This window comes from Polaromonas potterensis, assembly GCF_033446725.1.
In the GTDB taxonomy this organism is placed as follows: Bacteria; Pseudomonadota; Gammaproteobacteria; order Burkholderiales; family Burkholderiaceae_C; genus Polaromonas.
In genome coordinates, this window is the sequence record NZ_JAWQLX010000007.1 from 1 (window position 1) to 230,686 (window position 230,686).

The 230,686-nt window shown below is 62.1% G+C and carries 201 protein-coding genes, 1 tRNA gene and 1 pseudogene; 117 read left to right on the forward strand and 86 right to left on the reverse strand.

Annotated features, from left to right (window positions below):
• Positions 1-851: 851 nt before the first annotated feature.
• Positions 852-2,210, forward strand: coding sequence for a signal recognition particle protein (gene ffh, locus R6254_RS13555; RefSeq protein WP_318407538.1), 1,359 nt, complete (start codon positions 852-854; stop codon positions 2,208-2,210).
• Positions 2,211-2,716: 506 nt separating this feature from the next.
• Here the strand turns inward: ffh and mdoH are convergent.
• From mdoH to R6254_RS13600, 9 genes are all read right to left on the reverse strand, one after another.
• Positions 2,717-4,735 carry a glucans biosynthesis glucosyltransferase MdoH gene (gene mdoH / locus R6254_RS13560; RefSeq protein WP_318407539.1) on the reverse strand — a complete coding sequence of 673 codons (2,019 nt, stop codon included), beginning with the start codon at positions 4,733-4,735 and terminating at the stop codon, positions 2,717-2,719.
• A complete protein-coding gene (locus R6254_RS13565; RefSeq protein ID WP_318407541.1) occupies positions 4,711-6,303 on the reverse strand; it encodes a glucan biosynthesis protein G in 1,593 nt (530 codons plus the stop codon). Before R6254_RS13565 ends, mdoH begins: the two co-directional genes overlap by 25 nt.
• A 159-nt stretch (positions 6,304-6,462) precedes the next feature.
• Positions 6,463-7,887, reverse strand: a complete 1,425-nt coding sequence (locus R6254_RS13570) for a sigma 54-interacting transcriptional regulator (RefSeq protein WP_318407542.1) — start codon at positions 7,885-7,887, stop codon at positions 6,463-6,465.
• Positions 7,884-8,492, reverse strand: a complete 609-nt coding sequence (locus R6254_RS13575; protein WP_318407544.1) for a hypothetical protein — start codon at positions 8,490-8,492, stop codon at positions 7,884-7,886. The genes R6254_RS13570 and R6254_RS13575 overlap by 4 nt, the downstream gene beginning before the upstream one ends.
• Positions 8,476-9,897 carry a sensor histidine kinase gene (locus R6254_RS13580; RefSeq protein WP_318407546.1) on the reverse strand — a complete coding sequence of 474 codons (1,422 nt, stop codon included), beginning with the start codon at positions 9,895-9,897 and terminating at the stop codon, positions 8,476-8,478. Before R6254_RS13580 ends, R6254_RS13575 begins: the two co-directional genes overlap by 17 nt.
• A gap of 40 nt (positions 9,898-9,937) precedes the next feature.
• Positions 9,938-11,284 (reverse strand): tRNA (N6-isopentenyl adenosine(37)-C2)-methylthiotransferase MiaB, encoded by a 1,347-nt coding sequence (miaB, locus tag R6254_RS13585; RefSeq protein WP_318407548.1) that lies wholly within the window; start codon positions 11,282-11,284, stop codon positions 9,938-9,940.
• An 81-nt stretch (positions 11,285-11,365) separates the two neighbouring features.
• Positions 11,366-11,815: a hypothetical protein gene (locus R6254_RS13590; protein ID WP_318407549.1), complete on the reverse strand. Its 450-nt coding sequence runs from the start codon at positions 11,813-11,815 to the stop codon at positions 11,366-11,368.
• 93 nt (positions 11,816-11,908) lie between these two features.
• A tRNA-Met gene (locus tag R6254_RS13595) sits at positions 11,909-11,985 on the reverse strand.
• 24 nt (positions 11,986-12,009) lie between these two features.
• Positions 12,010-12,786: an enoyl-CoA hydratase gene (locus tag R6254_RS13600; RefSeq protein ID WP_318407550.1), complete on the reverse strand. Its 777-nt coding sequence runs from the start codon at positions 12,784-12,786 to the stop codon at positions 12,010-12,012.
• Positions 12,787-13,190: 404 nt separating this feature from the next.
• On the opposite strand from R6254_RS13600, the gene R6254_RS13605 reads away from it, so the two are divergent.
• The 3 genes from R6254_RS13605 to paaK are packed head-to-tail and all read left to right on the forward strand — an operon-like array spanning position 13,191 to position 15,735.
• Entirely contained in the window at positions 13,191-14,009 is an 819-nt protein-coding gene (locus R6254_RS13605) for an enoyl-CoA hydratase-related protein (protein WP_318407551.1), read from the forward strand.
• A gap of 2 nt (positions 14,010-14,011) precedes the next feature.
• Positions 14,012-14,446 (forward strand): hydroxyphenylacetyl-CoA thioesterase PaaI, encoded by a 435-nt coding sequence (paaI, locus tag R6254_RS13610; protein ID WP_318407553.1) that lies wholly within the window; start codon positions 14,012-14,014, stop codon positions 14,444-14,446.
• Positions 14,443-15,735, forward strand: coding sequence for a phenylacetate--CoA ligase PaaK (paaK, locus tag R6254_RS13615; RefSeq protein ID WP_318407554.1), 1,293 nt, complete (start codon positions 14,443-14,445; stop codon positions 15,733-15,735). Before paaI ends, paaK begins: the two co-directional genes overlap by 4 nt.
• A 9-nt stretch (positions 15,736-15,744) precedes the next feature.
• Here paaK and R6254_RS13620 read toward each other — a convergent pair whose 3' ends face one another.
• The 3 genes from R6254_RS13620 to R6254_RS13630 form a co-directional block, all read right to left on the reverse strand.
• A complete protein-coding gene (locus R6254_RS13620; protein ID WP_318407556.1) occupies positions 15,745-17,565 on the reverse strand; it encodes a M61 family metallopeptidase in 1,821 nt (606 codons plus the stop codon).
• A gap of 154 nt (positions 17,566-17,719) precedes the next feature.
• Positions 17,720-18,439 (reverse strand): DsbC family protein, encoded by a 720-nt coding sequence (locus tag R6254_RS13625; protein WP_318407557.1) that lies wholly within the window; start codon positions 18,437-18,439, stop codon positions 17,720-17,722.
• A gap of 14 nt (positions 18,440-18,453) precedes the next feature.
• On the reverse strand, positions 18,454-19,557 hold the full coding sequence (locus R6254_RS13630; protein WP_318407558.1) for an FAD-dependent monooxygenase: 1,104 nt from the start codon (positions 19,555-19,557) through the stop codon (positions 18,454-18,456).
• Between the two features lie 84 nt (positions 19,558-19,641).
• Between R6254_RS13630 and R6254_RS13635 the strand changes: the two genes are divergently transcribed.
• The 3 genes from R6254_RS13635 to R6254_RS13645 all read left to right on the forward strand — a co-directional run bounded on the left by R6254_RS13635 (position 19,642) and on the right by R6254_RS13645 (position 22,583).
• Positions 19,642-20,538, forward strand: coding sequence for an MOSC domain-containing protein (locus R6254_RS13635; RefSeq protein WP_318407559.1), 897 nt, complete (start codon positions 19,642-19,644; stop codon positions 20,536-20,538).
• 63 nt (positions 20,539-20,601) lie between these two features.
• Positions 20,602-21,693: a redox-regulated ATPase YchF gene (gene ychF / locus R6254_RS13640; protein WP_318407560.1), complete on the forward strand. Its 1,092-nt coding sequence runs from the start codon at positions 20,602-20,604 to the stop codon at positions 21,691-21,693.
• A gap of 128 nt (positions 21,694-21,821) precedes the next feature.
• On the forward strand, positions 21,822-22,583 hold the full coding sequence (locus tag R6254_RS13645; protein WP_318407561.1) for an rRNA pseudouridine synthase: 762 nt from the start codon (positions 21,822-21,824) through the stop codon (positions 22,581-22,583).
• Between the two features lie 24 nt (positions 22,584-22,607).
• On the opposite strand, the gene R6254_RS13650 is transcribed toward R6254_RS13645, so the two are convergent.
• On the reverse strand, positions 22,608-23,090 hold the full coding sequence (locus R6254_RS13650; protein WP_318407563.1) for a YqaA family protein: 483 nt from the start codon (positions 23,088-23,090) through the stop codon (positions 22,608-22,610).
• 143 nt (positions 23,091-23,233) lie between these two features.
• On the opposite strand from R6254_RS13650, the gene dusB reads away from it, so the two are divergent.
• From dusB to R6254_RS13670, 4 genes are read left to right on the forward strand one after another with little or no spacing between them, the layout of a single operon-like run.
• Positions 23,234-24,307, forward strand: a complete 1,074-nt coding sequence (gene dusB, locus R6254_RS13655; protein WP_318407565.1) for a tRNA dihydrouridine synthase DusB — start codon at positions 23,234-23,236, stop codon at positions 24,305-24,307.
• Complete coding sequence (locus R6254_RS13660) at positions 24,304-24,540, forward strand: Fis family transcriptional regulator (RefSeq protein ID WP_318407566.1); 237 nt, start codon at positions 24,304-24,306, stop codon at positions 24,538-24,540. The genes dusB and R6254_RS13660 overlap by 4 nt, the downstream gene beginning before the upstream one ends.
• A gap of 40 nt (positions 24,541-24,580) precedes the next feature.
• Entirely contained in the window at positions 24,581-26,149 is a 1,569-nt protein-coding gene (gene purH / locus R6254_RS13665) for a bifunctional phosphoribosylaminoimidazolecarboxamide formyltransferase/IMP cyclohydrolase (RefSeq protein WP_318407568.1), read from the forward strand.
• 4 nt (positions 26,150-26,153) lie between these two features.
• Positions 26,154-26,492, forward strand: a complete 339-nt coding sequence (locus R6254_RS13670; RefSeq protein WP_318407570.1) for a c-type cytochrome — start codon at positions 26,154-26,156, stop codon at positions 26,490-26,492.
• Positions 26,493-26,513: 21 nt separating this feature from the next.
• Here the strand turns inward: R6254_RS13670 and hemL are convergent, their stop codons facing one another.
• Together hemL and thiD are read right to left on the reverse strand one after the other, a co-directional pair.
• Positions 26,514-27,839, reverse strand: coding sequence for a glutamate-1-semialdehyde 2,1-aminomutase (hemL, locus tag R6254_RS13675; RefSeq protein ID WP_318407572.1), 1,326 nt, complete (start codon positions 27,837-27,839; stop codon positions 26,514-26,516).
• Positions 27,823-28,785, reverse strand: a complete 963-nt coding sequence (gene thiD / locus R6254_RS13680) for a bifunctional hydroxymethylpyrimidine kinase/phosphomethylpyrimidine kinase (RefSeq protein WP_318407573.1) — start codon at positions 28,783-28,785, stop codon at positions 27,823-27,825. The genes hemL and thiD overlap by 17 nt, the downstream gene beginning before the upstream one ends.
• Before the next feature lie 81 nt (positions 28,786-28,866).
• On the opposite strand from thiD, the gene R6254_RS13685 reads away from it, so the two are divergent.
• The 6 genes from R6254_RS13685 to R6254_RS13710 all read left to right on the forward strand — a co-directional run bounded on the left by R6254_RS13685 (position 28,867) and on the right by R6254_RS13710 (position 38,846).
• Positions 28,867-29,040 carry a rubredoxin gene (locus R6254_RS13685; protein ID WP_305565410.1) on the forward strand — a complete coding sequence of 58 codons (174 nt, stop codon included), beginning with the start codon at positions 28,867-28,869 and terminating at the stop codon, positions 29,038-29,040.
• Positions 29,041-29,116: 76 nt separating this feature from the next.
• Positions 29,117-29,515, forward strand: coding sequence for a response regulator (locus R6254_RS13690; RefSeq protein WP_318407576.1), 399 nt, complete (start codon positions 29,117-29,119; stop codon positions 29,513-29,515).
• A complete protein-coding gene (locus R6254_RS13695) occupies positions 29,515-29,880 on the forward strand; it encodes a response regulator transcription factor (protein ID WP_318407577.1) in 366 nt (121 codons plus the stop codon). Before R6254_RS13690 ends, R6254_RS13695 begins: the two co-directional genes overlap by 1 nt.
• A 23-nt stretch (positions 29,881-29,903) precedes the next feature.
• Entirely contained in the window at positions 29,904-30,434 is a 531-nt protein-coding gene (locus R6254_RS13700) for a chemotaxis protein CheW (RefSeq protein ID WP_318407579.1), read from the forward strand.
• A 30-nt stretch (positions 30,435-30,464) separates the two neighbouring features.
• Entirely contained in the window at positions 30,465-32,732 is a 2,268-nt protein-coding gene (locus tag R6254_RS13705; RefSeq protein ID WP_318407580.1) for a methyl-accepting chemotaxis protein, read from the forward strand.
• A 57-nt stretch (positions 32,733-32,789) separates the two neighbouring features.
• The gene (locus R6254_RS13710) at positions 32,790-38,846 is read left to right on the forward strand and encodes a hybrid sensor histidine kinase/response regulator (protein ID WP_318407581.1); all 6,057 of its coding nucleotides are present in this window, start codon (positions 32,790-32,792) and stop codon (positions 38,844-38,846) included.
• A 61-nt stretch (positions 38,847-38,907) separates the two neighbouring features.
• On the opposite strand, the gene R6254_RS13715 is transcribed toward R6254_RS13710, so the two are convergent.
• Complete coding sequence (locus R6254_RS13715; RefSeq protein WP_318407582.1) at positions 38,908-40,392, reverse strand: cryptochrome/photolyase family protein; 1,485 nt, start codon at positions 40,390-40,392, stop codon at positions 38,908-38,910.
• Positions 40,393-40,510: 118 nt separating this feature from the next.
• Here R6254_RS13715 and R6254_RS13720 point away from each other — a divergent pair, with 118 nt between their 5' ends.
• The 6 genes from R6254_RS13720 (at position 40,511) to R6254_RS13745 (ending at position 45,198) form a co-directional block, all read left to right on the forward strand.
• Entirely contained in the window at positions 40,511-41,098 is a 588-nt protein-coding gene (locus R6254_RS13720; protein ID WP_318407584.1) for a YqgE/AlgH family protein, read from the forward strand.
• Positions 41,095-41,511 carry a Holliday junction resolvase RuvX gene (gene ruvX, locus R6254_RS13725; RefSeq protein WP_318407586.1) on the forward strand — a complete coding sequence of 139 codons (417 nt, stop codon included), beginning with the start codon at positions 41,095-41,097 and terminating at the stop codon, positions 41,509-41,511. Before R6254_RS13720 ends, ruvX begins: the two co-directional genes overlap by 4 nt.
• Positions 41,508-42,020: a bifunctional pyr operon transcriptional regulator/uracil phosphoribosyltransferase PyrR gene (gene pyrR, locus R6254_RS13730; protein WP_318407587.1), complete on the forward strand. Its 513-nt coding sequence runs from the start codon at positions 41,508-41,510 to the stop codon at positions 42,018-42,020. Before ruvX ends, pyrR begins: the two co-directional genes overlap by 4 nt.
• A 43-nt stretch (positions 42,021-42,063) precedes the next feature.
• Positions 42,064-43,026 carry an aspartate carbamoyltransferase catalytic subunit gene (locus R6254_RS13735; RefSeq protein WP_318407588.1) on the forward strand — a complete coding sequence of 321 codons (963 nt, stop codon included), beginning with the start codon at positions 42,064-42,066 and terminating at the stop codon, positions 43,024-43,026.
• A gap of 130 nt (positions 43,027-43,156) precedes the next feature.
• Complete coding sequence (locus tag R6254_RS13740; protein WP_318407590.1) at positions 43,157-44,449, forward strand: dihydroorotase; 1,293 nt, start codon at positions 43,157-43,159, stop codon at positions 44,447-44,449.
• A gap of 5 nt (positions 44,450-44,454) precedes the next feature.
• Complete coding sequence (locus tag R6254_RS13745) at positions 44,455-45,198, forward strand: lysophospholipid acyltransferase family protein (RefSeq protein ID WP_318407592.1); 744 nt, start codon at positions 44,455-44,457, stop codon at positions 45,196-45,198.
• A 7-nt stretch (positions 45,199-45,205) separates the two neighbouring features.
• Here R6254_RS13745 and R6254_RS13750 read toward each other — a convergent pair whose 3' ends face one another.
• Positions 45,206-46,270 (reverse strand): ABC transporter ATP-binding protein, encoded by a 1,065-nt coding sequence (locus R6254_RS13750; protein WP_318407594.1) that lies wholly within the window; start codon positions 46,268-46,270, stop codon positions 45,206-45,208.
• Between the two features lie 112 nt (positions 46,271-46,382).
• Here R6254_RS13750 and R6254_RS13755 point away from each other — a divergent pair, with 112 nt between their 5' ends.
• The 4 genes from R6254_RS13755 to R6254_RS13770 all read left to right on the forward strand — a co-directional run bounded on the left by R6254_RS13755 (position 46,383) and on the right by R6254_RS13770 (position 49,480).
• On the forward strand, positions 46,383-47,993 hold the full coding sequence (locus R6254_RS13755) for an ABC transporter permease (RefSeq protein WP_318407596.1): 1,611 nt from the start codon (positions 46,383-46,385) through the stop codon (positions 47,991-47,993).
• Between the two features lie 163 nt (positions 47,994-48,156).
• Positions 48,157-48,378, forward strand: coding sequence for a CsbD family protein (locus R6254_RS13760; protein WP_318407597.1), 222 nt, complete (start codon positions 48,157-48,159; stop codon positions 48,376-48,378).
• 74 nt (positions 48,379-48,452) lie between these two features.
• The gene (locus tag R6254_RS13765; protein ID WP_318407598.1) at positions 48,453-49,025 is read left to right on the forward strand and encodes a hypothetical protein; all 573 of its coding nucleotides are present in this window, start codon (positions 48,453-48,455) and stop codon (positions 49,023-49,025) included.
• 227 nt (positions 49,026-49,252) lie between these two features.
• Positions 49,253-49,480: a sulfurtransferase TusA family protein gene (locus R6254_RS13770; RefSeq protein WP_318407600.1), complete on the forward strand. Its 228-nt coding sequence runs from the start codon at positions 49,253-49,255 to the stop codon at positions 49,478-49,480.
• A 109-nt stretch (positions 49,481-49,589) separates the two neighbouring features.
• Here the strand turns inward: R6254_RS13770 and galU are convergent, their stop codons facing one another.
• Positions 49,590-50,471, reverse strand: a complete 882-nt coding sequence (gene galU, locus R6254_RS13775) for a UTP--glucose-1-phosphate uridylyltransferase GalU (RefSeq protein WP_318407601.1) — start codon at positions 50,469-50,471, stop codon at positions 49,590-49,592.
• A gap of 107 nt (positions 50,472-50,578) precedes the next feature.
• Here galU and R6254_RS13780 point away from each other — a divergent pair, with 107 nt between their 5' ends.
• On the forward strand, positions 50,579-51,595 hold the full coding sequence (locus R6254_RS13780) for an NAD(P)-dependent oxidoreductase (protein WP_318407602.1): 1,017 nt from the start codon (positions 50,579-50,581) through the stop codon (positions 51,593-51,595).
• Between the two features lie 169 nt (positions 51,596-51,764).
• Here R6254_RS13780 and R6254_RS13785 read toward each other — a convergent pair whose 3' ends face one another.
• From R6254_RS13785 to R6254_RS13805, 5 genes are all read right to left on the reverse strand, one after another.
• Positions 51,765-54,701 (reverse strand): valine--tRNA ligase, encoded by a 2,937-nt coding sequence (locus R6254_RS13785; protein ID WP_318407604.1) that lies wholly within the window; start codon positions 54,699-54,701, stop codon positions 51,765-51,767.
• 119 nt (positions 54,702-54,820) lie between these two features.
• Positions 54,821-55,030: a DUF2783 domain-containing protein gene (locus R6254_RS13790; protein WP_318407606.1), complete on the reverse strand. Its 210-nt coding sequence runs from the start codon at positions 55,028-55,030 to the stop codon at positions 54,821-54,823.
• Positions 55,031-55,047: 17 nt separating this feature from the next.
• Positions 55,048-56,793: an FAD-dependent oxidoreductase gene (locus tag R6254_RS13795; RefSeq protein ID WP_318407608.1), complete on the reverse strand. Its 1,746-nt coding sequence runs from the start codon at positions 56,791-56,793 to the stop codon at positions 55,048-55,050.
• 116 nt (positions 56,794-56,909) lie between these two features.
• Positions 56,910-57,899, reverse strand: coding sequence for a Bug family tripartite tricarboxylate transporter substrate binding protein (locus tag R6254_RS13800; RefSeq protein ID WP_318407609.1), 990 nt, complete (start codon positions 57,897-57,899; stop codon positions 56,910-56,912).
• 98 nt (positions 57,900-57,997) lie between these two features.
• Positions 57,998-58,627 (reverse strand): VOC family protein, encoded by a 630-nt coding sequence (locus R6254_RS13805; RefSeq protein WP_318407611.1) that lies wholly within the window; start codon positions 58,625-58,627, stop codon positions 57,998-58,000.
• 314 nt (positions 58,628-58,941) lie between these two features.
• Between R6254_RS13805 and R6254_RS13810 the strand changes: the two genes are divergently transcribed.
• From R6254_RS13810 to queF, 7 genes are all read left to right on the forward strand, one after another.
• Complete coding sequence (locus R6254_RS13810; RefSeq protein ID WP_318407612.1) at positions 58,942-59,364, forward strand: rubrerythrin family protein; 423 nt, start codon at positions 58,942-58,944, stop codon at positions 59,362-59,364.
• 241 nt (positions 59,365-59,605) lie between these two features.
• On the forward strand, positions 59,606-60,955 hold the full coding sequence (locus tag R6254_RS13815; RefSeq protein WP_318407613.1) for a heterodisulfide reductase-related iron-sulfur binding cluster: 1,350 nt from the start codon (positions 59,606-59,608) through the stop codon (positions 60,953-60,955).
• Between the two features lie 14 nt (positions 60,956-60,969).
• The gene (locus R6254_RS13820) at positions 60,970-61,560 is read left to right on the forward strand and encodes a DUF3501 family protein (RefSeq protein ID WP_318407874.1); all 591 of its coding nucleotides are present in this window, start codon (positions 60,970-60,972) and stop codon (positions 61,558-61,560) included.
• A 90-nt stretch (positions 61,561-61,650) separates the two neighbouring features.
• Complete coding sequence (gene yaaA / locus R6254_RS13825) at positions 61,651-62,427, forward strand: peroxide stress protein YaaA (protein ID WP_318407614.1); 777 nt, start codon at positions 61,651-61,653, stop codon at positions 62,425-62,427.
• A 93-nt stretch (positions 62,428-62,520) separates the two neighbouring features.
• Complete coding sequence (locus R6254_RS13830; RefSeq protein ID WP_318407875.1) at positions 62,521-63,297, forward strand: 2OG-Fe(II) oxygenase; 777 nt, start codon at positions 62,521-62,523, stop codon at positions 63,295-63,297.
• 51 nt (positions 63,298-63,348) lie between these two features.
• Positions 63,349-64,254, forward strand: coding sequence for an alpha/beta fold hydrolase (locus R6254_RS13835; protein WP_318407616.1), 906 nt, complete (start codon positions 63,349-63,351; stop codon positions 64,252-64,254).
• A complete protein-coding gene (gene queF / locus R6254_RS13840) occupies positions 64,251-65,078 on the forward strand; it encodes an NADPH-dependent 7-cyano-7-deazaguanine reductase QueF (RefSeq protein WP_318407618.1) in 828 nt (275 codons plus the stop codon). Before R6254_RS13835 ends, queF begins: the two co-directional genes overlap by 4 nt.
• 56 nt (positions 65,079-65,134) lie before the next feature.
• On the opposite strand, the gene R6254_RS13845 is transcribed toward queF, so the two are convergent.
• The 5 genes from R6254_RS13845 to R6254_RS13865 all read right to left on the reverse strand — a co-directional run bounded on the left by R6254_RS13845 (position 65,135) and on the right by R6254_RS13865 (position 68,489).
• On the reverse strand, positions 65,135-65,980 hold the full coding sequence (locus R6254_RS13845; RefSeq protein WP_318407619.1) for an enoyl-CoA hydratase-related protein: 846 nt from the start codon (positions 65,978-65,980) through the stop codon (positions 65,135-65,137).
• A 15-nt stretch (positions 65,981-65,995) separates the two neighbouring features.
• Complete coding sequence (locus tag R6254_RS13850) at positions 65,996-66,298, reverse strand: hypothetical protein (protein ID WP_318407620.1); 303 nt, start codon at positions 66,296-66,298, stop codon at positions 65,996-65,998.
• Positions 66,299-66,380: 82 nt separating this feature from the next.
• A complete protein-coding gene (locus R6254_RS13855; RefSeq protein ID WP_318407621.1) occupies positions 66,381-67,031 on the reverse strand; it encodes a cupredoxin domain-containing protein in 651 nt (216 codons plus the stop codon).
• 34 nt (positions 67,032-67,065) lie between these two features.
• Positions 67,066-67,509 carry a group I truncated hemoglobin gene (locus R6254_RS13860; RefSeq protein WP_318407622.1) on the reverse strand — a complete coding sequence of 148 codons (444 nt, stop codon included), beginning with the start codon at positions 67,507-67,509 and terminating at the stop codon, positions 67,066-67,068.
• A gap of 50 nt (positions 67,510-67,559) precedes the next feature.
• Positions 67,560-68,489, reverse strand: coding sequence for a DUF3034 family protein (locus R6254_RS13865; RefSeq protein ID WP_318407624.1), 930 nt, complete (start codon positions 68,487-68,489; stop codon positions 67,560-67,562).
• Positions 68,490-68,647: 158 nt separating this feature from the next.
• Between R6254_RS13865 and R6254_RS13870 the strand changes: the two genes are divergently transcribed.
• From R6254_RS13870 to R6254_RS13880, 3 genes are all read left to right on the forward strand, one after another.
• Positions 68,648-69,085: a c-type cytochrome gene (locus tag R6254_RS13870; protein WP_318407625.1), complete on the forward strand. Its 438-nt coding sequence runs from the start codon at positions 68,648-68,650 to the stop codon at positions 69,083-69,085.
• 440 nt (positions 69,086-69,525) lie between these two features.
• Positions 69,526-70,554 (forward strand): purine-nucleoside phosphorylase, encoded by a 1,029-nt coding sequence (locus R6254_RS13875; RefSeq protein ID WP_318407627.1) that lies wholly within the window; start codon positions 69,526-69,528, stop codon positions 70,552-70,554.
• A gap of 76 nt (positions 70,555-70,630) precedes the next feature.
• Positions 70,631-71,923 carry an aspartate carbamoyltransferase gene (locus tag R6254_RS13880; RefSeq protein ID WP_318407629.1) on the forward strand — a complete coding sequence of 431 codons (1,293 nt, stop codon included), beginning with the start codon at positions 70,631-70,633 and terminating at the stop codon, positions 71,921-71,923.
• A gap of 10 nt (positions 71,924-71,933) precedes the next feature.
• Here R6254_RS13880 and R6254_RS13885 read toward each other — a convergent pair whose 3' ends face one another.
• Positions 71,934-72,626: a TIGR02117 family protein gene (locus R6254_RS13885; RefSeq protein ID WP_318407630.1), complete on the reverse strand. Its 693-nt coding sequence runs from the start codon at positions 72,624-72,626 to the stop codon at positions 71,934-71,936.
• Entirely contained in the window at positions 72,623-73,816 is a 1,194-nt protein-coding gene (locus R6254_RS13890; RefSeq protein WP_318407876.1) for a Y-family DNA polymerase, read from the reverse strand. The genes R6254_RS13885 and R6254_RS13890 overlap by 4 nt, the downstream gene beginning before the upstream one ends.
• A 360-nt stretch (positions 73,817-74,176) precedes the next feature.
• On the opposite strand from R6254_RS13890, the gene R6254_RS13895 reads away from it, so the two are divergent.
• From R6254_RS13895 to R6254_RS13960, 14 genes are all read left to right on the forward strand, one after another.
• Complete coding sequence (locus R6254_RS13895; RefSeq protein ID WP_318407631.1) at positions 74,177-74,947, forward strand: SDR family oxidoreductase; 771 nt, start codon at positions 74,177-74,179, stop codon at positions 74,945-74,947.
• A gap of 39 nt (positions 74,948-74,986) precedes the next feature.
• Positions 74,987-75,523, forward strand: a complete 537-nt coding sequence (locus R6254_RS13900; protein WP_318407632.1) for a cupin domain-containing protein — start codon at positions 74,987-74,989, stop codon at positions 75,521-75,523.
• 11 nt (positions 75,524-75,534) lie between these two features.
• The gene (locus R6254_RS13905) at positions 75,535-76,431 is read left to right on the forward strand and encodes an alpha/beta fold hydrolase (RefSeq protein ID WP_318407634.1); all 897 of its coding nucleotides are present in this window, start codon (positions 75,535-75,537) and stop codon (positions 76,429-76,431) included.
• Entirely contained in the window at positions 76,424-77,260 is an 837-nt protein-coding gene (locus tag R6254_RS13910; protein WP_318407636.1) for an IclR family transcriptional regulator, read from the forward strand. Before R6254_RS13905 ends, R6254_RS13910 begins: the two co-directional genes overlap by 8 nt.
• An 11-nt stretch (positions 77,261-77,271) precedes the next feature.
• A complete protein-coding gene (locus tag R6254_RS13915; protein WP_318407638.1) occupies positions 77,272-78,069 on the forward strand; it encodes an SDR family oxidoreductase in 798 nt (265 codons plus the stop codon).
• Positions 78,062-79,732, forward strand: coding sequence for a thiamine pyrophosphate-binding protein (locus tag R6254_RS13920; RefSeq protein WP_318407640.1), 1,671 nt, complete (start codon positions 78,062-78,064; stop codon positions 79,730-79,732). Before R6254_RS13915 ends, R6254_RS13920 begins: the two co-directional genes overlap by 8 nt.
• Positions 79,733-79,745: 13 nt before the next feature.
• Complete coding sequence (locus tag R6254_RS13925) at positions 79,746-80,549, forward strand: aspartate dehydrogenase (RefSeq protein WP_318407642.1); 804 nt, start codon at positions 79,746-79,748, stop codon at positions 80,547-80,549.
• 64 nt (positions 80,550-80,613) lie between these two features.
• Positions 80,614-82,047 (forward strand): aldehyde dehydrogenase, encoded by a 1,434-nt coding sequence (locus R6254_RS13930; RefSeq protein WP_318407877.1) that lies wholly within the window; start codon positions 80,614-80,616, stop codon positions 82,045-82,047.
• Between the two features lie 28 nt (positions 82,048-82,075).
• Positions 82,076-83,035, forward strand: a complete 960-nt coding sequence (locus R6254_RS13935; protein ID WP_318407643.1) for a VOC family protein — start codon at positions 82,076-82,078, stop codon at positions 83,033-83,035.
• A gap of 6 nt (positions 83,036-83,041) precedes the next feature.
• Entirely contained in the window at positions 83,042-84,031 is a 990-nt protein-coding gene (locus R6254_RS13940) for a Bug family tripartite tricarboxylate transporter substrate binding protein (protein WP_318407645.1), read from the forward strand.
• A gap of 56 nt (positions 84,032-84,087) precedes the next feature.
• Positions 84,088-85,068 carry a Bug family tripartite tricarboxylate transporter substrate binding protein gene (locus R6254_RS13945; RefSeq protein WP_318407647.1) on the forward strand — a complete coding sequence of 327 codons (981 nt, stop codon included), beginning with the start codon at positions 84,088-84,090 and terminating at the stop codon, positions 85,066-85,068.
• Positions 85,069-85,086: 18 nt separating this feature from the next.
• Complete coding sequence (locus tag R6254_RS13950; RefSeq protein WP_318407649.1) at positions 85,087-85,308, forward strand: recombinase-like helix-turn-helix domain-containing protein; 222 nt, start codon at positions 85,087-85,089, stop codon at positions 85,306-85,308.
• 11 nt (positions 85,309-85,319) lie between these two features.
• Positions 85,320-86,363: an aromatic ring-hydroxylating dioxygenase subunit alpha gene (locus R6254_RS13955; protein WP_318407650.1), complete on the forward strand. Its 1,044-nt coding sequence runs from the start codon at positions 85,320-85,322 to the stop codon at positions 86,361-86,363.
• A 24-nt stretch (positions 86,364-86,387) separates the two neighbouring features.
• Complete coding sequence (locus R6254_RS13960) at positions 86,388-87,371, forward strand: PDR/VanB family oxidoreductase (RefSeq protein ID WP_318407651.1); 984 nt, start codon at positions 86,388-86,390, stop codon at positions 87,369-87,371.
• Positions 87,372-87,458: 87 nt separating this feature from the next.
• Here the strand turns inward: R6254_RS13960 and R6254_RS13965 are convergent.
• A pseudogene (locus R6254_RS13965) lies at positions 87,459-88,573 on the reverse strand (IS4 family transposase).
• Between R6254_RS13965 and R6254_RS13970 the strand changes: the two are divergent.
• Positions 88,488-89,015 carry a Bug family tripartite tricarboxylate transporter substrate binding protein gene (locus R6254_RS13970; protein WP_318407653.1) on the forward strand — a complete coding sequence of 176 codons (528 nt, stop codon included), beginning with the start codon at positions 88,488-88,490 and terminating at the stop codon, positions 89,013-89,015. The pseudogene R6254_RS13965 and the gene R6254_RS13970 overlap by 86 nt on opposite strands.
• Positions 89,016-89,031: 16 nt before the next feature.
• Here R6254_RS13970 and R6254_RS13975 read toward each other — a convergent pair whose 3' ends face one another.
• Complete coding sequence (locus R6254_RS13975) at positions 89,032-90,261, reverse strand: MFS transporter (protein WP_318407878.1); 1,230 nt, start codon at positions 90,259-90,261, stop codon at positions 89,032-89,034.
• A 209-nt stretch (positions 90,262-90,470) separates the two neighbouring features.
• Here R6254_RS13975 and R6254_RS13980 point away from each other — a divergent pair, with 209 nt between their 5' ends.
• Complete coding sequence (locus R6254_RS13980) at positions 90,471-90,992, forward strand: GNAT family N-acetyltransferase (RefSeq protein WP_318407655.1); 522 nt, start codon at positions 90,471-90,473, stop codon at positions 90,990-90,992.
• A 17-nt stretch (positions 90,993-91,009) separates the two neighbouring features.
• Here R6254_RS13980 and R6254_RS13985 read toward each other — a convergent pair whose 3' ends face one another.
• From R6254_RS13985 to R6254_RS14000, 4 genes are all read right to left on the reverse strand, one after another.
• A complete protein-coding gene (locus R6254_RS13985) occupies positions 91,010-92,158 on the reverse strand; it encodes an alpha-hydroxy acid oxidase (protein WP_318407656.1) in 1,149 nt (382 codons plus the stop codon).
• Between the two features lie 355 nt (positions 92,159-92,513).
• Complete coding sequence (locus R6254_RS13990; protein ID WP_318407657.1) at positions 92,514-93,503, reverse strand: Bug family tripartite tricarboxylate transporter substrate binding protein; 990 nt, start codon at positions 93,501-93,503, stop codon at positions 92,514-92,516.
• A 52-nt stretch (positions 93,504-93,555) separates the two neighbouring features.
• The gene (locus R6254_RS13995) at positions 93,556-94,710 is read right to left on the reverse strand and encodes a mandelate racemase/muconate lactonizing enzyme family protein (RefSeq protein ID WP_318407659.1); all 1,155 of its coding nucleotides are present in this window, start codon (positions 94,708-94,710) and stop codon (positions 93,556-93,558) included.
• A 124-nt stretch (positions 94,711-94,834) separates the two neighbouring features.
• Positions 94,835-95,722, reverse strand: a complete 888-nt coding sequence (locus R6254_RS14000; protein ID WP_318407660.1) for a LysR family transcriptional regulator — start codon at positions 95,720-95,722, stop codon at positions 94,835-94,837.
• A 171-nt stretch (positions 95,723-95,893) separates the two neighbouring features.
• On the opposite strand from R6254_RS14000, the gene R6254_RS14005 reads away from it, so the two are divergent.
• Positions 95,894-97,003 (forward strand): hypothetical protein, encoded by a 1,110-nt coding sequence (locus R6254_RS14005; protein WP_318407662.1) that lies wholly within the window; start codon positions 95,894-95,896, stop codon positions 97,001-97,003.
• Positions 97,004-97,040: 37 nt separating this feature from the next.
• On the opposite strand, the gene pbpC is transcribed toward R6254_RS14005, so the two are convergent.
• From pbpC to R6254_RS14020, 3 genes are read right to left on the reverse strand one after another with little or no spacing between them, the layout of a single operon-like run.
• The gene (pbpC, locus tag R6254_RS14010) at positions 97,041-99,269 is read right to left on the reverse strand and encodes a penicillin-binding protein 1C (protein ID WP_412103172.1); all 2,229 of its coding nucleotides are present in this window, start codon (positions 99,267-99,269) and stop codon (positions 97,041-97,043) included.
• A gap of 5 nt (positions 99,270-99,274) precedes the next feature.
• Positions 99,275-99,589 (reverse strand): hypothetical protein, encoded by a 315-nt coding sequence (locus R6254_RS14015; RefSeq protein WP_318407663.1) that lies wholly within the window; start codon positions 99,587-99,589, stop codon positions 99,275-99,277.
• 13 nt (positions 99,590-99,602) lie between these two features.
• Positions 99,603-105,611 carry an alpha-2-macroglobulin family protein gene (locus R6254_RS14020; RefSeq protein ID WP_412103173.1) on the reverse strand — a complete coding sequence of 2,003 codons (6,009 nt, stop codon included), beginning with the start codon at positions 105,609-105,611 and terminating at the stop codon, positions 99,603-99,605.
• Positions 105,612-105,981: 370 nt separating this feature from the next.
• On the opposite strand from R6254_RS14020, the gene R6254_RS14025 reads away from it, so the two are divergent.
• The 5 genes from R6254_RS14025 (at position 105,982) to R6254_RS14045 (ending at position 110,701) form a co-directional block, all read left to right on the forward strand.
• A complete protein-coding gene (locus R6254_RS14025) occupies positions 105,982-106,176 on the forward strand; it encodes a sigma-70 family RNA polymerase sigma factor (RefSeq protein ID WP_318407664.1) in 195 nt (64 codons plus the stop codon).
• A gap of 165 nt (positions 106,177-106,341) precedes the next feature.
• Complete coding sequence (locus R6254_RS14030) at positions 106,342-108,495, forward strand: TonB-dependent receptor (RefSeq protein ID WP_318407666.1); 2,154 nt, start codon at positions 106,342-106,344, stop codon at positions 108,493-108,495.
• 26 nt (positions 108,496-108,521) lie between these two features.
• Entirely contained in the window at positions 108,522-108,821 is a 300-nt protein-coding gene (locus tag R6254_RS14035; RefSeq protein WP_318407668.1) for an iron uptake protein, read from the forward strand.
• Between the two features lie 12 nt (positions 108,822-108,833).
• Positions 108,834-110,408, forward strand: coding sequence for a PepSY-associated TM helix domain-containing protein (locus R6254_RS14040; protein ID WP_318407670.1), 1,575 nt, complete (start codon positions 108,834-108,836; stop codon positions 110,406-110,408).
• On the forward strand, positions 110,408-110,701 hold the full coding sequence (locus R6254_RS14045; RefSeq protein WP_318407672.1) for a DUF3325 domain-containing protein: 294 nt from the start codon (positions 110,408-110,410) through the stop codon (positions 110,699-110,701). Before R6254_RS14040 ends, R6254_RS14045 begins: the two co-directional genes overlap by 1 nt.
• Before the next feature lie 263 nt (positions 110,702-110,964).
• Here R6254_RS14045 and R6254_RS14050 read toward each other — a convergent pair whose 3' ends face one another.
• From R6254_RS14050 to R6254_RS14065, 4 genes are all read right to left on the reverse strand, one after another.
• On the reverse strand, positions 110,965-112,473 hold the full coding sequence (locus R6254_RS14050) for a DegQ family serine endoprotease (RefSeq protein WP_318407674.1): 1,509 nt from the start codon (positions 112,471-112,473) through the stop codon (positions 110,965-110,967).
• A gap of 117 nt (positions 112,474-112,590) precedes the next feature.
• On the reverse strand, positions 112,591-114,009 hold the full coding sequence (locus R6254_RS14055) for a phospholipase D-like domain-containing protein (protein ID WP_318407675.1): 1,419 nt from the start codon (positions 114,007-114,009) through the stop codon (positions 112,591-112,593).
• Between the two features lie 36 nt (positions 114,010-114,045).
• Positions 114,046-115,545 (reverse strand): ATP-binding protein, encoded by a 1,500-nt coding sequence (locus R6254_RS14060; protein WP_412103174.1) that lies wholly within the window; start codon positions 115,543-115,545, stop codon positions 114,046-114,048.
• Positions 115,542-116,201, reverse strand: a complete 660-nt coding sequence (locus R6254_RS14065; protein ID WP_318407677.1) for a response regulator — start codon at positions 116,199-116,201, stop codon at positions 115,542-115,544. Before R6254_RS14065 ends, R6254_RS14060 begins: the two co-directional genes overlap by 4 nt.
• A 238-nt stretch (positions 116,202-116,439) precedes the next feature.
• On the opposite strand from R6254_RS14065, the gene opgC reads away from it, so the two are divergent.
• Complete coding sequence (gene opgC / locus R6254_RS14070; RefSeq protein WP_318407678.1) at positions 116,440-117,597, forward strand: OpgC domain-containing protein; 1,158 nt, start codon at positions 116,440-116,442, stop codon at positions 117,595-117,597.
• Between the two features lie 62 nt (positions 117,598-117,659).
• Here opgC and argH read toward each other — a convergent pair whose 3' ends face one another.
• Positions 117,660-119,066: an argininosuccinate lyase gene (gene argH, locus R6254_RS14075; protein ID WP_318407680.1), complete on the reverse strand. Its 1,407-nt coding sequence runs from the start codon at positions 119,064-119,066 to the stop codon at positions 117,660-117,662.
• A gap of 231 nt (positions 119,067-119,297) precedes the next feature.
• Between argH and R6254_RS14080 the strand changes: the two genes are divergently transcribed.
• The 5 genes from R6254_RS14080 (at position 119,298) to R6254_RS14100 (ending at position 124,857) form a co-directional block, all read left to right on the forward strand.
• A complete protein-coding gene (locus R6254_RS14080; RefSeq protein WP_318407681.1) occupies positions 119,298-120,359 on the forward strand; it encodes a sensor histidine kinase in 1,062 nt (353 codons plus the stop codon).
• On the forward strand, positions 120,356-121,099 hold the full coding sequence (locus tag R6254_RS14085) for a LytR/AlgR family response regulator transcription factor (RefSeq protein ID WP_318407683.1): 744 nt from the start codon (positions 120,356-120,358) through the stop codon (positions 121,097-121,099). The genes R6254_RS14080 and R6254_RS14085 overlap by 4 nt, the downstream gene beginning before the upstream one ends.
• A 176-nt stretch (positions 121,100-121,275) precedes the next feature.
• Complete coding sequence (locus tag R6254_RS14090) at positions 121,276-122,445, forward strand: AI-2E family transporter (RefSeq protein WP_318407684.1); 1,170 nt, start codon at positions 121,276-121,278, stop codon at positions 122,443-122,445.
• Positions 122,446-122,606: 161 nt separating this feature from the next.
• On the forward strand, positions 122,607-123,380 hold the full coding sequence (locus R6254_RS14095; RefSeq protein ID WP_318407685.1) for a TerC family protein: 774 nt from the start codon (positions 122,607-122,609) through the stop codon (positions 123,378-123,380).
• 94 nt (positions 123,381-123,474) lie between these two features.
• Positions 123,475-124,857 (forward strand): sodium-dependent transporter, encoded by a 1,383-nt coding sequence (locus R6254_RS14100; RefSeq protein WP_318407686.1) that lies wholly within the window; start codon positions 123,475-123,477, stop codon positions 124,855-124,857.
• Between the two features lie 87 nt (positions 124,858-124,944).
• Here R6254_RS14100 and R6254_RS14105 read toward each other — a convergent pair whose 3' ends face one another.
• On the reverse strand, positions 124,945-125,610 hold the full coding sequence (locus R6254_RS14105) for an ABC transporter ATP-binding protein (protein WP_412103178.1): 666 nt from the start codon (positions 125,608-125,610) through the stop codon (positions 124,945-124,947).
• 99 nt (positions 125,611-125,709) lie between these two features.
• Here R6254_RS14105 and fabV point away from each other — a divergent pair, with 99 nt between their 5' ends.
• The gene (fabV, locus tag R6254_RS14110; RefSeq protein ID WP_318407689.1) at positions 125,710-126,900 is read left to right on the forward strand and encodes an enoyl-ACP reductase FabV; all 1,191 of its coding nucleotides are present in this window, start codon (positions 125,710-125,712) and stop codon (positions 126,898-126,900) included.
• 146 nt (positions 126,901-127,046) lie between these two features.
• On the opposite strand, the gene R6254_RS14115 is transcribed toward fabV, so the two are convergent.
• Positions 127,047-128,108, reverse strand: coding sequence for an alpha/beta hydrolase family protein (locus R6254_RS14115; RefSeq protein ID WP_318407691.1), 1,062 nt, complete (start codon positions 128,106-128,108; stop codon positions 127,047-127,049).
• 493 nt (positions 128,109-128,601) lie between these two features.
• Between R6254_RS14115 and R6254_RS14120 the strand changes: the two genes are divergently transcribed.
• The gene (locus tag R6254_RS14120; RefSeq protein ID WP_318407692.1) at positions 128,602-129,888 is read left to right on the forward strand and encodes an MFS transporter; all 1,287 of its coding nucleotides are present in this window, start codon (positions 128,602-128,604) and stop codon (positions 129,886-129,888) included.
• Positions 129,889-129,930: 42 nt separating this feature from the next.
• Here the strand turns inward: R6254_RS14120 and R6254_RS14125 are convergent, their stop codons facing one another.
• The 4 genes from R6254_RS14125 to R6254_RS14140 form a co-directional block, all read right to left on the reverse strand.
• Complete coding sequence (locus R6254_RS14125) at positions 129,931-131,358, reverse strand: carotenoid oxygenase family protein (protein ID WP_318407693.1); 1,428 nt, start codon at positions 131,356-131,358, stop codon at positions 129,931-129,933.
• A 19-nt stretch (positions 131,359-131,377) separates the two neighbouring features.
• Entirely contained in the window at positions 131,378-132,418 is a 1,041-nt protein-coding gene (locus tag R6254_RS14130; RefSeq protein ID WP_318407695.1) for a MerR family transcriptional regulator, read from the reverse strand.
• Between the two features lie 190 nt (positions 132,419-132,608).
• On the reverse strand, positions 132,609-140,750 hold the full coding sequence (locus tag R6254_RS14135) for a glycoside hydrolase family 94 protein (RefSeq protein ID WP_318407697.1): 8,142 nt from the start codon (positions 140,748-140,750) through the stop codon (positions 132,609-132,611).
• A 4-nt stretch (positions 140,751-140,754) separates the two neighbouring features.
• Complete coding sequence (locus R6254_RS14140; RefSeq protein WP_318407699.1) at positions 140,755-141,003, reverse strand: hypothetical protein; 249 nt, start codon at positions 141,001-141,003, stop codon at positions 140,755-140,757.
• Positions 141,004-141,384: 381 nt separating this feature from the next.
• Between R6254_RS14140 and R6254_RS14145 the strand changes: the two genes are divergently transcribed.
• The 5 genes from R6254_RS14145 to R6254_RS14165 are packed head-to-tail and all read left to right on the forward strand — an operon-like array spanning position 141,385 to position 145,889.
• Positions 141,385-142,254 (forward strand): ABC transporter permease subunit, encoded by an 870-nt coding sequence (locus R6254_RS14145; protein ID WP_318407700.1) that lies wholly within the window; start codon positions 141,385-141,387, stop codon positions 142,252-142,254.
• On the forward strand, positions 142,251-142,970 hold the full coding sequence (locus tag R6254_RS14150; RefSeq protein WP_318407702.1) for an ABC transporter ATP-binding protein: 720 nt from the start codon (positions 142,251-142,253) through the stop codon (positions 142,968-142,970). The genes R6254_RS14145 and R6254_RS14150 overlap by 4 nt, the downstream gene beginning before the upstream one ends.
• A gap of 46 nt (positions 142,971-143,016) precedes the next feature.
• Positions 143,017-144,078, forward strand: coding sequence for an ABC transporter substrate-binding protein (locus R6254_RS14155; RefSeq protein WP_318407703.1), 1,062 nt, complete (start codon positions 143,017-143,019; stop codon positions 144,076-144,078).
• Entirely contained in the window at positions 144,079-145,455 is a 1,377-nt protein-coding gene (locus tag R6254_RS14160; RefSeq protein WP_318407704.1) for an LLM class flavin-dependent oxidoreductase, read from the forward strand.
• Positions 145,452-145,889 (forward strand): OsmC family protein, encoded by a 438-nt coding sequence (locus tag R6254_RS14165; RefSeq protein ID WP_318407706.1) that lies wholly within the window; start codon positions 145,452-145,454, stop codon positions 145,887-145,889. The genes R6254_RS14160 and R6254_RS14165 overlap by 4 nt, the downstream gene beginning before the upstream one ends.
• 141 nt (positions 145,890-146,030) lie before the next feature.
• On the opposite strand, the gene ppc is transcribed toward R6254_RS14165, so the two are convergent.
• Positions 146,031-149,033 carry a phosphoenolpyruvate carboxylase gene (gene ppc / locus R6254_RS14170; protein ID WP_412103175.1) on the reverse strand — a complete coding sequence of 1,001 codons (3,003 nt, stop codon included), beginning with the start codon at positions 149,031-149,033 and terminating at the stop codon, positions 146,031-146,033.
• 33 nt (positions 149,034-149,066) lie between these two features.
• Here ppc and hemC point away from each other — a divergent pair, with 33 nt between their 5' ends.
• Genes hemC through R6254_RS14190 form a run of 4 tightly spaced genes read left to right on the forward strand, consistent with a single transcriptional unit; the run spans position 149,067 to position 153,322 of the window.
• Positions 149,067-150,038 carry a hydroxymethylbilane synthase gene (gene hemC / locus R6254_RS14175; RefSeq protein WP_318407709.1) on the forward strand — a complete coding sequence of 324 codons (972 nt, stop codon included), beginning with the start codon at positions 149,067-149,069 and terminating at the stop codon, positions 150,036-150,038.
• Positions 150,035-150,856 carry a uroporphyrinogen-III synthase gene (locus R6254_RS14180; protein ID WP_318407710.1) on the forward strand — a complete coding sequence of 274 codons (822 nt, stop codon included), beginning with the start codon at positions 150,035-150,037 and terminating at the stop codon, positions 150,854-150,856. Before hemC ends, R6254_RS14180 begins: the two co-directional genes overlap by 4 nt.
• A complete protein-coding gene (locus R6254_RS14185) occupies positions 150,853-152,019 on the forward strand; it encodes a uroporphyrinogen-III C-methyltransferase (RefSeq protein WP_318407712.1) in 1,167 nt (388 codons plus the stop codon). Before R6254_RS14180 ends, R6254_RS14185 begins: the two co-directional genes overlap by 4 nt.
• A gap of 13 nt (positions 152,020-152,032) precedes the next feature.
• The gene (locus tag R6254_RS14190; protein WP_318407714.1) at positions 152,033-153,322 is read left to right on the forward strand and encodes a heme biosynthesis HemY N-terminal domain-containing protein; all 1,290 of its coding nucleotides are present in this window, start codon (positions 152,033-152,035) and stop codon (positions 153,320-153,322) included.
• A 594-nt stretch (positions 153,323-153,916) separates the two neighbouring features.
• Here R6254_RS14190 and R6254_RS14195 read toward each other — a convergent pair.
• The 5 genes from R6254_RS14195 to R6254_RS14215 form a co-directional block, all read right to left on the reverse strand.
• Positions 153,917-154,042, reverse strand: coding sequence for a hypothetical protein (locus R6254_RS14195; RefSeq protein ID WP_318407716.1), 126 nt, complete (start codon positions 154,040-154,042; stop codon positions 153,917-153,919).
• A 320-nt stretch (positions 154,043-154,362) separates the two neighbouring features.
• Positions 154,363-155,073: a DUF5343 domain-containing protein gene (locus R6254_RS14200; protein WP_318407718.1), complete on the reverse strand. Its 711-nt coding sequence runs from the start codon at positions 155,071-155,073 to the stop codon at positions 154,363-154,365.
• 403 nt (positions 155,074-155,476) lie between these two features.
• Positions 155,477-156,439 carry a Bug family tripartite tricarboxylate transporter substrate binding protein gene (locus R6254_RS14205; RefSeq protein ID WP_318407720.1) on the reverse strand — a complete coding sequence of 321 codons (963 nt, stop codon included), beginning with the start codon at positions 156,437-156,439 and terminating at the stop codon, positions 155,477-155,479.
• Between the two features lie 61 nt (positions 156,440-156,500).
• Complete coding sequence (locus tag R6254_RS14210; RefSeq protein ID WP_318407721.1) at positions 156,501-157,994, reverse strand: AMP-binding protein; 1,494 nt, start codon at positions 157,992-157,994, stop codon at positions 156,501-156,503.
• Complete coding sequence (locus tag R6254_RS14215) at positions 157,994-158,872, reverse strand: SDR family oxidoreductase (RefSeq protein WP_318407723.1); 879 nt, start codon at positions 158,870-158,872, stop codon at positions 157,994-157,996. The genes R6254_RS14210 and R6254_RS14215 overlap by 1 nt, the downstream gene beginning before the upstream one ends.
• 114 nt (positions 158,873-158,986) lie before the next feature.
• On the opposite strand from R6254_RS14215, the gene R6254_RS14220 reads away from it, so the two are divergent.
• Positions 158,987-159,898: a LysR family transcriptional regulator gene (locus R6254_RS14220; protein ID WP_318407725.1), complete on the forward strand. Its 912-nt coding sequence runs from the start codon at positions 158,987-158,989 to the stop codon at positions 159,896-159,898.
• Positions 159,899-159,999: 101 nt separating this feature from the next.
• Here R6254_RS14220 and R6254_RS14225 read toward each other — a convergent pair whose 3' ends face one another.
• Together R6254_RS14225 and R6254_RS14230 are read right to left on the reverse strand one after the other, a co-directional pair.
• Entirely contained in the window at positions 160,000-163,185 is a 3,186-nt protein-coding gene (locus R6254_RS14225; protein WP_318407726.1) for an Rne/Rng family ribonuclease, read from the reverse strand.
• A gap of 137 nt (positions 163,186-163,322) precedes the next feature.
• On the reverse strand, positions 163,323-163,517 hold the full coding sequence (locus tag R6254_RS14230) for a hypothetical protein (protein WP_318407727.1): 195 nt from the start codon (positions 163,515-163,517) through the stop codon (positions 163,323-163,325).
• Between the two features lie 246 nt (positions 163,518-163,763).
• Here R6254_RS14230 and R6254_RS14235 point away from each other — a divergent pair, with 246 nt between their 5' ends.
• Genes R6254_RS14235 through R6254_RS14250 form a run of 4 tightly spaced genes read left to right on the forward strand, consistent with a single transcriptional unit; the run spans position 163,764 to position 167,037 of the window.
• Positions 163,764-164,957 (forward strand): RluA family pseudouridine synthase, encoded by a 1,194-nt coding sequence (locus tag R6254_RS14235; RefSeq protein ID WP_412103176.1) that lies wholly within the window; start codon positions 163,764-163,766, stop codon positions 164,955-164,957.
• Complete coding sequence (locus R6254_RS14240; protein WP_318407731.1) at positions 164,926-165,597, forward strand: HAD family hydrolase; 672 nt, start codon at positions 164,926-164,928, stop codon at positions 165,595-165,597. The genes R6254_RS14235 and R6254_RS14240 overlap by 32 nt, the downstream gene beginning before the upstream one ends.
• A 1-nt stretch (position 165,598) precedes the next feature.
• Complete coding sequence (locus R6254_RS14245; protein ID WP_318407733.1) at positions 165,599-165,976, forward strand: Rieske (2Fe-2S) protein; 378 nt, start codon at positions 165,599-165,601, stop codon at positions 165,974-165,976.
• An 8-nt stretch (positions 165,977-165,984) separates the two neighbouring features.
• Positions 165,985-167,037 carry a S49 family peptidase gene (locus R6254_RS14250; protein ID WP_318407735.1) on the forward strand — a complete coding sequence of 351 codons (1,053 nt, stop codon included), beginning with the start codon at positions 165,985-165,987 and terminating at the stop codon, positions 167,035-167,037.
• 72 nt (positions 167,038-167,109) lie between these two features.
• Here the strand turns inward: R6254_RS14250 and R6254_RS14255 are convergent, their stop codons facing one another.
• Positions 167,110-167,877 (reverse strand): SAM-dependent methyltransferase, encoded by a 768-nt coding sequence (locus R6254_RS14255; RefSeq protein WP_318407736.1) that lies wholly within the window; start codon positions 167,875-167,877, stop codon positions 167,110-167,112.
• Positions 167,874-168,479: a Maf family nucleotide pyrophosphatase gene (locus tag R6254_RS14260; protein ID WP_412103179.1), complete on the reverse strand. Its 606-nt coding sequence runs from the start codon at positions 168,477-168,479 to the stop codon at positions 167,874-167,876. The genes R6254_RS14255 and R6254_RS14260 overlap by 4 nt, the downstream gene beginning before the upstream one ends.
• A gap of 71 nt (positions 168,480-168,550) precedes the next feature.
• Here R6254_RS14260 and R6254_RS14265 point away from each other — a divergent pair, with 71 nt between their 5' ends.
• The 22 genes from R6254_RS14265 (at position 168,551) to nagZ (ending at position 188,652) form a co-directional block, all read left to right on the forward strand.
• A complete protein-coding gene (locus tag R6254_RS14265; protein WP_318407738.1) occupies positions 168,551-169,087 on the forward strand; it encodes a YceD family protein in 537 nt (178 codons plus the stop codon).
• A gap of 180 nt (positions 169,088-169,267) precedes the next feature.
• Positions 169,268-169,450 (forward strand): 50S ribosomal protein L32, encoded by a 183-nt coding sequence (rpmF, locus tag R6254_RS14270; RefSeq protein WP_096669354.1) that lies wholly within the window; start codon positions 169,268-169,270, stop codon positions 169,448-169,450.
• Between the two features lie 85 nt (positions 169,451-169,535).
• Entirely contained in the window at positions 169,536-170,630 is a 1,095-nt protein-coding gene (gene plsX, locus R6254_RS14275) for a phosphate acyltransferase PlsX (protein ID WP_318407742.1), read from the forward strand.
• A gap of 7 nt (positions 170,631-170,637) precedes the next feature.
• Positions 170,638-171,615, forward strand: a complete 978-nt coding sequence (locus R6254_RS14280; protein WP_318407743.1) for a beta-ketoacyl-ACP synthase III — start codon at positions 170,638-170,640, stop codon at positions 171,613-171,615.
• A 51-nt stretch (positions 171,616-171,666) separates the two neighbouring features.
• The gene (fabD, locus tag R6254_RS14285; RefSeq protein WP_318407744.1) at positions 171,667-172,617 is read left to right on the forward strand and encodes an ACP S-malonyltransferase; all 951 of its coding nucleotides are present in this window, start codon (positions 171,667-171,669) and stop codon (positions 172,615-172,617) included.
• Entirely contained in the window at positions 172,614-173,360 is a 747-nt protein-coding gene (gene fabG / locus R6254_RS14290; protein WP_318407746.1) for a 3-oxoacyl-ACP reductase FabG, read from the forward strand. Before fabD ends, fabG begins: the two co-directional genes overlap by 4 nt.
• Before the next feature lie 171 nt (positions 173,361-173,531).
• Positions 173,532-173,771, forward strand: coding sequence for an acyl carrier protein (gene acpP, locus R6254_RS14295; protein WP_007873885.1), 240 nt, complete (start codon positions 173,532-173,534; stop codon positions 173,769-173,771).
• 72 nt (positions 173,772-173,843) lie between these two features.
• Positions 173,844-175,088: a beta-ketoacyl-ACP synthase II gene (gene fabF, locus R6254_RS14300; RefSeq protein WP_318407753.1), complete on the forward strand. Its 1,245-nt coding sequence runs from the start codon at positions 173,844-173,846 to the stop codon at positions 175,086-175,088.
• A 54-nt stretch (positions 175,089-175,142) separates the two neighbouring features.
• A complete protein-coding gene (locus tag R6254_RS14305; protein WP_318407754.1) occupies positions 175,143-175,658 on the forward strand; it encodes a hypothetical protein in 516 nt (171 codons plus the stop codon).
• Positions 175,655-176,290 (forward strand): RNA polymerase sigma factor RpoE, encoded by a 636-nt coding sequence (gene rpoE, locus R6254_RS14310; protein WP_318407755.1) that lies wholly within the window; start codon positions 175,655-175,657, stop codon positions 176,288-176,290. Before R6254_RS14305 ends, rpoE begins: the two co-directional genes overlap by 4 nt.
• A gap of 101 nt (positions 176,291-176,391) precedes the next feature.
• Positions 176,392-177,009, forward strand: coding sequence for a sigma-E factor negative regulatory protein (locus R6254_RS14315; RefSeq protein WP_318407756.1), 618 nt, complete (start codon positions 176,392-176,394; stop codon positions 177,007-177,009).
• 38 nt (positions 177,010-177,047) lie between these two features.
• Positions 177,048-178,058 (forward strand): MucB/RseB C-terminal domain-containing protein, encoded by a 1,011-nt coding sequence (locus R6254_RS14320; RefSeq protein ID WP_318407757.1) that lies wholly within the window; start codon positions 177,048-177,050, stop codon positions 178,056-178,058.
• A 98-nt stretch (positions 178,059-178,156) separates the two neighbouring features.
• Positions 178,157-179,614 carry a DegQ family serine endoprotease gene (locus R6254_RS14325; protein WP_318407758.1) on the forward strand — a complete coding sequence of 486 codons (1,458 nt, stop codon included), beginning with the start codon at positions 178,157-178,159 and terminating at the stop codon, positions 179,612-179,614.
• A 547-nt stretch (positions 179,615-180,161) separates the two neighbouring features.
• The gene (lepA, locus tag R6254_RS14330; protein ID WP_318407759.1) at positions 180,162-181,973 is read left to right on the forward strand and encodes a translation elongation factor 4; all 1,812 of its coding nucleotides are present in this window, start codon (positions 180,162-180,164) and stop codon (positions 181,971-181,973) included.
• An 11-nt stretch (positions 181,974-181,984) separates the two neighbouring features.
• A complete protein-coding gene (gene lepB / locus R6254_RS14335; RefSeq protein WP_412103177.1) occupies positions 181,985-182,956 on the forward strand; it encodes a signal peptidase I in 972 nt (323 codons plus the stop codon).
• 88 nt (positions 182,957-183,044) lie between these two features.
• The gene (locus R6254_RS14340) at positions 183,045-183,386 is read left to right on the forward strand and encodes a DUF4845 domain-containing protein (protein ID WP_318407882.1); all 342 of its coding nucleotides are present in this window, start codon (positions 183,045-183,047) and stop codon (positions 183,384-183,386) included.
• Between the two features lie 15 nt (positions 183,387-183,401).
• Entirely contained in the window at positions 183,402-184,085 is a 684-nt protein-coding gene (rnc, locus tag R6254_RS14345) for a ribonuclease III (RefSeq protein WP_318407884.1), read from the forward strand.
• Positions 184,086-184,252: 167 nt separating this feature from the next.
• Entirely contained in the window at positions 184,253-185,182 is a 930-nt protein-coding gene (gene era, locus R6254_RS14350) for a GTPase Era (RefSeq protein ID WP_318407886.1), read from the forward strand.
• Between the two features lie 156 nt (positions 185,183-185,338).
• Complete coding sequence (gene recO, locus R6254_RS14355; protein WP_318407763.1) at positions 185,339-186,088, forward strand: DNA repair protein RecO; 750 nt, start codon at positions 185,339-185,341, stop codon at positions 186,086-186,088.
• A 25-nt stretch (positions 186,089-186,113) separates the two neighbouring features.
• Positions 186,114-186,911 (forward strand): pyridoxine 5'-phosphate synthase, encoded by a 798-nt coding sequence (locus R6254_RS14360; RefSeq protein WP_318407765.1) that lies wholly within the window; start codon positions 186,114-186,116, stop codon positions 186,909-186,911.
• A 235-nt stretch (positions 186,912-187,146) separates the two neighbouring features.
• A complete protein-coding gene (gene acpS / locus R6254_RS14365) occupies positions 187,147-187,548 on the forward strand; it encodes a holo-ACP synthase (protein ID WP_318407766.1) in 402 nt (133 codons plus the stop codon).
• A 45-nt stretch (positions 187,549-187,593) separates the two neighbouring features.
• Positions 187,594-188,652: a beta-N-acetylhexosaminidase gene (gene nagZ / locus R6254_RS14370; RefSeq protein WP_318407768.1), complete on the forward strand. Its 1,059-nt coding sequence runs from the start codon at positions 187,594-187,596 to the stop codon at positions 188,650-188,652.
• Positions 188,653-188,721: 69 nt separating this feature from the next.
• Here the strand turns inward: nagZ and R6254_RS14375 are convergent, their stop codons facing one another.
• The gene (locus tag R6254_RS14375) at positions 188,722-189,243 is read right to left on the reverse strand and encodes a M48 metallopeptidase family protein (RefSeq protein ID WP_318407769.1); all 522 of its coding nucleotides are present in this window, start codon (positions 189,241-189,243) and stop codon (positions 188,722-188,724) included.
• Between the two features lie 116 nt (positions 189,244-189,359).
• On the opposite strand from R6254_RS14375, the gene R6254_RS14380 reads away from it, so the two are divergent.
• From R6254_RS14380 to R6254_RS14390, 3 genes are all read left to right on the forward strand, one after another.
• Positions 189,360-190,559 (forward strand): patatin-like phospholipase family protein, encoded by a 1,200-nt coding sequence (locus R6254_RS14380; RefSeq protein ID WP_318407771.1) that lies wholly within the window; start codon positions 189,360-189,362, stop codon positions 190,557-190,559.
• Positions 190,560-190,839: 280 nt separating this feature from the next.
• Positions 190,840-191,175, forward strand: a complete 336-nt coding sequence (locus R6254_RS14385) for an ankyrin repeat domain-containing protein (protein ID WP_318407773.1) — start codon at positions 190,840-190,842, stop codon at positions 191,173-191,175.
• A gap of 76 nt (positions 191,176-191,251) precedes the next feature.
• Entirely contained in the window at positions 191,252-191,707 is a 456-nt protein-coding gene (locus tag R6254_RS14390; RefSeq protein ID WP_318407775.1) for a DUF4124 domain-containing protein, read from the forward strand.
• Between the two features lie 78 nt (positions 191,708-191,785).
• Here the strand turns inward: R6254_RS14390 and lysS are convergent, their stop codons facing one another.
• From lysS to R6254_RS14495, 21 genes are all read right to left on the reverse strand, one after another.
• Positions 191,786-193,348 (reverse strand): lysine--tRNA ligase, encoded by a 1,563-nt coding sequence (gene lysS / locus R6254_RS14395; RefSeq protein ID WP_318407777.1) that lies wholly within the window; start codon positions 193,346-193,348, stop codon positions 191,786-191,788.
• A gap of 154 nt (positions 193,349-193,502) precedes the next feature.
• On the reverse strand, positions 193,503-194,144 hold the full coding sequence (locus R6254_RS14400) for an LON peptidase substrate-binding domain-containing protein (RefSeq protein ID WP_318407779.1): 642 nt from the start codon (positions 194,142-194,144) through the stop codon (positions 193,503-193,505).
• A 220-nt stretch (positions 194,145-194,364) separates the two neighbouring features.
• Positions 194,365-195,237 (reverse strand): acetyl-CoA carboxylase, carboxyltransferase subunit beta, encoded by an 873-nt coding sequence (accD, locus tag R6254_RS14405; RefSeq protein ID WP_318407781.1) that lies wholly within the window; start codon positions 195,235-195,237, stop codon positions 194,365-194,367.
• Between the two features lie 82 nt (positions 195,238-195,319).
• Entirely contained in the window at positions 195,320-196,153 is an 834-nt protein-coding gene (trpA, locus tag R6254_RS14410; protein WP_318407783.1) for a tryptophan synthase subunit alpha, read from the reverse strand.
• Positions 196,150-197,400 carry a tryptophan synthase subunit beta gene (trpB, locus tag R6254_RS14415; protein ID WP_318407784.1) on the reverse strand — a complete coding sequence of 417 codons (1,251 nt, stop codon included), beginning with the start codon at positions 197,398-197,400 and terminating at the stop codon, positions 196,150-196,152. Before trpB ends, trpA begins: the two co-directional genes overlap by 4 nt.
• On the reverse strand, positions 197,378-198,103 hold the full coding sequence (locus R6254_RS14420) for a phosphoribosylanthranilate isomerase (protein ID WP_318407786.1): 726 nt from the start codon (positions 198,101-198,103) through the stop codon (positions 197,378-197,380). Before R6254_RS14420 ends, trpB begins: the two co-directional genes overlap by 23 nt.
• A gap of 136 nt (positions 198,104-198,239) precedes the next feature.
• Positions 198,240-199,034 carry a tRNA pseudouridine(38-40) synthase TruA gene (gene truA / locus R6254_RS14425; RefSeq protein WP_318407787.1) on the reverse strand — a complete coding sequence of 265 codons (795 nt, stop codon included), beginning with the start codon at positions 199,032-199,034 and terminating at the stop codon, positions 198,240-198,242.
• 178 nt (positions 199,035-199,212) lie between these two features.
• A complete protein-coding gene (locus R6254_RS14430) occupies positions 199,213-201,771 on the reverse strand; it encodes a FimV/HubP family polar landmark protein (RefSeq protein WP_318407789.1) in 2,559 nt (852 codons plus the stop codon).
• A 263-nt stretch (positions 201,772-202,034) separates the two neighbouring features.
• The gene (gene asd / locus R6254_RS14435) at positions 202,035-203,174 is read right to left on the reverse strand and encodes an aspartate-semialdehyde dehydrogenase (RefSeq protein ID WP_318407790.1); all 1,140 of its coding nucleotides are present in this window, start codon (positions 203,172-203,174) and stop codon (positions 202,035-202,037) included.
• A 274-nt stretch (positions 203,175-203,448) separates the two neighbouring features.
• Positions 203,449-204,519 carry a 3-isopropylmalate dehydrogenase gene (gene leuB, locus R6254_RS14440; RefSeq protein WP_318407791.1) on the reverse strand — a complete coding sequence of 357 codons (1,071 nt, stop codon included), beginning with the start codon at positions 204,517-204,519 and terminating at the stop codon, positions 203,449-203,451.
• A 79-nt stretch (positions 204,520-204,598) separates the two neighbouring features.
• A complete protein-coding gene (leuD, locus tag R6254_RS14445; RefSeq protein ID WP_318407793.1) occupies positions 204,599-205,249 on the reverse strand; it encodes a 3-isopropylmalate dehydratase small subunit in 651 nt (216 codons plus the stop codon).
• A gap of 11 nt (positions 205,250-205,260) precedes the next feature.
• Positions 205,261-206,682 (reverse strand): 3-isopropylmalate dehydratase large subunit, encoded by a 1,422-nt coding sequence (gene leuC, locus R6254_RS14450; RefSeq protein WP_318407794.1) that lies wholly within the window; start codon positions 206,680-206,682, stop codon positions 205,261-205,263.
• 25 nt (positions 206,683-206,707) lie between these two features.
• Complete coding sequence (locus tag R6254_RS14455) at positions 206,708-207,649, reverse strand: LysR family transcriptional regulator (protein WP_318407795.1); 942 nt, start codon at positions 207,647-207,649, stop codon at positions 206,708-206,710.
• A gap of 201 nt (positions 207,650-207,850) precedes the next feature.
• Complete coding sequence (locus tag R6254_RS14460; protein WP_318407796.1) at positions 207,851-208,231, reverse strand: hypothetical protein; 381 nt, start codon at positions 208,229-208,231, stop codon at positions 207,851-207,853.
• A 100-nt stretch (positions 208,232-208,331) separates the two neighbouring features.
• A complete protein-coding gene (locus tag R6254_RS14465) occupies positions 208,332-209,642 on the reverse strand; it encodes a citrate synthase (RefSeq protein WP_318407797.1) in 1,311 nt (436 codons plus the stop codon).
• Between the two features lie 37 nt (positions 209,643-209,679).
• Entirely contained in the window at positions 209,680-209,958 is a 279-nt protein-coding gene (locus R6254_RS14470) for an FAD assembly factor SdhE (protein WP_318407888.1), read from the reverse strand.
• 119 nt (positions 209,959-210,077) lie between these two features.
• Positions 210,078-210,782 carry a succinate dehydrogenase iron-sulfur subunit gene (locus tag R6254_RS14475; RefSeq protein ID WP_318407799.1) on the reverse strand — a complete coding sequence of 235 codons (705 nt, stop codon included), beginning with the start codon at positions 210,780-210,782 and terminating at the stop codon, positions 210,078-210,080.
• A 36-nt stretch (positions 210,783-210,818) separates the two neighbouring features.
• Positions 210,819-212,615 (reverse strand): succinate dehydrogenase flavoprotein subunit, encoded by a 1,797-nt coding sequence (gene sdhA / locus R6254_RS14480; protein ID WP_318407801.1) that lies wholly within the window; start codon positions 212,613-212,615, stop codon positions 210,819-210,821.
• Between the two features lie 43 nt (positions 212,616-212,658).
• A complete protein-coding gene (sdhD, locus tag R6254_RS14485) occupies positions 212,659-213,024 on the reverse strand; it encodes a succinate dehydrogenase, hydrophobic membrane anchor protein (RefSeq protein WP_318407803.1) in 366 nt (121 codons plus the stop codon).
• Positions 213,025-213,040: 16 nt separating this feature from the next.
• On the reverse strand, positions 213,041-213,484 hold the full coding sequence (gene sdhC, locus R6254_RS14490; protein WP_318407805.1) for a succinate dehydrogenase, cytochrome b556 subunit: 444 nt from the start codon (positions 213,482-213,484) through the stop codon (positions 213,041-213,043).
• 129 nt (positions 213,485-213,613) lie between these two features.
• Positions 213,614-214,402, reverse strand: a complete 789-nt coding sequence (locus R6254_RS14495) for a GntR family transcriptional regulator (protein WP_318407806.1) — start codon at positions 214,400-214,402, stop codon at positions 213,614-213,616.
• 215 nt (positions 214,403-214,617) lie between these two features.
• Here R6254_RS14495 and R6254_RS14500 point away from each other — a divergent pair, with 215 nt between their 5' ends.
• The 4 genes from R6254_RS14500 to R6254_RS14515 all read left to right on the forward strand — a co-directional run bounded on the left by R6254_RS14500 (position 214,618) and on the right by R6254_RS14515 (position 220,053).
• Positions 214,618-215,604, forward strand: coding sequence for a malate dehydrogenase (locus R6254_RS14500; protein WP_318407807.1), 987 nt, complete (start codon positions 214,618-214,620; stop codon positions 215,602-215,604).
• Positions 215,605-215,773: 169 nt separating this feature from the next.
• Positions 215,774-216,772, forward strand: coding sequence for an HpcH/HpaI aldolase/citrate lyase family protein (locus tag R6254_RS14505; RefSeq protein WP_318407808.1), 999 nt, complete (start codon positions 215,774-215,776; stop codon positions 216,770-216,772).
• A gap of 40 nt (positions 216,773-216,812) precedes the next feature.
• Entirely contained in the window at positions 216,813-217,406 is a 594-nt protein-coding gene (locus tag R6254_RS14510) for a hypothetical protein (RefSeq protein ID WP_318407810.1), read from the forward strand.
• Positions 217,407-217,437: 31 nt separating this feature from the next.
• The gene (locus tag R6254_RS14515) at positions 217,438-220,053 is read left to right on the forward strand and encodes a bifunctional aconitate hydratase 2/2-methylisocitrate dehydratase (protein ID WP_318407812.1); all 2,616 of its coding nucleotides are present in this window, start codon (positions 217,438-217,440) and stop codon (positions 220,051-220,053) included.
• Between the two features lie 140 nt (positions 220,054-220,193).
• Here the strand turns inward: R6254_RS14515 and R6254_RS14520 are convergent, their stop codons facing one another.
• The 3 genes from R6254_RS14520 to R6254_RS14530 all read right to left on the reverse strand — a co-directional run bounded on the left by R6254_RS14520 (position 220,194) and on the right by R6254_RS14530 (position 221,514).
• Entirely contained in the window at positions 220,194-220,622 is a 429-nt protein-coding gene (locus tag R6254_RS14520) for a hypothetical protein (protein WP_318407814.1), read from the reverse strand.
• Between the two features lie 204 nt (positions 220,623-220,826).
• Positions 220,827-221,201: a helix-turn-helix domain-containing protein gene (locus R6254_RS14525; protein ID WP_318407815.1), complete on the reverse strand. Its 375-nt coding sequence runs from the start codon at positions 221,199-221,201 to the stop codon at positions 220,827-220,829.
• 19 nt (positions 221,202-221,220) lie between these two features.
• A complete protein-coding gene (locus R6254_RS14530; RefSeq protein WP_318407817.1) occupies positions 221,221-221,514 on the reverse strand; it encodes a type II toxin-antitoxin system HigB family toxin in 294 nt (97 codons plus the stop codon).
• On the opposite strand from R6254_RS14530, the gene R6254_RS14535 reads away from it, so the two are divergent.
• The gene (locus tag R6254_RS14535) at positions 221,513-221,695 is read left to right on the forward strand and encodes a hypothetical protein (RefSeq protein ID WP_318407819.1); all 183 of its coding nucleotides are present in this window, start codon (positions 221,513-221,515) and stop codon (positions 221,693-221,695) included. The two genes, R6254_RS14530 and R6254_RS14535, sit on opposite strands and share 2 nt — an antisense overlap.
• Before the next feature lie 158 nt (positions 221,696-221,853).
• Here R6254_RS14535 and R6254_RS14540 read toward each other — a convergent pair whose 3' ends face one another.
• Complete coding sequence (locus R6254_RS14540; protein WP_318407889.1) at positions 221,854-222,684, reverse strand: helix-turn-helix domain-containing protein; 831 nt, start codon at positions 222,682-222,684, stop codon at positions 221,854-221,856.
• A 177-nt stretch (positions 222,685-222,861) separates the two neighbouring features.
• On the opposite strand from R6254_RS14540, the gene R6254_RS14545 reads away from it, so the two are divergent.
• The 5 genes from R6254_RS14545 to R6254_RS14565 all read left to right on the forward strand — a co-directional run bounded on the left by R6254_RS14545 (position 222,862) and on the right by R6254_RS14565 (position 229,927).
• Positions 222,862-223,266, forward strand: coding sequence for a hypothetical protein (locus R6254_RS14545; protein ID WP_318407820.1), 405 nt, complete (start codon positions 222,862-222,864; stop codon positions 223,264-223,266).
• Between the two features lie 123 nt (positions 223,267-223,389).
• The gene (gene serC / locus R6254_RS14550; RefSeq protein ID WP_318407821.1) at positions 223,390-224,472 is read left to right on the forward strand and encodes a 3-phosphoserine/phosphohydroxythreonine transaminase; all 1,083 of its coding nucleotides are present in this window, start codon (positions 223,390-223,392) and stop codon (positions 224,470-224,472) included.
• Positions 224,465-225,688: a phosphoglycerate dehydrogenase gene (locus R6254_RS14555; RefSeq protein WP_318407823.1), complete on the forward strand. Its 1,224-nt coding sequence runs from the start codon at positions 224,465-224,467 to the stop codon at positions 225,686-225,688. The genes serC and R6254_RS14555 overlap by 8 nt, the downstream gene beginning before the upstream one ends.
• Before the next feature lie 70 nt (positions 225,689-225,758).
• Positions 225,759-228,644, forward strand: coding sequence for an aconitate hydratase (locus tag R6254_RS14560; RefSeq protein WP_318407825.1), 2,886 nt, complete (start codon positions 225,759-225,761; stop codon positions 228,642-228,644).
• Between the two features lie 101 nt (positions 228,645-228,745).
• Entirely contained in the window at positions 228,746-229,927 is a 1,182-nt protein-coding gene (locus R6254_RS14565; RefSeq protein ID WP_318407826.1) for an FAD-dependent monooxygenase, read from the forward strand.
• The last annotated feature ends 759 nt before the right edge of the window (positions 229,928-230,686 follow it).

Sequence of the window (230,686 nt, forward strand, 5' to 3'; positions counted from 1 at the left end):
GTCTGTAGATGTGCAGTCTGTTCCCGTTGCCTCGCACCATCAATTTCACGACAAAGCAAGAAAACCGTCACCAAGGAAAACTTATCACGAACAATGCTTGACTACGTGGGAAGTCCCTGTAAAAGGGGTTAGGGACGTTCTATCCGCCGCGCGCCCGTTTGGGAACGAATCAAAGTCCATGACAGCTGATTCCGGACACGGTACCTTTTGGTCACAGCTCTCACGGTTGCCCGTGAACACAAGTGTTAGCTGTTTACTGTTAACGGCGGTTCGTACGAACGTTCACATTGCGTTTCCCATACCCTTTACCCCGGCCACTCTTCCTGATCTTGCTTTCAGAAATGCCCCATGGTCGCCCATGGCTTGCGTGCGTTACCGCACGAGTGGTTTAACTATGGCTCCGCACCCCCCGGTTACCCGAGACGCACGCACAGTCGAGGTCACGTTGTTCCGAACGTGGTTTTGGTAGAAAAACAAGACACCATGAGTTGGTGTCACCTTTCGGATCTTTTGGTCCAATGTGCGGACGAAAACAATCTTGCTACTATTTGTAACTTGATGTTCAAAAGCGACAGAAAAACGGTTTTAAAGGCCGTCTTTGCACCAACCGCTCCCATTGCAGGAGGGTTGTCGATGCGTCCGCGCAGGCGCGGATTACATCGTGTTCATTGTGATTTCCTCGCGTAGAATTAGTCATCTACAGAGGAGAAACACAACTCCAGGCTTCTAAAGTGAAGCTGACTACAGGCGACTTCGAGTCGCACCATGGCTACAGTTTAGCTGTAGCTGCCTGTGACACAGGCCGGCTTTCTTCTTCCACTTCCTTTTTGCTCCAGCTGTGGAGCCTGTTCATGGCCTCTGCTCTTACCGACAAACTTTCCCGCCTCGTCAAGGAAATGCGAGGCCAGGCCCGCATCACCGAATCCAATGTGCAGGACATGCTGCGCGAGGTGCGCATGGCCTTGCTGGAGGCCGACGTGGCCTTGCCCGTGGTGCGCGACTTCATCGCCCGCGTTAAAGAGAAGGCCTTGGGCCAGGAGGTGATGGCCTCCCTCTCGCCCGGCCAGGTGCTGGTCAGCATCGTCAACCGCGAACTGGCCGCGACCATGGGTGAAGGCGTCAGCGACATCAACCTGGCGGCCCAGCCGCCGGCCGTGATCCTGATGGCCGGCCTGCAGGGCGCGGGTAAAACCACGACCACCGCCAAGCTCGCCAAACACCTGATCGACAAACGCAAGAAAAAGGTGCTGACGGTGTCGGGCGACGTGTACCGCCCGGCAGCCATCGAGCAGCTCAAGACCGTGACGGCGCAGGCCGGTGCCGAATGGTTTCCCAGCACCACCGAGCAGAAACCGGTGGACATCGCTCTGGCCGCGCTGGATTACGCTCGCAAACATTTCTTTGACGTGTTGCTGGTCGACACCGCCGGCCGCCTGGCGATCGACGAAGCCCTGATGGCCGAGATCAAGGCCTTGCATGCGGCGCTGAATCCGGTTGAAACCCTGTTTGTGGTGGATGCCATGCAGGGTCAGGACGCGATCAATACCGCCAAGGCCTTCAAGGAAGCGCTACCGCTGACCGGCATCATCCTGACCAAGACCGATGGCGACTCGCGCGGCGGCGCGGCGCTCAGCGTGCGCCAGATCACAGGCGCACCGATCAAGTTCTCCGGTACCAGCGAAAAAATCGACGGCCTGGAAGTTTTCGATGCCGAGCGTCACGCCGGGCGCATCCTCGGCATGGGCGACATCGTGGCGCTGGTTGAGCAGGTCACTGCCGGCGTGGACATGGCGGCCGCGCAAAAACTCGCAGCCAAGATGAAGTCTGGCAGCGGTTTTGACCTGGAAGACTTTTTAGGCCAACTGCAGCAAATGAAAAACATGGGTGGCCTGTCCAGCCTGCTCGACAAGCTGCCGGCGCAAATGGCGGCCAAGGCCGGCCAGGTGGACATGGCCAAGGCCGAAAAAGACATCAAGCGCAAGGAAGGCATCATTCAGAGCATGACGCCGCTGGAGCGCCGCAAGCCCGAACTTATCAAGGCCACACGCAAGCGCCGTATCGCAGCCGGCTCGGGCGTGCAGGTTCAGGACGTGAACCGCTTGCTCAACGAGTTTGAGCAGATGCAGGGCATGATGAAAAAAATGAAGGGCGGCGGCATGATGAAGATGATGAAGCGCATGGGCGGCATGAAGGGCATGCCGAAGTTCTGAAAGGCGCCAGGAGGCGGATTTTGTAAGAGAAATAGGCCTCTACCCCTTGTCTTAAGGGCGTGAGCAGCTATTTTATTGATAGCGAGTTTGTGCAGGCCTGTGCAAGCTTGCGAGTCAGTGGGGCTTCGAACAAGCCGAGTCTCGGCCCGGCGGCCGACTCACTTTCTCTTGCGTCGCCAAGAGAAAGTAAGCAAAGAGAAGGCGACCCCGCTGTCTGCGTCCCTGCGCTGCGCTACGGGCAACCTGCGGTGCGCTACGGGCAACCTGCGGTGCGCGATCCAGCCGGGGTCGAGCTCGAACTCGCTGCGCTCTGCGCGTCCTTGTCGGGTCTTTTCAAAGAGACCGTCATTCATCTACCCCAGCGCAGCACACGCGGCCAAATGAAGTTCCCCTCCATCGCCCAGCGGGGCGAGGGAGGGGTTAGGGGTGGGAGTGGGGAGTCAGGCCTACTGCCCAAAGCACGCCACCAACGCAGCGTGACGCCTCAGCCTCAGCAAAAATTCAACTCACGCCACCTGCAGTCGAGGCTTGGCCAACAGCCCGGCATGTTGCCAGGCGCGGCGCAGGACGGCGGGTGAGCGGGCTTCTTCCGGAATCAGCAAATAGCTCTTTTCTTGCATTATCCGGCCCACGCCGACGCGGCTGGTCAGCACCGTCATCGGAATCGCCAGCAGCAAAGGCAGGCCGACCGGCAGCAGCCAGACCAGGGCGCGCGCATCAATCGCGGCAATACCCAGCGCCAGCGCAACGATGACGAGGCTCATGGGGGCAAAACGTTGCAGGGCGTCGCGCCAGGGCACGGCGGCGGCTTCGCGGGGTGGGGACTTCCAGTCCAGCTTGAGACCGGTGATCGCCGCGGCGACAAATAGCGAATGCGCCAGCATGCGGATCGGGGCTTGCAACAGGGCGATCACGGTTTCCAGCACGGCGCTGCGCAGCAGGCTGAGGCGGCCGCCATAAGCTTGTTGCTCACCTTTGAGCAAGACGGCTGCTATGCCCAGAACACGCGGTAAAAACAGCATGCTCAAGGTCCAGGCCCAGAGGGCAGCGAGTTCGCTGGGCACCAGCATCCAGTCGGTGACGATGTGTGAGCCCGACAGCCACAGCGCGGTGCCCAGGGTCAGGAAACACAGCCACAAAGGCGCCGACAGGTAGGACATGGCACCGGTGCCAAACATCGCGCGGTGTACCGGGTGCAGGCCGGGCTCGGCCATCAGCCGGGCGTTTTGTAGATTGCCCTGGCACCAGCGGCGGTCGCGTTGCAGCTCGGCCAGCAGGTCGGGCGGCTGCTGCTCGTAACTGCCGACCAGGTCGGAGGCCAGCCAGACGTGGTAACCGGCACGCCGCATCAGCGCGGCTTCGACAAAGTCGTGCGACATGATGCCGCCGGCCATGCCGCCTGTGCCCTTGATCGGGGCCAGCGCGCAATGTTGCATAAAGGGTGCGACGCGCAGGATGGCGTTGTGGCCCCAGTAGTGCGACTCACCGAGCTGCCAGAACTGCATGCCCAGGGTGAACAGCCGGCCCGTCATGCGCGAGGCGAATTGCTGCGCGCGTGCATGCAGGGTGACGTGGCCAATCGCCTGCGTGGCGGTCTGGATGATGCCGGCCGTGGGGTTGGCTTCCATCAGCTTGACCATGTTGAGCAGGCAGTCGCCGCTCATTACGCTGTCGGCGTCCAGCACAATCATGTAGCGGTAGTCGCGGCCCCAGCGGCGGCAAAAATCCGCCACATTGCCGGCCTTGCGGTGGGTACGGCGCTGGCGCAGGCGGTAATACACCTCGATCAGGGGTTGGCCGGCCGGTGTGACCAACTGCGTGCGCAACTCTTCCCAGGCCGCGCGTTCGGCTTGCTGGATCGCCGGGTCATTGCTGTCCGACAACACAAATACGTCAAAGGCCTTGGCCTGGCCGGTGGCTGCGACCGATTCGCAGGTGGCACGCAGGCCGGCAAACACCGTGCGTACGTCTTCATTGCAGATTGGCATGATGATGGCCGTGCGTGCCGCGGGGTCCAGCACATCATGCTGGACGCTGCTTGCGGTCAGCGCGTATTTGTCGCCGAACAGGGTCACGTAAAAACCCATCAAGGCGGTCATGAAACCGGTCACCACCCAGGCCGAGAGCAAACTGAACAGCGCCATCTGGCCGTATTCCAGCCAGGCATTGTTGTAGTCCGGCTGCATGTCGGCAAACAGGGTGGTGGCAAACGCGGTGCTGAGCAAGGTCAGGGCCACCAGCACGGCGCGCCGGCGTTTGGCCGTGTGTTGCCAGGGTTCCAGCGCTTGGGCGGGGGCTTGTGTTGCGGTGCGCGCGCCGCTGCGGGTCACGGCCAGCAACATCGCGGTGCCCAGGCTGTTCCAGAAACCACGCCAGGGACGGGGTGTCATGGCGCCGCGGTTCAGCGGCGGCGTGGTGACGGAATTGGGGTGCCGCTCTTCGCGCAGCAGGCTGCGGGGGGAAGAGCTGGCGGGCGCTGCGGGCTGTTGCGCGTGTGGAGCTAAGGCGTGACGACGGTGGTCCATGTTTCGCTCACTGTGTGATTGTTATGTTGAAGAAAAGCGCGCAGCTCGACCGGCTTGGCCGGGTCGATACGCTGCACGCGCAAAGTCATGCGCCAGCGGCCCGTGGCCGGATTGCGCCAGGTGTTGCTTTCGAGGACGCGGCCATTGGCATCGCTGCTGGCCACCGCGCGTACCGGCGCGTTGTGGTCCAGCGGGTCGAGGGCCGGGCCGGCAAAGTCGATCACGTACTGGATGGTTTGCTGCAGCGTGGCGGCGTCGAGCTTGCTGTAGCCGATGCCGCGGCGCGATTGGGCGACCCAGCCATTGGGCGGGCGTTGTTGCTGCTCGCCTTGCCAGGCCAGCTGGTAGGCAAAGTCCAGCGATTGACCGGCTTGCGGCAAACGTTCGGGCACCCAATAGGCGACCACGTTGTCATGGGTTTCGTCGGGCGTGGGCAGTTGCAACAACTCGACCCGGCCAGGGCCCCAGTCGCCTATGGGCGTGACCCAGGCGCTGGGTCGCAGTTCATAACTTGCCTCGGTGTCCTCATAACTGCCAAAGGCACGGTCGCGCTGCATCAGGCCAAAACCCTTGAGGCCTGCCATGGCGAACGAGGTGACCAGCGGGGCGCTGGGGTTTTGCAGCGGACGCCACAACCATTCGCCGCCGCCTTTGCCATCATCAGTGGCGATCATCAGGCCGTCCGAGTCATGCACTTCGGGCCGGAAGTCGCTGGCGCGTGGCTGGTTCTCGCCGAAGAAGAACATGCTGGTCAGCGGTGCCAGGCCCAGGGTGGCCACGGCGGGGGCCGCACCCGCGCGCATGAACACACGTGCATGCACCTCGGTCACGGTTTGTTCGCCGGGGCGAATCACAAAACGGTAAGCACCACTCATGCGCGGCGAGTCCAGCAGGGCGTACACCGTCAACTGCTTCGCATCTGCAGTGGGTTTTTCAAGCCAGAAATCCGTAAAACGCGGAAACTCTTCGGGGCGTGTGCCGGCGCCTGCCGTGTCCACCGCCAGCCCGCGCGCCGACAGACCGTAACGCTGACCGGCGCCCAGGGCGCGGAAATAACTGGCGCCCAGAAAAACCACCAACTCGTCTTTGTAGTCGGGCGAGTTCAGCGCGGCGTGGGCGCGAAAGCCGGCGTAACCCACGTCGCCCCAGGTCGCCGGTTTCAGTGTGTTTTTGCCGAAATCGAAGTCGCGGGTGTCATAAGGCAAAGGTTTGGGTAAAGCTTTGTTGTCCAGCGCAGACACTTCGTGAATACGCACCGTATCGCTTTGTCGGCCCACATGGAAAAACTTGGCTTCATACGGCAGCTTGTCGGCCCGCCACAAAGCCTTGTCATCGTTGAAACGGATGTCGCGCAAGCCGTCGTAGTCCAGGCCGGCCAACTCGGCCGGCAGGGGCTGGTTCAGGGGCACAAAGGGCGTTTGAGCACGCTGACGGGCCAATTGAGCGACGTCGTCCAGCGTCCAGGCCTGGGCGCTGGCCAGCAAAGCGCCCAGAGCCAAGAAGGCCAGGGTGCGTGCCTGGCGGGCGAGCGAACGAGGGGCCGCAAAAGTGGCTGAAATAGGTGACATACCTTGACTAGGGCAAACCCTGTGCCAGGTCTGAAAAACCTATTTAAATCAACAGTTTGGAAGACTTCGGCTGAATTGGCGGCATGCTGGGCCGAAAAAAGGCCAGTTCGGTCTAATTTTTGTCGCCAGACAGCGACAGGGATAGGGCCGAAGAGGGAATTACTCTTTTAAATCAGGCACTTGGCCCTGTCGCTCGTCGGCGACAGTGTCGGACGAGGCTGTGGCGGGCAAGGCCTTGAAGTGGCCGGGTGTGAGCCCGTGTTTTTGCATCAGGCGGTAAAACTCGGTGCGGTTACGGTCTGCCAGACGGGCTGCGTCGGCCACGTTGCCGTCGGTGAGTTTGAGCAGGCCGACCAGGTACTCGCGCTCGAAACGCTGGCGTGCTTCGGCCAGCGTGAGCACTTGCACGCTGGGCGCGCGCAGGGCGCGCTGGATCAGCGCCAGCGGGATCAGGGGTGTGCTGGCCAGCGCGCACACCTGTTCGACCACGTTGTAAAGCTGGCGCACATTGCCGGGCCAGGCCGCGGTGCTGAGCGCTTTCAAGGCTTCCGGTGCAAAACCGCTCAGGCGTTTGCCGTATTTGCCGGCGAGTTTGAGCAGGAAATGGTTGGCCAGCAGTGCAATGTCTTCACGCCGCTCGGCCAGTGGCGGTAGGGTCAAGGTGACGACGTTGAGGCGGTAATACAGATCGGTGCGGAACTGGCCATCGGCCATGGCTGCATCCAGGTCGCGGTGGGTGGCCGAGAGGATGCGCACATTGACCGGAATCGACTGACTGGAACCCAGCGGCCTGACCGTGCGCTCCTGCAGCACCCGCAGCAGCTTGACCTGTAAGGACAGTGGCATGTCCCCAATTTCGTCCAGCAGCAGGGTGCCGCCTTCGGCCGCCTGGAACAGTCCCTTGTGGTTGGCCGAGGCATCGGTGAACGCGCCTTTCATGTGGCCAAAAAGTTCGGACTCCAGCAAGGCTTCGGGAATGGCGCCGCAGTTCACGGCCACAAAAGGATGTTTGGCGCGCGGGCTGGCCTGGTGGATGGCCTGGGCCAGCAACTCCTTGCCGGTGCCGCTTTCGCCACGCAACATCACGCTGGCGTCCGAACGCGCCACCATGCGGGCCTCGGCCAGGGTTTCGGCCATGCGGCTGGAGCGGCTGATGATGCCGGTCTGCCAGGCGGGCTCCTGGCCGGCTTTGGCGACGGGCGCCGGGGCGCTCAGCGACAGGGCCTGCGTGATTTTGTCGAGCAGGTTTTTGCCGTCAAAAGGTTTGGTCAGGTAGGTGAACACACCGCGTTCGGTGGCTTCGACAGCATCCGGAATTGTGCCGTGGGCGGTCAGCAAAATCACCGGCAGCGACGGGTGGCGGGCGCGGATCTCGTCAAACAGCGCCAATCCGTCCTTGCCCGGCAGGCGCACATCGCTGAGCACCAGTTGCGGGCGTTCAATGTCGAGCTGGGTCAGCGCCGCCTCGGCCGAACTCACGGCACTGACCCGGTAACCTGCCGCGCTCAGACGCATGGTCAGCAGGCGCAACATGTCGGCGTCGTCGTCGACAACCAGCAAGTGGGTGGCGGTGGGGGAGGTCATGGGCGGTTGCGTCCGTTGGGCGAGGAGCTTGGTGCGGCTGGGGGCCGGCTGGTCAGGCTGCGCTCAATTTCCTTGAGCGCGTCGAGTTTGTCCTGGGTTTGTTCCACCCGGCGCTGCAGATCGCGCAACTGCTGGTTTTGGCGGTCCAACTGGTCTTCCACACGCCTTTGGTCGGCAAAACGGGTGGCCAACAAGCGGGCCAGGGCATGCAGGGGCCGGGCGTCGTCGCTGCTGTTGGTCAAGACCCGCTGCACCAGTTCTTGGGCACGCACCAGGTCGTACAACTGGCGTGTCTGGGTCAGGGTGATGGCCAGGCGCAACTGGTCGGCGGGTAAAGTCGGGTCGCCCAGGCGGGCGATTTCCTGCGCCAGCTCGACACCCTGCAGGCCACGCGTGCGGTCGGCGTGGTCGAGCAGGGCCGAAACCGCGTCCCGGCTCCGCGCGGACGGCGCAGGCGCCGCTGCCACGACGACCGGCGACGGGCTGGCCGTCATGGCCTGGGCGGCGGTTTTTTCCATGGGCAGGCTGCAGCCGGCGACAAACAGGCTGATGAGCAGTGCGGCGGGCAGGGCCGTGGGAAGGACAGGTTTAAGGCTTGAGCGCATGCGGTAGTTCAATTCTGAAATGGGCGCCGGGGTGATCCGGCAGTAAGAGCACCCGGCCGCCATGGGCCGCCACGTACTCCTGCACGATGGACAGGCCAATGCCGCTGCCACGTACGGTTTGCGGCGGTTGCCGCTCGCCACGGTAAAAAGGTTCAAAAACACGTGTTCGGTCGGCAGCGGCGATGCCGGGGCCTTCGTCGCCGACATCGATACACACCTTATCGGCGAGCCGGCTCAGCCGGAGCTGTAGCCGGCCCTGGACCGGGGAAAAATGAATGGCATTGGACAACAGGTTGGCGATGACTGTGCCCAGCTTGTCGCGGTCCACCTCGGCCAACACGGCCTGGCCTTCGACGCTGATTTGCAGCTCACGCGCGCGCCACTGCAGGCGCTGGCTTTCGACCTGTTCTTCGATGAGTTGCCGCAGGTCGGTTTTTTCCCGGCGCAACTGACGGGCTTCAAAAGCCGCGGCGTTAAACCGCAGCAGGTCTTCAATCTGGCCCTGCAGCACACCGGTGTTGTGGCGCAGGATTTTTGCTATCTCGCGCTGGTTGTCACTGAGTTCGCCGGCCACGCCGTCTTCCAGCAGCGACACGCCTTCGCGCAGCGAAGCCAGCGGGGTTTTCAGCTCATGCGACACATGGCGTAAAAATCGCGACTTGTCGGCATCCAGCTCCAGCAGGCGCAGGCGCAGCCACTCCAGGCGCTGGCCGACCAATTGCAAGTCGGCCGGGCCGGCGATGGCAATGGCCTCGTCCAGGCGGTTTTCACCCAGGCCGATGATGGCTTTTTCCAGGCGGCGCAGCGGCCGTGTCAGCCAGATGCCGAAGGCCAGCGCCAGCAACACGGCGAGCACGATGGCGCTGATGACTTGCTGCGTCAATTGCCGGCTGCGTGTCTCCAGCGTTTCCTGCAGGCTGCGGTTTTGCGCGGCAATGGTTTGACGTACCTGCTGGGCAATGGCGGCGTTGACGAGGTCGAGTTCGCGAAATTCGTGCGCGACCTGCCGGTCCCGGTCCAGCGCGGTGTCGGGCGGGCCGGCCAGCAGTGCGGTGATGGCTTGCAGGCGGGTTTTCCAGTCATTCACCAGGGCCTGGGACACGCCCTGGGTGGCCAGGCGCGCCAGCACGGTTTTGCCGTCGGCCGCCGCCTCGTCAAAACGCCGGCGCAACAAACGGTCGGCCAGCACCACCGACTGGCGCGCCGTGCGTTCCATGGCGACGCTGCGCTCCGTCAGCGACTGGGCGGCCGCGCTCAGGTCCAGCGCACGCGCGGCGCTGTCGCGGCTTTGCAGCGTCAGTTGTTCCAGCGTGAACAAGGCGCGCAGCGAGGCCGCGGCCAGCAAGGCCGCGATCAGTAAAAAGGCGACCACCAGCAATTGCCGGAAAGAAACGTGCTTCAGCATCCTGGAGAGTTGCGGGCCGGCACGGTCAGCACCCCCGGGATCAGGCCGGCAGGGCTGCGTCTTCGTGCAGCAACACTTGCCCGCGCAGCGAGCGCTGCGAGGCTTCGGTGATGGTCACGTCAATCATCTGGCCGATCAGCCGGGCCGGACCCTGGAAGTTGACGACGCGGTTGCATTCGGTACGGCCCATCAGTTCGGAGGCGTCCTTGCGCGAGACACCTTCGACCAGGATGCGTTGCACCGTGCCCTGGCGGCTGGCGCTGATGGCGCGCACGCTGTCATCAATCGCCGCTTGCAGGCGCTGCAGGCGCGCGAGTTTGACGGCGTGTGGCGTGTCGTCGGCCAGGTTGGCGGCCGGCGTGCCGGGCCGCGGGCTGAAGATAAAGCTGAAGGAGGTGTCGTAACCGACATCGTCAATCAGCTTCATCATCTTGTTGAAGTCGTCGTCGGTTTCACCGGGGAAACCCACAATGAAGTCGCTGCTCATGGCCAGGTCGGGGCGGATGGCGCGCAGCTTGCGAATGGTGGATTTGTATTCCATCGCCGTGTAGCCGCGTTTCATGGCCATCAAAATCCGGTCCGAGCCGTGTTGCACCGGCAGGTGCAGGTGGTTCACCAGCTTGGGCAGCTTGGCGTAGGCGTCGATCAGGCTTTGCGTGAATTCGTTGGGGTGGCTGGTGACGTAACGAATCCGTTCGATGCCGGGAATATCGGAGACGTATTCGAGCAAGGTGGCAAAGTCGGCGATCTCCGCCGTGCCGCCCATGGGGCCGCGGTAGGCGTTGACGTTTTGCCCCAGGAGTGTCACTTCTTTCACGCCCTGGTCGGCCAGACCGGCGACTTCGACCAACACATCTTCAAAGGGGCGCGACACTTCTTCACCGCGGGTGTAGGGCACGACGCAATAACTGCAGTATTTGGAGCAGCCTTCCATGATGCTGACAAAAGCGCTGGCGCCGTCGACACGTGCCGGCGGCAGATGGTCGAATTTTTCGATCTCGGGAAAACTGATGTCGACCTGCGACTTGCCCAGGCTCATGCGTTTGTTCAGCAGGTCCGGCAGGCGGTGCAGGGTTTGCGGGCCAAACACCACGTCGACATAAGGCGCACGTTCGATGATGGCATCACCTTCCTGGCTGGCGACACAGCCGCCCACGCCGATCAACACGCCTTTTTTCTTCAGGTGTTTGATACGGCCCAGGTCGCTAAACACTTTTTCCTGGGCTTTTTCGCGCACCGAACAGGTGTTGAACAGGATCAGGTCGGCCTCGTCGACATTGGTCGTGGGCTCGTAACCCTGGGCGGCGTGCAACACGTCGGACATTTTGTCCGAGTCGTATTCGTTCATCTGGCAGCCGAAGGTTTTGATAAAGACTTTTTTGCTCATGGCTTTCGCTATCGAATTACTAGCTGCCTGCGCCCGTGGAGTAAGGGCTGGAGGCCGATTTGGCTTATAAAAAAAGCAGATTTACTGTTTGTAGCTCGGCAACTGGTGGTAAGGCGTTTTGCCGTCGTCCTGCGGCGCGGCGCTGGACTCGAAGCCGAAGTTAAAGCTGCGTGTGGCCAGGCCTGCGCGTTTTTCTTTGGCTTCTTCCGCGCTCAGCACCCAGACCTCGGACACCAGACCGGCGCTGTCGCGGGTGTAATTGACCAGCAGTTCCTGGCCGACCAGGCTGCCCGACAAGCTGTGGGTGTTGTTGAGATTGCGGATGCGCGCGCCGGGCGACAACTTGTCCGGTTTGCCGTTCAGGCTGATTTCGGGTGGTGCTGTGACCACCAGCAGGCCGCGCAGCGCGGATTTGGGAAACTGCCGCACGCTCAGGCTGCCGTCGCTGCCGCTGGTTTGGGCCGCTGCGGGCAAGGCTGCGGTCAGTAGAGCGGCCAGGGCTAACGGGAGGAATCGGAAGCAGCGTTTCATGGTTTATATCCAGAGGCTGTGAAGTAATAAAGCCCCAGAGGCCGCTGCCTGTGGGGCTTTCGCCCAATTCGTGAAAACTTGGCGTGAAATGAGTGGTGGTGATAGGTGGACTTGAACCACCGACATCAGCATTATGAATGCTGCGCTCTAACCAACTGAGCTATATCACCGCGTCGCATATTATAGCTGGAGTCTCAGCGGTTCTTGAAAATCGCTTTGCGTTTGTTGACAAAAGCGTCCATGCCTTCTTTCTGGTCGCTGGTGGCGAACAGGGCGTGGAACATACGACGCTCGAACATGATGCCGTCGGCCAGCGTGCTTTCATAAGCGCGGTTGATACTTTCCTTGGCGGCCATCACGGCAATTTGCCCGTAGTCGCAAATCTGCAGCGCCGCGCCCAGCGCCTCGTCCATGAGTTTGTCCAGCGGCACGACGCGGCTGACCAGCCCGCTGCGTTCAGCTTCGGCTGCGTCCATCATGCGGCCGGTCAATGCCAGGTCCATGGCTTTGGCCTTGCCGATGGCGCGCGGCAGGCGCTGCGTGCCGCCGGCGCCCGGAATGATGCCCAGCTTGATTTCGGGTTGGCCGAAACGGGCGTTGTCCGCCGCAATGATGAAGTCGCACATCATGGCCAGCTCGCAGCCGCCGCCCAGCGCAAAACCGCTGACGGCGGCAATCACCGGCTTGCGGATGCTGCGGATCTGTTCCCAGTTGCGCGTGATGTAGTCCTTGTTATAGACATCGGCAAAACCGTAAGTCGCCATGGCCCCGATGTCGGCGCCGGCCGCAAAGGCTTTTTCGCTGCCGGTCAAAATCATGCAGCCGATGTTTTCGTCCCCATCGAAAGCCTTGAGCGCCGCACCCAGCTCGTCCATCAACTGGTCATTCAGCGCATTCAGCTGCTTGAGCCGGTTCAGGGTGATGATGGCCACGCGGCCCTCGGTTTTGGTCACAATCAGTTCGTAAGTCATGGTCGGGTCCTTGTTGAGCGTAGAGCTTGTCCGTGAATAATTTGGGGTCGCGTTGGGGCGCAATCGGGATGAGTTGCTTGCCAACATTTCGCAGCATGGGCTGATGCCCATGCAAGGGATTTGGTGGGCAAATCGCCCGATTTCGTCCCAACCCGTAGGGCAAGTGGATTCTCGGGCGGTCTGCGGCGTTACAAAATCAGCCAAGGCTCCAGCCTTGGCTTGGATTTTGCGCCTTGCACCCCATCCCGATCATCCGCTTGCGCGACCCTAAATTATTCACGGACAAGCTCTTTATCATGCCACGATCTTTTTGGCCGGCGCCTGCGTGAAAGCACCGGAAAACAAGGGAAAACATTAACCGACCAATGGGTCGGTTAATGCTAAATTCAAAACAGGAGATGCTTATGAACCATGCCCCTTTCGACCCGACCGCAGAATCCACCGTCTTGTATGCCGAACAAGGCGCCGTGGCGGTCCTCACGCTGAACCGCCCGCAGGCGCTCAACAGTTTCACCCGGCAGATGCACAGCGATTTGTGGTCCGCGCTGGACCGGGCCGAGGCCAAACCCACGATTCGCGCGCTGGTGATCACCGGCGCCGGACGCGGCTTTTGCGCCGGCGCCGACCTGGGTGAATTCGACTTTACGCCTGGGCCCGACCTGGTTGAACGCGCCAACCCCGGCCCGGTGATCGAGCAGGCCTTCAACCCCACGGTGCGCCGCCTGCAAAACTTGCGCATGCCGACGATTGCCGCGGTCAACGGCGTGGCCGCCGGCGCTGGCGCCTCGCTGGCCATGACTTGTGACATCGCGATTGCCGCGCCCGCAGCCAGCTTTATTCAGGCCTTCAGCAAGATAGGCCTGATTCCCGACGCCGGCGGCACCTGGTTTCTGGCGCAGCGCCTGGGCCTGGCGCGTGCCATGGCGCTGGCCATGACCGGCGACAAGCTGGCGGCCGCGCAGGCCAAGGAGTGGGGCATGATCTGGGACGTGGCCGACGACTGTGTGGCTGCGGCCTTGGCCTTGGCCCAGCGCCTGGCCGTCATGCCGACCAAAGCCCTGGTCGCCACCCGGCAGATGTTGCGCGAGAGTTCCACCCGCAGCCTGAACCAGCAACTGGATGCCGAACGTGACACCCAGTCGGCGATGGGCCGTACGCATGACTATATAGAAGGCGTGACCGCCTTCCTGGAGAAACGCCCCGCGGCGTTCAAGGGCGAATAGGCATGGACGCCCAAGAACTGGCGCAGGCCGTGGGTGAGGCCATGTTTGCCGCCGACAGCGCCTCGCGCGAGTTCATGCAGATGGAGTTGCTGAGTTGCGCGCCCGGCCGCGCCGTGATGCGCATGAGCGTGCGTGAGTCCATGCTCAACGGCCACAAGATTTGCCACGGTGGGCTGATCTTCACACTGGCCGACTCGACGTTTGCCTTTGCCTGCAACAGCTACAACAAGGTGGCGGTGGCCGCGGGTTGCAGCATCGAATTCCTCAAACCCGGCCAGCTCGACGACGTGTTGACCTGCGAAGGCGTGGAGCAGACCTTGCAGGGCCGGCACGGTGTTTACGACATGAAGGTCAGCAACCAGCGTGGTGAAGTGATTGCCATGTTTCGCGGCAAAAGTGCGCAGATTCCAGGCCATGTGATTCCGGAGACGCCATGAAAAGTTTTCCCCTTGAGCCCATAGAAAAAGCCAGCCTGGACGAGTTGCGCGCCCTGCAGCTCAAGCGCCTGCAGTCCACGCTGCAACATGCTTACCGGCATTCACCGGTGTATCGGGCGAAGTTCGATGCCGCCGGCGTGCACCCGGACGACTGCCGCGCCTTGTCCGATCTGGCGAAGTTTCCCTTCACCACCAAAAAAGACCTGCGCGAGAGTTACCCCTTCGGCATGTTGGCCGTGCCGCGCGAGCAATGTGTACGTATCCATGCGTCCAGCGGCACCACTGGCAAACCGACGGTGGTGGCTTACACCCAAAACGACGTGGACATGTGGGCTGGCTGTGTGGCCCGCAGCATACGCGCGGCCGGCGCACGTCCCGGTGACATGGTGCATGTCAGTTATGGTTATGGCCTGTTCACGGGCGGGCTGGGTGCCCATTACGGCGCGGAAAAACTCGGTCTGACGGTGGTGCCTTTTGGCGGCGGGCAGACCGAACGCCAGGTGCAACTGATCCACGATTTCAAACCCGACATCATCATGGTCACGCCCAGCTACATGCTGGCAATTGCCGACGAGTTTGAAAAGCAGGGGCTGTCTGCCGCCGACTCCAGCCTGCGCATCGGCATCTTCGGCGCCGAACCCTGGACCAACGACATGCGGCGTGCGATCGAGCAACGTGTGGGCATCGATGCCGTGGATATTTATGGTTTGAGCGAAGTCTTAGGCCCGGGTGTGGCCAGCGAATGTGTGGAGACCAAGGATGGCCCAACCATCTGGGAAGACCATTTTTACCCCGAAATCATCGACCCTGACAGCGGCGAGTTGTTGCCCGACGGCGAGATCGGTGAGCTGGTGTTCACCAGCCTGAGCAAGGAAGCGCTGCCCATCATCCGTTACCGCACGCGCGATTTGACGCGCCTCTTGCCTGGCACGGCACGCAGCATGCGGCGCATGGAAAAAATCACCGGCCGCAGCGACGACATGATGATTGTGCGCGGCGTCAATGTGTTCCCGACGCAGATCGAGGAGTTGATTCTCAAACGAAGCGAACTGGCGCCGCATTACCAGTGCATCCTGACGCGTGAGGGCGCGCTGGACTGTTTACGCGTGGCGGTCGAAACCCGCCCCGGTCTGGCGCCCGACAGTGCGACCGCACAGGCGGCGGCGGTCTTGCTGCAGCATGAGATCAAGGCCTACATCGGTACCGCGGCCGACATCGAGTTGCGCGCCGAAGGTGGTGTGGAGCGCAGCCTGGGCAAGGCCAAGCGGGTGCTGGACCGCCGGGGCTAAAAACGCTTCTTAGTCTGCCGCTGCCAGCCAGCGGTCGGCCTGCGCCGCATCACGCAAGGCCAGGCGCCAGGTCGTCACGCCGGAAGGCAGACTCAGTTCCAGCCGCAGCAGGCGTTTGTCACGCGCGACCAGGGCCAGCACTTTTTTGGCCGACCCGGCATACAGCGGCAGGTCGTCGAGTTTGTCCAGGCGCCAGCCTTCGGCCGGTGTTTTCTTTTTCCCCGTAACGACAGCTTCTATCCCCAGCCATTCGTCACCGGCGGCAAATCCGGCGCGTTCGGCGGCACCGCCGCGCAAGACCGTTTTGACCTGGATGTTTCCGTTTTCCTGCACACGCAAGCCCAGGGCCTGGGCCAGTTGCGCGGGTTCCTGCAACACGGCCACGCCGTGGCGCTGCAACAAGTCCTGCAGCGGCAGCTTGCCGGTGCCGTGTACCCAGTTGGCGATCTCGGTGGCGTAGGACCGTCCGCCGACTTCCTGCAGCGCGTCTGCAAAGTCCGCCTCGCGCATAGGCCCGCCTTTGCAGCGTTGCCATACATTACGCATCACCTCGTCCAGCGTGGCGGCCTGGCCGAGCTTGCTTTCGGCGCGCAGGCTCAGGTCAAAACACAGGGCGACCAAAGCGCCCTTGGTGTAATAACTGACGGTGGCGTTGGGTGTGTTTTCATCCTGGCGGTAAAACTTGACCCAGGCATCAAAGCTGGCCTGGGCCACCGACTGCACCAGCCGCCCCGGCGTCTGCATCACCTGGTTGATGGTTTTGTTCAGCAGCTTCAAATAAGCGGCATCGTCCAGCAGGCCGGCGCGGCGCAACATCAAGTCGTCGTAATAACTGGTGAAACCTTCAAAAAACCAGAGCAGTGGCGTGTAGTTTTCAGCGTTGTAGTTGTAGCTGGCAAACTCTGCCGGTCGCAGTCGTTTGACGTTCCAGGTGTGAAAATATTCGTGGCTGATCAGGCCGCGCAAGGTGGTGTAACCCTCGGAGGTCTTGCTGTCGCCCAGCCGCGGCAAGTCCTTGCGTTTACAGATCAGCGCGGTGGAGTTGCGGTGCTCCAGCCCGCCGTAACCGTCGTCCACGGCATTGAGCATGAACACATAGTTTTTGTGCGGTGGTTTTTTGCTGTCATGCCAGAAGCGGATCTGCGTTTCGCAAATTTTCCGGGCATCGTCCAGCAGCCGTTCGCCGTCAAAACTCGCCATGGCGCCGGCCACGACAAAGCGGTGCGGGACGCCGCCGGCGAAAAACGAGCCGCTCCAGAAGACACCCATCTCGACCGGGCAGTCGACGAGTTCGTCGTAGTCGGCGGCCAGGTAGCTGCCGAAACCTTGCTTGTTGATTTTCAGCGGGCTCAGCCCGGTGGCGACGGACCAGTCGGCCAGCGCGGCAGGGGACGTGATGTCGAGTTGGTGCGGGGCTTGGGTCTGGCCTTCGACTTGCAGGCACAAGGAGCTGCTATTGAAAAAACCGCGGCTGCTATCCAGGCAGGCGGTGCGCACCGAGTTGTCGTTGGCGTAAACCTCGTAGCTCAGCAGCAGCGGCTTGTCACTGTTGCAGCGGACCTGCCAGCTGTTTTTGTCCAACTGGGTGAGCTGGCCGGCGGGCAGGGCGCGTGTGCCTTGCCGCGCGCGCAGGTTTTGCAGGTTTTTGGAAAACTCGCGCACCAGGTAGCTGCCCGGAATCCACACCGGCAAGCTGAGCCGCTGCAGCGCGGCAGGCCGCGTAATCGTCAGCGTGATGCGGAACAAATGGGCTTGCGGGTCGGCGATCTCGACGCGGTAATGAATCGCTGCGGAATCAGGCGATGAGGGCTGGACGCGTGGCTTGGGCATAAGGACTCAAGAAAGCCCTGACCAGCCCGCAGCGCCTGGTGGCGCTCCAGTCTGCCCTGGGGTTTGTGGATTTGCTATCAAAAGTGAAGCTGCTTGCGCCCGTGAATAAAGGGCTGGAGGCGATTTTGATCACTATTCTTTGGTTTGGTGGCGATCAGGGCGTTTTGGCGTCATTCAGGTATTTTTCGACCTGCTGGGAGCTGATGGCGCCGGGCACACGTGTACCGTCGGCAAAAATCACGGTCGGGGTGCCGGTGATGCGGTACTTCTTGCCGAACTCGATGTTGCGGGTCAGCGCGCTGCTGTCACAGCTGGCGGCGGTCAGCGGTTGGTCACGCACCATCAGGTCTTGCCAGACCTTGGCTTTGTCTTTGGCGCACCAGATGTGTTTGGATTTTTCCACCGAGTCCTGGCCCAGGATGGGGTACAAAAACATGTGGATGGTCACGTCGCTGACCTTTTGCATGTCGCGCTCGAAACGTTTGCAATAACCGCAGTTCGGGTCTTCAAACACCGCCATCTTGCGTTTGCCGTTGCCGCGCACAATCGTGAAAGCGTCCTTGATCGGCAAGGCATCGAAGGCCACCGCGTTGAGTTTGTCGACCCGTTCTTCAGTCAGATTACGCCTGACCTTGGTGTCGATCAGGTGGCCCTGGATCAGGAAGTTGCCGTCGGCATCGGTGTAAAAAATCTCGCTGCCGTTGACGCGTACTTCATACAGGCCGTTCATCGGCGTTTTGCTGATTTCGTCGATCTTGGGCAGGGTGGGCAGGCGCTCGGTCAGGTTTTTGCGAATCACCGCTTCCTGCGCAAACGCGGCGCCCAGACTCAGTGCCAGCAGGCCGCAGGTCACGATTGATTTGAATAGTTTCATTATTTTTTCCAGTTCTATAAACCCATGGCCTGCCGCGTGACCCATGTTTTTAGCGGGCCGCTGCGTGCAAAACCTTTCATACCCCAATTGCGCAAGGCCTGCCATCGCACATCACTTTGCGCAAACAAACCGTGCAAACCGTCGGTCACGGCGCCCATGGCCGCCACATCGGCTTTGCGCGCACGTTCATAACGGCGCAGCAACTTTTCATCACCCAGGCCGCGCCAGTATTCACGTTCGTGAACCACCGCCGCGAGACCAGCCGCATCGGCCAGTCCCAGATTCAAACCCTGGCCGGCCAGCGGATGCACCGTGTGAGCGGCGTCACCGGCCAGTGCCCAGCCGGGGCCAACCCAACGTTCGGCTTTTGACAGCGACAAGGGCCAGCTCGACAAGGCGCTGTTCAGTTGCAACTGCCCAGCTTCATCACCACACACGGCTTGCAGCGCCGCAGCAAATTCTTCAGGCGACAACTTTTCCAGCGCGGCAGCACGTTCCACAGAGACTGACCAGACCAGCGCCATAGAGTTCCCCTCAACGCCACCCATCGGCAAAAGAGCCAGGATGTCGCCGCTGCAAAACCATTGGCGCGCCACGCCGTGGTGCGGCTGGTCGCTGCTCAAACGGGCGGCAATGGCTTTTTGCTGGTAAGGCTTGACGGTCCAGGCCGCGCCGAATTCGTTGCGGCTGCTGCTGTGTTTGCCCTCGCAGATCACGCTGAGTGTGGCTTTGACGGGTTCCATCACGGTTTCTATCTGCGACTGGTAATACACGGCCTCGGCCAGTTGTTGCTCCAGCGCCGGCACATCGACGATCCAGGCCAGGGCCGTACTGCGGCCGGCTTCGGGTGCGAAATCCAGCTGGCCGCCGTCGTCGCCCCAGACACGCATGGCCTGCACCGGCGTGGCAAATGGCGCCTCCGGCCAGGCGCGCAGCGACTCCAGCAGTTGCCGCGACGCGCTGTTCAGGGCGTAGGCCCGCACATCTTGGATAGCGGGCGTGGCCGCTTGGGGCCGGGCGACCAGCGCCACACGCAGGCGCTCGCGCGCCAGCAGCAGGGCCAGGGTGCGGCCCACCACACCGCCGCCGCGGATACAAACATCAAAAGGCTTGGACATGGCTCATTTTAGAAGGCAGTGCAAAATCGGACGCGTGTGGAGACTAAATCGAAAACTTAAAGGGTTTTTCAAGTGAGCCAATCATTGAGCGAAACATCCGTGACGGTCGCGGCCGACGTGCAAGCGGTCATCGCCGGCTTGTGGGTTTATCCTGTCAAGTCCTGCGCCGGGGTGCCGGTGACCGAAGCGATCCTGACCGAAACCGGGCTGGAGTTTGACCGGGCCTGGATGGTGGTGGACGAACACGGCGTTTTTGTGACGCAACGCGAGTTGCCGCGCATGGCGCTGATCCGGCCCCAGCTCAAGTACCACGACATGGTCTTGCGTGCGCCTGGCATGTTGGCCTTGCATATTGCGCTCGACCAGGTGCAGGAGCCGGTGCGTGTCAAGGTCTGGGACGACGAGGTTCAGGCTTACGACATGGGGCCCATCGCAGCCCAGTGGTTCAGTGATTTTCTGGGTGCCAAGCTGCGCCTGGTGCGTTTTGACCCCGAACACAAACGGATTTGCAGCCCCAAATGGACCGGTGAGGTGGAGGCGCTGAACCAGTTCAGCGACGGTTATTCCTTGCTGGTGCTCAGCCAGGCCTCGCTGGATCAGCTGAATCACAAACTGGCGGCCCAGGGCGTGGCGCCGGTGGAGATGTCGCGGTTTCGGCCCAACATCGTGCTGGGCCACGCGGCCGGTAGCAGCGAACTCGCGCCGCACGATGAAGACCGGCTGGAGACCATGCAGGTCAGCACCGCGGAGGGCACGGTGCAACTCAAGCCGGTCAAACCTTGCCCACGCTGCCCGATTCCCAATATCGACCCGGCAACCGCGATCAGCAGCCCGGAAGTGGGCGATATGTTGCAAACCTACCGCCAGGACCCGCGTGTGAATGGTGGGCTGACCTTTGGCATGAACACCATTGTGCTGGAGGGCATTGACCATCTGCTCAAGGTGGGTCAGCCTGTCGAGGCGAATTTCCGCTTCGATTAGACCCTCTGGATGCTGATTTTTCAGCATCGCATACACTTCTACCCCTGTTTTTGAAGGTTTGTCATGAGTTTGAAGTGCGGAATCGTAGGCTTGCCTAACGTCGGTAAATCGACCCTGTTTAATGCCTTGACCAAGGCGGGCATTGCGGCGGAAAACTACCCGTTTTGCACCATCGAGCCCAATGTGGGCGTGGTTGAAGTGCCTGACCCACGGCTGGCGCAGCTGTCTGAGATCGTTCAGCCCGAGCGTGTCGTGCCGGCGATTGTGGAGTTTGTGGACATCGCCGGCCTGGTTGCCGGCGCCAGCACCGGTGAAGGCCTGGGCAACAAGTTTTTGGCCCACATCCGCGAGACCGATGCCATCGTCAACGTGGTGCGCTGTTTTGACGATGACAACGTGATCCACGTGGCCGGCAAGGTCGACCCGATCTCCGACATCGAAGTGATCCAGACCGAACTCTGTCTGGCCGACCTGGCCGCCGTTGAAAAAGCTTTGCACCGCGTGACCAAGCTGGCGCGTTCGGGTGACAAGGAGTCGATCAAGCTGGTCGCCATCCTGGAAAAATGCCAGGCCGCGCTCAACGAAGGCAAACCGGTACGCACCGTGGACTTCGGCAAGGAAGAGCTGCCTTTGCTCAAGCAGTTCTACTTCATCACGGCCAAGCCGGCCATGTTTGTCGGCAACGTCAGCGAGGACGGTTTCGAGAACAACCCCTACCTGGACCGGCTGAGGGAATACGCCGCGACGCAGAATGCCCCCGTGGTGGCCATCTGCGCCAAGATCGAGGCCGAGTTGTCCGAGATGGACGATGCCGACCGCCTGGAGTTTCTCAAGGAGTTGGGCCAGGATGAGCCGGGTCTGAACCGTCTGATCCGCTCGGCCTACAAGCTGCTGGGTCTGCAGACCTACTTCACGGCCGGCGTCAAGGAAGTGCGCGCCTGGACCATCCACGTGGGCGACACCGGCCCGCAAGCCGCCGGCGTGATCCACACCGATTTCGAGAAGGGCTACATCCGCGCCCAGACCATTGCCTTTGATGACTTCATCGCCTGCAAGGGCGAGCAAGGCGCCAAGGATGCCGGCAAGATGCGCGCCGAAGGCAAGGACTACGTCGTCAAGGACGGCGACGTGATGAACTTCCTGTTCAGCAGCTGATCTGATGCTGAGACGGGCGGCCTGTCCGCTCGTTTGAGCATGTTTTAGGCCTCCAGCCCTTGATGGGCGGGCGCAAGTAGCTATTGATTTTGTAGCGAATTTTCCCGAACTCCCTGAGGCCCTTGTCCATGACAGAACCCGTCCGCCTCGATCAACGCCTGGCCAAACGCCTGGCCGAAATGTTGTCCTGTTCGCGCCGCGAGGCCGAGCAATACATAGAAGGCGGCTGGGTGCGGGTCGATGGCGTGGTGGTCGAAGAGCCGCAGTTCCGCGTGCTGGACCAGACAATCGAGCTTGATCGCGATGCCAGCCTGCTGGCGCTGACGCCGGTCACCGTGCTGCTGCACAAGCCGGCGGGTTTTGCCTCCGGGCTGGACGATGGCGCGAGGCGGCCTGCCACGCCGGCGGCAGATTTGCTGACCTTGGACAATCGGGCCAAAGACGATCGCTCCGGCATCCGGCCACTTAAAAAACATTTCAGCAGCCAGGTGCTGGCGACACCGCTGGCCACGCTGGCCAGCGGCCTGGTGGTGTTCACCCAGGACTGGCGTGTGGCGCGCAAACTCAGCGAAGACGCCTCGGTGATGGAGCACGAAGTGATTGTTGAAGTCACCGGCACCCCGACCGGCGGCGGGCTGGAGCGGCTTAACCGCATCGAGCATGGTTTCACTTTCAACGGTGTTTTGCTGTCGCCCGCCAAGGTGAGCTGGCAGAACGAAACCCGGCTGCGCTTTGCGCTCAAGGGCGAGCGGCCCGGGCAGATTGCCTATATGTGTGAATGTATCGGGCTCAGCGTCCAGGCCATGAAACGTATCCGCGTCGGCCGTGTGCCCATGAGCAGCTTGGCTGTGGGTCAGTGGCGCTATCTGTTGCCGAACGAACGGTTTTAAGGCGCGAGGGACGGCGTTAGCTGCTTAAAATTTGAAGCCACCCGGAAACGCCCAGACCAGGGCACCGGTCATCGTGACGTAACGTGCGAATTTGCCGATGGCCATGTAGGCCACGCAGGGCCAGAACGGAAACTTGAGCCAGCCGGCCACCGCACACAGCGGGTCGCCGACCGCGGGCAGCCAGGCCAGCAGGCAGGCTTTGGGCCCCAGCTTTTCCAGCCAGCGTACGGCCCGGCCGTGGTGCGAGGAGTGTTGGTATTTGTCGACCACCTTGTGCGCGCCATAACCCATCCACCAGTCCAGCGCCCCGCCCAGGGTGTTGCCGGCCGTGGCCACCAGCACCGCCGGCCAGAACATCTGCGGGTTGAGTTTGACCAGCCCGAACACCACCGGCTCCGAGCCCAGCGGCAGCAGGGTGGCGGAAATAAAAGACATGACAAAGACCGAGCTCAGTCCGTACTCGGGCAAAGCCAGGGCTTCCAAAAGCTGTCGTATCCATTGTTCCATCTGCAGCGAGTATAGGCAGGGCGGAGGCGGCCCCGCCGGGGCGCGGGCCGTTTACAAATTGGTGTGCAAATTCCAGGTGCTGAAATTTTAGGCAGTTACAATCACCCCTCGCTTTTTCGCATTCACCCCCCCCAGCACGTCCCATGAACATCGGCCCCTACGTATTGGCAAACAATCTGTTTGCCGCGCCGATGGCGGGCGTCACCGACAGGCCGTTCCGGCGCCTGTGCAAAACGCTGGGCGCGGGTTACGCGGTCAGTGAAATGGTGACTTCGCGCCGCGACCTCTGGGACACGCTGAAAACCTCGCGCCGTGCCAACCATGATGGTGAAGTGGCGCCAATTGCCGTGCAGATTGCCGGCACCGATGCGCAGATGATGGCCGATGCGGCCGCCTACAACATAGACCGCGGCGCACAAATCATAGACATCAACATGGGTTGCCCGGCCAAAAAAGTCTGCAACAAATGGGCCGGCTCGGCCCTGATGCAGGACGAACCGCTGGCCCTGGCGATTGTGCAGGCCGTGGTCGCTGCCTGCGCGCCCCGGGGCGTGCCGGTGACCCTGAAAATGCGCACCGGCTGGGCCGAGTCGCATAAAAATGCCGTGACCCTGGCACGCGCCTTCGAGGTCGCCGGCGTGCAGATGCTGACCGTGCATGGCCGCACCCGCGAGCAGGGTTACAAGGGCCAGGCCGAATACGACACGATTGCCGCGGTCAAGGCCGCGGTGGGGATTCCGGTGGTGGCCAACGGCGACATCAGCAGCCCTGAAAAAGCCCGCGATGTGTTGGCTTACACCGGGGCGGATGCCGTGATGGTGGGCCGTGCGGCTCAGGGCCGGCCCTGGATTTTTCGCGAGATCGCCCATTTTCTGGCGACCGGCACCTATCTGGCGCCGCCGCTGGTGGCCGAGGTCAAACGCCTGCTGCTGGATCACCTGCTGGACCATTACGAGTTGTATGGCGCTTTCAGCGGTGTGCGCACCGCGCGCAAACACATTGGCTGGTATGTGAAGACCCTGCCCGGCGGCGAGGCCTTTAGGGGTAGCATGAACCTGCTGGAGGACTGCGAGGCGCAATGGCAGGCTGTGGCCGATTTTTTTGACGGCTTGGGCGGACACATGGACCGCATGCCCGTGATAGGTGAGGGCGCCACGCCGGCAGCGGCAGGTGACCACGAAAAACAAGATAACAAAGAGGAGGGAGAGCTCGCATGAGCAAAAAACACATAGAGGAGTGCGTGCGCACCAGTCTGGAAGGTTACTTCAAGGACTTGCACGGCACCGAACCCGACGGCATGTACGACATGATGGTGCGTGTGGTTGAAAAACCGCTGCTCGAAGTGGTGATGCATCACGCCGAGAACAACCAGTCCCGCGCTGCCGAGTGGCTGGGTCTGAATCGCAACACCTTGCGTAAAAAGCTGGTCGAACACAAATTGGTCAAGTGAGCGCGGACCCTGCGCCGTCTCCAGAAAATAGAAGTAAAGCATGAACGCATTAATTTCCGTCTCCGACAAAACCGGCATCCTTGAATTTGCGCAGGCACTGCATGCCCTGGGCATCAAGCTGCTTTCCACAGGCGGTACGGCCAAACTGCTGGCGGACGCCGGCCTGCCCGTCACCGAAGTCGCCGATCACACCGGTTTTCCTGAAATGCTGGACGGCCGCGTCAAGACCCTGCACCCCAAGGTGCACGGCGGCCTGCTGGCCAGGCGCGATCTGCCCGAACACATGGCAGCGATGAAAACACACGGCATTGAGACCATAGACTTGCTGGTCGTGAATCTCTACCCGTTTGAAGCCACGGTGGCCAAACCCGGCTGCACGCTGGAAGACGCGATCGAAAACATCGACATCGGCGGCCCGGCCATGGTGCGCTCCGCCGCCAAGAACTGGAAAGACGTGGCCGTGTTGACCGATGCATCGCAATACGCCGGTGTGCTGGAAGAGCTGAAAACCGGCCAGGTCAGCAACACGACCAAGTTTGCGCTGTCTGTGGCCGCCTTCAACCGCATCAGCCAGTACGACGGCGCCATCAGCGACTACCTCTCCAGCATCCAGGCCGACGGCAGTCACACGATGTTCCCCGGTCAGGCCAATGGCCGCTTTATCAAGGTGCAGGATTTGCGTTACGGCGAAAACTCGCACCAGCAGGCCGCGCTATACCGCGATTTGTATCCTGCACCGGGCTCGCTGGTGATGTCCAAACAGCTGCAGGGCAAGGAACTCAGCTACAACAACATCGCCGACGCTGACGCCGCCTGGGAATGCGTCAAGAGTTTCACCGGACCCGCTTGTGTCATCGTCAAACACGCCAACCCCTGCGGTGTGGCCGTGGGCGCCGATGCGCTGGAGGCTTACAGCAAGGCCTTCAAGACCGACCCGACCTCGGCGTTTGGCGGCATCATTGCGCTGAACTGCACCCTGGACGAAGCGGCCGCGCAGCAAATTTCCAAGCAGTTTGTCGAGGTGCTGATGGCGCCCGCCTTCACGCCGGAGGCGCTGGAAGTCTTCAAGAGCAAGGTCAATGTGCGTATCCTGCAAATTGATTTGCCGCCGGGTGGCGATACCGCCTGGAAACAAGGTCGCAACCTGATGGACGTGAAACGGGTTGGTTCCGGCATGCTGATGCAGACTGCCGACAACCATGAACTGGTACTGGCTGATCTGAAGGTCGTCAGCAAGCTGCAGCCGACGCCGGCGCAACTGCAAGACCTGCTGTTTGCCTGGAAAGTCGCCAAATACGTCAAGTCCAATGCCATCGTGTTCTGCGCCGGCGGCATGACGATGGGGGTTGGTGCCGGCCAGATGAGCCGCCTGGACTCGGCCCGTATTGCCAGCATCAAGGCCGAGCATGCCGGTCTGTCGCTCAAAGGCACGGCAGTGGCCAGCGATGCCTTCTTCCCCTTCCGCGACGGCCTCGACGTGGTGGTGGATGCCGGCGCGACCTGCGTGATCCAACCCGGCGGTTCGATGCGTGACCAGGAAGTGATTGACGCGGCCGACGAACGTGGCGTGGTGATGGTGCTCTCGGGCGTGCGCCACTTCCGTCATTGAGTTGGTGACCGTGGGTTCAAGCTCTCGGGGCTTGGCTGCGGTCCTGCTGCTGGCCTGCAGCCTGACGGCTGTGGCCCAGACGCCATCACTGCAGGACCTGGCCCGGAAAAACGGCTGCATGGCCTGCCACGGCATGGTCCGCAAGCGGGTCGGACCGGGCTTTGCCCAGATCGCAGCGCGTTACCGCGGCGATGCCGAGGCGCAGCAAAACTTGGCAAAAAAAATCCAAGAAGGCAGTGTGGGCACCTGGGGCCGCGTCATCATGCCGCGGCAAGCCCTGGTGACGCCAGCCGATGCGCAGCTGCTGGCGCGTTGGGTGTTGTCCCAGCCGCCCAGCCCGTGACGGGCCGGCGGGGTGACGTGTTTACTTCGAGGCGAGTGAACTGAAGAAGTCGCGTGCCGCAGCCACCGTGGTTTCAATGTCTTCGGCCGTGTGCGCCGAGCTGACAAAACCGGCTTCATAAAGCGCCGGGGCGTAATACACGCCGCTGTCCAGCATGGCGTGAAAGAAGCGGTTGAAGGCCGGGCTGTCCGTCTTCATGACTTGGGGATAGTTCTGCGGCAAGGTGTCCAGCAGGAAAAAGCCGAACATGCCACCTTCGCTGTCGCCGCAAAACGGTACGCCGGCCTGGGTGGCGGCTTGCGTCAGGCCGGCCACTAGGCTTTGGGTGCGCGCGCCCAAAGCCTCGTAAAACCCAGGCTTCTGGAGTTCGCGCAGCGTCGCCAGGCCGCAGGCCGTGGCCACCGGGTTGCCTGACAGCGTACCGGCCTGGTAGACCGAGCCCAGGGGTGCCAGGTGTTCCATCACGGCACGTGTGCCGCCAAAGGCCGCCATCGGCATGCCGCCGCCTATGACTTTGCCGAGTGCCGTCATGTCGGGTTTGAAGCCCGGGATACTCTGGGCATAAATACTTTGCGCGCCGCCCAGGGCGACGCGAAAGCCGGTCATCACTTCGTCAAACACCAGCAGCGCGCCGTATTGCGTGCAAAGCTCGCGGCAGCGTTTCATGAAGGGAATGCTCGCCCGCACAAAGTTCATGTTGCCGGCAATCGGCTCGATCATCAGGCAGGCGATGTCCTTGCCGTGGACGGAAAAAGCTTCTTCCAGCTGGGCAATGTGGTTGTATTCGAGGACCAGGGTGTGTTGCACCACTTCAGGCGGAACGCCAGCGCTGGTCGGGCTTCCAAAGGTGGCCAAGCCGGAGCCGGCCTTTACCAGCAGGGCGTCGGAGTGGCCGTGGTAACAGCCTTCGAACTTGATGATCTTGCTGCGACCGGTGGCGCCGCGCGCCAGTCGGATCACGCTCATCGTGGCTTCGGTGCCGGAGCTGACCAGACGCAGCATCTCGATGGAGGGCACAAGCTTGACGATTTCTTCGGCCAGTTCGACCTCGCGCTCGGTCGGCGCGCCGTAGGAGAAACCTTCCAGCACCGCTTTTTGCACGGCTTCGACCACGGCGGGATGGCCGTGGCCCAGGATCATCGGCCCCCAGGAGCCGATGTAGTCGATGTAACGCTGGTCGTCGGCATCCCAGAAATAGGCGCCTTGTGCACGCTGCACAAAACGCGGTGTGCCACCGACCGCCTTGAAGGCTCGCACCGGTGAATTGACGCCACCGGGGATCAGCGCTTTGGCGCGTTCGAACAGGGCGGTATTGCGGGAATTGTCAGGACTAATGTTTGGTGCCATTGGGAGGTATATCGAAAGGGGGCAGGGGAAGCGGGGGGGTGTCCAGGCCGTTGTTTTCGTCGGCCTCGTCGTCTTCGTCGGTGTCCATGTCGGCTTGCGCCCAGAACAGACGGTCGGGCACGATGTTGCCCATGCCGGGGTGAAAACCAGCGTCCAGGCTGTGGTCGAGGTAAGTCAAGGCCTCGCTGGTGGCGGCCTGCAGATTGTGGCCGTTGGCCAGCAAGGCCGACAAGGCGGCCGTCAAGGTGTCGCCGGCACCGGCAAACACGGCCTCGAAACGCTCGAACTTTTCGCTGTAGAGGATGGCTTGCGGCGTGGCCAGCACGTTGTCGATAAATTGCTCGGGCAGTGGAATGCCGGTCACCAAGGTGTAAGGCACACCAAACTCGGAGGCGGCCTTGGCGATGTCGCGGGCTGTTGGGCTTTTTTCGCCGCTCCAGTCCGGCATCAGCCAGCGCCACAAGCTGCTGTGGTTGCCCACCAGCACGGTGGTTTGCGGCAGCAGCAGCTCGCGAAAAGCATCCAGGTAGTTGTCGATGGCTTCTTCTTCCCACCAGGACAGGTTGGGCATGTAGGCGACCAGCGGCACATCGGCATAATCCGAGGCGATCTCCGCGATGGCGCTGATGTTTTCCGGGTTGCCGACAAAGCCGACCTTGATGGCTCCGACCGGCATGTCTTCGAGTGTGGTGCGCGCCTGTTCGGTGACGGCTTCGTCGTCGAAGGACACATGGTCGAAAATTTCGGCCGTGTCGCGCACATAACTGCCCGTGACAACGGCCAGCGCATGCGCGCCGGCCGAGGTGATGGCGCTGATGTCCGCCGTCAGGCCGCCAGCGCCGCTGGGGTCGTTGGCGTTGAAGCTCATCACGCAGGCGGGAGATGTTTCGCTGTCCTCTGCGTCGATGGGCCGGGTATCCAGAGGAGGTATGTTGGGGTTTGCCATAGGCTGGATTTTGCCTTGTACGCGAATAAGCAACGCCGCCTCGATACAATTGTTGCATTCTATTCGAAGGCAACTTAAGCTGTGACTCAATCAATGACCTGGATGTGTTTAATTTGTGGCTGGATTTATGACGAAACGACGGGCGCGCCAGAACATGGCATTGCGGCCGGCACGCCCTGGGCCCAGGTTCCTATGAACTGGACTTGCCCCGAATGCGGCGCGCGGAAAGAAGACTTTGAAATGGTTCAGATCTGAATGACTGGGCCAATTGTCTAAACAAGCGCGAGGCAGGCGTCGCCATGCCGGCGGCGCTTTATAAGGAGCACAGTCAGTGAGTATTACCAGTTCAGGGCTCAAGGTTTTGGTCATCGATGACAGCAATACCATCAGACGCAGTGCAGAGATATTCCTGAAGCAGGGCGGCCACGAGGTCTTGCTCGCGGAAGACGGCTTCGATGCCCTCTCCAAAGTCAATGACTACCTGCCCGACCTGATCTTCTGCGACATCCTGATGCCTCGCCTGGACGGATACCAGACTTGCGCGATCATCAAGCGCAACCCCAAATTTTCAGGTGTACCGATTGTGATGCTGTCTTCCAAAGATGGCGTTTTCGACAAGGCGAGGGGCAGGATGGTCGGCTCGCAAGACTACCTGACCAAGCCGTTTACCAAAGACCAACTGCTGCACACGGTGCAGGAGCTTGGCAGCGCAAAACAAGGAGTAGCGTGATGGCGATTAAAAAAATTCTGATAGTTGACGACTCTAAAACCGAGCTGATGTTCATGACCGATCTGCTGGGCAAGAACGGCTTCTCCGTGAAAACCGCCGAGAACGCGGAAGACGCTTTTCGTCGGCTGGCCGAGGAAAAACCTGACCTGATCCTGATGGATGTGGTGATGCCTGGGCAAAATGGTTTCCAGCTCACACGCGCCATCACGCGCGACCCTTTGTACGCCGATGTGCCCATCATCATGTGCACCAGCAAAAACCAGGAAACCGACCGTGTCTGGGGCATGCGCCAAGGCGCCAAGGACTACATCACCAAACCGGTGGATGCCGGCGACCTGATGGCCAAGATCAAGGCGCTGGGTTGATTTTTCACTGAGCGCACCAAAGCATGGCCAACCGACAAGCACTTAGAGAATTGCAAAGCCGCCTGGCCGACAGGTTGCAGGCGGCCAAGACCCAGGGTGTTTCAGCTTCCTGGCTGGCCGTCGAGGCAGGCGGTGGCAAATACCTGTTCCCCCTGAACCAGTCCGGCGAGATTTTTCCGTGGGTCAGTGCGCAGAACGTGCCTTACACCCAAGCCTGGTTTGCCGGCGTCGCCAATTTGCGTGGTGGCTTGTACGGTGTGGTGGATCTGGCGAGCTTTGTGACCGGCACCACGCCGCCGCCGCGCAGCGAAATGGCGCGGACCGAATCGCGTCTGGTCGCACTCAACAGTGCGCTTGAAATCAATTGCGCGTTGCAGATCGACAAGCTGGCCGGCTTGCGCAATCCGGAAGCCTTCACCGACTTTGCAGAACGATCGCCCGAATCGCCTGAGTTTTTTGGCCACAGTTACGTCGATTCAAACGGCGCCACCTGGCAGGAAATCAATCTGCAGTCGCTCGCGCAGCAAGCTCATTTTTTGACCATCAGCGCCTAGCGCTATCACGTTTTCCCTGGAAGGCTCACCATGTCTGTGATTGAAACTATTCAGAAGCTATTCAAAACAAAGCCCGCGCCACCCCAGGACAGCATGGATGATGTTTCGCTCGACATGTCGGTTGATCCCTTGGCGACGGGAAGCATGAATACGCAGGCCGGCGCGAGCGCGCAGGTCGAGGGCGGCGTTGACCCCGCAAGCCAAAACACGGACGAAACCTCTCGTGATACCGAGTTGTTGTCGCTGCCTATCCTGGGCAGTCGCCCCATGGGCTCGCATCAGCGGATTCTGGTGCTCTTGTTGGGTGTGGCGGTGGCTGTGCTGGCTTCGGTGACCTTTGTAGCCCTGAATCAGGCGGATCAGGTCGCGCAGCAGGTGGCGGCCACCGGTCAGTCCCTGATGCAGTCGCAGCGGCTTGCCAAATCGGTGTCGCAGGCGCTGGTGGGCAGTGCCCAGGCCTTTCCCGACGTGAAGGAAAGTTCCGACGTGCTGGCCAAGACCGTGCGTGGCCTGAAGTCCGGTGAAGTGTCCCTGCGTCTGGAGCCGGTGGCGATCGAACTGCAGACCAATGTTGACGTCGTGACGCCGCTGATGGAACGTGCCGAGAAAAACTCGGCGACCGTGATGGGGCAGCAGGCGATTTTGACCCAGGTGGGCAATGCGTTGCGCACGATTAACCGTCAGTCTTCGGACCTGCTGGAAATCGCTGAAACGGTTTCCTCGCTCAAGCTTCAGCAAAATGCGGCGCCAGCGGAAATCTCCGCAGCCGGCCAGCTGGTGATGTTGACGCAGCGTATCGGTAAATCGGCGAATGAGTTCCTGACCATGGAAGGTGTGAGCCCGGAAGCCGTGTTTTTGCTGGGCAAGGATTTGAACTCCTTCAAGGAAATTGCCCAGGGTTTGCAGGAAGGCAGCCCTGAGTTGCGTCTGTCGGGTTCCAAAGATCCGCAGACCCGCGAGCGGCTGGAAGCGCTGATGGCCCTGTATGAACAGACACGTGTTCAGGCCGGTGCGATTTTGGGCAATCTGCAGGGTCTGGTGTCGGCCCGTGAAGCGCAAGCGTCGATCATTTCCGACAGTGAATCCTTGCGCCGCGGCCTGGAAGATATCCAGGGCAAACTTTCATCACAAACCGGTCTGGGTGCCGGCGCCTTGACCACCCTGGCGGTGGCAGCAGCTTTTGCATTGCTTTGCGCCGCAGGTCTGGCCCGTTTGCAGGTGCTGGACAGCCGGCAGCGTCAAGGGGTTGCGGAAAGCCAGCGTATGGAAGCCAAGGGTCAGGAGCAGGACGCCAAACGTGTCAATGACGCCAACCAGGCTGCCATTTTGCGCTTGATGAACGAATTGCAGACAGTGGCCGAGGGTGATTTGACCCAGGAAGCCACGGTGACCGAAGACATCACCGGCGCGATTGCCGACTCGGTGAACTACACGGTGGAAGAGTTGCGGCAGCTGGTGGGTAACGTGCAAAACACGGCGACCCGGGTGGCGCAAACCACCGCCCAGGTGGAAAGCACCTCGACCGAACTGCTGGCGGCCTCCACCGAACAGCTGCGCGAAATTCGCGAAACCGGCCAGTCCGTGCTCGACATGGCGACGCGAATCAACCAGGTGTCCAGCCAGGCGCAGGAATCGTCCCAGGTGGCGCGCCAGTCGCTGACCGCCGCCGAATCCGGCTTGCAAGCCGTGCAGAACGCGATCGGCGGTATGAACTCCATCCGCGACCAGATTCAGGAAACCTCCAAGCGGATCAAGCGGCTGGGTGAATCTTCCCAGGAGATTGGTGAAATTACCGAGCTGATTTCAGACATTACCGAGCAGACCAATGTGCTGGCGCTGAATGCCGCCATTCAGGCCGCGTCCGCGGGTGAAGCCGGACGAGGTTTTTCCGTCGTGGCCGAGGAAGTGCAGCGACTGGCTGAACGTTCCGCCGATGCGACGCGCCAGATTTCCGCACTGGTGAAAGCCATTCAGACTGATACCCAGGATGCCGTGGCCGCTATGGAACGTTCCACCCAAGGTGTGGTGGAAGGGGCCAAGCTGTCTGACAGCGCCGGTACCGCCTTGTCCGAAATTGACTTGGTGTCACGCCGGTTGGCTGACCTGATCGAGCAGATTTCCGCATCGGCTTCCCGTGAAGCTGAATCCGCCAACGTGGTGGCCGGCAACATCCAGCATATTTTTGCCGTGACTGAGCAAACCGGAGAAGGTACCCGTTCCACCGCTCAGCAGGTGCGTGAGTTGTCTCGCATGGCGGAAGAACTCCGGCAGTCTGTCTCGCGATTCAAGATTGCCTGATCCCTGCCTGATGTGTCTTTGTCCGTGAACTCCGATTTATGAACCGGCCCGCCATTTATGCAATCGAACGATCCGAATTCATCAGCCGCTGAACTCGACCTGGCTGTCAATGACCTGGGCCCGCTGGCCTGGGTACTGGACGAACTTCGGAAATCACTGGATGGATCCGCCAAGGCCTTGAAGCGTTTTGTCAGGGAAGCCGACCTGGCGCGGGGTTCCGATCTGGCCGCCCTGGATGCCAGCCAGTTGCGCATTGCACGCCAGCAATTGCATCAGGCCGTGGGTGCGCTGGAAATGGTGGGTTTGAGTGCGCCGGCGTTGGTCTTGCGGGCCATGGAAGCAGCGGTGCAGCGCTTTATTCAGCACCCCGAACAATGCAGTCAGGAGGCGGCTGCCAAGGTGGAATTGGCCAGTTTTGCCCTGACCGAGTACCTTGAAGGCGTGCTGGCGGACAAGCCGGTGTCTGCCGTTTCCCTGTTTCCCCAGTACCGTGATGTCCAGGGGCTGGTCGGTGCCGATCGTATCCATCCCGCTGACCTCTGGGTCTTTGAGTGGCGCTGGATAGAGCCGTTCCTGCCCTTGTCCGTGGATGACAGGGCTTACGACGATGCATCGCGGCAATTGCTGGATCAACTGGTCTTGAAAATCATGCGCACCGGCGATCCGCTGGCCGCACAAAGTTTTCGGGATATGTGCCTGGGTTTTGCGCAAGCCCAATCGGACGGTGAGCCCAGGGTATTCTGGAAAATTGCCGCGGCTTTTTTTGAAGCTCTGGCGCAGGGTTTGCTGAAAGTCGATCTCTACGTCAAACGGGCGGCTTCACGGGTCTTGCTGCAATATGCATCGTTGGCGCAGGGCAGCACCCATGCATCTGACCGGCTTGCCCAGGACTTATTATTTTTCTGTGCCCAGGCCGTGGCCCCACGTGCCAGCGATGTGCCGGTTTTGTCGGCGGTTCGCGCCAGTTACGGATTGGCCCGGTTCAAGCCGGTTGATTATGAAGCCGTCCAGTTTGGGCGTTTTGATCCGGCCTTGCTGGCGCAAGCCCGCAAACGGATTGTGTCGGCCAAGGAAACCTGGTCGTCGCTGACAGCTGGCGATGTCGCCAAGTTCAAGACGGTGGCGGACCAGTTCAGCCTGGTGACGGATTCGCTGGTCAAGCTGCATCCGCCCAGCGAGCCGCTGGCCTCGGCCTTGTCCCGGGTGATCGATACAACCGTGCGCTCCGGGCACGCCCCGCCTATCGAGCTGGCGCTGGAAATGGCCACGGCGGTGTTGTACCTCGAGGCCGCGTTTGACGACCTCGACCCCAACGATCCGCAACTGACCATCCGTACCGCCCGACTGGCCGAGCGACTGGACGGTGTCCGAAATGGCGGCGAGGCGCAGCCGCTGGAAGCCTGGATGGAAGAGCTGTACCGGCACGTCAGCGACAAACAAACCATGGGCAGCGTGGTGGGCGAGCTGCGTATTTCCCTGAGTGAACTCGAGAAATCCCTGGACCTGTTTTTCCGCAATCCGCAGGACAAGGCGGTGTTGGCTGCGGTGCCGGGGCAGTTGTCGCAAATGCGCGGCGTGTTGTCCGTGTTGGGGCTGGACCAGGCCTCGCATGCGGTGCTGCGTATGCGCGACAGCGTGGAACAAATGCTGGTGACCGAGGTGGATGAACAACTGGCCCGTTCCGCCGGAACCTTTGACCAGTTGGGCAACAACCTGGGTGCGCTGAGCTTCTTGATTGACATGCTCAATTACCAGCCTGCGCTGGCCAAAAAACTTTTTGTTTACGATGAGTTGAAGGGCGAACTCAAACCCCTGATGGGACGCAGTCAGGCAGCGCCCGATGCCGCCGCCGCAGTCTCCGTCAGCAGCGAGTTGTCCCAGGAGGTGTTGTCTGTCGTCCAGGGCGCCGAGGCCGGTGTTTCTGCTGAAAACTTGAGTGACAAGCTTGACGTGTTGGCCACCCATGCGGCGTTGGCGGATCAACCCGCTCTGGCGCAGACCGCCCGCGAGGCGGCCATCGCCGTGGCTGGGCAAACCCAGGCGGGTTCCGATTCCTTGAGCCACCTGGTTGCGGCCGCCGTGACTGTGGCTGTGCCCGAGGTGGTGGCCGCCGATGCGGTTGATTTCGAAGAAGACGACTTGCGCGATATTTTCCTGGAGGAAGCCCGCGAGGTGGCTGGCCAGGCGCAAACCGCCCTTGCGGTCCTGGCCAACGAGCCAGCGGCCATGGGTGAACTCACGGTATTGCGCCGTGCCTTCCACACGCTCAAAGGCAGCTCGCGCATGGTCGGGCTCAACGAGTTCGGTGAAGCGGCCTGGTCGCTGGAGCAAATGCTCAATGGCTGGCTGGCGGAGCAAAAACCATCCAATGACCTGTTCCGGGCCTTGTGTGTGCAGGCCATGGACGGTTTTATGGCCTGGATCGACGATATTGCGGCCAGCCAGGACGCGTCGTGGAAAGCCGCGCCATTTCGTTCAAGCGCCGATGCCATGCGGGCGGAAGGGCGTTTTAGCGCCATTCAGTTGCCTGGGGCAGCTGTTGCGGAGTCGTCGCCTGAGCCGACGGAAGCGCTTGCGCCAGTCACAGCAGATGTGTCTGTGGCGCAAGTCGTGGCGGACATTGATTTTGACTTCTTGCTGGAGGACCCAGCGCTTGCGCCCCTTGCAGTCGCAGCGGCTGAGCAGCCTTTGGCCGACATCCAGGGCATTGATTTTGACAGCCTGTCATCGCTGGCCGGCCTCGGTGCCCCGGCCCCGGTGCTCGTTCAACCGGACTTCGCCGAGCCTGTGTTTGCGCTGGATATCTCGGAGCCGGTGTTTGCCGCAGAAGCCAACCCGGTCGAGCTATCGGACATCGATTTTGATACGCATTTCCTGACGGCTGCTGTGCCCGAAGGAGAGGCGGCGCCAGCCGAGCCCGTTTTGCCTGAAGTGACTGAGGTGGCTGAGGTGGCTGAGAGCTTCGCCGCCGAAGCTTTTGACTTTGCGCCTGTTCGCCATCCCGAGCCCGTGGTCGCCGTGACATCGTCTGTGGCTGATGCAGAGTTTTTCGAACCTTTTGAAAACCTGGCCGAACCCATGTCCATGGACGCCACCGGGGATGATCAGGTCAAGGTGATCGGCTCCCTGCGTATCGGTATTCCGCTGTACAACGTGTATTTGAACGAGGCCGACGAATGGTCGCGTCGTCTGGTCACCGAAGTCACGGAATGGACCCTGGAGCAGGACCGTCCCATCGCGGATTCCACCCTGGCCTTGACCCATTCACTGGCCGGCAGTTCAGCCACCGTGGGTTTTGATGCCTTGTCGGAAATGGCCAGGGCGCTGGAACATGCTTTGCGGCAGTCGCCTGTTCCACATGGGCACAGCGGCAGCCGGCACAGCCAGTTGTTTATCGATGCAGCGGAAGATATTCGGCGTTTGTTGCATCAGTTCGCTGCCGGTTTTCTCAAGCAGCCCGACCAGAACCTTCTGCAGGCCCTGCGTGACATCGACTTCTCGGAGCCAGCGAAACCGGACAACGTGACGGTGGTGCAGTTCGGTGCAGCACCCGCCGCAACTGCGGTTCTCTCGCCTGCGCCCGAATCCCTGGTTGCCGACGCCGTTGCGAGTGGCTTTGTGCCCGCCGAAACGATGGCAACTGCATCTGCGAGTTTGCCGCCGGCGATACATTTCTCCACCCCATCGGTGTTGGCCGCGCCCGCCCCCGTTGCCACCAGGTCGTTCGCCTCGGTGGCGTTCAACGAGGACATGGACGATGAGTTTGATGCGGTCGACGTCATCGATCCGGACTTGTTTCCGATTTTTGAAGAAGAAGGCGCCGAGTTGATGCCGCAGCTGGGGGGTGCCTTGCGGCAATGGGCCGCCCGTCCCGACAACCTGGGCGCACGCAACGAGGTCTTGCGGGCCTTGCACACACTCAAGGGCAGTGCGCGGCTGGCCGGCGCCATGCGGCTGGGTGAAATGGCCCACCGCATCGAGTCGGACATCGAACACATGGGTTCCGACGCGGCCGCCTCGCAAAACTTCGATGCCTTGCTGACCACCTTTGACGGGATGCAGGCGAACTTCGAGGCCTTGCGCCATCCCGGTGTGCCTGAAATCCTGGAGCCCTTGTCGCCACGGGCAACGGACGATGAGCCGGCGCCGGCTTCCCTGCAAGAGGCACTGGCGGTGCCGGCCACGGGCCGCAAAGTCATGATGTCCATGGCGCAAGCCACGGCATTGCAACCCCTGCGTCCGGCGGCGTCGGGCTCGGTACGGGTGCGGTCACAGTTGCTGGACCGCATGGTGAACCAGGCTGGCGAGGTCATGATCACACGCTCCCGCCTTGAGGCCGAGCTGAACCAGTTGCGCGGCTCGCTCAACGATTTGAGCGGTAACTTGAATCGCTTGCGTTCACAACTGCGCGACGTGGAGTTGCACTCCGAAACCCAGATGCAGTCGCGCTTGCAACAGGCCAAGGAAGCCCAGCTCGGTTTTGATCCGCTGGAGTTCGACCGTTTTACCCGCGTGCAGGAACTGACCCGCATGATGGCGGAGTCGGTCAATGACGTGGCGACCGTGCAGCGCACCTTGCAGCGAACCGTCGAAGCCACCGAGGATGATTTGATCGCCCAGGCGCGCCAGACCCGCGAATTGCAGCGCGATCTGCTGCGGACCCGCATGGTGGAGTTTGAAGGTATTTCCGAACGCCTGTACCGCGTGGTACGGCAAGCGTCCAAGGAAACCGGCAAGCAGGTGCGGCTGGACCTGCAGGGCGGCACCATCGAGATGGACCGCGGCATGCTGGACCGCATGACACCGGCGTTTGAACATTTGTTGCGCAATTGTGTGGCCCACGGCATTGAAGATCCGCAGGCCCGGACTGAGGCGGGTAAAGACGCCAATGGCTTGATCACCGTGAGCCTGCAGCAATCGGGCAATGACGTGTCGGTCGAATTCCGTGATGACGGTGCCGGCCTGAACCTGCAGCGCATCCGTGAAAAAGCCCTGGCTTCGGGCCTGTTGGCCGCAGGCCAGCAGATGGCTGACGATGAAGTCGCCAACATGATTTTTATGCCAGGCTTTTCCACCGCCGCCCAGGTCACCGAATTGTCAGGCCGGGGTATCGGCATGGACGTGGTGCGCTCCGAGGTCAACGCCCTGGGTGGCCGCATTGAAACCAGCACGGTGGCCGGCCAGGGCACCAACTTCAAGCTGGTGCTGCCCCTGACCACGGCGGTCACACAGGTGGTGATGTTGCGTGCCGGTACGTCCTCGGTCGGTGTGCCGGCCAATGTGGTTGAAACCGTGCGCCGGATCTCGGCCAAGGATTTGCAGCAGGCCTACAACACCGGCACGCTGGACGTCGCCGGCGAAGCCGTCCCTTTCTTCTGGTCGGGCGCCTTGTTGCAGGCTTCACGCCGCAGCAGCGAGCCGCAAGGGAAAACCGCGGCTGTGGTGATTTTCCGCAGTGCGGCCCAGCGGCTGGCCCTGCACGTCGATGAAGTGCTGGGTAACCAGGAGGTGGTGGTTAAAAATCTCGGGCCGCAGCTGTCGCGCCTGCCGGGTCTGGCCGGCATGTCGGTGCTGGCCTCGGGCGCCGTGGTGCTGATTTACAACCCGGTGGCCCTGGCCACCGTGTATGGCCAGCAAGCGCGGGGCTGGAGCTCCGACAGCGCCGAGCCGCACATGCTGGAGCAGGCGGCGGGTGGCGGCCAGGATTTGGCTGTCGCCGCGTCGGTGGCGCCGCAAATCCCGCTGATCCTGGTGGTGGACGATTCCATCACGGTGCGGCGCGTGACCCAGCGCCTGTTGCAGCGTGAAGGTTACCGCGTGGCCATGGCCGCGGATGGCTTGCAGGCGCTCGAACGCCTGCAGGAAGAACGGCCCACGGTGGTGTTGTCAGACATCGAAATGCCACGCATGGACGGTTTCGATCTGGCGCGCAACATCCGGGGTGATGTGCGCCTGAGCAGTTTGCCCATCATCATGATCACGTCGCGGATTGCTGAAAAACACCGCGAACATGCCAAGGAGTTAGGTGTTGATCATTACCTGGGCAAGCCTTATTCCGAGGATGAGCTGCTGAGTCTGATCCGCCAGTATTCCGCTGCAGAGGCCACGGTCTAAAGAAAAATAGGCCTCTAGCCCTTTCTGTAAGCGCGTTTATAGCTATGAAAGATATAGCAACTCAAGGCGCCTCCGATTTTTTCACACAAGCATAACGCTGCAGGGTCAGCTTGCGTGCCTCCTCGTGTTGCACGATAGGCAGCGGGTAGTCCTGGCCCAAGACCACGCCGGCCGCCGCCAGTTCCGCGGGGCTGGCCAGCCAGGGGCTGTGTAACGCGGCCGTGGGCAGTCGGGCCAGTTGCGGAACGTATTTGCGGATGAACTTGCCATCAGCATCAAACTTTTCACTTTGGCTGGTCGGGTTGAAGATACGGAAATAAGGCTGCGCGTCACAACCCGTGCTGGCAGCCCATTGCCAGCCGCCGTTGTTGGCCGACAAATCAAAGTCGTTGAGTTGCTCCGCAAAATAAGCTTCGCCCCAGCGCCAGTCGATGCCCAGGTCTTTCACCAGAAAACTGGCCGTGACCATGCGCAGGCGGTTGTGCATATAGCCGGTCTGCCGGATCTGCGCCATGGCCGCGTCGACCAGCGGGTAGCCAGTCCGGCCTTCGCACCAGGCCAGGAACAGCGCCTGGGCGCGCGGCCCCTGTTCCCAGACGACGGCATCGTAGGCCGGCTTGAAGGCCCGCGTGGCCACATGCGGGAAGTTGCTCAGGATTTGCGCGTAAAAATCACGCCAGATCAACTCGTTGAGCCAGACCGCCGCGCCTTCATTGCCCTGCTGAGACAAACCGAAAGCCGTGGCCGCCAGTTGACGGATGGACACCGTGCCAAAGCGCAGATGTATCCCCAGGTAACTTGGCCCTTTGACGGCGGGGTAGTCACGCGTGAGGTGGTAGCTCCCCATGCGTTTCCCAAAATCGTCAAACAGACTGGCCGCACCGCTGCTGCCGGTGGGGATTTTCAGCGTGGCGAGGTTGCTTGCCACAAAACCGATGTCGGCCAGTGTGGGTACGGCAGCGCGGTAGGCCAAAGGCCGGGCGGCGAGTGCCGCGCCGTAAAGCCTGACCGGATAGGGCCGCAGGTAAAAGTCGTCCACTTTTTTCAACCAGGCGTTTTTGTAAGGGGTGAACACGCTGTAAGGCTTGCCGGTTTGCGTCAGTATTTCCTGGCGCTCAAAAATGACATGGTCCTTGAAGCTGTGAAAAGCTGTGCCGGCCTGCGCCAGGGCCGTGCCCACCCTGGCGTCACGTGCCAGCGCCTGCGGCTCGTCGTCGTGGTTGGCAAAAACGGCATCGATGGACAAGGCCTGCGCCAGGGTCGGCAGGGTGTCGACGGCTTGGCCCTGCAGCACGATCAGCCCGGCATCGGCAAGGCCGTGTTGCCGCCCCAGCCGCTGCAACTGACCGTCCAGGTCCAGCAGCGATTCACGGATGAATTCCAGCCGTCGGTCGGCGCGGGGCAGGGCATCCAGGATCTCGCTGTCCAGCACAAAAACGCAAAAGACCTGCCGGCACGATTTCAGGGCATGAAAAAGCGCGGCATTGTCGTTCACCCGCAGATCGCGCCGGAACCACATCAGGCCGCGTTGGTAGTGTTGAGTCATGGTTGGAGGCTTACCTTTTGTGGGGCGAAATCTGCGTGGCGGCGGCCATGGCGCGGGCAGGGCCTGGCGCCCGGTTTTTTCTTCCCACGTCCACGCCTGCTGCGCGTAAAATCACGCCATGGCCATGGATTCTGCACCGATCAATCTCACTCACCATTTCCTGATTGCCATGCCCGGGCTGGACGACGAGGCTTTTGCAAAAAGCGTGGTTTATATGTGCGAGCACAGCGACCGGGGCGCGCTTGGCCTGGTGATTAACAAACCCAGCGACATCAACCTCAAAAATCTGTTCGACAAGGTGGCGCTGCCTTTGCGCCGCGATGACTTGACTGAATCGCCGGTGTTTCAGGGCGGGCCGGTGCAAACCGAGCGTGGTTTTGTGCTGCATGAATGTATGTTGCCGGGCAGCGAGTCCGTGTACGCCTCGACCATGACCATTCCGGGCGGGCTGGAAATGACCACCTCCAAGGATGTACTGGAGGCCTTGTCCACGGGTGCCGGGCCGCGCAAGGTGTTTGTCTCGCTGGGTTATTCGGCCTGGGGCGAGGGACAACTGGAGTCCGAAATTTCCGAAAACAGCTGGCTGACCGTGGAAGCGGATTTGTCGGTGATTTTCGATACGCCGGTCGAGCAGCGTTATGACAAGGCGCTGATGCTGCTGGGCTTGCAGAGCTGGATGTTGTCGCCCGAGGCCGGGCACGCATGAGGGCAGTGCCCCCGCCCGTCGTGGCCGCTGCCCTGCAAACATTTCTCGCTTTCGATTTTGGCCTCAAACGCACCGGGGTGGCTACCGGCAACCGCATCACCCACACGGCCACGCCGCAGGGCAGCATAGCCGCCCAAGGGGATGCCCGTTTTGCCGCCATTGCCCTGAAGCTCCGCGAGTGGCAACCCGACGCGCTGGTGGTGGGTATTCCATATCACCCGGACGGCGCCAGCCACGAGAACACCGCACGTGCCCTGAAGTTTGCCCGCCAGCTGCGTGGCCGGTTTGGCCTGCAGGTGTTCGAGGTGGATGAACGTTACAGCACCACCGAGGCCTTGTCGCAAGGCGCAAGTGATGCCGATGCGGCGTCGGCCTGCATCATCCTGGAGCAATTTCTAAGGAGCCTGTCATGACCAGCTTGACCCTGGATGCCGAAGCCTTGTACCGCGAGGTGCTGCGGGCCATGCGGCAGCTGTTGGCAAGTTATGCCCAAGCTCCCCGGCTGGTGGGTGTGGCTTCCGGTGGGGTCTGGCTGGCCGAACGCCTGCGCGCCGACCTGGCGTTGACGGACGAGGTAGGCACCTTGTCTTCGGCGATGCACCGCGATGATTTTGCCCAGCGCGGCCTGTCTGCCAGCGGCCAGACCGTGTTGCCTTTTGACGTCAACGGCGCCGACCTGATCGTGCTGGATGACGTGCTTTACACCGGGCGCACCATCCGTGCGGTGCTCAACGAGTTGTTTGACTACGGCCGGCCGGCCAGCGTCAAGCTGGTGGTGCTGGTGGACCGGGGTGGGCGGGAGTTGCCCATACAAGCCGATTTTGCGGCCGCCCGTGTGGCCTTGCCGGCCTCGCAGTCGCTGGCGCTGGCCCGCGGCGATGACGGCCATTTCAATTTTCAAGTCGAAGGAGCGATGACATGAACCCCTTCATTGGCAGCCTCGCGGCTCTGCGGAAAGTCTGACTGTGTTGTACCGACGCAATCCACAGCTCAATAAAAATGGTGAACTGATTCACCTGCTGTCCATTGAAGGCCTGCCCAAGGCCACACTGACACAGATCCTCGACACCGCTGCCAATTTTGTCAGCGTCAGCGATCGCGAGGTCAAAAAAGTCCCCTTGCTGCGCGGCAAGAGTGTCTTCAATCTCTTCTTCGAGAACTCCACCCGCACCCGCACCACCTTCGAGATCGCGGCGACGCGGCTGTCGGCCGATGTGATCAACCTCGACATCGCACGGTCCTCGGCTTCCAAGGGCGAGTCGCTGTTGGACACCATCTCCAACCTGAGCGCGATGGCGGCCGACCTGTTTGTGGTGCGCCACAGCGAATCCGGCGCGCCTTACCTGATTGCGCAACATGTGGCGCCCCATGTGCACGTGATCAACGCTGGCGATGGCCGCCATGCCCACCCCACACAAGGGTTGCTGGACATGTACACCATCCGCCACTACAAAAAAGACTTCAGCCAGCTCACGGTGGCGATTGTGGGCGACGTCTTGCACTCGCGTGTGGCCCGCTCGGATATTCATGCGCTGACCACGCTGGGCTGCCCCGAGGTGCGTGTGGTGGGCCCCAAAACCCTGGTGCCGGCCGACATGGCGCAAATGGGCGTGCGTGTCTGCCACACGCTGGAAGAAGGCATCAAGGGCGCCGATGTGGTCATCATGCTCAGGCTGCAAAACGAACGCATGTCCGGCGCCTTGTTGCCCAGCAGCCATGAGTTTTTTAAAAGTTTTGGTCTGACCAATGAAAAACTGCAGCTCGCCAAACCCGACGCGATTGTCATGCACCCCGGCCCGATCAACCGCGGGGTCGAGATCGACTCGGCCGTGGTGGATGGTGCGCAAAGTGTGATCTTGCCGCAGGTCACCTTTGGCATTGCCGTGCGTATGGCCGTGATGAGCATTGTGGCGGGAAATGAAGCATGAATATGAGCCCCCACGCTTGTCGCTTCGCGTACTACGCTTCCCCCCGAGGGGGCGCATTTTTCCTTGGGGCGGCCCTGCGGAAAAACATAGCTTCTGACGCTTGTCATTTCGCGCGCTGCGGAGAACCAACATGAAGATATTGATCAAAAACGGCCGTGTGATCGACCCGGCGTCCGGGTTCGACGAAGTCCGTGACGTGGCGATTGCCGCCGGGCGCATTGTTTCGCTCAAGGAAGCGGTCAGCGATTTTTCACCCAACAAAACCATAGACGCGACGGGCTGTGTGGTGGCGCCTGGCCTGATTGACTTGTCGGCGCGCCTGCGCGAGCCGGGTTATGAACACGAGGGCATGCTCGAAAGTGAGCTGGCCGCCGCCGTTGCCGGCGGCGTGACCAGCTTGGTGTGTCCGCCCGATACCGATCCGGTGCTGGATGAGCCCGGCCTGGTCGAGATGCTCAAGTTCCGTGCTGAAAAGATGCACCAGTCGCGAGTCTTTCCGCTGGGGGCGCTGACACGCGCGCTGAAGGGCGAAGCGCTGACGGAAATGGTCGAACTGACCGAAGCCGGTTGTGTCGGTTTCAGCCAGGCCGACGTGCCGCTGGTCAACACCCAGGTCTTGCTGCGTGCCCTGCAATATGCGGCCAGTTTTGGTTACACCGTCTGGTTGCGTCCGCAGGACAGCTGGCTGGGCGGCGGCGTGGCGGCCAGCGGGGCGCTGGCCACGCGTCTCGGCTTGAGTGGTGTACCGGCGATTGCCGAAACGATTGCGTTGCATACCCTTTTCGAGCTGGTGCGTGTGACTGGCGCCCGTGTGCATGTGTGTCGCATCAGCAGCGCGGCGGGCGTGGCCTTGCTGGCGCGCGCCAAGGTCGATGGCCTGGACGTGACGGCCGATGTCAGCATCAACAGCCTGCACCTGACCGATACCGATATTGGTTATTTTGACAGCCGCATGCGCGTGAACCCGCCGCTGCGCCAGCAGCGCGACCGCGATGCCTTGCGCCAGGCGCTGGCCGACGGCACCATCGATGCGCTGGTGTCCGATCACACGCCTGTGGAAGCCGATGCCAAAACTTTGCCCTTTGCCGAAGCCGAGCCAGGCGCCACCGGGCTGGAGCTTTTGTTAGGTCTGGCCTGCAAGTGGGGTCAGGACAGCGGCGTGGGCTTGCCTCGCGCGTTGGCGGTACTCACCAGCGAGCCGGCCCGGGTCCTGGGCAGCGCACTGGGGACGCTGCAAGCCAGTGCCGGGCAACTGGTTAGGGGCGGGGTGGCTGACATCTGTGTGTTTGATCCGCAGTCCGACTGGACAGTTCAGCCCGATGCCTTGCGCAGCCAGGGCAAACACACGCCGTTTTCCGGTTACCAGTTGCCAGCCCGTGTGCGCTGGACCCTGGTCGGCGGACAACTCGCGTACGAGGCCTGAGCCGCATGTCCCGGGCTCGCGCCGCCTGGCGCTTGTTGTGGGCCCTGGGCCATATCGCCGGAGGTCTGTGGACCATCTGGCGTTTGTTTCCCCAGCTGGATCAGCCCGCCAAAGAAGCCCGGGTTCACGCCTGGGCCCAGGCCATGTTGCGGGGCGTGGGCATCACGCTGGTGGTGCAGGGCCAGCCTGTGGCCAGCGGCCCGGCGCTGCTGGTGGCCAACCACCTGTCGTGGCTGGACATCGTGGTGATGCACGCCTCGCGTTATTGCCGTTTTGTCTCCAAGTCTGACATCCAGCACTGGCCCTTGGTAGGCACCTTGGCTGGTGGCGCCGGCACCCTGTACATAGAACGCACATCCAAGCGTGATGCGCACCGTCTGGTGCACCAGATGGCCGAGCGCCTGCGTTTGGGCGAGGTGCTGGCCGTGTTCCCCGAGGGCACGACCGGCGACAGCATCACGCTCAAGCCGTTTCACGCCAACTTGCTGCAGGCGGCGATTGCTGCGGACGCGCCTGTGCAGCCCCTGGCCTTGCGTTTTGTCGACGCGGGCACCGGGCTGACTTGTTTTGCGCCGCGTTACATCGATGACGATTCCATCTTTGTGTCGATCTGGGAAACCTTGTGCGTCAGGGAGTTACGTGCCGAAGTAATTTTTGGCGAGCCGCAACACTGCCAGGGCCGTGATCGGCGCAGCTGGGCGGCTGATCTGCAAAAAGAAGTGGAAGGCCTGCGCGGTACCCGGCCTTGAAGCGGGTTTATTCGCGCTGAAAAGTCACCACGTGGTCGACTTCGGCTCGAATGCCAATCCATTCACCCAGGGCATGGTCGTGGTGTGAAGGCACGTGGGCCATCACGGTTTCCCCGGTCTGCAACTTCAGCGTGTACAAAAATTCAGAGCCGCGAAACGCCTTGCGCAAAATCTGCGCTTTCACCGGTGCTGCGTCGTCATGCACGATGTCGTCGGCGCGCAGCAGCAGGTCACACACCCCATCGGCATAGGCGCCGGGTAGCGGACATTCCAGTACATCGCTCAAGTCACCCAGCGCGGTGTGTACCACCACGTTGTCGCCTTGCTGCGTGATATGGGCGCGGGTAAACACGCCGTGGCCGATGAAATCGGCGACAAAACGGGACGCCGGCCGGTGGTACAGCGCATAAGCGTCGTCCCACTGGTGCAAGCGGCCTTCATGCATCACGCCAATGCGGTCGCCAATGGCAAAGGCTTCGAGCTGGTCGTGGGTGACCAACAGCGCGGTGGCGCCGGCTTGTTTCAAAATACCACGCACCTCGTGGGCCAGACGTTCGCGCAAATCCACGTCGAGGTTGGAGAAAGGCTCGTCCAGCAAAAGCAGGCGCGGCTTGGGCGCCAATGCACGCGCCAATGCCACACGTTGTTGCTGGCCGCCTGACAACTCATGCGGGAAACGTTTTTGCACATTGCCCAGGCCGACCAGGTCCAGCGCTTCCTCGACCCGTTGCCGGCGCTCTTGCGGCTTCAAATGGGTCAGGCCAAAAGCCACGTTGTGCCCGACGTTCAAATGGGGGAACAAGGCGTAGTCCTGAAACACCATGCCGATGCGGCGTTCTTCCGCAGGTACATGAATCTTGCCGCCGCTGACCGTTTCATGGGCCAGCGAGATGCTGCCGGCTTGCGCCCGTTCCAGGCCGGCGACGGCGCGCAGCAAGGTGGTTTTGCCGCAACCCGAAGGGCCGATCAAGACGCCGATCTCACCGGCCAGCAGCCCCAGCGACACGCCGTCCACCGCAGGGCGGGAGCGGCCCGCATAGTGCACGACCAAGTTGGAAAGGTCCAAAAACATGCTGTGAATTGTAGATGCTTACAATTCTTGTTTGCATTTGCCGGGCCCCAAGTCCGTGGCTAGGTGCGGATATCAGGTTTGTCCGGCGATTGCCGCTTTCTTTTTGGACTTCATGCTTCGTCGTTTCATCCCGTCCGTGCTGCTGTTTCTGTTGATGGCCGTGCTCACCTTGCCGGTGCTGGCGGTGTTCTTGTCCTGGTTTGAAGTCGATCCCCAGGCCATGCCCATCCTGCAGCAAATGCTGCAAACCGTTTTACCTGAATACGCTTTCACCTCGCTGCTGCTGTGCCTGTCGGTCGCCCTGGGTGTGGCCGTGCTCGGCATGGCGACGGCCAGTGCGGTGAGTTTGTTTGAGTTTCCGGGCCGGCGGTTTTTCGCCTGGGCGCTGTTGTTGCCGCTGGCCATGCCGGCTTATGTGGTGGCGTATGCGTATACCGATTTTCTGCAATACGCCGGGCCTTTGCAAAGCTGGCTGCGTGCGAGTTTTGGCCTGCAGGGCCGCCTGCTGCCCGAGATACGCAGCCTGGGTGGTGCGGTGCTGGTGTTCACGGTCTCGCTGTATCCCTATGTGTATTTGCTGGCGCGCACCGCCTTGTCCGAGCGGGCCGTGCATTTGATGGAGGCCGCCCGCTTGCTGGGCGCGCCCTTGTCGCGCCGCATTCGCGAGGTCGCCTTGCCGCTGGCCAGACCGGCGGTGGCCGCTGGTGTGGCGCTGGCGCTGATGGAAACCCTGGCCGACTTCGGCGTGTCCAGCTACTTCGGCATCCAGACCTTCACGGCCGGTATTTACAAAGCCTGGTTGTCCATGGACAACCGCCTGGCTGCGGCCCAGCTCGCCACGGTGTTGTTGCTGGTGGTGGCGGTGTTGCTGAAGATTGAACACCACGCGCAAAAACGCATGCGTTTTTCCACCAGCCGGGGTGGGCGCGCCGGGGCCGCCGACGCGGCGCCCACGCCATTGCGCGGCCTGCGGGCCGGCATGGCCTGGACGGTGTGTGCACTGCCGATTGCGCTGGGTTTTGTGTTGCCCGTGTTGTTCATGTTTCGTCCCCTGGTGGCCGGCTGGGGCGAGTTGCCCTGGACACAATTTTGGCGCTGGTCCATGACCAGCTTGTGGCTGGCCGGTTTGAGCGCCGCCCTGGCCACCGCCGTGGCCCTGGGTCTGGCCTTCGCGCTGCGGCGCCAGCCTCACCTGATGACACGCGCCGCCGTGCAAGTCGCCAGCCTGGGTTATGCCGTGCCGGGTGCCGTGATTGTGGTGGGTCTGTTGTTGCCGGTGGGCTGGCTACAGGCCGCCGCGCCGCAAACCGCGGCGGGTTACTGGGTCACAGGCACGGTGCTGGGGCTGGTCTGGGCTTACCTGGTCCGTTTCACCGCGGTGGCGCTGCAGTCGGTGCAAAGTGGCTACTCGCGGATTCCCGCCAGCTTTGATGACAGCGCACGCATGTTGGGCAGCACCGGTGCGGCGCTGTTGGCGCGTGTGCATTGGCCCTTGCTCAAACGCTCGGTGGGCGTGGCTGCGCTGCTGGTGTTTGTTGATGTGATGAAGGAGTTGCCTGCCACCTTGGTGCTGCGTCCCTTCAATAGCGACACCCTGGCCGTGGTGACTTACCAGTTGGCCAGAGACGAACGCCTGGGCGAAGCCGCATTGCCGGCGCTGGCCCTGGTTCTGGTCGGCTTGTTGCCGGTGCTGCTGCTGGGTCGCACCTTGCGCGCGAAATAAACCAACGCGAATTTTTTCGCTGAGAGCGTGTGCCCGACTGTAGGCACCCACCTACGCCCATCCTTTGCCTCAACCTACCCGGGTGACGCGGCCTCCCACGTAAGGTGAAGTTCTCTATCGCAAACATTCGGTACGCGATGCAAACTTACCTCAGGAGGTCAGCATGAACAAGGATCAAGTTGAAGGGAACTGGCTGCAGTTCAAAGGCAAGGTCAAGGAGCAGTGGGGCAAGCTCACGGACGACGATTTGGACGTCATCGACGGCAAACGCGAGCAGTTGCTGGGCCGTATTCAAGAGCGTTACGGCATTGCCAAAGACGAGGCTGAAAAACAGGTGGTCTCGTTTCATGAAGGCAACCCCACCAACTTTTTCGAACGTTATTGAGGGCCACCCACACCTGAAAAGGTGTGCCGCTGTGCTTCTCCCGTTCCAACCATCACGCCTCTAAAGGAAACATTATGAAGTTAAAGCTAATCATGCTCACGCTGGCGGTGTCCTGCACGTTTGCCGGCAATGCCATGGCCTTGTCCAAGGACGAATACAAGGTCCAGAAAGAGCGCATTGAAATGGAGTACAAGGCCAGCCGCGACAAATGCGCCTCCTTGAGTTCCAACGCCAAAGACATTTGCCAGGCGGAAGCCAAGGGCACTGAAAAAGTCGCCAAGGCCGAACTGGAAGCCCAGTACAAACCCAACCCCAGCCACGACAAAAAAATACGGGATGCCAAAGCCGATGCAGCGTATGACGTGGCCAAGGAGAAATGTGACGACCTGGCCGGCAACACCAAAACCGTCTGTGTGAAAGAAGCCCAGGCAGCGCGTACCACCGCGAAGGCCGACGCCAAGGTCAGCAAAGTCAGCGCAGACGCGAACAAGGACAAGGCCGCAGACATGGCTGGCGTCCAAAAAGATGCGGCTGTCGACAAGCGCGACGCCAACTACGAAGTTGCCAAGGCGCGTTGTGATTCACTGGCGGGCGGTGCCAAAGACGGCTGCCTGAACGATGCCAAGGCAAAATTTGGCATGAAATAAGCGGTGCGGCGCTAGCCGTGATGCCCGTCCCGAACATCCCGGCCTGCTGCTGCAGGACCGGGATTTCTTGTTTTTACAAGCCAGATTGGCATCCAACCCATAAGGAATGGGCGCAAGCAGCTATTATTTTTATAGCGACTGTGTTTCGCATGAACTGCCGGGCGCTGAGCGCGCATCCGGTGCGGTCTTTCGGAATGCTTAAAATGGCGGCAATCCAAGGACACATGATGCATATCGACAAAGAACTCGACACCCGCGGCCTGAACTGCCCGCTGCCTATCCTGAAAGCCAAAAAAGCGCTGGCTGAAATGAGCAGCGGCCAACTGTTGCGGGTGGTGTCGACCGACTCCGGCTCCACGCGCGACTTCATGGCCTTTGCCAAACAGACCGGCAACGAGCTGGTGGAACAGCAAACCGAAGGCGCGGACTTCATCCACGTGCTCAAACGCCGTTAACTCGCCCCCACGCTTTTCACTGCGTGTAAGGCGCTGCCCCCCGAGGGGGCTGTGCTTACTTGGGGCGGCCCTGCGCTGCGCACGCGCGCAGTTACTGCTAGCTGAGCCTTTAGCGCACCTGAAGATTCTTCAGGTAATTGCGGAAATGTTCGCCAACGTCCGGATGCTGCAGCGCCAGCTCCACCGTGGCTTCCAGAAAACCTTCCTTGCTGCCGCAGTCGTAACGTTTGCCGCTGTACTGGAAGGCATAAACACTTTCCTCGCTCATCAAACCGGCAATGCCGTCGGTCAGCTGGATTTCCCCGCCAACGCCGCGCGGCTGGTTGCGGATGTGCCGGAACACGGCGGGCGTGAGGATGTAGCGGCCGGCCACGCCCATGCGTGAAGGCGCAAGCTCCGGCGCGGGTTTTTCGACCATTTTGCTGACTTTCATCAGCCGTTCGTTGACCGCTTCGCCCGCGACAATGCCGTAGCGGCGGGTGTGCTCCAGCGGCACTTCCTGCACCGCCAGCAGCGATTGCTGCAATTCCTCAAACTGTGCCGCCATCTGGGCCAGCACCGGCGGCATGCCCACCATCAGATCGTCGGCCAGCAACACGGCAAAGGGTTCGTGGCCCACCAGATGTTCGGCGCACAGGACCGCATGGCCCAGGCCCAGCGATCGCGGCTGGCGAACATAGGAGAAATCCATGTCATCGGGCTGCATGGAGCGCACCAGGGCCAGCAACTGCTGTTTGCCGGCGGCTTCCAGCTCGCTCTCCAGTTCGTACGCGGTATCGAAGTGGTCTTCGATGGCCCGCTTGTTGCGACCCGTGACAAAAATCATGTGGCGTATGCCGGCTGCGTAGGCTTCTTCGACGGCGTACTGGATCAAGGGCTTGTCCACCACGGGCAACATTTCCTTGGGCTGGGCCTTGGTGGCGGGTAAAAAACGAGTGCCCAGGCCGGCGACCGGGAAAACGGCCTTCTTTAAAGCGGTGACTTTTTTCATCGACATGTAATTTGAATAAGGCTAGAGTGTTGCGTTGCTGATACAGGTCAGGCGTGCAGCAAGAATAACAAACAAGGCCATTCGCGGCCAGGCAAAAGGGGCTTTGAGTGGACATCTTACTTCTTGACGCATTGGTTCCGGAGGCCATGGCCTGGCTTGAATCCAGGCACAGCGTGGCCTACAGGCCCGAACTGGCGGACGATCTGGTGGACTTGCGCAAGGCCGCGTACAAAACCCGCGGCCTTGTTTTCCCCCGCCAAACCGTGGTGACCCGCGAGTTTCTGGATTTCTTGCCCAAACTCAAAGCGGTTGGCCGCCTGCATGTGGGCAGCGACAACACCGACCTGGAAGCCTGCAGGGAGCGCGGCATCAAGGTGATCCATGCCAGCAGCGCCAATGTGCGCTCCAACGCCGAATACCTGCTGAGCAGTTTGTTGTTGCTGTACCGGCGTGGTGTGGTGTCGGCACTGATGGGCAAGCGCCACCCGACGGCGCAGATGGGCCGCGAGCTACACGGCAGCACCGTCGGCATTCTGGGCCTGGCCCCGACAGCCCACACGCTGGCCGGCATGCTCACGGGCCTGGGCGTACGCCTGATCGGTTATGACCCGGCGGTCCACCACACCGCGCCTATCTGGGAGCGTTTGCGTATCCAACCGGTGACCCTGACCGAACTGGTCAGCCAGGCGGATGCGGTGTCGGTGCAGATGTTGTATGCCACGCGTTTTCGCGGTTTTGTGAACGACAAGTTGCTCGCCGCCTGCAAACGCAGGCAGTTGTGGGTGGGCATCAGCCGCAGCGCCCTGTTTGATGAAACCGCTTTGGCCGCCGCCCTGAGTGACGGCCGTATCGAGGCCTGCATTCTGGACGGTGCCGAGGACAATTTCACGCGGGACGACACGCCGGTCCGAGGGCTGAAAAACCTGTTCATCACGCCCCGCCTGGGTTCACACACCCGTGAAGCGCGGCTGCGCTCTAGCTGGTATGTGGCGCACCGCATGCATGAAGCCATCACGGCCGGACCGCGCGGTGTGGATTTCATGCCCAGCGCCCCCATGGACATGGAACTGCCAGGCGCTGTGTCACCGTCGCAGTGGGGCGAGCCGGAGTTCATGAATAGATGAAGCCCCCCACGGTCGCTCTACTAGCGTGTAGCTCCCTGCCCCCCTAGGGGGCCGCTGCGCCTGCGGCCCGGCGAAGCCGGTTCCGCGGCCCCTGCTTGACGGGGAACCTTCGCGCAGAACTAAAAAAGCCCCGTTGAACGGGGCTTTTTTGCGAACGGCTGTCGTATGGTTATTTCAAGCGCGCCAGTTGCTCGCTGATTTTTTCAAGCGTCGCCGTGTAGTCGCTCAAACGCTTGCGTTCCTGTTCCAGCACGGCCGGCGGCACCTTGTTCACAAAGGCTTCGTTGGCGAGTTTGGCCTTGACCTTGACCAGCTCGCCTTCGAGGCGGGTGGCTTCCTTGCCCAGGCGGATTTTTTCAGCGGCGACATCGACTTCCATGTGCAGGCAGACTTTGGCTTCTCCCACAACGGCGACAGGCGCCGCCTCGGCCGCCTTGGCCCATTCGGTTTCGCTTTCAAACACCCTGACTTCGCTGAGTTTGGCCAGCGCCTTGATGACGGGCGCGGACTGCGTCATGAAGGCGTGGTCGCCGACGACAAACAGCGGCAGCCGTGTGGCTGGTGACACTTTCATTTCACCGCGCAGGTTGCGGCAGGCGTCCACCAGTGTCTTGAGCTTGGCGACATGCGCTTCGGCTTGTTCGTCGATTTTTGCCGGCTGGCTGGTCGGGTAGGCGGCCTGGCCGATGAACTCGCCTTTTTTCAGGCCGGCCACCGGTGCGACTTTTTGCCAGAGCTCTTCGGTGATGAAAGGAATCACCGGATGCGCCAGGCGCAGGATGGCCTCCAGCGTGCGGATCAAGGTGCGGCGGGTCGCGCGTTGTTGCGCCTCCGTGCCGGTCTGGATCTGCACCTTGGCGATTTCCAGGTACCAGTCGCAGAACTCGTCCCAGATGAACTGATACAGGCTGCCCGCGACGTTGTCCAGGCGGTAGTCGGTAAACCCTTTGGCCACATCGGCTTCCACGCGTTGCAAGGTGGAGGCAATCCAACGGTCAGCTTGCGAAAAACTCAGGTAGTTGTGGAACTCGCCGCCGGGCGCGCATTGTTCCTTGCTGTGTTCGGCCAGACCGCAGTCCTGGCCTTCGCAGTTCATCAAGGTGAAACGGGTGGCGTTCCAGAGCTTGTTGCAGAAGTTGCGGTAACCCTCGCAACGTTTGCTGTCGAAGTTGATGCTGCGGCCCAGGCTGGCCAGCGAGGCAAAGGTGAAACGCAGGGCATCGGCGCCATAGGCCGGGATGCCGACCGGGAATTCCTTCTCGGTGTTTTTGCGCACGGCAGGTGCGGTTTCGGGCTTGCGCAGGCCTTGCGAACGTTTGTCCAGCAGCGGTGCCAGTTCAATGCCGTCGATCAGATCGACCGGGTCCAGCACATTGCCCTCGGACTTGCTCATTTTCTTGCCGTGGGAATCCTTCACCAAACCGTGGATGTAGACATGGTGGAAAGGTACCTGGCCGGTGAAATGCGTGGTCATCATGATCATCCGGGCGACCCAGAAGAAGATGATGTCGTAACCCGTGACCAGCACGCTGGACGGCAAAAAGAGGTCCAGCTCCTTGGTCTTTTCGGGCCAGCCCAGCGAAGAGAAAGGCACCAGCGCCGACGAGTACCAGGTGTCCAGCACGTCTTCGTCGCGGGTCAAATGCAATTCGTCATTGAGCCTATCGCCCCAGAACGCTAGTCCCTTGATGCGTGCTTCTTCCTCGGTATTCGCAACGAACACATTGCCTTGCTGGTCGTACCAGGCCGGGATCTGGTGGCCCCACCAGAGCTGGCGCGAAATACACCAGTCCTGGATGTTGCCCATCCACTGGTTGTAGGTATTGACCCACTGCTCAGGCACAAACTTGACAGCGCCGCTGTCGATCGCATCAATGGCTTTTTGCGCGATGGACTTGCCGGTCGGGTCTTGTTCTGAAACTTTGTTCACCGCGACAAACCACTGGTCGGTCAGCATGGGTTCGATGACCTGGCCGGTGCGGGCGCAACGCGGCACCATGAGTTTGTGTTTTTTGACCTCGACCAGAAAACCTTGGGCTTCGAGGTCGGCGACAACCGCCTTGCGGGCGACGAAGCGGTCCATGCCGCGGTATTTCTCGGGCGCGTTGTCATTGATGGCCGCATCCAGCGTCAACACGCCGATGATGGGCAGGCCATGGCGTTGGCCAACGGCATAGTCGTTGGTGTCGTGTGCTGGCGTGACCTTGACCACGCCGGTGCCGAAGGCCTTGTCTACGTAATCGTCGGCAATGACCGGGATATTGCGCTCGCACAATGGCAACACCACCTGCTTGCCGATCAGCGCGGTATAGCGCTCGTCTTCCGGATGCACCATCACGGCCACGTCGCCCAGCATGGTTTCGGGACGGGTGGTGGCGACGGTGATGGAACCCGAGCCGTCGGCCAGCGGGTAGCGGATGTGCCAGAGGAAGCCGTCTTCCTCTTCGCTTTCGACTTCCAGGTCGGAGACGGCGGACTTGAGGATAGGGTCCCAGTTGACCAGGCGTTTGCCGCGGTAGATCAGGCCTTGTTCATACAGCTGCACAAAGGTCGAGGTGACCACCTTGGACATTTTGGGGTCCATGGTGAAGTATTCGTGTTTCCACGACACCGAGTCACCCATGCGGCGCATCTGGCGCGTGATGGTGGAGCCGGACTCTTCCTTCCACTCCCAGATTTTCGAGACGAAGTTCTTGCGGCCCAGGTCGTGACGGCTTTGGCCTTCACCCTGCAGCTTGCGCTCCACCACGATTTGCGTGGCGATGCCGGCGTGGTCGGTGCCAGGCACCCACAAGGTGTTGTCGCCCTTCATGCGGTGGTAACGCGCCAGCGAGTCCATGATGGTCTGGTTGAAGGCGTGGCCCATGTGCAAGGTGCCGGTCACATTGGGCGGCGGCAACTGGATGGAGAATGAAGGTTTGGCGGCGTCCAGCGTCGGCTCATAAAGGCCGCTTTGCTCCCACAGCGGGCTCCATTGGCTTTCGATCGCCGCGGGCTCGAAAGACTTGGCCAGGCTGTCCAGCCCCGGCGTGGGCACGGTGACCCGGGCGGGCGCAGGTTCGGCAGCGGCGGGTGTGGCGGGCGTGGGCTTGGCAGAGTCGGTCATGGGGTGCAATGAAAAACGGCATCTGGTGAGATGCCGCTGGGGTGGATACAGTGCCCCGATTTTATTCGACTGGCTGCCTTTGCGGGGCAAGAGGCCTTCAAACGACCGTTAAAGGCCTGTTAAGCGGGTGGAACCGGCTTGGCCGCCGCAATACAGGCTTGCAACACCTGGGTATCGCCGAGCTGGTTGGCCAGGATCAGGATCAGGCGGGCGTTGAGCAACTCGGACTGCTCCCGGCTCAGGCCCTGGTGGGCGTCAAGCAGGCATTCGTAGAACGCATCGGCGTCCTGGAGGTTGGGGCTGGTTTGAAAGGAAGCGTCGGTTTTCATGGGTGTTCTTACGCAGGTCAGTGCATGCAAAGGGTTTTTTCCACGGCGGCGATCAGCTGGCTGTCCACGGCTTGGCCGGTGGCGGCCAGGTAGCCGTCCGGCCGCATCAGGGCCCAGGCCTGGCCAGACGCCTGGCAGGCGCCCTGCAGGTGGCCGACGCCGCGGGCATTGGTATCCCAGATGTGTTCGAGCGCCTGCGCCCGATCGCCCGGGCTCAGCACCTGCACACTGCGCACAGGCGCATGTTTTGCCAGTTGCTTCAGGCGCTGCGCCGTGGCCGGCGTCAGCTCGCCGAACACCAGCAGCAGCAGGTCACCCGCGGCCCACTGCAGCAGGTCGTTGACCACACCTTCGGCGCCCGGCCGGGGGGGCTTGGTGCCGGCCTGACCCCGGGTCCATGAGAAGGCCACGTTCTGCACCGACTGGCCACCGGCCGTGCCGCAGATGCTGGAGCGGGTATAGGGGTTGGCGACCGCCATGCGGCCGGTGTTGACGAAGAGGCGCGCGAACAGATGTTGCTTGGCCAGGCTGATGGCGGCACAGCGGAACAGCCGCTCCACGCCGTCGGCTGGTCGCAGAAAGCGCGCCGTGCGGTTGGTGACCAGCACGTTTTGCTGCGCGGCCTCGTGGCGTTCCTCGTGGTAGCTGTCCAGCAACTTGGGCGTGGCCCGGCCCTGCAGCACGGCGGCGAGCTTCCAGGCCAGGTTGTCGGCGTCGGCGATGCCGGTGTTGCCGCCGCGCGCGCCGAAGGGGCTGACCACCTTGGCCGAGTCCCCCATGAAAAACACGCGGCCGTGGCGCATCTGGTCGATGCATTCGCTGCGGTAGGCATAGGGGCCGACCCAGACGATCTCGACGCCCACGTCCTTGCCGAACTGGCGCATCAGGCGTTCGCGCACCACGTCTTCCTGGCTCACGTAGGCCGGGTCGGCATCGGGCGCCATCTGGTAGTCGATGCGCCAGACCTCGTCACCCATCAGGTGTTGCCAGACTGCGCGGTTTTCGTTGAACGGCGCCTCGACCCAGGTGTGGCGTTCCACCGGCGGGTGCGTGGTGAAACGCACGTCGGCGATGCACCAGCGGTCATCGCCCTTCTTGGCGGTGATGCTTGCCTCGCACCACTGGCGAAACGGGCTGCGCGCGCCGGTGGCGTCGATGACATGGTCGGCCTCGATCTGGTAGCTGCCGGCCGGTGTTTCCACCGTCAGCGTCGCGTAGTCGGCGTTCTGCGTGAAATGGCTGATCCGGTTGTTCCAGCGCAGATCGATCTGGCCGAGGGCGTAGATCCGCTCGACCAGAAAACCCTCGATATAAAACTGCTGAATGTTGATGAACGGCGGCTGGATCGACAGGTTGTAGGCGCTTTGTTGCGCCAGGTCGAAGGAGTAGACCTCGTCATCGCCGGCAAATGTGCGGCCCACGCTCCATTGCACGCCTTTGGCGGCGATGGGGTCGTAGACGCCGAGCCGGTGAAAGATCTCCAGCGACTTCTGCGTGTAGCAGATGCCGCGCGAGGACGCGCCCTTGACGCCGACGGTGTTGTCTTCGTCCAGCAGCACGGCCTTGACGCCCTGGCGGGCCAGAGCGCAGGCCAGGGTCAGGCCGGTGATACCGCCGCCGACGATCACGACGGGGTGGCGGTGGGTTTTGCCAGTGGTCAGCTCTTCGGGCGGGACGAAGGGGTACTCGGGCAGGACATAGCCCGTGCCGCGCGTGAATTCGTAGCCGTTGGTGAAGGCCGTGTCGGCATACGGTAGGGGCATTTCAGTCTCCAGCACGCTTGGGTTCCTTGGAAGGTATATGAACGAAATTGGCCACTGGCCCATTACCCGTCAGCGCCGTAAGCTATAAAAAATATAGCGAACGGCGTTGAGGGGGATCACTCCAGCGTGATACCGCGGTCCTTGATCAACTGGTGCCAGATCTTGATTTCCGACTGCGTGTAGGCCGCCATGGCTGCGGCGTCGCTCGGCACCGGCTCCCAGGCCGCCTCAAACAGTTTTCTCTTCACGTCGGCGTTGGCGAGGGCCAGCTGCATCTCGTGCGTCAGCTTGGCTTGCACATCCTTGGGCGTGCTGACGGGCACGACCAGGCCTTGCCAGGCGTAGGCCTCGACATCCTTGAAACCCAGTTCGGCCATGGTGGGTACGTCGGGCAGCTGCGGTATGCGCTTGGCCGACAGAATGGTCAGCGGCACCAGCTTGCCGGCCTTGATGGCACTCATGCCGCTGGAGGTGTCGACCATCATCAGCGGGATCTGGCCGCCCATCACGTCCTGCAATGCCGGCGCTGCGCCGCGGTAGGGCACGTGGACGAGGAACAGGCCGGTGCGGCTCTTGAGCAGTTCCATCGCCAGATGGTGCGGGCTGCCGTTGCCGGGCGAGCCATAACTCAGCTTGCCGGGATCGGCCTTGGCCATCGCCATCATCTGTTTGGCGTCCTTGATGCCGGCGCTGGGCGCTGCCACCAGCAACAGCGGTGCGCGCGCCATCAGGCCGATAGGCGCGAAGTCCTTCGCCGGGTCGTAGGGCAGTTTTTTGTACAGCACCGGGTTGTAGACCAGCACGCCGTTGTCGGCCGTGAACATGGTGTAGCCGTCGCCGGGCGCTTTGGCCGTGATGTCGGCGCCGATGATGGCTCCGGCGCCAGGCCGGTTGTCGATCAGCACCGGCTGGCCCAGTTGTGTCGACATCTGGGCGGCGATGGTGCGGGCCAGGAAGTCGGTGCCACCACCGGCCGGGTAACCCACCACCCAGCGCACGGGTTTGTTGGGGAAGGTCTGGGCTTGGGCCAGGGGCGCTGTCGTGACGGCCAGGCCGAGCAGGCCGAGAGTGAGCGTGCGGCGGGCCGCAGAAATCAGATTCAACAAGTTTGTCTCCTCGTTCAAGGGGGGGGCGAAAAAATGCGCCGCAGCCCGGGTGCCCACTCTGCGGTGGATGGCCCCGGCAAGGACGGCGCGGGGGGAAATCAGTCGGTGCGGCCTCCGTATTCGGGGCGGTCGTTGCTTTGCGGCTTGAGGGCCTCGGCGGCTTTGCCGGCGGCGCGGTCATGGCGCCACTGTTCCTTGCGCGCGGTCCATTCGGCCAGGCGTGCATGCGCGGTTTTGCTTTCCTGCAGCATCTGGAATTCATCGGCCAACTGGGCCGTTAGCTCCAGGCGCACACCATTGGGATCAAAGAAATAAATGCTTTTGAAAATGTGGTGGTCGGTCACGCCCAGCACCTCGATGCCGTCGGCCTCCAGGCGGGTTTTCATGGCTTCGAGGTCGGCCACGGTGTTGACGCGAAAAGAAATGTGGTTGACCCACAGCGGCGTGTTCGGCGAGGGCAGGGCCGCTTCGTCGTTGCCCAGGTCAAAAAACGCGATGAAAGAGCCGTCCTGCAAGCGAAAGAAAAAGTGCGTGTAGGGGCAGTATTCGCCGGTACTGGGCACGTAGTCGCTCTGGATGATGTGGTACAGCGGCAGACCCAGAATGTCTTCGTAAAAATGCCGGGTTTCCTCGGCATCTTTGGCGCGGTAGGCGTAGTGGTGCAGTTGCTGAACGGGCGCTGGCGCGGGCAGCGAGGACGGGGTCGGATTTTTCATCAGGGCAACCATGGGCAATCTCCAAGTTAAACAGCGGGACGGGTTCCTGGTGAGTCCGTCCTGGCACAGGTTGTAAATTTACCTATGCATAACGCATTTACTATAACGTAATCAAAAGCGGCTGCCAAGGCGCTTGATGCGGCGGAGCGCCGGGCTGGTTGAGAATAATTATCAATTGCATCAATCCCATAGGTTTTTTCATTTCCATGGATTGAGGCAAGTTATTAGACGCAGCGCCCGAATCGGACTAAGGTTTATCCGCCCTCGAGGATTTCACTCAAGGCAAGGCGCGATTTTTCACCTCATCACCCATGAAGGAGATATCCATGGCTGCTCTCAAAGGCTCCAAAACGGAAGAAAACCTGAAAGCCGCATTTGCCGGCGAATCACAGGCCAACCGTCGTTATCTGTATTTCGCGAACAAGGCTGACGTTGAAGGCCAGAACGATGTGTCCGCACTGTTCCGCTCGACCGCGGAAGGTGAAACCGGCCACGCCCACGGTCACTTGGAATGGCTGGAGCAATGTGGCGACCCCGCCACCGGCATGCCCTTCGGTGCGACGCGTGACAACCTCAAATCGGCCATCGCCGGTGAAACCCACGAGTACACCGACATGTACCCCGGCATGGCCAAAACCGCGCGTGACGAAGGCCACGACGAAGTGGCCGACTGGTTTGAGACCCTGGCCAAGGCCGAGCGTTCGCATGCCAATCGTTACACCAAGGCCCTGGCAGAACTAGTGGATTGATTTTTTTTGCCCGTTGCGCTGCAAGGCGTGGCGGGTTTTGGAAAAAAATCCGTGCATATTTTTTCTGAAACCCACCCACTACTACGGGAAGCTCTAGAAATTCGATTATCGGGATGCAGGGCAAGGCGTCCGGAGCGCAGGACACCGGAATGCACTTCGGTGCATGAGGATTCCGAGCACCGCGCAACGCTGCCATGCGCCCGAGAATCGGATTTATAGAGCTTCCCCAAAGAGGCACACCATGGCTACAGAAGGCAACCTCGCAGCGCCTACCCGTCATGCAATTGACTGGAAAAACCCGGATTATTACAACGAGGCGGCGACTCTCCATGAGATGGAGCGCATCTTCGACATCTGCCACGGCTGCCGCCGCTGTGTGAGCCTGTGCGGTGCTTTCCCCACCTTGTTTGACCTGGTGGATGAAAGCAAAACCGGCGAGGTGGACGGGGTGGACAAGAAGGACTACATGAAAGTGGTCGACCAGTGCTACATGTGCGACCTCTGCTACATGACCAAGTGCCCTTATGTGCCGCCGCATGAGTTCAACCTGGACTTTCCGCACACCATGCTGCGCGCCAAGGCCATCAAGTTCAAAAAAGGCGAGGTCGGCGCGGCTGAAAAATTCCTGGCCTCCACCGACGTGCACGGTCAGTTTGCCGGCATTCCCATCGTGGTGCAGGTGGTCAACGCCGTCACAAAAACCAAACCGGTACGCGCCGTGATGGAAAAGGTGATGGGTGTGGATAAAAACGCCTGGCTGCCCGAACTGGCCACACACAAGTTCCGTCCCAGCGCGCTGGAGTCACCATCGCATGCGGTGAAAGACGGCGTCAAGACGCCCGGCAAGGTCGCGATTTATGCGACCTGTTATGTCAATTACAACGAGCCCGGCATCGGCCACGATTTGCTCAAAATTCTTGACCACAACGAAGTGCCTTATGTGCTGGTTGAAAAGGAAAAATGCTGCGGCATGCCCAAGCTGGAGTTGGGCGACCTGGACTCGGTCAACAGCAGCAAGGAAACCAATATCCCGGTGCTGGTCAAATACGCCAAGGACGGCTTTGCCATCCTGAGCGCAGTGCCGAGTTGCACCTTGATGTTCAAGCAGGAAATCCCTTTGATGTATCCCGAGGATGCCGATGTGCAACTCGTCAAGGACCACATGTGGGACCCGTTTGAATACCTGATGGCACGCAAACGAGAAGGCCTGCTCAAAACCGAATTCAGCACGCCGCTGGGCAAGATCAGTTACCAGATCCCGTGCCACGGCCGGGTGCAAAACATCGGCAAGAAGACCGAGGAAATGCTCAAGATGGTGCCTGGCACCAGCGTGCAAACCCACGAGCGTTGTTCCGGCCATGCCGGCACCTTTGGCGTGAAAGTGCCGTACCACCAGCAGGCCATGAAAATTGGCAAGCCGCTGTTCAAGGCCATGGCCAGCCACAAGGACGGCGGCCTGCCCGATGTGATCAGCAGCGACTGCCCGCTGGGCGGCCACCACATTGCCCAGGGTTTTGAGGTCAACCAGTTGGGCGCAGCGCCGCAACAACATCCGCTGACCTTGATACGCACAGCCTACGGCCTGAAATGAACGGACGACCTGCCATGCACAACACCGGAAAAATCACCCGCGACAGCCTCATGACCCTGGAGGCCTACAGCCAATACCGCAAGGACAACAAGCCGACCATCATGGCGCACCGCCGGCTGCGCAGCGTGCGTTTGGGTGAGTTCATCAACCTGCAGTTTGAAAGCGAAACCAGCATCCGTTACCAGATCCAGGAAATGTTGCGCATCGAAAAAATCTTCGAGGAAGACGGCATAGAGCAGGAGATCGAGGCTTATGCGCCGCTGCTGCCCGACGGCAGCAACTGGAAGGGCACCTTGATGCTGGAGTACCCCGATGTCAACGAACGAAAACGTGAACTGGCCCGCCTGATTGGTGTCGAAGACCGTTTGTTTGTCGAGGTCGAGGGCCACGCCCGGGTGTACGCGATTGCCGACGAAGACATGGACCGTGAAAACGAGGAGAAAACCTCGGCCGTGCATTTTGTGCGTTTCGAGCTGGACCCGGCCATGTGCGCCGCCGTCAAGGCCGGTGCCAGTGTCAAGCTGGGCTGCGACCACAGGAACTATCCGGCGCATGTGACGATCGCCGCAGAAACGCTGGCATCACTGGCCAGCGATCTGCGCTGATCAGGGCCAACAGCAAAGGCCCGCGGGCGGCCTGACTGGGGGCGGTGTCGTAAAGTCGGGGATTGCTTGCCAACCCATTCCCCAGGACCCATGCTGTTTCTTATCTCGCCCGCCAAATCACTGGACTACGACACGCCTGCCCACACCGCGGCGCACACCCAACCCCTTTTCACGCACCAGTCGGCCCAGCTGATCGAGGTGCTCAAGACCCAGTCCCCGCAGCAAATCAGCACGCTGATGAAGCTCTCGGACACCCTGGCCGGCCTGAATGTGGCGCGTTACCAGGCCTGGTCGCCCAAATTCACCGCCAAAAACTCCAAACAGGCGGTGTTGGCCTTCAACGGCGATGTCTACGGCGGGCTGGACGCCAAAACCCTGAGCGAGCAGCAACTGGTCTGGGCGCAGGCGCATGTGGGCATCCTCAGCGGCTTGTACGGCGTGTTGCGCCCGCTGGACTGGATGCAGCCCTACCGGCTGGAAATGGGCACCAGCCTGGCCACACCCCAGGGCAACAACCTCTACCGCTTCTGGGGCACGCAGATCTCGGACTACCTCAATCAACGCGCGGCGGCGGACACCTCGCCGGTGATCGTCAACCTGGCCAGCGAAGAGTATTTCAAGGCGGTGGACCGCAAAGCCCTGAAGCCGCGTGTGGTGAGTTGTGTTTTTGAAGAGTTCAAAGGCGGAAAATACAAAATCATCAGCTTCAACGCCAAACGCGCACGTGGCCTGATGTTGCGTTTTGCGATTGAAAACAAGCTGCGCAGCGTCAAGAAGCTGGAGAGCTTTGATGCCGAAGGTTATTCTTTCACGCCGGCCGTCTCCACGACGGACCGGCTGGTGTTCAGGCGCCAACAGGCGGACTGACACCTCTTTTTTCATGTGATCGGAGCTACCGTGACCTTGCCCAATACCCCCGTTCAGGTCAGCCAGTTCATCACGCGCGACCTGCGCGAATGGATGGCCGCGCAGACCGCCCAAGGCCACGGGCCAGAGGAGGTGTTGCAGGCCATGCTGGCGGCCGGGTGGAGCCACCAGGTGGCGACCGAAGCCTTGACCGCCTCCCTGCCGCCGCCGGCCTTGCCCGTGCCATGGCCGGCGCAGGCCGATGCCAGCCTGCGGCTGGACGCGGGGGACCGCTGGGTGGACCTGAGCACCGTCATGCGTGCGCCCGACTTGCTGGTGCTGGAAAATTTGCTGAGTGTGGACGAATGCCAGGCGCTGATCGACGCGGCCAGGCCGCGCCTGGAGCGCTCGCAGACGGTGGCACTGGAAACCGGCGGCGAAGAAATTCACGAAGACCGCACCAGCGACGGCATGTTTTTCACGCGTGGTGAAAACCCGCTGGTCGCGTGTATCGAGGCGCGTATTGCCAAACTGCTGGACTGGCCGGTGGAAAATGGGGAAGGTTTGCAAGTCTTGCGTTACGGGCCGGGCACCGAATACAAGCCGCACTATGATTATTTCGACCCGGCGGAAGCCGGCACGGCCGCCATCCTGGCGCGCGGCGGGCAGCGTGTCGCCACCCTGGTCATGTACCTGCAGGAGCCGGCGCAGGGCGGCGCCACCGTGTTTCCCGAGGTGCGGCTGCAGGTGGTGCCCCGGCGCGGGCATGCGGTGTTTTTCAACTACAGCCAGGCGCATCCCTGCAGCCACACCTTGCACGGCGGCATGCCGGTGCTGGCCGGTGAAAAGTGGATTGCCACCAAGTGGCTGCGCGAGCGTGAGTTCTGCTAGTTTTATGACGAAAACAACCTCGGAGCGACCGATTGACGGGCGCAATCAGCTATGAAAATAAGAGCAAATGGCATCGACATCGAAGTCGAGGACAGCGGCGCTGGTAGCGAGGGGATGACTCGGCCGGCAGTTCTGCTGATCATGGGCCTGGGCATGCAACTGGTGGCCTGGCCACCGGCCATGGTGCAGGCCCTGGTGGATGCCGGTTACCGCGTGATCCGGCTGGACAACCGCGACATCGGCCTGTCGCAAAAATTCGATCACCTGGGCACGCCCAACCTGGTCTGGGAAAGCCTCAAGTACAAACTGGGCCTGCCCGTGAAGTCGCCGTATTCGCTGCATGACATGGCCGCCGATGCGCTGGCCGTGCTGGATGCGCTGAAGGTGGACAAGGCGCATGTGGTGGGTGTCAGCATGGGCGGCATGATTGCGCAACGTGTGGCGTTGGCCGCGCCCGAACGCATGCTGAGCCTGACCAGCATCATGAGTTCCAGCGGCGCGCGCGGCCTGCCGCAGGCCAAGCCGCAAGTCATACGGGTGTTGCTCGGCCGGCCGGCTGGCAGCGACCAGCAGTCCGCACTGGAACACTACGTCAAGCTGTTCAAGGCCATCGGCAGCCCGGGCTTTCCGTCCGAGGACGCCGAACTGCGCGAACGGATTGCGGCGGCGGCCCAGCGCAGTTTTTACCCGACCGGCACCTTGCGCCAGATGGTGGCCATCGTCGCCGACAACCGGCGTGCCGCCGAACTGGCCAGCTTGCGCCTGCCCACACTGGTGATCCACGGCAAGGCCGACCCACTGCTGCCGTTTGCCTGCGGCGAAGACACGGCGCGGCGCATCCCCGGCGCCCGATTGATCGGCATCGAAGGCATGGGCCACGACTTGCCGGCCGGCGTGGTCCAGCGTTTGCTGGAACCGCTGATTCCCCACCTCAACGCTGCAAAGAGCCTCTCATGAACACCCCCGAAAAATCCCAGCTGGGCAAAAGCTCGGCCTACATCGACCAGTACGACGCCTCGCTGCTGTTCCCGATTCCGCGCGCCAGCAAGCGTGAAGAACTGGGCCTGGGCGATGCCTTGCCGTTTGTCGGCGCCGACATGTGGACCGCGTTTGAGCTGAGCTGGCTCAACCTGCGCGGCAAACCGCAGGTGGCGCTGGCGCACATCACCGTGCCCTGCGAGTCGCCCAACATCGTCGAAAGCAAGTCCTTCAAGCTTTACCTCAACAGCTTCAACAACACACGTTTCGCGGACGCACGCGAAGTGCGTGAGCGGATTCGCGCCGATCTCAATGCCGCTGTGGGTGTGGGTGTGGGCGTCAAGACCTTGGGGCCGGAGTTGTTCGACCAGGAGCCCGTGCATGAACTGGACGGCCTGAACCTGGATCGGCTGGATGTCGAGTGCCAGCATTACACACCAGCGCCCGAGCTGTTGTTTGCCGACGCGGACGAGCCATCGGTCAGCGAGACCCTGGTGTCCAATCTGCTCAAAAGCAATTGCCTGGTGACCGGCCAGCCCGATTGGGGCAGCGTGCAGATCAGTTATTCCGGCGCCCCCATCGACCAGGAAGGCCTGCTGCAATACATCGTGAGTTTTCGCAACCACAACGAGTTTCACGAGCAATGTGTCGAACGTATCTTCATGGACATCTGGACCCGTTGCCGGCCGCTGAAGCTGTCGGTCTATGCGCGTTACACGCGGCGTGGCGGGCTGGACATCAACCCTTTCCGGACCAGCCACCCGCAGGCGCTGCCGCCCAATATTCGCATGGCGCGGCAATAGTCGGGCGCCTTGAGCTGCTACCAAAAGAGTAGCTGCTTGCGACCGCTCTCTATGGGCTAGAGCCCGATTTCTTTAAAATTGTTGAGCGGCGAGAGGGCGCTGAACTCGCCCGCGCGTTTTTCCTTCATCGCGGTTACGGCTTCGCGCACCTGCTGGTTGCTCCAGATCGCGCCTTGCAGCCAGCCCATTTGTTTCAGCGCGTCGTCCACCGAATGGTCACGCGTGTAATGGATGGCCTGTTTGGTGCCCCAGATGGCGACGGGCGGTTTGCTGGCGATTTCCTGGGCGCACAACAAGGCGCCGGCCAGCATGGCTTCTTGTGTTTCAAACACTTCGTTGACCAAGCCATAGCCCAAAGCCTTTTGCGCTGGGAGGCGGCGGCCGGTGTAGGCCAGCTCCTTGACCACGGCCAGCGGCACCAGCTTGGGCAGGCGTTGCAAGGTGCCGACGTCGGCGACCATGCCGATGTTGATTTCCTGGATGCAGAAAAACGCGTCGGCCGTGGCGTAACGGATGCAGCAGGCGGTCACCATGTCGACCGCGCCGCCTATGCAGCCGCCCTGGATGGCGGCAATCACCGGGATACGCAGGGTTTCGAGCTTGGTGAAGGTGGCCTGCATATCGGTCAGCAGGTCGAAGATGGCGGCGCGGCCTTCCGGGCTCTGGTCGTCCATGGCGATGGCGCCGCCAAAAGTTTCCAGCGCCATGCCGGCGCTGAAATGTTTGCCGGTGCTGGAAATCACCAGCACCCGTGCCTCACCGGCCTTGTGCAGTTGCGTCAGCACCGCATCGAGTTCACGCCAGAAGGTCGGGTGCATGGTGTTCATCGCCTCGGGACGGTTGAGCACCAGGTGCGCGATGTGGTCGGTGGTGGTGAGCGAAAAGCAGGTGAGGGGGTTCATGCCGACCAATGTACGTCAGCGGGTGAGATCCAGCCAGTCACACCTGAGACGCCCGGCTTCGTGCGCGCGCAGGCGCCAAGCCACATACAAGCGCGGCGCCACCATGCCCAGCAGGCACGGCAGGCAAGCCCAGAAGTCGCCCAGCGCGAAAGTGGGCACCCAGCCGACCCAGCCCATGACCCACAGCGTCAGGACGGCGTCCCAGGTGTGGTACTCCAGCGGATGGGTGCGCCTGTGCTCCAGTTGCCAGAGTTTGATGCGCTGCAAGGCGGCCAGGGTGATGTGCCTGCTGGGGTGGGGTGTCGAAGGGTGCGCCATAAAACCTCCGTGCAGAGGCTTAACTGTAAGTTTCGCGAAAGGTAAAGTCAATCCGGCGCAGGGCTTTCCCGGCAACAAGCGGTTAAATCCGGCGCCGGCGTGGCACCACGCTGAGCTGCATCGTGGCTTTGCCGGGTGTCGCACTCACGGTGGTTGGCTGGGGGGCAATATCGATCAATTGGTCGGCATGCCAGACCTTGATTTGTGCGGCACCGTCAGGAATCTGCTCGATGCTGGCGATACCGTCGGCACCGGTCAGCATCGCCCAGGGCGATTCGCTGACATAGACATGGCCGCGCATGGAGCCGTGGATGTGGCAGCCCAGCAGCACGGCCCCGGCTTTTTCAAATACCGCGTCTGCCGATTTGGCGGGTTTGCCATCGACCTTGCCGTCCAGTCGCAGCTCGAAGCCGCCGCTGGCGGCTGTATTGAACTGCGCAAAGCCCGCGGCCGACCCGCGGACATGGTGATCCCAGGGGTCGTTGTTGGTGAAGTGGGCCCGGGCACCGACCGCCACCACGCTGACGGCGGGGATGAAGCGCATTTTTTCCTGGTTGATGGTCACCTGCGTCGGCAGCGCTGTTTTGGGCTCCCCTTTGTTGGCAGGCAGCACCACGACCACGGCATCGGCCACGGGTTTGCCTTCCTTGTCCAGCACCAGAACTTGCAGGTTGCCGGCCGTGGCCCAGCCGGACAAGGCGGCCAGGGCGAGGGTGAGCAGGGTTTTTTTCATGAGAGGGTGGCCTTGTATGTGTCGGTGGCGCCGTTCAGCGCACGGTGATGGTGTCACGGTGCATGGGGGCCAGCAGCGCCAGCATCTGGTTTTGTGTGCGGAAGGCAATGCCTTTGGCGTCCATGCTTTGCTGCAGCACTTCGACCAGCGCATTGAAGTCGGATTTTTTGATGTCCAGGTTGGCGTGTGCGCTTTTCATGTCGGCACCTTTGTACACACAGGGGCCGCCGGCCAAGGCGCAGAACTGCTCAACCAGCTGTTCCTTGACACGCTGCTGGTTGGCCGGCTTGAAGTGCGGGCCAGTGCGCGGGTCGGCCAGCAGCCGGACCATGAAGTCGTCCATCAGGCTGACCAGGCCGGCTTTTTCGCCGAAGGCCTTGTACAACTGGTCATCCGTGGTGGTGGTTTGTGCCAACGAGGCGCCAGCCAACAGCAGGCTGGAGGCGCTCAGCATAAAAGAGATCAGGATTTTTTTCATGTCAGTTCCTTGGTGATGGGGGTGCGGGGGCGGGTACGGGTCGGGCCAGTTCAGAAGGCCAGCTGGGCCGACAGGTAGTAGCCGGTTTGTTTGCGGCTGGCGGTGGTGGCCGGAACAATCACGCCCAGGTCCACATAGGCCAGCGTGACTGAAACGTTTTTATTCGGCGCCCAGGCAATAAAGATGTCTTTCCAGTCTTCCGAACGCAGGCCGTTGCCCAGGCCGGCCGCGCGGCCTGCGGTTTCCAGTTTGTTACGCATGAAGCGGTATTCGGCGCCCACAGCGATGTTTTTGCTGATCAGGTAGGCGACCGAAAACTCCGGCTGCAGGCTGTAGCTGTTGTTGTCGCCGCCCAGCGTGGCGCCGTAACCCAGCAGGCCGTTCTGGTTGGCCTTGGTCGCACGCAGCGTGCCGTTGACCAGCAGGCTTTGACCCAGGAACAATTTGGTGGCGCTGACATAAACGTCCACGCCGTCGCGTTTCGCGCCCAGCGCGCGCAGGGTGCCGTCCAGGCCGGTCGAGCCCAGTGTTTTGTACTGCACACCCACCGCAACCTGGGGCATCAGGGTATCGCTGTCGAGCACGGCATCACCCAGCACGCGGACCTTGGCGCCGACGATGGTTTGTTTCAGGTGCAGGCCGGGCAAGCCCAGTGCCGTGCCGGTGCCACGGGTGTTGAAATCCTGCTGGGCCACCGACAGCTCATAACGGTCCTGGATGCCTATGGCCGCGCCGATGATGTTCAGGCCGTAGTCTTTGGTGCCTACGGTGGTGATAAAGGCCGAGCCGCCCACTTCCCCCTCGGTGGCGTTGCTGCCAATCACGGCCCAGGGCGTGAGGCCGCCGCCCGCTGCGCCTTCGATGCTGCTGACGCCGCCGGTCAGCAGAAGTTTGCCGGTATCCGCGTGGGCGGACAGGCTGGCGCCCGCGAAAAACGTGGCGGCTGCGCAAGCAGCGAGCAGGGATGGTGCAAATGTCATGGTCGGGGCTCCAGAGTGCCGGCAAGGGGTGGGTAAAAGATGTAAATCAAGGTAACCGTGCAGATACGCTCCTTTTCTGGTCCTGGATTCAACTATTTGTCGACACGCATTTGCTGCGTCGGCGAATCCGGCTTTCGGATGTTTGCGTACCCCTTGCCATGAAGCACACAAACGCAAAACGAGGGATGGGGCCTGCCCTGGTGCGGGCCGGCCTGTCCGGCATGGCGGCCTTGCTGCTGGCCGGGTCGGCACTGGCGCAAAGCGGCGCTGCGCCGCGGGAGTGGCGCACGCCGCCTGCCGGCGATGTGTCCCGGGGCCAGGCGCTGTACACCGCGCGCTGCACGGCCTGCCATGCGGTGGACAGCAACAAGATCGGACCGGCGCACCGCGGCGTGATGGGCCGCCGTGTTGGCAGCCTTCAGGGTTACACCTATTCCGCCGAACTGGCGCAGTCCCGGCTGCGCTGGACGCCGCAGACACTCAACGCGTGGCTGGAAGGTCCGGAAGAGCTGGTGGCGGGCCAGCGCATGGGTTTTCAGGTGGACGATGCGCAGGAGAGGGCTGACCTGATTGCCTGGCTGGCGACGCTGAAATAGGGGCGGGCCGAGTTTGCTCTGGCCTGATTCGTGATGGCCCCGCGCCGCCCTCGGCGTGGATGTGCACTTGGCGGGCGGTGATTGCGTGGCCAGGACAACTGGTTATTCGCTATTGTTTTGATAGCTTCTCGCGCCCGTTCCTCCTGGGCTGAAGGCCTTTTTTATCCGTAAGTCAGCTCCTGGCAGCGGGTTCAGGCGCCTGTGCACATGAACCCGCGGTGCCGCCATGGCCGGCAGGCACCAGGGAAAATCCACGGGGCGTCCAGCGCCAATACCGCTACCCAGCCGATCCAGCCCATGACAGTCCGCTGGGCCCCAACTGGGGTAGGCCGCCTTGGGGGACAATTCCAACATCTGGCGCGCCTTCCCGCAGGCCGGGAGGCCAGGCCTTTTTTCAGACGCAGCGCTTGCGTCCGTTTCGTTTTTTATGGAGAAAAAACATGTTTGATCGTTGCTGGAAAGGCGCCCGCTGGCTGGCGCTGTGTGGGCTAGTGGCCGTGGCCGCCGGCTGTGCCTCGGCGCCTGGTGCACGTGTGGCCTCGCCGGTTCAGGTCAAGGTGTTTGTGGCTGCGATGTTCGAGATCGGCCAGAACACCGGCGACCGAGCCGGTGAGTTCCAGCACTGGTATGAGCGTTACTGGAAGGGCGCGACGCCGCTGACGGTGCCGGGCGCCTTGAACCCAGTTTATTGCAACACCGACGGTGTTTGCGGCGCGGTGTTGGGCATGGGCAAGGTCAACTCTTCGGCCTCCATGCAGGCGATTTTGCTGAACCCGGCCTTTGATTTCTCCAAGGCCTATTACGTGTTGTCGGGCGTGGGCGGCACACCACCTGCACGCGGCACCATAGGCGACGTGAGTTGGGCCAGCTGGCTGGTGGACTACGACCTGGGCCACCGCTGGGCGCCCGAGGAAAACAAGGCCGGCGAACCGACCTTTATGCCGCGCAAGGGTTACGAGGACTACCGCCGCTTCCAGATCAACCCGGCGCTGCTTAACTGGGCCATGAACTTGACCGCCGACATGCCACTCAAGGACTCGGACGGTGCTCGCAAGTATCGGCAGCGTTATCCCGACAAGGCGGCCCGCGGCGCGCCTGCCGTCAGTGCCGGCACCCACATGACGGGCGATACTTTTTTCCACGGCCCCGGCATGTCCAAACAGGCGCAGTACATCGCCAAACTTTATGGCGCCGACGACTACACGATCACCGAAATGGAAGCCGCCGCCATCACCCTGGTGATCAAACGCACACATGGCACGGATCGCGTGATGAGCTTGCGCGGCGCGGTCAACTTCGACCAGGGCAGCCCCGGGGAGACCACGCTGCAGCACCTGGACCCGGCGCCGGGCGAAACCGCAGGTGGTTTTGCCGAAACCGTGGACAATATCGCGGCGGTGGGTTCGCGCGTGGTGGACCACATCGTGACGAACTGGCCGCAGTGGCAGGGCGGCGTGCCCACGCGTTGAAATCGCCTCTTCTTTGATGTATACGCATTGCGTGAATTATCAAAAGATATAAAGCTCATGGCGTATACTTTTATCCATGAGCCAGCAACAAGATCTCCTGCGCGACGCCATGCGTCGCCTCAACCTGACCCGCGACGCCTTCTCTGAACGGCTGGGTGTTCGCCGCCGCGCACTCGACACCTGGCTGCTGCCGGACGACTCCGGCGAGTCGCGTGCCATGCCGGAAATGGTGGGCAAATTTGTCGCCGAAATCCTGCAGCGCGAGGCGCTGGGTGCGGTGGTGGCCGGGGGCGCGGCGGACGACCGCAGCATCGGTCAGCGTATCGCGGCAGAGGGCCGGCCGCACCTGCTGTCGGTGGCGCAGTTCGACCGCGGCAGTCTGGAAGACCTGTTCCAGGTCGCCGACATCATGCAGCCCATCGCGCGGCGCCAGAAGGTGACACGTATTCTTGAAGGCGCCGTGCTCGGCAGTCTTTTTTTCGAGGCCAGCACACGCACGCGGGTGAGTTTCGGCGCCGCTTTTTGCCGTCTAGGCGGCACGGTGTGCGACACCACGGGGTTTACCTTTTCGTCGATGGCCAAGGGCGAGTCGATTTACGACACCAGTCGCGTGATGAGTGGTTATGTCGATGCGCTCGTGGTGCGCCACCCCGACCAGGGTTCGGTGGCCGAGTTTGCGCGAGCCACCAACATCCCGGTGATCAATGCTGGCGATGGTCCGGGCGAACATCCGAGCCAGGCCATCCTGGACCTCTACACGATCCAGCGTGAATTTTCGCGCATGGGCAAGCTGGTCGATGGCACCCATGTGGCCATCGTTGGTGATTTGAAATACGGCCGCACGGTGCACTCGCTGATCCGGCTGCTGGCGCTTTACCGCAACCTGAAGTTCACGCTGATCGCGCCGCCCTCGCTGGAGATGCCGGCCTACTTGCTGGAACTAGTGGCACGCCACGGCCACGTGATCGAGCAGACCCAGTCGCTCGAAGAAGGTCTGCGCGGCGCGGACGTGGTGTACGCCACCCGCATCCAGAAAGAACGTTTTGCGGGCGAGGAGATCGAGGGTTACACACCCGAGTTCCAGGTGCGCAAGGCGCTGGTGGATGCGGTCTGCAAGCCCGACACCATCCTGATGCACCCCCTGCCGCGCGACGGCCGGCCGGGCGCGAACGACCTCAGTGTGGACTTGAACCACGATCCCCGGCTCGCGATTTTCCGCCAGACCGACAACGGTATCCCGGTGCGCATGGCGCTGTTCGCGGTGCTGATGGGGGTGGAGAAACAGGTGGCGCGTTCGATGCGCGACGCCGGCTGGCGCTCACCCGCACACATCGGGCCGGATGACGCGGACTTCGACGGGCTGGACTGAGCCCTAAGGCTCAGGGCGTGGCTGGCTGCAGATGCCACACCACGTTGAAATCAAAGGGCGTCCAGCGGCTTACCGTCACACCTGCGTGCCGCAGGCCGCGCCCGGTCCAGGTGTTGCAGGTCTCGACAAAGTTGTAGCCGCCTTCGGCTTCGTAGAAGGCATCGTTGTGGCCGTAGTGCGCGCCCGAGATAGGTGTGGCCTGGCCTGAAGGCAACGCAGCACGCACGTAATCGACGAGCTGCACATACTGCGCTTGCGAGAGCGGCAGCTTGTAAGCACCGTTGCGCAACTCACCGCGCTGCAGGTAAGTCACGTGGATCAGTGCGCGGTTGCCGCCCAGCAGCGCACCGACGGCGCGCGAGGCCGTGAGATCGGCCCAGGTGGGTGTGTTCAGGTAAAACTCGCGGTCGCCCCAGCCGATGGCGATGAACTCGGCGTCGGGCGGCACGGCCTTGAAATCCGTGGGCGGAAAAAGCTGCTGCCAGTCGATGCTGGTCGAGTGGATCGGAAACACGAGGTCGGTGTGCACGCCGTTGCTCAGTACCCAGGCCTCCACGTCAGAGGCTGCGGTGGATGGCTTGGCATGGGCGGGCCAGAACATCAGTGCGCAGGCCATCGCCAGATACAGGCCCATGAGCAGCACCAGGCCCAGCAAGGTGAAAGCGATACGCTTGAGCCAGCGCTGGATCATGATGGCGCTCAAAACAGCGATGCGGTGGTTGATGCGGTCTCTACGCCCGCACGACTTGTTGCCGTGCCAGTCGGCGCCAGTGCCTCGGGACTGTCCGCCCTGACAAGTGCCGCCGCGCGCACGCCCAGCAGGCGCAGCGGTCGTTCCAGCGGCACACGTTTGAGGCACAGGCCGCCGGTGTGGCGTATGGTTTTGGCGTCGGCGGTATAGCTGCTGATGGTCTGGTCCCGCGTGGCGATCTTGAAGTCGTCGTAACGCAGCTTGATGCCAATGGTTTTGGCGACGTAACCCTTGCGCTGCAGGTCGTTCGCCAGTTGGCTGCACAGTTCGGTGAAAATCGCGCCCAGAACGGCCTTGTCGCGCACCGCATGCAGGTCGCGCTCGAAGGTGGTTTCGCGGCTCATGCTGACGGGCTCGCTTTCGGTGAGCACCGGGCTGTCGTCGCGACCCCAGGCGACTTCATGCATCCAGGCGCCGGTGGCTTTGCCGAAATTCGCCACCAGCCACTGTGGGTCCTGTGCGGCCAGCTCGCCGATGGTCTGCACCTGCAGCTTGGCCAGTTTCTCGCCGGCCTTGGGGCCTATGCCATTGATCTTGCGCACATGCAGCGGCCAGATTTTTTCCTGCAGGTCGGCTTCGTGAACGACGGAAATTCCATTGGGCTTGTTGAACTCGCTTGCCATCTTGGCCAGCAGTTTGTTGGGTGCCACGCCGACGGAGCAGGTCAGGCCGGTCTTCTCAAAAATCGCTTTCTGGATCAGCCGCGCCAACACGCGGCCACCTTCGCGCTGGCCGCCGGGCACGTCGGTGAAATCGATATAAACCTCGTCCACGCCGCGGTCCTGCATCAGGGGTGCAATCTCGGTGATGGTGCTTTTGAACAGCCGCGAGTAACGCCGCACTTCTTCAAAATCCACCGGCAGCACAATCGCCTGCGGGCACAGTTTGGCGGCTTTCATCATGCCCATGGCCGAACCCACGCCAAACTGCCGCGCCGCGTAGGTGGCCGTGGTGATGACACCGCGGCCGACATAATCTTTCAGCAGCGGGAAATCCGCCACCGGGATAAACCGCGGCAGGCGTTCGGGCTGGGCCGCCAGCAGTTGGTCGTCCACCTTGCGGCGTCCACCGCCTATGACCACCGCCAGGCCTTTGAGTTGCGGGTAACGCAGCAACTCGACCGATGCAAAAAAAGCATCCATGTCGAGGTGGGCAATGCGGCGGCTTTGAGTCAGGTCATAGGTCACTGCGCAAGCATAGCGCCGCTGATTGATGACGCTATCCAGGCTTGTGCTGTTCGTTTTTGCGGATCCTTGCGTTCGCTGTCCTTGACATGTTCGTTCGCCTTGGGAGTCGATCAACTAGGGTTTACACCTATTTTTTTGATCAAAAAGAGTATTAATCTTCTTTTATTGTTTCTCTAATTAATCAATGTTTCACTAGTGAAACAAAATTAAAGAATCTTCAGTAAAGGTCTCTCATGTTTGAAGTCGTCCGCATCGAAGGCTGTCCGCGCGGTTCGGGATATCCCGCCTCCGGGCAATCCTGCACGGAGGTGATTCATGGTCGCGTTTAGCCAGGCAGGGCTTGTGGCGGGCCGCCGCATCCTTGTCACGGGTGCCGCTCGTGGTCTGGGTTTTTGCTTTGCCCGCACTTTGTGCGAGAGCGGCGCCAGGGTGGTGCTGGCGGACCTGCGCGAAGACTTGCTGCAGACCTCTGTTTCGATGTTGCTTGCCGAGGGTTTTGACGTCAGTGGTATGGCGGTGGATGTCAGCGATCCGGCGTCCATCCAGCGCTGCGCCGAGCAGGCGGTTGCCAACCTCGGAGGCCTGGACGGTCTCGTCAACAACGCCGCAGTGACCGATTCGGGTGGCTGCGGCATGGATGACATCGAGATTGCCAAGTGGGACCAGGTGATGAGCGTTAACGTACGCGGCACCTGGCTCATGACGCGGGCCTGCCGCCCCGCGCTGCGCGCCAGTGGACGCGGCGCCATCATCAACCTCGCATCCGACACTGCCATGTGGGGTGCGCCCAATTTGCTGGCCTATGTGGCCAGCAAGGGTGCCGTGATTGCCATGACGCACTCGCTTGCGCGTGAGCTTGGTCCGGACAATATCACCGTCAATGCCATTGCCCCCGGCCTGGTGCTGGTGGAGGCTACCCAATACGTGCCTGAGGCGCGGCACCGTCAATACGTCGATCAGCGCGCCCTGCAGCGCGAGCAGATGCCCGAGGATGTGTCTGGCGCGGTGCTGTATGCGTTGTCCGATTTGGCCCGCTTTGTCACCGGTCAGGTTCTTGCCGTCAACGGCGGCTTCGTCATGCGTTAAACGCAAATTCAAATTCAACATCAAAGGAGTAAACAATCCATGAGTGATCTGTCCGAGCAGCAACAACTTCCCAAAAGTTGGGATCAACCCGAGGGCGCGGACTTCGCCTCCTGGATGGATAGCCGCGTGGCGCGTTTCTCCACCCGCAAGTACGACTTCGACGCGTTGAAGTTCCAGGCCGATTTCGACCCCAAGTACCGCCGTGGCCAGATGCGCTACATCGGCACGGGCGGCACCGGCGTGGCGGCAGACAGCACCACCATCGCGGCCGAGAATTTCACCTTCTCGACCATGGTGATCCCGGCCGGCCACGAAGGCCCGTCACATCTGCACACCGATGTGGAAGAAGTGTTTTTCCTCATTCGCGGCAAGCTCAAGCTGGTCCTGGAAAAGGACGGCGAGCGCTTCGAGACCATTCTGACCGACCGCGACGTCGTGTCGGTGCCGCCGGGTGTGTACCGCGAAGAGATCAACATCGGCGACGAAGACGCGCTGCTGTGCGTGATGCTGGGCGCCAAGAAGCCCATCACCCCGACCTACCCGGCCGAGCACCCGCTTGCGAAGATCAAACGCTGAATATTGACGTCATGGATGCCGTAACCCGCACTGCTGACGATTTGCTGCAGGCGCCACTCGCGCTGCTGGATAGCCGCTTTCCCCAGCGCATCGTGGCGCTGCCTTCGGGCGCGCGCGTCGCGGTGCGCGAATGCGGTGTGCCCGGTGATGCCCCCACCATTGTGCTGCTGCATGGCATCAGCTCGGGCGCCGCCTCGTGGTTGCATCCTGCCGTGATGGCCGGCGAGCAGGCGCATGTCATTGCGTGGGACGCGCCGGGCTACGGTGACTCCACGCCGCTGGCGGGCGATGCCCCCCGGGATGCCGACTACGCCGCGCGCCTGCACGAGTTGCTGCAGGTGCTGGATGTGCGTCGCTGTGTCCTGGTGGGCCATTCGCTGGGGGCGCTGATGGCCGCTGCCTACGTGCGCGACATGGGTGCCAGCCGCGTGGCGCGTGTGGTGTTTATCAGCCCCGCGGGCGGCTACGGCGGCGCCGCACAGGCTGCCGCGAGCGAGCGTGTGCGCACCGACCGCCGCGAGGCGCTGCACACGCTTGGCGTGGACGGGCTGGCAGAACGCATCGCGCAGCGCCTGCTCTCGCCCGCTGCCGACGCGGCCGCGCGGGCCTGGGTGCAGTGGAACACCGCACGCCTGCAGCCGGCGGGCTATCTGCAGGCGGTGGAGCTGTTGTGCGCGAGTGATCTGGGTGCGAGCCGCGATCTTGAGGTTCCCGTGGAAATTCACTGTGGCGATGCTGACGTCGTCACGCCACCGGCCGCCTGCCGTGGCTGGGCCGACTTGTATGCTGCGCCCTTTGACTTGATCAAGGGCGCTGGCCACGCCAGCCCTGTGGAGCAACCCGAGGCGGTCGCGCGCCTGATCACGCGCGCTGTGCGGCAACCCACTGGAGTGAAACAACATGAGTGACAACACCGCAGACGACAACAGCACCGACAAATACATCGTGCCCGCCTTGGAGCGCGGCCTGCGCCTGCTGGGCGAATTCGGACGTGACAGCCGCACGCTGAGTGCTCCCGAGCTGGCGCGCCGACTCGACCTGCCGCGCTCCACGGTGTTCCGGCTGATCAACACGCTTGAGGCCATGGGGTTTGTCGAGCGTCTCGACAATGGCAACGACTATCGCTTGGGCATGGCCGTGCTGCGCCTGGGGTTCGAATACCTGTCCTCGCTGGAACTGACCGAGCTGGGCCAGCCCGTGCTCGCGCGCCTGTGTGACGAGATCCGCTACCCCTGCAACCTGGTGGTGCGCGATGGCCGCTCCATTGTCTATGTCGCCAAGGTCTCGCCGCCCACGCCGTTTGCGAGCGCGGTACGCATAGGCACGCGCCTGCCAGCGCATGCCACGGTGCTCGGCCGCATCCTGCTCGAAAACCTCACGCTGCCCGAGCTGCGCGCACTCTACCCGGAAGACCATCTCGAAGTGTTTTCCGACAACACGCCCAAGACCGTGCTGGAGCTGTTCAACATGGTCGAGGCCGACCGTCAGCGCGGCCATGTGCTGGGCGAGGGCTTCTACGAGGCCAGCATCTCCACCATCGCCGCCCCGGTGCGCGATGAGAGCAGCCACATCGTCGCTGCGCTGGGCACCACGATACCGTCAGGCCACATCGATGCCGACCGCATCGACGCGCTGGTGCAGTCCGTGCGGGTTTCGGCCGACGAGTTGTCGAGCCTCTTGAACTACCAACCGCGCAGCGGGATCGCCGACAAGGTCGTCGCGCTGCGTTCGCGCTGAACTCAAAGACCATGAACCTCATCGATTTGAACGGGACCGTAGCTGTCGTCACCGGCGGCTCGTCAGGCATCGGCCTGGCCACCGTGGAGCTGTTGCTGCAAAGCGGCGCGGCCGTGGCCTTCTGCGGCCGTGACGAAAAGCGCCTGCAGGGTGCCGAGGCCGGACTGCGAGAGCGCTTCCCGCAAGCCCGCCTGTACGCCGCGCCCTGCAACGTGCTGGATACCGCCGATGTACAGCGTTTTGCCGCCGACAGCGAACGCGAACTGGGCGCAGCCGCCATCCTGGTGAACAACGCCGGCCAGGGCCGCGTATCAACCTTCGCCGACACCGATGACAGCGCCTGGACCGAGGAGTTGCATCTGAAGTTCTTTTCGGTGATCTACCCCACGCGCGCTTTTTTGCCGCAACTGCAGGGCCAGAAGAACCCTGCCATCGTGTGTGTCAACTCCCTGCTGGCCGCTCAGCCCGAGCCGCACATGGTGGCAACGTCGGCCGCGCGTGCCGGCATCAAGAACCTGGTGCGCTCCATGGCCACCGAATTCGCCCCCATGAATGTGCGCGTGAATGGCATCCTCGTGGGCCTGATCGAGTCCGGCCAATGGCGCCGCCGCTTCGAGGCGCGCGAGAACCGCGCCCTCGACTGGGCCGCCTGGACGGGCGAGCTCGCCGCCCGCAAACGCATTCCACTGGGCCGCCTGGGTCTGCCCGAAGAGGCCGCGCGCGCCATTTTCTTTTTAGCCACCCCGCTGTCGTCGTACACGACCGGCAGTCACATCGATGTTTCCGGAGGTCTTTCCCATCATGCTTAACCCCAACCAAATCACGGTCGGCGCCGCCATTGCCGCATTCCTCGAGGAGTGCGGCGTCAAGGCCGCTTTCGGCGTGATTTCCATCCACAACATGCCTATCCTCGATGCCATCCACGAGCGCGGGCAGATCCGTTTCGTGATGTCGCGCGGCGAAGCCGGCGGCACCAACATGGCCGACGCCTATGCCCGCACCACCGGCGGCCTCGGCGTGTGCCTGACCAGCACCGGCACGGCTGCCGGCAACGCCGCCGGCGCCATGGTGGAAGCGCTCACGGCCGGCACGCCGCTGCTGCACCTCACGGGCCAGATCGAGACACCTTACCTCGACCAGAACCTGTCCTACATTCACGAAGCGCCCGACCAGCTCACCATGCTGCAGGCCGTGTCCAAGGCCGCGTTCCGCGTGCGCAGTGTCGAGACCGCGCTCAGCACCCTCAAGCTGGCCGTGCAGACCGCGCTGACGGCGCCCACCGGCCCGGTCAGCGTGGAAATCCCGATTGATATTCAGGCCGCGCTGATGCCCTTGCCGAGCGATCTGCAGCCCCTGCCCGTGATGGTGCAAGAGCCGTCGGCCCGTGCGCTGGATGAACTGGCCGATCGCCTGGCCAAGGCGCGCCGACCGCTGCTGTGGCTGGGCGGCGGCGCCCGCCACGCTGGCGCGGCGGTGGCTCGCCTCATGGCCCTGGGCCTGGGCGTGGTCACCAGCACCCAGGGCCGCGGCATCGTGGCCGAAGACGATGCTCGCTCGCTCGGCGCCTACAACCTGCACAAGCCGGTCGAGAATTTCTACCAGACCTGCGACGCCATGCTGGTCGTGGGCTCGCGCCTGCGCGGCAACGAAACCCTGAAGTACGAACTCAAGCTGCCGCGGCCGCTGTACCGCGTGGATGCCGACCCCGCTGCCGAAGGCCGCTGCTACGCCACCGATTACTTCGTGAATGGCGACTCCGGGCTGGTGCTGCAAGGTCTGGCCGATCGCCTCGAAGGCCGCCTGTCGATTGACCCGGCCTTCATGGCCGACCTGCGCGCCGCGCGCCTCGCCGCCGAGAAAATACTGCTGGACGGCCTGGGCCCCTACACCGAACTGGTAAGCCAGTTGCAGCAGGCTGCCGGCCGCAGCTTCAACTGGGTGCGTGACGTGACGGTGTCCAACAGCACTTGGGGCAACCGTCAACTGCATATTTTTGACCCCCGAGCCGGCGTGCATGCGCTGGGCGGCGGCATCGGCCAGGGCCTGGCCATGGGCGTGGGTGCGGCCGTGGGTGCCGCCACAACCGGCTCGGGCCGCAAGACCTTCTGCCTGTCGGGCGATGGCGGCTTCATCCTGAACCTCGGCGAACTCGCCACGGCCGTGCAGGAGCAGGCCGACGTGGTGTACGTGCTGATGAATGACCAGCGCTACGGCGTGATCCAGAACATCCAGGATGCGCAGTACGGCGGCCGCCGCTGCTACGTCGACCTGCACACGCCGGACTACGCGCAGCTGTGCGCCTCGCTGCAGCTCGGCCACACGCGCATCAGCAATCTCGCCGATCTGCCCGCCGGGCTGGACCAGGCGCTCGCCGCGCGCGGCCCGTTCATCCTGGAGATCGACATGCTTTCCATCGGCAGCTTCAAAACCGCGTTTGCCGGCCCGCCGACCAAGCTCGCGGTACCCGCCTGAAGGATGTGACGCCATGCTGAAAGTTGCAATGATTGGCTGCGGTGCGATTGGCGCCAGCGTGCTGGAGCTGATCCACGGCGATCCCGACGTGGTGGTGGACCGCGTGGTCACGGCCGCTGCGGCACGTGCCCAGACCGAGACCACGGTCGCCCACTGGGCACCACAGGCCCGTGTGCTGGAGGCGCTGACGGCGGACGACATGCCCGACCTGGTCGTCGAGTGCGCGGGGCACGGCGCGATTGCCGAGCACGTGGTGCCGGCGCTCGAGCGCGGCATTCCCTGTGTCGTCGCCTCGGTGGGCGCACTGAGCGCGCCCGGCATGTTGCAGATGCTGGAGCAGGCCGCGCGGCGCGGCGGCACGCAGGTGCAATTGCTGTCGGGCGCCATGGGCGGCATCGATGCATTGGCCGCCGCACGTGTGGGTGGGCTCGATTCGGTGGTGTACACCGGCCGCAAGCCGCCCGGCGCGTGGAAGGGCACGCCGGCCGAGTCTGTCTGCGACCTCGACAGCCTGACCACCGCGCATTGCATCTTTGAGGGCAGCGCTGAGCAGGCGGCACGGCTCTATCCGAAAAATGCCAATGTTGCCGCCACGCTCGCGCTGGCCGGTTTGGGCATGCAGCACACGCAGGTGCAGTTGTTTGCCGATCCTGGCGTGACGGAAAACGTCCACCATGTGGCAGCACGGGGTGCGTTTGGTCAGTTCGAGTTGACCATGCGTGGCAAGCCGTTGGCGGCCAATCCCAAAACTTCCGCGCTGACCGTGTACAGCGTGGTACGTGCGCTGCTCAACCGCGGCCGCGCGCTGGCTATCTGAGGAGAACCCCGTGTCGCTGATCACCGAATCGAAAGCCCTGCTTCCCATCAACATCGGCGGCGAAATGCGCCTGGGGGGCGGCGACGAATCCGCCAGCCTCTACCCCGCCACGGGCGAAGTGGTGGCCCGCCTGCGCGCGCCCAGCCTGGCGGACGTGGATGAAGCCATTGCGCGCGCCGACCACGCCTTTCGCACCAGCGGCTGGGCGCAGCGCAAACCGCATGAGCGTGCGGCCGTTCTGTACCGTGTGGCTTCGCTGATTCGCGAGCGTGCCGAGCCCCTGGCCCAGCGCCAGCGCCTGGACAATGGCAAGCCGATCACCGAAACCCGCAACCTGGTGGCCAGTGCGGCCGCGACCTTCCAGTTCTTCGCCAGTGCCTGCGAAACGCTGGAAGAAACCATCACCCCGTCGCGCGGCGACTTCATGACCATGAGCGTGTACGAGCCCATGGGCGTGGTGGCGGCCATCACGCCCTGGAACTCGCCGATCGCGAGCGAAGCGCAGAAGATTGCCCCTGCGCTGGCGGCAGGCAATGCGGTCGTCATCAAGCCGGCCGAGGCCACGCCGCTCATGGCGCTGGAGCTGGCCGCCATCTGCGAAGAGGCGGGCGTTCCAAAAGGGTTGCTCAGCGTGTTGCCGGGCCGGGGTTCGGTCATCGGCGACGCCATCACCAAGCACCCGCTGGTCAAGCGCGTGTCGTTCACGGGCGGCACCAGCACGGGCAAGCACATTGCCCACATCGCGGCCGACAAGATGATGCCGGTCTCGCTGGAGCTGGGCGGCAAGTCGGCCACCATGGTGCTAGCCGATGCCGACCTCGACCACGCGGTCCATGGCGTGCTGTATGGGATCTTCAGTTCGTCGGGAGAGTCGTGCATCGCCGGCTCCCGCCTCTTTGTGGCGCGCCAGCTGTACAGCGAATTCCTGGAGCGGCTGAGCGCGCGCGCCGCTGCACTGCGCGTGGGCGATCCGGCCGACGAGCGTACGCAGATGGGCCCGCTGATCACCGCCAGGCATCGGGAATCGATCGAGCGCTATGTGGAACTGGGCCGCAGCGAGGGCGCGAGCGTGCGCACCGGCGGCGCACGTCCGCAAGGCGAGCTGTACGCGCGCGGCAACTACTACCTGCCGACCATCCTCGAAGGCGTGAAGAACACCGACCAGATTTGCCAGCAGGAGATCTTCGGTCCGGTTCTGGTGGCCATGCCGTTTGACAACGAAGAAGACCTGATTGCCCAGGCCAATGACAGCGTCTACGCGCTGGCTGCCGGCATCTGGACGCGCGACTACAAGCGGGCCTGGCGTATCGGCCGCGCGGTGCAGGCCGGCACGGTGTGGATCAACACCTACAAGCAGTTCTCCATTTCCACGCCGTTCGGCGGCTGGCGCGACAGCGGCCTGGGTCGCGAGAAGGGGCGTCTGGGCATCCTGCAATACATGGAACAGAAGAGCCTATATTGGGGCCTCAATGAACAACCGCTGGTGTGGGCCAACTAAAGCGGCCCACGACACAAGGAGCCAACACATGAGCGTACTGGGTATCGACGAAATCACCTACGGCGCAGACGACCTGCCGACCTGCCGCCGCTTTTTCCTGGACTGGGGCCTGCAACTGGTCGGCGAAGAGGCCGACCAACTCGTCTTCGAAACACTGAACGGCTGCCGCGTCATCGTGGCCGCCAGCAGCCGTGCCGGCCTGCCGCCGGCCATGGAAGCCGGGCCCACGCTGCGCCAGGTGGTGTGGGGCGTGGAGAGCGAGGCCGACCTCGCGCGCTATGCCGACAACATCCGCCAGCAGCCGGGCTTTGTGCAGGAGGTGGAGCGTATCGGCTGCACCGACCCCAACGGCCTGTCGGTGCGCCTGCAGCTCACGCGCAAGTGCAAGATCGACGTGGAGAGCGCCGAGTACAACACCTGGAATCGCAAGAACCGCATCAACAAGGCCAGCCCGGCCTACGAGCGCGCCACGCCCATCGAAGTGGGGCATGTGGTGTTCTTCGTGAAGGATGTGGTGGCCTGCGAGCGCTTTTATCTGGAGAGCTTCGGCTTCGCCGCCTCCGACCACTACCCCGGCCGCGGTGCCTTCCTGCGTTGCGCGCCCGAAGGCGGCCACCACGACATCTTCCTGCTGCAGCGCCCCGCCGGTGACGCCGCGCTGAACCATGTGGCCTTCACCGTGCGTGACATCCACGAGGTGTTCGGCGGCGGCATGCACATCTCGCGCTGCGGCTGGGACACCCAGCTCGGCCCGGGCCGGCATCCGATTTCCTCGGCCTACTTCTGGTACTTCCGCAACCCGGCGGGCGCGCTGGTCGAGTATTACGCCGACGAAGACCAACTCACCGCCGACTGGCAACCGCGCGACTTCGAGCCCGGCCCCACGGTCTTTGCCGAGTGGGCGATCGAAGGCGGCATCGACGGCAACACGCGCCGCCAGAAGAGCGCCGATGCCCCCAAGGGCCAATTCATCACCGACAGAAAGTAAGACATCATGCGATACAGTTTCCTTCTCAAAACCTCCGTGGCCATCGCCTGCACCGGCCTGCTGCCGTGGGCGCAGGCGCAAAGCGCAGTCGACAAGCAGTTGTCCTCTCGGCCGTTCACCATCGTCGCGCCCTTCCCGCCGGGCGGCCCGATCGACACGCTGGCGCGCATACTCGCCACTGGCCTGACCGAGCGCTACAAGCAACCCGCCATCGTCGACAACCGCACGGGCGCCAACGGCAATATTGGCATTGATCTGGTCAAGCGCGCCGCGCCCACCGGCCACACGCTGCTGGTGGTGCCTGCGGGCAACCTCACCATCAACCCCACCCTGATGCCCAAGCTGGGCTACAACGTGGAGGCCGACTTCGCGCCGGTGGCGTCGCTCGCCAAGGCACCCAACGTGCTGGCCGTCAACCCGTCGCTGCCGGCCAAGACGGTCGCGGAGCTGGTGGCGCTGTCCAAGGCCAAACCGGACACGATCAGCTATGCCTCGCCGGGCGTGGGCAGTGGCCTGCACCTGGCGGGCGAGCTGTTCAAGCAGCAAAGCGGCGCGGACATCCTGCATGTGGCTTACAAGGGGTCGGCGCCTGGCCTCAATGACGTACTGGGTGGCACGGTCCCCATGATCATCGGCAACCTGCCTGTGCTGCTGCCGCACATCCAGTCGGGCAAGCTGCGTCCGCTGGCCGTGACCGATCCCACGCGCGCCGCCGCCTTGCCCAATGTACCCACACTGGCCGAAGCCGGGGTGCCCGGTGTGGCGGTGACGTCCTGGTACGGCCTGATGGCCCCCAAAGGCACGCCCGCACCTGTGCTCGCGCAGCTGGCCAGCGATGTCACACGCATTTTCAACACGCCTGCGACCCAGGCGCAGCTGGAAAAACAGGGCCTGAGCGTCTGGATCGTGACTGAGGCCGCGTTTGGTGACGTGATCCGCAAGGAGACCGCGACCTGGGCGCCCATCATCAAGAGCCGAAAGATCGAAGCCCAATAACCCCTCCCGCAACCAACGACAAGGCTTGCATCGTTCACTCCACCTGAAAGGCCCCCATGAACTACACCCGTCGCCAGGTCATCGCCATCGCCGCCTCTCTGGGTGCGGCCCTGTCCACCGGCAGCGCGCTGGCGCAGAACTATCCGAGCAAACCCATCACGCTGGTCGTGGCCTATCCTGCCGGCGGAGATACCGATGCCATGGCGCGCCTGTACGCCGAAAAGCTGGCGTCCCGCCTGGGCCAGCCGGTGATCGTGGACAACCGTCCCGGCGCGAGTGGCCTCATCGGCAGCGCTTATGTTGCCAAGGCGCAGGCGGATGGCTATACGCTGCTGCTCGCGCCCAGCACGTTTTCCATCGCGCAACTGGTGCTCAAGACGGGCTCAGGCTCGAGCTACGACGTACTCAACGGCTTTACCCCCATCGTCCAGACCGCCATCCAGCCGCTGTTCGTTGCGGCCAGCACGGCCTCAGGCGCCAAGGATCTCAAGGAGCTGGTGGCGATGTCCAAGACCAAGCCGCTGTCCTATGCCAGCCCCGGCAGCGGCTCGCCCATGCACATCCTGGGCGAGATGTTCAACAAGGCCGCGGGCGTGAAGCTTTCGCACGTGCCCTACCGCGGCGTGGCGCCGGCGGTCAACGACGTGCTGGGCGGCCATGTGCCTGTGACGTTCATGACGCTAGGCCCCGTGGCGCCGCACGTCACCACCGGCAAGGTGGTGGTGCTGGCCGTGGCGGATCCCCAGCGCTCCTCGCTGGCGCCCGACGTGCCGACGCTGGCCGAGCTGGGCTACAAGGACGTGGAGGTCGGCGCCTGGCAAGGGCTGTTCGGGCCCAAGGGTCTGCCTGCCGACATCGTCAAGACGCTCAACAACCACCTCAACGAGATTCTGAAGATGCCCGACATCGCTGCCAAGATGGCCACCTTCGGCGCGCTGCCGGCCGGCGGCGAACCGTCGCGGCTGGCCAAGGCCAACGCTGGCGACTATGACCGTTTCGGCAAGATCATCAAGGAGTTCGGCATCCAGGCCGACTGAAAGCGAAGGATATCCACCATGCAAACCGACCGCTATCTCGACCCCCACCAGGCACGCAAGCGCCCGCCCCCCACGTTTGAAGACCTGCTGGGTGACGCCATCGAGCGCGCCTATGCCGACGGCGCGCATGCGCTGCCCGAACTGGTGGCCTACCTGAACCGCACCGGTCCGTCCGCCGAGAACGGCGAGGCCTGGACCGAACAGAACTTTCAGGCCCTGATGGCCCGGCTCGGCAATTAAGGAGAGAAACCGTGAACACCATCTCTTTCACCAAGGATCCGATTGACGCGCTGTTGAAGGACGGCCTGAAGAATCTCTGGTATCCGATCTGCCCGTCCGAGTTTGTCGGCGAGCGTCCTGTATCGCTGCGCCGGCTGGGCAAGAAAATCGCCCTCTGGCGCGATGCGGCTGGCCAGCTGCATGCGCTGGAAGATCATTGCCCGCACCGCGGCGCGCCGCTGTCGCAGGGCGTGGTGCTCGGTGACCGGCTCGCGTGCCCGTATCACGGCGTTGAAGTGCGCTGCGACGGCACCGTCACCAAGGTGCCGGGCAGCCCGGGCTGCAAGCTCGAGAGCTCACGTGCAGCGTTGGCCTTCCACGTGCAGGAAGCCTACGGTGCGATTTTTCTCTACAACAGCGACGTGAACATCGATACACCGCCGCCGATGACGCTGCCCGAGGAGTTGAGCTCGCCCGAGTATTCGCATTTCCTCTGCTACGCCGAGTGGAAGAGCGACTACCGCTATGCGCTCGACAATGTGATGGACCCGATGCACGGCACCTTCCTGCACAAGCAGTCGCATTCCATGGCCGAAGGCGACAGCACGGCCACGTTCCAGATCCGTAATACCGACATCGGCTTTGTGTTTGAAAAGACCGGCCAGCGCGGCGTCAACTTTGACTGGACGGAATGGGGCAGTACCGGTGTGCACTGGATGCGCCTGGAAATTCCGTACCCGAAAACCGGCGGCCCGGGCGGCAACTTCGCCATCGTCGCCTGCGCGACCCCGATGGAGGACAACATGACGGCGACATTCTTCTGGCGCTGCCGCAAGGTCTCGGCGTGGCAGCGCGACACCTGGCGCTTCCTGTACCGCAACCGCCTCGAGGCGCGCCATTGGGCGGTGCTGGAGCAGGACCGCGTCATGCTCGAGAAAATGGAGCCCGACGCCAACCAGCGTGAAAACCTGTACCAGCACGACATCGGCGTGACTCGCCTGCGCCGCCATCTGCGCAACCTCGCGGACGAGCAGCTGGAGGCCGCGGCCACGCCCGGGGCCGGCGCCCAGGCCTGATGGACCTTCATCCCGCGCGAAATCATGTCTACTACTTTGAACGCCTTTGTCCACACCTTGCGCCATGAGGCCGACGACGTGATCAGCGTCGAGCTGCGCCCGGTACCCGGCACCGAGTTCCCTGCCTTCACGGCAGGGGCGCACATCGACCTGCACCTGCCCAACGGCATGGAGCGCAGCTACTCGCTGTCCAATGCCTGTGAGGAGCACAACCGCTACGTGGTGGGCGTGCTGCGCGACCGCGCCAGCCGCGGCGGCTCGCGCTGCGTGCATGAGCAGCTGCGCGTCGGCATGCGTCTACCCATCTCCGCGCCGCGCAACAACTTCCCGCTGCACGAAGAGGCCGGGCACACGGTGCTGATCGCGGGCGGCATCGGCGTCACGCCCATTCTGTCTATGGCACGCCGGCTCAAGGCGATCGGGCGGTCCTTCGAGGTGATGTACTTTGCACGTTCACGCCAGGGCGCGGCCTTTGTGGCCGAACTCGAAGCGCTGGGCATGCCGCTGATGCTGCACTTCGACGACGAGAAGGGCGGCCCGCCCGACCTCAGGGCGCTGCTGTCGGATCGGACACCCGAAGTGCTGTCGGTTCGGGCGCCCGCGGTACAGACGCACTACTATGCCTGCGGTCCGACAGTCATGCTCGACGCCTTCGAGAAAACCTGCGAGGAACTCGGGCACGAGAACGCCCACATCGAGCGCTTTAGCGCCGTGGAAGTGGCTGCATCGCCCGATGCGCATGCGACCTATACCGTCGAGCTGCGCCGCAGCGGCCGCACGATCACCATCGCGCCGGACAAGTCGCTGCTCGACACGCTGCTGGCCGCCGGGGTGGAGGTTGATCACAGCTGCTGCGAAGGCGTGTGCGGCTCCTGCGAAACCCGCGTGCTCGCCGGCGAGCCTGACCATCGCGACTCGATCCTCAGCCCCAAGGAGCGCGCCTCCAACAAGGTCATGATGGTTTGCGTATCGGGCTGCAAGAGCAGCTCTCTGACCCTTGATCTCTGATTTTCCCGCAGGACGGGTTTGGGAGCCGGCCGCATCTGCGGCCGGATGCTCCCGTCCTTTGCATTTCATTACATCAGTAGTGTCCGGTCAAAACCCAAACAAAATCAATTGGTTAGCGTCGGGTGGTGGTTGAATTTTGTAGTCATCGGCCTGCAAGGCGCATGAAATCAGGGTTTTCTCAAAAACCGAGACAGACAAAGTCTGTAGGCAAGTGTAGAGCGAGGCATCCAGGCGAAGTTCTTTTTTGACGATTGCGATGAGCACATAGCTGGCGATGGCGCACCAGACCTGCGTCTTCACCGCGTTCTCGCTGGTACCCAGGAATTTCTTGATCCGCAAATGCTGCTTGACCCACTTGAAGAACAATTCCATCTGCCAGCGATTCTTGTAAAGCTGCGCGATGACCGGTGCAGGCAGCGTCGTGTTGTTGGTCAGGAACACCGGCGTCTTGCCGGTCTTGGGATCTTTGAACCGCACCCGGCGCAGATGCTCGGGATAGTCGCGCGCGCTCTTGTAGCCATTGAGTGCACCCATCTGATCGCACACCACGCCAGTGGCCTTGTCAACCTTGGCCGGGGTCACCGTCGGGCATTGAAATTGGACTTCGCTCGGGGGACGAAGAAGGCCCCTCGCTGACGCAGCGTGTACAGCCTTGCGAAGTCCAGATAGCCCCGATCCATGATGTAGAAGGCCCCGGCTTCGACGGGCAGAATATCGAGCACATTGACATCGCCCAGCTTGCCGTTGCTGATGTGAATGAAGCTGGGAATGGCGCCCAGTGCAGCTTTGTCGCGCACTGCATGCAGGTCGCGCTCGAAGGTGGTTTCGCGGCTCATGCTGACGGGCTCGCTTTCGGTGAGCACCGGGCTGTCGTCGCGGCCCCAGGCGACTTCATGCATCCAGGCGCCGGTGGCCTTGCCGAAGTGGGCCACCAGCCATTGAGGATCCTGCGCGGCCAGCTCGCCGATGGTCTGAACGTACAGCTTGGCCAGCTTCTCGCCGGCCTTGGGACCTATGCCGTTGATCTTGCGTACATGCAGCGGCCAGATTTTTTCCTGCAGGTCGGCTTCGTGAATGACGGAAATCCCATTGGGCTTGTTGAACTCGCTGGCCATCTTGGCCAGCAGTTTGTTGGGTGCCACGCCGACGGAGCAGGTCAGGCCGGTCTTTTCGAAAATCGCTTTCTGGATCAGCCGCGCCAGCTATATCGTGCACGTACCCTACCGCAGCACGGCCATGGCGATCCAGGATGTGATGAGTGGGCAGCTACCCATGATGGTGGTGGATACCGCCGGTGGCTTGGCCCAGATTCGCGCCGGCAAGGTACGCGCGCTGGCCGTGCTGTTGCCTAAACGGATTGCCTCATTGCCCGATGTGCCGACCCTGGCGGAATCCGGTTTGCCCAAGTTCGAGGCCGTGGCCTGGCAAGGTTTGTATGTGCCCAAGGGCACGCCGGCGGACATCGTGGAGCGGCTGTCGGCAGAAATGCAAAAGTTCATCATGGTGCCCGAGATCAAGGCCAGGCTGGAAGAGTTCGGCCTGGAGGTGACGCCCTCTGACGGCCCGCATCTGGCCCGCTTCGTGCAGAACGAAACGGCGTTCTGGCACAAGCTGATTCGCGAGCGCCAGCTCTCGCTCGATTGAGCGGGTGTCCGGCCGCTCAGCGTTCGTGCTGCAGGTAACGGGCTTCGCGCGGCAGGCGGAAGGCGACCAAAAAGGCGATCACCATCATGCCGGTCACGTACCAGTAAAACGCCTGCTCATGGCCCAGTGATTTGAGGCCCAGGGCCACGTATTCGGCCGAGCCGCCAAACAGCGCATTGGCCACGGCATAGGCCAGGCCGACACCCAGGGCGCGTACTTCGGCCGGAAACATTTCGGCTTTGACCAGGCCGCTGATGGAGGTGTAAAAACTCACGATGGCCAGGGCCAGGATGATCAGCAAAAAAGCCACGACGGGGTTGGTCACGTTTTGCAAGGTCATCAGGATGGGCACGGTGCACAAGGTGCCCAGGCCGCCAAACCACAACATGGAGGCGCGCCGGCCGATGCGGTCGGACAAGATGCCGAAGAAGGGCTGCATCAGCATGTAGGCAAACAGCGCGAAGGTCATGATGCCGCTGGCGGTTTTGACCGACATACCGGCCGAGTTGACCAGGTACTTCTGCATGTAGGTGGTGAAGGTGTAGAAAATCAGCGAGCTGCCGGCTTCCTTGTTGGCGCGCGAGGCGGCGGTGGTGGTTTCTTCCAGTGAGCGGCGCAGGAACAGGGCGATCACGGCAGCCATCGCGCCGATCACAAAAGGAATGCGCCAGCCCCAGGTGCGCAACTCGTCTTCACTCAGCACAAACTGCAGGATCACCACCACCAGCACGGCCAGCAACTGCCCGCCTATCAGCGTAACGTACTGGAAGGAGGAGAAAAATCCGCGCTGGCCTTGCAGCGCCACTTCGCTCATATAGGTCGCGGTGGTGCCGTATTCGCCACCCACCGACAGGCCCTGGAACAGGCGCGCCAGCAGCAGCAGCGCCGGGGCCCAGGCGCTGCTGCTGCTGGCGTAGGTGGGCAGGCAGGCGATGACCAGCGAGCCGGCGCACATCATGGTCACCGAGATCAGCATGGAATTTTTGCGGCCGTGTTTGTCGGCAATCCGGCCAAACAGCCAGCCGCCAATCGGGCGCATCAAAAAACCGGCGGCAAACACGCCGGCGGTGTTCAGCAACTGCGTGGTCGGGTCGCTGGAGGGGAAAAAGGCCGGCGCGAAATAGATGGCACAGAAGGCATACACATAGAAGTCGAACCATTCCACCAGATTGCCGGACGAGGCGCCCACAATGGCGAAAATCCGTTTGCGGCGCTCTTCAGCGCTGTGAAGAGGTGTGGTGCTCATGGCCAAGGCCTTGTTCTTGCATTCCGGCCATGTCGGCGTGGTCTGCAGCGGCGGCCCAGGAGAAGCCGTGCCCAGCGTCCTCAACATGTTCCGCTAGCCAGGACTGCGGAAGAAATGCTTTTTTATTTAAGGGTTAACCATTATGCGCTTGGCCGAAATTGAGATCAAATGTAGGTGTCTCCGCCCCTCCAACCACCGGAGTTTGCCCCGTGCCTGCTGAAGACCGTCTCATCATTCGTTCAGAAAAAGCGGCCGATGTCGAGGCGATTTTTAGCCTGACGGCGGCGGCGTTCCAGTGTCATCCACACAGCTTGCAGACCGAGCAATTTATTGTTGATGCCTTGCGCGAGGCCGGCGTGTTGAGCCTGTCGCTGGTCGCGGAGCAGAAGGGGGTGGTGATCGGCCATCTGGCGTTTTCGCCGGTGGGTATCGCCGATGGCAGCCCCGACTGGTACGGCCTGGGCCCGGTGTCGGTGTTGCCCACCTGCCAGGGCCGGGGTGTGGGCACGGCCTTGATCGCCGAAGGTTTGACCCGACTACAAGCCGACGGCGCCCACGGTTGTGTGGTGCTGGGGGAGCCGGCCTATTACGGCCGTTTCGGCTTTACCCATCAGCCGGCCTTGGTTCTGGACGGTGTGCCACCCGATTATTTTCTGGCCTTGCCGTTTGGCGCGCATCTGGCCCAGGGCGTGGTGCATTACCACGCGGCCTTCGCGGCGCGCCGCCTGTAGCTCAGCGTTGACCGGGTTTAGAACGTGCCCGGCAGCAGGATGCGTTTGTCCACCGTGTTGATGTTGGTGTGGCCGCAAAACGCCATGGTCAGGTCCAGCTCCTTGTGGATGATCTGCAGCGCCTTGCTCACGCCTTCTTCGCCCATGGCGCCCAGACCGTAGAGGAAAGAGCGGCCGATGTAGGTGCCCTGGGCGCCCAGCGCACGTGCCTTGAGCACGTCCTGGCCGCTGCGTATGCCGCCGTCCATGTGGACTTCGATCTGGCTACCGACCGCGTCCACAATCTGCGGCAAGGCACGTATCGAGGACTCGGCGCCGTCGAGCTGGCGCCCGCCGTGGTTGGACACAATCAGCGCGTCAGCGCCTGAGTCGACCGCCAGCTTCGCGTCTTCCACGTCCTGGATGCCCTTGAGGATCAGCTTGCCGCCCCAGCGTTTTTTGATCCACTCCACATCGCCCCAGTTCAGGGCCGGGTCAAACTGCTTGGCTGTCCATTCGGCCAGCGAGCCCATGTTCTCCACCCCCTTGACGTGACCGACGATGTTGCCGAACTGCCGGCGCGGCGTGCCCAGCATGCCTAAACACCAGCGCGGCTTGGTCATCAGGTTCAGGATGTTGGCGACCGTCAATTTGGGCGGAGCCGACAAACCGTTTTTGAGATCTTTGTGGCGCTGGCCGAGGATTTGCAAATCCAGCGTCAGCACCAGGGCCGAGCAGTTGGCGGCCTTGGCGCGGTCGATCAGGCTTTCGATGAAGGCACGGTCCTTCATCACATAGAGCTGGAACCAGAAGGGGTGGCGGTCGGTGGCCGTGGACACGTCTTCGATCGAGCAGATGCTCATGGTCGACAGCGTGAACGGGATGCCGAATTTTTTGGCGGCACGTGCGCCGTGGATTTCTCCATCGGCGTGTTGCATGCCGGTCAGGCCGGTGGGCGCGATGGCGACCGGCATGGCCACGTTCTGGCCAATCATCTGGGTGGCGGTGCTGCGGTTTTCCATGTTGACCGCCACGCGTTGGCGCAGCTTGATGGTCTGGAAGTCGCTTTCGTTGGCGCGGTAAGTGCTTTCTGTCCACGCGCCGGAGTCGGCGTAGTCGTAGAACATGCGGGGTACGCGTTTTTGCGCCAGAACGCGCAGGTCTTCAATGGTGGTGATCACGGGCATGGGGGCTTTCTTCTTAGAGTCTGCTTACGATTTATAAGGGGTCGCGTTGGGGCGCAATCGGGATGAGTTGCTTGCCAACATCTCGCCGCATGGGGCCCCGGCCCATGCAAGGGATTTGGTGGGCAAATCGCCCGATTTCGTCCCAACCCGAAGGGCAAGTGGATCTTCGGGCGGTCTGCCGCGTTGCAAAACCAGACAAGGCCACCAGCCTTGCCTTGGGTTTTACGCCTTGCAGCCCATCCCGAATATCCACTTGCGCGACCCCTTATAAATCGTAAACAGGCTCTTAGGGCGTCATCCTAACGAGTTTGCCCTGATGCGGTTTGAAAAAATTTGGGAGTCGTCGGAAATTTGCTCAGTCGGCGGAAATTTTCTGCTCGCGCACGACCTTGCCCCATTGCGCCGATTCACGCGGAATGTCGGTGGCCAGCGGTCCGGCGGCCATAAAGGCCGGCACCGCGCCTTGCAGAGCGGCGGCCTGTGCCATGTCGGGTGCGGCCATCACGCTGCGGGTGGCCTCGCTGAGGCGCTCGATAATCGCGGCCGGCGTGCCGGCAGGCGCCAGCAGATACAGGCGTGGTGCGGCGTCAAAGCCGGGCAACGCATCCGCCAGCGGTGCAATGTCTTCGCCACCGGCCAGCTTCACGGGGTTCATGATGGCGATCGCGCGCAGCTTGCCGGCCTTGGCCTGAGCAATGGCCAAGGTCGCGCTGACCACACCGATGGGCACTTGTTTGCCGATCACGTCGGACGCGATTTGCGCCGCGCCGCGGTAGGGAATATGCACCACGTAAGCGCCAGTTTGGCCCTTGAGCATTTCAAACCCCAGGTGGTGCACCGTGCCCACGCCAGAGGTGGCATACGAGTATTTGCCCGGGTTGGCCTTGAGCAGCGCCACAAACTCCTTGGGCGTCTTGGCCGGAAAGTCGTTGCCGACGACGATCACCAGTGGCAGCGTGAACAGACCGGCTACCGGCGTGAAACTTTTGACCGGATCAAAACTCATGCGCGGCTGCAGGTGTTGCGCGATCAGCAGCGAGCTGTCGCCCAACATCAGCGTGTAACCATCTGGGGTGGCTCTGGCCGTCGCGTCGCCGGCGATCAGGCCGGCGGCACCCGCGCGGTTGTCCACCACAATCTGCTGGCCCAGCAAGGCCGATAGGCGCGGCGCCAACAGACGTGCCATCGCATCCACACCGCCGCCAGCCGAATAGCCGACCAGCAGGCGTATGGGTTTGTTCGGGTAGGCCTGGGCCTGGGCAGCGCCGCTGGCCAGGGTGAAGAGGGTGGCCAGGCCGGCCAGCACGGCACTGCGGCGGCGCAGGGTGGAAAACGCGTGAATCATGGTTGTCTCCAATTATTTTTGATAGCGATGCGGCTCTAACGGCCCTTTGGCATCAAGCCTTGCCGATGCCGCGTGACAGCGGTCGCTGGGCCAGCTCGGCAATCCGTTCGCGGTTGGGCACAAAACCCAGGCCCGGTGCTTCGGGCAAGGTTAGCACCCCGGCTTTCGGCTCGGGCAGGCCGTCAAACACCAGCTTGCAGCATTCCACGGCGACCGAGTGGTACTCCACCAGAGAGCCGTTGGCCAGCCCGGCATGCAGGTGCATGTTGTGGTGCGGCCAGGCGCCGCCGTTGGCAAAACGGGTGTTGAAAGCCGCCGCCATGCCGGCGATGCGCTGGCACTGCGTGAAGCCGCCGCTGATACAGGCGTTGGGCTGCACCACATCGACCGCCTGGGCGACCAGCATGTCGCGGAAACGGCTGGCCAGGCCTTCGTTTTGTCCGGCTGCCAGCGGGATGGAGGTTTTGGCGCGCAACTTGGCCAGATTGGGAATGTCGTTGTGCGACACCGGCTCTTCGAAGAAGCTGATGCCATAAGGCTCGACACGTTGGGCCAGCGACAGGGCGTGGAAGTAGTCCAGGCTGCAATTCGCATCGATGTAGATCTGCACATCAGGCCCGACGGCTTCGCGCACGGCGCGTATACGTTGCACGTCTTCGGCAATCACCTCGTCCAGCGGCCGCGGTTCGTCGCGACGCTGCAGGCCGTGGTGGCCAACCGTCATCTTCAGCCGCTTGAAGCCGCGTGCCACCCAGCTTTTGGCGGCCTCGGCCAGTTCCTCGCGGTCGAAAAATGCGAAGCCGAAGGTGGCGTAGACCGGTACCTGGTGGCGCGCGCCGCCCAGCAGGCGCCAGCAGGGCTGGTTCAGTGCCTTGCCTTTCAAGTCCCACAAGGCCAGGTCCAGCGCGGCCATGGCATGGCTGCCATAACCCGATTGGCCGCGCGGTGTGAGCAGCCAGTAAAGCTTGTCCCAGAGTTGTTCATGGCGCATCGGGTCCAGCCCGATCAGATGCGGTGCGGCGATGTCGTTGACGATGCTTCCAATCACTTCTTCTTCGGTGATGGCCGTCATGCCGGTGCCAATCAAGCCGGTGTCGGTTTCGATGTCGACCAGGCAGACCGAGAGTGAGGTGGTTGTGGTGCGGCCCGAAATGCTGACCGATACCGGCAGGTTCAGCGGTGTGGCGCTGACGCGTGTGATCTTCATGGTGTCTCCGTGGCCGTGTACGGCCCTGTTGGGGTGTGCTGGCCAGTCTAGAAAAGCCCTGCTTGAGCGGCAAGCATGCCGGCGTAAGGCGGCTTTCGCGGATGGCGAAAGCTCTGGGGTTCGCCTAAGCGGTGAGCTCAGTGATCAAGGTGCGGGTGGCGGGTGAGGGCGCAACGCCGCTGCGTGTGGCGAGCCGGTGTGTGCGTCTGGCCCAAGGATCGCTCAGGCGCACGGCTTTCAGCGGCAGGAAAGCCAGTTGCGGCGCCACCGCCTCCAGCGGCAACACACCGACACCCAGGCCGGCGGCCACCATGCGGCAGACCGCGTCGAAACCCCGCATGCGCATACGAATGTGAATTGGTTTGCCGACTTCTGCCGCCGAAGCCATCAGCCGGTTGGACAGGGCGGTGCCGTCCGACAAGGTGATGAAATCCTCGTCCAGCAGGTCTTTCAGCGCCACCCGCCTGGCGTTGGCCAGCCGGTGCTTGGCCGGTGTGACCAGCACCAGCGTGTCGCTGAAAAAGTCCGCCAAGGTGATGCCCTGGGGCGCATGGACCAGGTCCACGATGCCGAGGTCGGCACGGCCTTCAAGCAGTGCCAGCGGAATGTCGGGGCTGCCGCGTTCTTCCAGGTCTATGCGTATCAGCGGGTGGGTGCGTGCAAAGGTCTCCAGCAGGCCAGGCAGCACTTCCAGCAAGGCGGAAGAATTGGCCAACACACGCACATGGCCTTGCAGGCCGTGGCTGTAGTCATGCAAGTCCATGGCCAGCCGGTCGGCGCCGGTCAGCAGTTCGCGGCTGCGCTGCACCAGCATGTGGCCGGCCGGGGTTAACTGCACGCCGCGCGGTGAACGTTCGAACACGCGGAAACCCAGGGTGTCTTCCAGCGCCGTGATACGCACGCTGGCGGCGGCCACCGCCAGTTGCAGGCGGTCGCTGGCCGCGCTGATGGAGCCCAGGTCGGCCGCGGTGACAACCACGCGCAGGGTGATGAGGTCGATGGGTGTGTTCATGCCGTGATTGTGCGGTGTGGCTAGCGTTAGCCTTTAACGCGGCGGGTCTTGTGTCATTTTTAAGTTGGCGCTGCGCATTTTCAGACCCGTGTGCCTGGGCTTGGGGCACGCTTTGCAGGGTGCCCAGTTTGAAGAAATTTGTTTGCGGGCGCACAATCTCAGAATTTTTTCATGCCAGCCTTCATCCCTTCCACGCCACCGGCCCTGAAACGTGTCATCAACGCTTGGGGGACACCCACGCCTTACGGCGTCTCGCGTAGCGACGCTGCCGTGGCCGACGCCGTGGCGCAGATGCTGCAGCGCCATGTGGTGTTGGCCGATTTGCAGGCGCTCGTGGGGCGCGAACTGGCGACCTGGAGTGGCGCGGAGTCGGCTTGCGTGACGCATTGCAGCGCGGCAGCCGTCACGCTGGCCGTGGCTGCGTGTATGGCGGGCGCCGATGCCGGGCGTGTGGCGCAACTGCCCGACAACAGCGGCATGCGCCATCGCGTGGTGATGCTTGCTGCCCAGCAGGTGCATTACGGCCAGGTGATCACCCAGGCGGTGCGGCTGGCGGGGGCGCAAGCCGAGCCGTGCGAAACGCTGGTGGACGTGGCCGCTGAACTGGCGCTCGGCACGGCATGTTGCGTGCTGGCAGTCGAGTCGCATCTGGCCGACGGCTCGGGGCCGGTTACCACGGGTGAACTGCTGGCGTTGGCGCGTGCGGCCGGCGTGCCCCTGGTGCTGGATGCCGCCGCCCAGGACTGGCGCGTGCAGGAACTGGTCGCCGGTGGTGCCGATTTGTTGCTGCTCAGCGGGCAGAAGTACCTGCGTAGCCCCACAGCCGGCCTGGTGCTGGGCCGTGCGGACCTGGTTGCAGCGCTGGATGCGCAGCACGGCGGTATTGGGCGGGGCATGAAACCAACGAAAGAGGCGCTGGCCGGTGTGCTGACGGCGCTTCAGTTACGCGACAGCTTGCCGGTCACCGCCTGGCGCGCAGCTCAGCAGCGCAAGGTCGACGTGGTGGCTGCGTCGGCAGGCCGATGGCCGGGCGTGACCGTGCAACGCATACCCGACCCCCAAGGCAACGGGTTCGATCGGCTGTCGCTCCTGATCGATGTGGCGGTGACTGGCGTCGACGCGGCGCGTGTGCTGGAGCTGCTGCGCAGCGGTGACCCGGTCGTGGCTGTGGCGCCGCACCGCGTGGCGCAGGGCCGCATCGGCCTTGAATTGAGCGCTGTCGATGACGGGGAACTGCCCGAGTTGTGCGCGCTACTGGCTAACGCACTGAGCGCCCACTGAGTGATCGGGCCCAGAGGGGCTTGTTCCAGGGGATGGTTCAGCGCTTGTCCGGCTTCACACCCGCACCGCGCACTTCCAACCGGATTTCATCGAGTACCTGGCCGCCGGCATCCACCAGTTGCACCACATGTTTGCCCGGCCAGGGCAACCACTGGGCTTGCGCACCGCGTGCCAACGGCTTGCCGTCCATCCGCCAACGCAGGTCGCGGCCTTGAGCGCTGAAGCTCACGCGCTGGTGGCTGGGCGGAATGTCCGGGTCCAGCGCAATGATGGTGCCGGAGGCGGGGGCAGTGATACGCGCCGGCGTGTCAGGCGCCGGGGTCGAATCTCTTAAGCTTTTTGGGCCTTTAGCCCTTTCGGGATGAGCGCTATCAGCTCCTGAATTCATAGCGAACAGGGTTTGTTCCGTACCCCGGATAAACCATTCCTGGCGTGCCGCTTCCAGGGGGGCGCCGGCCTGCGCGCCAAACCGGATGGCGTTTTGCACCACGCCGGCGGGCGGCGCGGGCGCACGGCTGGCTTCGGTTTGGTGCAGGTGCTTCATCAGCGCGGCCCAGATGGGCGCGGCGCCGCTGGTGCCGCTGACGTCCCACATGGGCGCGCCGCTGGCGTTGCCGACCCAGACGCCGACGGTGTAACGCTGCGAAAACCCTAGCGCCCAGTTGTCGCGCATGTCCTTGCTGGTGCCGGTTTTGACGGCGCTCCAGAAGCGTGTGGCCAGCACGCTGTCGGTGCCAAAGGTGCGGGCGCGCGCCAGTGGGTCGGCCAGGATGTCGGTGACGATGAAGGCCGCGCGGGCGTCAATCGCCGGCGTGAACACGGGTTTGGTGTTTCGGCTGAGCGAGGTGGAACTGAAGCGCCCGCCATTGGCCAGCGTGCGGTAGCTATTGGTCAGCGCCAGCAGCGACACCTCGCTGCTGCCCAGCGCCAGGCTGTAGCCGTAGTAGTCGCCCGATTCTTTCAGGGGCAAACCGGCCTCCTTGAGCTGTTTGTGAAAGGCATCGGGCGAGACCATCACCAGCGTGCGCACAGCCGGCACATTGAGCGATGCGCCGAGTGCGGTGCGTGCCGACACCAGGCCCTTGAACTGGCGGTCATAGTTTTGCGGAATGTAGAGCCCGCCCGCCGTTTGTATCTGCGAGGAGGAATCTTCGAGCAGCGAGGCGGCGGTGATGCGCCGCTCGGCAATCGCCTGCGCATACAAAAAAGGTTTGAGTGTGGAGCCCGGCTGGCGCAGCGCCAGCACCCCATCAACTTCGGCCGCAGCACTGAGTTCACCGGATGAGCCGACCCAGGCCAACACCTCGCCGGTGGCGTTGTCCAGCACCACGATGGCGCCGTCTTCGACATGGCGGCCGCGCAGTTCGCGCAGATGCTGGTTCAGGGTTTGCACCGCAAAACGTTGCAGGGGCGCACGCACGGTGGAGGGCAAGGTGGCTGCTTTGCCTGCTGGCCCCGCAGATGTATGGCGCACCAGTTGCCGCGCCAGGTGCGGTGCCACGCCTTCGCTGCTGTCGAAGGCCTTGCGCTGCAAAGCGGCGCTGGCGAACATGTCCAGACCGTCGCAGTCGGCCTTGGCCGGGGCTTGCATGATTTTGAGCACACCGCAGGCGCGTTGTGTCACTTGCGCCACCTTGGCATTGGGCGCACGCACCAGCGCGGCGGCGACGGCGGCCTCGCGTTCATCCAGCCCGTGTGCGGCCTTGCCGAACAAGGTGCGACTCAGCGCATCGATGCCGACAATCTCGCCGCGAAAAGGCACGAGGTTGAGGTAAGCCTCCAGGATCTGGTCCTTGCGCCAGCGCGTCTCCAGCACTTGGGCCGACACGGTTTGGCCGATTTTTTGTGTCAAGCTGCGGCCGCCGGCACTGGCGCGCCAGTCCTCGTCCAGCAAACCGGCCAGTTGCATGCTCAGGGTGGAGGCGCCGCGGGTTTTGGTGTTCCACAAATTGCCCCAGGCGGCAGCCGAGACAGCGCGCCAGTCGACACCGCTGTGTTCGTAAAAACGTTTGTCCTCGCTGAGCACCAACGCCGTGCGCAAGGCCGGCGACACATCGGGCAGCGCCACCCACTGGCCGCGCCGCACCGTGGCGTCCAGGCGCAGGCGCTGGATGACTTCGCCGTCGCGATCCAGAATCAGCGTGTCGGAGGGACGAAATTCGCGTCTTACTTCATCAAATGTGGCCGCAGCGAACACTGCCGGGGCAGCCATGAACAGGGCTGCCAGCAGCAGGGGTTTTAAGGCGATGCCACGGGGAAATGTCATGAGGCTCAGGGGTGTTGAATGGCGAGGTGAAAAGACAGCCAGGTCGCGCCTAGACCTATCACCACCAGCGTGCTGATCGTCGCGCCCAGGACAGTCAGGACTCTTGCCGTACCCTGTGTGTTCTTCACGCTTATCCACTGGAGCGGCGCCGCCACCACCTGGCTTCCTAGCAGCCAGAAGATAGCGTGGAAAAAGCAAGTGATCTGGTTCCAGCCCCGGCAGTTGATGGCCCCGCCATAAGCTTGGGCGCTGAAGAAGCTCATGCCGACGCCGAGGACGGCTATCACCTGGCCGATGCGGCCTATGAGCCGGGTGTTCATGGGGTGGCCGCCTTCACTTCGCCGCCTCCACCTTCACCCGCGCATTCGGCGCTTCGCCAAACATCTCGGGGGCGTAGAGCGCTTCCACCCGGCTGGGCGGCAAGGCGAAGTCGCCGACGTTGTTCAGGCGCACCGTGTACTCCATTTTCACCACGCCCTTGGGCAGGTAGTCGTAATAACTGCGGAAGGCTTCGAAGCTGCGTTCTTCAAACGCTGGCCAGCCCGCGCCGGATTTTTTCTCGCCGCTGGTGGCGATTTCGGAGTCGCGGCCCAGGCCACCACCCAGAATCGTGGCGCCGCCGGGCACCGGGTCGGTGATCGCCACCCAGGTCATGTCGGCGCTGGCGTTGACTTCCAACGTGATACGAATCACATCGCCGCGTGTGTAGATACCTTTCACGGCCTGCTCCACCGGGGTGATGGATTTCTTGATCTGGTAGCCGGCGTTGAAAGGCGCTTTCAGCTGGATGGCAGCTATTGATTGCAAGGTCAGCCACGGCTTGCCCATGCCCTGCTGCGTCACCGTCAGCGTGTCCTTGCCTGGACTGGTCCACGGCAAAAACATGCTGTTGTTGCGCAGGTTGCCGGGCGACGTCGGCGCACCGAAGAAGGTCGTCTGGTTGGGTGCACCTAAGGCGTCCGTTGGTTTGATGCGCTCCACCTTGTTCCAGTCCACGCTGGCCGAGGCTGCTGCGAGAGTGGCTTTGGTCACACCAGCCACCGGCGTGGCTTCAAACTTGGCCGAGAACTTGTCCAGCGCCAGGCCGCCCCAGAGGTTGGCCGTGGTGGTGTGCCAGGCGCCTTTTTGCTGGCGGCCGATAAAGCCGTTGGCCAGCCGTCCCATGTCGTCTTTCCAGGTCGGGTCATCCATCACGGCCAGCATCAGGCGTGCGGTGTTGACGTCACCGTTGACCATCAGCCACCACCAGTAATCGTCTTTTTCGGTGCTGAAGATCAGCTTGGTGCCCTGGAAGGACAAGCGTGAGCGCAAGACCTGGTTGGCCTCGGCCAGCCGCTGCTCGCGCTGCGGCACGTCGGCGACACGTTTGAGGATGTTGAGCCAGTCGATCACGGCGTGCGTGGGCCACTGATTCGGCGCAATCGTCAAGCTGCCAAGCATCCGGCCCTGGGCCTTGCCGTAACGCGAGAGGGCCTCGATGGCGGCCAGCTTACGGACATCCAGGTCCTTGCGCGGGCTCCAGAACTCGCGCTGGATGCGGCCTTCCACAAAGGCGATCAGGCCGCGCTCCATGGGCGCGCGCACCTCATCCGGCAAGGCAAACGCGGGGTTGATGCTGGCTGCGTCATGTGTGGCGGCCAGCAGGTAGGCCGTGAGGGCATCGCTGCCGCGCGCGGCTTCGCCATCACGTGGCGGGAAGTAGTTGGCCAGGCCGTCGCTGTCGAGGTAGGTCGGGATCTGGCTGATGACGGTCTGCCAGAGCTTGCCGTCGCGCAGGCCGACAGCCTTGCTGGTTTTTTGTTCCAGGCAGGCAAACGGGTAGTTGGCCCACCAGTCACGCACGCCGTCCATGCCCTCGGCCAGTTTGGGCTGCAGCGACATCTTCAGGCCGCCACGGCCGGGCAAGGCATCGGCCGGCAGGTTCACGTCGAGTGTGAATGAGCCATCGACCTGCACCAGCGTCGCCTGCTGCACCGTGAGCGGCACGGCGGGGATGATGCGCTGGCGCGCCTTGAGGCCGTCGCGTGCGCCGCTAATCGTGTCCTTGGCCTCGATCTCCCACAGGATGGCTTCCGCACGGCTCAATGCCAGTTGCGCCGGTGCTGTGACCATCCAGGCCACTTCGCGTGCTTCGCCGGCCGGAATGTCCACCGTCTGCGGTTTCAGGTCGAGCAGGGTGGCGCGCGGGCTGACCTCGACCTTCATCGCGGTGTTGGTCGTGTTTCTTAGCGTGATCTGGGCACGGAACTGGTCATCCTCACGCACCAGCGGTGGCAGGCCGCTGATGATCTGCAGGTCCTGCGTGGCCTTGATAGACGTCTGGCCAGTGCCGAAGAGGCTGGTGCCGCTATCGGCCACTGCTACGATCTTGAAGGTCGTCAGCGCATCGTTGAGCGGCACGGTCACTTGGGCCTGGCCTTTGGCATCGAGCTGCACCTTGGGGTTCCACAGCAGCAGGGTGTCCAGCAGCTCACGCGTATTGCTGCGCCCGCCGCCACCGCCGGCCGGCACGGCCTTGCGCCCGTAGTGCCGGCGGCCAATGATTTCCATTTGTGCGGTCGAGGTCTCCACGCCCCAGGCGCGGCGCTGCAACATGGCGTCGAGCAGGTTCCAGCTGTCATTGGGCATCAGTTCCAGCAGCGCCTGGTCGACCGCGGCCAGCGCCACCTCGGCATTGGCGGCCGGTTGGCCGTTGGGCAGTTTGACGGTGATGGTGACCTTGGCTTGCCCACGCACCGGGTAACTTTCCTTGTCGGTTTTCACGCTCACATCGAGCTGGTGGGCTTTGGTGCCGACACGGATTTCCGCCAGCCCCAGGCGGAAAGCGGGTTTACTCAGATCGACCAGTGCGGTGGGCGCCACGTATTCGCGGCCCTCGTACCAGAAGGAGGTCCACCACTCGCGCGGAGCTTTGAATCCCCAGGTGAAAAAGCTGTACCAGGGCACTTCACGCAGCCGGCCGCGCAAGGCCAGCACACTCACATACACATTCGGACCCCAGCCGTCCTTGATCTTCAGCTGGATGGTGGGGTCCTGACCGTTGAGTTGCACCACCTGCGTCTCGATGATGCCTTCGCGTTCAATGGCCACCAGGGCGGTGGCAAAACGGAAGGGCATACGCACCTGGAATTTGGCGATTTCGCCGGGCTGGTAACTTTTCTTTTCGGGCAACACGTCCATGCGGTCATGGTCTTCGCCGCCAAACCAGAGTTCACCCTGCTTGGTGACATACACCGAACTGGCGGCCTGGATGGTGTTGCCGTCCTTGTCCTTGGCCGTCACGATCAGTTCGACCTCGCCCGGCTCACCGAGCTTGGTTTCGCACAACAACAGGCCGCGCGCGTCACTCTTGCCGCTGCAGACGCTGCGGAGGTCTTTGGTTTCGGTCTTGTTGTCGTAGGTGTAAAAGCCGCCCACCATGCGTTTGCGGCTGGTGGTGACGATACGCGCCACGGCCTTCACGTCGAGGGACACATCAGCCGCGGCCTTGCCGCTCAAATCAAGCGCCAGCGCCTGGAACTTGATCTTCTGGCTGCTCGACACCCAACCTTCGGTCTTGATGCCGGCGACCACGGCGGCCGGCCACAAGGTGGAGACGCTGCGAATCGTTTGCACCTCGCCATTCGGGTCGGCGTAGCTGGCTTCCAGCAACAACTCCTGCGGCTGTTTGGCGATGGGAACGTCGGCGATGCTGACCTTGCCGGCGCCGTTTTTATCGAGCGTGAGCGGCAGCTTGTCGGCGATCACGCGCTGGTTTTGTGAGGCGGTGTTTTCCTCTTCACCTTCAGCGCTTTCGCCGCGTTTGGCCCGTGGCGGCGAAAAATTGAATTCTTCGTAATCGCTGTAGTTCAGGGTTTTGCCACGCACCAGCGCCGACACACGCACCGGCAGATTGACGGCGCCGCCACCGGCAACGTAGTTGATCTGCACCTCGGTGGGCACCGCCTTCACGTTGATCAGGGCTTTTTTCTCCGTCGGCTGGATACGGCCTTCCAGCACCGGCAGGCGGAACTCTTCGACGCGGAATTCTCCGCTGCCAAAAGTTCGCGACCGCTCGCCACTGCCCTTGAGCTGCACCTCGTAAACGCCGAGTTTGGCTGCGGGTGGGATAGCAAAGGTGTTTTCCGCGCTCTGGCCGCCGGTGGCGGTCTTGCGCCAGCTCATCGGCTGGGTATATTGCTGGCCGCTACCCACGTGTGTCACGATCAGCGTGGCAGGGGCAAGCTCAGCCAGGCCAAAACCTTGGCTGGTCTCGGTGCGAAAAATGTGTTTCATGGACACGGTTTCACCGGCGCGAAATAACGTGCGGTCAAAAATCGTGTGCGCGCGTTCATCGGGCCGCGGGTCGCGGCTGGTCGGCACATTGAAGCGCCAGGGTTCTATGCCTTTGTGCCAGTCGCTCCAGGTGAAGGCCAAGTCTTCTTCGGCCCCCACGCTTTTCGCTTCGCGTAATGCACTGCCCCCCGAGGGGGCTGTGCTTGCTTGGGGCGGCCCTGCGCTGCGCACGCGCGCACTGACAAAGTAGGCACTGTTGTAGTCTTCGCCGGAACAGCGAGGCGGATCGGACGCAAGACCGCTGAAATTCGCAATGCCTTGCGCATTGGTGACGGCCTTGGCCAGCTCGGTGCCGCTGCAACTGGAGATACGCACGGTGGCACCGGCCACGGGCGTACCTTTGTCGAGGGTGGTGACCCAGGCCAGCGAATTCTCGCGGCCCAGCTTGAAATGCACACCCAGGTTGGTGACCAGCGCGGAGGTGCGCACATACATGGTCCGGTTGGCGCCGTGACGCTCGTCCAGCAGGGAGTTGCCGAGTTTTTTCGAGGCAATCTCCACCACATGAAAGCCTGGTGACAGTGGAATACCGACCACTTCAAACGGGCGCGGGTCGCCGCTGGCAGGTTGGGGCAGGTCCAGTGTTTTCACCCCGGCCTGGCCGGCCAGCAGCGACAACATGCGTGATTGCACATAGTCCTTGTCCTGTTGGTCCAGGCTGTTTGGCAGCGTGCCCTTGAGCTCGGCCGCCGCCATCTTGCGGGACACCTGGTAGCCGTCATAACGCTGCACCTTGCGGAACCAGGCGATGATGTCGGCGTCAGTTTTGGGCTGCAGGTCGCTGACCTTGCCGGCTGAGGCAGGCGCCAGCCCTTTGACCTGCAAGGCGGTTTCCACATTGCGCAGGGTGACCGGCAGCAGGGCCGGGTCGCCGGGTTTTGTGTTGGGTTCGGCAAACCGTTCGACGATGCCAAAGGGTGAGGCGGCAAACTTGGCCAATGGCGGCATGGCGCCGGTCGCCACTTTCAGCGGAAAACTGTCGGCATTGCGCAGCGTGCGGCCCGATGCGTCCTTGAAGTTCCTGGGCAGTTCCAGTAGGTAGGGCGTGGATTCCGCAAACAGCGGTTTGAAGCTGATGTTGCTGACCACGTCCGAGGCGTCACCGCTTTCGGCATCAAACACCGGTTTCAGCGTGTCCGAGCCCGATTTCAGGCGGATCGCTTCCGCCAGCTTGCGCGGCACGGGCGCGTTGAAGTTCAAGCTCATGGGCCGAATCGGCAGGCAGGCGGATTGGGCGTTTTCGCGTTCGCAGTTGAAGCTGGCTGAAAACGGTTCGCGCACCTGGAAGTTGTAGCGTTTTTCTACGCTGTTGGGCACACCGCTGGGCGTGCTCACACCTTTGCCGTACACCAGTTGCACCTTGCTGGCCGGTGTCAGACGCCGGTTGCAGGCCAGGGTGACGAAACGCAGCGGGTCTTTGGCCGCGGCCTTGTCCAGGTTTTGCGATTTGAGCAGCGCCTCGCGTTCCTGGCCTTCAATCAGCTTGACCGGGACACGTTCGCCCAGGTCTTCGAGCGCGCACCAGACCTTGTCCTGGATGCTTTGAAGCGTGGCGGGGCCATTGAGCTGCAACAGGAAATACTGTTCCTCGTCAATACGCTGGTAAGTCCCGGGGCGCAGGTTCTGGATGAAGGGGCCGCCGGTGTTGAACTTATAGCTGCTGCTGCCGGCCAGGGGCTGGCTTTTGGGCGACTTGAAGGTGGGCACCGCATGGAGTGAACAAGTCACGCCGGGTGGCAAGTCGTTCTCGAATTCAAACGCCCATTCGCGTTCGCTGATCCAGCGGCCCGAGCCTTTGGTGGCCTGGGCGTCGCTGCAACTGAGGTTGAGCGGGGCCGGGGCTTTGGGGTCGCCAAAGTTGACGGCTGCTTCGTCAAACTTGGCCACGACCTGGCGCACGCGGGCGACTTCACCTTGGGGCGACACACTGATAATTTGCAAGGCCTGCGCCTGCAAAGCGCTGGCGGCAATCAGGACAGCAATTGTTTTTGTTATGGATAAGGCCACGTTTCCTCCCTGTTAGGAGGCAAAGCGTAGCCGATTTGCAAGCGGCCTAACCCGTGAATCATGAAAAAAGGCGAACCGCAGCAAGATCAGCCGCGAACACCGACGGCCAGAGCCGATCACTCGTTTTGTGGGGGTGCAACCGGCTCGCCGCGAACAACTCGGGTCAGGTCGTTGTTCCTTGTCAATCCAGCCAGGTGTCCGCTTCCGGACCAGGGCGCAGGGCCATGTATTCACCCTGGCCAAGGGTCCGGGTCGATGGGCATCACGCAAGCCATGTAAAATAATGAGAATAATTCTTATTATCATGTAGCCAGCCACGCCATTCCTTCGGTTAGCCAGCGTAAAACCACTCCTTTTCCCGGAGCCTCGTTTGAACCTCGCAGCCGTTTGTGATCCTGTTGCCGATTTTTACGCCAGCCACCATGGCTGGTTACGCAAAGAAATGGGCGGTGCCTACAACGCTGCCGATCTGGCGCAGGGCACTTTTTCCCGCATTCTTAGCCGCCCGCTTGACTGGCGTGAAGTGCGCGAGCCGCGCGCCTACCTATCTGCGCGGCCGTGCTGACCGGCTCGGTAAAACGGCGAACGGGCACACGCCGCGTACCGACATCCATCCCGGCGCACCTCGTTCCTTGATGAGCACCGTTGAAGTGCATCTCTGTGGGGCAGGCCTGTCCTTGCCGTCCATCCGTCAATTCTGTTTTTTACATCATCCAACCAGGAGAACTCTGTGAAGCCGTTCAAGTCAATGCCATTCAAACGTCGCCCGCTGTCGGTGGCGATGCTGGTGGCCATCGTGACACTGTCAGCACCGTCCTTGCAAGCCCAGGTTAAAGACCAGGCGTCCGGTGCGGAAGACGCGGCTCTGAAGCCTGTGGTCGTGACAGCGTCCCGATCGAATATTGAGGCCGACAAGGCGCCTCAAACGGTGATCATCATCAAGAAGGAAGAAATCGAAAGGCAACTGGCCATTTCGGGAAACTCGTCCGACGTCTTGAGCAGCATTCTTCCCTCCTATACGCCCAGTCGCGGCAAGATGAACGGTTCCGGTGAAACGTTGCGGGGACGCACTCCCTTGATCTTGATCGATGGCGTGCCGCAATCGAATCCGATGCGGCCTACCGGCCGGGAGGCCCACACCATCGATTTCGCCATGGTGGAGCGCATTGAGGTCATTCAGGGCGCCAATGCCATCAATGGCCTGGGTGCCACTGGCGGAACGATCAATATCATCACGCGGCAACCCGCCAACGGATCTTTCAACCAGCATATTGATGTGCAGGCCACGATGCCGACGTCGAACCTGGGCTCCGATGTGATGAGCTACAAGACGACCTACCGCGTGGATGGGCGCAAGGACAAGCTGGATTACCTGTTTTCCATCGGTTATGACAACCAGGGCCTGTACCGGGATGGGGGTGGCCGCACGATCGGGGCGGACACGACGCAAGGCGATCTCATGGATTCCCGGAGCTACGACATTCTTGGCAAGCTCGGTTACCGGATCGACGACAACCAGCGCCTGCAACTCGCCGTCAATCGTTACCAAATCAAGTCGAAGGCCAACTACATCGGCGTCGCCGGCGATCGGCAACTCGGGACGCCATCCACCTCCATCGAAGGCACGCCCGAAGGCGCGCCGCCCTCGAACCAGGTCTTGACCTCCAGCATCAGCTACAACCACTACAACCTGGCGGGCATGGAGTTGTCAGCGATGTTGTTCAACCAGGAATTCGAAGGCCTGTTTGGTGCGGATATTTCCTCGACTTTCCAGGACGCGTCGATCGCGCCCGTGGGTAAGCTCTACGATCAGTCCCGGGCCGTCGCATCCAAGTACGGCAGCAAGGTCGGTCTGACAAAAGCCGACCTTCTGGACGGGCGTCTGAAGGTCACAGCCGGTTTTGATACGCTTTTCGACAAGGGCAAGCAGGATTTGTACGGCACCGGGCGAACCTATGTGCCCGAATCGGAATACCGGAACCTCTCCTTGTTTACACAGGGTGAATACCAACTTTTCGACAAGGTCACGGTGCATGCCGGCGTGCGCAGGGAAATGGCCGACCTGGCGGTAGAAAGCTACCGTACGCTGGCGGCGAACAAAAACGTCGCGGTCGAAGGCGGCAAGCTGAAGTTCAACGAGACGCTGCTCAACGCAGGCGTTGTGTACACCCCAGTCCAGGATGTCAGCCTGTTCACCAGCTATTCCGAGGGCTTCGGCATGCCGGACATCGGACGGGCGCTGCGCTCCATCAACACGCCGGGGCAGCGCATCAGCAACATGCAAAATCTCGAACCAATCTTGACCCGAAGTGTCGAGGCCGGTACGCGTATCCGCAAAGGCCGCTGGGATGTCGAAGCCAGTTATTTCCAATCGGATTCGGATTTCGGCACGCGCATCGTCCCGCTCAACGGCGTCTTCCTGATGGCGCGGGAAAAAACCCGCATTCAAGGTGTTGATACCAGCCTCGGTTATCGCTTCAACGCGGCGCACCGGGGAAAGTTGTCCTATGCCCACACCAAGGGGCGGTATGACAGCAATGAGGACGGCAGCCTGGACGCCAAACTCGACGGCCTGAACGTCGCCCCCAATCGCGTGATCGCCACCTGGTCCGCAGACTGGAGCGGGAAGTTGGGGTCGTTCGTGCAGCTACAACATGCGTTCAGTCAATCCTTCGACGATCCGGCCAAAAAATTCAAGGGTTACACGCTGGTTGATGCCACCCTGAGTTACAAGCTGGCCAAAGGCCAGGTACGTGTGGGGGTCGCCAACTTGTTCGACAAGGACTACATCACGTATTACTCGCAAAGCGCGCTGGTCGAACCCAAACGTTATTTCGCGGGACGGGGACGTACGGTGACGCTGGGTTATTCGCTCGCCTTTTGACATCACACGAACGTTGAGGCCAACACATGTCCATCCCCTACGCCGATCACGGTGTGGCAAGAATCGCCCGCGTCGGCTTGCGCGTGCTGGGCGCTGTGTTCGGCGGCTACGCACTGACCGCGTTGAGCGTCACCTGGGCGGGGGCCGTCATGGTCCGCCTGGGCATGGCGCGAGGCGAAGCGGTGGTGTTGGCGGCGATGCTGGGTTTTGTCGCGTATTTGGCGCTGCTGCTGTGGGCTTTCAGCGTCAGGAGCGTGGCGCGACTTTGGGGCGTGTTGGTCGGCGGCGCGATGGTGATGACCGGCCTGTTGTGGCTGGTGCAATAAGGGAGCCCGATGATGGAACACACTTTCGGCAAGTCCATGGCCTGGCTGCATACCTGGGCCGGGGTGGTGCTGGGTAGTCTGCTCTTTGCCATCTTCTGGATGGGGAGTTTGAGTGTGTTCGACCGCGAGATCGACCGCTGGATGATGCCGGGGACGCGTCTGGCAGCGAGCACACAGCGTATTTCCCTGGACCGTGTGGCGCATGTTGCCGCCTCGCTGCTTCCCGCCAAGGCGAGGCAATGGCGGGTTGATCTGCCAACCGAACGCGAGCCGGTGCTGGGTTTTTCTTACCGGGACAATGCCGGGAACAGTGTCGCCCGCGAGCTTGACCCTGCGCGTTATGAACTGATAGCGGATCAGGAAACCCTGGCCGCTAGCGGCTTCATCTTTCCCTTCCACTACGGCTTGCACCTGAAGTGGGTGGAGCTGGGCAAATGGTTGGTTGGTCTTGCCGGCATGGCGATGCTGGTGTTGCTGGTGTCGGGCGTCGTCATCCACAAGAAGATCTTCAGCCAGTTCTTCACCTTCCGGCCGAAAAGTCGTTTGCAACGCAGCAGCCTGGACCTGCACAACCTCACCGGGGTGCTCGGCCTGCCTTTCCATTTCATGATCACGTTGTCCGGTTTGATCATCTTCATGGGCATCTATTTTCCGCAGGCGCACCTGGGGGCCTATGGCGGCGGCAAGGAGGCCAAAACGGCTTACACGGCCGAGGTTTATGGCCGTTACACACGCCCCAAAACCGGCACGCCTGGCACGTTGGCTTCGCTGGACACCATGGTGGACCGTGCCGAGCGCGAATGGGCGGGCGGACATCCGTATTTTGTGCGCGTCTGGCATCCGGGGGACGCCAACAGTTACGTTGAAATTCGCCGCTCCTATGCCCGGGACATCACGATGAACCTGGACCAGATCTACTTCGATGCCAGCACGGGGAAGGTGTTGCGCCACTTCGAGGCGGCACCGGTGATGACGGCGCAGCGTTTTATCTCGGGTTTGCATTTCATCCAGTTCGAGCACTGGACGTTACGCTGGTTGTACTTCCTGGCGGGCCTGTCGGGTTGCGTGTTGATCGCCACCGGGTTCCTGTTCTGGATCGGAGCCCGCCGGGCTCGGCATGCGAAAAAGGGCTTGGCCGGGGTGCGCGTGGTCGAAGGCCTCACCGTCGGCAGCGTCACGGGCATCATCATCGCCACCCTTGCTTTTTTCGCTGCCAACCGCCTGCTTCCCCTCGGGGCTGGTTTTGCCGGCCAGGAGCGGGCCGCTCTTGAAATTTGGGCGTTCTACCTTGTGTGGGTGGGGTGTTTCTTCCACGCCTGGCTGCGGCCTGCCGGGGCCTGGCGTGAGCAGGCTTGGGCCATCTGTGCCATGGCACTGTTGTGTGTGCTGCTCAATGCCGTCACAACAGGTGACCACCTGCTTCGAAGTATGTCGTCCGGCCGATGGGCGGTGGCGGGCATGGATGTGTGGTTGCTGGCATTGGCGCTGCTGTCAGCCGTGGGCGCACGACGGCTTGGGCGCGCGTTGCCGCTCAGCCCAGTGGCGCAAGAGCGCGGCCTGCCGAAGACCCTGGAAGCGCAATCCTGATGTCGGCCCTGTTGCTGCTGGCGGCGGGCCTGGCGAGTTACGGCGCGTTTGTCTGCCTGGCCCTGGCCATGCGACGCCATTGGGCGGCGGCGAACGGGCAAACTGCGGCCTTCGCGCCCCACCAGACCTGGCTGAGGTTTTGCGGGTTTTTGCAGCTGGGGCTCAGCTACGCGCTTTGTGTGTACCGGGACGGGCCGAGTTTTGGCAGCGTCTTGTGGATTCTCCTGATCTCGGCGGCCGCCATCGCCGTGGCGCTCACCCTGGCGTGGCGCCCACGTCTTTTCTTGCGCTGACGAGATGCTATTAATTTCATAGCATTTTGCGTTTATAGCATGCGGGCTGGAGGCATATTTGATGCCTGATGCCTGATGCCTGATGCGAATGCTCAATGTTGGTGGTCAGCTTTGTCGTGCTGCACGCAAAGGGCTGGGCTTGATCAGGGTTTCGGGTGAAGCATGGTGGTCTTGGTGGTGTCTCGTGGCCACATGCGTCAAACAATTCAGGACAAAAAAAGGCGGGCCGCAGCCCGCCTTGGTCTACCGGCGATGGCCGGTCTTTAGCCGAGGTTGACCGGCACAAAAATCTTGTCGTTGCCGCGCTGGATCAGCAGCGCCACGGATTTTTCTGCCTTGGCCACGGCCGCCCGCACCTGGTCGACATTTTTCACCGGCAAACCGTTGATGGAGATCAACACGTCGCCGGGCATCACGCCGGCCAGGGCCGCCGGGCCGCTGGCTTGCTGCACGACCAGACCGTTGTCCAGGCCGGCTTCCTGCTTTTCTTCAGCTTGCAGCGGACGCAGCGCCAGGCCCAACCGGCCTTGTCCTTGCGCCTCTTTTTTGCTGGCGACTTCGCTGGTTTTGTCGTTGGCATTGGCCAGACGTGCGCTCAACTCCTTGGCCGCGCCCTGGCGCCAGATCTCCAGCGTCACGTTGTCGCCGGGGGCGGCCAGGCCGATCACGGCCGGCAGGTCGCCCGAGGACACGATGGGCTGGCCATTGACCTTGCGGATCACGTCGCCGGACTGCAAGCCGGCCTTGTCGGCCGGACTGCCTTTTTCGACGGTCGAGACCAGTGCGCCTTCGGGCTTGTCGAGCTTGAAGGAGTCGGCAAAAGCCTGGTTGACTTCCTGTACCGCCACGCCCAGGCGTGCATGTTCAACCTTGCCGGTGGTCACGATCTGGGTCTTGATCTTGTTGGCGATGTCAATCGGGATGGCAAAGGACACCCCCTGGTAGCCGCCGCTGCGGCTGTAGATTTGCGAGTTGATGCCGACCACTTCGCCGCGGGCGTTAAACAGCGGGCCACCGGAGTTGCCGGGGTTGATGGCCACATCGGTCTGGATAAAGGGCACGGCGCTGTCGTCGGGCAAGGAGCGGCCTTTGGCACTGACCACACCGGCGGTCACGGTGTTTTCAAAACCAAACGGTGAACCGATGGCCAGCACCCATTCGCCGACCTTGAGGTCGCTGGTTTTGCCCAGGGTGACCACGGGCAGGTTTTTGGCGTCAATGCGCAACACGGCAATGTCGGTTTTGGGATCGGCCCCCAGGACCTTGGCGCGGAACTCGCGGCGATCGGTCAGTTTGACCGTGACTTCCTTGGCGTTGCGCACCACATGGGCATTGGTCAGGATGATGCCGTCCGCGCTGACGATGAAACCCGAGCCTTGGCCGCGCGTAGGCATTTCCTGTTGGCCACCACGTCCGGCGCCTGGCCCGCCCTGGCCTTGCTGGAAACGTTTGAAAAATTCAAAGAAAGGATCGCCGGAAGGGGTGTCGTCATCGCCGTCGTCTTGCGCCAGCGGGGAGCCGTCTTTCACCTTGGTCATACCGGTCACGCTGATGTTGACCACCGCCGGACCATAACGCTCGGTGATCTGCGAAAAGTCTGGCAAAGCCATGGGCGAGCTGAGAGCGCCCGTCGAAGTGTTGGCCACAAGGGCGGGGGTTGCCATGGATGGCGTGTGCAAGATATTGAACGCCCCCACACCGGCGCCGCCCACGGCGCCGGCAGCCAGCAAGGCAAGCACCAGCGAGGTATTTTTCAAGGCTGCAGTTTTCATGGTGTTGATCCTTTAGTCAGGAGGCACACGTCGGTGCCGATACCCCTAACTATGAGGACGCAGTCTTAGGCGGGGCTTAAGCATCCAGGAAGGGACGCCGGGGGTAGTCAGCGCAGCCTAAATCTGGAAGCCCAGCCAGCGCACCAGTCCTTCGGCGGTGTCCCGCAGCAGTGAAGGCTGGGCCGGCTGGTACAGGGGCAAGGCGTGGAAATGGCCATCTATCCATTGCGTGACGGTGCTGACATCTTCGCTGGCGTAAAACGCCACCATCAGTTCAAAATTCAGAAACAGGCTGCGTGCGTCCAGGTTCAGCGAACCACACAAGGCTAGGGCATCGTCCACCACCACGGCCTTGGCATGCACCATGCCGGGAGCGAGCCGCACCTGGCCGCCGGCCGTCACCAGGTCGCGCAGGGCGCGGGCACGCGCGATGTCGGCCAGTCGGTGGTTGGAACGTGCCGGCACGATCAATTCCACCTGCACGCCGCGCCGTGCGGCCAGGCACAAGGCCTTCAGCAGGCTGTCGTCGGGAACAAAATAAGGTGTGACCGCCAGCACGCGCCGCTCGGCGCGGAACAAGGTGGTGAGCAGCAGCTCGTAAAACGTATCCTCGGCCTGGTCGGGGCCGCTGGGCACCAGTTGGGCCAGGTGTTGCGGTGGCTCGTTGCTAGCGGCTGCTTCGGTTTGTTCCGGCACGGCCTGTGTTTCGGTGCCGGGCTGGTCGCCGTCCCCCGTGGGCCCGCGGCTGTCGTGCCAGTGGCTGTTGAACAGGTCTTGAGCCTGCTCGGCCAGCGCCCCTTCAAGCGTGAAGCTCAGGTCGAGCCAGGGCGGCTGGTGATGCTCGCCGCTGAAGTATTCCGCCGCCAGATTGCGGCCACCGCTCCACAGGCGCTGCTGGTCCGCGATGGCCAGCTTGCGGTGGTTACGCAGGTTGACGCGCCCGCGCAGCGGGTTGTGCAGCAAGGGCATGAACCAGTGCACTTGCACACCAGCGGCGCGTAAATGGCGCACCTGGGCCATGGATGTGCGCCAGCTGCCCACAGCATCCAGCAACAAACGGACACGAACGCCGGCTGCGGCCCGCTCCGCGAGCAAGCCCGCCACGCGACGGCCCAGCGTGTCGTTGCCGAGGACAAAGGTGCAGATGTCCAGTTGTGCCTGGGCGCTGCTGATCAGCGTGGCCAGCCCTTCCCAGGCGGCCTGGCCATCGGCATGAAAGTGGACTTGTCGGCTGGCAGCCGGTGGGGCCAGGCCCATGCCGGCCAGCGTGGCGATGGCGCAGGCCTGCAGGCCGTCATCGTGCGGACGCTGGGCGAGCACAGTGTGCTGCAAGGTGTGCGAGGGGCGGGCGAATTTCCGCGTGCCCAGCACCAGGAACAAAGGCAGGCCCACATAGGGCAGCAAGGCAATGGTCAACACCCAGGCCAGTGCGGCAGAGGGGTGGCGACGCTGGCCACCGGTGTGGGTGCCTACCGCATAGACCAGCAGGCCGGCCAGCACAAAAACAAAATGGGAAACAAGGGCAAGAGGAAGCAAAAGGACTACCCCGTGGTGGTTGTCGACACCCTCATGCTAACTGGCAGTGGTCACGGCGGGTGCAACATCCATGCAGACCTCCACACGCAAGCCGCCCAAGCGAGGCGACTGGTCCAGCCGCAAGCTGGCGCCATGCCGGTCGGCAATGGTTTTGACAATCGCCAAGCCCAGGCCGCTGCCGGACGCCAGCGCCACATCGCTGGCGCGGTAAAAACGGTCAAACACGCGCGCACGGTCTTCTGCGGCTATGCCGGGGCCGCTGTCGTCAATCGCCAGGAGGCATTGGTCTGTGGGTCCGTTCCCTGCGGACTGCAATTGCAGCGACACGTCGACCCGGCCTGACGCGGGTGTGTATTTGACGGCGTTGTCGAGCAGGTTGCGCAGCATCATGCGCAGCGCTTCGCGTTGCCCGTTGACCAGCACCGGCTGCGCCGGCGGGTCTTGGGTCAGGCCCAGGTCGATGTGTTTGCGCGCGGCCTGCGGCAACACATCGGCCACGGCCAGCTTGATCACTTCCTGCAGCTCGACGGGCTCGCCAGCGGTGGGAGGCTGCGCCGTGTTGGCCTGCTCGCGCGCCAGCACCAGCAACTGCTCCACCAGCCGGATGGCCCGGTCTATGCCCTGGTTCAGGCGGGCGATACCGGCTTCGCGGTCGGCCGGTGTGTCGTCCGTGCGGCGCAAGGCCTGCGCCTGCAGTTTCAGCGCCGTGAGCGGGGAGCGCAATTCATGCGCGGCATCGGCGACAAAGGTCTTTTGGGCATCGAAGGCGCTGCGCACCCGGTCGAAAAGCAGATTCAACTCCTCCACCAGCGGCCGCACTTCGTCGGGCAAGCCCTCATCGGCGAGCGGTGAAAAATCGTCGGCCGCCCGACCGGCAACCTGGCGCCGCGCCCGTTCTATGGGGGCGAGGGACTGGCTGATGACCCACCAAACCACCAGCATCAGCAAGGGCGTGAGCAGGGCAAAGGGCAACACCGCCCGCGCCGCGAGTGCACGCGCGCGTGCCGTGCGGGCGTTGAGGTCTTGCGCGATCTGCACGGTTTGTGTGGGGGTTTGCAGCGTGTACACGCGGTAGCGGTTGCCATGGGCCTCCACATCCGAAAAACCAAGTACCGCGCGTGGCGGCAATGCCGAGCGGGTGGAGCGAAAAATCTGGGTGCCGTCCTGTCCCCAGATTTGCACGAAGAGGTCAAAACCCGAGTCATCCACGTTGTCCGGCAGGAGGGAACCCAGCGGAATGCCGCTGCGCAAGGAGCGGGCCATTTGCTGCAGGTGGTCGTCAAACATGGCGTCGGCCTGCTGCAGCGCGCCGCGGTAAGCGGTGGTGGCTTGCAGCACGGCCGCCAGCAAAATGGCGGCCAGCACAAACCAGAGCAGCCGTTCGCGCAGGGAGTGAGCCCCCACGCTCGGCACTGCGTGTCCTTCGCTGCCCCCCGAGGGGGCGCTGCGCCTGCGGCCCGGCAAAGCCGGCTCCGCGGCCCTGGCTGGCGTGGGCTCCGGGGCGGTGCTGGCGTCTGGGCCTGTGGGTCGTGTCATTCTTTGGGCACCAGGTAGCCCAAGCCGCGCACGGTCTGGATGATGTCGTTGCCGAGTTTTTTGCGCACGCCGTGAATATAAACTTCCACCGCGTTGCTGCTGACGTCGTCTTTCCAGCTGAAGAGTTTTTCTTCGAGTTGGGTCCGTGACAACACCACGCCGGGGCGGGCCAGCAGGGGCTCGAGCACGGCCCATTCGCGGGCCGACAGCGACACCGGCTGGCCGTTGAGGCTGGCTTCGCGGGTGGCCGGGTTCAGGCTCACACCTTTGTGTTCGAAGGCCGGTTCGGCCCGGCCCGCGCTGCGGCGTATCAGGGCGCGTATACGGGCCAGCAGTTCGTCAGTGTCATACGGTTTGACGACGTAATCGTCGGCGCCCGCGTCCAGACCGGCAATCCGTTCACCCACGGCGTCCCGCGCCGTGGCAATCAGCACCGGGGTGGTGTTGCGCCGGGCACGCAATGAACGCAACACCTCCAGCCCGTCGCGTTTGGGCAGGCCGAGGTCGAGCAGCACCAGGTCGTACTTCTCGCTGGTCAGGGCCGCATCGGCCATGCTGCCGTCGCGCACCCAGTCCACCGCATAGTGCTCGGCACGCAACACGTGCAGCACGGTTTCGCCAATCATGGCGTCGTCTTCAACCAGCAACAGTCGCATGGGGTTTCCTTGAAGTCACACAGTGTGAGGCGTACAGCTTAGGTGAGGCTTAATATTTTCGTTGAGGGTGCTGCTCTCCGCTGCCAGCCGCGCAATCTGCAGGCGCCTACTGCCTTTGCCTAGATGGGGGCAGCTGCTTGGGGTGCTTCGTACAATAACCGTTTTGCCCTGGCTCGACAGGCGGTGGTCGTTTCCCCGCATCGCTTGCGCCACCACGGACTTCGCTCAAAACACTGACATGACCCGACGCTGGGAGCTAGACGCACTTCGGGGACTGATGCTGGTCCTGATGACCCTCACCCACCTGCCCACACGCCTGAGTTCGCCGCTGGGGCAGCCCTTCGGCTTTGTTTCGGCGGCCGAAGGTTTTGTGCTGCTCTCGGCCTATATGGCCGGCATGGTGTATGCCCGCATGGCACGGAAAAAAGGGATAGAGGCCATGCGCGGTGCGTTCTGGCGTCGGGCCTTGAAGGTGTACGCCTGCCACGCGGCGATGCTGTTTTTCCTGTTCACCGTCATTGCCGCCGTCGGCCTGCGTATTGACCAGTCCGCGGTCAAGGACTTGATGTCGTTTTACCTGGCGCACCCCGCGACGGCGCTGCTCACCGGCTTGATGCTGATTTATACGCCGCCGCTGCTGGACATCCTGCCGATGTACATCCTTTTCATGCTGGTCAGTCCCTGGGTGCTGGCGCATGCGTTGCGGCACGGCTGGCTCTGGATCGTGGCGGGCAGTGTGCTGGTGTGGGGGCTTGCCCAGCTGGGCCTGGGACTGTGGGTTTATCAGGCCACGGTGGCCGTGACCGGTTTGAGCGTGCCGTTTCATGAAACCGGCTCGTTCGCGACCTTTTCCTGGCAGTTGTTGTGGGTGCTGGGCCTGTGGATGGGGGCAGGCCGATCGGCCGAGGCGGCCAGTCCGCTGGCGATTCCGCGCTGGGCCATGGTGTTCGCGGTGCTGATCGCGGGGGCGGGCCTCATCTGGCGGCACTACGGCGAAGGCGGGCAGGCGGCTTTCGGGGGCAATGACCGTTTGAACCTGCTGTTTGACAAATGGTTGCTGGGGCCGCTTCGCCTGCTCGACCTGTTGGCGCTGATGGCCGTCGTCATTCATTTCGGTCCCTGGCTCAAGGCACGGGTGAGGCGCGTACGCTGGCTGGAAACCCTGGGCGCGGCGTCGCTGCCGGTGTTCTGCGCGCACCTGATGATTGTGTTGCTGGTGCTGGCGATCTGGGGCGCCAACCCGTATGCCCATGCCTGGTGGATCGATGCGGCGCTGCTGCTGGGCTGTTTCACCTTGCTCTACGGCGTGGCCAGGGTCGCCTTGCGGCTGGACCGCCCCCAGCGCCTGGGGGACGGGCTTGCCAGGCCTTTGTTTCCTGGTCGCCCGCCGCATTGAGTTGTCACTGGCCCGGTAGGAATAGCGCGGGCCTGGGAGGCAGCACTGCCCCGGCAGACGTTTTACAGCCGAGCGCGGTGCCGCGCAATTTGTGCCCGCACCTGCGCCGGCGCGGTGCCGCCCAGGATGTTGCGGGCGTTCAGCGAGCCACGCAGACTCAACACGTCGTACACGTCTTTTTCGATCTTCGGGTTGAATTGCTGCAACACGGCCAGCGGCAGCTCCGACAGGTCGACCGCGTGTGAAATGGCGGCTTTCACCGCGTGCGCCACGGCTTCATGCGCATCGCGGAAGGGCAAACCCTTCTTGACCATGTAGTCGGCCAGGTCGGTGGCGGTCGCATAACCCTTGAGGGCGGCGCGTTCCATGGCTTCGGGTTTGACGGTGATGCCGCCCACCATTTCGGCAAAAATGCGCAGCGTGTCTTTGAGCGTGTCCACGGTGTCGAACAGCGGCTCCTTGTCTTCCTGGTTGTCCTTGTTGTAGGCCAGGGGCTGGCCTTTCATCAAGGTGATCAGGCCCATCAGGTGGCCAACCACGCGGCCGGTTTTGCCGCGGGCCAGTTCGGGCACGTCGGGGTTTTTCTTCTGCGGCATGATGGACGAGCCGGTGCAAAAGCGGTCGGCGATGTCGATGAAGCCAAAACTCTGGCTCATCCACAACACCAGTTCTTCACTCAGGCGGCTGATGTGGATCATGGCCAGCGAGGCCGCGGCGGTGAATTCAATCGCAAAGTCGCGGTCGCTCACGGCGTCCAGGCTGTTCTGGCAGACCTGGGGCAGGCCCTGGGCATCGACCATGCCCAGGGTTTTGGCGACACGTTCGCGGTCCAGCGGGTAGCTGGTGCCGGCCAGGGCGGCGGCGCCCAGTGGCAGGCGGTTCACGCGTTTACGCACATCCAGCAAGCGTTCGGCGTCGCGTGCGAACATCTCGACATAAGCCAGCATGTGGTGGCCAAAACTGACGGGTTGCGCCACCTGCAGGTGGGTAAAACCCGGCAGGATGACCTCGACGTTTTTCTCGGCAATATCCACCAGCGCTTTTTGCAGGTCGACCAGCAGGCCGCCTATCAGGTCGATTTCGCCACGCAGCCACAGGCGCACGTCGGTGGCGACCTGGTCGTTCCTGGAGCGGCCGGTGTGCAGGCGTTTGCCGGCATCGCCGACCAACTGGGTCAGGCGCGCCTCGATGTTCAGGTGCACGTCTTCGAGGTCCAGCTTCCACTCAAAGGCGCCGGATGTTATGTCCTGGCTGATTTGCGCCAGGCCTTGCTGGATGGCCGCGTGGTCGGCGGCGCCCAGGATGTTTTGTGCGGCCAGCATCTCGGCGTGGGCCAGCGAGCCGGCAATGTCGGCCTGCCACAGGCGCTTGTCAAAAAACACGCTGGCGGTATAGCGTTTGACCAGGTCGCTCATGGGTTCGGAGAACAGGGCGGACCAGGCTTGGGATTTTTTGTCGAGTTGGCTCACTTCAGGCTTTCTTTGGGGGTGCCGCTGCCGGCATCACGGGCGCGGTGCCGGGGGCAGGGCGCTTAATTTGCGGGTAAGTAGGGGTTTGGCGCCGGTTTTAAGGCTGCCGCTGGTGCAATACTAATGACCTTGATTTTATCTGTGTGCCCGCCGGGCTGAAAAGCCCGGCTTCAAACGGTGACAAAGCCGCCCCTGCGAAACCCACCAAGAACAACCGGCAGCCCCTTTTTCATGAGCCTTCCGTCCGACCTATCCCCATTTGACGAGTCCTCGGTGCTGGGCGGCCTCAGCCAGCCGGAGGACGCACCAGCCCGGCAGCCGGCGCGGGTGACTGTTTTTGATGCCTGCAATGTGGGGGTGGTGTTGCGGGCGGTCTTGTTTGTGGAGGCGGTGGTGGGTGTCGGCGCCATGTTCGGCGCTGGCCAGTTGACCGAGTGGTTGCTGCGTTTCTCCCTGCTGACCGGCGGCGTGTTGCCGGCCACCCTGGCCTGGCTGATCGCCGCTTGTGTTCTCAAGAGCTACCTGGCCCGGCTGCGCAAGGCTTTTCAGTGGGTGGGTGGTATTGGCCTGGGCGCCCTGGCGGGCCTGTACGGCTGCGGTCTGCTGGTCATGATGGGTTTGCTGGACCCGGCGCCGTGGTGGGCCAGTGCCGCCGCTGGGGCCTTGTTGTCGTCGGTGCTGGTCGCCGGCCTGGTCTGGCGCGCCAAGGCGCGTACGCCAGCCGCGACCGCGGCGCGGCTCGCCGAGCTGCAGTCGCGCATCCGGCCGCATTTTTTATTCAATACGCTCAACAGCGCCATCGCCCTGGTCCGGGCCGAGCCGGCCAAGGCCGAGACCGTGCTGGAAGATTTGGCCGAGCTGTTTCGCCACGCGCTGGCCGACGCCACCGAGTCGGTGACTTTGGGTCAGGAAATCGAGTTGGCGCAGCGTTATATGGCGATTGAGCAAATCCGTTTCGGCGACCGCCTTCAGGTGTCGTGGAGCCTGGACCCCGAAGCCAATCCGGCGAAACTGCCGCCTTTGCTGTTGCAGCCGCTGGTGGAAAATGCCGTGCGCCATGGTGTGGAGCCCAGCGCGGCGGGCGCGCAGGTCAAAATCTCGACCGTGCGCCGCGGCGGCCTGGTGGTGCTCAAGGTGACCAATTCCACGCCAGCTGGCGTGGGCGAGCGCGGCCACGGGCTGGCGCTGGCCAATGTGCGCGAACGCCTGGCGCTGCTGCATGATGTGCAGGCGCAGTTCAAGACCGTGTTCAAGGACGGTGTGTTCCAGGTGAGGATGGAGATTCCCCTATGACGGCAAGCCTCAGGGCATTGATTGTGGATGACGAGGCGTTGGCACGTTCCCGCCTGCGCACCTTGCTGGGCGACTGCACGGCGCCGGCCGCCACGGTGGCCGCCGAAGCCGCCCACGCGGTGCAGGCCATGGACGCGTTACGCCGTGAAAGTTTCGACGTGGTGCTGCTGGACATCCGTATGCCAGGCGCCGACGGCATGAGCTTGGCGCAGGCCATTGCCCGCCTGCCGCAACCGCCGGCAGTGGTATTTGTGACGGCCCACTCCGAACACGCGGTGCAGGCTTTTGAACTCGAAGCCGTGGACTACCTGACCAAACCCGTGCGGCTGGAGCGCCTGCAGCAGGCGCTACAAAAAGTAGAGCGACTTGCGCAGGCGGTCAAAGGGCTGCAGCCCGATTTGACTGCTGAACACCTGGTGATCCAGGATCGCGGCCGGACCGAACGGGTGCCGCTGACCGAGGTGTTGTACCTCAAGGCCGAGCTGAAATATGTCACTGTGCGTACCGCCGGCAAAAGTTACATTCTTGACGGCAGCCTGAACGAGCTGGAAGAACGTTACCCGCAGTTCATGCGTATCCACCGCAACGCGTTGGTGGCACGCCGCGCCGTGCGCGCCCTGGAAAAACATTTTGATCCCGAAGAAGGCGAAGGCTGGGCGTTGCGGCTCAACGGCATTGACGACTTGCTGGCCGTGTCGCGGCGCCAGCTCAGCGCGGTGCGGGAAGCCATTGCGGGCTGAAGAACGGGCGGAGCGGCGCAGACAGCGCGGCCGCTGCGGCGTTTCGGTGCAGGCGTCCTACAGGCTTGGCGCCAGTTTTCGGTTTGAATGAGGCGCTGGGATGACGGCGACCACCCCGTCCCGGTTTCAGCCCCCAGCCGGAGGGGCCGGCCCACAGAGCTTGACAAGGACCCTGCATGACCAAAGAAGACGCTGCCCCCGCACCACCGATAGAGCCTGAAGCGGCGACTTTGACCGACCCGTCACGGGTGCTTTTGCACATGCCGGTGGACATCCGCAATATGTCGCTGATGGTGCTGGCCTTGCTGGCCGGCTTGTTTGTGCTGCATTGGGCCAAGGCGGTGTTTATCCCGGTCATGCTCAGCGTCTTGTTCAGCTACGCGCTGTCGCCGGTGGTGAACTGGATGGAAATCAAACGTGTGCCGCGTTGGCTGGGTTCGGCGGTGCTGCTGCTGGCGATTGTGGGCGCGATGGGCTCCACCGCGTATTCGCTCAGCGATGAGGCCGCGCAACTGCTGGAGTCGCTGCCGGCGGCGGCGCAGAAGTTCAGGCAAACCGTGAAAACGCGCGGCAAACCGGACGGCGCGCTGGAAACCATGCAAAAAGCCGCGTCGCAAATAGAGCAGGCCGCCCAGGAGAGTGCCGCCGCCTCAGGCCCCAACCGCGGCGTCATGCGGGTGGTGGTCGAGCCTTCGCGTTTTAATGTGAAGGATTATTTGTGGACAGGCACCATCGGCCTGCTGGCCCTGGCCGGCCAGACCACGGTGGTGGTTTTCCTGACCTACTTTTTGATGCTGTCGGGCGATACCTTTCGGCGCAAGCTGATCAAGCTGGCCGGGCCCAGTCTGAGCAGCAAAAAAATCACCCTGCAGGCGCTGCAGGAAATCACCGGCCAGATCCAGCGCTACCTGCAGGTGCAGCTGTTGACCAGCGCGCTGGTGGGCGTGTTGACCTGGCTGGCGCTGCTGGCTATTGGGCTGGACAACGCGCCGGTCTGGGGCATAGCGGCCGGTGTGCTCAACCTCGTGCCTTATGTGGGTTCCCTGATCACGGCGGCGGCTTCGGCCCTGGTCGGTTTTTTGCAATTTGGCTCGCTCAACATGGCGCTGCTGGTGGGCGGCGCCTCGCTGCTTATCCACGCCATTGTGGGCAACCTCATCACGCCCTGGCTGACCAGCCGGGCGAGTCGCCTGAGCCCGGTGGCGGTGTTTGTCGGGTTGTTGGCCTGGGGCTGGCTCTGGGGTGTCTGGGGCCTGCTGCTGGGGATTCCCATCATGATGATCGTGAAATCCGTGTGTGACCGGGTCGACGACTTGAAGCCGATTGGCGAATTCCTCGGGTCCTAGATGGCCCCCACGCTTGTCGCTTCGCGTACTGCGCTGCCCCACTAGAGGGGGCCGCTGCGCCTGCGGTCTGGCAAAGCCAGTCCCGCCGCCCCTGCTGGTGTTGAACTCCAGCGGGCGCTAACATGGCCGCGCTAGATCAATGAAAAGAAAGAACTAATATCATGATGGAACTGCTGAGCGACCCGCAAGCCTGGATTGCCTTTGGCACGCTCACCGCCCTCGAGCTGGTCCTGGGCATTGACAACATCGTCTTTATTTCGATTCTTGTCGACAAGCTGCCCAAGGAAAAGCAGGCGCTGGCGCGCCGTCTGGGCCTGTTCATGGCCATGTTCATGCGTATCGGCCTGTTGCTGGTCTTGTCGTGGATCATCGGGCTGGTGGCGCCGCTGTTCACCGTGCTGAATCAGGAGATCTCCGGGCGCGACCTGATCCTGATCGCCGGCGGCCTGTTCCTGATCTGGAAAAGCACCGGCGAAATCCACCAGTCGCTTGAAGGCGAGGAGGGCCACGCGTCCAGCGCCGTCAAGGCGACGTTCACCGCGGTGATCCTGCAGATCATGGTGGTCGACATGGTGTTTTCGCTGGACTCCATCATCACGGCCGTCGGTATGGTCGACAGCCTGCCGGTGATGATTGCCGCGGTGATCGCCTCGGTCGCCATGATGATGCTGTTTGCCGGCGCCATCGGCCGTTTTGTGTCCGAACACCCGACCATCAAGATGCTGGCCCTGTCCTTCCTGGTGGTGGTCGGTGTGGTGCTGATCGCCGAAGGGTTCGATCACCATGTGCCCAAGGGCTACATTTATTTTGCGATGGCTTTTTCCATCGGGGTGGAGATGCTCAACATCCGTTTGCGCAAGCGCACGGTCAAACCGGCGCACCTGCGGACTTCTTATTCGGCCGACGATGAGCTTGGCAGTCCCGGATCGAAATGAGAGCTTCGTAAGCCTTTTTGGCCTTCAGCCCTTATACTGCGGGCGCTAACAGCTATATATTTGATAGTGTGTCAGCCCATCTGAAAAGACCGTCATGACCCGCCCAACCCAGACGCCACCCCCCTCCGGCCTGAAGCGGGCCGGTTTTAGCTCTGGTTTTGGCGTGTTGGCCGCCACCCTGGGTTCGGCGGTCGGCCTGGGCAATATCTGGAAGTTTCCCTACCTGACCGGGGCCAACGGCGGTGCGGGTTTTTTGCTGGTCTACCTGCTGGCAACCTTGCTGATCGGCCTGCCGGTGATGATGGCCGAGATCAGCCTTGGCCGCGCAGCCAAGGCCAACCCCATCTCCACCCTGCAAACCCTGACGCCGAACCGGCAGCCCTGGTGGCTGATAGGCGTGGCCGGCATGCTGGCCGCTTTTTTGATCCTGTCGTTTTATTCCGAAGTCGTGGCCTGGGTGTTTGCCTATGTGCTCAAGGCGCTACGCGGCTCCATTCTCAGCAGCGATCCGCAGGTGACCGAGGCCGCGTTTAACGCCTTGATCAGCGACCCGCTGCAATCACTCTTGTGGCAGTGGGGTGTGCTGGTGTTTATAGGCGGCATATTGCTGATGGGCGTGACCAAGGGCATCGAGGCCTTGACCAAAAAACTGATGCCGCTTTTGTTTTTGCTGCTCTTGCTGTTGTGTGCGGTCAGCCTGTCGCTGGACAAGGCGTTGGAGGGTCTGGCTTTTCTCTTCAAACCCGACTTCAGCAAAATGAGCGCGTCGGTGGTGCTGACGGCCATGGGCCTGGCTTTTTTCAAGCTCTCGCTGGGCATGGGCACCATGATGACCTATGGCAGCTATTTCCGCGACGACCAGAACATCCCGCAGACCACCTTCCGGGTCATGAGTGCGGACTTGTGTGTGTCCATGCTGGCCGGCATCGCCATTTTTCCGGCGGTGTTCACCTTTGGTTTTGCGCCGACCGCGGGGCCGGCCCTGGTGTTTATCACCATTCCGGCGGTGTTTTCCCAGATCCCGGCGGGGCAGGTGCTGATGGTGATCTTTTTTGTGCTGGCGGCCGTCGCGGCCACAGGCGCGATGTTGTCGATGATGGAAGTGCCGGTGCTGATCCTGCATGAGCGCTGGGGCCTGTCGCGTCCCAAGGCCACCTTGCTGACCCTGTTGCTGCTGGTTCTGTTGGGTTCGGGCTGCGCGCTGAGCAACAGCAGGCTGGCCGACTTCAAGCTCTGGGGCCTGAACCTGTTCGATTTGTTTGATGTGGTGTCATCCAACATCCTGCTGCCGGCTGGCGGCATTTTTATCGCCCTGTTCGTCGGCTGGGTCTGGGGCTTTGACAAGTTCCGGCAGTCACTGAGCAACCACGGTCAGTTGCGTAATGAAAAACTGGTGCGCACCGTGTTTTTCCTGTTGCGTTATGTCTCGCCGTTGCTGATCCTGATCGTGATGCTCAAGGGGCTGAACGTTTTTTAGGGAAATGCGAACTTTTTAAGGAAAAAGTGCCTGTAGACCATATAGGGTGGGCGTAGTCAGCTATTTGTTTGATAGCGACTGGCGAAGTCAATCGCCGAGATCCATCAGGCCGCTCAGGCGCACATCGCGGGGCGCATCGTAATCCGCCACCACCCACGCACGTGTGGGGTGATCCGCCGCCTCTTGCAGCAACGCCAGCACAAAAGCGATGGAAGCCTTGTCCAGCGCGGCAAAAGGCATGTCCAGCAAGGTCAGCGCCGCACCCGACGCAAAGGCCGCGGCCAGCCAGACCTTGCGTTTGGAACCCGTGGACAACATGTAAAGCTGTTTGTCCATCTGCGGCGCCAGGGCCAAACCTTCGATCAAGGCCTTCAGCGCCACGTCATCAAACCCGGGATAAAACCCGCGTTGAACGTCAAAAAATGCTTGCGGTTTCATCTGATCGAAAGCATCTGTCCGTGGATCGACCCAGAACAGTTGCTGGCGGTAGGCCGGCGCCTGATCCAACAAGGTGATGCCCTTGATCTGCAAGCGCCCGGCATCGGCGGGCAAGACCCCCGCCAGCAGACGCAGCAAGGTTGTTTTGCCACGCCCGTCACCGCCACGCACCAGGCTCACACCGGGCCGGATGGCGGCCGACCAGTCGGCAAACAAGGCTCGTTCCGGGTAAGCAAAACACAGGTCTTCGATTTGAAGGATGGCGGGCAGGGCTTGGTTCTGCGGGTCGGGTTGCTGCGGCTGTGTCATGCGCATATTGGACATGAATTTGGCAGGTCAATCGCCTTGCTTACAATGTTTGAAGTCTCTTGTGCCTCTTCATTGCAGGCTCGGCATCTCACCAGCGAACTTATCATGATCATCAAACCCCGCGTGCGTGGCTTCATCTGTGTCACCACCCATCCCACGGGCTGCGAAGCCAACGTCAAGCAGCAAATCGACTACGTCACTGCCCAAGGCGCCATTGCCAGCGGCCCCAAAAAAGTCCTGGTGCTGGGCGCGTCAACCGGCTACGGCCTGGCCGCACGTATCACCGCGGCTTTCGGCTGCGGCGCGGACACGCTGGGCGTTTTCTTCGAGCGCCCCGGCAGCGAGAGCAAGCCCGGTTCGCCAGGCTGGTACAACACGGCCGCTTTCCATCGTTTCGCCGCGGACAAAGGCCTGTATGCGAAGAGCATCAATGGCGACGCTTTTTCCGACGAGATCAAGCAAAAAACCATTGACCTGATCAAGCAGGACTTGGGTCAGGTGGATCTGGTGGTTTACAGCCTCGCAGCGCCCAGGCGCACCCACCCCAAGACCGGCGAGGTCTTCAATTCGACACTGAAACCCATCGGCAAGGCCGTCAACCTGCGTGGCATAGATACCGACAACGAAGTTGTCAAAGAGACGGTCTTGCAGCCGGCCACGCAGGAAGAAATCGACAACACCGTGGCCGTGATGGGCGGTGAAGACTGGCAGATGTGGATAGACGCGTTGCAGGCGGCCGGTGTGCTGGCCGATGGCGCCAAGACCACCGCGTTTACCTACCTGGGCGAACAGGTCACCCGCGATATTTATTGGAACGGCTCCATTGGTGCCGCCAAGAAAGACCTGGACCACAAAGTGCTGGGCCTCCGCGACAGCCTGGCCGCCAAGGGCGGCGATGCACGTGTCTCGGTTCTGAAGGCGGTGGTCACGCAAGCCAGCTCGGCCATCCCCATGATGCCGCTCTACCTGTCGCTGCTGTTCAAGGTCATGAAAGAGCAGGGCACCCACGAAGGCTGTATCGAGCAGGTCTACGGCTTGTATGCCGACAGCCTGTATGGCGCTTCGCCGCACCTGGACGAAGAAGGCCGGTTGCGCGCGGACTACAAGGAACTGGCGCCAGCGGTGCAGGCCCGCGTGCAGGAACTCTGGAACCAGGTCACCAACGAGAACCTCTACGAACTCACCGATTTCGCCGGTTACAAGACCGAATTTTTACGCCTCTTCGGCTTCGCGGTCGAAGGTGTGGACTATGAGGCCGACGTGAATCCTGATGTGGCGATTCCCAACCTCGTTTAGGTTGGGGTTGTGGGCGCGGTATTCATGCGCGTCTGACATGGATCACCGCGCATAGCCGGTAGGACGCGTTCGCGGTGATTTGTCGAGATAGATTTGAGTTTAAAAAAAGTGGGATGTCCGCGTTCGACGTAATAACGTACTCACAGTTATCGCAAATTCTTGTCGAAAAATGCGATCGACTCTTGTGCAAGGCGGTCCAGGAACGCAGCCCGGTCGAAACCTTGCGGGTCCCCGGCCACGCTGCCGTCCGGTGAGGGCAGGTCCATCGTCGGTGTGTTCATGAACGCGTAGTGTCCTGCATTGGGCACGAGTTGCAGCGTTGCGTTGGCGCCGCGCATGTTCTGCATGATCCATTGCGCGTGGAAGCGCGGCACGAGGAAGGTGTCTTTTTCGCCCGCGTAAATGGCCACCGGCACGGTGATCGATGCCAGCGAGGACGCGCTGAACGCCACGCCCATAGGCGCCAATGCCATCACTGCGCGCACGCGCGTATCGGCCTGCACCGGCTCCTCCTGCCCGTCCGCGGCGGCGCCGGCCTGCACCGAGGCGCCGCCCATGGCGCGCGACAACTTGCACAGGACGGGATCCAGCTCCGCTTCGGTCTCGCAATGCGTGCGCAGACGCGAGAGCACCGGCTTGCCGCCTGCCAGCGCCAGTACCGTGTAGCCGCCCGCCGAATGGCCTAATGCACCGATCAGCGGCCGCCCGTCGGCACCATTGGCAATGCGTGCGCGCCACTGCGGGTCGGCGAGCAAGGTGTCGATCACGCGCGAGGCCTGGCGCGGCCGCTCGGCAAAGTAGCGCGCCGGCGTGGCACGCATCGACTGGTCCTGCCAGGTATCGCCCACGTGCTCGACACTTGCAACCAGGTAGCCGTTGCGCGCCAGCGCTTGCGCCAGCGTGGCAAAGCCAGTCTCGGTGGAGGCCGTGCCATGACTGATCACAATGAGGCCCTTGAATTTCGACTCTGGTGCGCCGTTGATGGCCACGGTCTGCGGGAACGGCCCCATGGCAATCACCCGGGCCGCATCAGGCGTCGGGTAATAAAGCGCGAAGTGGGCGGGCTTGTCCTCCGCTCTGTTGGCGGCCACCGTCATTTGGCGAAAGCCCGCCTCGGCGGCGTTGGCGGCAGGTTGCAGCAGCAGGGCACAGGCCGCTGCCATGACAAGCGGGAGGGCACGAAAACCAAAGAGGGAACGGGTAAACATGGATGGATACCTTTAGTGTTGGGTGGTGTTGCGGGGATGAGCAGGCGAAGTATCCACGCGCGTTTGCGCGGCGTCGCGGAGCGTGCGACGAAATGCCGATCAGGCGGCGCCAGCTGCAGAAAACGCGCGCGAACGGGCCAGGGACTGCCGCCGCAGGCGCCCGCAGCTCATTGACGTACAAGCATGCGCTGAAGTGGCATAGGTGATTTTCTCAAGGCAAGCGCGGCGGTTTTTCGGGTAGACGAGGTAATAAGCACAGTCCTTGAGCCAGGCGATGCCCGCGAGTTGGACGCGCTGATTTTTTGTCTGAATACGACCGAAAAATTGATTTGTACGCTGATCTTCCACCGTCCACAATTGGCAAATAATTCCACGCACAGGAGACAGTTTTGCGGCACCTGATCAATCCCTCTCACTTTAGCTTCCTTTATCCGTGGCAAGAAGGCAAGACGCGCCGCTTGTCCTCAGCCGCAGGCCTGACCGGGGGACGTTCTTGAACCACTCACCCGCGCCGGCCGGGGCCCGCATTTTTCATGGCTGGTGGGTGGTGGCAGGCGCTTTCGCCGTGACCTTTGTGGGCTTCGGGAGCGCCTATACCTTCAGCGCTTTTCTCGAATCCTTGCAGCGGGATTTCAGCGCCTCGCGCGGTTCGGTGTCCCTGGTGTTTTCGCTCGCCGGTTTTTTGTACTTCGGCCTTGGCGTGGTCAGTGGTCCGCTGGCCGACCGCTGGGGCTCGCGCCGCTTGGCGGTCGTCGGCATGTTGCTGACCGGCTTGGGCCTGATCCTGGCTGGCATGGCGCGCAGCCTGGTGGAGGTGTATCTTGCTTACGGCTTGGGTGTGGGACTGGGCGTGGGTTGCTCTTATGTGCCTGTTCTGGGCGCTGTGCAGCGCTGGTTTGTCAAACGGCGCGGCTTTGCTTCCGGACTGGCCGTGAGCGGGATTGGTGTCGGCACCCTGGTCATGCCGCCTCTGGCGTCAATCCTGATTGAGGCGATGGGCTGGCGCAACGCCTACCTCGTCCTGGGCTGTCTGGCGGCCATCCTGGGGGCGGGCATGGCGCTGCTGATCGAGAACGACCCGCGTGCCCGCGGCTTGGGGCCCGATGGTGATCCTCCGCCAGCGGACGCACACCTGCGGCAGCCGTCAGGTCTTTCCGTGCGGGAGGCGATCAAGTCCCGGCGCTTCATCGGGCTGTATGCGGCCTGCCTGGTTGGCTCCTTCGGGCTGTTTGTGCCTTTTGTGCATCTGCTTCCCTACGCGCTGGACCATGGTGTTCTGCTGTCTCTGGCGGTCCTGCTGCTGGGCGTGATTGGTGTCGGGAGCACCGCGGGACGCTTTTTCCTGGGCGGCCTGGCGGACCGCATGGGTAGACCGCGCACACTGTGGGTCATGTTTGTGGGCATGGCACTCGCGCTGGCCGTCTGGGCGGTGTCGGCCAGTTTTTGGGCGCTGGCGGTTTTTGCGTTTACCTATGGTGTGTTCTACGGCGGCTTTGTGGCGATACTCCCGGCGCTGGTCATGGACTATTTCGGCGGACGCCATGTCAGCAGCATCATCGGTGTGCTTTACACCAGTGTGGCTTTTGGCACCCTGATCGGTCCCAGCGCCGCCGGGTTTGCCTTTGACCTCCAGCGCAGCTACACCTTGCCGATACTGGCCAGCCTCTGCGCCAACCTCATCGCCGCTGGTCTGGTGGCGATGATGGCCAAGGCGGCCGTGCCGGCTGGTATGGATGAGCGCTTTGAAGCAACGGCCCCCGCATCCAAAGGACGCGCATGAGGTGAAAGGGCGCTCTGGCGCACGGCCGCGCGCTTGGCCATCTCAGGTATTGGCCCGCCAGTTTCCATGAAACCCAAACGGCATCCGGTGTGACAAGTGCGCAATCGCCAGCGGCCCTGCGCTGAGGTTCATCGCGTCGATGATCAACAGGTCGCTGCGGTTTTCCTGTTCGCGCCAGGCCACGGCCAGCAACCAGCCATCCCCTTCGCCGGCGTCCGCGGAGCGCGGAACAAACACGGGCTCTGAGACGACATCGCCGGCCGCCAGGGTGTAGAGGCTTCGTTGGCCGGTCGCAAAATCGAAACAGGCCAGGCTGTCAAACAGAACACTTTCCGAGTCGTCCCGGTCGCGTGCCGTGGCATGGCAGGTGTAAAAACCATACCGGTTGCGCAGGCCCGCATACCGGTCGTCGATGCGCGGAAATTCGGCGACCAGGTCATCCAGGTACTCGCGCTGGAAGCCGGGGCTGTCGCCTGCCAGGTCAAAGGTCCAGCGGCACAAGCGGGCAGCCATTTTTCCCGGGTCGCCGGGCCGGCCTTGGGCGTCGGGCAAGCCGGGCGCGACATCCGACTGCATGACATAGGCGACGATGGTGTCGCCATCGTCCCAGGCATTCATCACATGAAACACATGACAAGCCTCGGCTTCAAACCAGCGCATTGTGTCTGTCGATGCACCGCGCCGCATCACGCCCACGTGGGTTTGCTTGCCACTCTCCCACGCCAGCAGCGGCTGGCCGCGCATCGCGCGTTCCACGCTGGTGGTCAGGGGCATGATGGGAAACAACACATGCTTGCGGGTCAGCATGAAGTCGTGCGCCATGCTGGCGTAAGGTGCATCGAAAGATTGCAGGCTGGTGATTTCGCAGTGCTTGTCCATCACCCCGTACAACATGCCGGGTGTTCCGGGGCCGTCGGGCGAGTAGGCAAAGAAGTGCAACTCGCCGGTGTCGGTATCAACTTTCGGATGGGCGGTGCAACGTGTCGTCAGGCGTCCGCCAAAACTCTGGTGTCCCTTGGACGCCAGCGTGTGGCTGTCGAGTTCGAAGGGCTGATGGGACTCTTCCAGTGCAAACAGTCGGCCGCCATGCCAGACCACGTTGGTGTTGGCCGTGCCGCTGTTTTTTCCCAGCGCGGCGGGATCGCTGGTGGCGGGGTTGCCAAAGGAGCCGAAGAGGGCTTGTCCCGCCTGGTGCTCCAGCGTCCATTTGGGCGTGTGGGCCCAGCGGTTGCGATAAGAGACCTGCCCCGCCTCGATGTAGAAAGCATGCACCATGCCGTCCCCGGTGAACCAGTGGTAGTTGTTGTCGCGCGGTGTATGTTGGGGATTGGGCCCGACGCGGTAGAGGGCGCCGGACAGTTCCAGGGGCAAGGTGCCGCTGACCTCCAGCGCCGGGAGATCGTGTTCCTGCTGGATAGGCGCAAAGTTGCCGGTGAAGAAATGAGGGTGGACTGGCTGCGTCGAAGTCATGGTTCTTTCTGGGGCGTGATTAAAGGGCAAGGGGTGATTCAAGTTGTCGAATGGCTTGGTTGACGTAGCTGGTCAAGGGCAGGTCTATGCCCGAGCCAAGGCGCAAGGCGGCCTCGTTCTGAAACGCTCTCTGAAGTTTGATTTGCAATTGCGGGTCGCCACAGGCTTTGGCCAGGGAGATGGCTTGCCAGCGACGCGCCAGCACCTGCATGTCGGTGCTGTCTGGCGCCGCGCCTCGAGACATGTGTTCGCGTATGGCCGCAATCAGCGGCGGCCAGGCGTCGGTTTGTTGGACGTAGTGCTGGCGCAGACGCTTGATGTCATGGTCATTGCAATACCCTGCGTACAGTTCCAAACGGTTGTAGGCCATGGCGTGTGAGATGAATTGCATACCGGCCTGATGCACCCCCGTGAGTGCATGCAGGGCCGGCTCATGCCAGTGCATGGTGTAAATCTTGATCAACACCCCTTCGTCGCCACCGGCTTCCTCAAGCAGCAGTTCAATCCAGCGGCGTGCCAGGGCCATGCCCTGGGCACTGTCTGGCGACACCCCGGTGTCCAGCATGTTTCGCAGCGTCGCGGCCAGCGCGGCTTTTTCGGTCTGGCGCGTTTCCGCCAGCGTGCTGCGTTGCGTGCTCAAGCTGGCCATTTCCTCGTCGCTGAAATATTTGTTGCCGGCGACCATGCTTTCAAGGGCCACCAGCCAATCGTCCAGCCCGGGCTCGGTGTTGCTGCTCAACTGCTTTTGCAACTCGGCGAGATGAGCCCGCAAGGTGTTGGCCTGGCGAATCTGGTGGTCCAGCCGTGTCAATTGTTGGGCCACGACTTCAGACAGTCCACCCGCCTCTTTGTCCAGGATGGCGACTATGTTCGTCAGGGAAATGTCCAGGCGTCTGAGCGCCTGAATGCGGTACAGCCTGGCGACATCCTCGCGGCCGTACAGCCGGTACCGGCCTTCCGACCTCGCCGAGGGCGTCAGCAGGCCGATGTCCCCGTAGTGGCGCAAGGCGCGCACCGTCAGACCCGTGCGCCGGGCCAGTTCACCAATCTTCAAAAACATGCCTGAATCTCCAAGTTGCAGGCATCGTAAACCGTGCCGCTACGAGAGGGTCAAGCGCTTGAACGGTATGTTTGAAAATAAAATGCACTATCTTTTTAGCCCGCTTGAGACCACTTTTTATAAGAAAAAAGTACGTATAGCCCTTATTCCACGGGCGCAAGCAGCTATTGAAGTGATAGCGAAGGACGCTTCAAGCTTCTGCCTGCACCAGCAGTCGTACTTGCGCCGGCAGGTCTGCCAGCAGAACCACCTGTCCCGGTGTGATCACGCGATCAGGCTTGAAGTCGTCATCAAGGGCAACACCTGGGCGCTGCCAGCGAAGGATCACCACTCGCTCTGTGAGGCGCAGCGTGATCTCAAACGAGGGCCAGTGCGCGGGCACGCGGGGCGTGAGCGACATTTCCCCTTGCCGTACCGACAAACCCAGTAGCGTCTCCAACGCCGCGCGGTGCAGCCAGGCGGCCGAGCCGGTGTACCAGCTCCAGCCGCCGCGGCCGACATAAGGTGGCGCGCCGTACACATCGCCGGCCATCACATAGGGTTCCAGCTCATAGGCCGGGCCGCGTGTGGGATGCTGGCTGCGGTGGGCCGGGCTGAGCGCTTGGAAACTTTCCCACGCGGCTTCGGTGTCGCCGCTTAAGGCTTGCGCCATCATGGCCCACACACCGGCGTGTGCATACTGGCCGCCGTTTTCGCGCACGCCAGGCGGGTAGGCCTGAATGTAGCCGGGGTTGTTGGCTGAGTTTGCCAGCGGTGGCGTCAGCAGGCGCAAGAGGCCGGCCTCGCGGTCGACCAGTTGTTCGTTCATGGCTTGCATCGCGGGTTTGGTGAAGGCCTCGCTGGATGCGCCTGACAACACGGCCCAGGCCTGCGCGATCAAATCAATGCGGCATTCGGTGTTGGTCGACGAACCCAGCGGCGCGCCGTTGTCGAAGAAGGCGCGGCGGAACCAGGCGCCGTCCCAGCCGTGGCTGTGCAGCGCGCTGATCCAGCCTTCGCGGGCATCCCGCCATTTCTGCGCACGGGCGCTGTCGCCGCAGGACTCGGCGAGTGGCGCGAAGGCTTGCACCACCGCGCAGAGAAACCAGGCAAGCCAGACCGACTCGCCTTTGCCCTCATGGCCGACGCGGTTCATGCCGTCGTTCCAGTCGCCGGTGCCCATCAGGGGCAAACCATGCGCGCCCGTGGCCAGGCTGCGGTCTATGGCGCGTGCGCAATGGGTGAAAACTGAGGCGGTCTGGGCGCTGGGCTGTGGCGCGTAATAAGCGTCTTCCGCACCGGCGGGGATGGGCGGCCCGTCGATGAAGGCCACGTCTTCGTCCAGGATGCCGGAGTCGCCGGTGACGTCCACATAATGCGCGCAGGCAAAAGGCAGCCACAACAAGTCGTCCGAAAAATGTGTACGTACACCTTCACCGCCCGGCGCGTGCCACCAGTGTTGCACATCGCCTTCGGGGAACTGGCGCGAGGCATTCAGCAGAATCTGTGCCCGCAGCCGGTCGGGTTCGATCAGGGCGAAAGCCATCGCATCCTGCAATTGATCGCGAAACCCGAAGGCCCCGCCGGCCTGGTAAAAACCGGCCTTGGACCACAGGCGCGAGCTCAGCGTCTGGTACAGCAGCCAGCGGTTGAGCAACGCGTCAAACAGCGGGTCGGGCGTGCGCACCTGGACCTGGCCCAGCAGCTCAGTCCAATACTGCTTGACGCCCTTCAGTGCTTGGGCCAGGTCTTTGTCGTGCCAGTCGCGTGCCAGCTGCTGGGCCTGCGCCGCATCCGTGGCATGGCCGAGAAAAAAAGCCAGTTCCAGGCTTTGGCCTGCGTCCAGCGTGAAAACGCCGGACAGGGCCGCACACGGGTCTGCCGCGGCGCCAGCCTGCTGGCCCAGAATGTCGGGAAGCACCAGGCGGCCGGCAGCGTCAAAAAATTCGCTGCGGTCACAAGTCCATTGCACGGGATCAGGCAGCCCGGCCAGCGACAAAAAAGCACTGCTGCCGCCGAAGCCGGCCCGGCTTTCACGCTGCTGGGCAAACACGGTGGGCTGGTTGGGGACTTTCCAGGCGTGCACGGTGCGGCGTTCCTGGCGGGCCGCGCCTAGCTGCCATTCCACCATCGCCAGCGCGCGGAGATGGCGCGGCGCCTTGCCCTGGTTGTGCAACTTCAGCTGAACGATCTTGACGGCATCGCTGCGGTCTGCAAAAAAAGTGGTTTCCAGCTGGACATCCCCGTGCTGGCACGCAAACACCGTGTAGCCCTGGCCGTGCCGCACCTGATAAGCCAGCTGCGAGCCGCTTTCGGTAGATGGGCTCAAGGCCAGCAGCTTTTGGCTGTCGAGGTCTTGCAGCAAGTAGTGTTCAAACGCCGGGTCTTGCACCGGGTCGTTGGACCAGGGCGTGAGCTGCTGCAACCGGCTGTTGACGGCCCAGGTGTAGCCCGCGCCAGCCTCGGACACCTGAAAGCCAAAATTGGGATTGGCAATCACGTTCACCCAGGGGCGTGGCGGGCGATGCAAGCTGTCCAGCTGGAACTGGAATTCTCCGCTGACCGCGTCGAAGCGGCCCAGCGGTGAGCGCTCCGCCGCGACCGGGACGGACAAGGGGTCTGCCACGGTAGCCCTTGCCACCGCTGGGCTGGCTGGCACGGCGCGGCGGCGCAGGCCGCTGGCGCCTTGCAGTGTCGCCACCTGCTGCTCCAGCGGGCGGCCGTCCGCGATGAAGATAAAACGCGCCAGACCTGCCAGCACGGCTTTTTCCGAGGCCGCAAGCTCGTGGTCGCGCAGCAGGAAAAATCCGCCTGCGTCGCTGTTCGGGAAACTGTTTTCCGCCTGTTGGCGCGTGCGGTCGCGCAGCGCCAGGATGCCTTGTTGCAGCGGCATCAGGTAGGAGCTGATTTCGCTGTTGATGACCACCACATCGACGGCCAGGCCGCCGAAGCTCCAGAGGGGTTGCGCTCGCAGCAACGCGTGCACCAGCGCCATGCCGTTGCTGGCGTGAATGCGCACCAGCACGATGGGCTTGTCGCCGGACAGGCCGAAGCGCCAGAGCTGGCGCTGGTCCAGCGGCCCGCGTTCGGTCAAGGGGCGCGTGGCGGTGTACATCAGCGCCGTGTTGAGGTCCTGCAGGGCGGCATGGCGTTCCGGGGCAACGTCCAGATCACGCAGGCGCACCTGCGCCAGCGTCGCCGCCATGCGGGTCGCGCGTTCCACGTGCATGGGTTGCAGGTATTTGTCGATGCGTGTGATCAGTTCGTCGGCCTGTTCGGCGGCGGCGGTCGCAAAGCTCAGCCTGGCCACGCCGCCCGCCGCAATGCCTACCCGCACCCGCAGGCCGGCGACCGGGTCCAGCCCGTTGAGGGGCGCGCCGTTTTCCTGCCTGGCCTCGGCCAGCAAGGCCGGCTGACTGGTCATCCGGTTGCGCCCGAGGAAAGAACGCCTGTCGGCGATGAAATCAATGGCTTGCACATGGGCCTCTGCATCGGCCAGGAAATGCGCAACCGCCATCACCGGGTCGCCTTGCAGGCGCGGTTTGCGCGACAGCAGCAGGGCGCGCCACTCTGGATGCCACTGGGTGTCCACAAACAGATTCGAAAAGGCCGGGTGCGTTTCATCCGCCCGCGGGTCGGCCAGCACCGCCTCAAAACACGAAATCACCTCGATCGTGATGTCGCGGTCGGAAAGGTTGTGCAGCATGACGGTGCGGATTTCGGTGTCATCCTCCGGACTGACCAGCACGGTGGTCGTGGCTTCGAGTTCCTCCGACTTCGCCTCAAACTGGACACAGTCGGCCAGAAACGTGGCTTTGTAAACCCAGTCGGGATGGGGCGCGGGGTGAAAGGTGAGCGATGCGACCCCTTCCTCGCCGGTGGTGCGAAGGTAAATGAAAGTGCCGTAGGGGTCGCGCAGCAGGTCATCGCGCCAGCGCGTGATGTTTTTGGCGCGCCAGCGGCTGAGCCCTGCGCCATTGGCGCGCAGCGCCACGCTGTAGTTGCCGTTGGACAGCAACTGGGTGGGCTGCCAGCCGGGTGCGGCGGGGTCCACCTCGCGTGCATGGTAGAGCGTGGTTTCCCCGATGTCTTCCGGTTCCGGCAAGGTGCGCGGGTCGGCGCTGGCTACGATTTGGCGCGGCGTTTTTTCATGCAGCAATGCGTCGTGGGCCTGGATCAGCGGCGCCGAGGAAAACCAGCGGCGCGGCGCCTCCTGGCACAACACGTTGCAAAGCGCTACCAGCGACATGCCCTGGTGGTGTGCCATGAAGGTGTTGACCAGACTCAGCGCCTGCGCGCCGGGCTGCCGTGCGACGGTGAAATCCACCGCGTCGATGAAACCGTAGTCACCACGGGCACCTATCGATTCGAGCCGGCGCAGATTGGCCACGGCGTCATGCGGCATGAACATGCAGGCCATCACGCTGGCATACGGCGCCACGACACGATCGCCCGGTGGCGTGCGGCGCAAGGCGAGGCGGGGCACACCGAAGGGCGAATATTGGTAGGCCAGCGTGTGGTCCTGTCCAAAATACGCGGACTCGGAAATACCCCAGGGCAGTTGCTGCGCCCGGCCGTAAGCCTGTTGCTCCATCACGGCCGCCAGTCCCGAGACATGCAGCAGGCCCTGGTCCGGCTCGGCCATGACCAGCGAGGGCATCAGGTACTCGAACATGGAACCCGACCACGACTTGAGCCCAGGCGTGATGCCCACCGTCAGGAAGACGCGGCCCAGGGCCAGCCAGTGGCGCCGGGGCACGTCGCCCTTGGCGATCGCCAGGTAACTCGTCAGCCTGGCCTCGGAGGAGATCAGGTCGTAGTAGCTGGCGTCGAGCACCTGCTCGTGCACACGCAGGCCAATGTGGAAGAGGTTGCGTTTGGCGTTGTAAAGGCTGCTGAAGTCCATCGCCATGCAGAGTTGCTCGCAACGCTTGGCAAGCGTTTTCAGATGGGCGCGCTGCTCCGTCGTTGTGCCTTCTTGCTCCGAAAGTCGGAGGCAAGCTTGTGCGGTGGCCAGCAGGTGGCCCGCGAGGTTGCCGCTGTCGACGGTGGACACATAGTCGGGCGCCAGCACCTGCAGGGTTCGGGTGTCGTACCAGTTCAGCAGGTGGCCCTGGTGCTTGGGCAAACGCTCCACCGTGTCCAGCGTGGCTTGCAGCCGCGTGATGAGCTCGGCCGTGGAAATCCATTCAAACGTCCGCGCACAGGCCACAGCCAGCAGGTACAGGCCGATGTTGGTCGGCGAGGTGCGGTGGGCGATGGTCGGCTCGGGCGTCATCTGCAGGTTGTCCGGTGGCAGGTGGTTGTCCTCGGGCCCGACACAGCGCTCAAAAAACTGCCAGGTCTGGCGGGCCAGTTGATCCAGGTAGTCACTATCATCCGCGTCCAGCGCCAGCGCGCGTGTCGCCGGCCGGCTGGCCCACCAGGCCGGCAGCGGTGCCAGCGCCCACAGCAGGAAAAGAACAGGCCCGGCCCCTGGGTGCGGGCTCCACCAGGCGGCCAGCGCGAGGACCAGGCAAAGCAGCGATGCCGCCGCATGTTTGCGGACAAAGGCGCCCAGCTTGTAGTTGGCCGAGGCCTGCGCCTGCGCGGCGGTGGTCCATTCGAGCAGTTGCCTGCGGCTCAGCAACATGCGCCAGAGCGCGCGCGCCATGGCGTCCAGCATCAGGCCGGCCTGGACAAACAGCTGGCTGAACTGCCAGGCCATGGCAGCGAAACCGCGCAACACATCACGTACGCCGACATCGAAAAAATGCAGCCAGGCGATGCCGCGGCGTGTGGGCACCAGGCCGGTCAGCGCCCCCAGCAAGGGGCCGGCCAACAGGGCCGCCAGCACAAAGGCCAGGGCTGTCGCCAGGGGCAGTGCGCCTGTAGCCATCACCCAGGCCAGCAGCAGCAGGCAGGCCGGGGCCAGCAACGAGCGACGCAGGTTGTCCGCCATGCGCCACAGGCCCAGTGCATCAATGCCGTAACGCCCGGGGTTCAGCATCAGGGGTAACAACTGCCAGTCGCCGCGTGTCCAGCGGTGCATGCGGGACGCCGCAACACCGGCGTGGTGCGGGTGGTCCTCCATCAGCACGACATCACCCACATAGCCGCAACGCGCGATGCTGCCTTCGAGCAAATCGTGGCTCAAGATGCTGCCTTCGGGCATGCGCCTGTCCAGCACGGCGTGAAAGGCTGCCACATGCAGCAGCCCCTTGCCGGTGAAATTACCCATGTCGAACAAATCCTGGTACAGGTCGGACACGCCGCTGCTGTAGGGGTCCAGGCCGCACTGGCCAGCAAACATGGCGTGATAGGGCGAACGTTCATGGTGCGCCGACAGCGGTGTGACCACGCGCGGTTGCAAAATGCCGTAGCCGGCGGTGACACGTCGGCGCTCGGGATCGACATGCGGCGCGTTCAGCGGGTGGGCCGCGATCGACACCAGTTCTCGCAGCGAACCTGCCGGCAGGCCGGTGTCGCTGTCCAGCGTGAGCACGTAGCGGATGCCCGTTGCCAGGTGCATACGCGGGTCTAGCGGCGCAAAGGCAGAGGCTGAACCCTCGGCCAGTTGCCGCAAGAGCATTTCGAGCTTGCCGCGTTTGCGCTCCCAGCCTATCCAGCGCCCTTCGGTGGCCGACCAGGTGCGCGGGCGATGCAGCAGCAGAAATCGTGGGGCTGCGCCTTCGGGCGCCGGGTAGCTGTGATTGAGCGCCTGCACCTTCATCAGGATGTCCTCAAGCAAAACCTGGTCCGTGGTCAGGGTTTCGGTGTCCGCATCGACCCAATCCGTCAGCAAGGCGAATTGGGCATGGGTTTCGCGGCTCGCCAGCCAGTGCAGGCCAAGGCGGTGTGCCAGTTCGCTGTTGGCGGCCGCAGAGACTAGCATGCAGGGGATGACCACCAGCACCCGGTGTTCCGCCGGAATGCCCGCAGCGAAGTCCAGGCGCGCCAGCGGCTGGATGCGGGTGGACTCTGCCACCAGCCGGTGGATCAGGGCCGCCACGGCCTCGGACGCGGGCCAGGCCATCAACAACACCGCGACCCAGGCCGGTCCCTGCAGGGCGGCCAGCGGATGCACCGCCCCATAAAGCGCGGCCACCGTGCCGGCGATCCAGACCGCGGCATAAAGAGGCAAGCGCCAGGCGCGCCAGTTCCGTGCAAGCGGTCTCGACTGGACTGGCAGATCGGTCGGATTCAGGGCCGCTTCCAGCAGCGGACGCCCGGGGCCGATCAGGTGGTAGCCGGCCGTTTGTGCGGCCATTGATTGGCCGGGCTGCTGGGCGGCCGCCAGCACGGCTTCAGCGACGGCACGCTCGGATTTACCACTTTGCTGGGCCAGTCTTTCCATGGCGCGCGTGATCTGCTGGCGCGTCATCTCGCTTTCCCGGGAAAAGCTGGGCAGGCGGCGCAGAACCTGCAGGGCGTGGCTGACGGGCTCAATCAGTTCCGTCCATTCAAGCTGTCCGATCAGCCTGAGCGTGGTGATGATGTTGCTGACCGTGAGGTTGGCCTCCACCTGCGTGGTTTGCCCCTCGCCGATCAGACTCAGGCCATCCGGGCAGTGTTGTTCGGTCCAATGGACCAGCGGGAGAATCGGCTCGACGTACTCGGTGGGCATGCGTTGCCAAAGCTGGGTCAGGTAGTTGCGCTCCAGGCCACGGCTTTGCATATCGGCGTGTAACGTATCCAGGTCTTGCAAGCTCAGGGCGTCCGCCGAATCCCAGGCGGCGTGTGCGACTTCCCGCGCGACCTTGTTCCAGGCGATGCGATCGGCCATGCGGCGCAGGTTTTCCAGCAGCACCACACGCAAGGTGGTTGGCAAGGCCCAGAGTTCGCCCAGGCTGAGTTCGCTGACGTCCTGGTAGGCATGCAGGAAAGCGGTGAATAACACCGGGTCCAGCACGCTGTCGGTATGCGCTACGTAAGCCCAGGCAATGCCGTAGACACGCGGCAGGCCGGCCAGCGGTTTGTCCGCGAGTTTGGGCAGATCCGCGTAATAGCGATGGGGCACGCCCTCCTGGATTTGCTGAAGCTGCGCTTCAATCAGATGGAAGTTGTCGAGCAGCCATTCCGCTGCGGGCGTGACGTAATGGCCGCTGCGCGAGGTGAGGGCAATGTAGTCATAGGCCTGGCGAAGCGCATGTATGTTTTCCTGTACGCGTGGAAAAAAAGGCGGGCCTGAGTCCGCGCTGCCGGCCGGCCGGATGGCCTGGGCTTTGGCCAGGCTGCGGCCATGTTGTTCAAAGCGCTGGGCGCCGAAAAGTTCGGCCCGTATCGGGGCTTGTATCGCCCCGTGACGGGTGAGCAGTAGCTTCCTGGCGTAGGGACTTAAGGGTTCCAGCCGGTGGACGACAGCTGTGCTCACACCTTCAGGCTGCAGCAAGCAGAGCGAGGCTGATCGCCACAATGGCGGCGACCGTGACAATGCGCGGGCTCACCAGGCCATGGGCCGACTGCAGCGCCGAATACAGGGGAAAGAAGCGGTGCGAACTGGCGCAGTGGTGCATGTGGGAGGCCAGGCTGGCGGCGTCCGCTGAGACAAAGTCGGGGCTGGCCGATGACGAATCGGCGCTGATCTTGTGGGTCGTCATGATGTGTGCGCTCCAGGCGGTAAGCATGGATAACAGCGCGCGGCGGGATGCCGGTGTGTTATTCGATGGTTGATTCCATGCTAGGGAGCGTCCTCCGGCGACGCCATCGGAAGACGCTGGACTTGGTCTAGGACAAGGCCTACAGCGCCTATGCCAGAGGATTTCAAAGGCCTTGAAAACCTTTGAAAGCCCTCACACCCACATTGGTTTGAGGGTTATTTGTTCACGCACCGGTCTTGCGCGGGCGTGACAAGGCTGAACTGTTGCACCCCTCATCGCTTTCCCTGGCCGGTAGGGAACCCATGTTTTGGAAGTTTCTAACGCAGGAATTCGTCTTAGATGAGTTAGGAGAAAAATCATGAAAAATCGGTAGTTCCGCTTTGAAGCCAGGGCCGAAACAATCACGCCATGGCTGAACTTCTTATTCCTCTCAATGCTGGTGTGGCGACCCCGCTGCGACCTGCCCGCGCGGCGCCGAAGCGCCGCAAGGCTTCCTCTTCATCCTCCGCGTACGGCTGGCTGATACTCCCCTGGGTGCTGCCCGCGGCGTTGATCGCGCTCTGGCAACTGTCGTCGGCCTGGGGCTTGCTCTCGTCCTCGGTGATGCCCAGCCCGCTGGAGGTGTTGCAGGCCGGGCTGGAACTCTGGCGCAATGGCAGCTTGTTGCATGACATCTACGTCAGCGTGCGGCGCGTCCTGTTTGGTTTTGTTCTGGGTGCATCAACGGGGCTGGTGCTGGGTTTTATCGTCGGGCTTTCAGCTTTGGCGCGCAGCGCCATTGACCGTTCGCTCCAGATGATTCGCACCATTCCGCACCTTGCTTTGGTGCCCTTGATGATTTTGTGGTTCGGCATTGGTGAAGAACCCCGGGTGCTGCTGGTCGCGCTAGGGACCCTGTTTCCGGTCTACATCAACACCATGAGTGGTATCCGGAATGTGGACCCCAAACTGGTCGAACTGGGCCGCTCGTATGGCCTGGGTCGCTTCGAGCTGATTTATTCGGTGGTCCTGCCGGGCGCGTTACAACCCATTCTGGTCGGCATCCGTTATGCCCTGGGCGTGGCCTGGCTGACGCTGGTGGTCGGTGAGACGATTGCCTCGCGGGACGGCATCGGTTACCTGGTGCAAAACGCGCGCGAGCTGCTGCGCATCGACATCATCGTGCTGGCGATTTTTCTGTACGCGATTGCGGGCTGGCTGGCCGATCTTTTGATACGTTTGGTAGAGCGGCGCCTGCTGCGCTGGCACCCGGCTTACGCCAACGGGGTGGCGGCATGAGCGGCGGCGCCTCGCTTCACCTGGCCGGTGTCGGCAAGTCCTTCGGCGAGCGCGATGTGCTCAAGGCCATCGACCTGCAGGTCGGCGCCGGCGAGTTCGTCTCGCTGATCGGGCCCAGCGGCGTGGGCAAGTCCACCTTGCTGCGTATCCTCGCCGGGCTGGACGAACCCACACAAGGCCGTTTGACGATCCAGGCCAGCCAGCCGCAGCCGGACATTCGCATCATGTTCCAGGAAGACCGGCTGATGCCCTGGCGCACGGTGTTACGCAACGTCACCCTCGGCCTGCGCCAACGCGATGACGACGCACGCCAGCTGCTGACCGCTGTCGGCCTGGCGGGCCGCGAAGCGGATTTCCCGTTTGTGCTGTCGGGCGGTCAGCGCCAGCGCGTGGCACTGGCCCGTGCGCTGATCCACGAGCCCGAGGTACTGCTGCTGGACGAGCCTTTCGGCGCGCTGGACGCAATCACCCGCGCCGCCATGCAGCTTTTGCTGCAAGGTTTGCTGGTGCGCCGTCCCCGCACCGTGGTGCTGGTCACCCACGACGTGGAAGAGGCGCTGCTGCTGTCCGACCGGGTGCTGGTGATGCGCGAGCAGCGCATCGCGCGTGACCTGTCCCTCACACAAACACGTCCGCGCCATCGCGGCGACCCGCTTCTTGCCGCCCTCAAGGAAGAACTGCTCGATGACCTGCTGGTCGCCGAGGCGCAGGGCTGAGCCCGCATCAACATCTCTCCCAATCTGTTTAAAAAAGGAAAACAACATGAGCCATTCACCGCCCGACAGCACCACCCGTCGCCGACTGCTGCAGGTCTCCAGCCTGGCATTGGCCGGCATCACCGGCCACACGCTGGCGCAGACCGCTGCCGCGCCAGCGCCCTTGACCATTGCCATCATTGGTGATGGCCGCACCGGCAGCTGGGCGTCACTGCGTGCCGGCGCCAACGGCCGCACGCTGGAGTCCGAACTCGGCACCAAGGTCATCTGGCAACCGGGTTTCACCGCTTCGTTGCCGGTGATGGAGGCGATCAAGGCCGGTGGCGTTGACTTTACGTTTGCCACGGCCACGGCCGTTGTCAACGCGGTTGGCGCGGGTGTGCCCATCGTGCCGCTGGCGGCGTTTGCGTTACCGGTCAACACAGTGGACCTGCTTGTCCGCAGCGATTCGACGATTCGCAGCGCCGCCGACCTGAAGGGCAAAAAAATTGCCCACCAGAACGGCACCACCGGCACCTACAGCCTCATCAAGTACCTGGAGACTGCTGGCCTGCGCCTGAGTGATGTGCAGGCGGTGAGCCTCAGCGGTGCCGATGCCTACACCGCTTTTGCGCAGGGCAGTGTGGAAGCCTGGATTCACTGGCAACATGCGGCCAGCCTGGCGCAGGCGCGGTTGGGCGACAAGGTGCGTACGCTGCCCAAGGTCAAGACTTATGACTACGCGTTTTACGTGGCGCGTGCGGAGGTGGCAGAAAAACACCCGAAAACCGTGGCGAAACTTGTGCGTGTCATCCGCGACACGCAGATTTACATCAACCAACACCCGGCCGAAACCGTGGCCTTGTGGTCCTCGCTGGGCGGCTTTGACATCAACAGCGCCGAACGCCGTGTGTTCGAAAAACTGGTGACTGACGTGCGCCTGTCCGAGTCCACCGCCACCACACTCAGGCCGGTGGACGCTGCCGCCGCCGCTGCCACGCAGGACCTGGCCGACAACTTCCACGCCCTGGGTGTGTTGCCGCGCCGCATTGACGTACGCAGTTTTCTCCTGAGCCCGAAGTTCGACCCGATCAAACGTATCGTGGCCGCAGAACTGGCAGGTGTTTGAATGGCACGCCAACCAGCAGAACAGCTTCACCTGGCCGCTTTCATCACCGCCGGGCCGGGGCGCCCCGGCGGATGGCGTTACCCGGCGTCGGAATCCGGCTGGCTGGACGCGCGTTATTACCAGAACATCGCACGCACGCTGGAACAGGGGCTGTTCGACATGGCCTTCTTCGCGGACATTCTGGCGGTGCCCGATCGTTTTCAGGGTAGCAATGACAGCCAGTTGCGCTACGGGGCACTGGGCTCGCTGCGGCTGGACCCGCTGGTGGTGCTGACGGCCATGGCCGCGGTGACGCAACATCTGGGTCTGACGGCCACACGCTCGACCAGTTATTACCAGCCCTTTGACCTGGCGCGTTCGTTTGCAACGCTGGACCACCTGAGTGCGGGCCGTGCCGCATGGAATGTGGTGACCTCGTTCCAGGATGCCGAGGCCCGCAATTTTTCAGGCAGCGAACAGATCCCGCGCCACAAGCGTTATGACCGCGCCGACGAATTCCTGGAGGTCGTGCACCAGCTCTGGGACAGCTGGGAAGACGATGCGCTGGCGCTGGACCGCCAAACACCGCTGTTCGCCGACCCGGCCAAGGTGCACCATATCGACCACGTGGGTGAATGGTTCCAGGTGCGTGGGCCGCTCAATGTGCCGCGCCCGCCTCAGGGTTACCCGGTGATCGTGCAGGCTGGCGCGTCGGACCGGGGCCGCGACTTTGCCGCCCAGTGGGCCGATGTGATTTTTGTGAGTCACGACTCCTTTGACAGCGCCAAGGCTTTTTATTCGGAGATGAAGGCCCGCGTCGCCAAAAAAGGCCGTGATCCGGCAAGCCTGAAAATCCTGCCTGCGGTCACGCCGCTGGTCGGGGAGACGCAGGCGCTGGCCGAAGAAAAATCACGCGTCTTGCATGAGTTGGTGGACCCGGTGGCGGGTTTGTCGACCTTGTCTTACCACCTGGACGTGGATCTGGGCCGGTACCCGCTCGATGCCTCCCTGCCCGACATTGACGTGCCCGGCGTCAAGGGTCACTACGACGAGGTGCGCGAGGCGACCGACCGCGACAAACTGACCTTGCGTGATCTGGGCAAGCGTTACGGCAGCCGTTACGAAGGCGACCTGGTCGGCACGGCCGGCCATGTGGCCGATGGCCTGGAGCACTGGTTTCGCGGTGGTGCCGCTGACGGTTTCATGATCAGCGCGCCTTACCAGCCCGGCGGGTTTGAAGAGTTTGTCCGTCTCGTGGTGCCCGAATTGCAGCGCCGCAAACTCTTTCGCAGCGCTTATGGCGGCACCACCTTGCGTGAGCACCTGGACCTGGAGCGGCCGGCCCACGGCGCGTGGCGCGAACGCGCGACGACCAAGGCCGAGAGGAAAGCCGCATGAGTACGCCAGAGGCGGCCGCCGAAGGCGAAATCGTTGCGATCCAGACCCATGCCACCGATGTGACGGGTCGTTTTGTGGTCAGCGCGGGCCGGAATCATTTCGTCTCGGATTCGCGCCCGGCGGCGGGCGGGCCGGGCGAGGCGGTGCAGGCCGGGCAGTTGCTGCTGGCGTCATTGACCTCGTGCGGGCTTGGTTTGATCCAGGGCCGGGCGGCAGAGCTGGGCCTGCCGCTACTATCTGCCGACGTGACCGCTGCTTTCCAGCGCGACCTGCAGGACAAGACCCGTTACCAGTGGATACGGCTGGTGTTCACGCTGGGCGGTGTGGACGCCGGCACGGCGGCCACCTTGCTGGCGCATTTCACAGACACCTGTCCCATTTTCAACACCCTGCGTCGCGGTGGGACCATGCTGGCCGAGGTTCACACAGTCTGACGGGGCTTGGGTTTTTCAAGGAGTTTTGGCGAATTCCTTAAGTGTTTTAGGCCTCCAGCCCAGGCAGGATAAGCGCAAGCAGCTATCGAAACAATAGCGATGGCTGCTTGCAGGGCCTCGGCTTGTGGCGCGGTGAGGCCTTCAACCCGTGTTGCGCAAGCCCGCCGCAATTCCGTTGATCGAAATATGGATGCCGGTTTGCACCCGCTGGTCGGCCTGGCCTTCGCGGTAACGCCGCACCAGCTCGACCTGCAAATGGTGCAGCGGATCGATGTAGGGAAAGCGGTGGCGGATGGAACGTTGCAGCGCCGGGTTGTTGGCCAGGCGTTGTTTGTCGCCGGTGATCAGTACCAGGGCTTCCGCCGTGCGGTGCCACTCGGTTTCGATGGCGCTGAAAATCTTCTTGCGCAGACGTACGTCACTCACCAACTCCGAGTAACGCGAGGCCAGCGCCAGATCACTTTTGGCCAGCACCATGTCCATGTTGCTCAGCAGGGTGCGGAAGAAGGGCCACTGTTTGTACATTTTTTGCAGCAGGCCCAAGGCTTCCTTGCGGCTGGCCGGTGTGCCGCCGTGATTCAGCATTTGTTCAATCGCTGCGCCGAAGCCGTACCAGCCGGGCAGGGTCAGGCGGCACTGGCCCCAACTGAAGCCCCAGGGGATGGCGCGCAGGTCTTCGATTTTTTGCGAGGCCTTGCGCGAAGCCGGGCGCGAGCCTATGTTGAGTTCGGCAATTTCGCGTATCGGTGTGGCGCTGAAAAAATACTCGGTGAAGCCGGGGGTTTCGTAAACCAGCGCGCGGTATGCCGCCATGCTGGCTTGCGACAACTCGGCCGCCATCTGCAAAAAGGCCTTGGTGGCCGGTTTGGTCGGTTGCAGCAAAGTGGCTTCCAGGGTCGCGGCGACCAGGGTTTCCAGGTTGCGCCTGCCGATCTCGGGGTTGGCGTATTTGGAGCCAATCACCTCGCCCTGTTCGGTCAGGCGGATCTGCCCGCGCACCGTCCCCGGTGGCTGCGCCAGGATGGCCTGGTAGCTGGGGCCGCCGCCGCGGCCCACGGTGCCGCCGCGGCCGTGGAACATACGCAACTGGATGTTGTGTGAGTTGGCGAGCTGGTCAAAGAGTTCGACCAGCGCGATCTCGGCGCGGTACAGCTCCCAGTTGCTGGTGAAGATGCCGCCGTCCTTGTTGCTGTCCGAGTAGCCCAGCATGATGTCCTGCTCGGCGCCACTGCGTTGAACTTGTTTAGCCATGCCGGGCAACGCATAAAACTCGCGCATGATGGGCGCGGCATTACGCAGGTCTTCAATCGTTTCAAACAGCGGCACCACGATCAGGTCGTGCGTGGACGGGTGAATCGCCGCGCCGCCGGGCCGCCCCAAGGCGCGGCCGCCCCCTTGGGGGGCAGCGACAGACCCGGAGGGCTGAGCGTGGGGGTCGTTGAGGATGCCGTGCATCAGGCCGACTTCTTTTTGCAGCAGCAATACTTCCAGCAAATCGCTGACGGTTTCGGTGTGGCTGATGATGTAGTGGCGTATGGCCTGTATGCCAAAACGCTGGCGCATGACTTTGGCGGTTTCGAAAATCGCCAGCTCGCCTTGGGTGTGGGCCGAATACGTGGTGCTGATCACACGCAGGGGCCGCGCATCATTGAGCAGGCGGGTGAGTAATTCGCGCTTGGCCATTTCATCCAGGCCGGAATAGTTGGCTTCAATTCGCGCCACCGCCAGCAGCTCGGCGATTACTTCTTCGTGTTTGTCCGAACTCTGGCGCAAGTCCACCGTGGCCAGGTGAAAGCCAAACACCTCGACCGCACGTATCAGCGGGTGCAGGCGTTGCGCGACCAGGGCGCCGCCGTGGTTGGCGTGTAAGGAGGCGGCAATCGTGCGCAGGTCGGCCAGGAATTCTTCGGCCGTCAGGTAGGCGTTTTGCGGCGCTACGGCGTGGCGTGCGGCGTCGCCGCCGGTCAGGTCTTTCAGGCTGGCGGCCAGCCGGGCGTAGACACCGGTCAACGCGCGGCGGTAAGGCTCGTCGAGCCGATGTTCATTGGTGTCGGGCGAGCTTTCGGCCAGTGCCCGCATCTCGGGTGTGAAGTCCACCAGCATGGCCGACAGCGACAACTCGCCGCCCAGGTAATGCACCTCGGTCAGGTAGTGGCGCAGCGCGACATCGGCCTGGCGGCGCAGTGCGTAGTCCAGGGTGTCGGCGCTGACGTTGGGGTTGCCGTCACGGTCGCCGCCTATCCACTGGCCCATGCGCAAAAAGCTGTGCACTGGCTGGCTGCCGAGTGCGCGCTCCAGGTCCGCGTACAGCTTGGGAATTTCGCGCAGAAAAGTCGACTCGTAATAACTCAGTGCGTTTTCAATCTCGTCGGCGACCGTGAGTTTGGTGAAACGCAGCAGCCGGGTTTGCCACAGCTGCATCACGCGGGCGCGTAATTGCGCCTCGTTGGCGGCCAGCTCGCGCGGCGTCAAGGCGTCGCGCGCGGCGTTCACGGCCAGCGCGTGGGACTTGATCTCGTCGCGCGCCGTCAGCAACTGGGCAATGTCGCGTTCGGCATCCAGAATACTTTTGCGCTGCACCTCGGTCGGGTGGGCGGTCAGCACCGGCGAGACATAAGCATGCGCCAGGGTGTTGGCAATGGTTTTGGGCGAGATGCCGGCCCAGCGCAAACGGGCCAGCGCGACTTCGATGCTGCCTTCCTGGGTGTCGCCAGCGCGTTCATGGATGGCGCGGCGCCGGATGTGGTGCCGGTCTTCGGCCAGGTTGGCCAGGTGGCTGAAATAGGTGAAGGCGCGGATCACGCTGACGGTCTGGTCGCCCGACAGGCCTTTGAGCAGTTTTTTCAGCGACTTGTCGGCTTCGGGGTCGGCATCGCGGCGAAAAGCCACCGACAACTTGCGCACCTGCTCGATCAGCTCGTAGGCGGCCACACCTTCCTGCTCGCGGATCACATCGCCCAGGATGCGGCCCAGCAGACGGATGTCTTCGACCAGCGGCCGTTCATTGTCCTTGGCGCGGGCGCGTGGGCGCTCACTGTTCTGGGGGGTCCCCGCTGGCTGGTCTTTGGGGGTCTTCACGCGCGCTGTTGTCACCATGGTTTCACCTCTTGTTAGCACTTGTATTGCAGTGCAGCATGCTAGCATTCGGGAACCCCCTTAGATACGAACAGGTTACGAGTGCGCGCAGATTCCCCAACACCCCCCCACGTCGTGATTGCCACCCGCGAAAGCCGGCTGGCGCTGTGGCAGGCCGAACATGTCAAAACCCTGCTGGAGACCCGCCTCGGCTGGCGCGTCAGCCTGCTGGGCATGACCACCCTGGGCGACCAGATCCTGGACCGTTCGCTGAGCAAGGTCGGCGGCAAAGGCCTGTTTGTCAAGGAACTGGAAGTGGCGCTCAGCGAAGGGCGGGCCGACCTGGCCGTGCATTCGCTGAAAGACGTGCCCATGGACCTGCCCGAAGGTTTTGCACTGGCCTGTGTGCTGGAGCGTGAAGACCCGCGCGATGCGCTGGTGTCCAATCATTTTTCCTCGCTGGCCGAGTTGCCGACTGGCGCGGTCGTTGGCACCTCCAGCCTGCGCCGCCTGGTGTTGCTGAAAAGCCTGCGGCCCGACCTGAAGATTGAACCGCTGCGCGGCAACCTCGACACCCGGCTGCGCAAGCTGGACGAAGGAAAATACGCCGCGATTGTGCTGGCCGCGGCCGGTTTGAAACGCCTGGGCCTGGCCTCACGGATTCGCCAGGCCTTCGAGCCGGAGCAGATGTTGCCGGCCGCCGGCCAGGGCGCCCTGGGCATCGAAGTGCGGGCCGACCGCCAGGACTTGATCGATGCGCTGGCGACGCTGGCACACCAGCCGACCTGGCTGGCCGTGACGGCCGAACGCACGGTGTCGCGTGCCATGGGTGGCAGTTGCTCCATGCCGCTGGCCGCGTTTATCCGTACGCCGCAAGCCACGGGCGAGATGCGGCTGGAGGCCGCCTGGGGCGAACCCGGCCCCGATGGCCAGGGCTCCAGCCAGCCGCTGGTGCGTGCCGAGCAGCAGGCGGTGGTGCGTACCTTTGCCGAGGCCGAAGCTTTGGGCGAGCAGGTGGCCGCCTCGCTGCGCGCCGGTGGTGCGGTCTGGACCAGCAACACCCCGGTGGTTTGACCCCCGTGCGTATCATCGTCACCCGGCCCGAGCGTGATGCCCGCCGCTGGGTGCAGGCCTTGCAGCAACTGGGCCTGCAGGCCGAGGCGCTGCCGCTGATACAGATTGCCGCCTTGCCCGAGGCCGAAGGCCTGCAGCAGGCCTGGCGCGAGATCAATTCCTATGCCGCGCTGATGTTTGTCAGCGCCAATGCGGTGGATAATTTTTTTGCATCAAATCAGGCTCCAGCCCATAGGGGGCGGTCGCAAGAAGCTATGAATGTCATAGCGAATGAGCCCTCTGGCGGACCGCGTTTCATGGCCCCCGGACCGGGCACCGTGGAGGCCTTGCTGGGCGCGGGCGTGCCGGCCGGGCGAATTGATGCGCCAGCGGCCGATGCCCCTCAGTTTGATTCCGAAGCCTTGTGGGCGCAGGTGGCCAACCGCCCCTGGCAGGGCCGGCGTGTGTTGATCGTGCGCGGGCAAAGCCCGGGCGCGGAGGTTTCGGCGGGTGGCAATGGCCGCGACTGGCTGGCGCAGCAGCTGCGGGCGGCCGGTGCCGAGCTGGAATTTCTGGCGGTTTACCAGCGGCGCGCGCCTGTGTTCACGGCGCCGCAGCGGCAAGCAATGGCGACCGCGGCCCAGGATGGCTCGGTCTGGTTGTTCAGCAGTTCCGAGGCGGTGGGCCACCTGCCGCCTCAGGATTGGTCGCAGGCCCGCGCCGTCGCCACCCATCCGCGCATTGCCGAAGCCGTGCGTGCGGCGGGCTGGGGTGTTGTTATCGAGTCACGCCCGGCGCTGCGTGACATCGTGGCCTCGATAGAATCAATACCACCATGAGCGACAGCGATCCCACTCCCACCCCACTGCCCACGCCCCCCGCGGAGCGCGCGGACGAGCGGGCTGCGGGCCTGGCGCCTGAGTCCGACAAAACCGCCAACGGCTGGCTGATTCCGAGGTTCTGGGCCTGGCTGACCCTGTTGCTGGCGGCCGCCGGCCTGTTGCTCAGCGCCTTGTTATGGCAAAAGCTGGGCGGCATCCAGGAAGAACTGGCACGGCGCAGCAGCGATGCGACAGCACAATCGATTGAAGCCCGCACGCTGGCCAGGCAGGCGCAAGAAGGCTCACGCGAGCTGACCAGTCGTCTCACCGTGCTGGAAACCCGGCTCAGCGAAGTCAGCCTGCAGCGTACCCAGCTCGAAGAGTTGATGCAAAGCCTCTCGCGTTCGCGCGACGAAAACCTGGTGGTCGACGTGGAATCGTCCTTGCGCCTGGCCCAGCAGCAGGCCCAACTGACCGGCAGCGCCGAGCCCATGCTGGCGGCACTCAAGTCGGCCGACCAGCGGCTGGCACGGGCCGCGCAGCCGCGCCTCAACCCCTTGCAGCGGGCCATTGCCCGCGATGTGGAACGTATCAAGGCGACCACGGTGACCGATGTGCCTGGCCTGTTGCTCAAACTCGACGAATTAACGCGGCTGGTGGACGATTTGCCGCTGGCCAACGACATGTTCACGGGCACTGGCGCCCGCCCGGCTGCAACCCCCGCAACCACCGCCGCGCCCGCACCGGCGCGTGCCGCGTCCGGCCCGGCGACATCCAACAATGCGGCGCTGGCCTTGCTGGATCGCCTGGCGCTGAAAGACTGGTGGCAGCGCACCTGGCAGAGTGTGCGGGATGAAGCGCGTGGCTTGTTGCGTGTCAGCCGTATCGACCAGCCTGATGCGGCCTTGCTGGCGCCCGAACAGTCGTTTTTCCTGCGTGAAAACATCAAGCTCAAACTGCTCAATGCGCGGCTCGGCCTGCTGTCGCGGCAAACCGCCAGCGTACGCACCGACCTGGCCGGCGCCGCTGCGCTGATGGGCAAATACTTCGACCCGGCGTCACGCAGAACGCAGGCGGCCATGCAGTTGTTGCAGCAGGTGCAAAACCAGGCGAAGTCCAGCGAGTTGCCGCGTCTGGACGAAACCCTGGCCGCACTGGCCACCGCGGCCGCGGGCCGCTAGGCAGGGGATTACCATGCGTGGCGCACTTTGGCTTCTGGCCCTGTTTGGCATTGCGGTGGCGGTGGCCTTGGTGGCCGGCAACAACCAGGCGGTGGTCACACTGTTCTGGCCGCCACACCGCATCGACATTTCCTTCAACCTGCTGGTCTTGTTGCTGGCCGGTTTCTTCACGCTGCTGTATGTGGCGCTGCGTGCGGCCTCGGCGGTGTTTTCCCTGCCGGCAGAAGCCAGGCGCTGGCGTGCCCAGCAAAAGGAAAGGGCCATGTACGCCGCCTTCATGGATGCCTTGTCGCACCTGATGGCCGGGCGGTTTATCCGCTCCACCAAACTGGCGCAAAACGCCCTGGTGCAGGAAAAAAGCCTGAGCCACCTGGCACACACTTCCAGCGATGTCAGCAGCTACAACGCCGCACGCGCGACCCAGCTCCGGCTGCTGGCGCATTTGCTGGCGGCTGAAAGCGCGCAGGCGCTGCAAAACAAGCCTTTGCGTGACGAACATTTGCAGCAGGCGCTCGAAAAAAGCACACACCGCAGCGCCCAGGAAACCCGCGAAGGTGTGCAGCTGCGCGCCGCACGCTGGGCGCTGGACGACCGCGACCCCGCCGCCGCGCTGGAGTTGCTGGGCCAGATGCCGCAAGGCGCGTCACGCCGCACCCTGGCCCTGCGCACCAAGCTGCGCGCCACGCGGCAGTCCGGGCAAACCGTGCAGGCGCTGGAGACCGCGCGTTTGCTGGCCAAACACCGGGCGTTTTCGCCGGCCGCTGCGCAAAGCCTGGTGCGCGGCCTGGCGCTGGAATTGCTGGGCGCGGCCCACGACCCGGCGCAGTTGCAGACCGCTTGGTCCTCGCTCGATGCCACCGAACGCGCCATGCCCGAGCTGGTGATTCACGCGGCTTCGCGCCTGATGGCCTTGCAGGGCGACGCCGACCTGGCCCGCGCCTGGTTGTTGCAAATCTGGGAGCCGGTGATGCAGCCGCGCTCCGACATCGGCGACAAGCAGCGCATCAAACTGATCCAGGTGCTGGAAGCCGGGCTGGACTCGATCGACTCGGTCTGGCTGGCGCGTATCGAAACCGCGCAGCAACAGCGTCCACGGGATGCCAATCTGCAATACCTCGCGGGCATGGCCTGCCTGAAGCGCCAGCTCTGGGGCAAGGCCCAGCAACTGCTGGCCCAGGCCGCACAGGCCTTGCAGGATCCCAGTTTGCACCGCAATGCCTGGCGGGCGCTGGCGCTGCTGGCTGAGCAGCGGGATGATGCGGCGGCTGCTGCGTTGGCTTATAAGCGGGCGGCTGAAGCTTAGTTTCTGGGGCCCTGTTCGGGGGCATGTTGAAGTCTTCTTTGATTCCTTAGTTTGTAGTTAGCCTGCAAGCCGGGGTTGCCCGGCGGCAACTCACTTTCTTTTGCTTCGCCAAAAGAAAGTGAGCAAAGAAAAGGCGACCCCGCTGTCTGCGTCCCTGCGCTTCGCTACGGGCAACCTGCGGTGCTCGGTCCAGTCGGGGTCGAGCTCGAACTCGCCTTCGGCTCAGACAATCGCTCGCCCTGATCCGACTGAACCTCCGCTCCTCGGCGCAGCCAGAAGGGGGTGGGGACGGATGCGGGGACACGAGGACGCGCAAAGCGCGTCCTCGTCGATCCACAGACGGCCATTCATGCACGCGGTAGCAGCACACATTGCCAAATGAAGTCCCCCTCCATCGCCCAGCGGGGCTAGGGGTTGGAAGTTCGTCCGGCGACCCCGAGCAATCAAGGCGGTTTGAGGCATAGGCGCTGGAGTCGGGCGTTGATGAGTCGGGCAAGCTATTCAGAAAGGCCATGATCATCATGAAGCCGTTGCCAGCGGCAAAAAACCGCCACCTAGATAACCAGGTGGCGGGAAAAGTACTACCTAGTTTTTTTAAAATCCGAAGTCAAGCTGACCAGGATGTGAACGGTAGTGTTGGCGCACGTTTTCCCACTGCCCCAGGCGGAAGCGGCGGTACGCGCGTACAAAGACGTTCTTCAGTGCGGTCGAATAGGGCATGCCTATCTCCTATGAAGGTGGCAGGGCCATACTTGCCTGAACGTCGCACGGCGTTTAAACTGTTACCTTCTCTAGCGGGAAAAGGTGTGTTCAGAAGACGGGTTCGCCCTGCCGGATGAATCGCCTTAAATCTTCAAACGCAAAACGTTTGAAGTCGTTTCGCCAAGCCTTTGGGCTCGGGTCGTAAGCGGGAACTGGCCCCGAAAGGTGGCTCGCCACGGCCCTTGTAGTGTTGCTCTGCCAAGAATACGCACTACAAGGGTCCTTCCATCCGCCACAGCAGGGCAAGCCCTTGCTACTGTGGTCGCCTTATCTCCTAATCATTGCGGCTCCTGTGGACGGAAATTTTTCCAGCGTTTGATGTACACGGTGATCATGCTTTGGAGCATTTCCCAGTCATCTGCATCCAAATCCATCGGGACAATAACCTTCACGCTCGTTTTGCCGGGGATGGGTATTTCAAACCGATGGGCGCTATCGTCCAAGTCATCATCATCCATATCAACAGCAGCGGACTCATCCTCTCGCCGCTTTAGGGGCTTCTTCGCACCGTTATTCCCCTTGGGTTGGGATGGCGCTTTGATGTGAGGAGAAACTTTCACGCCAGCCGCCTTAGCCATAGCAAGAAAGAACGCAATCGTCTTTGTCAGAGTGCTTCCGTTAATGTCGAGTGAACGAAACTTTTCCGCCATCTGACCGCTTGTTCCCTGCTGGAGATCAAAAGATTCGTCAGAGAATATGAAGGTGTATCGCTCTTTCAAGAGATCTGACAACATGGGTGGGCGCGCTTCGTCACTGGCGAGAATCAGTTGCTTGAATGAGTCACTGGGCTTGCCCAAATCATCAATTTGCCCGAGATACTTCATCGCGGCGATCATTCCAGAGCTCTGAGAGCCCGAGGCTTTCGACATCAGAGTCTTGTCAATACGTGCGGGCACGGCGCCGTGTTCCCGTAAGTCATTGAGAAAACTGGTGTACGAGCTGAACGAAATAAGTGGGGGCGTTGTAGGCGCCTTGTCTTTGAGTGCCATTTTGCATGTCCCATTTTCTGCCAAGAAGCCCAGATGCTAAACGCAGAGTTCGCAGAGCGCAATGATTATTTCGCATAAACCGAATTTTCTTGTCAAGAGGTGGTTTTTTTGAATTTATGCGTCTCTGCGTAAGTTTCTGCGAAAAATCAGAACCCCATGGTTTGCAGAAACCCATTAAAACGCCAAGCGTGGGTACGCCATGTATAAGGTCGCAAAAAAAGGCAGCCCGAAAGCTGCCTTTTTTGTGAAGTGCCAAACCGGCACTGTGCCAGGATTACTCCGTGCGTTCGCCTGCAGCAGGTGCAGCTTGCTCAAACGGCAGCGTCATGTTGCCCAGATCGCGTTTGGTTTCGACCAGCACCAGCGGGCCTTCGGCCGATACCAGCACCGGCGGACCTGATGCTCAATCGAGCACGATGTTGTGTGACTTGATCACGGTCGCCCAGCGCGTGCGCTCACGTTCCACATAGGCGGTGGTTTCGGCCGGCTGCTGCGGCTGCAGGACCAGCAGGCCCTGGGTTTCGAAGTTGCGGCGAAACTGCGGATCGGCCAGTACTTTGGACACGGCGGCCTGCAGCTTGGCTGCATCGGCTTCGGCAATGCCTTTGGGCGCGGCAATCCCGAACCAGGTGACCACATGAAAATCGGGCGAACCGCTTTCCGCCACCGTGGGGGTGTCGGGCAACACCGCCAGACGCTGGCGTGTGGTGACGGCCAGTGCCTTGAGTTTGCCGGAACGGATATGCGGCAGCGAGGTGCTGACCACGTCGACCATCAGCTGAACGTCGCCGGCCAGCAGGGACGCCAGTGCGGGGGCACTGCCGTTGTAGGGCACGTGTGTGAGATCGATACCGAGTTCGATTTTTAACATCTCGCTCGCCAGTTGCAGCGGATTGCCCAGGCCGACCGACGCGTAGTTCAGGCGGCCGGCGTTGGCTTTGGCGTAAGCAGCAAAATCGCGTACGTTGCTGGCCGGCACCTGGGCATTGGTCACCACCACCAGCGGTGTTTCGGCGGCCACCGACAACACGCGTAAATCGCGCTGGGCGTCATAACTGATCTTGCGGTACAGCATGGGGTTGAGCACCATGCTGGCGCTGCTCGCCAGCAACAGCGTGTAGCCGTCAGCCGGGGCCCTGGCCACAGCGCTGGCGGCGATCATGGTATTGGCGCCCGGTTTGTTCTCCACCACGACAGCCTGACCGAGCTGGCGGCCCATGCCCTCGGCCAGCGCGCGGGCCAGCATGTCGGCCGAGCCGCCCGGTGTGTAGGGCACGACCAGCTTGAGGGGCTTGTCGGGAAAGGCGGCCATGGCCGACCCGCACAGGCAGGCAAGCAGGGCGGCGCGGAACAGTATTTTTTTCATGGTTTGTCTCCTGGATGACTTGATGACTTGATGCGTTGTTGTGGTTTGAATCGGTGAGGGGCTAGACGCGTCGGCTTTGTCCGGCCCAGTGCGCATCGCGCAATTTGCGCTTGGCGATCTTGCCGTTGTCGTCACGTGGCAGCGGTGCGAGTTCTATGGCACGCGGCACTTTGAAACCGCTGAGCTGCGACTTGAGCCAGTCGATCATGGCCTGCGGTTCCAGGGTTTCGCCGGGCGCGGCTTCCACCACGGCGTGCAGACGCTCGCCGTATTCGGCGTCGGGCACCCCAAATACCGCGCAATCGGCCACGCCGGGGTAACGCCCGAGTTCGTGCTCGATCTCGGCAGGGTAGATGTTCACGCCGCCGGAGATCACCATGTCCGAGGCGCGGTCGCAGACAAAGAGGTAGCCCTCGGCATCGAGGTAGCCGATATCCCCCAGGCAGATCAGGCCGTCGCGTTCGACGGCCTGGCGCGCCGCCGGGTTGCCGCGGTAGGTGAAGTCGGGGTAGGCCGGTTGCCGCACGTATATCAGGCCGGGGGTGAGCGGCGGGCAGGGCTGCCCGTCTTCGCCGAGGATACGAATGATGGCATCTTCAACCGACCGGCCGGCACTGCCGGGATGGGTCAGCGCCTGCTGGGAGTCGATCATGGTGATCATGCCGGCCTCGCTGGAGGCGTAGGTTTCATACACCACCGGGCCCAGCCATTCGATCATGGCGCGTTTCACGTCGGGCGCGCAGGGCGCGCCGGTGGAGCCGATAAAACGCAGCGAGGTCAGGTCGTACTGGCGCCGCACCGCCTCGGGCAGCCGCAGCAGGCGCACAAACATGATGGGCACGAGGTAAAGCACATCGATGCGGTGTCTGGCCACGGCGGCCAGCACGGCTTCGGGTTCAAAACGCGCCATCAGCACCAACAGCTCAGCATGCAGCAGGCCGTTTTGTATGAAGACACCGGGTGCGCTGTGGTACAGCGGCGCGGGCAGCAGGGCGCGGCAGCCGGGGTATATGCCAAAGGTGGCTTCGACCACACGCTGGATGCGGGCCTGCTGCTGCGCCAGGTTGGCCAGGGGGATGGGCAGGCGTACCACGCCCTTGGGTTTGCCTGTGGTGCCCGAGGTATAGGCCAGATGGCCGCGCGGGGCGACTTCGGGGCCGTCATAGGCCGGGCTTTGCGCCAGCCAGGTTTCATAGGCGATGGCGTCAGGGCGTCGGGTTTCGCCTAGGGCCAGCACGGTCAGGCCGTCCGGCAGCACACCGGCGTTTGTATCGAGCAGGTCGCCATGTGCGATCAGGGCGCGCGCGCCGCTGTCTTGCAGCAGAAAAGCCACCTCGGCCGGTGTGAAATGCCAGTTGATCGGGCAGTAATAAATGCCGGCGAGCCGGCAGGCATGCACGATGTCGACAAACTGCTCGCAGTTGCGCAGCAGCACAGCCACGGCATCGCCCTCGCGCAGGCCCAGTTGGCGCAGGCCGCCGGCGAGGCGGGTGGCGCGTTGCAGCAACTCATCGCCGGAGCGGTGCAGTGCGCCAAATTGCAGTGCCGCCACCATCACGCGACCTCGCGGGTTTTATCCTGCGCATCGCGCGCACGGATGCGTTCACGCGCGCTTTGCCAGTCCTGGTCGCTCCAGTCGAGGTACTGGGTGAAGTAAGCGCCGTTGGCCAGGCTGTCGCCGCCGTCGATGGCAATCGTCTGGCCGTTCATCCAGCTGTTGCCGGGCGCCAGCAGGAACACCGCGAGGTTGCTCAGGTCGTCGGGTGTGCCTATGCGTTGCATGGGATTTTGCCGGGCCAGCGTGTCTTGCTGGTCGTCTTGGGGACGCAGCCGTGCGGTGGCACCTTCGGTCGGGATCACGCCCGGGGCGATGGCGTTGCAGCGGATGCCGTAGCGGCCCCACTCGACGGCCAGCGACTTGGTCATGGCGTCTATGCCGGCCTTGGACATGGCCGAAGGCACGACAAACGGCGAGCCGGTCCACACCCAGGTCACGACGATGGACACGATGGCGCCCGGCATGCCACTGGCGATCCAGCGTTTGCCGACGGCTTGCGTGACGTAAAAGGTGCCACGAAAAACGATATCGGAGATGGCATGAAAGCCATTGACCGAGAGGTCTTCTGTGCGGCTGATGAAGTTGCCCGCCGCATTGTTGATCAGGCCGTCGAGACCGCCGTGTTCGTCCCAGATCGCCTGCACCATAACGTCGACCGCGGCCGGGTCGCGGATGTCCAGCGCATGGGTGTTCACCTGCACGCCATACTGTCGGCGCAACTCCTCGGCGGCTTCATTCAGCACCTCGGCGCGGCGTCCGCACAAGTGCAGGTCGGCGCCCAGCGAGGCCAGCCGCTGCGCCATGGCCAGCCCCAGGCCGGTACCGCCGCCGGTCACAAGATAACGTTTATGGGCCAGCAATTGATCGCTAAACATCTCGCTCTCCTTGAGGTGCTTGGTGGTGATGGTCCAGTATATTTGTCACTCGTTTATTTGCATATATCAAATGAATTGACAGCACTGTTGCAAAAGTAGTGACAATAAAAACCTATGGACTTCAACCTGCTGAAAAGTTTTCTGGAGATCTGCGATAGCGGCAGCCTGAGCGAAACCGCCAGGCGGCGCGGTGTCACGCGTTCGCAGGTCAGCCGCGAGCTCAAGACCCTGGAGACGCAACTGAACACCACCCTGATGCGGCGGACCACGCGCCGACTGGCCGTGACCGAGCAGGGTCAGACGCTTTACGAGCATGGGCTGCGCATCCTGGACGAGTGCAATTCGGCGCAAGCGGCCATCGATTCGCTGGGTCAGACGGTCAGTGGTCATGTGCGGCTCAGCATTCCGACCGGTCTGGGCAAGCTGTTTTTGCAGCCGCAGTTGCTGGGTTTTGTGCAGGCCCATCCCGGCATCACCTTGCGTGTGCTGTTTTCCAACCGTGTGTTTGACTTGCTGGATGCGGAGATCGATGTGGCGCTGCGTGTGACGTCGACCCCGCCGCTGGACCAGGTGGCCAAGGAGATTTGCAGCATCGATTGGGGCCTGTATGCGACACCGGCCTACCTGAACACCCAGCCTTTGTTGAATGGACCGGAAGACCTGGCCAGGTGCGCCATGGTCTGCCCGCCCTACCCGGGCCGTCGTTTCATGTTGCAGCTGCATTCAGAGGGCGTTTCCTCGTGCGTCGGCATTCTCCCGCGCGTGCAATCCGAGCATTTCCCGTTTCTGCTGGATGCGGTGAACGCCGGCACCGGCATAGGCCTGCTGCCCGGTTATGCGGTGCGTGAGGACGTCGCGGCCGGCCGGCTGGTGGCTGTATTGCCCGAATGGCGCCCGCAAGGGTTGGGGGACCGCTTGTTCATCCTGACCATGCCCAATCGGCACCCGTCGCAGGCAAGCCGTGTGCTGATTGACTTTCTTCGTGCCAGTTTGCAGCCGCTGTCCGCTGCGGCTACCCGGGGTTAGACAGGGGTGGACCGCAGTATTCGGTGACGGAAAAGAAAAAGGGCAGCTCGAGAGCTGCCCTTTTTGTTGGGTTAATCAGGGGCCGAATCGGCCCCTGTGTATTAAACCGTGCTGTCGCTGGTGGGGGCTGAGCCCTGCTCAAACGGCAGCTTCATGTTGCCCAGATCGCGTTTGGTTTCGACCAGGACCAGCGGGCTGGCGTCCAGCTGAGGCGCGGGTGGGCGAGCACGTGGAACGTGAATCGGCTTGGGCTCGGCAGCCATGGCGGCCTGAACTTCGGCAATTTTTCCAGCGTCCGAGTTCACCCATTGCAGGCCGGAAGCATTGGCCACCTGGGCCAGGTCTTGCAGCGGCAGGTCATAGGATTGAACCTTTGGCAAGGCACGGTCGGCTGGCGCAGCGGCGGCAGGTGCTGCAGCCGCAACAGGCGTCACGATGGCCGGTGCAGCCGCCACGGGTGCTGGCTGGGGTGCGACATACGGCGCTCGCACGGGTTCGGCATTTGCTACAAATTCAGTAGCTGCCGGCGCATGCTGTTCCTGGGCTACAGGTTGATTTGGCTGAAAATTTTCAGCGGCGACAGCGGGTGCAGCACCTTCGGCGCTGCCATCAGCGGGCAGGTCGCCACGCTCGGAACGTTCGCGGCGGTCACGGCCATAACGGTCGCGGCTGCGGCGTTCACGCGGCTGGCGGTCTTCGCCTTCAGCACGGTTCTGTGTATCGGCCGAGACGACCGGGTTGCCGGCTTCGTCCAGATTCGATGCGGCTTGGGGCGCGTCGAAGTTGTCGGACGCGTTGCCGGTGACCGGGGCGTTGCCTTCGTCACGGCGCTCGTTGCGTCGGTTGCCACGGTCACCACGTTCGCGGCGGCCCTGGCCTTCAGCACGGGCTTCGTTGCGGCCGCCTGGCTGGCGTTCGCCGTCACGGCCGGCGTCTGCGGCCGGACGTTCCTGGCGTTGCGGTGTATCGCCGGCCATGGCGGCAGCCATGGCCGCCTGGTTGGCCAGGGCGAGGTCTTGCTGCTCGGCATCACGTGCCGGTGCGGCGGCGCGCTCGCCGCGTTCACCGCCACGCTCACCACGGCCTCGGCGATTGCGTTCGCCACGGCCTTCGGTGCCAGCTTGGCCTTCAGGGCGTTCGGCGCGCTCAGGACGCTCTGTGCGTTCTGGACGGGCTTCGTTGTTGCGGGCTTCCGCGGCAGGACGTTCCTGACGCGCAGCTTCGCCGCGGCCTTCCGCGTTCGGACGCTCGTTGCGGCCTTCGGCATGACGCTCGCGGCGCTCACCGCCACGGCCTTCACCCCGTTCGCCGCGGCCTTCGCCGGCACGTGCTTCGCGTGGCTGCTGTTCCGGACGGCCTTCGCCGCCACGTGCTTCGCCACCACGGCCTTCGGCGCCGCGTCCACCGCGTCCGCCGCGACGGCCATCACGGCCACCACGTTCACCGCCGCGCTCGCTGCGTTCACCACGCTCACCGCGTTCGTCACGACGGCCTTCGCTACGTTCGTCTTTTTTGACTTCTTTGGCCGGAGCTGGAGCAGGTGCTGCTTCGTCGCCGACAAAAAAGCTCTTGATCTTGGCGAAGAAACCTTTTTCCGCCGGTGCTGCAGGCTGCTGCGCACGGGGTTTGGCGGCGGCGGGTGCGGCTGCCACGGGTGCCGGCTTGGGCACAGCGGCAGGGGCGGGTGCATCGGGCAAGACGCCCTTGATCACCGGTTCCTGCTTGTTGTGCTTTTCCTGGCTGCGACGTGTGACGGTGGTCGGATCTTCGATCTCTACCGCCATCTTGTAGCTGGCGTCGATGTTGTCCAGGCGCGGGTCGTCGTGTTTCAGGCGTTCCAGGCGGTAGTTCGGCGTTTCCAGCGTCTTGTTGGGCACCAGCAGCACGTTGATGCGCTGTTTCATTTCGATCTTGGCGATTTCCGAACGTTTTTCGTTCAGCAGGAAAGACGCCACATCGACCGGGACCTGGCACAGCACCGAGGCTGTGCTGTCTTTCATGGACTCTTCCTGGATGATGCGCAGGATTTGCAGTGCCGAGCTTTCGGTGTCGCGGATGTGGCCGGAACCACCGCAACGCGGGCAAGGAATCGAAGCACCTTCCGACAGGGCAGGGCGCAGGCGCTGACGGCTCATTTCCATCAGGCCGAATTTGCTGATGGTGCCGAACTGCACACGGGCGCGGTCTTGCCGCAGCGCGTCGCGCAAACGGTTTTCCACGTCGCGGCGATTGCGCGACTCTTCCATGTCGATAAAGTCGATGACGATCAGGCCGCCCAGATCGCGCAAACGCATCTGGCGCGCCACCTCATCGGCGGCTTCCAGATTCGTGCGGGTGGCGGTTTCTTCGATGTCGCCGCCCTTGATGGCGCGGGCCGAGTTGACGTCGACCGAGACCAAAGCTTCGGTGTGGTCGATGACGATGGCGCCGCCGGAGGGCAGTTGCACGGTGCGAGCGTAAGCCGATTCGATCTGGTGCTCGATCTGGAAACGCGAGAACAGCGGGGCGTCGTCGCGGTAACGTTTGACGCGGTGCTCGTGTTCGGGCATCACGTGGGCCATGAACTGGCGCGCTTGTTCGTAGACGTCGTCGGTGTCGAACAGGATGTCGCCGATGTCGCTGTTGAAATAGTCGCGAATCGCGCGGATGACCAGGCTGGATTCCTGATAAATCAGGAAAGCGCCTTTGCCTTCTTTGCCGGCACCGTCAATCGCGGTCCAGAGCTTGATCAGGTAGTTCAGGTCCCACTGCAACTCGGCAGCGCTGCGGCCAATGCCGGCGGTGCGCGCAATGATGCTGGCGCCGGCCGGGTATTCCAGCTGGTCCATGTTTTCCTTGAGCTCGGCCCGGTCTTCGCCCTCGATACGGCGGCTCACGCCACCGCCGCGCGGGTTGTTAGGCATCAGCACCACGTAACGGCCGGCCAGCGACACAAAGGTCGTCAGGGCCGCGCCCTTGTTGCCGCGTTCTTCTTTTTCGACTTGGACCAGGATTTCCTGGCCTTCGCGGATCACGTCCTGGATGCGCGCCTGGCTGACCGGCACGCCCTGGGCGAAATATTGTTTGGAGATTTCCTTGAACGGCAAAAAGCCGTGGCGGTCTTCACCGTAGTCGACAAAACAGGCTTCGAGCGAGGGCTCGACACGTGTCACGACGGCTTTGTAGATGTTGCCCTTGCGCTGTTCGCGCCCTTCAATTTCAATTTCGTAGTCGAGGAGTTTTTGTCCGTCGACAATGGCCAGGCGGCGTTCTTCGGCCTGGGTGGCATTGACCAGCATGCGTTTCATGGGGATCCCTTCGTTCTTCTCTGTCTCAAATCATCACTGCCCGAAAAATGGGCAAACGACGCCGGAGCAGACGTTGTGCGAACGTGGGGAATTGCCGGAGAGCCTTTGACGGCGCTATAGCGACTGGTGTGAACCGGTCAGCTGCGCAGTCTGGGCGTAGGCGCGTGGATGGAGCGGATCAGGGTCTGATAGATATTTGCTACAAAATTCGTAGCTGCTTGTGCCCGAAGGACAAGGGCTGGCGGCTGATTAATGCCTGAAAGCGGGGCTAAAAAGCGCCGCAGGCATAAATTCATCAGTACGACCAGTGTTGTCATCAGCAGGCTATCCATTCAAAGACCAGATCTCGCTTGGATCCGTGTCCAGCCCGCGGGGCTGAACACATCGTATTCCGTAGTTGTATTCGCAAAACGTCGACTCGTCTGCACAGCATTTTCTCGCCGCGGGGTGCCTGGCACCGTGCGCTTGCGGGCATTTGCTGCCAGTGGCGTCGACCTTCCAGCAAGGCTGTTGGTAGCACGTTGATTGGTGTGTGGACTAAACTCCCAGACAAATCAACCACTTACAGCTTGTCGCTAGTGAAACACATTATAGGCGCAGGTTCAGGCAAAACAAGGCGCCCGGGTAAACCCCCGGCCGCGTCCAGACTCGCCCGGCCGACTTTTTCTCCGCTCCCCTCAAACCCCTCTCCCATGCCTGAAAAAGTAGCAGAATCCGCCGTGGCCAAAGCCGTGCCGCAAGCCACCTTGGTGACCGTGGACGCGGACTTTGCCGGCCAGCGGCTGGACAACTTCCTGATCCGCCAACTCAAGGGCGTGCCCAAAACCCATGTCTACCGCATCATTCGCAGCGGCGAAGTGCGTATCAACAAGGGCCGGGTCTCGGCCGACACCCGCGTGGCGGCCGGCGATGTGGTACGCCTGCCGCCGGTGCGCACCTCCGAACGGGCCGACGAAAAAGCCAAGGCCATGGCCGTCGAGGTCGCCCGTCATGGGGCGGCGTCCACCGTCGGCGGTTATGCGCCCTCGCGCGAGTTCCCCATCCTGTTTGAAGACGACCACGTGTTGGCCATCGACAAACCGGCCGGTGTGGCCGTGCATGGCGGCAGCGGTGTGGCCTTTGGGGTGATCGAGCAACTGCGCATGGCGCGCCCGGACTGGAACTTCCTGGAGCTGGTACACCGGCTGGACCGGGAAACCAGCGGTATTTTGCTGGTCGCCAAAAAGCGGATGGCGCTGAAAAACCTGCAAGAGCAGTTTCGCGAGCGTGAAACTGACAAGATTTACCTGGCCCTGGTCAGCGGCGCCTGGCCGGCCAACAAAAAAGTGCTGGACAAGCCCTTGCAAAAATACCTGCTGGCCGACGGCGAACGCCGCGTCCAGGTGGTCGGCAAGGACCATCCAGACGGCATGCGTGCGGTGACCCTGGTCAAGGTCAAGGCCAGGCTGGCCCCGCCGGCCGGGATGCCGGGCCAGGTGTTCACCTTGCTTGAGGTCACCATCAAGACCGGTCGCACACACCAGATCCGTGTGCACCTGGCCAGCGAAGGCCATCCGATTGCCGGCGACGACAAATACGGCGACTTCGAACTCAACAAGGCCTTGCAAAAAGAAGTGGCCGGACCCGCGCTCAAACGCATGTTTCTGCATGCCTGGCGGTTAAAGTTCACCCATCCGTCCAGTAGCAAGCGTATTGAGCTGCTGGCCGCACTTCCGCCCGATCTCGAGAGTTTCACCGCCCATGCCATCCCCGTCCCAGCCCCTGAACTTTGACCTGATTGCCTTCGACTGGGACGGCACGCTGTTCGACTCGACCAAAATCATCGTGCGCTGCATCCAGGCCGCGGTGCGCGATGTAGGCGGCACCGTGCCTAGCGACGAGGCCGCCGCCTATGTGATCGGCCTGGGGCTGATGCAGGCCCTGGCCCACGCCGCGCCCGACGTACCGAAAGATAAATACCCCGAGCTAGGCGCGCGTTACCGCCACCATTACATCACCCACCAGCACGACATCAGCCTGTTCGACGGTGTGTTGCCGCTGCTGGCCGCGCTGAAAGGCCGTGGCCACAAGCTGGCGGTTGCGACCGGCAAAAGCCGCCTCGGGCTGGACGAAGCCCTGCAGGCGGTGGAACTCAAGGGGTGTTTCGACGGCTCGCGCACCGCCGATGAAACCGTCGGCAAGCCGCACCCGCGCATGTTGCACGAGCTGATGAACGAGTTTGGCGTGACGCCTGCCCGCACACTGATGATTGGCGACACCACCCACGATTTGCAAATGGCGCTGAATGCCGCTTGCCCCAGCGTGGGTGTGAGTTACGGCGCCCACGAAAGCGATGTTTTTGCTGTGCTCAGTCCGCGGTTTATTGCCCATTCCGTGCAGGAGTTATACGACTGGTTGATCCAGCACGCCTGAGATGGCAGACCCGGCAGATATATCGATTGCCTTGTGTCGGACCTCCGACCTGGCCGAAGGCGGCGAGGCCGTGCCTTTTGATGTCAGTTACGCGGGTCAGACCTGCCGGGCCTTTGCCATCCGTTTTGAAGGCCAGCCACACGCTTACCTGAACCGCTGCACCCATGTGGCGATGGAGCTGGACTGGCAGCCGAACCGGGTGTTTGACGACAGTGGGCAGTGGTTGTTGTGCGCTAGCCACGGTGCCGTCTACCGGCCCGATACCGGACAATGCAGCGGTGGCCCTTGCCACGGCGGGCTGGTCAAGATCGGCCTTTCGGAACGCGACGGACTTATTTTCTGGCATACATCCTACAAACTTAAAGCCATGGAGTTCTAAACTACCGTATGAATGATTCAAACCGCACCGATCCGTCCGACGACGAGAACTACAAGCCAAATCGGCCTCCAGCCCTTGATCAGACTGCCCAAGCAGCTCCTGAAAACGTAGCAAGTCGCGACACCAAGGCGCTGACCCCGGGCTGGGAGCGTGTCACGCTGGAGAAGCTGGCCTTTGCCGCCTTGAACGAGCAAAAAGCCACACGCCGCTGGAAGACCTTTGTGCGCCTGTCCTGGCTGGCGTTTTTTGTGTTTCTGCTCTGGTTTGGTTTGCACCGCAGCACGGCCACCACCAGCGTCAGCGGCCCCCACACCGCGGTGGTCGAGATCAAGGGTGAAATCGCGGCGGGCGCCGATGCCAGCGCCGAGTTTGTCAACGCCGCCTTGCGTGCCGCCTTTGAGGATGAAGGCTCCAAAGCCGTGGTGTTGCTGATCAATTCCCCTGGCGGCAGTCCAGTGCAGGCCGGCATGATGAGCGACGAAATCGTTCGCCTCAAGGCCAAATACAAAAAGCCGGTGTATGCCGTGGTGGAAGAAACCTGCGCCTCGGCGGCGTATTACATCGCCGCCTCGGCCGACAACATTTACGTCGACAAGGCCAGCATCGTTGGCAGCATCGGCGTGTTGATGGACGGCTTTGGTTTCACCGGCCTGATGGACAAAGTCGGTGTGGAGCGCCGCCTGCTGACCGCCGGCGAAAACAAGGGTTTTCTGGACCCCTTCAGCCCGCAAACCGAGAAGCAGCGTGCGTATGCGCAAACCATGCTGGACCAGATTCACCAGCAGTTCATCACCGTGGTCAAGGCCGGCCGGGGCAAACGCCTGAAGGAAACGCCTGAAATGTTCAGCGGCCTGTTCTGGACCGGCCAGCAGTCCATCGAATTGGGCCTGGCCGATCACCTCGGTTCGCTGGAATACGTGGCCCGCGAGGTCATCAAGACCGAAGAAATCATCGACTACACACGCCGCGAAAACGTGGCCGAACGCTTGGCCAAGAAGTTTGGCGCGGCCATCGGCGACGGCGCGATGCATACGCTGAAAGCGATTCCTGCGATTCGTTAAACACCGCTGGTTCAGCCAAAAAAGCCCGCAGCATGCGGGCTTTTTTACGGGCGAGCAGAAGGCGAAGGGTGCTCAGCGGCCTATGCAGAACACCGTGGGCAAATCCAGCGGCGCGGCAGCTTTGTCGCGCTTCCAGCCGCTGACCAGTGCGCTGCGCGACCAACCGTTGGACATGGTCAGGCCGCCACTCAGGGCCAGGCGGGTGTTTTGTTGCAGGGTTTGCAGCAGCGCCTGCAACAGGGCGGTGTTGCGATAAGGCGTTTCAATAAAAATCTGGGTCTGGCCGGTTTTCAGGGCCAGCGACTCCAGCTCCCGGATACGCTGGCTGCGCTCGCCGCCGTCTTGCGGCAGGTAACCGACAAACGCAAAGTTCTGGCCGTTCAGGCCGCTGGCGGCCAGGGCCAGCATCAAGGACATGGGGCCAACCAGCGGCAACACCTGCAGGCCCAGGTCATGCGCCGCACGCACGACCGATGAGCCCGGATCGGCGATGGCTGGCATGCCGGCTTCGCTGACCAGGCCCATGTCGTGGCCTTCGAGGGCGGCTTTGAGCAGCGGCCGCGCATCAAAATTGCCGCTGTGATCGCCTTTTTTATGCACTTCGCGCGGCAGCTCGGTGATCTGCTGCGCTTGCACCGGCAGCAGCAGGGGCTGCACCTCGCCCACGCGTTTGAGGTAGGCGCGTGTGCTTTTTGCGTTTTCGCAAATCCAGTGGGATAAGGTGGCCGCCACTTGCAGTGTGCCCAGCGGCATCACGTCCTGAATCGGCGCCTGCACGGCGCAACCGAAGTCCAGGGGGGCGGGCACCAGGTAGAGCTTGCCTTTGGGTGTGGCGGTCATGACGTGGCTTTCTGGGTCGATAACAGCGGGATGCCGGCGGCCTGGATCATGCGGCAGGTGCGTATCAGGGGCAGGCCGACCAGGGCGGTCGGGTCGTCGTTGTGGATCGAGGCCAGCAGGGCAATGCCCAGGCCTTCACTTTTGGCGCTGCCAGCGCAGTCATAGGGTTGCTCGGCCTGCAGGTAGTTTTCGATTTCCTCGTCGCTGAGCGCGCGAAACTGCACTTTCACCGCCGCCAGGTCGGTCTGCTCGAAACCGCTTTGCAGGCAGACCACGGCCACCGCGGTCTGGAAGATGACGGTCTGGCCGCGCATCTGGCGCAGCTGGGCCACCGCCCGTTCGTGGGTGCCGGGTTTGCCCAGTGGCTGGCCGTTCAAGTCGGCGACCTGGTCGGAGCCTATGACCACGGCGTTCGGGAAGTTGGCGGCCACTGCGCGGGCCTTGGCCAGCGCCAGGCGTTGGGCCAGTTGGGCCGGGGCTTCGCCGGCTTGCGGGGTTTCGTCCACATCGGGCGCGGCGACCTCGAAAGGAATGTTCAGGCGTTGCAGTAATTCGCGGCGATACCGCGAGGTCGAGCCCAGAATCAGGGCGCGGGAAGGCATGTCGGAGAGGCCGGTGCGGGCATCCGTGGGAAGGGCAGGGTTCATGCTGCGATTCTCTTACACTGCTTGTCATGTCGAAAAATCTTAATGCCCAGCGGCTCAATATGCAGGCTTTTGCCCAAGAAGGCCTGCCGCTTATCGAAATCACGCCGCTACAAAATATGGAGCGCCTGGCGCACGAATTACATGGTCTGCAGCCCGATTTGGCCATCAACTGGCAAGCTGTCGCCGAGTTGCGGCCGCAGCCCGGCGCGGAAGATGTGGTCTGGCTGCATCTGCAAGCCAAGGCTGTTCTGCCGCTGACTTGCCAGCGCTGCATGGGCGCCGTGCCCACCACTGTTGAGGTGGATCAGTGGTACCGCTTTGTTGCCGATGAAAACATCGCCATGGCCGAGGACGACCAGTCCGAAGAAGACCTGCTGGTGATGGCGCCGCAGTTCGATGTGCTGGAGGTGCTGGAAGACGAATTGCTGATGGCGCTGCCCCTGGTGCCCATGCATGAGGCCTGCCCCGAGAGCCCGGTGTTCAGTGCCGGCGAGGCCGAACTGGCCGAGCAGGAAGATGCCAAACCCCATCCATTTGCCGCACTGGCAAAACTCAAAAAATAGACGTGATACGCGGGGTTTTCAGGGGTATTTCGGGTGTCGCCAGGAGCCCGGTATTCGGGCCGCGAAAGCCGCCTCTGGAAAACCTGGCGGTATCGCGCTATAATCAAAGGCTTGGCGCTGCAACCCCGTGATGGGTGAGTGGCGTAATTTACCAACCCTACACCCCCTCAGGAGCGGATTATGGCCGTCCAGCAGAACAAAAAATCACCTTCCAAGCGTGGCATGCACCGCGCCCACAACGCGTTGACCGTTCCAGGCATCGCTGTCGAGTCCACCACGGGTGAGACGCATCTGCGTCACCACATCAGCCCCACCGGTTTTTACCGTGGCCGTAAAGTGCTGAAAACAAAATCTGAAGCGTAATCCCACGCTTTAACGACTGGCCCGCACTCATACTGCGGGCCTTTGTTTTGTTGAAATCATTATTTTTGACTGCACGGGTCCTGCCATGATCAGGATAGCTGTCGACGCCATGGGGGGGGATTTTGGTCCGTCCGTCACCGTGGTTGCAAGCCTGGCTTTTCTGGATAAGCATCCCGAGGCCGCGATTGTGCTGGTCGGTCAGCCCGACATGCTGGCCGCGCAGCCGCAGTTCTCCCGCATTCAGTCCCATCCACGCTGCCAGATATTGGCCGCGACGGAGGTGGTGACCATGGACGACCCGATCGAGGTCGCCCTGCGGCGCAAAAAAGACTCGTCCATGCGTGTCGCCATCACCCAGGTGAAAGACGGCGTCGCCCAGGCGGCGGTTTCGGCCGGAAACACCGGTGCGTTGATGGCGATTGCCCGTTACGTGCTCAAGACGCTGGACGGCATTGATCGGCCGGCGATTGCCACCCAATTGCCCAATGCGGCCGGTGGCGCGACCACGGTGCTGGATCTGGGTGCCAATATTGATTGCACCGAAGACCACTTGTTTCAGTTTGCCGTGATGGGCTCCGCCCTGGTTTCAGCCATTGAGAACAAGTCCAACCCCAGTGTCGGCCTGCTCAATATTGGCGAAGAAGCTATCAAAGGAAGTGAAGTCATTAAAAAAGCCGGTGAATTGCTTCGATCTGCTTCCAAAAGTGGGGATTTGAATTTTCACGGCAATGTGGAAGGCAATGATATTTTCAAAGGCGTGGTGGACATTGTTGTCTGCGACGGTTTTGTCGGTAATGTCGCGCTGAAAGCCAGCGAAGGCCTGGCCAGCATGATTGGCGGGTTTATCAAGGCTGAGTTTTCGCGAAATATTTTTACGAAAATTTCAGCCATCATTGCTTATCCGGTGTTATCTGCGTTTAAAAATCGCTTGGACCACAGACGTTACAACGGTGCAGCCTTGTTGGGCCTGCGCGGCCTGGTGTTCAAGAGCCATGGTTCAGCGGATGCGTTTGCTTTCGAGCGGGCTTTGAATCGGGCTTATGATGCAGCTCGCAACAACTTGCTGGACAGGGTGAAAGAACGTATTGCACATGCTGCGCCCTTGCTGGCCAGGGCCGCGTCGGTGCCGACGGAAACCGCAGCCGCAGCGGTGCTTGCTGACCCTACCCCCGCACACTAATTCATCCATGAGCCCATATTCACGCATCACAGGCACTGGCAGCTATTTGCCGCCGCGCCGCTTGAGCAACGCCGAACTGGCTGCCGAACTGGCCGCCAAGGGTGTTGAAACGTCCGACGAGTGGATTGTCGAACGTACCGGTATTCGTGCACGCCATTTCGCTGCGCCGGATGTCTGCAGCAGCGACCTGGGTCTCGAAGCCGCCAAAAACGCCTTGCAGGCCGCCGGCCTGGAGGCCAAAGACATTGACCTGATCATTGTCGCCACCTCGACGCCCGACATGGTGTTTCCGTCGGCCGCCTGTATTTTGCAAAACAAGCTCGGCATCGCCGGCTGCCCGGCTTTCGACGTGCAGGCAGTTTGCAGCGGCTTTGTGTATGCGCTGACCGTCGCCGACGCCATGATCAAGACCGGTTCGGCCACCAAGGCGCTGGTGATCGGTGCGGAAGTGTTTTCACGCATTCTCGATTTTTCGGACCGCACCACCTGTGTGTTGTTTGGCGACGGCGCTGGCGCCGTGGTGCTGGAAGCATCGGACACGCCGGGCATTCTGGCGACCGACTTGCACGCTGACGGCAAATATGTCGGCATTTTGTGTGTGCCGGGCACGGTGGCCGGCGGCCAGGTGATTGGTGATCCGCTGCTGAAGATGGACGGACAAGCTGTGTTCAAGCTGGCCGTCGGTGTGCTGGAAGAGGCGGCACGCGCTACGCTGGCCAAGGCCGGCTTGCAGGACAGCGACATCGACTGGCTGATTCCGCACCAGGCCAACATCCGCATCATGCACAGCACGGCGAAAAAGCTGAAGATGCCGCTGGACAAGCTGATCGTCACGGTGGACCAGCATGGCAACACCTCGGCCGCCTCGATTCCACTGGCGCTCGATGTGGCCGTGCGCAGCGGCAAGATCAAGAAGGGTGACACGCTGATGCTGGAAGGTGTTGGCGGCGGTTTCACCTGGGGCGCGGTACTCTTAAATCTATAGCTGTCCACGCCCATTCTGTATGGGCTAGAGGCTGTTTTGATTCATAACTTCATGAAATCTTTTGCTTTTGTTTTTCCTGGGCAAGGTTCCCAGTCGGTTGGCATGCTGGACGCATGGGGTGAACACCCCGTGGTGCGCGAGACCTTGCGCGAAGCATCGGATGCGCTGGGCGAAGACCTGGCCCAACTGATCAAGGACGGCCCGAAAGAAGCGCTGGGCCTGACCACGAATACCCAGCCGGTGATGCTGGTGGCCGGTGTGGCGGCTTACCGCGCCTGGCTGGCCGACACCGGCGCCGTGCCGGCGGTGGTGGCCGGGCACTCTTTGGGTGAATATTCCGCGCTGGTCGCATCTGGCGTCCTGAGTCTGGCGCAGGCGGCGCCGCTGGTGCGTTTTCGCGCGCAAGCCATGCAGGATGCCGTGCCGGTGGGTGTGGGTGCCATGGCCGCCATTCTGGGCATGGAAGCCTCCCGCGTGATCGAAGGTTGTGCCGAAGCACTTCGCACCTTTGGCGCTAACACCCTGGAAGTGGTGGAAGCCGTCAATTTCAACGATCCAATGCAGACGGTGATTGCCGGCAGCAAGGCTGCCGTTGAAAAAGCCTGTGAAGTCCTCAAGGCCAATGGTGCCAAACGTGCCTTGTCGCTGCCGGTGTCGGCCCCGTTTCACTCCAGCCTGATGAAACCCGCCGCCGACAAGCTGAAGGAAAAGCTCGCCAGCCTGAGTTTTGCCGCGCCTACCATCCCGGTGATCAACAACATCGACGTGGCGGTCGAGACCGATGCCGAAAAAATTCGCGCCGCCTTGTACCGGCAGGCTTTTGGCCCGGTGCGCTGGGTCGAATGTGTGTTGGCCATCAAGGCGCGCGGCTTGACGACGATTGTCGAATGTGGCCCCGGCAAGGTGCTGGCCGGCATGGTGAAACGTATTGATGCGGAACTGACAGGTGCAGCCCTGTTTGATCCCGATAGCCTGGCGCAAGCCAAGGAGTTGCTGGCATGAGCGAAATCAAGTTTGAAGGACAGGTGGCCCTGGTCACCGGAGCCTCCCGTGGCATAGGCGCTGCGATTGCGCTGGAGCTGGCGCACAAGGGCCTGAAAGTCATAGGCACGGCGACCACCGACGAGGGCGCGGCCAAAATCAGCCAGGCGCTGGCGGCTTTTCCGGGTTGTGTCGGTAAAAACCTCAATGTGAACGATGCGGCCGCAGCCGAAGCGCTGATCGACGAGATCGTCAAGACCCACGGCGGCCTGCAAGTGTTGGTCAACAACGCCGGCATCACACGCGACACGCTGGCCATGCGCCTGAAAGACGAAGACTGGGATGCGGTGCTGGACACCAACCTCAAAGCCGTGTTTCGCATGAGCCGCGCCGTGATGCGCACCATGATGAAGCAGCGTTATGGCCGCATCATCAGCATCACCTCGGTGGTGGGCGCTTCCGGCAATGCCGGCCAGGCCAATTACGCCGCAGCCAAAGCCGGTGTGGCTGGCATGACGCGGGCGCTGGCCCGTGAACTGGGCAGCCGCAACATCACGGTCAACTGCGTGGCGCCGGGTTTTATTGAAACCGACATGACCGCCAATTTGCCGGAAGAGCAGCAAAAAGCCCTGTTGGGGCAGATTCCGCTGGGCCACCTGGGCAAGCCGCAAGACATCGCCCACGCCGTGGCGTTTGTCGCCAGCCCGCTGGCCGCCTACATCACCGGCCAGGAGCTGCACGTCAACGGCGGCATGTATATGTAATCATCCGGCGACTGCCAGCCTTGCTTCGCCAGCGCCATGAAAAATGGCGCGGCGAAGGCATGCTGCAGGCGCTGGAAACAAGCCGGGTTTTATCCGTCCGGCTGGCGGGTTAGGGAAAGAAACCTAACAACGCTAAAATCACGGATTAATTCACAACCCTTAGAGGGAACTATGAGCGATATCGAAGCACGTGTTAAGAAAATCATTGCCGAACAACTTGGCGTGGAAGAAGGCCAAGTCACCAACGAAAAAGCCTTTGTGGCCGATCTGGGCGCTGACTCGCTTGACACCGTAGAACTGGTGATGGCTCTGGAAGACGAATTTGGCATTGAAATCCCCGATGAGGATGCCGAAAAGATCACCACGGTCCAGAACGCGATCGACTACGCGAACACCCACCAAAAAGCCTAAAGACTTCGGTCTTTTTTCATCCAGCTTGAAAGGCCATGTCCGGCCTTTCGGGAATTTCTTCAGGATTTGCGCATGAGCCGTCGTCGCGTCGTTGTGACAGGTCTGGGCTGTATCAGTCCCGTGGGTAACACGGTGTCTGAGAGCTGGGCCAATTTGCTGGCGGGTCAGTCGGGTATTGATCTGATCACGCAATTTGATGCAAGCAGTTATGCCTGCAAGTTTGCCGGTGAGGTCAAAGGTTTTAACATCGCGGATTACATCCCCGAAAAAGAAGCCCGGCACATGGACCGCTTCATTCACCTGGGGCTGGCTGCAGCCTGCCAGGCCGTGGCCGACAGTGGCTTGCCTACCGGCGATGCACTCGGCGACGAGATGGCCACACGGATAGGTTGCAACATCGGTTCGGGCATTGGCGGTTTGCCGATGATTGAGCAGACGCACGCCGAACTGACGAACCGCGGCCCACGTCGCATTTCGCCTTTCTTTGTGCCGGCGTCCATCATCAACATGATCTCCGGCCATGTATCCATCAAGTTCGGGTTCAAGGGGCCCAACATTGCCGTTGCGACGGCGTGCACCACCGGCCTGCATGCCATTGGCCTGTCGGCGCGCATGATTGAATACGGCGATTGCGACGTCATGGTGGCCGGCGGGGCCGAAGCGACAGTGTCGCCTCTGGGTGTGGGTGGCTTCACGGCCGCCCGTGCCATGTCGACCCGCAATGAAGACCCCAAAACCGCATCACGCCCTTGGGACAAGGACCGTGACGGTTTTGTGCTGGGCGAGGGTGGCGGTGTTCTGGTGCTGGAAGAATACGAACATGCCAAGGCGCGCGGCGCAAAGATCTACGCTGAAGTTGTCGGTTTCGGCATGAGCGGCGACGCTTTCCACATGACCACGCCCGACGTGGAGGGGCCGCGCCGTTCCATGACCATGGCGTTGAAAAACGCAGGCGTCAATGTCGGCGATGTCCAGTACCTCAATGCGCATGGCACGTCCACGCCGCTGGGTGACCTGAACGAAACGAATGCCATCAAGGCCGCTTTCGGAGACCATTCGAAAAACCTGGTGGTGAGTTCCACCAAGTCCATGACCGGGCATTTGCTGGGTGGCGCGGGTGGCATAGAGTCGGTGTTTACCGTGTTGTCGCTGCATCATCAAAAGATTCCGCCCACGATCAACATCTTCAACCAGGATCCGGCCTGCGACCTCGACTACTGTGCGAACACGGCGCGTGACGCCAAAATCGATGTTGCGGTCAAAAACAACTTCGGCTTTGGCGGCACCAACGGTTCGCTGGTTTTCAAGCGGGTTTGATACCTTTTCCTCTCACAGCTTCAGCATCCAGCCTTATCACTGCCTGCCCTGATCATGCATAACGCCCCATCGGTTGTTTATCCGCTGGGGCGTTCGCGTTTTCAGGCCGGGGTGTTGTTAGGCCTCTGGTTGGCAGGGCTCATTGTGCTGATGTTGTGGTGGCGTGCCGCGCCGGGCTTGGACTGGCGGCTTGGCTTGGGGCTGGCCGCCGTGTTGCTCGCCGGTGTTGCGGCTGCTTGGGGATGGAAAAATTCGCCTGTGGGCCAGTTGCGCTGGGACGGGCAGGTCTGGTCCTGGGAAAGCCAGGGTTACCAGGCCGGGACCGCGGCGCTAGCGCTGACGGTGGCGCTTGATTTTCAGCGCATGCTCTTGCTCAAGCTGGAGAACCACGACCACGCCACCTTGTGGTTGTGGGCTGGCCGGAGCGCCATGCCGGAACGCTGGCTGGATTTGCGCCGTGCGGTATATTCGCGGCGCAAGCCATTACCGGCTTCCATGCCCTTTGATGCCTTGCTAACTGCTGCTGTGGATACGGCAGCTGAACCTTCTCCGCCACGTCTTTCTTCATGAGCGCCAACATTCCTCCTCCCGAACCCGCCACGGCCGATGACAGCGACGCCTTGCTGGTCGAGCGCACGGTGGCGGGCGACCAGAAGGCGTTTGAGCTGCTGGTTATCAAATACCAGCGCCGCATCCAGCGCCTGATAGGGCGCATGGTGCGTGATGTGGACCTGGTCGAAGACATTGCGCAAGAAACGTTTATTCGGGCTTATCGCGCGCTGGCCCAGTTCCGGGGCGAGGCCCAGTTCTACACCTGGCTGTACCGGATTGCCGTCAACACCGCCAAAAAATCCTTGATGGATCTCAAACGCAACCCGACGGTTTCGGAAAATTCATTCAAATCGGGCGAGGACGATGAAACTTCCCCGCTGGAAAATGAACTAACGAGTTCAGAAACCCCGGAAGCCGTGCTCGCCAGCAAGGAAATTGCCCAGATGGTGAACGCGGCCATGGAGGCTTTGCCCGAGGAGTTGCGTCAGGCCATCAGCCTGCGGGAAATTGAAGGTTTGAGTTACGAAGAGATCGCCGAGGCGATGAATTGCCCGATTGGTACCGTGCGTTCACGGATATTCAGGGCCCGGGAAGCGATCTCCGAGAGGATACGGCCCTTGCTGGAAAATCAGTCTGGCAAGCGCTGGTAAGAAGCGCCCAGTGGAAGCACAGGTTTTGAAAAGCATAGCCACCTCCTTGCCAGCCAAAGCAAATGATTGAACCCGGCAGGCACCAACTGCCCATTGACACCATGAAACCGATATCGCAAAACAGTGAACTGATTTCCGCCCTGGCCGACGGCCAGCTGGAGAGCGAGGACTTCGCGCGTGCGCTGGCGGTGTGTGAAGGTGATGCCCAGGCGCTGGACAGCTGGCATACCTACCACTTGATTGGTGACGTGTTGCGTTCGCCCGATGCCATGGCGCCGACCTCGGACGCCGCCTTTGTCACCCGCTTGCGTGCCCGCTTGAGCCAGGAGCCGCTTCATCAGGTGGTGCCGGCTGTCGATTCTGATTTGGCATTGCAAACCAGGGTGTTGCCTGCGGGCCGTCCTGCAAATGAAGCTGTCAACGATACCAGCTTTCGCTGGAAGATGATCGCGGGTTTTGTGTCTGTGGCCGCCGTGGTGGCGGTGACCTGGAACGTCGGCAGCGGTTTGCTGGCGCCGTCAGTGGCGCCGCAGTTGGCCCGTGCCGAGCCAGCACAGCAGGTGCTGGTGATGTCGGATCAGGGCGCCGTGCTGCGTGATGCCCGCATGGAAGAACTGCTGGCCGCGCACAAGCAGTTTGGCGGCACCTCGGCCTTGCAGATGCCTTCGGGATTTTTGCGCAACGCCACCTTTGAAACGCCCCAGGGCGAGCGGCGTTGAAGCATTGCCTGCACGCCACGCGCCGCCTGCCCCAAGCCATGAATTTTAAGCTTTTTCGCCTTGTAGCCCTTGCTGGCTGTGCTCTAGCAGCTACTAATTACATAGCGGCCCAAACGCCCGCAACACTGGCCCCGGCGTCGGCGGCGGAATCCAAAAATATCAACGACTGGTTGATGCGCATGCACGAAGCCTCCAGGAACCGCTCCTATGTGGGTACGTTTGTGGTGTCGTCCGGCGGTGTCATGTCCAGTGCCAAGATCTGGCATGTGTGCGATGGCGAACAGCAAATCGAACGTGTTGAAACCCTGACGGGTGCGGCGCGCTCCATTTTTCGGCACAACGACCAGGTCGTGACCTTTCTGCCCGAGCACAAGGTGGTGCGCACCGAAAAGCGCGAGTCCTTAGGCCTGTTCCCCGAACTGCTCAAATCCACCGACAGCCACATTGCCGACTTCTACAAAGCCCGACAGGAAGGCCGTGAGCGTGTGGCGGGCCTGGAAGCCGACGTGATCGCCCTGATTCCCAAGGACAAGCTGCGTTTTGGTTACCGCGTCTGGGCCGAGCAGAAAAAGGGCCTGGTGGTCAAGCTGCAGACGCTGGACACCGATGGCAAGGTGCTGGAGCAAGCCGCATTTTCAGAGTTGCAGTTCGACGCCCCCGTAAAACTCGACAAGCTGGCGCAAATGATGAACAAGGTCGAGGGTTACCGGGTCGAAAAACCCGAACTCGTCAAAACCACGGCCAACGCCGAAGGCTGGGTGCTGAAAACACCCGTGGCCGGTTTCCAGCCCATGAGTTGCTACAAGCGCCCGGATACCGCGCAGTCCCAGGGCGAGCCCATGCAGTGGATATTCTCGGATGGCCTCGCGTCCGTGTCGTTGTTTGTCGAGCCTTTTGACAGCCAGCGCCATACCAAGGAATCCAAACTCTCCATGGGCGCCACCCAGTCGCTGACCCGGCGCATGGATGCTTTCTGGCTGACCGCGATGGGTGAAGTGCCCATGTCCACCTTGCGCTTGTTTGCCGATGGCCTTGAACGCAAGAAGTAAGGCCCTCATTTCAATCCAAACCTCTTCCGCCGTCATGGCGAGGAGGACGCATGACCCCATGTATTTTTGCTGCTCCGACAATTTCTCAAAGGCTGATGATGCATAAACCGATCTGGAAACAATGCCGTACTTATTTGGCTGCTGGCGCATTGGCGCTGGGAAGCACCTTGGCGCTGATGCCTGTCCAGTCGGTGATGGCGCAAGCCCGCAGCCTGCCTGACTTCACGGACCTGGTGGAGACGGTTGGACCTTCGGTCGTGAATATCCGGACGCTGGAAAAAGTCAAAGCCGGCGCGGCGAACAGTGCCGACGAGCAGATGCTCGAATTTTTCCGGCGTTTCGGCATTCCGGTGCCGCCCAACATGCCGCGCGCACCACGCCCGGACCGCAACCAGCCGGATGAAGATCAGCCGCGTGGTGTGGGCTCGGGTTTCATCCTGTCGTCAGACGGTTTTGTGATGACCAATGCCCATGTCGTGGAAGGCGCCGACGAAGTCATCGTGACCTTGACGGACAAGCGCGAGTTCAAGGCCAAGATCATTGGCGCTGACAAACGCACCGACGTGGCTGTGGTCAAGATCGACGCCACGGGTTTGCCGGCGGTGAAAATTGGCGATATCAGCCGCCTGAAGGTCGGCGAATGGGTGATGGCCATCGGTTCGCCCTTTGGCCTGGAAAACACCGTGACCGCCGGCATTGTCAGCGCCAAGCAGCGCGACACCGGGGACTACCTGCCTTTCATCCAGACCGACGTGGCGATCAATCCCGGCAACTCGGGCGGCCCGCTTCTGAATATGCGTGGCGAGGTGGTCGGCATCAACAGCCAGATCTACTCTCGCTCAGGCGGCTTCCAGGGCATCTCGTTTGCGATTCCCATCGACGAAGCCTCGCGTGTGGCGGACCAGTTGCGCAGCACCGGGCGTGTCACCCGCGGGAAGATAGGTGTGCAGATTGACCAGGTCAGCAAGGACGTTGCCGAGTCCATCGGACTGGGCAAGGCGCAAGGTGCGCTGGTGCGCGGCGTCGAGGCGGCTTCTCCGGCAGAAAAAGCCGGCATCGAGGCCGGTGACATCATCACCAAGTTTGAAGGCAAGACGATTGACAAGGCGACAGACCTGCCGCGTCTGGTCGGCAATGTGAAGCCGGGCACCAAGTCCACGGTCACGGTGTTCAGGCGCGGCAGCACCCGTGACATGAGCGTGACGATAGGTGAGGTCGAGGCGGAAAAGCCGGCGCGCAAAGCCCAGTCGACCGAAAGCAAACCACCGGTGGCCGGCCCCGCCCAGGCTTTGGGCTTGGTGGTCAGCGAGTTGCCTGATGCCTTGAAGAAGGAGCTCAAACTCAAAGGTGGCGTGAAGGTTGATGCGAGTGAAGGTGCGGCGGCCCGCGCGGGACTGCGCGAAGGCGATGTGATTCTGGCGATTGCCAACACCGAAATTACCGGCATCAAGGACTTTGAAGCGGTGCTCGCCAAAGTGGAAAAAGGCAAAGCCATCAATGTGCTTTTCCGGCGCAGCGAGTGGACACAATACGCCTTGATTCGCCCCCTCCGATAAGCCGCCGGGTGGGATGGCATCGCGAGATGCCGCGTTTTGAAGGCCCCCATACCCTGTCCGGGTTGGGGGTTTTGTTCAAAATAAGCCGCTTCTTCAAGCTTTAAAAAATATTTTTCCTTGCTTGAAAAGCAAATTAATGTTTGTGAGCACTAACATTTAAATCTGTCTAATGACGAATTTTGGTAGAATGAGGGCTAGGTTTTGGGTCATTCCCATATATCAAGCGCCTAAAAAACTAACACCTGGCATGAATTAACTCTATTCACTGCTGATCCACAGATCACCCACAAGTTGTCCAGAGCCTCTCAGTTAAAATTGTGAATAAGTTGTGCATAAGATCCCTGTTGTTGGCTCGCAACGAGAACGGTTTGGCAATTTCGAGGCTATGCGTTGCTGGCTTTTTGCCTACAATGAAGCTTCCAACTATCGCAGTTGCCATAGATTGTTGGTTCAGGGCGCGTCATAAGTGACGCGCCCTTTTTTATGGCTTTCGCGAATTGACGCAGGTCTCTTCGCAATACTTTCAAGTACTTAGGCGTCCCCTTTGATGAATCACATCAGAAATTTTTCGATCATCGCGCACATTGACCACGGCAAATCCACGCTGGCTGATCGCATCATCCAGCGCTGCGGCGGTTTGCAGGATCGCGAGATGAGTGCGCAGGTGCTCGACTCCATGGATTTGGAAAAAGAGCGTGGGATAACCATCAAGGCGCAGACCGCTGCGCTCAAATACAAGGCACTCGACGGTCAGATCTACAACCTCAATTTGATCGACACACCGGGCCATGTGGACTTCTCTTATGAAGTGAGTCGTTCGTTGTCGGCCTGTGAAGGTGCGCTGTTGGTGGTGGATGCGAGTCAGGGTGTTGAAGCACAGACCGTCGCCAACTGCTACACCGCGCTCGAACTCGGCGTCGAGGTGGTGCCGGTGCTCAACAAAATGGATTTGCCGAATGCAGATCCCGAAAACGCCAAGCAGGAAATCGAAGACGTGATCGGCATCGACGCGACGGATGCGATTCCGTGTTCGGCCAAGACCGGCATGGGCATCGACGAAATCCTGGAAGCCGTGATCGCCCGGATGCCACCACCGCAAGGCAATCCGGACGGACCACTGCGCGCCATGATTGTGGACAGCTGGTACGACGCCTATGTGGGCGTGGTCATGCTGGTGCGTGTGGTCGATGGCCGCCTGGCCAAAGGCGAACGAATCAAGCTGATGGCCAGCGAGGCGACCTATAACGCCGAGCAGCTTGGCGTGTTCACGCCGCATACCGAACCGCGTGCCGCGCTGGAAGCGGGCGAGGTGGGCTTCATCATTGCCGGCATCAAGGAGTTGCAGGCCGCACGCGTCGGCGACACCGTGACCCTGATCAAGCCGGGCACAGGCGGCGCGGCGGCGACCGCCACCGAAGCCTTGCCGGGTTTCAAGGAAATCCAGCCGCAGGTGTTTGCCGGCCTGTACCCGACCGAAGCCAGCGAGTACGACTCGCTGCGCGATGCGCTGGAAAAACTCAAGCTCAATGATGCGTCGCTGCACTACGAGCCAGAAGTCAGCCAGGCGCTGGGCTTTGGCTTTCGCTGCGGCTTTTTGGGCCTGCTGCACATGGAAATTGTGCAGGAGCGGCTTGAACGCGAATTCGACCAGGACCTGATCACCACCGCGCCCAGCGTGGTCTACGAGGTGCTCATGGCCAATGGCGAGATCATGATGGTCGAAAACCCATCGAGGATTCCCGACGCCGGCAAGGTCAACGAAATTCGCGAACCCATCGTCACCGTGCACCTGTACATGCCGCAAGACTATGTGGGTGCCGTCATGACGCTGGCCAACCTCAAGCGCGGCGTACAGATGAACATGGCCTACCACGGCAAACAGGTCATGCTGACCTACGAGATGCCGCTGGGCGAGATCGTGCTGGACTTCTTTGACAAGCTCAAGTCGGTCTCGCGTGGCTACGCCTCCATGGACTACGAGTTCAAGGAGTTCCGGGCGTCCGACGTGGTCAAGGTGGACATTTTGCTCAACGGCGAAAAGGTCGATGCCTTGTCCATCATTGTTCACCGCAGCCAGTCCGCCTACCGCGGCCGCGCAGTGGTGGCCAAGATGCGCGAGATCATTTCGCGCCAGCAGTTCGATGTCGCCATCCAGGCCGCCATCGGGGCCAACATTATTGCGCGTGAGACAATCAAAGCCTTGCGCAAAAACGTGATCGCCAAGTGTTACGGTGGCGATATTTCGCGCAAAAAGAAGCTTCTCGAAAAACAAAAAGCGGGCAAAAAACGCATGAAACAAATCGGTTCGGTCGAAGTGCCCCAGGAAGCTTTCCTGGCCATCTTGCAGGTAGAAGAATAATGCTGCGCTTCATGAGTACACTCACCGCGCTGGTGCTGGCCGTGTTTGTTGGCTACGGCGGCGCCTGGTACATGGGCATGGTCGAAGGCAATTTTTCCCTGCTGCTGTTCCTGGCAACCGTGGTTACCGGCCTCTACTGGCTGGCTGAAAAGTTCTACTTCTGGCCGCAGCGCCGCAAGGCCGCCACCAGCCTGGAAGCACGTGATGCACAGCGCCGCGCAGAACTGGCCGCCCAGGGCATCCACAAGGTGGACACCAATATAGAAGAAGCCCGGGCCAAACTTATCGTGCAGCCCTGGTGGCTGGACTGGACCGCCGGCCTGTTCCCGGTCATCGTGGTGGTGTTTTTGCTGCGCTCCTTCCTGTTTGAGCCTTTCAAGATTCCGTCGGGCTCGATGATCCCAACCCTGCTGGTCGGCGACCTGATCCTGGTCAATAAATTCCACTACGGCGTGCGTCTGCCGGTGATCAACACCAAAATCATCGACAACAACAGCCCGCAGCGCGGCGACGTGATGGTGTTTCATTACCCGCCCAAGCCCAGCCTGGACTACATCAAGCGTGTGGTTGGTGTGCCTGGCGACGAGGTGGCCTACCTGAACAAAAAGCTCACAATCAACGGAAAACCCCTGCCCAAAGTGGAGTTGGCGGACTTCTTTGATGAAGACGCCTTGCGTTATGCCAAGCAGTTTCAGGAAACCAACGGCAACAAAACCTACCGCCTGCTCAATGACAATGATCGCCGTGCCGGGCTGGACGAGCGGGAAGTCATGGACTTTCCGTTCAAGCAAAATTGCCGTTACAGTAGCGAGGGCGTGGTTTGCAAGGTGCCCGAGGGCCAGTACTTCATGATGGGCGACAACCGCGACAATTCGCAGGATTCGCGCTACTGGGGCTTTGTTCCCGAGGCCAACATCGTGGGCAAAGCCTTTTTTGTCTGGATGAATTTTGGCAGCCTCAAGCGGATTGGCAAGATTGACTGAACGGCGCATTGCCGGGCAGGCTGCACCAGCACGGCAGAACAGCAGCCAGGCATGGGGCTCACTTAGCAAGGCTGGAGGGGAGAAACACATGAAAAATCGGCAAGAGGGCATTTCGTTCATTGGGGTTCTGTTTGTGGTCGGCGTGCTGGCTTTCGCCGGCGTGATCGCGGCCCAGGCTGTTCCTACGCTGATCGAATTCCAGGCCGTGACCAAGGCGGCCAACAAAGCCAAAGAAGGCTCTTCGGTCCCTGAAGTTAGAACCATTTTTGACAAAGCCGCCCAGATCGACGACATCAAGTCGATCACCGGCAAAGACCTTGAAGTCAGCAAAGAGGGTGACAAAGTCGTCGTCAGTTTTGCCTACAACAAGGAAATCCATATCGCTGGGCCAGCATATCTGCTGCTCAAATACACGGGTCGAACCAAGTAAGTGCGCGCCAGTCCCCTGTTAAGCCCTGATCTCCTGGCCTTGCAAAAGCGCCTGGACCACGAATTTTCCAATCCCCGCCTGCTACAGCAGGCCTTGACCCACCGCAGCTTTTCGGCGGATCACAATGAACGCGTCGAGTTTCTGGGCGATTCCGTGCTCAACCTCGCCGTGGCGGGTTTGCTCTACGAACGCCTGAGCGAGCTGCCCGAAGGCGATTTGTCGCGTGTGCGCGCCAACCTGGTCAAGCAGGACACCCTGCATTTGCTGGCGGTCCAGCTCGGCTTGCCGCAGTTGCTGCGCCTGGGCGAAGGCGAGGCCAAGTCGGGCGGACAAAAACGTCCCTCCATCCTGGCCGATGCGTTGGAGGCGGTGATTGGCGCGGTCTACCTCGACGCCGGTTTTGCCAAGGCCGACCAACTGGTGCGCCGCCTGTTCAAGGACGTGGAAATCAACCCGCAAATGCAGGCCATCGGCAAAGACCCGAAGACCGAGTTGCAGGAATGGCTGCAAGGTCGCAAAATGAATTTACCCATCTACCGCGTGGTGGGAACGCTGGGCGCAGCCCACAAGCAGACCTTTGATGTGGAATGCGAAATCAGCGAATTCGGGCGGGCTGAACGTGGCATAGGCGGCTCGCGGCGCGCCGGCGAACAAGCCGCGGCGACGGCCATGCTGGCATACGTAAAAACGCTCGATTGACAACCCCGACGGCTGCCTCTGCAGCCGTCAACAGGCACCCGAAAACCATGACGACCCCAGGCAAAAACACCTCCAAAAAACCGACGCGGCCGGCTGCGCCCGCCCATGCCACGCCAGCGAAAGATGCTGACGTGGGCATGTCGGCGCAGAACACGGCGCTGGAAGCCATGTTGGCCAAGGCCATGACTTCGCAAGCCAACAATGCGCCGCCGGTCGAAGGCCAGCGTTGCGGGCTGATCGCGATTGTGGGCAAACCCAACGTCGGCAAATCGACCTTGCTCAATGCGCTGGTGGGGCAAAAAGTCAGCATCACCTCGCGCAAGGCACAAACCACGCGGCACCGCATCACCGGCATGCGCACGGTAGGTGCCAGCCAGTTTGTGTTTGTCGACACCCCAGGTTTTCAGACCCGGCACGGCAACGCCCTGAACCGCTCGCTGAACAAAACCGTGGTCGGCGCCGTCAACGACGTGGATCTGATTGTGTTTGTTGTCGAGGCCGGTCAGTTCAACCAGGCCGACGCCAAGGTCTTGTCCCTGTTGCCGGCCGGCACCCCGGCCATCCTGCTGGCCAACAAGTTTGACCTGATCCACCGCCGCGCCGAGATCGCGCCCTGGCTCAAGGAAATGCAGGAGCGCCACAACTTCGCCGAGTTTGTGCCCATGTCGGCCAACAGCGCCAAAGACGTTGAACGCCTGTTCGGCATCTGCGAAAAATACCTGCCCGAGCAGTCCTGGATGTACGGCGCCGACGAGCTGACGGACCGCAGCGAACGTTTCATGGCCGCCGAGATCGTGCGCGAAAAACTGTTTCGCCTGACCGGCGACGAGTTGCCTTACACCTCGACCGTGATCATCGACAAGTTCGAGCAAGAGGGTGAGTTGCGCCGTATCGCCGCCACCATCGTGGTTGAACGTGACGGTCACAAGGGCATGATCATTGGCGAAAAAGGCGAAAAGCTCAAACGTATAGGCACAGAAGCGCGGCACGAGCTGGAGACGTTGACCGGCGGCAAGGTGTTCCTGGAAATCTGGGTCAAGGTCCGTTCCGGCTGGGCCGACGACGAGGCCAGAGTCAGAACCTTCGGGTATGAGTGATGTTGCCCCCACGGTCGTTCGCTTCGCGTAACTCCCTGCCCCCCGAGGGGGCCGCTGCGCCTGCGGTCTGGCAAAGCCAGTCCCGCGGCCCCGGCTGGCTTGCGAGAGTGCGCGTGGCCCTGGCTGGCACGTTTTCCCTCCTTTGACCCTGTCGCCTTGGCCACCAAACGCATCAGCGACGAACCAGCTTATGTGCTGCACCGCTACGACTGGAGCGAGTCCAGCCTGATCCTGGAAGTTTTCACCCGCAGCTACGGCCGGATTGCGCTGGTGGCGCGCGGCGCGAAAAAACCCAGTTCCAATTTCAGGCCCATCCTGTTGCCGCTGCAGCCACTGCATGTGGCTTTTGGCGGCGACGCTGAAATCCGTATGTTGCGCAGCGCCGAGTGGCAGGGCGGCCATGTCATGCCGACGGGTGATGCCTTGTTGTCGGGTTATTACCTCAACGAATTACTGATGCGTCTGCTGGCGCGCGACGACCCGCACCCGGCCTTGTTTGACGCCTATGCCGCCACCGTGCAACTGCTGGCCAGCCAGAACACCGACACCTTGCACGTCGCCTTGCGGGCGTTTGAGTTGCGCCTGCTGCGTGACATTGGTTTGTTGCCGACGCTGGATGCGCAGACCGCGACCTTGGCGCCGCTGCAGTCGCAGACCCGCTACGTGCTGGTGGCCGAATCCGGGCTGCGCGAGGCACACGATGACGACCGCGCCAGCCTGGAAGGCGGGCAGTGGCTGAGCCTGCAGGACTCCCTGGCCGATGACGCGCCTTTCACCGACACGGTGCAGGCCTGCGTCAACCATCTGCCCGAGCTTAAAACGCAGTTGCGCGCGCTGCTGCACTACCATTGCGATGTGAAGGTTCTTAAAACCCGGCAGATGATGATCGATCTGCAGGCCTTGTAGGCCGCGTAATCAACAGGCAAGCATCATGACAGTACACGCCCCTCTTTCCACTTCAAGTCACAAAACCGCTTTGTCGGTCAATGTCAACAAGGTTGCCCTGCTGCGCAACACCCGGCACTTGGGCATTCCCGATGTGTTGCGTGCGGCGCAGTTGTGCCTGGAAGCCGGCGCACGCGGCATCACCGTGCATCCGCGGCCTGACGAGCGGCACATCCGCAGCGACGACGTGTATGAGCTGGCCGCGCTGATGAAAGACTGGCCGGACCGAGAGTTCAATGTCGAGGGCAACCCCTGCCAGAACCTGATGGAGTTTGTGCACAACCTGTCGGCCCGCGGCCTGCCGCTGCACCAGTGCACGTTTGTGCCCGACAGCGAAAACCAGTTCACCAGCGACCACGGCTGGAGTTTTCCCGCCGATGCCGAACGCCTGAAACCGCTGATCCAGGAAGCCCACGACCGGGGCGTGCGCGTCAGCCTGTTCATGGACCCGGTCGCCGAAGCCATGGCGGCCGCCAAAGCCGTGGGGGCGGACCGCGTGGAGTTTTATACCGAGACCTATGCACGGGCCTGGAATACGCCGGAGAAACACAAGGCTTTGGAGCCCTTTGTCCTTGCTGGACGGGCGGCAGCAGCCATCCATTTAGGCGTGAATGCCGGCCACGACCTGAACCGCGACAACCTCACGGAATTTTTGCAGGCCGTGCCCGGCGTGCTGGAAGTGTCGATTGGCCATGCGCTGATTGCCGACGCGCTGGAGCTGGGTTATGACGCGACTGTCAAAGACTACTTGCGCTGCATAGACAATGCGTCTCCCGTCGCCTGATGGACACGGTGTTGCATCTTTTTTTCTTTGCCAGCCGGGGCCGCGGGTTTGGCTTTGCCAGCCCGCAGGCGCAGCGGCCCCCTCGGGGGGCAGGGAGCGACACGCAGTGCGCGACCGTGGGAGGTCTTCACACCAGCCGGGGCCGCGGGTTTGGCTTTGCCAGCCCGCAGGCGCAGCGGCCCCCTCGGGGGGCAGGGAGCGACACGCAGTGCGCGACCGTGGGGGCCACATTCTCATGATTTACGGCATCGGCACCGACATCTGCGATGTACGCCGCGTGCGCGCCAGCGTGGAACGCCATGGCGAGCGTTTTGCGCAGAAAATTCTCAGCGACGCCGAACTCGCGACCTGGAAAACCCGCAGCGCGCGTTGGCCCGAACGTGGCCTGCGTTACCTGGCCACGCGATTTTCGGCCAAGGAAGCTTTTAGCAAAGCCATAGGCATGGGCATGCGTCTACCCATGACCTGGCGCAATTGCGAAATTACCAAGGCCGCCAGCGGCAAGCCCGAAATTGTTTTGCATGGTGCGCTCAAGGAATGGTTCGAGGCGAAGCAGCTTGTCGCCCACGTCACCCTGACCGACGAAACCGATTACGCCGCGAGTTTTGTGGTGGTTGAATACCAGGCTTCCAGCTAAGTCCGGCCCCACTCGCTTCCTCATTTTTTTAAAGACTGAACACCCATGAGCCAACACGCCCCCCTGATCATCGACATTGCCGGACTGAGCTTGAGCAAAACCGACCGCCAGCGCCTGAAACACCCGCTGACAGGTGGCATCATCTTGTTTGCCCGCAACTGGGAAAACCGCGCGCAACTGGCCGCCTTGTGCAGCGACATCAAAAAAGTGCGCCAGGACCTGCTGATTTGCGTGGACCACGAAGGCGGTCGCGTCCAGCGTTTCCGTACCGACGGTTTCACGCACCTGCCGCCCATGCGTGCGCTGGGTGAGTTGTGGATCAAGGACCAGATGGCTGCGACCAACGCCGCCACCGCCTGCGGTTATGTGCTGGGCGCCGAGTTACGTTCCTGCGGCGTGGACTTCAGTTTCACGCCGGTGCTGGACCTGGACTACGGCGCCAGCAGCGTCATCGGCGACCGGGCTTTCGGCCGCGACCCGCGCGTGGTCAGCCTGCTGGCCAAAAGCCTGATGCACGGCCTGCTGCAAAGCGGCATGGCCAACTGCGGCAAACATTTCCCCGGCCACGGTTTTGTGAAGGGGGATTCACACACCGATACTCCGGTCGACAAACGCAGCCTCAAAGCCATTCTGGCCGATGATGCCGCGCCTTACGACTGGCTCAACACCACCTTGACCAGCGTGATGCCGGCCCATGTGATTTATCCCAAGGTGGATGCGCGCCCGGCGGGTTTCTCCGAAAAATGGCTGACCTACATCCTGCGCGGCCAACTCGGTTTTGGCGGCGCGATTTTCAGCGATGACCTGAGCATGGCCGGCGCCCGCTTGCTGGACGGCAAAGAAGTTAGCTACACCGAAGCCGCGATGGCGGCGCTGAACGCCGGCTGCGACATGGTCTTGCTGTGCAACCAGTCGGTGGGCAAGGGCGAAGCGGTGGACGAGTTGCTGGACGGCCTGACGCAAGGTCAGCTCAAGGGCCAATGGGAGCCACTGGAGTCCAGCGAGTTGCGCCGGCGCGATTTGCTGCCGACCACGGCGGGCCACGACTGGGACGCACTGATGGTGCACCCGGCCTATATGCACGCGATGGGCCTGCTCCCCTGATTTTTACAAGCGTTTTAGGGCTCCGGCCCTTGATGGGCGAGCGCAAGCAGCTATTAAATCAGTAGTGTCTTAGCGCTGACCACCCAGGCTGGCCGACCACGGCAAGGCGCCACCCGCATCCACATGCGTCAGGTAGAGGCGCAAATCCAGTTCAAACTGGTGGTAGTCCGGCTCCATGTAGGTGCATAGTTGGTAAAAAGCCTTGTCGTGGTTTTTTTCCTTGATGTGTGCCAACTCGTGCACCGCAATCATGCGCAAAAATTCGAGCGGCACCTCCTTGAACAGGCTGGCCACGCGGATTTCACGTTTGGACTTGAGTTTATTGCCCTGCACCCGGGACACCGTGGTGTGGGTGCCCAGCGCGTGGGTGATGACTTGCAGCTTGCTGTCAAAAGCCACCTTGCTCAGCGGCTCGGCGTTGCGCAGAAAATTGTTTTTCAAATCCATCACGTAGTCGTACAGCGCCTTGTCGGTGCGTATCTCGTGTGTGTGTGAATATTTTTTGCGGAGCAAGGCGCCCAGGCGGTCTTGCGCGACCAACTCCCGTACCTGGGTCTGGAGGGTGTCGGGGTAACCCGTCAGGTATTTCATGGGGGGATCGTGCGAAAGGGCGGGCGTGTGCGGTGGCGAATTTTAGTCCGGCAGCCCTGTCCCCGCGCAGTCGGGGGCTTCATGGTGCTGTGTCCAATTCTTGCTAAGCTGGTGACATGAACCAGCTCACCACCCCTGCCGCCGTGCACACGGCTGATGTGCCCACCCCGCGTATCAACCTGGCGCTGCAAGGTGGGGGCTCGCACGGCGCCTTCACCTGGGGCGTGCTGGATGCCTTGTTGGAGGACGGACGCATCGATCTGGAAGGCATCAGCGGCACCAGCGCCGGCGCCATGAACGCGGTGGCGCTGGCCCATGGGTTTGCGATCGCCGAAGATTTGTCGCGGGCCGACCGGCTGGACGCCGCGCGCCAGGCGCTCGCCAGCTTCTGGAATGGCATCGTGGACATGGGCGCGCTGACCTCGTCGCTGTCGCAGATGCAGCGCGCGCCCTTCGGCATTCTGTTCGGGCAGATGGGTGTTGACAACTGGGCCACGCAACTCTGGACCGATGCCATGAAGCAGTATTGGTCCAACGCGCTGTCGCCTTACCAGCGCAACCCCTTCGACATCAATCCGCTGAAGGATTTTCTGGAAAAGCAGGTCGACTTCGAGCGTCTGGGCGCCGCGCGCCACACACACGCTTCCAGCACGCCCAAGGTCTTCGTGGTGGCCACGCGGGTCGCCAACGGCAAGGCCGAGGTGTTTTCAGGCCAACGCTTGACGGCCAATGCCGTCATGGCTTCGGCCTGCCTGCCCATGGTCTTCCAGGCGGTGGAGATCGAGGGCGATCATTACTGGGACGGCGGTTATTCGGGCAACCCGGCGATTCACCCCTTGATTTTCCGCTGCGACAGCCGCGACATTGTCCTGGTGCAGATCAACCCGATCAAGCGCGACGAACTGCCGACGAAACCCGGCGAGATCATGGACCGGATCAATGAGATTACCTTCAACGCGTCACTGATTGCCGAAATGCGCGCCATCGATTTCGTCAAGCGCCTGCTGGCCGAAGGCAGGCTGGACCCGGCTCATTACAAGGACGTGCTGATGCACCGCGTCGACGGCGGCGAGGCGATGGACAAGTACAGCGCACGCACCAAAGCGTCCACCGACAAAGACCTGATCCATGCCCTGCATGACCTGGGGGTGTCATGTGGCAAGGAATGGCTGGACAAACGTTTTGCGTCACTGGGCGTGAAAAGCACGGTCAACATTGCGCGGGATTACCTGGATGACTTGCGCTTGCCGGTGGAGAGGGCGGAGCCGGTGCAGGCGCCGCCGCCGACGTTTCTGCCCGGCGCTGGGTTGCTGTGAATGGGGTGTTGGCGCGCTCGCACCGTATGTGCACGCTGCTGATCTGATGCTCAGGCGCCGGATCTTCTTCTCATGGAGGCATTTTGCTGACGCTGTTTATGCATAAAAACAGGTTTCAGCCCCTTTATAAATGGGCGCTAAAAGCTATTTAATTGATAGCAATTCAAGCTCGGCTAGAGCAGCCCCAAAAAGCCCAACGATTGCAGTTGCCGAGCGAGCCAGCCGGCCAGGGCGTGCCGCGTATAGTTCACAAAATAGATCAGAACAACGGAGGTAGATCATGTCCGCAGGAGATTGGAAAGATTTATACCAGGCCGCCCTGACGGGTAATCTCTCGCTGGTGGATTACCACATCCGTGACGGTGTCAACCCCAACTACCAGCACCCCGAGATACTGTGCACACCGCTGGTCGCCAGCCTGGTCCAGGGGCATGGAGAGATTGCACGCTACCTGCTGGCGCATGGCGCTGATCCGCACCTGCGCTCAGAGTTTGATGGTCTCACGCCTTTGCAAGCGGCCCGCAAGCACGGGCGACTGGAGTTTGTGAAACTGCTGCGTGACCTGGGCGCCCAGGAAGCACGTCAGCCCTTCTGGTGGCGCTGGCTTCCCGTCTAGTTTTTCAGGCCGCTGAAGTTTTGCGATCTACATGACCTTAGGCGTCCAGAGTCTTTTTTCAGGAGAACTTTCACCTATGAATCGTCTGTTGTTTTTGCTTCTCATCGTCACCTGCCAGCAAAGTGCCTTTGCCGCCATCTACAAATGCGAGCGCGCAGGTGGCAAGGTGGAGTACCAGTCCTCCCCGTGCGAGACGGGGCGTGAAATATCAATCACCACGACCCGTCCAGCCGCGCCAAACGCCAGGACGAGTGCCACGTCGAATGCGCCAGCGCCTGGCGAGAAGAGGACATGTGTCGGCAAGGAGTTGCGAATCAACTTCACAAGCATGCCACTGAAGGCAACATTGCAAGTCCTTGCAGATTTTTCGGGCAACAAATTGGCAGCAGATCCGTCGGTCAGTGGAGCCGGCGCTTTTAACTACGAGTGCGTACCATGGGACACCGTTCTTCAAGACATAGCCTCTCGGCATCACCTCGCCGTCAAGGTAGAGAACGGAACCATCTTTGCGACGAAGCGCTTAGCGCCTTAGCCAGCAGGCGCCTAAACCCTCACATCAAGCGCCACACCCTGTCCAATGATTGAAGCGCAGGTGCGGCGGCTTCAAGCCTCAGGCCTCGCGCCGCAGCGCCGGGAACAGAATCACATCCCGAATGCTCGCGCTGTCGGTCAGCAGCATCATCAGGCGGTCGATGCCGATGCCGCAACCGCCGGTGGGCGGCATGCCGTATTCGAGGGCGCGCACGTAGTCGGCGTCGTAATACATGGCTTCTTCGTCGCCCTCGTCCTTGGCGCTGGATTGCGCGGAAAAACGTGCGGCCTGGTCTTCGGCGTCGTTGAGCTCGCTGAAGCCGTTGCCGAACTCGCGGCCGGTGATGTACAGCTCAAACCGTTCGGTCACTTCCGGCCGTGTGTCGTTGGCGCGGGCCAGCGGTGAGATCTCGGTCGGGTGCTCCATGATGAAGGTCGGCTGCCAGAGTTTTTCTTCGACCGTCTCTTCAAAATACATGACCTGCAGGCTAGGCAGCGAGCGGGCCTCTAACTTGTCCTTGGCGCTGAACTTGCCGAGTTTTTTCAGCGCGGCCAGCAGCCAGGCGGCGTCGTCTACATTCGTGCCGGCGTCAGTGTGTTTGACGATGGCTTCGCGGATGGTCAGGCGTTCAAAGGGCTGGCTGAGGTCCACCGCTTTGCCCTGGTAGCTGAGCTGTGTGCCGCCGGCCACTTGTGTGGCGACGTGGCGGATCAGGTCTTCGGTGTAGCTCATCAAGTCCTGGTAGTTCCACCAGGCGGCGTAGAACTCCATCATCGTGAACTCGGGGTTGTGCCGCACGCTGATGCCTTCGTTGCGAAAGCTGCGGTTGATCTCGAACACACGCTCGAACCCACCAACAATCAGGCGTTTCAGGTACAACTCGGGCGCGATGCGCAGAAACATCTGCTGGTCCAGCGCGTTGTGGTGCGTGACAAAAGGTTTGGCATTGGCGCCGCCCGGAATCGGGTGCAGCATGGGTGTTTCGACTTCCAGAAATTCGTGCTCCACCATGAAGCTGCGCATGGTCGACACGGCCTTGCTGCGGGCCGCAAAACGCTGGCGTGCGGCCGCATCGGTGATCAGGTCCACATAACGCTGGCGGTACTTGACCTCCTGGTCGGCCACGCCATGAAACTTGTCGGGCAGGGGGCGCAGGCTTTTGGTGACCAGGCGCAGGCTGGTTGCATGAATCGACAACTCGCCGGTCTTGGTACGGAACAGCTTGCCGCTGGCCGCCACGATGTCGCCCAGGTCCCAATGTTTGAATGCGCTGTGGACTTCTTCGCCCACACCTTCGTTGTTGATGTAAAGCTGGATGCGTCCATTCGAGGGTCCGAAGGAGGCATCCTGCAGGGTCGCAAAACTGGCTTTGCCCATCACGCGTTTGAGCATCATGCGGCCGGCCACGCTGACCGTGATGGCCAATGATTCCAGCTCTTCATTGGTTTTTTCGCTGTGCGCGGCAAACAGCTCGGCGGCGCGGTGCGAAGGTTTGATGTCGTTGGGAAATGCCACGCCACGTCCCTCGGCCTGCTGCTGGCGCATGGCCTTGAGCTTCTCGCGGCGTTCGGCTATCAGCTGGTTTTCGTCCTGCACGGGAGTGGCTGCAGCGGCCGGGGAAGATGTAGTGTTGTTGGACATGGGCAAAGGTTCTTGAAAAAAAGCAGTAGGCCGGATTGCCCGGTGGGTAGCAGGCCGGCCAAAGGGGAAAAAGGAAAAGGCCCCAAAACCCTGATTTTAGGTTTTTAAGCGCCGGTTTTGGGCGGCGCGTGGGCGGAACACGTATTTAAGCGCCTCACATGGCGATGCCGGTGCGCTCCAGGATGTCGCTGACCAGTTCCAGCCGGACCAGCGGGTTGTCCAGCATCATCAGGCGTTGTTTGAGCTCCAGCGGCATGGGTAACAACTCGCACCAGCGGTTGGCGACCCAGGCGCAGTCATTGAGCTGGTAGGGTGGTTGCAGCGGCATCTCGTCGGCCGGCACGGCGCGCTCTTGCAGGGTTTTAATCAGTTTGCCCAGCGCATTGGCGGCGCCGCGCAAGTCTTCGGGGACCTTGACCGCCTGGTCGTCGTCAAGGCGGGTCACATTGGCAATCCACAAGCCGTGTTTGAGTTTTTCGCGGCTGGAAATCTCGAAGCGTTGCATGCCGGTGCAGCGGATCATCATCAGGCCGGGCTGCGGCATGGAAAACGCGCTGATGGTGGCCAGCGTGCCCACGGCATGGAAGGCTTCGCTGGCTTCGTCCTCAGGCTTGCGGACCTCGGCGCCGCGTGTCAACGCGACCACGCCAAAAGGCGCGCCGGTCTTGTGGCATTTGCCGATCATGTCGAGGTAACGGACTTCAAAAATCCGCAGCGGCAGCAGGCCGCCGGGGTACAACACGGTGCCCAGCGGAAACAGCGGGAGCGAGAAAAGCGTGAGGGCTTCAGACGACATCAATTCGGCCTGGGAAATTCTTCAGTAAACAATATCTTCCCACGATCAGCTGTCCTCGTGCTGGGCTTGTGGCCGCTGGTCCTGCGGTGCTGGCGGAAAATGCCGGAGTAGGCGGGTTAAGCCCATATTCATGCATGAAATAGGCCTCTAGCCCTTGAGAGGCGGGCGCAAGCAGCTATGAATTGGATAGCGTCTTGCGGCCCTGGGGGCTGGCCGGGTTTCAGGCGACGGCGTCGGCCGGTTGGCGCAGCAACATGGCCAGGGAGTTGGCCACGGTTTTACGCAGTTCGCGCCGGTCGCAGATGAAGTCGATGGCGCCTTTGGTCTGCAAAAACTCGGCGCGCTGGAAACCTTCGGGCAAGGTCACACGCACGGTGGATTCAATCACGCGCGGGCCGGCAAAACCGATCAGGGCTTTGGGCTCGGCAATCACGATATCGCCGACAAAGGCGAAGCCGGCGCTCACGCCGCCCATGGTCGGGTCGGTCAATATGCTGATGTAAGGCAGGCCTTTTTTAGCCAGGCGGGTCAGGGAGGCATTGGTTTTGGCCATCTGCATCAGGCTTAACAAACCTTCCTGCATACGCGCGCCGCCGGTGGCGGTGAAGCAGATAAACGGCACTTTTTGCTCGATGGCCGCATGCACGCCACGCACAAAACGCTCGCCGACCACGCTGCCCATGCTGCCGCCCATGAAGTCAAACTCAAAACAGGCGACCACCACACCGATGCTGTGCACCGCGCCACCCATGACGATCAGCGCATCGGTCTCCTGGGTATTTTCCAGGGCTTCTTTCAGGCGTTCGGGGTATTTACGGCTGTCCTTGAACTTGAGCGGGTCCACGGGCAAGACTTCCTGGCCCAGCTCATAACGGCCTTCGGCGTCCAGGAATGCGTCCAGCCGGGCGCGGGCACCCATGCGGTGGTGGTGGCTGCATTGCGGGCAGACACTCTGGTTTTTCTCCAGATCGGTCTTGTAAAGCACGGCTTCACAACTGGGGCATTTGATCCACAGGCCTTCCGGCACGCTGCGGCGCTCGGTCGGGTTGGTCGGGGTGATTTTGGGCGGGAGGAGTTTTTCTAGCCAAGACATGATGGGTCCTTATGTCCTTGTTGGGTGTGGCCCCCGGACGGCACAGGCCGTTCGCAGGGGCAAAACCGGAAAAGAAGGGGGATTATGCGCTGTCTCCGGGACCGGGCGCGCCGTCCAGCGCCTGGCGGATGCCGCTGAGGAAGTCGCGCACCACAGGGGCGACCTGCTCGCGCGGTTGGCCGTCAATCAGCTGGATGATGCGGCTGCCAATGACCACGGCGTCGGCGACGCGGCTGATGGCCTGGGCCGTGGCGGCGTCGCGGATACCAAAACCGACACCCACCGGGACGCTGACGTGTTGGCGGATGCGTGGCAACATGGCTTCGACGGCGCCCAGATCGAGCGCGCCGGAACCGGTCACACCCTTGAGCGAGACGTAATACACATAACCGCTGGCCACTTCGGCGATTTGTGCCATGCGCGCATCGGTACTGGTGGGGGCCAGCAGGAAGATCAGGTCCATGCCGTGGGCGCGCAAGGTGGCGGCAAACACCACACATTCCTCGGGCGGGTAGTCGACGACCAGCACACCGTCCACGCCAGCCGCGGCCGCATCGCGCACAAAAGCGTCTTTGTCGCGTTTGAGGTCGTAGGCTTCGATCGGGTTGGCGTAGCCCATCAGCACCACTGGCGTTTGGCTGTCTTGCTCGCGGAAGACACGCACCATCTCCAGCACCTGCACCATGCCAATGCCGGCGGCCAGGGCCTGGTCGCCGGCCTTCTGGATCACCGGGCCGTCGGCGCTGGGGTCGGAAAAGGGCACGCCGAGTTCAATCACATCGGCGCCGCCGGCCACCATGCCGTGCATCAGCTCGGGTGTGATGTCGGCAAAGGGGAATCCGGCCGTGACGTAGGGAATCAGGGCTTTGCGTTGGTCATTCTTCAGTTTTTCAAAGGTTGCAGCGATGCGGCTCATGCTTGCGCTCCTTTGACAGTGTGGCCGCGCATGGACGGGCGGTCGTAAAAATCCGCACCCGACAGGTCGGCGACGGTACCTATGTCCTTGTCGCCACGGCCCGAGAGGTTGACGAGGATGGACTGGTCGACACGCATGGATTTGGCGAGTTTCATCGCGTAGGCCACGGCGTGGCTGGACTCCAGCGCCGGAATGATGCCTTCGGTGCGGCACAGGTAGTGAAAGGCCGCCAGCGCTTCCGCGTCGGTTATGCCGACATATTCGGCGCGGCCTATGTCTTTCAAAAAGGCGTGCTCGGGGCCAACACCGGGGTAATCCAGGCCAGCACTGATGCTGTGGGTTTCGGTCACCTGGCCGTCTTCGTTTTGCAACACATAGGTGCGGTTGCCGTGCAAGACGCCGGGGCTGCCGCGTTGCAGCGAGGCCGAATGTTTGCCGCTGTCCATGCCTTCGCCGGCAGCTTCGACACCGATCAGGCGGGTGTTTTCATGCTTGATGTAGGGGTGGAAAATGCCCATGGCATTGCTGCCGCCACCCACGCAGGCAATCACCGCATCGGGTTGTGGGCCGCCTGTCATCTCGGGCATTTGCGTGAGGCATTCCTCGCCGATCACACTCTGAAAATCGCGCACCATCATCGGATAGGGATGGGGGCCGGCGACCGTGCCAATGATGTAGAAAGTGTTGTCCACGTTGGCGACCCAGTCGCGCATGGCTTCGTTGAGCGCGTCTTTCAGCGTCTTGCTGCCGCTTTCCACGGGCACGACGGTCGCGCCCAGCAGCTTCATGCGGTAGACGTTGGGGCTTTGGCGTTTGACGTCTTCGCTGCCCATGTAAACCACACACTCCAGGCCGTAACGCGCACAAATGGTGGCCGTCGCCACGCCGTGTTGTCCGGCGCCGGTTTCGGCAATCACGCGCGGCTTGCCCATGCGTTTGGCCAGCATGGCTTGACCGATGGTGTTGTTGATCTTGTGCGCGCCGGTGTGGTTCAGGTCTTCGCGCTTGAGGTAAATCTGCGCGCCGCCTTGTTCACGGCTCATGCGCGCCGCGTGGTAAATAGGCGAAGGCCGGCCTACAAAATGCTTCAGTTCGGAGTGAAATTCAGCGAGAAAGGCCGGGTCGTGCTGGTATTTGGCGTAAGCGTCTTTCAGCTCATTGATCGCGTGGGTCAGTGTTTCTGAAACAAAACTGCCGCCGTAAATCCCGAAATGGCCTGTCGTGTCAGGTTGTTGGTAATCGAACATGGTGAGAAGGGTTCTTTGCAAGTAAGTCGTCGGCAGCCCGGACGGCTGCGACGAATTGATTGATTTTGTCGGCGCTTTTGATTCCTTTCGAAATCTCGACACCGGAGCTCACATCAACGGCCAGCGTTTTACAACGCGGCCGGACTTGCAAAATGCCATCGGTCACGTTTGCAGGTGTGAGTCCACCAGACAAAACGAGGTGAGCATTGACGCTTGGAGGAAGAAGTGACCAATTGAATGTTTTTCCGCCGCCACCATAACCGTCGACATGGGCGTCGAGCAGGATGGCCTGGGCAGCCTTGAAGTCTTCCGCGTATTTTACGAGATCGAAACCGGCACCGTCCAGCGCCGGATTTTCACCCAGCGGAATGCGCGCGGCCCGCATGAAAGGCCGGCCCGCCTGCCGGCAGGTTTCAGGCGTTTCATCCCCATGAAATTGCAGCAAGGCCGTGGGTACATGGGCGCAAGCAGCTATTATTTCAGGAGCGGATGCGTTGACGAACAGCAGCACCGGCGTCACAAAAGGCGGCAAGCGGCGGGCCAGCTCGGCGGCGCGCTGGGCTGTGACGTGGCGCGGACTGGCGTCGTACATGACAAAACCGATGGCATCAGCACCGGCAGCGACCGCTGCGTCCACGTCTTCTTCACGCGTCAGGCCGCAGATTTTGATGCGGGTACGCATAGATGGTGAAGAAAAAGTCATAAGCCAGCCCTGGTCGGAGGACAGCACAGGAGCTCTTCATTCAAGCCGGGGCCGCGGAACCGGCTTAGCCGGGCCGCAGGCGCAGCGGCCCCCGCGGGGGGCAGCGCATTACACGAAGTGAAAAGCGTGGGGGCAGTCAAGGTATCCAATCATAGGCTGCGGTGCGGTTCGGCAAGCCGTAGTGGTCTTCGTAGACGGGTCCCAGAAAATACAGGCCGTCAGGGGAAAACGTCGGTGCGGCGACCTGGCGGCTACGTGCGGCCACCACTTCGGCCAGCCAGTCGGGCGTGTGGCTGCCCTGGCCGATGGCCACCAGGCAGCCCATGATGTTGCGGATCATGTGATGCAAAAAGGCGTTGGCCTCGAACTCGAAGCGCCAATACCGGGATTCACCCTCTCCACGCCGGCTGATCTCGATCCGGCTGATGGTTTTGACGGGGGACTTGGCCTGGCATTGCGCGGCGCGGAAAGAGCTGAAGTCGTGTTCGCCGATCAGGTGGGCAATAGCCTGCTGCATGGCCGCCTCATCCATGGGCCGGTAGACCCAGCCGACACGCCCGGCTTCGACGCTGGGGCGCACCGGCGACTCCAGCACCACATAGGCGTAACGGCGCGCAATGGCGCTGCCGCGACAGTGAAAGGTATCGGGTACTTGCCGCGCCCATTGCACGGCGATATCACGCGGCAAAAAAGCATTGGTGCCGCGTACCCAGGACGCGGTTTCCCGCGCCAGCGGGGTGTCAAAGTGCACCACTTGCATCAGGCCGTGGACACCCGCGTCGGTGCGGCCGGCACACAGGGTGCGAATCGGTTGGGCGGCAAATTTGCCCAGCGCTTTTTCCAGCTGGTCTTGCACCGTGTTGCCCGACAACTGGCTTTGCCAGCCTTCGTAACGACCGCCGTTGTAACTGAGGCCTAGCGCGATCCTCACGGACAGCCCCTGGGGGGAGGCGGCGGGTTCAGCTCAGGGCTGCCAAGCGGATGCAGCGTCAGGTGCTGAGGAAATGGGGGGAAGGAGCAGAGCAAGGCTGGAAGCGCCGCCCTGGATACTTGGATCAACAAGGCAGCGCGCTTTCATGTTTCGGTGTTTCCGGGGCGCAGGATGATAGTCAGGACAGGGCGTTGAGGAAGGCCTGGGCTTTGCCTTTGAGCGAGCCGCTGGAATGTGCGAGCACTTCCTCGGCCAGCGAGCGGGCACCCTCGGTGTCACCAATCGCCCGGAACTCTTCCGCCAGCGCAAACTTGGTTTCCAGTGGGTCTTCCGGATTCGAGGGCGACGAGACGGTGACCACCTGGCTTTCGGTGCTCGGGCCGTCCAGATCCAGGGACAGGGCGCCCAGGTCAAACTCCAGCATGCCGCCTGAGGTATCCGGCAGGCTGCTGGCCGTTGAGATGGTCGGTTCGGTGCTGAAGTCCAGTCCGTCATCCAGCGGTGCGGGTTTGGTCGGAATCACCGCCGTTGGCAGGGTCAAGGTGGCAGAACTGAAGTCCAGGCCGTTGCCCATGGACTTGTGGGCCACGGCCGGGATGGCGATGGTGGGCTCGATATGTGCCACAGGCGTTGGGGCCGCGGGTTCGTCGTCCAGCGAGAAGTCCAGATCCAGGTCAAAGTCAAGCGCAGACGGAATCGGCTCAGGTGTCGGCTGCAAGTTTTGTGGCTGGGTTGACATGGAAAACGTCGCAGCGCTGGCGGCAGCTGCAATACCGGCGTTTGTGGACGCTGGTTGGCCGTCCGGCTGGTACAAGGGGTTGCTGGGGTCCAGCTCACGACCCATCTCCGCCATGTGCGCCCATTCGACACCATGGCCCTGGGTCAGGTTGAAGGCCTCGGCCGCCACGGTTTCAAAAGCCTTGGTATCGCGGCGTTTGGCGTAAATTTCCATCAGCTTGGCATGGATGGCCACGCGGGTGGGGCTGACGCGTATGGCTTCCTTGAGGATTTCCTCGGCCTGCAGGTCGCGCCCATAGGCGAGGTAAACATCGGCTTCGGCCACCGGGTCCACATCGCCGGCCGCATCGAGTTGGCTGGGCGAATACACCATGGAGGAACCGGTGACATTGGCGTCAGCGGCATCGTTGGTGTCTATGCGTTGGCCGCCGCTGGCGCCGAAGAAAGAGTCGGGCTGGAGTCGGCTTTCCAGGAAGGAGCTGTCCACCGAGACGGCATTTTTGCGCTGGCGGACCCGGTACAAACCGAGGGCGGCCAGCAAGACCAGCAAGCTGGCGCCGCCCGCCATGAGCAGCGGGTTGGCCATCAGTTCGTCGAGCAAGCTGGGTTCGGGTGGCGGCGGGGGTGCCACCACAACGGGTTTTTTGACAGGGGCAACCACTGGCGTTGGGGCGCTGGCGGGTGTGGCGGCTGCCACCACCGGTGCTGGATCAACGGCTGCGCTGGCGGCCGGGGGGACGGTTACAGCCGCGCTGCTGGCCGGTGCTGGTGGCGGCGTGGCGACCGCCAGTGCGCCTGGCGTGACCAGGGTCACACCCGGTGTCACCGGGCTGGCTGGCGCGGGCGCCGCAGCGACTGCCGGGCTGGCCGGCGTGCCGCTCAGCTTGTTCAGGTCGCTGATGTTTTTGGACAGTTCGGCCACGCGGGATGCAGCTTCTTTGGCCTGGCGCTCCTGCACGATTTTTTCTTCTGCGGCGGCCTTGCCTTGCACGGCGCCCTTGGACAGGGTCAGTTTGTCGGGTGTGGCGGCTGCCGGTGCTTTGTCTTCGACCTTTGCCTGGACTTTGCCGGCCGCCTGGCGATCAGCGCTGGCGACCTGGGTGGCTGGGGCGCCTTCGGCGAGTTTGCGACGGAATTCGTTGAAGTCCTTGCTCTGCGCAACAATGGTTTGTCGGGCTTCGCCGGCAGACACCGCGCCGGCTTGGTCGGCGCCCGGCACGTCCAGAACGGCACCGGCTTTGAGCCGGTTGATGTTGCCGCCTACAAAGGCCTCGGGGTTGCTGTTCAGCAGGGCCACCAGCATCTGGTCCAGCGAGACGTTGGCGGGTTTGTGTTGCGCGGCCAGTTTGCCGGCGGTATCACCGGCCTTGACCGTGACTTTTTGGCCGTCGGCGGCAGGCGTCTTGGCCGCAGGCGCGGCGCGTGGCGCCGGTGGCTTGATCGCAGCGACCGGGGCTTTGGCTTGCTGTGGCGCGGAATAAGGGGTGGCAACGGGCGCCGCAGGCAGGGCTGCGACGGGTGCCGCAGGCCGCGACACCATGGGTGCGGTCGGGGCCGGCATGGGCGCTGCGCTGGCCTGGCGCAGATTGGGCGGATCAAACAACATCGTGTAATCACGCACGACGCGCCCGGACGCCCAACGGGCTTCCAGAATCAAATCGACAAAAGGTTCGCTGACGGGCCTGTCACTGCTCAAGCGCAGGAAGGAGCGGCCATCGGGCCGGCGTTGCAGGCTGATCTGCACATTGGCCATGGCCGGGCTGAATTCCAGGCCTGCAGCCTTGAAGGCCTCGGCACTGGCCACGCTGGCGCGCAAGCTGGCGGCTTCTTCGGCGTTGATGTCGGCAATGTCGATTTCAGCCCGGAGAGGCTCACCGAGGGCGGACTGAACCGTGATCCGGCCCAGACCCAGGGCATGGGCGGGCAAGGTGGCGAGGCTGCCCAAGAGGGCAATGGCGGCGGCCACGGCACCCATGCGCCAGGGGCGGGGATGGTTCATGGGAATGGGAGCCTCCGTTGCTCGGTCTGCATTTAACTTTATTCTGCTGGTCCGCACAAAAACCTCAACGCTAATTTTCGACAAAACAACATTAACATCAAGGCATTAGGCTGACAAGCTAAGACAGCACTTAAGTTTTGACACGCCGGGTTAGCGCTGACTTACAACTTGGAGTTGTTGTCTGCCGGCAACGTCCAGGCACAACTTCTTACCAGCGGTACTGCCGCTGGTCTGGCTGTTCTGCAACCCAAAAATCAGCCGTTTCAGGCCTGCAGCAGAATGCGCAACATGCGCCGCAAGGGCTCGGCCGCACCCCACAACAACTGGTCGCCCACCGTGAAAGCGCCCAGGTAGTCGGGGCCCATGGCCAGCTTGCGCAGCCGGCCCACGGGAATCGTCATGGTGCCGGTCACGGCGACCGGGGTCAGGTCGGTGATGCTGGCTTCGCGCGTGTTGGGCACGACCTTGACCCAGTCGTTGTCGGCGGCGATCAAGGCTTCGATGTCGGCCAGCGGCACATCTTTTTTCAGCTTGAAGGTCAAGGCCTGGCTGTGGCAACGCATGGCGCCAATGCGCACGCAAAAGCCGTCCACCGGTGTTTCGGCGGTGCCGAAGCTTGCGCCCTGGCCCAGGATCTTGTTGGTTTCGGCGCCGCCTTTCCACTCTTCCTTGCTCATGCCATTGCCCAGGTCCTTGTCAATCCAGGGAATCAGGCTGCCGCCCAGCGGCACCCCGAAGTTGGCAGTTTCACTGGCGCTCAAGTGTTGTTGCTTGGCCAGGATGCGGCGGTCGATTTCCAGAATGGCGGATTTCGGGTCGTCCAGCAGGGACTTGACCTCGCTGTTGAGGGTGCCGAACTGGGTCAGCAGCTCGCGCATGTGTTGCGCGCCGCCGCCGGAAGCGGCCTGGTAAGTCATGCTGGTCATCCACTCGACCAGGCCGGCTTTGTACAGCGCACCCACACCCATCAACATGCAGCTGACGGTGCAGTTGCCGCCCACCCAGTTGTTGCCGCCTTTGGCCATGGCATTTTGGATGACAGGCAGGTTGACGGGGTCCAGGATGATGACGGCGTCGTCGTTCATGCGCAGGGTGGAGGCCGCGTCAATCCAGTGGCCTGTCCAGCCCGCGGCGCGCAGCTTGGGGAAGACTTCCGAGGTGTAGTCGCCGCCTTGCGCGGTGATGATGATGTCGCACTTCTTGAGGGCCGCTATGTCGAAGGCGTCTTTCAGCGTGGTTTCGTTCTTCGCCTGGGCCGGGGCTTTGCCGCCGGCATTGGAGGTCGAGAAGAAAACCGGTTCGATCAGCTCGAAGTCGCCTTCGGCCTGCATGCGGTCTATCAGCACCGAGCCGACCATGCCGCGCCAGCCGACGAGTCCTGTGAGATTGCCTGTGAGTTTCATGGGTGCCCTTCAAAAAGTACTAAAAAGTAGGCTTTTTCGGTCCGGCTCATCGAGCCAGCGGGCACGACGAACCAGGCTTGCTAGCCTTTAATGGTTGTCGTTTTGGTGATCTGGGTAAAAACCGGCGCCACACTTCCCGCGCGCAAGGCGGCGGGGCAGTGGATGAGTGCGGGGTTTTGACGCATAGGTGTTGATTGTAGCCAGGCTTGCCCTGGCGCGGGCATGGCCCCCGCAGCAAACCGCCGGAACCTCGGCGATTTGCTGCGAAAAAACGTCAGGCCAATGCTTTGACCACGGCATCGCCCATTTGCACCGTGCCGACTTTCGTCGTGCCTTCGCTGTAGATATCGGGCGTGCGCAGGCCTTGGGTCAACACGGCGTCCACGGCTTTTTCGATACGCGCGGCGGCGTCTAGCTGGTTCAGGCTGAAACGCAACATCATGGCCGCGCTCAGGATGGTGGCCAGCGGATTCGCCACGCCTTTGCCGGCGATGTCGGGTGCGCTGCCGTGGCTGGGTTCGTACAGGCCCTGGTTTTTGGTGTTCAGGCTGGCCGACGGCAACATGCCGATGGAGCCGGTCAACATGGCGGCTGCGTCGGACAGGATGTCGCCAAACATATTGCCGGTGACCACCACGTCGAACTTCTTGGGCGCCTTGACCAGTTGCATGGCGGCGTTGTCCACATACATGTGGTCCAGCGCGACGTCGGGGTATTCCTTGCCGACTTCCGAGACCACGTCCTTCCAGAACTGAAAGGTTTCCAGCACATTGGCCTTGTCCACGCTGGTCACACGTTTGCCGCGCTTGCGTGCCGCCTGGAAGGCGACATGGGCGATGCGTTCGATTTCCGGGCGCGAATAACGCATGGTGTCGAAGGCTTCTTCGGCGCCGGGAAAGTGCCCGTCAGTCGCAACACGGCGGCCGCGCGGCTGGCCGAAGTAGATGTCGCCGGTCAGCTCGCGGATGATCAAAATGTCCAGGCCGGACACCAGTTCACGTTTCAGGCTGGAGGCATCCACCAGCTGCGGGTAACAAATGGCCGGACGGAAGTTTGCGAACAGGCCCAGGTTTTTGCGCAGGCCCAGAATGGCCTGCTCAGGACGCAGCGGGCGGTCCAGGGTGTCGTATTTCCAGTCGCCGACGGCGCCGAACAGCACGGCTTCGGCGTCTTTGGCGAGTTGGAGCGTGGCGTCGGGCAGCGGATGGCCGTGGGCGTCGTAGGCGGCGCCGCCGACCAGGGCGGTCTCCATCTCAAACTTCAGGTCGAGGGCGTTCAGGACTTTGACCGCTTCGGCGACGATTTCGGTGCCGATGCCGTCACCCGGGAGAATTGCGATTTTCATGGTTTTACTATGGTTTTTGTAGCTGCTTGCGCCGGTGTATCAAGGGCTGCAGCCATTATTTGCTTAAATTTTCAGAGGTTTATGCACTCAGACGGTTGGCCAACCAGGGTTTGGTCGCCAGCCGTTCGGCTTCAAACGCCTTGATCTTGTCGCTTTGGCGCAAGGTCAGGCCGATGTCGTCGTAACCACCCAGCAGGCAAAACTTCTTGAAGGCCTGCACGTCGAAAGCAATTTCTTCGCCCTGGGGTTTGACGATGACCTGGCGCTCCAGGTCAATCGTCAGTTGGTAGCCCGGGAAAGCCAGCGCTTCGTCGAACAATTGGCCCACCTGCGCTTCGCTGAGCACGATGGGCAACAGACCGTTTTTGAAGCTGTTGTTGAAAAAAATGTCGGCGTAACTGGGCGCGATGATGGCGCGAAAACCGTATTGGTCCAAGGCCCAGGGCGCATGTTCGCGCGAGGAGCCACAGCCGAAGTTTTTGCGCGCCAGCAAAATCGAGGCGCCTTTGTAACGCGGCTGGTTCAGCACGAAGTCCGGATTCGGGCGGCGTGTGCTCGAGTCCTGGCCGGGAAAACCGGCGTCCAGGTAACGCCATTCGTCAAACAGGTTCACGCCAAAGCCGGTCTTTTTGATCGACTTGAGGAACTGCTTGGGGATGATCGCGTCGGTGTCGACGTTTTCGCGGTCCATGGGCGCGACCAGGCCTTTGTGTACGTTGAATTTTTGCATGGTGCGGCCTCTCAGGAAAATTTACGAATATCGACGAAATGCCCGTGCACGGCGGCAGCCGCAGCCATCGCCGGGCTGACCAAATGCGTGCGCCCGCCAGCGCCTTGCCGGCCTTCGAAGTTGCGGTTGCTGGTGGAGGCGCAACGTTCGCCCGGCTCCAGCCGGTCGGCGTTCATGGCCAGGCACATGGAGCAGCCGGGCTCGCGCCATTCAAAACCGGCGGCGACAAAAATCTTGTCCAGGCCTTCACGCTCGGCCTGTTCCTTGACCAGGCCGGAGCCGGGCACCACCATGGCGAGTTTGACGTTGCCGGCGACCTTCTGGCCGATTTTCTGGACCATGGCTGCGGCTTCACGCATGTCTTCGATGCGGCTGTTGGTGCAGGAGCCGATAAACACCTTGTCGATCATGATGTCGTTGATGGCCTTGCCGGGCTGCAGGCCCATGTAGGTCAACGCACGTTCGATGGCGTCGCGTTTGTTGGCGTCTTTTTCCTTGTCCGGATCGGGCACGCGGTCATCGATGGACAAGACCATTTCAGGCGAGGTGCCCCAGGTGACTTGCGGACGGATCTGGCTGGCGTCGAGTTGCACCACGGTGTCGAAGCTAGCATCGGCATCGGACTGCAGCGTGTTCCAGTACTGGACGGCCTGGTCCCACTCGACGCCTGTGGGTGCCAGCGGCCGGCCCTTGACGTAGCTTATGGTTTTCTGGTCCACGGCCACCAGGCCGGCGCGGGCGCCGGCTTCGATCGCCATGTTGCAGACCGTCATGCGGCCTTCCATGCTGAGGGCGCGAATCGCCGAGCCGCCGAATTCAATCGTGTAACCGGTGCCGCCCGCCGTGCCGATTTTGCCAATGATGGCCAGCACGATGTCCTTGCCGGTCAGGCCGGGGGCCAGCGTGCCGTCGACACGCACCAGCATGTTTTTGGCTTTTTTGGCGAGCAGGGTTTGCGTCGCCATCACGTGTTCAACCTCGCTGGTGCCTATGCCGTGCGCCAGCGCGCCAAAAGCACCGTGGGTCGAGGTGTGCGAGTCGCCGCAAACGACTGTCATGCCGGGCAGGGTGGCGCCGCTTTCGGGGCCAATCACATGCACGATGCCCTGGCGTTTGGACAGAAAGGGGAAGTAGGCGGCCGCGCCAAACTCGGCGATGTTGCTGTCCAGCGTGGTGATCTGTTCCTTGCTGACCAGGTCGGTGATGCCGTCGTAGCCCAGTTCCCAGCCGGTGGTGGGTGTGTTGTGGTCGGCGGTGGCGACGATGGAGCTGATACGCCAGACCTTGCGGCCGGCTTCGCGCAGGCCTTCAAAGGCTTGCGGGCTGGTGACTTCGTGCACCAGATGGCGGTCGATGTAAAGAATGGCTGTGCCATCTTCCTCGGTGTGGACGACATGTTCGTCCCAGATCTTGTCGTAAAGAGTGCGTGCCATGGTGTTTCCTTCGTGGTCTTTGATTTTAAGTGGGGGAGGTGGGTGCCGTAGCAACTGCACGGGCGGTGAGGTGATCCACCAGCAGGCGGGCGGTGACGGGCAGGCTGGAGAAGTCGCGTGCGACCAGCTCAATCCGCCGGGATGCCCAGGTATTGGTCAGGGCAATCGATTCGAGTTCGCCGACGCCGTGCATCAGCTCGAAAGCGCGTTGCGGCATCACACCGACACCCAGGCCGTTGTGGATCATGCGGCACATGGCGTCCAGGCCGGTGACATGGATGCGCAGCTTGATGGTGCGGCCGGCCAGCGCGGCGGCATCACGCATGGCGATGTAAATCGAGCTGTTGGAATGCAGGCCCACATGGTCGAACTCCAGGCTGTCTTCAAACGCGATGGCGTCTTGCGCGCCCAGCACATGGCCGCGCGGCACGATCAACACCAGCTGGTCCTGCCGGTAAGGCAGGGTTTGCAAGTCATCGCTGCCATCGGCGGTGTTGCAGATGCCGAGGTCGGCCGCGCCTTCCTGCACGGCACGCACGACTTCCGTGCTCAGGTGTTCTTCCAGGTCAATTTTGACCTCGGGGTGCTGGCGGATGAAAGCGCCCAGGTCTTCCGGCAAAAACTGCACGATGGCCGAAATGCTGGCGTGCACCCGCACATGGCCGCGTACGCCGTCGGCGTATTCGCTGAGTTCGCCCTGCATTTTTTCCAGGCTGAACAAGACCGAACGGGCATGGTGCAACAGGCTTTGGCCGGCGGGCGTCAAGTCGACGCCGCGGGTGTGGCGGTAAAGCAGCGGCGTGTCGAGTGCGGCTTCCAGGTCGGACAGGCGTTTGCTAACGGCCGAGGCCGCAATAAATTCGCGCTCCGCCGCCTTGCCTATGCTGCCGAGCTCACACACGGCGACAAACAGTTGCAGCGAGGTCAGGTCTATGCGGCGGGCGAAGTTGCGTTCGGAGATTTTCATGAAAAAGGCTTAAAGCCATCGCGTTTCACGATGAATCCCTATTTTGAATGCTTATTGATGGCCTTGTCATCGCGGTATGCGATGGGTGGCTTGCCCGGCGGCTGGGGCGGAGTTGGCCTTTTTCTGCAAACTTATAAGCCTTTTAGGCCTCTAGCCCAGAAGGGATGGGCGCAAGCAGCTATAAAAATAATAGCAAAAGAGCTAATCGATGATGTTGCCGGGGTCCAGCGCGCGGACCCGGGGATCGACGTTGTAGCCGCCGAACTCGGTGTAACGCAGCAGATGGCGCTCACATTGGGCGCAATGCCAGACCTCGCAGCGGTTGTAGGGGAAAAACTTGATCGCCACCGGCGCGTCGGGCGAGTCGTAGCGGCTGCCCTGGGGGTGTTTTTCTTCGAAGGTCGCCTCGTCCAGGGCCGGGTCGCACAGTGTGGCGACCAGGTTCATCTGACTGGCGTCCCAGCGGTATTCCGCCAGGCTTTCCCAGCCGGTGCAGGCGCCCAGGGCGCAATTGCAGGCGCGGGCTGGGGTGGGGCGCTTTATGGCCTGGCGTAATTCAGCGGCGGTTTCGAGGTGTTTCACGGGGCGGCTCCGGCGAACGAGGTGAACAGGGCGAACATAAAAAAGCCCGCCGGTGTTGCCACGGGCGGGCTTTGCTTATGCCAACAAGGCGATCAACAGATCAACGTGTGCTGAGCGGCTTCACGTCACGTGCGGTCGAGCCGGTGAACAGCTGGCGCGGGCGGCCGATCTTGTACTCAGGGTCGCTGATCATTTCGTTGAGCTGGGCGATCCAGCCCACGGTGCGGGCCAGCGCGAAGACGGCCGTGAACAGAGGCACGGGAATGCCGATGGCGCGCTGCACGATGCCGGAGTAGAAGTCCACGTTGGGGTAGAGCTTGCGCGAGACGAAATAGTCGTCTTCCAGTGCAATCTTTTCGACTTCCTTGGCCAGCTTGAACAGCGGGTCGTTTTCCAGACCGAGTTCGGCCAGCACTTCGTTGCAGGTTTCCTGCATGAGTTTGGCGCGCGGGTCGTAGTTCTTGTAGACGCGGTGGCCAAAACCCATGAGTTTCACGCCGGACGACTTGTCCTTGACCTTTTCCATGAACTCGCCGACCTTGCTGATGCCGCCCTGGCGCTGGATGTCTTCCAGCATGTTCAGGCAGGCTTCGTTGGCGCCGCCGTGGGCCGGGCCCCAGAGGCAGGCCACACCGGCTGCAATCGCAGCAAACGGGTTGGTGCCGGACGAACCGCACAGGCGCACGGTGGAGGTCGAGGCGTTTTGCTCGTGGTCGGCGTGCAGGATGAAGATGCGGTCCATGGCGCGTTCCAGCACCGGGTTGACCTTGTATTCTTCGCAAGGCGTCGCAAACATCATGTGCAGGAAGTTGCCGGCGTAGCTCAGGTCGTTCTTCGGGTACATGTAGGGCTGGCCCACGGTGTACTTGTAGGCCATGGCGACCAGGGTGGGCATTTTGGCGATCAGGCGGATCGCCGAGATGTCGCGGTGCTCGGGATTCGTGATGTCGGTGCTGTCATGGTAGAAGGCCGACAGGGCGCCGACCAGGCCGGTCATGATGGCCATCGGGTGTGCATCACGGCGGAAACCACGCAGGAAAAATTGCATCTGCTCGTTGACCATGGTGTGGTTGGTCACGCGGGCGGTGAAATCCTTCTTCTGCTCGCCATTGGGCAGCTCTCCGTAGAGCAGCAGGTGGCAGGTCTCCATGAAGTCGCAGTTGGTGGCCAACTGCTCGATCGGGTAGCCGCGGTACAGCAACTCGCCCTTGTCACCGTCGATGTAGGTGATGGCGGACTGGCACGATGCGGTCGACAGAAAGCCCGGATCGTAGGTGAACATGCCGGTCTGGGCATACAGCTTGCGGATATCGACCACGTCGGGACCGACGTTGCCGTGGTACACCGGCAAATCGACACTGGGGCTGCCGTTGCTGAAGGTGAGGGTGGCTTTGTTGTCAGCGAGTTTCATTTCTACTTTCTTTCTACGTCAATTCAATGAAGGGCAGTCACCGGGCAAGTGACGGAACCCGCATCATGGTTAACACTTCCAGCGCTTCAGGGGTTGAAGCACTGGCGTCGGAAATTTCACCGGGCTCTTTACGTTTTAGCAGCAAGTCCAGCAGGTCGTTGTCAGACAAATCCATCAGATCGCTGAGGCCTTTTGCAAGCCTGACGGTGAGGGTGGATTCGTATTTGAGGAAGAACTTTTCGACGAACAAATCGTTCTCCAGCAAACCGCGGCGGCAACGCCACTTGAGTTTGCTCAGGGCGCGTTCGTCGAGCAGAGGGGATACCTCTGTGTCAAGCGAGGGTACGACGCCATTTTCCGACGGGCCGCCCCTAGGAAAATGCGCCCCCTCGGGGGGCAGCGTGGTACACGCAGTGACAAGCGTGGGGGCCATATTTAGACAGTCCGCAGGACCATCATTTCCTTGATCTTGCCGATGGCCTTGCTGGGGTTCAGACCCTTGGGGCAGACATCGACGCAGTTCATGATGGTGTGGCAGCGGAACAGGCGGTAAGGGTCTTCCAGGTTGTCCAGGCGCTCGGCCGTGGCTTCATCGCGGCTGTCGGCGATAAAACGGTAGGCTTGCAGCAGGCCGGCCGGGCCGACAAACTTGTCCGGGTTCCACCAGAAGCTGGGGCAGGAGGTGGAGCAGCTGGCGCACAAAATGCACTCGTACAAGCCGTTGAGCTCGTCGCGCTCTTCCGGGCTTTGCAGGCGCTCTTTTTCGGGCGGCACATTGTCGTTGATCAAATAAGGCTTGATCGAGTTGTACTGCTTGAAGAAGTCGGTCATGTCGACGATCAAATCGCGCACGACCGGTAGGCCGGGCAGCGGCTTGAGCACGATGGTGCCCTTGAGCGTGTTCATGTTGGTCAGGCAGGCCAGGCCGTTCTTGCCATTAATGTTCATGGCGTCCGAGCCGCAAACACCTTCGCGGCAGGAGCGGCGAAAGCTGATGGATGGGTCCTGCGCCTTGAGTTTCATCAAGGCGTCCAGCAACATGCGTTCGTGGCCATCGAGTTCAACCTCGATGGTTTGCATGTAAGGCTTGGCGTCGGTATCCGGGTCGTAGCGGTAAATCTGGAAGGTACGTTTGGTCATGTGGGTTCTCGCTTCTTGTTCGTCGCAGGGCCGGGTTTAGAACGTGCGCGTTTTCAGCGGAACGGACTCGACCGTCAGCGGTTTCATCTGCACGGGCTTGTAAGCCAGGCGGTTGCCTTCGCTGTACCACAGGGTATGTTTGTGCCAGTCGGTGTCGTTGCGGCCGTTCGGATGTTCAGGCGTATCGCCGTAATCGTCCACAGAGTGCGCGCCGCGGCTTTCCTTGCGGGCGGCAGCCGACACGATGGTCGCTTGCGCGGCCTCGATCAGGTTCTCAACTTCGAGTGCTTCGATGCGGGCGGTGTTGAAGATCTTGGACTTGTCCTTCAGGCCAATGCTGGCCACGCGTGCGCGCATGGCGGCGATCTTGGCCACGCCTTCGTCCAGGATGGCCTGGGTGCGGAACACACCGGCGTGCTGCTGCATGGCCGCGCGGATGTCGTTGGCCACGTCCTGGGCGTATTCGCCGTCGGTGGCGTTGTCCAGGCGGGCGATACGCGCCAGCGTGGCGTCGGCCGCGTCGGCGGGCAGGGGCTTGTGCGTCGGGTTGGTTTTGTTGAATTCAACAATGTGGTTGCCGGCGGCCTTGCCGAAGACCAGCAAGTCCAGCAGCGAGTTGGTGCCCAGGCGGTTGGCGCCGTGCACCGACACGCAGGAGCATTCACCCACCGCGTACAGGCCGTTGACGACTTCGCTCTTGTTATCGGCGTTTTGTGTGACCACCTGGCCGTGGATGTTGGTCGGAATGCCGCCCATCTGGTAATGGATGGTGGGCACCACGGGAATGGCTTCCTTGGTGATGTCCACGTTGGCAAAGTTGTGACCGATTTCCAGCACCGAAGGCAGGCGCTTGGCGATCGCGTCCACGCCCAAATGGGTCATGTCCAGCAGGATGTAGTCCTTGTTCGGACCGCAACCACGGCCTTCCTTGATTTCCTGGTCCATGGAGCGCGACACAAAGTCACGGGGGGCCAGGTCTTTCAGGGTGGGCGCATAACGCTCCATGAAACGTTCGCCATTGCTGTTGCGCAAAATCGCGCCTTCGCCGCGGCAGCCTTCGGTCAACAACACGCCCGCGCCGGCCACGCCGGTGGGGTGAAACTGCCAGAATTCCATGTCTTCCAGGGGGATGCCGGCACGTGCCGCCATGCCCAGGCCGTCGCCGGTGTTGATGAAGGCGTTGGTGGATGCGGCGAAGATTCGACCGGCACCGCCGGTGGCCAGCATGGTGGTCTTGGCTTCGAAGATGTGAACGTCGCCGGTTTCCATTTCGATGGCGGTGACGCCAACCACGTCGCCAGCGGCGTCGCGAATCAGGTCCAGAGCCATCCATTCGACGAAGAAGCTGGTTTTTTCCTTGACGTTTTGCTGGTACAGCGTGTGCAGCATGGCATGACCGGTGCGGTCAGCGGCGGCGCAAGCGCGCTGCACCGGCTTTTCGCCGTAGTTGGCGGTGTGGCCGCCAAAGGGGCGCTGGTAAATCGTGCCATCGGCGTTGCGGTCAAACGGCATGCCCATGTGTTCCAGGTCATAGACGACCTTGGGCGCTTCACGGCACATGTATTCGATCGCGTCCTGGTCGCCGAGCCAGTCGGAACCCTTGACGGTGTCGTAAAAATGGTAGTGCCAGTTGTCCTCGGACATGTTGCCGAGCGAGGCGCCGATGCCGCCCTGGGCCGCGACGGTGTGCGAACGGGTCGGGAAGACCTTGGACAACACAGCGACATTCAGGCCGGCGCGGGCCAGTTGCAGCGAGGCGCGCATGCCGGAGCCGCCGGCCCCGACGATCACCACGTCAAATTTTCGTTTGGGAAGCTTGGAAGTTGCAGTCATGATTGTTTTTACAGTCGGTCGTCAGAGGTGTGGACTAGAGGGCTCAGAAGCGCCACAGGACTTGAATGGCCCAGCCGGCGCAAGCGACCAGCCACACGATGGTGAACACTTCCAGCAGCAGGCGCAGCCAGACGGGCTTGACGTAGTCCATCCAGACGTCGCGCATGCCGACCCAGACGTGGTACAGCAGGGCGATGATGACCACAAAGGTCAAAACCTTCATCCACTGCGCCGAGAAAATGCCGGCCCACTGGTCGTAGCCGATGGGGCCGCTGGTGAAAATCACCTGGCCCAGCAGCAAGACGGTAAAGAGGGCCATCAAGGCCGCGGTGATGCGCTGGCTGAGCCAGTCGCGCAGGCCGTAGTGGGCGCCGACAACCAGGCGTTTGGAGCCGTAATTCACAGACATGGGATGCTCCTTCTTATTAGTAGAGGCCAAACAGCTTGGCGCCCAGCACCAGCGTCAAGGCGATGCTGAGGGCCAGCGTGAGCAAGGCGGTGGTTTTGCCGAACTGGTTGCTCAGCGTGTGGGTCACGTCCATATAAAGATGGCGCAGACCGGCGATGAAGTGGTGCAGGTAGGCCCAGATCAGCGCCAGGACGACCAGTTTCCAGACAAATCCCGGCAAACCCAACATGCCGACATTGAAAGCGGCCTTGAAACGTTCGAATGAAATTTCGGAAGAAATTGAGGTATCAAACATCCAGATGATGAAGGGCATCAGCAGGAACATGATGGCGCCGCTGGCGCGGTGCAGGATGGAAACCCAGGCCGCCGGTGTCATGCGGTAGGTCGTCAGGTCTGTAAAGGCGTTGATATTGCGGAATTCAGGCCGCTTGGGACGCTGTTTGGAGGCCAGCTCTGTCATTGTTAGGCTTTCGTGGGAGGTCTGGTAACTGGTTGGTAACTGCCAGGCAATTACAACGAAGAACATGCAAATTCTATTGCAACGCAACAAGCCTACGTGCAAACCCTTGGTCTTGCTTGATGAAAGCCATCAACTAAGCTCGTTTTTGTAGTGGTGAGTGTCGGTTTTATACAGGCCGCGGCGCAATTCCATGGGGGTGTCGTTGTAGGTGAACGCGGTGCGTTCCACGCTCAACAGCGGCGTGCCGGTGGCGACATCCAGCAGTTGTGCCGCCGCGGCATCGGCCGCAACGGCCCGGATTTTTTCCTCGGCCCGCACCATGCGCACGCCGAATTCGGTTTCAAACAGGGCGTACATCGGTCCGCGGTAGTCCGCCAGCCGGTCCGCCGTCAGGCCTTTGAACGGGCCGCCCGGCAACCACAGGTCTTCCAGAATCGTCGGTGCGCCCTGAAAGGACAAGACGCGGCGCACTTGCAGCACTGCATCGCCGCTGCGCAAGGCCAGCGCCCGGGCAATGTCGGCCGGTGCGCGCAGCCGTTTGCAGTCGATGATCTGGCGTTCGGCCGGTCCTTCGCTGCTGGCGTCGCCGCTTTCCGGCATCAGGCGCAAAAAGCGGTATTGCACATGGTGTTCGGCGTGGGTGGCGACAAACGTGCCCTTTCCTTGGCGGCGGACCACCAGGTTTTCGGCGGCCAATTCGTCGATGGCCTTGCGCACCGTGCCCTGGCTGACGCGAAAACGTGCGGCCAGGTCCATTTCGCTGGGAATCATTTCGCCCGGTTTCCACTCGCCGGCCTGCAGGCTTTGCAGGATCAGCGACTTGATCTGCTGGTACAGCGGGCTGAAAGCCGGCGCAATCGTGCCCGCCTCGGCAGGGATGGCGCTAGGGTCTGGCAGGGGGCTGGTGTGGGTCGCCATGGAATGCACTCGGATTAGGTGTGAATCATATCTTATATAAGACATAAGACAAATTGACGCCTCAGGGTTTTCGAGCGTAAAATCTTGGGCTGAGTTGAACGCAAAGCTGGCCCCGGTGTGACGCAGTTCACATGTGTTTCCAGGTGACTCCAGCCGCGCAAGCTACCTCATTCTTATCCCTATCACCGATTTAAACCTTCCTGGAGTCATCAATCATGAGCAAAAAACCCGTCCGTGTTGCCGTTACAGGGGCCGCTGGTCAAATCGGTTACGCCTTGCTGTTCCGCATCGCTTCCGGCGAAATGCTGGGCAAAGACCAGCCCGTCATCCTGCAATTGCTGGAAGTGCCGGTTGAAGGCCCGCAAAAAGCGCTCAAGGGCGTGATGATGGAACTCGACGATTGCGCTTTCCCGCTGCTCGTGGAAATGACAGCGCATGGCGACCCGATGACCGCCTTCAAGGATGCCGACTACGCGCTGCTGGTTGGCTCGCGTCCGCGTGGCCCTGGCATGGAACGTGCCGAATTGCTGGCCGTCAATGGCGCCATTTTCACGGCACAAGGCAAGGCCCTGAACGCTGTCGCCAGCCGCAACGTCAAGGTGCTGGTGGTCGGCAACCCGGCCAACACCAACGCCTACATCGCCATGAAGTCGGCACCTGATCTGCCACGCAAGAATTTCACCGCCATGCTGCGCCTGGACCACAACCGCGCTGCCAGCCAGCTTGCCGCCAAAACCGGCAAGGCCGTGGCCGACATCGAAAAACTCACGGTCTGGGGCAACCACTCGCCCACGATGTACGCCGACTACCGTTTCGCCACCATCAATGGCGAAAGCGTCGCCACGATGATCAACGACCAGGAATGGAACGCCAACACCTTCCTGCCCACCGTCGGCAAACGCGGCGCGGCCATCATCGAAGCCCGCGGGTCCTCGTCGGCCGCGTCGGCTGCCAACGCCGCCATTGACCACATGCGCGACTGGGCCCTGGGCACCAACGGCAAGTGGGTCACCATGGGTATTCCGTCGGACGGCCAGTACGGCATTCCGAAAGACACCATGTTCGGTTTCCCCGTGACCTGCGAAGGCGGCGAATACAAGCTGGTCGACGGCCTGGCGATTGATGCTTTCTCGCAAGAACGTATCAACAAGACCCTGGAAGAGTTGCAGGGCGAGCAGGCCGGCGTTGCCCACTTGCTCTAAAGCAGTGAACATAGTGCGTCGCGCCGGGCCGCCCCAAGCAAGCACAGCCCCCTCGGGGGGCAGCGCATTACACGAAGTGAAAAGCGTGGGAGCACCTAATCTCCGCGCCGGGCCGCCCCAAGCAAGCACAGCCCCCTCGGGGGGCAGCGCAGCACACGCAGTGGCAAGCGTGGGGGCCAGTGCCCACCCCCGCGAAGTTCTCCTTGGCGCCCAGGCTGCCGCAGGTTTCTTGCCTGTCTGCGACCACTACAGTGGTGTCGAAGCACGTATGCGCAAAAGCCTGCAACTGCAGGCCGAGATGATGGAAGAGTTCGGCGCCTGCGTGTTTGACGTGACGCTGGACTGCGAAGACGGCGCACCCGTGGGTGGCGAAGCCGACCATGCGGCCATGGTGGTGGCGCTGGCGGTGCTTGCCGCTGACAAGGCCCGGGTTGCTGTGCGTGTGCACCCTGTGGATCATCCGGCTTTCGAGGCGGACATGTCCCTGATTGCCGGCAAGTTGTCGCGCCAGCTGTGCCACATCATGGTGCCCAAGGTCGAATCGCTGGACGATGTGCTTCGGGCCGAGCAGGCCCTGCTGGCCGCATCGGCTGACAACGTGCCCTTGCATGTGCTGGTGGAGTCGCCGCTGGCCGTGCGCAACGTTTTCGAGATTGCCGCCCATCCGCGTGTGCAGTCCATCAGTTTTGGTCTGATGGATTTTGTTTCCGCCCATGGCGGGGCGATCCCTGCCGACGGCATGAGCGGCAAGGGCCAGTTCACACATCCGCTGGTTGTGCGCGCCAAGCTTGAAATCGCATCGGCCTGCCATGCCTACGGCAAAGTGCCGTCGCACTGCGTGGTCACGGAATTCAAGGACGTGGCCGCGATGGCCGGTGCCGCCCGGCAGGCGGCCCGTGAATTCGGCTACACCCGGATGTGGAGCATTCACCCGAACCAGATCCGACCCATCCTGGAGGCCTTTGCCCCGGATCAGCGCGAGATTGAAAACGCTACAAAAATAATAGCTGCTGCCGCCCGTGCTGATTGGGCGCCCATTAGTTTTGACGGTAGCCTGCACGACCGTGCGAGTTACCGTTTTTTCTGGCAGGTGCTGGAACGCGCCCACCAGACTGGCCGTGTGTTGCCGCCCGAGGCGCGGGGTTACTTTGCCGCTGCCGCCTCCTGATGTATTGATTGATTTGGTCCATTGTTTTCAAGGAAAACCCGTGAAACTTATTCTTGCCTCCGCGATGATTTTTGCCGCGCCCGCCCTGTTGCTGGCGCAGACCGACCAGCCCGCCAAAGCGGCGCCTAAAGCGGCCGTCAAGGCCGCGGCAGCGGACGCCACCCCGGCGCCCAAACCCCGCGCCCCGATCCGTCGCTCTGCCGCCAAAGCAGTGGAAGAAGTGACACCTATCGACGACGATCCCAATGTGACCCTGACGGCAGGTGACCTGGAAATCGCCAAACGGGTATACATGGGCCTGATTCCTTGCGAGTTGGGCGCCGCTGTCACCATCACGGCCAGCGAGAAACGCCCGGGCTTTTTCCTGGTGCAGACCGGGAAAATGCGTTTCCGCATGCACCCGGTGGAAAGCCGGACCGGCGCGATCCGCCTGGAAGACGCCCGTGCCGGCGCCATGTGGCTGCAGTTGGGCAACAAGTCCATGTTGATGAGCCAGAAGCTGGGTCAGCGCCTGGCCGATGAATGTATGAGCCCGGCGCAAGTCACCTTTGCCGATGAACTCAAGCGCAACCCGCGCCCCAGCATCCTGGATGCGCCTGTTGCCGTTCCCGCAGCCGTCAAAGCCGCACCTTGACCGTTTTTTTGAATACAGGAGAAAAAACCCCATGATGTCCGAATTCATCCAGACCTATCGCAACCACGTCGCAGAACGCGCCGCGCTGGGTATTCCACCGCTGCCGCTGTCGGCCAAACAAACCGGCGAAGTGATCGAGTTGCTGAAAAACCCGCCCCAGGGCGAAGAAGCCTTTCTGGTCGAGCTGATCACGCACCGCGTGCCGGCCGGCGTCGATGACGCCGCCAAGGTCAAGGCCAGCTACCTGGCGGCTGTGGCACACGGCACGGAAACATGCGCGCTGATCTCGCGCGAACACGCCACACAACTGCTGGGCACCATGCTGGGCGGCTACAACATCAGCCCCATGATTGCATTGCTCGACGACGCGCAAGCCAGCGTGGCCACACAAGCCGCCGCCGGCCTGAAGAACACCTTGCTGATGTTCGACCAGTTCCATGACGTCAAGGAAAAAGCCGACAAGGGCAACAGCTACGCCAAGGCCGTGCTGCAAAGCTGGGCCGATGCCGAGTGGTTCACCAGCCGCCCTGAAGTGCCCGAGTCCATCAAGCTGACCATCTTCAAGGTGGCTGGCGAGATCAATACCGACGACCTGTCGCCCGCGCCCGACGCCTGGAGCCGCCCCGACATTCCGCTGCACGCCCTGGCCATGCACAAGAATGCACGCCCCGGCGTCACGCCCGAGGAAGACGGCAAACGCGGTCCGATCAAGTTCATCGAAGAACTCAAAGCCAAGGGCAACCTCGTGGCCTACGTCGGCGACGTCGTCGGTACCGGTTCCTCGCGCAAATCCGCCACCAACTCCGTGTTGTGGTTCACCGGCCAGGACATTCCCTTTGTGCCGAACAAGCGTTTTGGCGGCGTCTGCCTGGGCTCGAAAATCGCTCCGATTTTCTACAATACCATGGAAGACTCGGGCGCGCTGCCTATCGAACTCGACGTGAGCCAGATGGCCATGGGCGACGTGATCGAGCTGCGTCCCTACGACGGCAAGGCCTTGAAAGACGGCCAGGTGGTTGCCGAGTTCAAGCTGAAAAGCGAGGTGCTGTTTGACGAAGTGCGCGCCGGTGGCCGTATTCCGCTGATCGTCGGTCGCGGCCTGACCGCCAAGGCGCGCTTCGCGTTGGGCCTGCCGCTGTCGACCCAGTTCCGTTTGCCGCAAGATCCGGTCAACAACGGCCGTGGTTTCACACTGGCGCAAAAAATGGTCGGCCGTGCGGTCGGTCTGCCAGAAGGCCAGGGCGTGCGCCCCGGTACCTATTGCGAACCCAAGATGACGTCTGTCGGCTCGCAGGACACCACCGGCCCGATGACCCGCGACGAGCTGAAAGACCTGGCTTGCCTGGGTTTCAGCGCCGACCTGGTGATGCAGTCCTTCTGCCACACGGCGGCTTATCCCAAGCCTGTGGACGTGAAGATGCACCATGAGTTGCCCGACTTCATGAGTGACCGCGGCGGTATCCCACTGCGTCCGGGCGACGGCATCATCCACAGCTGGCTCAACCGCATGTTGCTGCCTGACACCGTCGGTACCGGCGGCGACAGCCACACGCGTTTCCCCATCGGTATCAGCTTCCCGGCCGGTTCCGGCCTGGTGGCGTTCGGCGCCGCCACCGGCGTCATGCCGCTGGACATGCCGGAGTCGGTGCTGGTGCGTTTCAAGGGCGAGATGCAGCCAGGCATCACCCTGCGTGACCTGGTCAACGCGATTCCGCTGTACGCCATCAAGGCTGGTTTGCTGACCGTCGCCAAGCAGGGCAAGAAAAACATTTTCTCGGGCCGCATTCTCGAAATCGAAGGGCTGCCCGATCTGAAAGTCGAGCAGGCGTTTGAACTGAGCGATGCCTCGGCCGAACGTTCCGCCGGCGGCTGCACGGTGCACCTGAACAAGGAACCCATCATCGAGTACATCACCAGCAACATCACCATGCTGAAGTGGATGATTGCAACCGGTTACTCGGACGTGCGCACCATCAAGCGCCGCATCGCCGCCATGGAAGCCTGGCTGGCCGACCCGCAGCTGCTCAAGGGCGACGCGGATGCGGAATACGCTGCCGTGATCGAGATCGACCTGGCCGACATCCATGAGCCTATCGTGGCCTGCCCGAACGACCCGGACGATGTGAAGACCTTGGCCGACGTGGCTGGCGCGAAGATCGATGAAGTCTTCATCGGCAGCTGCATGACCAACATCGGCCACTTCCGCGCGGCGTCCAAGCTGCTCGAAGGCAAGCGCGACATCCCCGTCAAACTCTGGATGGCGCCGCCGACCAAGATGGATGCCAAACAACTGACCGAAGAAGGCCATTACGGTGTGCTGGGTTCGGCAGGTGCGCGTATGGAAATGCCGGGTTGCAGCCTGTGTATGGGCAACCAGGCACAGGTCAAAGAGGGCGCCACGGTGTTCTCCACTTCGACGCGTAACTTCCCGAACCGTCTGGGCAAAAACTCCAACGTCTACCTGGGTTCCGCCGAACTGGCCGCGATCTGCTCCAAGCTGGGCCGTATCCCGACCAAGGCCGAATACATGGCCGACATGGGCGTGTTGACCGCTGCCAGTGACACCGTGTACCAGTACCTGAACTTTGACCAGGTCAAGGATTACACGGACATGGCGGACACGGTGAAGGACGGCGTGCCGGCTTAATAGAGTTGACGCGCTTCGTGAAAAAGCGGCCTTCGGGCCGCTCTTTTTTATGTCATTCCGGGCTCGACCCGGAATCCATCTTCACTACGCCAAAAACCTCAGCCCGGCAATAGCGCACTGCTATACCTTAACGTCGCAGCTCAGACGCCGCCGATCAACGGCAGGGACGCAAAGTGCGAAGCACTTTGTCGGTCGTTCTGGAGCCGCTTGTTAGATGGCGCAGTGCCTACCTCGGCGTATGAAAGCCAACCCAGCAGGGTGGCAACTACTACTGCTGCAATTCCCTGCCGGAACAACCGACGCGCACTCAATGAACTCGCGCCATCGTCCGATGACGCAGGCGCGATGCCATTCAATGTGATACCGAATAGAACTGCAGTGAAGAATGGCGGGTTAATGCTGTTTCCCAGAAATCTGTGCAGGAGCATGTTGGCCAAAGCAACTACGAAAACTAGCAAGACCCATCCCCAGCCAAAGCGAGGAGCTAACTTGCTGTACGTGACGCGTGCAACAGTAAACAAAATAAATGCGCCGACCAACACTTGAACTAAGGCCCATACAAAATTCATCGCTTTACCTCGATGCTTTCTAACTTCGATATGTCTCGAAAAACTGCAGAAATTTCCGGTGGACTACCGGATAACGTTGCTTGCAGTTTCCAAGCTTCTTCATGAAGGACAAGCGGTTACACCAACGAACTGAAAGGACGTACAGGTATTCTGAATTCCACAAGGTGCCGCCCCATTGAACGCGAGGCCAGAGGACAAGGTTCATCACGCCACCTCCCGCAATTCATACCCCGCAATCAGCAAGTCCGCAGGCAAATCAAGCCCAGCAGACAAGCGCCGAATCATTTCCAGTGACAAGGGGCGCACGCGGTTGAGCACTTCAGCCACGCGGGCGCGTGAGCCGATGTAGGGCTCCAGGTCCTTGCGGGTCAACTGGCGCGCTTCCATCACATGCAGCAGCAGGCTGACAGGGTCCACCTGCGGCACGGTGATGTGTTTCTTTTCGTATTCTTCGACCAGCAGGCTCAGTACTTCCAACTCGTCTGCTTCGGTCGACCTGGGTTTGGCATCCCACACCGCGTCTATGCGTTGCAGCGCCGCGCGGTAGTCGGCTTTGGTACGGATGGGGTGAATGTTCATGATGGCTTTACACCTTAATTTAGACCTTGCTGGCGTCGATCTGGTCGTATTGGCGATGGGTTCCGATGAAGCGGACGTAAGCGATTTGCCGGTTGTAGTGCATCGCCACGATCAGGCGATAGTCGTTGCCCTTGACGTTGAACACCACCCGGTTACCCGGCAGAAAGCTGGCATGGCGGTAAGCCGCCTTCACGTCCGCGGGCGAGGCCCAATGGACGCGGGCGACGATGGCATACCAGGCGCTCAGCGGCTCCAGTGCGTCGGGGTGTTTGACCCAGAAGTCGCGCAGGGTGCCCAAGGCGATGATTCGCATGACTGAACTCTACCATGTTCCCGTTTTGGGAGCAATGAAGGATCAACTGGGTGAGCGGCAGTGCGCCAATGAGAAGAGGCCCTGCAGTTTTCTGACAGAGCAGGGCCTTGCTCTTTTCGAAAGTCGCAGCTCGCTACAAGCCTCCGGCAGCGGGTGGCTGTGCCGCCTGCCGTCGGCGTGACGGTGGGGGGCTTCAGATGCCGCTGCAGTAGCAGGCAATGCCCCATGCCAGCTGTCGTTCAGAGGCCGACCGGCGCTCGAATTGAAGACTCAATAGTGCCTCCAGCCCATATCCGGTGGACGCAAGCAGCTATTTAATTGGTAGCGAACAAGCCGCCCTCAGGCTGGCGCCATCAAGGCCTGCAGGGCTTGCCGGGTGAAGTCATCAGCCGGGAAAAACGTTTCCATGGCCAGCTCCTGCAGGGTGACATCCACCGGTGTGCCGAAGATGGTGGTGGTGCTGATGAAGCTGAGCACGCCTGTCGGCGTCGTGAACTTGAAAGGCATGACCACACCCGCGTGTTCGCCTTCCAGGTGTTGGTGGCTGCCTTCGGGCACCGGGTAGGCGCGTAATTCTTCCAGTAAATCGACGAGTACCGGGTCGGCCGTCGCCGTGATCTGCTGGCGCAGGCGCTCGAACAGGTGGGCCCGCCACTGCACCAGGTTGGCGATGTTCGGGGCCAGTCCCAGCGGGTGCAGGCTCAGACGCAACACATTGACCGTGCCTTGCCGCAGCGACGCATCGGCGCCGGCCATCAGCAGCGGCACCATGCGATTCGCCGCGACCAGGTTCCAGTGCCGGTCAATCGCCAGCGCGGGGTAGGGCTCGTGGCTTTGGAGTATCAGTTCGACCGCCTGCCGCGCGGCGTCCAGGGCCGGATCGTCCAGCGGGCGTTCACGGTACATGGGCGCGTAACCGGCGGCCACCAGCAAGGTGTTGCGCTCGCGCAGCGGGATGTCCAGGCGCTCGGACAGGCGCAGCACCATCTCGCGGCTGGGGCTGGCCCGGCCGGTTTCGACAAAACTCAGGTGCCGGGTCGAGATGTCGGCTTCGCTGGCCAGGTCCAGCTGGCTCAGGCGCCGGTGCTGGCGCCAATGGCGCAGGTGTTCGCCAAAGGCTTGCGGGCTGGTACGCGAAGGCCGGGCAGGGGTGTGAGGGCTGGTCAACATGGCGCCATCGTAAGCCAGGCCGGCCGCCGCGCCATTACCTCCCAGGTTATCGACGGGCTGCAGCGGTGAGGCAATGATGGCTGCCATGGATTGCGGGTCTAGCCCGCCATGACAAGGCTGTCATCCCGGGCCTGACCCGGGATCCATGCACCGATGAACCAACCCAGGAGTTTCACCATGTCGATTTTTGCTTCCCCCCGTTTTCTGTGTCGTATCTTGTGGCTGGACGCTGCCACCGGTGTGGCCACCGGCGCGCTGCAACTGCTGCTGCCCGGCTTTCTGGCCGGTTTGCTGGGCCTGCCAGAAGGTTTGCTGGTGGCTTCGGGCTGGTTGCTGTTGGTTTATGTGGCGGGCATCAGCTTTATCGCCACGCGGCAGTTTGTACACGCCGAGCTGGTCTGGGTCTTGATTGCGGCCAACCTGTTGTGGGTGCTGGGCTGCCTGGCACTGCTTTTTGGCGGGCTGGTGACGCCGACCTTGCTGGGCCAGGTGTTTATCGCTGTTCAGGCCGTGGCCGTGGGCTTGCTGGCTGAGCTGCAATGGTTTGGCCTGCGTAAAACCGCTGTGCAACACGCCTGGTGAGTGCCAGCAGGCAGGGCCAAGCCTGCGCGGACTGCCCCTGCGGGAGGACTTTCTTGTATGCTGTGGAGTGTGGCGATCACGCGAGGTGTTCGCCCACTCCCTTCCCCTTAGAAAGTCTTTTTCATGACACGCGTTTTCAATTTCAGCGCCGGCCCGGCCACCCTTCCTGAACCCGTTCTGCGCCAGGCGGCCGCAGAAATGCTGGACTGGAACGGTTCCGGCATGTCGGTGATGGAAATGAGCCACCGCGGCAAGGAGTTCATCTCCATCTGCACCCAGGCGGAAGCGGACTTTCGCGAGCTGCTGGCCATTCCGGCCAACTACAAGGTGTTGTTTCTGCAAGGCGGCGGTTTGGGGCAAAACGCCTGCATCCCGATGAACCTCTTGCGCGGCCATGCCAGCGCGGACTTCATCAACACCGGTGAGTGGATGAAAAAATCCATCAAGGAAGCCAAAAATTATTGCCAGGTCAATGTGGCCGCCAGCGCCGAAGCCACGGGTTTCACCAGCGTGCCCAAGTTCGACACCTGGAAGCTGGACCCGAACGCGGCTTATGTGCATATCTGCTCCAACGAAACCATAGGCGGTGTCGAGTACCACTGGACGCCGGACACCGGCGCCGTGCCGCTGGTGGCCGACATGTCGTCCAACATCCTGTCGCGGCCCATCGATGTCAGCCGTTACGGCCTGATTTATGCGGGTGCGCAGAAAAACATAGGCGGCGCGGGCCTGACCTTGGTGATCGTGCGCGAAGACCTGATCGGCCATGCCATGCAACACACACCGTTTGTGTTTGACTACAAACAGCAGGCCGACAACGACTCGATGTACAACACGCCGCCGACCTACGCGATTTACATCGCCGGCCTGGTGTTCAAACACATCAAAGCGCTGGGTGGCCTGAAAGCCATGGAAGCCCACAACCGCCACAAGGCTGCGCTGCTGTATGACTACCTGGATGCGACCTCGTTTTACAGCAACCCGGTGGCGCCCGAAGACCGTTCGCTGATGAACGTGCCTTTCAAGCTCAAGGACGAATCGCTGGACGAGGCTTTCCTCAAAGGTGCGCAGGCACGCGGCATGGTGCAGCTCAAGGGCCACCGCTCGGTCGGCGGCATGCGGGCCTCGATTTACAACGCGATGCCGGTCGAAGGCGTGCAGGCCTTGGTGGCCTACATGAAGGAGTTTGAGGCCAGCCATGCCTGAGGGCCTGCCGGCGCGGCGCTTCGAGATTCTGGTCTTGAACCAGATTTCAGCCAATGGCCTGAAGCGCCTGCCGGCAGAGCGTTACAGCGTCGGCAAAGACTTTTCTCGGCCTGACGCCGTGTTGCTGCGTTCGGCCGACATGCACGGCATGACGGTCCCCGACAGTGTGCAGGCCATCGCCCGCGCCGGTGCCGGCACCAACAACATCCCGGTCCCCGCCATGAGTGCGCGCGGCGTGCCGGTGTTTAATGCGCCGGGTGCCAACGCCAACGCCGTCAAGGAGTTGGTGCTGACCGGCATGTTGCTGGCGGCGCGCAATATCGCGCCGGCGCTGCGTTTTGTCGGCAGCCTGGACAGCAGCCGATCCGACATGGACAAGCTCGTGGAAGAGGGCAAGAAAAACTTTGCCGGTTTTGAGCTGGCCGGCCACACCCTGGGCATTGTGGGCCTGGGCAAGGTTGGTTGCCTGGTGGCCGATGCGGCCATCAAGCTGGGCATGCAGGTGCTGGGTTACGACCCCGACATCACGGTGGACGCGGCCTGGAGCTTGCCGGCCCAGGTCAAAAAAGCCGGCAGCGTGGCCGAGGTGCTGAAAAACGCGCACTTTGTCACCCTGCATGTGCCGCTGGTGCAGGCCACGCGTGACCTGGTGCATGTCGACAACCTCAAACTCATGGGCCAGGGCGCGGTGTTGCTGAATTTCTCGCGCGAAGGGGTGGTCAGCGAAAGCGCGGTGCTGGCCGCCCTGGATGCAAAACAGCTGGGCTGGTATGTCTGCGACTTTCCTTCCGCGGCCCTGAACCACCACGAGCGCGTGATTGCACTGCCGCACCTGGGTGCGTCCACCCGCGAAGCCGAAGAAAACTGCGCCATCATGGTGGCCGACCAGTTGCGCGACTACCTGGAACACGGCAACGTGATCAATGCCGTCAACTTTCCCGCGGTGGTCATGGCGCGCGAATCCGCCTTTCGCGTGGCGATTGCCAATGCCAATGTGCCGAATATGCTGGGGCAAATTTCCACCGCCATGGCCCAGGCCGGCCTGAACATCCACACCATGGTCAACAAGTCGCGCGGCGACATGGCTTACACGCTGGTTGATGTGGACAGCCCGGTCTCGGGGGTGGTGCTGGACCAGCTCCGTGCCATCAGCGGCGTGTTGGGTGTGCGTTATCTGCCTGATCCGGATCACCAGGCGCTGCGGCCCGCAGCTTAAGCCCTGTCCTTGCGATGAGAAACCTGACAGCGTGACAATAGTGTCAAAACCACAAGACTAGGAGTTCACCATGGCCCACGAGTTCGCCTCCACCCTGAAGACCTTCAAGACCGCTTCCGGCAAGACCGGCAAGTTTTATTCGCTGCCCGCGCTGGCCAAACAGTTTCCCAAAATCTCGCGCCTGCCGGTGTCCATGCGTATCGTGCTGGAGTCCGTGCTGCGTAACTGCGACGGCAAAAAAGTCAGCGCCGAACATGTCAAGCAACTGGCCAACTGGTTTCCCAACGCCGACCGCACCGAAGAAATCCCTTTCGTGGTCTCGCGTGTGGTCTTGCAGGATTTCACCGGCGTGCCACTGCTGGCCGACCTGGCCGCGATGCGCGCCGTCGCCGTGAAGCTGGGCAAAGACCCCAAACGTATCGAGCCGCTGGTGCCGGTGGACCTGGTGGTGGACCACTCCATCATGGTGGACTACTACGGCAAGAAAAACTCGCTGGACCTGAACATGAAGCTGGAGTTCCAGCGCAACCGTGAGCGTTACGAGTTCATGAAGTGGGGCATGCAGGCCTTTGACACCTTTGGTGTGGTGCCACCGGGCTTTGGCATCGTGCACCAGGTCAACCTCGAATACCTGGCGCGTGGTGTGCACAAGGGCGATGACGGCGTGTATTACCCCGACACCCTGGTCGGCACCGACAGCCACACCACCATGATCAACGGCATCGGTGTGGTTGGCTGGGGCGTGGGCGGCATCGAGGCCGAGGCTGCCATGCTGGGCCAGCCGGTGTATATGCTGACGCCCGATGTGGTCGGTTTTGAGCTGACCGGGCGTTTGCGTGAGGGTGTCACCGCCACCGACCTGGTCTTGCGCGTGACGGAAGCCCTGCGCAAGGAAAAAGTCGTCGGCAAGTTTGTCGAGTTTTTTGGCGAAGGCACACGCACGCTGGCGTTGCCGGACCGCGCGACGATTGCCAACATGGCGCCCGAATACGGCGCAACCATGGGTTTTTTCCCGGTCGATGAAAAAACGATTGAATATTTCACCGGCACCGGCCGCACCAAAGCTGAGATCGAGGCCTTTGAAGCCTACTTCCGTGCGCAAGGCCTGTTTGGTGTATCCAAGGCCGGCGAGATTGATTTTTCGCAAGTGGTCAAGCTGGACCTGGGCGATGTGACGCCCAGCCTGGCCGGCCCCAAACGTCCGCAGGACCGCATCGAGCTGGGTCAGGTGGCCAGCCAGTTCGCGTCCTTGTTCAGCAAACCGAACGCTGAAAACGGCTTCAACCAGCCGGCCGCCATGTTGGCCACGCGGCATCTGCTCAGGCATGTCGACCATGGCCGCGTGGACACCGTGCCGGGTGCGCCGCCCACACCCTCGGGCGCGCCGCGCTCGGTGGTCGAGATGGAAAGCAACCGCCCCACGCTGGCCACGGCGCAGGCCAACGTGTTGCCCCCGCCGTCCAAGTCAGCCGGCATCAGCATCGGCAATGGTGATGTGCTGATCGCGGCGATCACGAGTTGCACCAACACCTCGAATCCCAGCGTCTTGCTGGCGGCTGGTTTGCTGGCCAAAAAAGCGGTCGAAGCAGGCCTGAAAGTGCAGCCGCACATCAAGACCTCGCTGGCGCCCGGCTCACGCATCGTGACCGAGTACCTGACCAAAACCGGTTTGTTGCCCTACCTGGAAAAACTCGGCTTCGCGGTGGCCGGTTACGGCTGCACCACCTGCATCGGCAATGCCGGCGACCTGACGCCAGAGATCAACGAAGCCATCAATAAAAGCGATCTTGTCTGTGCCGCTGTGTTGTCGGGCAACCGCAACTTTGAAGCACGTATCCACCCCAACCTGAAAGCCAACTTCCTGGCCAGCCCGCCGCTGGTGGTGGCGTATGCGATTGCCGGCACGGTGATGCGCGACCTGATGACCGAACCGGTGGGCAAGGGCAAGGGTGGCAAGGATGTCTACCTCGGCGACATCTGGCCGACCAGCGACGAGATCTACAAACTGATGAAGTTCGCCATGAACGGCAAGGCCTTCCGCGAGAACTACGCCAAGGTCAAGTCCGAGCCCGGCAAACTCTGGGAAAACATCAAGGGTGTGACCGGCACCGCTTACACCTGGCCCAAAAGCACCTACATCGCCGAGCCGCCTTTCTTTAAGGACTTTACTATGGAAACCATAGCTGATCGCCCCCGTCAGACGGCGGCTGCAGGTCAAAACGAGTCGGTAACTGTGAACGGTGCGCGTATCATGGCGCTGTTTGGCGACTCGATCACCACCGACCATATTTCGCCGGCAGGTTCGATCAAGGCCAGCTCACCGGCCGGCCAGTGGCTGCTGGCCCATGGTGTGTTGAACACCGACTTCAACAGCTATGGCGCGCGCCGCGGCAACCACGAGGTGATGATGCGCGGCACCTTTGCCAATGTGCGTATCAAAAACCTGATGATTCCGGCCGGCTCCGACGGTTCACGCGAGGAGGGCGGCGTCACCTTGTACCAGCCCGGCGGCGAGAAGATGTTTATCTATGACGCAGCCATGCAATACATGGCCAACGGCATGCCCACCGTGATTTTTGCGGGTGAAGAATACGGCACCGGTTCCTCGCGCGACTGGGCCGCCAAGGGAACGCAGTTGCTGGGCATCAAGGCCGTGGTGGCCAAAAGTTTTGAACGTATCCACCGCAGCAACCTGGTCGGCATGGGGGTGTTGCCGCTGCAGTTCAAGGCCGGCGACTCCTGGCAAACGCTGGGGCTGACCGGCAAGGAAGTGATCGATGTCTTGCCCGATCCCGACCTCAAACCGCAAAGTGAAGCCACCCTGGTGATCACCCGCGCCGACGGCACGCAACAAAAGCTGCAGCTGATTCTGCGTATCGACACCCCGATCGAGGTGGACTACTACCGCCACGGCGGCATCCTGCCTTTTGTGTTGCGGCAGCTGCTGGCTGCTTAAGTGAGCACCGGACTTATTTTCACAGAGCCGCCCCCAGGAAAATTCGCCCCCGTGGGGCAGCGTGAACTACATGCCGTGAATGCGCGTGGGGGCCTTTCCTCATGACCCACCAAGCCTTGATCGCCGGCGGCGGCATTGGCGGGCTGGCGGCTGCGCTGGCCTGCGCGCGCGCCGGCTGGCATGTGCGCCTGTACGAACGTGCACCGGTTTTCAGCGAGGTGGGCGCCGGCATCCAGATCGGACCCAATGTGGTCAAGGTCTTGCACGACTGGGGCCTGGCCGACGCACTGGCCGCCGTCGCCGCTTTTCCCAAGCAGCTCGAAGTACGCAGTGCGGTCTCGGGCAAGACCTTGGGGCTGCTGCGCCTGGGCGAGGTGATACGCCAGCGGTATGGTGCGCCTTATGCCACCGTGCACAGAGCTGACCTGCATGGCCTGTTGCTGGCGGCTGTGCAACAAGCCGGTGTGACGCTGCGGCTGAATTGCACACTGAACCGCTTCACACAAAGTGCCGAAGCCGTGACGGTGCAGGGCCCCGAAGGCCCGGCGCTGGAGGGTGACGTGCTGGTGGGCGCCGATGGTTTGTGGAGCCCGGTACGGCAATGGCTGCTGGGCGACGGGCCGCCGCGCAGCACCGGCCACCTGGCCTACCGCGCGCTGGTCCGGCAGACCGATTTGCCTGAAGCTTTACGTTCCAGCCAGATCACCGCCTGGCTGGGTCCACGCTTGCATGTGGTGCAGTACCCGGTGCGCGGTGGTGACTGGCTCAACGTGGTCGGCATTGTGCAGGGCGAGGCGCCCGGCGCGCTGGACGATTGGGACCATGGCACCGACGCAGCCGGCCTGCGCGCGGCGCTGGCCGGGACTTGTGTGCCGCTGCAAGACCTGGTGCAGGCCGTCCCCGACTGGCGGCTCTGGGTGCTGTGTGACCGCCCGCCCTTGCAGGGCGCCTGGCAGCATGCCTTGGGCCGCGTCGCTTTGCTGGGCGATGCCGCGCACCCGATGCGTCCCTACCTGGCGCAAGGCGCGGGCATGGCGATCGAGGACGCCGCAGAACTCGGGCGCATGCTGGCCCAGGCACTGGACCCGGCGCTGGATGTGCCGACCATGCTGAACCGCTACGCGCTGAACCGCTGGCAACGCAACGCACAGGTGCAGCAGCGGGCCATCCGCAATGGGCAAATCTTCCATGCCTGCGGCCTGATGCGTTGGGGGCGGGACGCATCGATGAAGCTGCTGGGGGAACGTTTGCTGGACGTGCCGTGGTTGTATGGCGGGCAATGAGTTGCTACTGAATTTGTAGCTGCTTGCGACCGTGGAACAAGGGCTGCAGCCTCTTTTCTTGTAAATTCTTGGGCATTTCAGGTCCTGCTGGTGGCTTGGTTGCGCGAATCCATTGGTGAAATGTGCTTCTGCCCCTTATTTGACGGGCATGAGAAGCTATTGAATTGATAGCGCGTTGAATCGCCCATTCACCCGGTTTGTCATCCCGGACTTGATCCGGGATCCATGTTCACTGACTGTTTACGTTGTTCAGGGTGCGGTAGCTTGCCTGCAAGCCGGGGTTGCCCGGCGGCAACTCACTTTTCTTTTGCGTCGCCAAAAGAAAAGTAAGCAAAAGAAAAGGCGACCCTGCTGTCTGCGTCCCTACGCTTCGCTGCGGGCAGCCTCCGGTGCTCGGTCCAGCCGGGGTCGAGCTCGAACTCGCTACGCTCAGACAATCGCTCGCCCTGATCCGGCTGGCCCTGTGCTCCTCGGCGCAGCCAGAAGGGGGTGGGAAGCGGGAACGGATGCGGGGAGACGAGGACGCGCTTTGCGCGTCCTCGTCGGTCCTTCCAAAGAGACCGTCATTCATCTACCCCAGTGCAGCACACATGGTTAAATGAAGTCCCCCTCCATCGCCCAGCGGGGCGAGGGCAGGGGTTAGGGGTGGGAGTGGGGAGTCCGTCCTACTGTCCAGAACAACCCACAGGTGCAGCGCGATGCTGGGATGTCAAACCCCAGCCCGAACGGAGACATACGGTCGCTATGAATTCAGTAACT

Coding starts and splice junctions, on each gene's coding strand:
- R6254_RS14115 (WP_318407691.1), bottom strand. CDS start 128,108: ATGTTTACCCGTTCCCTCTTTGGTTTTCGTGCCCTCCCGCTTGTCATG.
- serC (WP_318407821.1), top strand. CDS start 223,390: ATGACACGCGTTTTCAATTTCAGCGCCGGCCCGGCCACCCTTCCTGAA.
- fabV (WP_318407689.1), top strand. CDS start 125,710: ATGATCATCAAACCCCGCGTGCGTGGCTTCATCTGTGTCACCACCCAT.
- opgC (WP_318407678.1), top strand. CDS start 116,440: ATGACCCGACGCTGGGAGCTAGACGCACTTCGGGGACTGATGCTGGTC.
- mdoH (WP_318407539.1), bottom strand. CDS start 4,735: ATGGACCACCGTCGTCACGCCTTAGCTCCACACGCGCAACAGCCCGCA.
- R6254_RS13695 (WP_318407577.1), top strand. CDS start 29,515: ATGGCGATTAAAAAAATTCTGATAGTTGACGACTCTAAAACCGAGCTG.
- lepB (WP_412103177.1), top strand. CDS start 181,985: ATGAGTACACTCACCGCGCTGGTGCTGGCCGTGTTTGTTGGCTACGGC.
- R6254_RS13880 (WP_318407629.1), top strand. CDS start 70,631: ATGAGCCAGCAACAAGATCTCCTGCGCGACGCCATGCGTCGCCTCAAC.
- R6254_RS13900 (WP_318407632.1), top strand. CDS start 74,987: ATGAGTGATCTGTCCGAGCAGCAACAACTTCCCAAAAGTTGGGATCAA.
- R6254_RS13745 (WP_318407592.1), top strand. CDS start 44,455: ATGTCCCGGGCTCGCGCCGCCTGGCGCTTGTTGTGGGCCCTGGGCCAT.
- thiD (WP_318407573.1), bottom strand. CDS start 28,785: ATGGCAAACCCCAACATACCTCCTCTGGATACCCGGCCCATCGACGCA.
- trpA (WP_318407783.1), bottom strand. CDS start 196,153: ATGAGCCGCATCGCTGCAACCTTTGAAAAACTGAAGAATGACCAACGC.
- R6254_RS14545 (WP_318407820.1), top strand. CDS start 222,862: ATGTCGATTTTTGCTTCCCCCCGTTTTCTGTGTCGTATCTTGTGGCTG.
- ffh (WP_318407538.1), top strand. CDS start 852: ATGGCCTCTGCTCTTACCGACAAACTTTCCCGCCTCGTCAAGGAAATG.
- R6254_RS14250 (WP_318407735.1), top strand. CDS start 165,985: ATGAATGATTCAAACCGCACCGATCCGTCCGACGACGAGAACTACAAG.
- R6254_RS13905 (WP_318407634.1), top strand. CDS start 75,535: ATGGATGCCGTAACCCGCACTGCTGACGATTTGCTGCAGGCGCCACTC.
- R6254_RS13660 (WP_318407566.1), top strand. CDS start 24,304: ATGAGCAAAAAACACATAGAGGAGTGCGTGCGCACCAGTCTGGAAGGT.
- sdhC (WP_318407805.1), bottom strand. CDS start 213,484: ATGACAGAGCTGGCCTCCAAACAGCGTCCCAAGCGGCCTGAATTCCGC.
- R6254_RS13910 (WP_318407636.1), top strand. CDS start 76,424: ATGAGTGACAACACCGCAGACGACAACAGCACCGACAAATACATCGTG.
- R6254_RS14325 (WP_318407758.1), top strand. CDS start 178,157: ATGCATAAACCGATCTGGAAACAATGCCGTACTTATTTGGCTGCTGGC.
- R6254_RS14385 (WP_318407773.1), top strand. CDS start 190,840: ATGTCCGCAGGAGATTGGAAAGATTTATACCAGGCCGCCCTGACGGGT.
- R6254_RS14165 (WP_318407706.1), top strand. CDS start 145,452: ATGAGTACGCCAGAGGCGGCCGCCGAAGGCGAAATCGTTGCGATCCAG.
- R6254_RS13700 (WP_318407579.1), top strand. CDS start 29,904: ATGGCCAACCGACAAGCACTTAGAGAATTGCAAAGCCGCCTGGCCGAC.
- pbpC (WP_412103172.1), bottom strand. CDS start 99,269: ATGACATTTCCCCGTGGCATCGCCTTAAAACCCCTGCTGCTGGCAGCC.
- R6254_RS14555 (WP_318407823.1), top strand. CDS start 224,465: ATGCCTGAGGGCCTGCCGGCGCGGCGCTTCGAGATTCTGGTCTTGAAC.
- R6254_RS14515 (WP_318407812.1), top strand. CDS start 217,438: ATGATGTCCGAATTCATCCAGACCTATCGCAACCACGTCGCAGAACGC.
- R6254_RS13875 (WP_318407627.1), top strand. CDS start 69,526: ATGTTTGATCGTTGCTGGAAAGGCGCCCGCTGGCTGGCGCTGTGTGGG.
- R6254_RS13920 (WP_318407640.1), top strand. CDS start 78,062: ATGCTTAACCCCAACCAAATCACGGTCGGCGCCGCCATTGCCGCATTC.
- R6254_RS13765 (WP_318407598.1), top strand. CDS start 48,453: ATGAAGTTAAAGCTAATCATGCTCACGCTGGCGGTGTCCTGCACGTTT.
- R6254_RS13600 (WP_318407550.1), bottom strand. CDS start 12,786: ATGACTTACGAACTGATTGTGACCAAAACCGAGGGCCGCGTGGCCATC.
- nagZ (WP_318407768.1), top strand. CDS start 187,594: ATGAGCCAACACGCCCCCCTGATCATCGACATTGCCGGACTGAGCTTG.
- R6254_RS14125 (WP_318407693.1), bottom strand. CDS start 131,358: ATGACTTCGACGCAGCCAGTCCACCCTCATTTCTTCACCGGCAACTTT.
- R6254_RS13960 (WP_318407651.1), top strand. CDS start 86,388: ATGTCTACTACTTTGAACGCCTTTGTCCACACCTTGCGCCATGAGGCC.
- yaaA (WP_318407614.1), top strand. CDS start 61,651: ATGCTGTTTCTTATCTCGCCCGCCAAATCACTGGACTACGACACGCCT.
- lysS (WP_318407777.1), bottom strand. CDS start 193,348: ATGTCCAACAACACTACATCTTCCCCGGCCGCTGCAGCCACTCCCGTG.
- purH (WP_318407568.1), top strand. CDS start 24,581: ATGAACGCATTAATTTCCGTCTCCGACAAAACCGGCATCCTTGAATTT.
- miaB (WP_318407548.1), bottom strand. CDS start 11,284: ATGAGCAAAAAAGTCTTTATCAAAACCTTCGGCTGCCAGATGAACGAA.
- R6254_RS14500 (WP_318407807.1), top strand. CDS start 214,618: ATGAGCAAAAAACCCGTCCGTGTTGCCGTTACAGGGGCCGCTGGTCAA.
- R6254_RS13750 (WP_318407594.1), bottom strand. CDS start 46,270: ATGTTTTTGGACCTTTCCAACTTGGTCGTGCACTATGCGGGCCGCTCC.
- R6254_RS13625 (WP_318407557.1), bottom strand. CDS start 18,439: ATGAAACTATTCAAATCAATCGTGACCTGCGGCCTGCTGGCACTGAGT.
- R6254_RS13930 (WP_318407877.1), top strand. CDS start 80,614: ATGCGCCTGGGGGGCGGCGACGAATCCGCCAGCCTCTACCCCGCCACG.
- R6254_RS14085 (WP_318407683.1), top strand. CDS start 120,356: ATGACGGCAAGCCTCAGGGCATTGATTGTGGATGACGAGGCGTTGGCA.
- R6254_RS14465 (WP_318407797.1), bottom strand. CDS start 209,642: ATGAAACTCGCTGACAACAAAGCCACCCTCACCTTCAGCAACGGCAGC.
- acpP (WP_007873885.1), top strand. CDS start 173,532: ATGAGCGATATCGAAGCACGTGTTAAGAAAATCATTGCCGAACAACTT.
- R6254_RS14210 (WP_318407721.1), bottom strand. CDS start 157,994: ATGGTGGCGGCACTGCAATTTGGCGCACTGCACCGCTCCGGCGATGAG.
- R6254_RS14145 (WP_318407700.1), top strand. CDS start 141,385: ATGGCTGAACTTCTTATTCCTCTCAATGCTGGTGTGGCGACCCCGCTG.
- R6254_RS14190 (WP_318407714.1), top strand. CDS start 152,033: ATGCGTGGCGCACTTTGGCTTCTGGCCCTGTTTGGCATTGCGGTGGCG.
- leuB (WP_318407791.1), bottom strand. CDS start 204,519: ATGAAAATCGCAATTCTCCCGGGTGACGGCATCGGCACCGAAATCGTC.
- R6254_RS14340 (WP_318407882.1), top strand. CDS start 183,045: ATGAAAAATCGGCAAGAGGGCATTTCGTTCATTGGGGTTCTGTTTGTG.
- R6254_RS14060 (WP_412103174.1), bottom strand. CDS start 115,545: ATGACACGACCCACAGGCCCAGACGCCAGCACCGCCCCGGAGCCCACG.
- R6254_RS14455 (WP_318407795.1), bottom strand. CDS start 207,649: ATGAAAATCTCCGAACGCAACTTCGCCCGCCGCATAGACCTGACCTCG.
- R6254_RS13850 (WP_318407620.1), bottom strand. CDS start 66,298: ATGGCGCACCCTTCGACACCCCACCCCAGCAGGCACATCACCCTGGCC.
- R6254_RS14430 (WP_318407789.1), bottom strand. CDS start 201,771: ATGAACCATCCCCGCCCCTGGCGCATGGGTGCCGTGGCCGCCGCCATT.
- R6254_RS13830 (WP_318407875.1), top strand. CDS start 62,521: ATGGCCGCGCAGACCGCCCAAGGCCACGGGCCAGAGGAGGTGTTGCAG.
- R6254_RS14245 (WP_318407733.1), top strand. CDS start 165,599: ATGGCAGACCCGGCAGATATATCGATTGCCTTGTGTCGGACCTCCGAC.
- R6254_RS14230 (WP_318407727.1), bottom strand. CDS start 163,517: ATGGATAGCCTGCTGATGACAACACTGGTCGTACTGATGAATTTATGC.
- R6254_RS13620 (WP_318407556.1), bottom strand. CDS start 17,565: ATGCCCAAGCCACGCGTCCAGCCCTCATCGCCTGATTCCGCAGCGATT.
- R6254_RS13845 (WP_318407619.1), bottom strand. CDS start 65,980: ATGAACCCCCTCACCTGCTTTTCGCTCACCACCACCGACCACATCGCG.
- R6254_RS14420 (WP_318407786.1), bottom strand. CDS start 198,103: ATGACTTTTTCTTCACCATCTATGCGTACCCGCATCAAAATCTGCGGC.
- R6254_RS13790 (WP_318407606.1), bottom strand. CDS start 55,030: ATGAAAACCGACGCTTCCTTTCAAACCAGCCCCAACCTCCAGGACGCC.
- sdhA (WP_318407801.1), bottom strand. CDS start 212,615: ATGACTGCAACTTCCAAGCTTCCCAAACGAAAATTTGACGTGGTGATC.
- R6254_RS13855 (WP_318407621.1), bottom strand. CDS start 67,031: ATGAAAAAAACCCTGCTCACCCTCGCCCTGGCCGCCTTGTCCGGCTGG.
- R6254_RS14015 (WP_318407663.1), bottom strand. CDS start 99,589: ATGAACACCCGGCTCATAGGCCGCATCGGCCAGGTGATAGCCGTCCTC.
- R6254_RS14520 (WP_318407814.1), bottom strand. CDS start 220,622: ATGAATTTTGTATGGGCCTTAGTTCAAGTGTTGGTCGGCGCATTTATT.
- R6254_RS13740 (WP_318407590.1), top strand. CDS start 43,157: ATGAAGATATTGATCAAAAACGGCCGTGTGATCGACCCGGCGTCCGGG.
- R6254_RS14195 (WP_318407716.1), bottom strand. CDS start 154,042: ATGCCCTATTCGACCGCACTGAAGAACGTCTTTGTACGCGCGTACCGC.
- dusB (WP_318407565.1), top strand. CDS start 23,234: ATGAACATCGGCCCCTACGTATTGGCAAACAATCTGTTTGCCGCGCCG.
- R6254_RS13705 (WP_318407580.1), top strand. CDS start 30,465: ATGTCTGTGATTGAAACTATTCAGAAGCTATTCAAAACAAAGCCCGCG.
- galU (WP_318407601.1), bottom strand. CDS start 50,471: ATGAAAAAAGTCACCGCTTTAAAGAAGGCCGTTTTCCCGGTCGCCGGC.
- R6254_RS13645 (WP_318407561.1), top strand. CDS start 21,822: ATGACAGAACCCGTCCGCCTCGATCAACGCCTGGCCAAACGCCTGGCC.
- R6254_RS14200 (WP_318407718.1), bottom strand. CDS start 155,073: ATGGCACTCAAAGACAAGGCGCCTACAACGCCCCCACTTATTTCGTTC.
- R6254_RS13990 (WP_318407657.1), bottom strand. CDS start 93,503: ATGATTCACGCGTTTTCCACCCTGCGCCGCCGCAGTGCCGTGCTGGCC.
- lepA (WP_318407759.1), top strand. CDS start 180,162: ATGAATCACATCAGAAATTTTTCGATCATCGCGCACATTGACCACGGC.
- R6254_RS13945 (WP_318407647.1), top strand. CDS start 84,088: ATGAACTACACCCGTCGCCAGGTCATCGCCATCGCCGCCTCTCTGGGT.
- R6254_RS14530 (WP_318407817.1), bottom strand. CDS start 221,514: ATGCGAATCATCGCCTTGGGCACCCTGCGCGACTTCTGGGTCAAACAC.
- R6254_RS13810 (WP_318407612.1), top strand. CDS start 58,942: ATGGCTGCTCTCAAAGGCTCCAAAACGGAAGAAAACCTGAAAGCCGCA.
- R6254_RS14000 (WP_318407660.1), bottom strand. CDS start 95,722: ATGAACACACCCATCGACCTCATCACCCTGCGCGTGGTTGTCACCGCG.
- R6254_RS13570 (WP_318407542.1), bottom strand. CDS start 7,887: ATGACCTCCCCCACCGCCACCCACTTGCTGGTTGTCGACGACGACGCC.
- trpB (WP_318407784.1), bottom strand. CDS start 197,400: ATGTTCGATTACCAACAACCTGACACGACAGGCCATTTCGGGATTTAC.
- R6254_RS13565 (WP_318407541.1), bottom strand. CDS start 6,303: ATGTCACCTATTTCAGCCACTTTTGCGGCCCCTCGTTCGCTCGCCCGC.
- R6254_RS14540 (WP_318407889.1), bottom strand. CDS start 222,684: ATGTTGACCAGCCCTCACACCCCTGCCCGGCCTTCGCGTACCAGCCCG.
- R6254_RS13895 (WP_318407631.1), top strand. CDS start 74,177: ATGGTCGCGTTTAGCCAGGCAGGGCTTGTGGCGGGCCGCCGCATCCTT.
- R6254_RS13770 (WP_318407600.1), top strand. CDS start 49,253: ATGCATATCGACAAAGAACTCGACACCCGCGGCCTGAACTGCCCGCTG.
- accD (WP_318407781.1), bottom strand. CDS start 195,237: ATGTCTTGGCTAGAAAAACTCCTCCCGCCCAAAATCACCCCGACCAAC.
- R6254_RS13630 (WP_318407558.1), bottom strand. CDS start 19,557: ATGTCCAAGCCTTTTGATGTTTGTATCCGCGGCGGCGGTGTGGTGGGC.
- R6254_RS14090 (WP_318407684.1), top strand. CDS start 121,276: ATGACCAAAGAAGACGCTGCCCCCGCACCACCGATAGAGCCTGAAGCG.
- R6254_RS13950 (WP_318407649.1), top strand. CDS start 85,087: ATGCAAACCGACCGCTATCTCGACCCCCACCAGGCACGCAAGCGCCCG.
- rpmF (WP_096669354.1), top strand. CDS start 169,268: ATGGCCGTCCAGCAGAACAAAAAATCACCTTCCAAGCGTGGCATGCAC.
- R6254_RS13710 (WP_318407581.1), top strand. CDS start 32,790: ATGCAATCGAACGATCCGAATTCATCAGCCGCTGAACTCGACCTGGCT.
- R6254_RS14305 (WP_318407754.1), top strand. CDS start 175,143: ATGCATAACGCCCCATCGGTTGTTTATCCGCTGGGGCGTTCGCGTTTT.
- R6254_RS14255 (WP_318407736.1), bottom strand. CDS start 167,877: ATGACCGCCACACCCAAAGGCAAGCTCTACCTGGTGCCCGCCCCCCTG.
- rpoE (WP_318407755.1), top strand. CDS start 175,655: ATGAGCGCCAACATTCCTCCTCCCGAACCCGCCACGGCCGATGACAGC.
- acpS (WP_318407766.1), top strand. CDS start 187,147: ATGATTTACGGCATCGGCACCGACATCTGCGATGTACGCCGCGTGCGC.
- R6254_RS13815 (WP_318407613.1), top strand. CDS start 59,606: ATGGCTACAGAAGGCAACCTCGCAGCGCCTACCCGTCATGCAATTGAC.
- R6254_RS13915 (WP_318407638.1), top strand. CDS start 77,272: ATGAACCTCATCGATTTGAACGGGACCGTAGCTGTCGTCACCGGCGGC.
- R6254_RS14185 (WP_318407712.1), top strand. CDS start 150,853: ATGAGCGACAGCGATCCCACTCCCACCCCACTGCCCACGCCCCCCGCG.
- R6254_RS13975 (WP_318407878.1), bottom strand. CDS start 90,261: ATGAGCACCACACCTCTTCACAGCGCTGAAGAGCGCCGCAAACGGATT.
- R6254_RS14130 (WP_318407695.1), bottom strand. CDS start 132,418: ATGTTTTTGAAGATTGGTGAACTGGCCCGGCGCACGGGTCTGACGGTG.
- R6254_RS14565 (WP_318407826.1), top strand. CDS start 228,746: ATGACCCACCAAGCCTTGATCGCCGGCGGCGGCATTGGCGGGCTGGCG.
- R6254_RS13820 (WP_318407874.1), top strand. CDS start 60,970: ATGCACAACACCGGAAAAATCACCCGCGACAGCCTCATGACCCTGGAG.
- R6254_RS13720 (WP_318407584.1), top strand. CDS start 40,511: ATGGCCATGGATTCTGCACCGATCAATCTCACTCACCATTTCCTGATT.
- R6254_RS13575 (WP_318407544.1), bottom strand. CDS start 8,492: ATGCGCTCAAGCCTTAAACCTGTCCTTCCCACGGCCCTGCCCGCCGCA.
- R6254_RS14375 (WP_318407769.1), bottom strand. CDS start 189,243: ATGAAATACCTGACGGGTTACCCCGACACCCTCCAGACCCAGGTACGG.
- R6254_RS14265 (WP_318407738.1), top strand. CDS start 168,551: ATGTCGAAAAATCTTAATGCCCAGCGGCTCAATATGCAGGCTTTTGCC.
- leuD (WP_318407793.1), bottom strand. CDS start 205,249: ATGCAAAAATTCAACGTACACAAAGGCCTGGTCGCGCCCATGGACCGC.
- R6254_RS13865 (WP_318407624.1), bottom strand. CDS start 68,489: ATGACATTTGCACCATCCCTGCTCGCTGCTTGCGCAGCCGCCACGTTT.
- paaI (WP_318407553.1), top strand. CDS start 14,012: ATGGACGCCCAAGAACTGGCGCAGGCCGTGGGTGAGGCCATGTTTGCC.
- R6254_RS13940 (WP_318407645.1), top strand. CDS start 83,042: ATGCGATACAGTTTCCTTCTCAAAACCTCCGTGGCCATCGCCTGCACC.
- R6254_RS13755 (WP_318407596.1), top strand. CDS start 46,383: ATGCTTCGTCGTTTCATCCCGTCCGTGCTGCTGTTTCTGTTGATGGCC.
- R6254_RS13835 (WP_318407616.1), top strand. CDS start 63,349: ATGAAAATAAGAGCAAATGGCATCGACATCGAAGTCGAGGACAGCGGC.
- R6254_RS13890 (WP_318407876.1), bottom strand. CDS start 73,816: ATGGATGCTTTTTTTGCATCGGTCGAGTTGCTGCGTTACCCGCAACTC.
- R6254_RS14215 (WP_318407723.1), bottom strand. CDS start 158,872: ATGTTTAGCGATCAATTGCTGGCCCATAAACGTTATCTTGTGACCGGC.
- R6254_RS14095 (WP_318407685.1), top strand. CDS start 122,607: ATGATGGAACTGCTGAGCGACCCGCAAGCCTGGATTGCCTTTGGCACG.
- asd (WP_318407790.1), bottom strand. CDS start 203,174: ATGAAACTCACAGGCAATCTCACAGGACTCGTCGGCTGGCGCGGCATG.
- R6254_RS13580 (WP_318407546.1), bottom strand. CDS start 9,897: ATGCTGAAGCACGTTTCTTTCCGGCAATTGCTGGTGGTCGCCTTTTTA.
- fabG (WP_318407746.1), top strand. CDS start 172,614: ATGAGCGAAATCAAGTTTGAAGGACAGGTGGCCCTGGTCACCGGAGCC.
- R6254_RS14240 (WP_318407731.1), top strand. CDS start 164,926: ATGCCATCCCCGTCCCAGCCCCTGAACTTTGACCTGATTGCCTTCGAC.
- ychF (WP_318407560.1), top strand. CDS start 20,602: ATGAGTTTGAAGTGCGGAATCGTAGGCTTGCCTAACGTCGGTAAATCG.
- R6254_RS13715 (WP_318407582.1), bottom strand. CDS start 40,392: ATGACTCAACACTACCAACGCGGCCTGATGTGGTTCCGGCGCGATCTG.
- ruvX (WP_318407586.1), top strand. CDS start 41,095: ATGAGGGCAGTGCCCCCGCCCGTCGTGGCCGCTGCCCTGCAAACATTT.
- R6254_RS13925 (WP_318407642.1), top strand. CDS start 79,746: ATGCTGAAAGTTGCAATGATTGGCTGCGGTGCGATTGGCGCCAGCGTG.
- R6254_RS14205 (WP_318407720.1), bottom strand. CDS start 156,439: ATGAAAAAAATACTGTTCCGCGCCGCCCTGCTTGCCTGCCTGTGCGGG.
- plsX (WP_318407742.1), top strand. CDS start 169,536: ATGATCAGGATAGCTGTCGACGCCATGGGGGGGGATTTTGGTCCGTCC.
- R6254_RS14220 (WP_318407725.1), top strand. CDS start 158,987: ATGGACTTCAACCTGCTGAAAAGTTTTCTGGAGATCTGCGATAGCGGC.
- R6254_RS14280 (WP_318407743.1), top strand. CDS start 170,638: ATGAGCCCATATTCACGCATCACAGGCACTGGCAGCTATTTGCCGCCG.
- R6254_RS13590 (WP_318407549.1), bottom strand. CDS start 11,815: ATGAAACGCTGCTTCCGATTCCTCCCGTTAGCCCTGGCCGCTCTACTG.
- R6254_RS14495 (WP_318407806.1), bottom strand. CDS start 214,402: ATGGCGACCCACACCAGCCCCCTGCCAGACCCTAGCGCCATCCCTGCC.
- R6254_RS14105 (WP_412103178.1), bottom strand. CDS start 125,610: ATGCGCATGACACAGCCGCAGCAACCCGACCCGCAGAACCAAGCCCTG.
- R6254_RS14100 (WP_318407686.1), top strand. CDS start 123,475: ATGACCCGCCCAACCCAGACGCCACCCCCCTCCGGCCTGAAGCGGGCC.
- R6254_RS13805 (WP_318407611.1), bottom strand. CDS start 58,627: ATGGTTGCCCTGATGAAAAATCCGACCCCGTCCTCGCTGCCCGCGCCA.
- R6254_RS14035 (WP_318407668.1), top strand. CDS start 108,522: ATGTCCATCCCCTACGCCGATCACGGTGTGGCAAGAATCGCCCGCGTC.
- R6254_RS14150 (WP_318407702.1), top strand. CDS start 142,251: ATGAGCGGCGGCGCCTCGCTTCACCTGGCCGGTGTCGGCAAGTCCTTC.
- R6254_RS13935 (WP_318407643.1), top strand. CDS start 82,076: ATGAGCGTACTGGGTATCGACGAAATCACCTACGGCGCAGACGACCTG.
- R6254_RS14380 (WP_318407771.1), top strand. CDS start 189,360: ATGAACCAGCTCACCACCCCTGCCGCCGTGCACACGGCTGATGTGCCC.
- R6254_RS13760 (WP_318407597.1), top strand. CDS start 48,157: ATGAACAAGGATCAAGTTGAAGGGAACTGGCTGCAGTTCAAAGGCAAG.
- fabD (WP_318407744.1), top strand. CDS start 171,667: ATGAAATCTTTTGCTTTTGTTTTTCCTGGGCAAGGTTCCCAGTCGGTT.
- R6254_RS14320 (WP_318407757.1), top strand. CDS start 177,048: ATGAATTTTAAGCTTTTTCGCCTTGTAGCCCTTGCTGGCTGTGCTCTA.
- R6254_RS13650 (WP_318407563.1), bottom strand. CDS start 23,090: ATGGAACAATGGATACGACAGCTTTTGGAAGCCCTGGCTTTGCCCGAG.
- pyrR (WP_318407587.1), top strand. CDS start 41,508: ATGACCAGCTTGACCCTGGATGCCGAAGCCTTGTACCGCGAGGTGCTG.
- R6254_RS14045 (WP_318407672.1), top strand. CDS start 110,408: ATGTCGGCCCTGTTGCTGCTGGCGGCGGGCCTGGCGAGTTACGGCGCG.
- R6254_RS14005 (WP_318407662.1), top strand. CDS start 95,894: ATGCCAGCCTTCATCCCTTCCACGCCACCGGCCCTGAAACGTGTCATC.
- R6254_RS13870 (WP_318407625.1), top strand. CDS start 68,648: ATGAAGCACACAAACGCAAAACGAGGGATGGGGCCTGCCCTGGTGCGG.
- R6254_RS14525 (WP_318407815.1), bottom strand. CDS start 221,201: ATGAACATTCACCCCATCCGTACCAAAGCCGACTACCGCGCGGCGCTG.
- R6254_RS13605 (WP_318407551.1), top strand. CDS start 13,191: ATGAACCATGCCCCTTTCGACCCGACCGCAGAATCCACCGTCTTGTAT.
- R6254_RS13985 (WP_318407656.1), bottom strand. CDS start 92,158: ATGCCCGTGATCACCACCATTGAAGACCTGCGCGTTCTGGCGCAAAAA.
- paaK (WP_318407554.1), top strand. CDS start 14,443: ATGAAAAGTTTTCCCCTTGAGCCCATAGAAAAAGCCAGCCTGGACGAG.
- R6254_RS13860 (WP_318407622.1), bottom strand. CDS start 67,509: ATGAAAAAAATCCTGATCTCTTTTATGCTGAGCGCCTCCAGCCTGCTG.
- R6254_RS14160 (WP_318407704.1), top strand. CDS start 144,079: ATGGCACGCCAACCAGCAGAACAGCTTCACCTGGCCGCTTTCATCACC.
- R6254_RS14050 (WP_318407674.1), bottom strand. CDS start 112,473: ATGAAAACTGCAGCCTTGAAAAATACCTCGCTGGTGCTTGCCTTGCTG.
- R6254_RS13795 (WP_318407608.1), bottom strand. CDS start 56,793: ATGCCCCTACCGTATGCCGACACGGCCTTCACCAACGGCTACGAATTC.
- R6254_RS13995 (WP_318407659.1), bottom strand. CDS start 94,710: ATGAAGATCACACGCGTCAGCGCCACACCGCTGAACCTGCCGGTATCG.
- R6254_RS14225 (WP_318407726.1), bottom strand. CDS start 163,185: ATGAAACGCATGCTGGTCAATGCCACCCAGGCCGAAGAACGCCGCCTG.
- R6254_RS14390 (WP_318407775.1), top strand. CDS start 191,252: ATGAATCGTCTGTTGTTTTTGCTTCTCATCGTCACCTGCCAGCAAAGT.
- R6254_RS14260 (WP_412103179.1), bottom strand. CDS start 168,479: ATGCCTTCCCGCGCCCTGATTCTGGGCTCGACCTCGCGGTATCGCCGC.
- R6254_RS14140 (WP_318407699.1), bottom strand. CDS start 141,003: ATGCTTACCGCCTGGAGCGCACACATCATGACGACCCACAAGATCAGC.
- era (WP_318407886.1), top strand. CDS start 184,253: ATGTTGGCCAAGGCCATGACTTCGCAAGCCAACAATGCGCCGCCGGTC.
- ppc (WP_412103175.1), bottom strand. CDS start 149,033: ATGCTAGCATGCTGCACTGCAATACAAGTGCTAACAAGAGGTGAAACC.
- R6254_RS14535 (WP_318407819.1), top strand. CDS start 221,513: ATGACTGAACTCTACCATGTTCCCGTTTTGGGAGCAATGAAGGATCAA.
- fabF (WP_318407753.1), top strand. CDS start 173,844: ATGAGCCGTCGTCGCGTCGTTGTGACAGGTCTGGGCTGTATCAGTCCC.
- R6254_RS14400 (WP_318407779.1), bottom strand. CDS start 194,144: ATGTCGTCTGAAGCCCTCACGCTTTTCTCGCTCCCGCTGTTTCCGCTG.
- R6254_RS14475 (WP_318407799.1), bottom strand. CDS start 210,782: ATGACCAAACGTACCTTCCAGATTTACCGCTACGACCCGGATACCGAC.
- R6254_RS14040 (WP_318407670.1), top strand. CDS start 108,834: ATGGAACACACTTTCGGCAAGTCCATGGCCTGGCTGCATACCTGGGCC.
- R6254_RS14360 (WP_318407765.1), top strand. CDS start 186,114: ATGACAGTACACGCCCCTCTTTCCACTTCAAGTCACAAAACCGCTTTG.
- leuC (WP_318407794.1), bottom strand. CDS start 206,682: ATGGCACGCACTCTTTACGACAAGATCTGGGACGAACATGTCGTCCAC.
- R6254_RS14155 (WP_318407703.1), top strand. CDS start 143,017: ATGAGCCATTCACCGCCCGACAGCACCACCCGTCGCCGACTGCTGCAG.
- hemL (WP_318407572.1), bottom strand. CDS start 27,839: ATGGCACCAAACATTAGTCCTGACAATTCCCGCAATACCGCCCTGTTC.
- R6254_RS14315 (WP_318407756.1), top strand. CDS start 176,392: ATGAAACCGATATCGCAAAACAGTGAACTGATTTCCGCCCTGGCCGAC.
- R6254_RS13785 (WP_318407604.1), bottom strand. CDS start 54,701: ATGACCGACTCTGCCAAGCCCACGCCCGCCACACCCGCCGCTGCCGAA.
- R6254_RS14065 (WP_318407677.1), bottom strand. CDS start 116,201: ATGCGACTGTTGCTGGTTGAAGACGACGCCATGATTGGCGAAACCGTG.
- R6254_RS14560 (WP_318407825.1), top strand. CDS start 225,759: ATGGCCCACGAGTTCGCCTCCACCCTGAAGACCTTCAAGACCGCTTCC.
- R6254_RS14080 (WP_318407681.1), top strand. CDS start 119,298: ATGAGCCTTCCGTCCGACCTATCCCCATTTGACGAGTCCTCGGTGCTG.
- sdhD (WP_318407803.1), bottom strand. CDS start 213,024: ATGTCTGTGAATTACGGCTCCAAACGCCTGGTTGTCGGCGCCCACTAC.
- queF (WP_318407618.1), top strand. CDS start 64,251: ATGAACACCCCCGAAAAATCCCAGCTGGGCAAAAGCTCGGCCTACATC.